Origin of the sequence: Kribbella sp. NPDC026611, assembly GCF_040638345.1 — a bacterium.
In the GTDB taxonomy this organism is placed as follows: domain Bacteria; phylum Actinomycetota; class Actinomycetes; order Propionibacteriales; family Kribbellaceae; genus Kribbella.
The window spans coordinates 1-230,686 of record NZ_JBEZYC010000012.1 but is presented as its reverse complement, the minus strand read 5'-3'; the positions used below and the strand labels follow the sequence as shown (position 1 = coordinate 230,686).

General features: G+C 69.2%; 208 protein-coding genes and 1 pseudogene (1 of these 209 cut by a window edge). 86 read left to right on the top strand and 123 right to left on the bottom strand.

What is annotated here, in order from left to right; all coding sequences use genetic code 11:
* From AB0E69_RS37095 to AB0E69_RS37075, 5 genes are all read left to right on the top strand, one after another.
* Positions 1-504 carry the 3' portion of a helix-turn-helix domain-containing protein gene (locus AB0E69_RS37095; RefSeq protein WP_360157593.1) on the top strand. It extends 339 nt beyond the left edge of the window, so 504 of the gene's 843 nt are visible here — the last part of the coding sequence; its start codon lies off the left edge, out of view; it ends in the stop codon at positions 502-504.
* The gene (locus tag AB0E69_RS37090) at positions 501-914 is read left to right on the top strand and encodes a VOC family protein (RefSeq protein ID WP_360157590.1); all 414 of its coding nucleotides are present in this window, start codon (positions 501-503) and stop codon (positions 912-914) included. Before AB0E69_RS37095 ends, AB0E69_RS37090 begins: the two co-directional genes overlap by 4 nt.
* A 47-nt stretch (positions 915-961) precedes the next feature.
* A complete protein-coding gene (gene recQ, locus AB0E69_RS37085) occupies positions 962-2,797 on the top strand; it encodes a DNA helicase RecQ (RefSeq protein WP_360157587.1) in 1,836 nt (611 codons plus the stop codon).
* 64 nt (positions 2,798-2,861) lie between these two features.
* On the top strand, positions 2,862-3,914 hold the full coding sequence (locus AB0E69_RS37080; RefSeq protein WP_360157584.1) for a hypothetical protein: 1,053 nt from the start codon (positions 2,862-2,864) through the stop codon (positions 3,912-3,914).
* Positions 3,915-4,041: 127 nt separating this feature from the next.
* On the top strand, positions 4,042-4,620 hold the full coding sequence (locus AB0E69_RS37075; protein WP_360157581.1) for a dihydrofolate reductase family protein: 579 nt from the start codon (positions 4,042-4,044) through the stop codon (positions 4,618-4,620).
* On the opposite strand, the gene AB0E69_RS37070 is transcribed toward AB0E69_RS37075, so the two are convergent.
* Together AB0E69_RS37070 and AB0E69_RS37065 are read right to left on the bottom strand one after the other, a co-directional pair.
* On the bottom strand, positions 4,613-5,755 hold the full coding sequence (locus AB0E69_RS37070; protein ID WP_360157579.1) for a serine hydrolase: 1,143 nt from the start codon (positions 5,753-5,755) through the stop codon (positions 4,613-4,615). The genes AB0E69_RS37075 and AB0E69_RS37070 overlap by 8 nt on opposite strands.
* A 42-nt stretch (positions 5,756-5,797) precedes the next feature.
* Entirely contained in the window at positions 5,798-6,670 is an 873-nt protein-coding gene (locus AB0E69_RS37065) for a LysR substrate-binding domain-containing protein (RefSeq protein WP_360157575.1), read from the bottom strand.
* Between the two features lie 100 nt (positions 6,671-6,770).
* Between AB0E69_RS37065 and AB0E69_RS37060 the strand changes: the two genes are divergently transcribed.
* Positions 6,771-7,472 (top strand): SDR family oxidoreductase, encoded by a 702-nt coding sequence (locus AB0E69_RS37060; RefSeq protein WP_360157572.1) that lies wholly within the window; start codon positions 6,771-6,773, stop codon positions 7,470-7,472.
* A gap of 1 nt (position 7,473) precedes the next feature.
* Here the strand turns inward: AB0E69_RS37060 and AB0E69_RS37055 are convergent, their stop codons facing one another.
* The 4 genes from AB0E69_RS37055 to dnaE all read right to left on the bottom strand — a co-directional run bounded on the left by AB0E69_RS37055 (position 7,474) and on the right by dnaE (position 13,846).
* Positions 7,474-7,845: a VOC family protein gene (locus tag AB0E69_RS37055; RefSeq protein WP_360157569.1), complete on the bottom strand. Its 372-nt coding sequence runs from the start codon at positions 7,843-7,845 to the stop codon at positions 7,474-7,476.
* A gap of 141 nt (positions 7,846-7,986) precedes the next feature.
* The gene (locus AB0E69_RS37050) at positions 7,987-9,579 is read right to left on the bottom strand and encodes a DUF3352 domain-containing protein (protein ID WP_360157566.1); all 1,593 of its coding nucleotides are present in this window, start codon (positions 9,577-9,579) and stop codon (positions 7,987-7,989) included.
* Between the two features lie 51 nt (positions 9,580-9,630).
* Positions 9,631-10,251 (bottom strand): hypothetical protein, encoded by a 621-nt coding sequence (locus tag AB0E69_RS37045; RefSeq protein WP_360157563.1) that lies wholly within the window; start codon positions 10,249-10,251, stop codon positions 9,631-9,633.
* A gap of 46 nt (positions 10,252-10,297) precedes the next feature.
* Positions 10,298-13,846 (bottom strand): DNA polymerase III subunit alpha, encoded by a 3,549-nt coding sequence (gene dnaE / locus AB0E69_RS37040; RefSeq protein WP_360157560.1) that lies wholly within the window; start codon positions 13,844-13,846, stop codon positions 10,298-10,300.
* 131 nt (positions 13,847-13,977) lie between these two features.
* On the opposite strand from dnaE, the gene AB0E69_RS37035 reads away from it, so the two are divergent.
* Complete coding sequence (locus AB0E69_RS37035; protein WP_360157557.1) at positions 13,978-15,561, top strand: HD domain-containing phosphohydrolase; 1,584 nt, start codon at positions 13,978-13,980, stop codon at positions 15,559-15,561.
* On the opposite strand, the gene AB0E69_RS37030 is transcribed toward AB0E69_RS37035, so the two are convergent.
* The 5 genes from AB0E69_RS37030 to AB0E69_RS37010 are packed head-to-tail and all read right to left on the bottom strand — an operon-like array spanning position 15,529 to position 19,105.
* A complete protein-coding gene (locus AB0E69_RS37030; protein ID WP_360157554.1) occupies positions 15,529-16,215 on the bottom strand; it encodes a DUF998 domain-containing protein in 687 nt (228 codons plus the stop codon). The genes AB0E69_RS37035 and AB0E69_RS37030 overlap by 33 nt on opposite strands.
* Before the next feature lie 31 nt (positions 16,216-16,246).
* A complete protein-coding gene (locus AB0E69_RS37025; protein ID WP_360157551.1) occupies positions 16,247-16,891 on the bottom strand; it encodes a DUF998 domain-containing protein in 645 nt (214 codons plus the stop codon).
* Positions 16,888-17,793 carry an RluA family pseudouridine synthase gene (locus AB0E69_RS37020; RefSeq protein WP_360157678.1) on the bottom strand — a complete coding sequence of 302 codons (906 nt, stop codon included), beginning with the start codon at positions 17,791-17,793 and terminating at the stop codon, positions 16,888-16,890. The genes AB0E69_RS37025 and AB0E69_RS37020 overlap by 4 nt, the downstream gene beginning before the upstream one ends.
* A gap of 14 nt (positions 17,794-17,807) precedes the next feature.
* Positions 17,808-18,410 carry a signal peptidase II gene (gene lspA / locus AB0E69_RS37015; RefSeq protein WP_360157548.1) on the bottom strand — a complete coding sequence of 201 codons (603 nt, stop codon included), beginning with the start codon at positions 18,408-18,410 and terminating at the stop codon, positions 17,808-17,810.
* Positions 18,383-19,105 (bottom strand): TraR/DksA C4-type zinc finger protein, encoded by a 723-nt coding sequence (locus AB0E69_RS37010; protein WP_360157545.1) that lies wholly within the window; start codon positions 19,103-19,105, stop codon positions 18,383-18,385. Before AB0E69_RS37010 ends, lspA begins: the two co-directional genes overlap by 28 nt.
* Before the next feature lie 471 nt (positions 19,106-19,576).
* On the opposite strand from AB0E69_RS37010, the gene ileS reads away from it, so the two are divergent.
* Positions 19,577-22,729, top strand: coding sequence for an isoleucine--tRNA ligase (gene ileS, locus AB0E69_RS37005; protein ID WP_360157542.1), 3,153 nt, complete (start codon positions 19,577-19,579; stop codon positions 22,727-22,729).
* A 6-nt stretch (positions 22,730-22,735) separates the two neighbouring features.
* Here ileS and AB0E69_RS37000 read toward each other — a convergent pair whose 3' ends face one another.
* A complete protein-coding gene (locus AB0E69_RS37000) occupies positions 22,736-23,197 on the bottom strand; it encodes a MarR family transcriptional regulator (RefSeq protein WP_360157539.1) in 462 nt (153 codons plus the stop codon).
* Positions 23,198-23,216: 19 nt separating this feature from the next.
* On the opposite strand from AB0E69_RS37000, the gene AB0E69_RS36995 reads away from it, so the two are divergent.
* Entirely contained in the window at positions 23,217-23,672 is a 456-nt protein-coding gene (locus tag AB0E69_RS36995; protein WP_360157536.1) for a pyridoxamine 5'-phosphate oxidase family protein, read from the top strand.
* Positions 23,673-23,772: 100 nt separating this feature from the next.
* Here AB0E69_RS36995 and AB0E69_RS36990 read toward each other — a convergent pair whose 3' ends face one another.
* The 19 genes from AB0E69_RS36990 to mraZ form a co-directional block, all read right to left on the bottom strand.
* Positions 23,773-24,531 carry a DivIVA domain-containing protein gene (locus AB0E69_RS36990; RefSeq protein WP_360157533.1) on the bottom strand — a complete coding sequence of 253 codons (759 nt, stop codon included), beginning with the start codon at positions 24,529-24,531 and terminating at the stop codon, positions 23,773-23,775.
* Between the two features lie 174 nt (positions 24,532-24,705).
* Complete coding sequence (locus AB0E69_RS36985; RefSeq protein WP_360157530.1) at positions 24,706-25,011, bottom strand: YggT family protein; 306 nt, start codon at positions 25,009-25,011, stop codon at positions 24,706-24,708.
* Between the two features lie 50 nt (positions 25,012-25,061).
* Positions 25,062-25,625: a cell division protein SepF gene (sepF, locus tag AB0E69_RS36980; protein ID WP_360157527.1), complete on the bottom strand. Its 564-nt coding sequence runs from the start codon at positions 25,623-25,625 to the stop codon at positions 25,062-25,064.
* A 74-nt stretch (positions 25,626-25,699) separates the two neighbouring features.
* Entirely contained in the window at positions 25,700-26,413 is a 714-nt protein-coding gene (locus tag AB0E69_RS36975) for a YggS family pyridoxal phosphate-dependent enzyme (protein ID WP_360157524.1), read from the bottom strand.
* A complete protein-coding gene (gene pgeF / locus AB0E69_RS36970) occupies positions 26,410-27,135 on the bottom strand; it encodes a peptidoglycan editing factor PgeF (protein ID WP_360157521.1) in 726 nt (241 codons plus the stop codon). Before pgeF ends, AB0E69_RS36975 begins: the two co-directional genes overlap by 4 nt.
* 9 nt (positions 27,136-27,144) lie before the next feature.
* The gene (locus tag AB0E69_RS36965; RefSeq protein ID WP_360157518.1) at positions 27,145-27,915 is read right to left on the bottom strand and encodes a hypothetical protein; all 771 of its coding nucleotides are present in this window, start codon (positions 27,913-27,915) and stop codon (positions 27,145-27,147) included.
* Positions 27,916-27,971: 56 nt separating this feature from the next.
* Positions 27,972-29,552, bottom strand: coding sequence for a cell division protein FtsZ (gene ftsZ, locus AB0E69_RS36960; protein WP_360157514.1), 1,581 nt, complete (start codon positions 29,550-29,552; stop codon positions 27,972-27,974).
* A gap of 104 nt (positions 29,553-29,656) precedes the next feature.
* Positions 29,657-30,397 carry an FtsQ-type POTRA domain-containing protein gene (locus AB0E69_RS36955; RefSeq protein ID WP_360157511.1) on the bottom strand — a complete coding sequence of 247 codons (741 nt, stop codon included), beginning with the start codon at positions 30,395-30,397 and terminating at the stop codon, positions 29,657-29,659.
* Between the two features lie 18 nt (positions 30,398-30,415).
* On the bottom strand, positions 30,416-31,876 hold the full coding sequence (gene murC, locus AB0E69_RS36950; protein ID WP_360157508.1) for a UDP-N-acetylmuramate--L-alanine ligase: 1,461 nt from the start codon (positions 31,874-31,876) through the stop codon (positions 30,416-30,418).
* The gene (gene murG, locus AB0E69_RS36945) at positions 31,873-32,961 is read right to left on the bottom strand and encodes an undecaprenyldiphospho-muramoylpentapeptide beta-N-acetylglucosaminyltransferase (RefSeq protein ID WP_360157505.1); all 1,089 of its coding nucleotides are present in this window, start codon (positions 32,959-32,961) and stop codon (positions 31,873-31,875) included. Before murG ends, murC begins: the two co-directional genes overlap by 4 nt.
* Positions 32,962-33,001: 40 nt before the next feature.
* Complete coding sequence (ftsW, locus tag AB0E69_RS36940) at positions 33,002-34,246, bottom strand: putative lipid II flippase FtsW (RefSeq protein WP_360157502.1); 1,245 nt, start codon at positions 34,244-34,246, stop codon at positions 33,002-33,004.
* 15 nt (positions 34,247-34,261) lie between these two features.
* A complete protein-coding gene (gene murD, locus AB0E69_RS36935; protein ID WP_360157499.1) occupies positions 34,262-35,698 on the bottom strand; it encodes a UDP-N-acetylmuramoyl-L-alanine--D-glutamate ligase in 1,437 nt (478 codons plus the stop codon).
* Entirely contained in the window at positions 35,695-36,762 is a 1,068-nt protein-coding gene (gene mraY / locus AB0E69_RS36930; protein WP_360157496.1) for a phospho-N-acetylmuramoyl-pentapeptide-transferase, read from the bottom strand. Before mraY ends, murD begins: the two co-directional genes overlap by 4 nt.
* On the bottom strand, positions 36,759-38,153 hold the full coding sequence (gene murF, locus AB0E69_RS36925; protein WP_360157493.1) for a UDP-N-acetylmuramoyl-tripeptide--D-alanyl-D-alanine ligase: 1,395 nt from the start codon (positions 38,151-38,153) through the stop codon (positions 36,759-36,761). The genes mraY and murF overlap by 4 nt, the downstream gene beginning before the upstream one ends.
* Positions 38,150-39,676 (bottom strand): UDP-N-acetylmuramoyl-L-alanyl-D-glutamate--2,6-diaminopimelate ligase, encoded by a 1,527-nt coding sequence (locus tag AB0E69_RS36920; RefSeq protein ID WP_360157490.1) that lies wholly within the window; start codon positions 39,674-39,676, stop codon positions 38,150-38,152. Before AB0E69_RS36920 ends, murF begins: the two co-directional genes overlap by 4 nt.
* 50 nt (positions 39,677-39,726) lie before the next feature.
* Positions 39,727-41,988 carry a penicillin-binding transpeptidase domain-containing protein gene (locus AB0E69_RS36915; protein WP_360157487.1) on the bottom strand — a complete coding sequence of 754 codons (2,262 nt, stop codon included), beginning with the start codon at positions 41,986-41,988 and terminating at the stop codon, positions 39,727-39,729.
* A gap of 4 nt (positions 41,989-41,992) precedes the next feature.
* A complete protein-coding gene (locus AB0E69_RS36910; RefSeq protein WP_360157484.1) occupies positions 41,993-42,601 on the bottom strand; it encodes a hypothetical protein in 609 nt (202 codons plus the stop codon).
* Entirely contained in the window at positions 42,601-43,566 is a 966-nt protein-coding gene (gene rsmH / locus AB0E69_RS36905; RefSeq protein ID WP_360157481.1) for a 16S rRNA (cytosine(1402)-N(4))-methyltransferase RsmH, read from the bottom strand. The genes AB0E69_RS36910 and rsmH overlap by 1 nt, the downstream gene beginning before the upstream one ends.
* Positions 43,567-43,826: 260 nt before the next feature.
* Entirely contained in the window at positions 43,827-44,258 is a 432-nt protein-coding gene (mraZ, locus tag AB0E69_RS36900; protein WP_360157479.1) for a division/cell wall cluster transcriptional repressor MraZ, read from the bottom strand.
* A 468-nt stretch (positions 44,259-44,726) separates the two neighbouring features.
* Between mraZ and AB0E69_RS36895 the strand changes: the two genes are divergently transcribed.
* The 3 genes from AB0E69_RS36895 to AB0E69_RS36885 are packed head-to-tail and all read left to right on the top strand — an operon-like array spanning position 44,727 to position 49,366.
* On the top strand, positions 44,727-45,719 hold the full coding sequence (locus AB0E69_RS36895) for a MoxR family ATPase (RefSeq protein WP_360157476.1): 993 nt from the start codon (positions 44,727-44,729) through the stop codon (positions 45,717-45,719).
* A 3-nt stretch (positions 45,720-45,722) separates the two neighbouring features.
* A complete protein-coding gene (locus tag AB0E69_RS36890) occupies positions 45,723-47,009 on the top strand; it encodes a DUF58 domain-containing protein (protein ID WP_360157473.1) in 1,287 nt (428 codons plus the stop codon).
* Positions 47,006-49,366, top strand: coding sequence for a DUF3488 and transglutaminase-like domain-containing protein (locus AB0E69_RS36885; RefSeq protein WP_360157470.1), 2,361 nt, complete (start codon positions 47,006-47,008; stop codon positions 49,364-49,366). Before AB0E69_RS36890 ends, AB0E69_RS36885 begins: the two co-directional genes overlap by 4 nt.
* 77 nt (positions 49,367-49,443) lie before the next feature.
* On the opposite strand, the gene AB0E69_RS36880 is transcribed toward AB0E69_RS36885, so the two are convergent.
* From AB0E69_RS36880 to AB0E69_RS36855, 6 genes are all read right to left on the bottom strand, one after another.
* A complete protein-coding gene (locus AB0E69_RS36880; RefSeq protein WP_360157467.1) occupies positions 49,444-49,941 on the bottom strand; it encodes a DUF3040 domain-containing protein in 498 nt (165 codons plus the stop codon).
* A gap of 157 nt (positions 49,942-50,098) precedes the next feature.
* Positions 50,099-50,845, bottom strand: coding sequence for a methyltransferase domain-containing protein (locus tag AB0E69_RS36875; protein ID WP_360157464.1), 747 nt, complete (start codon positions 50,843-50,845; stop codon positions 50,099-50,101).
* A gap of 84 nt (positions 50,846-50,929) precedes the next feature.
* Positions 50,930-52,141 carry a DUF480 domain-containing protein gene (locus AB0E69_RS36870; RefSeq protein ID WP_360157457.1) on the bottom strand — a complete coding sequence of 404 codons (1,212 nt, stop codon included), beginning with the start codon at positions 52,139-52,141 and terminating at the stop codon, positions 50,930-50,932.
* Between the two features lie 67 nt (positions 52,142-52,208).
* Complete coding sequence (locus AB0E69_RS36865; RefSeq protein ID WP_360157454.1) at positions 52,209-52,463, bottom strand: hypothetical protein; 255 nt, start codon at positions 52,461-52,463, stop codon at positions 52,209-52,211.
* A 52-nt stretch (positions 52,464-52,515) separates the two neighbouring features.
* A complete protein-coding gene (locus AB0E69_RS36860; RefSeq protein ID WP_360157451.1) occupies positions 52,516-52,989 on the bottom strand; it encodes an SAV_6107 family HEPN domain-containing protein in 474 nt (157 codons plus the stop codon).
* Complete coding sequence (locus AB0E69_RS36855; RefSeq protein ID WP_360157448.1) at positions 52,986-53,522, bottom strand: DUF6504 family protein; 537 nt, start codon at positions 53,520-53,522, stop codon at positions 52,986-52,988. Before AB0E69_RS36855 ends, AB0E69_RS36860 begins: the two co-directional genes overlap by 4 nt.
* A gap of 343 nt (positions 53,523-53,865) precedes the next feature.
* On the opposite strand from AB0E69_RS36855, the gene AB0E69_RS36850 reads away from it, so the two are divergent.
* Together AB0E69_RS36850 and AB0E69_RS36845 are read left to right on the top strand one after the other, a co-directional pair.
* Positions 53,866-54,426 carry a DM13 domain-containing protein gene (locus AB0E69_RS36850; RefSeq protein WP_360157445.1) on the top strand — a complete coding sequence of 187 codons (561 nt, stop codon included), beginning with the start codon at positions 53,866-53,868 and terminating at the stop codon, positions 54,424-54,426.
* A 22-nt stretch (positions 54,427-54,448) separates the two neighbouring features.
* Positions 54,449-54,919 (top strand): YbaK/EbsC family protein, encoded by a 471-nt coding sequence (locus tag AB0E69_RS36845; protein WP_360157442.1) that lies wholly within the window; start codon positions 54,449-54,451, stop codon positions 54,917-54,919.
* 50 nt (positions 54,920-54,969) lie between these two features.
* Here the strand turns inward: AB0E69_RS36845 and AB0E69_RS36840 are convergent, their stop codons facing one another.
* On the bottom strand, positions 54,970-56,901 hold the full coding sequence (locus AB0E69_RS36840) for an N-acetylmuramoyl-L-alanine amidase (RefSeq protein ID WP_360157439.1): 1,932 nt from the start codon (positions 56,899-56,901) through the stop codon (positions 54,970-54,972).
* A gap of 171 nt (positions 56,902-57,072) precedes the next feature.
* On the opposite strand from AB0E69_RS36840, the gene AB0E69_RS36835 reads away from it, so the two are divergent.
* From AB0E69_RS36835 to AB0E69_RS36825, 3 genes are all read left to right on the top strand, one after another.
* Positions 57,073-57,684: a DUF4126 domain-containing protein gene (locus AB0E69_RS36835; protein ID WP_360157435.1), complete on the top strand. Its 612-nt coding sequence runs from the start codon at positions 57,073-57,075 to the stop codon at positions 57,682-57,684.
* Complete coding sequence (locus AB0E69_RS36830; protein WP_360157432.1) at positions 57,684-59,000, top strand: FAD-dependent oxidoreductase; 1,317 nt, start codon at positions 57,684-57,686, stop codon at positions 58,998-59,000. Before AB0E69_RS36835 ends, AB0E69_RS36830 begins: the two co-directional genes overlap by 1 nt.
* A gap of 93 nt (positions 59,001-59,093) precedes the next feature.
* A complete protein-coding gene (locus AB0E69_RS36825) occupies positions 59,094-61,310 on the top strand; it encodes a UvrD-helicase domain-containing protein (RefSeq protein ID WP_360157429.1) in 2,217 nt (738 codons plus the stop codon).
* Here the strand turns inward: AB0E69_RS36825 and AB0E69_RS36820 are convergent.
* The gene (locus AB0E69_RS36820; RefSeq protein WP_360157426.1) at positions 61,307-61,837 is read right to left on the bottom strand and encodes a histidine phosphatase family protein; all 531 of its coding nucleotides are present in this window, start codon (positions 61,835-61,837) and stop codon (positions 61,307-61,309) included. The two genes, AB0E69_RS36825 and AB0E69_RS36820, sit on opposite strands and share 4 nt — an antisense overlap.
* A 4-nt stretch (positions 61,838-61,841) precedes the next feature.
* Positions 61,842-62,759, bottom strand: coding sequence for a methylenetetrahydrofolate reductase [NAD(P)H] (gene metF, locus AB0E69_RS36815; RefSeq protein ID WP_360157423.1), 918 nt, complete (start codon positions 62,757-62,759; stop codon positions 61,842-61,844).
* A gap of 57 nt (positions 62,760-62,816) precedes the next feature.
* Here metF and AB0E69_RS36810 point away from each other — a divergent pair, with 57 nt between their 5' ends.
* Positions 62,817-63,872: a polyprenyl synthetase family protein gene (locus AB0E69_RS36810; RefSeq protein WP_360157420.1), complete on the top strand. Its 1,056-nt coding sequence runs from the start codon at positions 62,817-62,819 to the stop codon at positions 63,870-63,872.
* Positions 63,873-64,223: 351 nt separating this feature from the next.
* Here the strand turns inward: AB0E69_RS36810 and AB0E69_RS36805 are convergent, their stop codons facing one another.
* Complete coding sequence (locus AB0E69_RS36805) at positions 64,224-64,646, bottom strand: helix-turn-helix domain-containing protein (protein WP_360157417.1); 423 nt, start codon at positions 64,644-64,646, stop codon at positions 64,224-64,226.
* Positions 64,647-64,722: 76 nt separating this feature from the next.
* On the opposite strand from AB0E69_RS36805, the gene AB0E69_RS36800 reads away from it, so the two are divergent.
* Positions 64,723-65,058 carry a DUF4180 domain-containing protein gene (locus AB0E69_RS36800; protein ID WP_360157414.1) on the top strand — a complete coding sequence of 112 codons (336 nt, stop codon included), beginning with the start codon at positions 64,723-64,725 and terminating at the stop codon, positions 65,056-65,058.
* On the opposite strand, the gene AB0E69_RS36795 is transcribed toward AB0E69_RS36800, so the two are convergent.
* Genes AB0E69_RS36795 through thiE form a run of 3 tightly spaced genes read right to left on the bottom strand, consistent with a single transcriptional unit; the run spans position 65,041 to position 66,517 of the window.
* Positions 65,041-65,475: a barstar family protein gene (locus AB0E69_RS36795; protein ID WP_360157411.1), complete on the bottom strand. Its 435-nt coding sequence runs from the start codon at positions 65,473-65,475 to the stop codon at positions 65,041-65,043. The two genes, AB0E69_RS36800 and AB0E69_RS36795, sit on opposite strands and share 18 nt — an antisense overlap.
* Positions 65,472-65,891 carry a ribonuclease gene (locus AB0E69_RS36790; protein ID WP_360157408.1) on the bottom strand — a complete coding sequence of 140 codons (420 nt, stop codon included), beginning with the start codon at positions 65,889-65,891 and terminating at the stop codon, positions 65,472-65,474. The genes AB0E69_RS36795 and AB0E69_RS36790 overlap by 4 nt, the downstream gene beginning before the upstream one ends.
* Entirely contained in the window at positions 65,888-66,517 is a 630-nt protein-coding gene (thiE, locus tag AB0E69_RS36785) for a thiamine phosphate synthase (protein WP_360157405.1), read from the bottom strand. The genes AB0E69_RS36790 and thiE overlap by 4 nt, the downstream gene beginning before the upstream one ends.
* A 51-nt stretch (positions 66,518-66,568) precedes the next feature.
* On the opposite strand from thiE, the gene thiO reads away from it, so the two are divergent.
* From thiO to AB0E69_RS36760, 5 genes are all read left to right on the top strand, one after another.
* Positions 66,569-67,708 carry a glycine oxidase ThiO gene (thiO, locus tag AB0E69_RS36780; protein WP_360157402.1) on the top strand — a complete coding sequence of 380 codons (1,140 nt, stop codon included), beginning with the start codon at positions 66,569-66,571 and terminating at the stop codon, positions 67,706-67,708.
* Between the two features lie 179 nt (positions 67,709-67,887).
* Positions 67,888-68,853: a LysM peptidoglycan-binding domain-containing protein gene (locus AB0E69_RS36775; protein WP_360157399.1), complete on the top strand. Its 966-nt coding sequence runs from the start codon at positions 67,888-67,890 to the stop codon at positions 68,851-68,853.
* A gap of 75 nt (positions 68,854-68,928) precedes the next feature.
* Positions 68,929-70,881: a Stk1 family PASTA domain-containing Ser/Thr kinase gene (gene pknB / locus AB0E69_RS36770; protein ID WP_360157396.1), complete on the top strand. Its 1,953-nt coding sequence runs from the start codon at positions 68,929-68,931 to the stop codon at positions 70,879-70,881.
* Between the two features lie 52 nt (positions 70,882-70,933).
* Positions 70,934-71,815 (top strand): DMT family transporter, encoded by an 882-nt coding sequence (locus AB0E69_RS36765; protein WP_360157393.1) that lies wholly within the window; start codon positions 70,934-70,936, stop codon positions 71,813-71,815.
* 8 nt (positions 71,816-71,823) lie between these two features.
* The gene (locus AB0E69_RS36760; protein WP_360157390.1) at positions 71,824-73,035 is read left to right on the top strand and encodes a glucoamylase; all 1,212 of its coding nucleotides are present in this window, start codon (positions 71,824-71,826) and stop codon (positions 73,033-73,035) included.
* On the opposite strand, the gene AB0E69_RS36755 is transcribed toward AB0E69_RS36760, so the two are convergent.
* Positions 73,032-73,427, bottom strand: a complete 396-nt coding sequence (locus AB0E69_RS36755) for a RidA family protein (RefSeq protein ID WP_360157387.1) — start codon at positions 73,425-73,427, stop codon at positions 73,032-73,034. The two genes, AB0E69_RS36760 and AB0E69_RS36755, sit on opposite strands and share 4 nt — an antisense overlap.
* 71 nt (positions 73,428-73,498) lie before the next feature.
* On the opposite strand from AB0E69_RS36755, the gene AB0E69_RS36750 reads away from it, so the two are divergent.
* Positions 73,499-74,086, top strand: coding sequence for a TetR/AcrR family transcriptional regulator (locus AB0E69_RS36750; RefSeq protein ID WP_360157384.1), 588 nt, complete (start codon positions 73,499-73,501; stop codon positions 74,084-74,086).
* Here AB0E69_RS36750 and AB0E69_RS36745 read toward each other — a convergent pair.
* Positions 74,083-75,153 (bottom strand): glycoside hydrolase family 172 protein, encoded by a 1,071-nt coding sequence (locus tag AB0E69_RS36745; protein WP_360157381.1) that lies wholly within the window; start codon positions 75,151-75,153, stop codon positions 74,083-74,085. The genes AB0E69_RS36750 and AB0E69_RS36745 overlap by 4 nt on opposite strands.
* Positions 75,154-75,283: 130 nt before the next feature.
* Here AB0E69_RS36745 and AB0E69_RS36740 point away from each other — a divergent pair, with 130 nt between their 5' ends.
* A complete protein-coding gene (locus AB0E69_RS36740; protein ID WP_360157378.1) occupies positions 75,284-75,781 on the top strand; it encodes a SigE family RNA polymerase sigma factor in 498 nt (165 codons plus the stop codon).
* Positions 75,771-77,039 (top strand): hypothetical protein, encoded by a 1,269-nt coding sequence (locus AB0E69_RS36735; protein ID WP_360157375.1) that lies wholly within the window; start codon positions 75,771-75,773, stop codon positions 77,037-77,039. The genes AB0E69_RS36740 and AB0E69_RS36735 overlap by 11 nt, the downstream gene beginning before the upstream one ends.
* Before the next feature lie 3 nt (positions 77,040-77,042).
* Here the strand turns inward: AB0E69_RS36735 and AB0E69_RS36730 are convergent, their stop codons facing one another.
* Positions 77,043-77,603 (bottom strand): hypothetical protein, encoded by a 561-nt coding sequence (locus AB0E69_RS36730; RefSeq protein ID WP_360157372.1) that lies wholly within the window; start codon positions 77,601-77,603, stop codon positions 77,043-77,045.
* Between the two features lie 104 nt (positions 77,604-77,707).
* On the opposite strand from AB0E69_RS36730, the gene AB0E69_RS36725 reads away from it, so the two are divergent.
* On the top strand, positions 77,708-80,812 hold the full coding sequence (locus AB0E69_RS36725; protein ID WP_360157369.1) for an amidohydrolase family protein: 3,105 nt from the start codon (positions 77,708-77,710) through the stop codon (positions 80,810-80,812).
* A 19-nt stretch (positions 80,813-80,831) separates the two neighbouring features.
* Here AB0E69_RS36725 and AB0E69_RS36720 read toward each other — a convergent pair whose 3' ends face one another.
* The gene (locus AB0E69_RS36720; RefSeq protein ID WP_360157366.1) at positions 80,832-81,365 is read right to left on the bottom strand and encodes a helix-turn-helix domain-containing protein; all 534 of its coding nucleotides are present in this window, start codon (positions 81,363-81,365) and stop codon (positions 80,832-80,834) included.
* 78 nt (positions 81,366-81,443) lie between these two features.
* Between AB0E69_RS36720 and AB0E69_RS36715 the strand changes: the two genes are divergently transcribed.
* Positions 81,444-82,268 carry an SDR family oxidoreductase gene (locus AB0E69_RS36715; RefSeq protein WP_360157363.1) on the top strand — a complete coding sequence of 275 codons (825 nt, stop codon included), beginning with the start codon at positions 81,444-81,446 and terminating at the stop codon, positions 82,266-82,268.
* On the opposite strand, the gene AB0E69_RS36710 is transcribed toward AB0E69_RS36715, so the two are convergent.
* Both AB0E69_RS36710 and AB0E69_RS36705 read right to left on the bottom strand, forming a co-directional pair.
* Positions 82,265-83,386, bottom strand: coding sequence for a Gfo/Idh/MocA family oxidoreductase (locus AB0E69_RS36710; protein WP_360157360.1), 1,122 nt, complete (start codon positions 83,384-83,386; stop codon positions 82,265-82,267). The genes AB0E69_RS36715 and AB0E69_RS36710 overlap by 4 nt on opposite strands.
* A 56-nt stretch (positions 83,387-83,442) precedes the next feature.
* Positions 83,443-84,420 carry a ribose-phosphate pyrophosphokinase gene (locus AB0E69_RS36705; protein ID WP_360157357.1) on the bottom strand — a complete coding sequence of 326 codons (978 nt, stop codon included), beginning with the start codon at positions 84,418-84,420 and terminating at the stop codon, positions 83,443-83,445.
* A 112-nt stretch (positions 84,421-84,532) separates the two neighbouring features.
* On the opposite strand from AB0E69_RS36705, the gene AB0E69_RS36700 reads away from it, so the two are divergent.
* Positions 84,533-85,000 carry a hypothetical protein gene (locus AB0E69_RS36700; protein WP_360157354.1) on the top strand — a complete coding sequence of 156 codons (468 nt, stop codon included), beginning with the start codon at positions 84,533-84,535 and terminating at the stop codon, positions 84,998-85,000.
* Positions 85,001-85,010: 10 nt separating this feature from the next.
* Here AB0E69_RS36700 and AB0E69_RS36695 read toward each other — a convergent pair whose 3' ends face one another.
* Genes AB0E69_RS36695 through AB0E69_RS36680 form a run of 4 tightly spaced genes read right to left on the bottom strand, consistent with a single transcriptional unit; the run spans position 85,011 to position 88,652 of the window.
* On the bottom strand, positions 85,011-86,033 hold the full coding sequence (locus tag AB0E69_RS36695) for a GntG family PLP-dependent aldolase (RefSeq protein ID WP_360157351.1): 1,023 nt from the start codon (positions 86,031-86,033) through the stop codon (positions 85,011-85,013).
* A gap of 8 nt (positions 86,034-86,041) precedes the next feature.
* Positions 86,042-87,415 carry a class II 3-deoxy-7-phosphoheptulonate synthase gene (locus AB0E69_RS36690; RefSeq protein ID WP_360157348.1) on the bottom strand — a complete coding sequence of 458 codons (1,374 nt, stop codon included), beginning with the start codon at positions 87,413-87,415 and terminating at the stop codon, positions 86,042-86,044.
* Positions 87,416-87,458: 43 nt separating this feature from the next.
* Positions 87,459-87,851 (bottom strand): DUF2237 domain-containing protein, encoded by a 393-nt coding sequence (locus tag AB0E69_RS36685; RefSeq protein ID WP_360157345.1) that lies wholly within the window; start codon positions 87,849-87,851, stop codon positions 87,459-87,461.
* Positions 87,852-87,887: 36 nt separating this feature from the next.
* The gene (locus AB0E69_RS36680; RefSeq protein WP_360157341.1) at positions 87,888-88,652 is read right to left on the bottom strand and encodes a lysophospholipid acyltransferase family protein; all 765 of its coding nucleotides are present in this window, start codon (positions 88,650-88,652) and stop codon (positions 87,888-87,890) included.
* 247 nt (positions 88,653-88,899) lie between these two features.
* On the opposite strand from AB0E69_RS36680, the gene AB0E69_RS36675 reads away from it, so the two are divergent.
* Genes AB0E69_RS36675 through AB0E69_RS36660 form a run of 4 tightly spaced genes read left to right on the top strand, consistent with a single transcriptional unit; the run spans position 88,900 to position 92,153 of the window.
* On the top strand, positions 88,900-89,688 hold the full coding sequence (locus tag AB0E69_RS36675) for an alpha/beta fold hydrolase (protein WP_360157338.1): 789 nt from the start codon (positions 88,900-88,902) through the stop codon (positions 89,686-89,688).
* Positions 89,681-90,439 (top strand): hypothetical protein, encoded by a 759-nt coding sequence (locus AB0E69_RS36670; protein ID WP_360157335.1) that lies wholly within the window; start codon positions 89,681-89,683, stop codon positions 90,437-90,439. The genes AB0E69_RS36675 and AB0E69_RS36670 overlap by 8 nt, the downstream gene beginning before the upstream one ends.
* Positions 90,440-90,490: 51 nt before the next feature.
* The gene (locus AB0E69_RS36665) at positions 90,491-91,720 is read left to right on the top strand and encodes a TIGR00300 family protein (protein ID WP_360157332.1); all 1,230 of its coding nucleotides are present in this window, start codon (positions 90,491-90,493) and stop codon (positions 91,718-91,720) included.
* Between the two features lie 10 nt (positions 91,721-91,730).
* Positions 91,731-92,153, top strand: a complete 423-nt coding sequence (locus tag AB0E69_RS36660; protein ID WP_360157329.1) for a nuclear transport factor 2 family protein — start codon at positions 91,731-91,733, stop codon at positions 92,151-92,153.
* Here AB0E69_RS36660 and AB0E69_RS36655 read toward each other — a convergent pair whose 3' ends face one another.
* Genes AB0E69_RS36655 through AB0E69_RS36645 form a run of 3 tightly spaced genes read right to left on the bottom strand, consistent with a single transcriptional unit; the run spans position 92,154 to position 93,773 of the window.
* Complete coding sequence (locus AB0E69_RS36655) at positions 92,154-92,651, bottom strand: hypothetical protein (RefSeq protein ID WP_360157326.1); 498 nt, start codon at positions 92,649-92,651, stop codon at positions 92,154-92,156. It abuts the gene before it with no gap.
* Positions 92,652-92,655: 4 nt separating this feature from the next.
* The gene (locus AB0E69_RS36650) at positions 92,656-93,207 is read right to left on the bottom strand and encodes a hypothetical protein (protein WP_360157323.1); all 552 of its coding nucleotides are present in this window, start codon (positions 93,205-93,207) and stop codon (positions 92,656-92,658) included.
* A gap of 23 nt (positions 93,208-93,230) precedes the next feature.
* Entirely contained in the window at positions 93,231-93,773 is a 543-nt protein-coding gene (locus AB0E69_RS36645; RefSeq protein WP_360157320.1) for a hypothetical protein, read from the bottom strand.
* Between the two features lie 72 nt (positions 93,774-93,845).
* Here AB0E69_RS36645 and AB0E69_RS36640 point away from each other — a divergent pair, with 72 nt between their 5' ends.
* On the top strand, positions 93,846-94,595 hold the full coding sequence (locus tag AB0E69_RS36640) for an enoyl-CoA hydratase-related protein (RefSeq protein WP_360157317.1): 750 nt from the start codon (positions 93,846-93,848) through the stop codon (positions 94,593-94,595).
* Here the strand turns inward: AB0E69_RS36640 and AB0E69_RS36635 are convergent.
* Genes AB0E69_RS36635 through AB0E69_RS36605 form a run of 7 tightly spaced genes read right to left on the bottom strand, consistent with a single transcriptional unit; the run spans position 94,576 to position 100,082 of the window.
* Positions 94,576-95,301, bottom strand: coding sequence for an endonuclease/exonuclease/phosphatase family protein (locus tag AB0E69_RS36635; protein WP_360157314.1), 726 nt, complete (start codon positions 95,299-95,301; stop codon positions 94,576-94,578). The two genes, AB0E69_RS36640 and AB0E69_RS36635, sit on opposite strands and share 20 nt — an antisense overlap.
* Entirely contained in the window at positions 95,298-96,425 is a 1,128-nt protein-coding gene (locus AB0E69_RS36630) for an ROK family glucokinase (RefSeq protein WP_360157311.1), read from the bottom strand. Before AB0E69_RS36630 ends, AB0E69_RS36635 begins: the two co-directional genes overlap by 4 nt.
* Positions 96,426-96,483: 58 nt before the next feature.
* Entirely contained in the window at positions 96,484-97,455 is a 972-nt protein-coding gene (locus AB0E69_RS36625; protein WP_360157308.1) for an ROK family glucokinase, read from the bottom strand.
* A complete protein-coding gene (locus tag AB0E69_RS36620) occupies positions 97,446-97,880 on the bottom strand; it encodes a hypothetical protein (protein ID WP_360157305.1) in 435 nt (144 codons plus the stop codon). Before AB0E69_RS36620 ends, AB0E69_RS36625 begins: the two co-directional genes overlap by 10 nt.
* Positions 97,877-99,193 (bottom strand): ArsA family ATPase, encoded by a 1,317-nt coding sequence (locus AB0E69_RS36615; protein ID WP_360157302.1) that lies wholly within the window; start codon positions 99,191-99,193, stop codon positions 97,877-97,879. The genes AB0E69_RS36620 and AB0E69_RS36615 overlap by 4 nt, the downstream gene beginning before the upstream one ends.
* Positions 99,194-99,199: 6 nt before the next feature.
* Entirely contained in the window at positions 99,200-99,646 is a 447-nt protein-coding gene (locus tag AB0E69_RS36610) for an SRPBCC family protein (protein WP_360157299.1), read from the bottom strand.
* A 4-nt stretch (positions 99,647-99,650) separates the two neighbouring features.
* Entirely contained in the window at positions 99,651-100,082 is a 432-nt protein-coding gene (locus AB0E69_RS36605; protein WP_360157296.1) for a polyketide cyclase / dehydrase and lipid transport, read from the bottom strand.
* A gap of 104 nt (positions 100,083-100,186) precedes the next feature.
* Between AB0E69_RS36605 and AB0E69_RS36600 the strand changes: the two genes are divergently transcribed.
* A complete protein-coding gene (locus AB0E69_RS36600; protein ID WP_360157293.1) occupies positions 100,187-101,974 on the top strand; it encodes an AMP-dependent synthetase/ligase in 1,788 nt (595 codons plus the stop codon).
* 167 nt (positions 101,975-102,141) lie between these two features.
* Here the strand turns inward: AB0E69_RS36600 and AB0E69_RS36595 are convergent, their stop codons facing one another.
* On the bottom strand, positions 102,142-102,339 hold the full coding sequence (locus AB0E69_RS36595) for a transposase family protein (protein ID WP_360157290.1): 198 nt from the start codon (positions 102,337-102,339) through the stop codon (positions 102,142-102,144).
* 372 nt (positions 102,340-102,711) lie between these two features.
* On the opposite strand from AB0E69_RS36595, the gene AB0E69_RS36590 reads away from it, so the two are divergent.
* From AB0E69_RS36590 to AB0E69_RS36570, 5 genes are all read left to right on the top strand, one after another.
* Positions 102,712-106,059 (top strand): S8 family serine peptidase, encoded by a 3,348-nt coding sequence (locus AB0E69_RS36590; protein ID WP_360157287.1) that lies wholly within the window; start codon positions 102,712-102,714, stop codon positions 106,057-106,059.
* 112 nt (positions 106,060-106,171) lie between these two features.
* Positions 106,172-107,092 carry an ABC transporter ATP-binding protein gene (locus AB0E69_RS36585; RefSeq protein ID WP_360157284.1) on the top strand — a complete coding sequence of 307 codons (921 nt, stop codon included), beginning with the start codon at positions 106,172-106,174 and terminating at the stop codon, positions 107,090-107,092.
* Complete coding sequence (locus AB0E69_RS36580) at positions 107,089-107,850, top strand: ABC transporter permease (RefSeq protein ID WP_360157281.1); 762 nt, start codon at positions 107,089-107,091, stop codon at positions 107,848-107,850. The genes AB0E69_RS36585 and AB0E69_RS36580 overlap by 4 nt, the downstream gene beginning before the upstream one ends.
* Positions 107,851-107,854: 4 nt before the next feature.
* Positions 107,855-109,096 (top strand): sensor histidine kinase, encoded by a 1,242-nt coding sequence (locus tag AB0E69_RS36575; RefSeq protein WP_360157278.1) that lies wholly within the window; start codon positions 107,855-107,857, stop codon positions 109,094-109,096.
* Positions 109,086-109,721 carry a response regulator transcription factor gene (locus AB0E69_RS36570; RefSeq protein ID WP_360157275.1) on the top strand — a complete coding sequence of 212 codons (636 nt, stop codon included), beginning with the start codon at positions 109,086-109,088 and terminating at the stop codon, positions 109,719-109,721. The genes AB0E69_RS36575 and AB0E69_RS36570 overlap by 11 nt, the downstream gene beginning before the upstream one ends.
* A gap of 59 nt (positions 109,722-109,780) precedes the next feature.
* Here the strand turns inward: AB0E69_RS36570 and AB0E69_RS36565 are convergent, their stop codons facing one another.
* The gene (locus AB0E69_RS36565) at positions 109,781-110,680 is read right to left on the bottom strand and encodes a hydroxymethylglutaryl-CoA lyase (protein ID WP_360157272.1); all 900 of its coding nucleotides are present in this window, start codon (positions 110,678-110,680) and stop codon (positions 109,781-109,783) included.
* 143 nt (positions 110,681-110,823) lie between these two features.
* On the opposite strand from AB0E69_RS36565, the gene AB0E69_RS36560 reads away from it, so the two are divergent.
* From AB0E69_RS36560 to AB0E69_RS36550, 3 genes are all read left to right on the top strand, one after another.
* Entirely contained in the window at positions 110,824-111,246 is a 423-nt protein-coding gene (locus AB0E69_RS36560; protein WP_360157269.1) for an STAS domain-containing protein, read from the top strand.
* A 311-nt stretch (positions 111,247-111,557) separates the two neighbouring features.
* Positions 111,558-113,264 (top strand): glycoside hydrolase family 36 protein, encoded by a 1,707-nt coding sequence (locus AB0E69_RS36555; RefSeq protein ID WP_360157675.1) that lies wholly within the window; start codon positions 111,558-111,560, stop codon positions 113,262-113,264.
* Between the two features lie 10 nt (positions 113,265-113,274).
* Positions 113,275-114,258, top strand: coding sequence for a LacI family DNA-binding transcriptional regulator (locus AB0E69_RS36550; protein ID WP_360157266.1), 984 nt, complete (start codon positions 113,275-113,277; stop codon positions 114,256-114,258).
* Here the strand turns inward: AB0E69_RS36550 and AB0E69_RS36545 are convergent.
* A complete protein-coding gene (locus tag AB0E69_RS36545; protein ID WP_360157263.1) occupies positions 114,224-115,102 on the bottom strand; it encodes a LysR family transcriptional regulator in 879 nt (292 codons plus the stop codon). The two genes, AB0E69_RS36550 and AB0E69_RS36545, sit on opposite strands and share 35 nt — an antisense overlap.
* A 70-nt stretch (positions 115,103-115,172) precedes the next feature.
* Between AB0E69_RS36545 and AB0E69_RS36540 the strand changes: the two genes are divergently transcribed.
* Positions 115,173-115,922, top strand: coding sequence for an SDR family oxidoreductase (locus tag AB0E69_RS36540; RefSeq protein ID WP_360157260.1), 750 nt, complete (start codon positions 115,173-115,175; stop codon positions 115,920-115,922).
* Here the strand turns inward: AB0E69_RS36540 and AB0E69_RS36535 are convergent.
* On the bottom strand, positions 115,882-117,084 hold the full coding sequence (locus AB0E69_RS36535; RefSeq protein WP_360157257.1) for an MFS transporter: 1,203 nt from the start codon (positions 117,082-117,084) through the stop codon (positions 115,882-115,884). The genes AB0E69_RS36540 and AB0E69_RS36535 overlap by 41 nt on opposite strands.
* Positions 117,085-117,151: 67 nt before the next feature.
* Between AB0E69_RS36535 and AB0E69_RS36530 the strand changes: the two genes are divergently transcribed.
* Genes AB0E69_RS36530 through AB0E69_RS36520 form a run of 3 tightly spaced genes read left to right on the top strand, consistent with a single transcriptional unit; the run spans position 117,152 to position 119,835 of the window.
* Positions 117,152-118,129, top strand: coding sequence for a DUF5937 family protein (locus AB0E69_RS36530; protein ID WP_360157254.1), 978 nt, complete (start codon positions 117,152-117,154; stop codon positions 118,127-118,129).
* Between the two features lie 26 nt (positions 118,130-118,155).
* A complete protein-coding gene (locus tag AB0E69_RS36525; protein WP_360157251.1) occupies positions 118,156-118,821 on the top strand; it encodes a hypothetical protein in 666 nt (221 codons plus the stop codon).
* Positions 118,822-118,866: 45 nt separating this feature from the next.
* Positions 118,867-119,835, top strand: a complete 969-nt coding sequence (locus AB0E69_RS36520) for a DMT family transporter (protein ID WP_360157248.1) — start codon at positions 118,867-118,869, stop codon at positions 119,833-119,835.
* Here AB0E69_RS36520 and AB0E69_RS36515 read toward each other — a convergent pair whose 3' ends face one another.
* From AB0E69_RS36515 to AB0E69_RS36500, 4 genes are all read right to left on the bottom strand, one after another.
* Positions 119,836-120,984: an alanine--tRNA ligase-related protein gene (locus AB0E69_RS36515; RefSeq protein ID WP_360157245.1), complete on the bottom strand. Its 1,149-nt coding sequence runs from the start codon at positions 120,982-120,984 to the stop codon at positions 119,836-119,838.
* Positions 120,985-121,193: 209 nt separating this feature from the next.
* Positions 121,194-121,847: a response regulator transcription factor gene (locus AB0E69_RS36510; RefSeq protein ID WP_360157243.1), complete on the bottom strand. Its 654-nt coding sequence runs from the start codon at positions 121,845-121,847 to the stop codon at positions 121,194-121,196.
* Positions 121,835-123,586: a histidine kinase gene (locus tag AB0E69_RS36505; RefSeq protein WP_360157240.1), complete on the bottom strand. Its 1,752-nt coding sequence runs from the start codon at positions 123,584-123,586 to the stop codon at positions 121,835-121,837. Before AB0E69_RS36505 ends, AB0E69_RS36510 begins: the two co-directional genes overlap by 13 nt.
* Positions 123,583-123,948, bottom strand: a complete 366-nt coding sequence (locus AB0E69_RS36500) for a response regulator transcription factor (protein ID WP_360157237.1) — start codon at positions 123,946-123,948, stop codon at positions 123,583-123,585. The genes AB0E69_RS36505 and AB0E69_RS36500 overlap by 4 nt, the downstream gene beginning before the upstream one ends.
* Before the next feature lie 124 nt (positions 123,949-124,072).
* Here AB0E69_RS36500 and AB0E69_RS36495 point away from each other — a divergent pair, with 124 nt between their 5' ends.
* Entirely contained in the window at positions 124,073-126,085 is a 2,013-nt protein-coding gene (locus AB0E69_RS36495) for an alpha/beta fold hydrolase (protein WP_360157234.1), read from the top strand.
* Positions 126,086-126,100: 15 nt separating this feature from the next.
* On the opposite strand, the gene AB0E69_RS36490 is transcribed toward AB0E69_RS36495, so the two are convergent.
* From AB0E69_RS36490 to AB0E69_RS36475, 4 genes are all read right to left on the bottom strand, one after another.
* Positions 126,101-127,219 (bottom strand): glycosyltransferase family 4 protein, encoded by a 1,119-nt coding sequence (locus AB0E69_RS36490; RefSeq protein WP_360157231.1) that lies wholly within the window; start codon positions 127,217-127,219, stop codon positions 126,101-126,103.
* Positions 127,216-128,457: a M48 family metallopeptidase gene (locus AB0E69_RS36485; protein WP_360157228.1), complete on the bottom strand. Its 1,242-nt coding sequence runs from the start codon at positions 128,455-128,457 to the stop codon at positions 127,216-127,218. The genes AB0E69_RS36490 and AB0E69_RS36485 overlap by 4 nt, the downstream gene beginning before the upstream one ends.
* Positions 128,450-129,898, bottom strand: a complete 1,449-nt coding sequence (locus AB0E69_RS36480; protein ID WP_360157225.1) for a hypothetical protein — start codon at positions 129,896-129,898, stop codon at positions 128,450-128,452. Before AB0E69_RS36480 ends, AB0E69_RS36485 begins: the two co-directional genes overlap by 8 nt.
* 135 nt (positions 129,899-130,033) lie before the next feature.
* Positions 130,034-131,089, bottom strand: a complete 1,056-nt coding sequence (locus AB0E69_RS36475; protein WP_360157222.1) for an NlpC/P60 family protein — start codon at positions 131,087-131,089, stop codon at positions 130,034-130,036.
* Between the two features lie 351 nt (positions 131,090-131,440).
* Between AB0E69_RS36475 and AB0E69_RS36470 the strand changes: the two genes are divergently transcribed.
* Positions 131,441-133,702 carry a tetratricopeptide repeat protein gene (locus AB0E69_RS36470; RefSeq protein ID WP_360157220.1) on the top strand — a complete coding sequence of 754 codons (2,262 nt, stop codon included), beginning with the start codon at positions 131,441-131,443 and terminating at the stop codon, positions 133,700-133,702.
* Between the two features lie 184 nt (positions 133,703-133,886).
* Here the strand turns inward: AB0E69_RS36470 and AB0E69_RS36465 are convergent, their stop codons facing one another.
* A complete protein-coding gene (locus AB0E69_RS36465) occupies positions 133,887-134,108 on the bottom strand; it encodes a hypothetical protein (protein ID WP_360157218.1) in 222 nt (73 codons plus the stop codon).
* Between the two features lie 296 nt (positions 134,109-134,404).
* Positions 134,405-135,670: an NYN domain-containing protein gene (locus AB0E69_RS36460; protein WP_360157215.1), complete on the bottom strand. Its 1,266-nt coding sequence runs from the start codon at positions 135,668-135,670 to the stop codon at positions 134,405-134,407.
* A gap of 222 nt (positions 135,671-135,892) precedes the next feature.
* On the opposite strand from AB0E69_RS36460, the gene AB0E69_RS36455 reads away from it, so the two are divergent.
* Entirely contained in the window at positions 135,893-137,686 is a 1,794-nt protein-coding gene (locus AB0E69_RS36455; protein WP_360157212.1) for a DEDD exonuclease domain-containing protein, read from the top strand.
* Here the strand turns inward: AB0E69_RS36455 and AB0E69_RS36450 are convergent.
* A complete protein-coding gene (locus tag AB0E69_RS36450; RefSeq protein WP_360157209.1) occupies positions 137,683-138,099 on the bottom strand; it encodes a hypothetical protein in 417 nt (138 codons plus the stop codon). The two genes, AB0E69_RS36455 and AB0E69_RS36450, sit on opposite strands and share 4 nt — an antisense overlap.
* Positions 138,100-138,181: 82 nt before the next feature.
* On the opposite strand from AB0E69_RS36450, the gene AB0E69_RS36445 reads away from it, so the two are divergent.
* The 3 genes from AB0E69_RS36445 (at position 138,182) to AB0E69_RS36435 (ending at position 142,563) form a co-directional block, all read left to right on the top strand.
* Complete coding sequence (locus AB0E69_RS36445; protein WP_360157206.1) at positions 138,182-138,979, top strand: helix-turn-helix transcriptional regulator; 798 nt, start codon at positions 138,182-138,184, stop codon at positions 138,977-138,979.
* Positions 138,980-138,996: 17 nt separating this feature from the next.
* Positions 138,997-139,281: an Lrp/AsnC ligand binding domain-containing protein gene (locus AB0E69_RS36440; RefSeq protein ID WP_360157672.1), complete on the top strand. Its 285-nt coding sequence runs from the start codon at positions 138,997-138,999 to the stop codon at positions 139,279-139,281.
* 597 nt (positions 139,282-139,878) lie between these two features.
* Complete coding sequence (locus AB0E69_RS36435) at positions 139,879-142,563, top strand: hypothetical protein (protein ID WP_360157203.1); 2,685 nt, start codon at positions 139,879-139,881, stop codon at positions 142,561-142,563.
* Between the two features lie 289 nt (positions 142,564-142,852).
* On the opposite strand, the gene AB0E69_RS36430 is transcribed toward AB0E69_RS36435, so the two are convergent.
* Entirely contained in the window at positions 142,853-143,086 is a 234-nt protein-coding gene (locus AB0E69_RS36430; RefSeq protein ID WP_360157201.1) for a hypothetical protein, read from the bottom strand.
* A gap of 12 nt (positions 143,087-143,098) precedes the next feature.
* Complete coding sequence (locus AB0E69_RS36425) at positions 143,099-143,494, bottom strand: hypothetical protein (RefSeq protein WP_360157198.1); 396 nt, start codon at positions 143,492-143,494, stop codon at positions 143,099-143,101.
* 618 nt (positions 143,495-144,112) lie between these two features.
* On the opposite strand from AB0E69_RS36425, the gene AB0E69_RS36420 reads away from it, so the two are divergent.
* Entirely contained in the window at positions 144,113-144,757 is a 645-nt protein-coding gene (locus AB0E69_RS36420) for a hypothetical protein (RefSeq protein WP_360157195.1), read from the top strand.
* Positions 144,758-144,790: 33 nt separating this feature from the next.
* On the opposite strand, the gene trpD is transcribed toward AB0E69_RS36420, so the two are convergent.
* The 3 genes from trpD to AB0E69_RS36405 are packed head-to-tail and all read right to left on the bottom strand — an operon-like array spanning position 144,791 to position 147,219.
* The gene (gene trpD, locus AB0E69_RS36415; protein ID WP_360157192.1) at positions 144,791-145,825 is read right to left on the bottom strand and encodes an anthranilate phosphoribosyltransferase; all 1,035 of its coding nucleotides are present in this window, start codon (positions 145,823-145,825) and stop codon (positions 144,791-144,793) included.
* Positions 145,826-145,835: 10 nt separating this feature from the next.
* Complete coding sequence (locus AB0E69_RS36410) at positions 145,836-146,255, bottom strand: hypothetical protein (RefSeq protein ID WP_360157189.1); 420 nt, start codon at positions 146,253-146,255, stop codon at positions 145,836-145,838.
* A 46-nt stretch (positions 146,256-146,301) separates the two neighbouring features.
* Positions 146,302-147,219: a cytochrome c oxidase assembly protein gene (locus tag AB0E69_RS36405; RefSeq protein WP_360157186.1), complete on the bottom strand. Its 918-nt coding sequence runs from the start codon at positions 147,217-147,219 to the stop codon at positions 146,302-146,304.
* Positions 147,220-147,466: 247 nt separating this feature from the next.
* Between AB0E69_RS36405 and AB0E69_RS36400 the strand changes: the two genes are divergently transcribed.
* Genes AB0E69_RS36400 through AB0E69_RS36385 form a run of 4 tightly spaced genes read left to right on the top strand, consistent with a single transcriptional unit; the run spans position 147,467 to position 151,713 of the window.
* Positions 147,467-148,129: a heme-copper oxidase subunit III gene (locus tag AB0E69_RS36400; RefSeq protein WP_360157183.1), complete on the top strand. Its 663-nt coding sequence runs from the start codon at positions 147,467-147,469 to the stop codon at positions 148,127-148,129.
* The gene (locus AB0E69_RS36395) at positions 148,126-148,995 is read left to right on the top strand and encodes a cytochrome c (protein ID WP_360157180.1); all 870 of its coding nucleotides are present in this window, start codon (positions 148,126-148,128) and stop codon (positions 148,993-148,995) included. The genes AB0E69_RS36400 and AB0E69_RS36395 overlap by 4 nt, the downstream gene beginning before the upstream one ends.
* The gene (locus AB0E69_RS36390) at positions 148,988-150,043 is read left to right on the top strand and encodes a Rieske 2Fe-2S domain-containing protein (RefSeq protein WP_360157177.1); all 1,056 of its coding nucleotides are present in this window, start codon (positions 148,988-148,990) and stop codon (positions 150,041-150,043) included. The genes AB0E69_RS36395 and AB0E69_RS36390 overlap by 8 nt, the downstream gene beginning before the upstream one ends.
* Entirely contained in the window at positions 150,040-151,713 is a 1,674-nt protein-coding gene (locus AB0E69_RS36385) for a cytochrome bc complex cytochrome b subunit (RefSeq protein ID WP_360157174.1), read from the top strand. Before AB0E69_RS36390 ends, AB0E69_RS36385 begins: the two co-directional genes overlap by 4 nt.
* Positions 151,714-151,762: 49 nt before the next feature.
* On the opposite strand, the gene AB0E69_RS36380 is transcribed toward AB0E69_RS36385, so the two are convergent.
* A complete protein-coding gene (locus AB0E69_RS36380; protein WP_360157171.1) occupies positions 151,763-152,227 on the bottom strand; it encodes a MarR family transcriptional regulator in 465 nt (154 codons plus the stop codon).
* A gap of 39 nt (positions 152,228-152,266) precedes the next feature.
* On the opposite strand from AB0E69_RS36380, the gene AB0E69_RS36375 reads away from it, so the two are divergent.
* Positions 152,267-153,046: an alpha/beta hydrolase family protein gene (locus AB0E69_RS36375; RefSeq protein WP_360157168.1), complete on the top strand. Its 780-nt coding sequence runs from the start codon at positions 152,267-152,269 to the stop codon at positions 153,044-153,046.
* A gap of 311 nt (positions 153,047-153,357) precedes the next feature.
* Positions 153,358-154,125 carry a transposase family protein gene (locus tag AB0E69_RS36370; RefSeq protein WP_360157165.1) on the top strand — a complete coding sequence of 256 codons (768 nt, stop codon included), beginning with the start codon at positions 153,358-153,360 and terminating at the stop codon, positions 154,123-154,125.
* A 100-nt stretch (positions 154,126-154,225) separates the two neighbouring features.
* Here the strand turns inward: AB0E69_RS36370 and AB0E69_RS36365 are convergent, their stop codons facing one another.
* The 4 genes from AB0E69_RS36365 to coxB form a co-directional block, all read right to left on the bottom strand.
* Positions 154,226-155,470 carry an Ig-like domain-containing protein gene (locus AB0E69_RS36365; RefSeq protein WP_360157162.1) on the bottom strand — a complete coding sequence of 415 codons (1,245 nt, stop codon included), beginning with the start codon at positions 155,468-155,470 and terminating at the stop codon, positions 154,226-154,228.
* Between the two features lie 200 nt (positions 155,471-155,670).
* The gene (locus AB0E69_RS36360) at positions 155,671-156,066 is read right to left on the bottom strand and encodes a cytochrome c oxidase subunit 4 (protein ID WP_360157159.1); all 396 of its coding nucleotides are present in this window, start codon (positions 156,064-156,066) and stop codon (positions 155,671-155,673) included.
* Positions 156,063-157,850, bottom strand: a complete 1,788-nt coding sequence (ctaD, locus tag AB0E69_RS36355) for a cytochrome c oxidase subunit I (protein ID WP_360157156.1) — start codon at positions 157,848-157,850, stop codon at positions 156,063-156,065. Before ctaD ends, AB0E69_RS36360 begins: the two co-directional genes overlap by 4 nt.
* Entirely contained in the window at positions 157,847-158,740 is an 894-nt protein-coding gene (coxB, locus tag AB0E69_RS36350; RefSeq protein WP_360157153.1) for a cytochrome c oxidase subunit II, read from the bottom strand. Before coxB ends, ctaD begins: the two co-directional genes overlap by 4 nt.
* Positions 158,741-158,834: 94 nt before the next feature.
* On the opposite strand from coxB, the gene AB0E69_RS36345 reads away from it, so the two are divergent.
* From AB0E69_RS36345 to pulA, 5 genes are all read left to right on the top strand, one after another.
* Positions 158,835-159,950 (top strand): aminotransferase class V-fold PLP-dependent enzyme, encoded by a 1,116-nt coding sequence (locus AB0E69_RS36345; RefSeq protein ID WP_360157150.1) that lies wholly within the window; start codon positions 158,835-158,837, stop codon positions 159,948-159,950.
* The gene (locus AB0E69_RS36340; protein WP_360157147.1) at positions 159,947-160,159 is read left to right on the top strand and encodes a sulfurtransferase TusA family protein; all 213 of its coding nucleotides are present in this window, start codon (positions 159,947-159,949) and stop codon (positions 160,157-160,159) included. The genes AB0E69_RS36345 and AB0E69_RS36340 overlap by 4 nt, the downstream gene beginning before the upstream one ends.
* Before the next feature lie 13 nt (positions 160,160-160,172).
* Positions 160,173-160,727: a GNAT family protein gene (locus tag AB0E69_RS36335; protein WP_360157144.1), complete on the top strand. Its 555-nt coding sequence runs from the start codon at positions 160,173-160,175 to the stop codon at positions 160,725-160,727.
* Entirely contained in the window at positions 160,724-161,443 is a 720-nt protein-coding gene (locus AB0E69_RS36330; RefSeq protein WP_360157141.1) for a Sir2 family NAD-dependent protein deacetylase, read from the top strand. Before AB0E69_RS36335 ends, AB0E69_RS36330 begins: the two co-directional genes overlap by 4 nt.
* Before the next feature lie 72 nt (positions 161,444-161,515).
* Complete coding sequence (gene pulA, locus AB0E69_RS36325; RefSeq protein ID WP_360157138.1) at positions 161,516-167,161, top strand: pullulanase-type alpha-1,6-glucosidase; 5,646 nt, start codon at positions 161,516-161,518, stop codon at positions 167,159-167,161.
* Positions 167,162-167,207: 46 nt separating this feature from the next.
* Here the strand turns inward: pulA and AB0E69_RS36320 are convergent, their stop codons facing one another.
* Complete coding sequence (locus AB0E69_RS36320) at positions 167,208-168,107, bottom strand: diacylglycerol kinase family protein (RefSeq protein WP_360157135.1); 900 nt, start codon at positions 168,105-168,107, stop codon at positions 167,208-167,210.
* A gap of 35 nt (positions 168,108-168,142) precedes the next feature.
* On the opposite strand from AB0E69_RS36320, the gene AB0E69_RS36315 reads away from it, so the two are divergent.
* From AB0E69_RS36315 to AB0E69_RS36290, 6 genes are all read left to right on the top strand, one after another.
* Positions 168,143-169,555: a serine hydrolase gene (locus AB0E69_RS36315; RefSeq protein ID WP_360157132.1), complete on the top strand. Its 1,413-nt coding sequence runs from the start codon at positions 168,143-168,145 to the stop codon at positions 169,553-169,555.
* 48 nt (positions 169,556-169,603) lie between these two features.
* Entirely contained in the window at positions 169,604-170,542 is a 939-nt protein-coding gene (locus AB0E69_RS36310) for an NAD(P)-dependent oxidoreductase (RefSeq protein WP_360157129.1), read from the top strand.
* 37 nt (positions 170,543-170,579) lie between these two features.
* The gene (locus tag AB0E69_RS36305) at positions 170,580-172,073 is read left to right on the top strand and encodes a M20/M25/M40 family metallo-hydrolase (RefSeq protein ID WP_360157126.1); all 1,494 of its coding nucleotides are present in this window, start codon (positions 170,580-170,582) and stop codon (positions 172,071-172,073) included.
* Between the two features lie 703 nt (positions 172,074-172,776).
* Positions 172,777-173,154, top strand: coding sequence for an amidohydrolase family protein (locus AB0E69_RS36300; RefSeq protein WP_360157123.1), 378 nt, complete (start codon positions 172,777-172,779; stop codon positions 173,152-173,154).
* 33 nt (positions 173,155-173,187) lie between these two features.
* Positions 173,188-174,588, top strand: a complete 1,401-nt coding sequence (locus AB0E69_RS36295) for an amidase family protein (RefSeq protein WP_360157120.1) — start codon at positions 173,188-173,190, stop codon at positions 174,586-174,588.
* Positions 174,589-174,600: 12 nt separating this feature from the next.
* The gene (locus AB0E69_RS36290; RefSeq protein WP_360157117.1) at positions 174,601-175,407 is read left to right on the top strand and encodes a MerR family transcriptional regulator; all 807 of its coding nucleotides are present in this window, start codon (positions 174,601-174,603) and stop codon (positions 175,405-175,407) included.
* Positions 175,408-175,481: 74 nt separating this feature from the next.
* Here AB0E69_RS36290 and AB0E69_RS36285 read toward each other — a convergent pair whose 3' ends face one another.
* Positions 175,482-176,195, bottom strand: coding sequence for a TetR/AcrR family transcriptional regulator (locus AB0E69_RS36285; protein ID WP_360157114.1), 714 nt, complete (start codon positions 176,193-176,195; stop codon positions 175,482-175,484).
* A gap of 98 nt (positions 176,196-176,293) precedes the next feature.
* Here AB0E69_RS36285 and AB0E69_RS36280 point away from each other — a divergent pair, with 98 nt between their 5' ends.
* The gene (locus tag AB0E69_RS36280) at positions 176,294-177,772 is read left to right on the top strand and encodes an MFS transporter (protein ID WP_360157111.1); all 1,479 of its coding nucleotides are present in this window, start codon (positions 176,294-176,296) and stop codon (positions 177,770-177,772) included.
* Positions 177,773-177,885: 113 nt separating this feature from the next.
* Here the strand turns inward: AB0E69_RS36280 and AB0E69_RS36275 are convergent, their stop codons facing one another.
* Positions 177,886-178,242 carry an iron-sulfur cluster assembly accessory protein gene (locus tag AB0E69_RS36275; RefSeq protein ID WP_130446795.1) on the bottom strand — a complete coding sequence of 119 codons (357 nt, stop codon included), beginning with the start codon at positions 178,240-178,242 and terminating at the stop codon, positions 177,886-177,888.
* A 203-nt stretch (positions 178,243-178,445) separates the two neighbouring features.
* On the bottom strand, positions 178,446-179,540 hold the full coding sequence (locus AB0E69_RS36270; RefSeq protein WP_360157108.1) for a glycerate kinase: 1,095 nt from the start codon (positions 179,538-179,540) through the stop codon (positions 178,446-178,448).
* A 63-nt stretch (positions 179,541-179,603) separates the two neighbouring features.
* Here AB0E69_RS36270 and AB0E69_RS36265 point away from each other — a divergent pair, with 63 nt between their 5' ends.
* The gene (locus AB0E69_RS36265; RefSeq protein WP_360157105.1) at positions 179,604-179,993 is read left to right on the top strand and encodes a VOC family protein; all 390 of its coding nucleotides are present in this window, start codon (positions 179,604-179,606) and stop codon (positions 179,991-179,993) included.
* An 11-nt stretch (positions 179,994-180,004) separates the two neighbouring features.
* Here AB0E69_RS36265 and AB0E69_RS36260 read toward each other — a convergent pair whose 3' ends face one another.
* A complete protein-coding gene (locus AB0E69_RS36260; protein ID WP_360157102.1) occupies positions 180,005-180,736 on the bottom strand; it encodes an SDR family oxidoreductase in 732 nt (243 codons plus the stop codon).
* Between the two features lie 101 nt (positions 180,737-180,837).
* Between AB0E69_RS36260 and AB0E69_RS36255 the strand changes: the two genes are divergently transcribed.
* Positions 180,838-181,770, top strand: a complete 933-nt coding sequence (locus AB0E69_RS36255) for a LysR family transcriptional regulator (protein WP_360157099.1) — start codon at positions 180,838-180,840, stop codon at positions 181,768-181,770.
* A 53-nt stretch (positions 181,771-181,823) separates the two neighbouring features.
* The gene (gene nadA, locus AB0E69_RS36250) at positions 181,824-183,557 is read left to right on the top strand and encodes a quinolinate synthase NadA (RefSeq protein ID WP_360157096.1); all 1,734 of its coding nucleotides are present in this window, start codon (positions 181,824-181,826) and stop codon (positions 183,555-183,557) included.
* Between the two features lie 498 nt (positions 183,558-184,055).
* Here nadA and AB0E69_RS36245 read toward each other — a convergent pair.
* The 6 genes and pseudogenes from AB0E69_RS36245 to AB0E69_RS36220 form a co-directional block, all read right to left on the bottom strand.
* Positions 184,056-184,190 (bottom strand): annotated as a pseudogene (locus tag AB0E69_RS36245) (type IV toxin-antitoxin system AbiEi family antitoxin domain-containing protein); the annotation flags it as partial.
* A gap of 216 nt (positions 184,191-184,406) precedes the next feature.
* On the bottom strand, positions 184,407-185,594 hold the full coding sequence (locus AB0E69_RS36240) for a glycosyltransferase (RefSeq protein ID WP_360157093.1): 1,188 nt from the start codon (positions 185,592-185,594) through the stop codon (positions 184,407-184,409).
* Positions 185,594-186,010, bottom strand: coding sequence for an adenylyltransferase/cytidyltransferase family protein (locus tag AB0E69_RS36235; protein WP_360157090.1), 417 nt, complete (start codon positions 186,008-186,010; stop codon positions 185,594-185,596). The genes AB0E69_RS36240 and AB0E69_RS36235 overlap by 1 nt, the downstream gene beginning before the upstream one ends.
* Positions 186,010-186,732, bottom strand: a complete 723-nt coding sequence (locus AB0E69_RS36230; protein ID WP_360157087.1) for a CDP-alcohol phosphatidyltransferase family protein — start codon at positions 186,730-186,732, stop codon at positions 186,010-186,012. The genes AB0E69_RS36235 and AB0E69_RS36230 overlap by 1 nt, the downstream gene beginning before the upstream one ends.
* Positions 186,729-187,157, bottom strand: a complete 429-nt coding sequence (locus AB0E69_RS36225; RefSeq protein WP_360157084.1) for an adenylyltransferase/cytidyltransferase family protein — start codon at positions 187,155-187,157, stop codon at positions 186,729-186,731. Before AB0E69_RS36225 ends, AB0E69_RS36230 begins: the two co-directional genes overlap by 4 nt.
* Positions 187,158-187,251: 94 nt before the next feature.
* Positions 187,252-188,463, bottom strand: coding sequence for a glycosyltransferase (locus AB0E69_RS36220; RefSeq protein WP_360157669.1), 1,212 nt, complete (start codon positions 188,461-188,463; stop codon positions 187,252-187,254).
* A gap of 109 nt (positions 188,464-188,572) precedes the next feature.
* Here AB0E69_RS36220 and AB0E69_RS36215 point away from each other — a divergent pair, with 109 nt between their 5' ends.
* Positions 188,573-190,243 (top strand): right-handed parallel beta-helix repeat-containing protein, encoded by a 1,671-nt coding sequence (locus tag AB0E69_RS36215; protein WP_360157081.1) that lies wholly within the window; start codon positions 188,573-188,575, stop codon positions 190,241-190,243.
* 159 nt (positions 190,244-190,402) lie between these two features.
* A complete protein-coding gene (locus AB0E69_RS36210) occupies positions 190,403-191,986 on the top strand; it encodes a right-handed parallel beta-helix repeat-containing protein (RefSeq protein ID WP_360157078.1) in 1,584 nt (527 codons plus the stop codon).
* On the opposite strand, the gene AB0E69_RS36205 is transcribed toward AB0E69_RS36210, so the two are convergent.
* Positions 191,961-193,343 (bottom strand): mannitol dehydrogenase family protein, encoded by a 1,383-nt coding sequence (locus tag AB0E69_RS36205; RefSeq protein ID WP_360157075.1) that lies wholly within the window; start codon positions 193,341-193,343, stop codon positions 191,961-191,963. The genes AB0E69_RS36210 and AB0E69_RS36205 overlap by 26 nt on opposite strands.
* A 17-nt stretch (positions 193,344-193,360) precedes the next feature.
* Complete coding sequence (locus tag AB0E69_RS36200) at positions 193,361-194,326, bottom strand: LacI family DNA-binding transcriptional regulator (RefSeq protein ID WP_360157666.1); 966 nt, start codon at positions 194,324-194,326, stop codon at positions 193,361-193,363.
* 157 nt (positions 194,327-194,483) lie between these two features.
* On the opposite strand from AB0E69_RS36200, the gene uxaC reads away from it, so the two are divergent.
* Both uxaC and AB0E69_RS36190 read left to right on the top strand, forming a co-directional pair.
* Positions 194,484-195,890 carry a glucuronate isomerase gene (gene uxaC / locus AB0E69_RS36195; RefSeq protein WP_360157073.1) on the top strand — a complete coding sequence of 469 codons (1,407 nt, stop codon included), beginning with the start codon at positions 194,484-194,486 and terminating at the stop codon, positions 195,888-195,890.
* 531 nt (positions 195,891-196,421) lie between these two features.
* Positions 196,422-197,744 carry a right-handed parallel beta-helix repeat-containing protein gene (locus tag AB0E69_RS36190; RefSeq protein WP_360157070.1) on the top strand — a complete coding sequence of 441 codons (1,323 nt, stop codon included), beginning with the start codon at positions 196,422-196,424 and terminating at the stop codon, positions 197,742-197,744.
* Here the strand turns inward: AB0E69_RS36190 and AB0E69_RS36185 are convergent.
* Complete coding sequence (locus AB0E69_RS36185; RefSeq protein ID WP_360157067.1) at positions 197,730-199,019, bottom strand: hypothetical protein; 1,290 nt, start codon at positions 199,017-199,019, stop codon at positions 197,730-197,732. The genes AB0E69_RS36190 and AB0E69_RS36185 overlap by 15 nt on opposite strands.
* Positions 199,019-200,638 (bottom strand): Wzz/FepE/Etk N-terminal domain-containing protein, encoded by a 1,620-nt coding sequence (locus tag AB0E69_RS36180; RefSeq protein WP_360157064.1) that lies wholly within the window; start codon positions 200,636-200,638, stop codon positions 199,019-199,021. The genes AB0E69_RS36185 and AB0E69_RS36180 overlap by 1 nt, the downstream gene beginning before the upstream one ends.
* A gap of 138 nt (positions 200,639-200,776) precedes the next feature.
* Between AB0E69_RS36180 and AB0E69_RS36175 the strand changes: the two genes are divergently transcribed.
* Positions 200,777-203,008, top strand: a complete 2,232-nt coding sequence (locus tag AB0E69_RS36175; RefSeq protein WP_360157062.1) for a LamG-like jellyroll fold domain-containing protein — start codon at positions 200,777-200,779, stop codon at positions 203,006-203,008.
* Between the two features lie 155 nt (positions 203,009-203,163).
* Positions 203,164-204,690, top strand: coding sequence for a fibronectin type III domain-containing protein (locus AB0E69_RS36170; protein ID WP_360157059.1), 1,527 nt, complete (start codon positions 203,164-203,166; stop codon positions 204,688-204,690).
* A gap of 777 nt (positions 204,691-205,467) precedes the next feature.
* Here the strand turns inward: AB0E69_RS36170 and AB0E69_RS36165 are convergent.
* The 19 genes from AB0E69_RS36165 to AB0E69_RS36075 form a co-directional block, all read right to left on the bottom strand.
* Positions 205,468-206,721: a hypothetical protein gene (locus AB0E69_RS36165; RefSeq protein WP_360157057.1), complete on the bottom strand. Its 1,254-nt coding sequence runs from the start codon at positions 206,719-206,721 to the stop codon at positions 205,468-205,470.
* On the bottom strand, positions 206,718-207,533 hold the full coding sequence (locus AB0E69_RS36160) for a WecB/TagA/CpsF family glycosyltransferase (RefSeq protein WP_360157054.1): 816 nt from the start codon (positions 207,531-207,533) through the stop codon (positions 206,718-206,720). Before AB0E69_RS36160 ends, AB0E69_RS36165 begins: the two co-directional genes overlap by 4 nt.
* A 3-nt stretch (positions 207,534-207,536) precedes the next feature.
* Positions 207,537-208,520 (bottom strand): GDP-mannose 4,6-dehydratase, encoded by a 984-nt coding sequence (gene gmd / locus AB0E69_RS36155; RefSeq protein WP_360157052.1) that lies wholly within the window; start codon positions 208,518-208,520, stop codon positions 207,537-207,539.
* Positions 208,517-209,455, bottom strand: a complete 939-nt coding sequence (locus tag AB0E69_RS36150) for a GDP-L-fucose synthase (protein WP_360157049.1) — start codon at positions 209,453-209,455, stop codon at positions 208,517-208,519. Before AB0E69_RS36150 ends, gmd begins: the two co-directional genes overlap by 4 nt.
* Positions 209,455-210,945, bottom strand: a complete 1,491-nt coding sequence (locus tag AB0E69_RS36145; RefSeq protein ID WP_360157046.1) for a sugar transferase — start codon at positions 210,943-210,945, stop codon at positions 209,455-209,457. Before AB0E69_RS36145 ends, AB0E69_RS36150 begins: the two co-directional genes overlap by 1 nt.
* 244 nt (positions 210,946-211,189) lie before the next feature.
* Entirely contained in the window at positions 211,190-212,089 is a 900-nt protein-coding gene (locus AB0E69_RS36140; RefSeq protein ID WP_360157043.1) for a phytanoyl-CoA dioxygenase family protein, read from the bottom strand.
* A gap of 13 nt (positions 212,090-212,102) precedes the next feature.
* Complete coding sequence (locus AB0E69_RS36135) at positions 212,103-213,269, bottom strand: glycosyltransferase family 4 protein (protein WP_360157040.1); 1,167 nt, start codon at positions 213,267-213,269, stop codon at positions 212,103-212,105.
* A complete protein-coding gene (locus AB0E69_RS36130) occupies positions 213,266-214,567 on the bottom strand; it encodes a hypothetical protein (RefSeq protein WP_360157037.1) in 1,302 nt (433 codons plus the stop codon). The genes AB0E69_RS36135 and AB0E69_RS36130 overlap by 4 nt, the downstream gene beginning before the upstream one ends.
* Complete coding sequence (locus AB0E69_RS36125) at positions 214,564-215,784, bottom strand: polysaccharide pyruvyl transferase family protein (protein ID WP_360157034.1); 1,221 nt, start codon at positions 215,782-215,784, stop codon at positions 214,564-214,566. Before AB0E69_RS36125 ends, AB0E69_RS36130 begins: the two co-directional genes overlap by 4 nt.
* A gap of 2 nt (positions 215,785-215,786) precedes the next feature.
* A complete protein-coding gene (locus AB0E69_RS36120) occupies positions 215,787-216,752 on the bottom strand; it encodes a glycosyltransferase family 2 protein (RefSeq protein WP_360157031.1) in 966 nt (321 codons plus the stop codon).
* A gap of 9 nt (positions 216,753-216,761) precedes the next feature.
* Positions 216,762-218,078 carry a glutamate-1-semialdehyde 2,1-aminomutase gene (locus AB0E69_RS36115; RefSeq protein WP_360157028.1) on the bottom strand — a complete coding sequence of 439 codons (1,317 nt, stop codon included), beginning with the start codon at positions 218,076-218,078 and terminating at the stop codon, positions 216,762-216,764.
* The gene (locus AB0E69_RS36110; RefSeq protein ID WP_360157025.1) at positions 218,075-218,623 is read right to left on the bottom strand and encodes a dTDP-4-dehydrorhamnose 3,5-epimerase family protein; all 549 of its coding nucleotides are present in this window, start codon (positions 218,621-218,623) and stop codon (positions 218,075-218,077) included. Before AB0E69_RS36110 ends, AB0E69_RS36115 begins: the two co-directional genes overlap by 4 nt.
* 1 nt (position 218,624) lies before the next feature.
* Positions 218,625-219,761, bottom strand: a complete 1,137-nt coding sequence (locus AB0E69_RS36105) for a class I SAM-dependent methyltransferase (protein ID WP_360157022.1) — start codon at positions 219,759-219,761, stop codon at positions 218,625-218,627.
* Positions 219,758-220,423, bottom strand: coding sequence for a PIG-L family deacetylase (locus AB0E69_RS36100; RefSeq protein ID WP_360157019.1), 666 nt, complete (start codon positions 220,421-220,423; stop codon positions 219,758-219,760). The genes AB0E69_RS36105 and AB0E69_RS36100 overlap by 4 nt, the downstream gene beginning before the upstream one ends.
* On the bottom strand, positions 220,423-221,283 hold the full coding sequence (locus tag AB0E69_RS36095; RefSeq protein ID WP_360157016.1) for a glucose-1-phosphate cytidylyltransferase: 861 nt from the start codon (positions 221,281-221,283) through the stop codon (positions 220,423-220,425). The genes AB0E69_RS36100 and AB0E69_RS36095 overlap by 1 nt, the downstream gene beginning before the upstream one ends.
* 25 nt (positions 221,284-221,308) lie before the next feature.
* On the bottom strand, positions 221,309-222,541 hold the full coding sequence (locus AB0E69_RS36090; RefSeq protein WP_360157013.1) for a class I SAM-dependent methyltransferase: 1,233 nt from the start codon (positions 222,539-222,541) through the stop codon (positions 221,309-221,311).
* 1 nt (position 222,542) lies between these two features.
* Positions 222,543-223,619, bottom strand: a complete 1,077-nt coding sequence (locus AB0E69_RS36085; protein WP_360157010.1) for an SDR family oxidoreductase — start codon at positions 223,617-223,619, stop codon at positions 222,543-222,545.
* 89 nt (positions 223,620-223,708) lie between these two features.
* The gene (locus AB0E69_RS36080) at positions 223,709-224,470 is read right to left on the bottom strand and encodes a hypothetical protein (protein WP_360157007.1); all 762 of its coding nucleotides are present in this window, start codon (positions 224,468-224,470) and stop codon (positions 223,709-223,711) included.
* Entirely contained in the window at positions 224,467-224,802 is a 336-nt protein-coding gene (locus AB0E69_RS36075; protein ID WP_360157004.1) for a hypothetical protein, read from the bottom strand. Before AB0E69_RS36075 ends, AB0E69_RS36080 begins: the two co-directional genes overlap by 4 nt.
* A 153-nt stretch (positions 224,803-224,955) precedes the next feature.
* Here AB0E69_RS36075 and AB0E69_RS36070 point away from each other — a divergent pair, with 153 nt between their 5' ends.
* The 4 genes from AB0E69_RS36070 to AB0E69_RS36055 all read left to right on the top strand — a co-directional run.
* Positions 224,956-226,278 carry a nucleotide sugar dehydrogenase gene (locus AB0E69_RS36070; RefSeq protein WP_360157002.1) on the top strand — a complete coding sequence of 441 codons (1,323 nt, stop codon included), beginning with the start codon at positions 224,956-224,958 and terminating at the stop codon, positions 226,276-226,278.
* Positions 226,275-227,510 carry a glycosyltransferase family 4 protein gene (locus tag AB0E69_RS36065; protein ID WP_360157000.1) on the top strand — a complete coding sequence of 412 codons (1,236 nt, stop codon included), beginning with the start codon at positions 226,275-226,277 and terminating at the stop codon, positions 227,508-227,510. Before AB0E69_RS36070 ends, AB0E69_RS36065 begins: the two co-directional genes overlap by 4 nt.
* 1 nt (position 227,511) lies before the next feature.
* Positions 227,512-229,431, top strand: coding sequence for an asparagine synthase (glutamine-hydrolyzing) (asnB, locus tag AB0E69_RS36060; RefSeq protein WP_360156998.1), 1,920 nt, complete (start codon positions 227,512-227,514; stop codon positions 229,429-229,431).
* An 8-nt stretch (positions 229,432-229,439) separates the two neighbouring features.
* Positions 229,440-230,686 (top strand): zinc-binding alcohol dehydrogenase (locus AB0E69_RS36055; RefSeq protein ID WP_360156995.1); only part of this gene is annotated, 1,247 nt, incomplete at its 3' end.

Here is a 230,686-nt window from a genome sequence, read left to right as displayed (position 1 = left end):
GGTCTGGACGAGCTGCTCGGCCGACCGGCGCGGGTGCTGACCGAACAGCTTCGCGAAGCCCCGACCTGGGAGCACCGCTTCGACCTGCTCGAGCGGCTGCTGCTAGATCGGTGGAGCGACGATTCGGCGGGTGCGACCCGGCCCGAGGTCGGCTGGGCGTGGCAGCGGCTGCGGGACAGCGGCGGAGAGATCGGCGTACAGCGGCTGGCCGACGAGGTCGGGTGGAGTCGCCGGCACCTGACGGACCGCTTCACCAGCGAGTTCGGGCTGGCGCCGAAGGTGGCGGCGCGGGTGCTGCGGTTCGAGCGCGCGGTCGGGCGGTTGCGTCGGCATCCTCAGACCCGGCTGGCGGACCTTGCGGCCGACTTCGGGTACGCCGACCAGGCGCACCTGACCCGCGAGTGGCAGGCGATCGCGGGCTGCTCGCCGCGGCAGTGGCTTGCCGAGGAGCTCCCAAACCTTCAAGACTTCGCCCCGGCCCGGGTCGCAGAGTCGGGGCTATGAAGACACACGAAAAGCAGGTCGTCGGGGTGTGGCCGACACTCGTCTACCGGGACGGGCAGGCCGCGCTGAGGTTCCTCACCGAAGGGCTCGGCTTCGAGCTCGTGGCGTCGTACCCGGGTGCTGCCGAGGGGTCGATCGCGCACGCCCAGCTGTCCTGGCCGGCGGGTGGTGGCGTGATGCTGAGCTCGACCGACGCGAAGGCGGAACCGGACGCGTTCTCCGAGCTGGCCGACCGGACACAGTCGGTCTACCTGGTGCACAACGACCCGGACGCGTTGATCGGTCGTGCTGTCGGCGCGGGCGCGGTGGTGTTCCGCGGTCTGCAGGACACCGACTACGGCTCCCGCGACTTCTCGGTCCGCGACCAGGAGGGCAACATCTGGAGCGTCGGCACCTACGCCGGCGAGTAATCCACAGGCCCCCGGCGGCTGTCCCCGGATCTCACTAGACTCGCGGGGTGAGCGAGACGACGACTGACTCCGAGGCTGTCGAGGTCCTGCGGCGGGTGTTCGGGTACGACGCCTTCCGCGGGCAGCAGGCCGAGATCATCGACACCGTCGTGGGCGGTGGCGACGCGCTGGTGCTGATGCCGACCGGCGGCGGGAAGTCGTTGTGCTACCAGATCCCGGCGCTGGTCCGGTCCGGGACCGGGGTGGTGATCTCGCCGCTGATCGCGTTGATGCAGGACCAGGTCGACGCGCTGACCGCCCTCGGCGTCCGGGCCGGGTTCCTCAACTCCACCCAGGACTTCGAGCAGCGGCGTGCGGTCGAGCAGGCGTTCCTCGCCGGTGAGCTCGACCTGCTCTATCTCGCGCCGGAGCGGCTGCGGGTCGAGCAGACCGTGCGACTGCTCGACCAGGGCAAGATCGCGCTGTTCGCGATCGACGAGGCGCACTGTGTGTCCCAGTGGGGGCACGACTTCCGGCCCGACTACCTGATGCTGTCGGAGTTGCACGAGCGGTGGCCCGACGTACCGCGGATCGCGCTGACCGCGACGGCGACCGAGGCGACCCACCAGGAGATCGCGACCCGGCTGAAGCTGACCGACGCCAAGCACTTCGTCGCCAGCTTCGACCGGCCGAACATCCAGTACCGGATCGTCCCGAAGGACAGCCCGCAGCGACAGCTGCTCGATCTGCTGCGCACCGAGCACGCCGGCGACGCGGGCATCGTCTACTGCCTCTCGCGCAACAGCGTCGAGAAGACCGCCGCGTTCCTGACCCAGAACGGGATCGAGGCAGTCCCCTACCACGCCGGACTGGACAGCCGGACCCGCCAGATGAACCAGGCGCGGTTCCTGCGCGAGGACGGGCTCGTCGTGGTCGCGACGATCGCCTTCGGGATGGGGATCGACAAGCCGGACGTCCGGTTCGTGGCACACCTCGACCTGCCGAAGTCGGTCGAGGGCTACTACCAGGAGACCGGCCGCGCCGGGCGCGACGGGCTGCCGTCGACGGCGTGGCTGGCGTACGGGCTGCAGGACGTCGTACAGCAGCGCAAGATGATCGACACGTCCGAGGGCGACCTCGCGCACCGGCGCCGGCTCAGCGCACACCTCGACGCGATGCTGGCGTTGTGCGAGACCGTGGAGTGCCGGCGATCGCAACTGCTGGCGTACTTCGGCCAGCACGGCGAGACCTGCGGCAACTGCGACACCTGTCTGACGCCGCCGGAGTCGTGGGACGGGACGATCGCGGCGCAGAAGCTGCTGTCGACGGTCTACCGGTTGCAGCACGAGCGCGGGCAGAAGTTCGGCGCCGGCCAGCTGATCGACATCCTGCTCGGCAAAGAGACCGACAAGGTCAAGCAGTTCCGGCACCACGAGCTGACCGTATTCGGGATCGGGACCGAGCTGAAGGACGCGGAGTGGCGAGGCGTGGTCCGGCAGCTGCTGGCGCTGCGGCTGCTCGCGGTCGAGGGCGACTACGGCACGCTCGTGCTCACCGAGGAGAGCGGCGAGGTGCTCGGCCGGCGGCGCGAGGTGATGATGCGCCGCGAGCCGGAGCGCGTCCGGGCCAGGTCGAGCAGCCGGTCCTCCAGCGGGAAGAAGGCGGTCGCGGACCTGCCGGCCGAGGCGGCGCCGGTGTTCGAGCGGCTGCGCGCGTGGCGCGGTGCCGTGGCCAAGGAGACGGGCGTCCCGGCGTACGTCATCTTCCACGACGCGACGTTGCGGCAGATCGCCACAGACCTGCCGACCACACTCGCCGAGCTCGGCAAGATCAGCGGCGTCGGCGAGAACAAGCTGGCCAAGTACGGCGACGGCGTCCTGGAGGCTTTGGCCGAGACCGATTGACGTCCTGTGTCACCCGCAAGTGCGGTCCGCAGCGTTTCACGGGTAGCCAACCAGAGGAGCACCCATGCTGACGCTGTCCACCGCCGCCCTGCTGTCCGTCACCCTGCTCACGCCACCGACCCCGATCACCTGGCAGGAAACGCCGACCGGGATACCCCTCGGCGTCGTGTTCCGGTTGGACCAGTCGGGCGGTCAGCGCTGGGCAGTCGGTATCGACATCGAGCAGACCGGCCCGAGGGACACCACCTGGCACCCGTTGGCGTTGCGCTGGAACGGCACGAGCTGGGAGCGGACCGTTTCGGCGTTCCCTAACGGACGGCTCGACGACGTGCTGGTCCGCGGCGCAGACGACGTCTGGGCCGCGGGCTCTGCCGAAGGCCCCGGTGGATGGTCGGAGCCATACCTGGAGCACTGGGATGGCTCGGTATGGCACGAGGTACAGACTCCTGCAGGCCGGCTCTCCGGCCTGATCGCGCTCGACCAGGACGACGAAGGAAACCTGCTGGTCGCCGACAGCGACGCGAAGATCCATCGGTACGACGGTCGCACCTGGCAGGACCTGCCGCCGGCCGGCGACCTCTGGATCGAGGACCTCCAGCCGCTCGGCGGCAAGGAACTCCTCGCGGCCGGCGGCGGCGGGATAATGCGTTTCGACGGCTCGCGCTGGCAGCAGATCGAGTTGCCGGAAGGCACCGCGGACATCTCCCGGCTGCTGGTTCGCGGCCCTGGCGACATCTGGGCAGTCGGCCACAAGAACAGCGACCAGCTGTGGCGCGTACCGCTGGCGGTGCACTACGACGGCAGCCGCTGGAGCGAGGTGCCGACCCCGGTCGTCACCGGAGAGCTGCACAGCATCGAGGCTGTCGGCAACCGGCTGATCGCCGTCGGCGGAGTGCCGTTCGACAACAAGCCGCTCGTCATGGAGTTCGACGGCGACAAGTTCGTGGCGACGACCCCGCCGCCCGGTGCGACATACCTGCACGGCAGCAGCACTGCGAACGGCTGCTTGTGGGTGACCGGGACCGGGCCGGCGGGCGCGGAGCCCACGCCGTACGTCGGTGTCGCCGCGGGGCTGCCGGATGCCGGCACCGGATTCCCGCCGAAGAGCTGCGGCTGACGCTTCGGGCCGAGGGTTTGGGCCGAGGGTTTGGCCGACACCGAATGATGTCGATCCAGGCGGCTGTTCTTCGACGCTAGGGTGACGCGCGGACCGCCCGCGGGTTTCGGAGCGAAGGAGCAGGGTCATGTCGAAGTCGGTGCTGCTGATGTCCATGTCCGTCGACGGATACATCGCGGGGCCCAACGACGACCGGGGCAACCCGGGCGGCGACGGGTTCATGCGGTTGCACAAGTGGTACGAGAACTCGGCGGGCGAGTTCGGCAAACCCGACGGTGAAGCGGGCGTCATCTGGGACGAGCTCAACGCGACCGGCGCGATCGTCGTCGGCCGTCGGACCGCCGAGCAGGTCGACTACTACGGCGGCGACCACCACGGCGTACCGATCATCGTCCTCAGCAGCAAGCCGATCCCGCCGGAGGCCGCGAAGTACCCGACGGTCACGTTCATGTCGGACATCACCGCCGCGATGGCCGCCGCCAAGGAGGCGGCCGGCGACAAGGACGTCCTGGTGCATGGCGCATACACGGCGCAGAAGGCCCTCGAGGCCGGCGTCCTCGACGAGCTCCAGATCGACCAGGTCCCGGTCCTGTTCGGCGAAGGGCTCCGCCTCTTCGACGTCCTCTCCCAGCGGATCGAGCTGGAAATCGCCCGCGTCATCGACACCCCGGAGGCCACTCACCTCCGCTACCGGGTGGTCAGGTGAGCAACGGCCGCACGGCCTCGATCAGTTGACTCATCGCCGTGTCGACATGTTTGTTGCCGTCGGCAAGTAGTAGCGCGACGGCGAGGTGCTTGGCCGGGACGACGACGAGGATGCTGTCGTGGTCGGGCATCTCGCCGCGGTGGCCGTACGCCGTGGCGATACCGAACTGCTCGGAGTAGAGCATCGTGCCGAGGCCGTACTCGCCGTCGCCGGCGGTCATCTCCTTGACCAGCTCGGGCTGGACCGTGCGAGCGCCGTACAACTGGTAGCCCCAGCGGGCGACCGTCGGGGCGTCGGCGACCAGGCCGGCGTTGGCGGCGGAGAGGCTGGCGATCGCGCGGCACGGGAGGTAGCCGTCGGGTTTGCCGCAGACCGGGTTCGCGTCCGTCACGACCGGCGGTAGCGGCTTCTCGCCGTCCTGGAAGGCGGCGTGCTGTAGTCCGGCCGGAGTGGCGAGGTCGCGCCTCAGGACCGCGGCGAGCGGCTGGCCGGTGACCTTCTCGATCAGCAGGCCGAGCAGGACGTAGCTCGGGTTGCTGTAGTCATACGGGCTGGCCGGCGGGCCGACCGGCGCGGTGTCGTAGGACAGGGCCTGCTCCGGCGTCCAGTGCTTCCCCGGCGCCGCCTTGATCGCCTTGTCCAGCCGGGCATAGTCGTCCGGCAGGTAGTTCGGCACACCGGACGTCATCGACAGGTGCTGCCGGACGGTCGCGTTGTTGGCAGTCAGCTTGTTCTTCACGTACGTCGAGATCGGCGCATCGAGGCCGACCTTCTTCGCCGCGGCCAGCAGCAGCACTTCGGCCGCGACGAACGTCTTGGTGATACTCGCAACCGGCATGCCCGTGGTAGGCGTGAGCGCCGTACCGCCGGCATCCTTCCCAGCCGCACCGGACCAGCTCCACCGATCGGTGACAACGGCCGCGGTCGCCCCTCGCGCGCCCGACTCGATATCAGGCATCGAGACGATCTTCGCCAACACATCCTGCAGCGACCGGGCCTTTGCCGGATCAAGCGCCCCGGTCGCCGGCTCCGGAAAGGCCGCCGACTGCAGGGTAGGCGAGGAAATCGGCGCATCCTTCGCCCCCGCACACCCCGCCAGCGCCAGAACCAGCACCGCGACAACCGTCCTCTTCATCAACCGATGATGACACCACGGTGGCTCACAGCAACTGCCCTTTCAGACAGCCGTCCAGGCGACAGTGCCGGCCAGGTCGGCGAACTCCCGGATCAGCCGCGACCGGCGGGACGCGATCCAGGCCAAGGCGACCTTGTTCGGTGCGAGGTCGTTCACCGGCATGCAGGTGACGTCGGGACGGTGGTAGAACTCGGCGACGGACAACGGGATGATCGAGATCCCGTTGCCAGCGGCAACGTGTTCGAGCTTCTCCTCGACGCTGTGCAGGGCGGGCAGCGGCTTCGGACGGCCGGCGCGGAGCTCCAGCGCGATGTCCCGCCACTCCGGTACGGCGTCCGGGTCCTGGAGCAGGTGCTCGTCCGCGAGGTCGCTGATGTCGATCGCCGGCTTGCCCGCCAGCCGGTGATCGGCCGGGACCATCGCGACCCGCGGCTCCTCGAACAGCGGCCGGACCGTGAGGCCGGCCTGGTCGATCGGCAGCCGGACGATGCTGACGTCGACGCGACCGTCGTGCAGTACGTCGACCTGGTCGTCCCAGGTCGTCCGGATCACCTCGACCGCTACCTCAGGATGGGCGGCTGAGAGCATCCGGACGACCGGGGTGACGGTCAGCCCAGGCATGAAGCCGACGGTGAAGGTCTTCGCGCCACGTGCGGCCTGTGCCACTCGTCGGCGAGCAGCTTCGGCCGCGGCGAGCAAGGGACGGGCGTCGTCGAGCAGCTGGCGACCGGCCGGAGTCAGCTCGGTGGCGCGTTTGGTCCGGACGAAGAGCTGCGCCCGGAGCTCGTCCTCGAGCGCGCGGATCTGCCGGGACAGCACGGGCTGCGCGATGTGCAGGCGGTCGGCGGCGCGGCCGAAGTGCAGCTCCTCGGCGACGGCGACGAAGTACCTGAGCTTGCGGAGGTCGACGTCCATAATACCTTCAGGGTATTGCAGGCGGCCGAACAGGTCTTGGACCGGGAGCACCGGGCGGACGCATCGTGGATGGGAAACCCCACCACGAAAGGCAAGTTCCATGACAGCGCAGGATCAGCGCGTCGTCGTCCTCGGCGGTACGTCGGGGATCGGCCTCGCCACCGCGCGACGCGCGGCCGAGCACGGCGCGACCGTGATTGTTGCGTCCAGCAGCCCCGACTCGGTGAAGCGGGCGCTGGGCGAGCTGCCCGCGTCCGCGTCCAGCCAGGCGGTCGACCTGACCGACTCGGCCGCGGTCAACGCGTTCTTCGACGGGCTGGACCCGTTCGACCACCTCGTGTACACGGCCGGCGAGGCGCTCACGCTGGTCGACGCCCGCGCGATGGACCTGGACCGGGCGCGGAAGGCATTCGAGCTGCGGTACTTCGGTGTGCTCGGAACGGTCAGCGCGGCCGCCGGAAAGATCCGGGCCGGCGGGTCCATCACGCTCACCAGCGGTACGGCGGCCGACCGTCCCGGACCTGGTTGGTCGGTCGCGGCGAGCCTCTGCGGCGCGGTGGATGCCCTCACCCGCGCGCTCGCGCTCGAACTGGCCCCGATCCGGGTGAACGCGGTCAAGCCGGGCGTCGTCCGCACACCGCTCTGGCCCGATGGCTTCGACTACGAGGCCGCCGCGGAAGGTGTTCTGGTCGACCGGATCGGCGAGCCCGAGGACATCGCCGCCGCCTACCTGTTCCTGATGGAGCAGGCCTACGCGACCGGCTCCGTCGTCACGGTCGGCGGCGGCAACGTCCTCGTCTGAGTCAGGCCTGGGAGATGTAGAGCCGGTTGCCGTCGGGGTCGCGGAGGCTGAACATCGCCGGGACGCCCGGCCACTCGAGCAGCTCGCCGGTGTCCACCCCCGCGGCCAGGAAGTGCTGGTGGGCGGCGCCGGCGTCCGGACTGGCCATCCGGATGCCGGTGTCGACCCCGGCCGGGATCTCGTCCTTGGCCGGCACCAACGCGATGCCGACGGCGGCTCCGGCCGGCGCGACGACGATCCACCGGCCGCCGAACTGCGGCAACGGCGCGTCCATCACCAGCTCGAACCCGAGCGTCTCGGTGTAGAACTTGACCGCCTGGTCCTGATCGGTCACCGGTACGCCGACGGTCCGGATGTCGCTGATGTGGTTCATGATGCTTCTCCTTCGCGGTGAATGACTGCTCTCACCCAGGGGTAGAAGCTGATCCGCGCCTTTCGACATCACCGCGGCAGGAAACTTCCACGAACAAGCCCCGGTGGCGCGCAGGCGGCCGGGGCTTGTTCGCGGGACCGGCTACTTCGCGACGAGCCGCAGGCCGAACTCGGCCTCGCCTTCGCCGGTCGAGCGGGCGACGATGCCGGCGGACTTCAGCGCGGCCAGGTCCTTCTCGGAGCTGAACTGGCGGGACAGCGAGCCGAGCGACTCGAAGTCGACGAAGCCGATGATCACCGCACCCTTGGTGTCCGGCAGCGCCTGCTTGAAGCTGTCGGACCGGCCGAGGTTGCCGCCCTGCAGGACCTGCTCGGCGTACTCCTTGCTGGTCGCGACGACGAGCGTGTCGTCGTTCTTCGCGGTCTCGATCGGCACGTTGGCCGGAGTGCGCCGGTGCAGCAGCGCGGTCAGTTTCTCGACCACCGGGGCGGCCTTGGCCGGGTCGGTCTGTATCCGGGCCGCGACCTTCGGGCCGTGCGCGGCGTCCTTGTCGACGGAGACCGCGAGGTTCTTGCCCAGCAGGCTCTTCAGGTCGTCCGGCAGCGTCAGCCCGGCCTCCTCGGCGAACTGGTCGGTCAACGACTTCAGCGTGCCGCCGCTGCTCTTCCACAGGTTGTCGATCATCGTGTCGCCACCGGACACCGCGATCGCACCCGCAGTGCTGTCGGGCAGCTTGCTGATCACGTCGCCGGCGTCAGCCGTGGTGATCCGCACCTTCTGATCGCTGTGCACGAAGCCTTTCAGCTCCACGTGCGACGCGTCGAAGCGCAGTACGGCGGCCATGGTCGCTTCGCCGAGGCCGGAGAGCTTCCCGGAGTCGACCGTGCGCGACATCGACGCGACAGCCTTCAGGTCCGCCCACGCCGACAGGAAGCCCTGGTCGCCGGCCTTGTCCATGTCCCTGCTGAACTTCGCGTTCTTGGTCAGCGGGCTGTCCTTGCCCCCGGCGACCGCCGAGTCGACCGTGGCCTGGTCGTCGCCGAGCAGCACGTACCCGTTGCTGAACGCGCGACCCGGCTTGTGGTCCTCGTTGGCCATCAGCTTGTCGAGACCCTTGTTCGCCGCGTCCTGGTCCTTCACCTGGACCGCGACCACGACGGTCGGCTTGGTTTTGCCGTCGGTCGGCGGGAGCGCGGCGATGCCGGCGCGTTCACCGAGCCAGGGCTTGATGTCCTTGGCGTAGTCGACGTCGGCGAGGTCGCTGCCGCTAGACTTCTTGATCTGCTCGAACAGCTTCTGCCGCAGGTCGTCCTTGTCGCCGGTCAGGCCGAGCTTGTCCTTCACGGACGGGAACTTCATCAGGAACCGGATCGCGGCGACCTTCTGGCCGGCCGACGGGTTCAGGTCGAGGCGCGCGTAGGCGACCGCCGTACCGGGCAGCACGTCGGAGGGCTGCTTGCCGCCGGCGAGCTTGCCGTAGGCAAAGATCCCGCCGCCCGCGACCACCAGCACCATGGCCAGCGCGGCCACGATCGGGATCAGCTTCCCGCGCTTCTTCGGTGGCGGCGGACCTTGTGGCGGCTGACCGCCGAAGTGCATTTGTTCGTAGGGGCCTGGCGGTGGGTAACCGTGCTGATACCCGTGTTGGTACTGCGGCTGCCCCTGCTGTGGCCAGAGGTTCTGCTGGGGCCCGCCGGGGTGGTTCGGAGTGGGCGGGTGGTTCTGGTCGGACATACGCTCCCTCGATGGCTCCGGTGGCCTCACCCACCGGACTGGCCAACGCTACTACTGCACCGGGGGCGTACCGTCTGACGCGGCAGACTGCGATGTGGTTGCAACCGGCTCGGCACGCCAACTGGTGGCCGCGATGATCGCGCACGCCAGCGCCGCGCCGACCAGCCAGGCGACCGTGGGTGTCCAGGTATGCAGCTCGAGTGGCGCCGCGACGAGGTCGCCCGGCTTGGCCGCCTGCAACCGCGGCTGCAGCGGATCGTGCCCGAGCAGCATCCCGACGCCCCAGGACACGCCGGAGCCCAGACAGGCGCCGAGGGCAACGATTGCGACCGACCACGGCCCGTAGTTGCGCAGCCACCAGAACAGCGCGCCACCAAGCACGAGCGCCGCGACGAACCCGATCGCGGTGTATGTCCCGTCCGGCCCGAAGATCTGCGTCATCTGCTCCTCGCCGAGCGCGCCGCCCTGCTCGTCGACGGTGTACCTCGCGAGCGGCGAGAACTGCTGCCACGCCCACCCGGCGACCACGCCGGCCACCAGGAACACGACGACGGTCACCAGCACGGCCTTGGCCCACGGCAGCTTCGGCTCCGTGACGACCGGAGCGCCGAACGGCACCCCGGCAGGCGGAGGCGCATACGGCGAGTGTTGTGCTGGCTGCGGTTGGCTCACCTCGACAGTGTGCCGCACTGCCGAAGACGTTTCGTCCACAGGCCCCTCAACTCGCCAGGCAGGAGGGGCCGAGCAAGGCTTTGAGGTCGGCCATCAGCGCCGAGGTCGGCGTCACCCGGAAGCGGTCGCCGATCCGCATCACCGTGGTCTTCCGGCTCGCCTGCAGGCGGAGCTGGACCTCGGTCATGCCCGGGTGGGACTTCAGAATGTCGCGGAGCTGGTCGACCACCGGCGGCGTACAGCGGTTGACCGCCATCGTGATCACCACCGGACCGCTCGGGCCCTCGGTCAGGTCCGGGACGACGACCTCGTCGCCGCTCAGCTCGACCCGGTCCTCGCGGCGCCGGATCCGGCCCTTCATCAAGATGATCGCGTCGTTGCTGAGCAGGTGCGCGTGCAGCTGGTACGCCGAGGAGAACATCATCACCTCGATCGAACCTTCGAGGTCCTCGATGGTGACGATCGCGTAGATGTCGCCGCGCTTGTTCACCTTCCGCTGGACCGCGGTGACGAGGCCGCCGATGGTCACCCGGCTGCCGTCCGGCCGGTCCTCGTCGGCGAGCAGCTGGCCGATCGTGCAGTCCGAGCCGTTGGTGAGCACGTGCTCGACGCCGAACAGCGGGTGGTCGGACACGTACAGCCCCAGCATGTCGCGCTCGTGCGCGAGCTTGGTCGCCTTGTCCCACTCCTCGATCTCCGGCACGGTCACGGTGAGCCGGCTGTTGCCCTCGCCCTCCTCGACCTCGTCGTCACCCATCGAGAACAGGTCGAACTGGCCGTGCGCCTCGTTCCGCTTCAGGTCGATGGCCTCGTCGACGGCCTGCTCGTGCACGGCCACGACCGCGCGCCGGGCGTGGTTCATCGAGTCGAACGAACCGGCCTTGGCCAGCGACTCGATCACACGCTTGTTGCAGACCGGCAGCGGCACCTTGTCGATGAAGTCGACGAAGTCGCCGAACCGGCCCTTCTCCTCGCGGGCCGCGACGATCTCGGCCACCACGTTGACGCCGACGTTGCGGATCGCGGACAGGCCGAAGCGGATGTCGGTGCCGACCGGGGTGAAGTTCGAGTCGGACTCGTTGACGTCCGGCGGCAGCACCTTGATCCCCATCCGGCGGCACTCGTTCAGGTAGATGGCCATCTTGTCCTTGTCGTCCTTCACCGACGTCAGGACGGCGGCCATGTACTCCGCCGGGTAGTTGGCCTTCATGTACGCGGTCCAGTACGAGACCAGGCCGTACGCCGCGGAGTGCGCCTTGTTGAACGCGTAGTCGGAGAACGGCAGCAGGACGTCCCAGAGCGCCTTGATCGACTGCTCGGAGAAGCCGTTCGACTTCATCCCCTCGGAGAACCCGACGTACTCCGCGTCCAGGACCTCGCGCTTCTTCTTGCCCATCGCCCGGCGGAGCAGGTCCGCCTTGCCCAGCGAGTAGCCGGCCAGGCGCTGGGCGATCTCCATCACCTGCTCCTGGTAGACGATCAGGCCGTAGGTGACGCCGAGCACCGGCTCCAGCGCGACGGCGAGCTCGTCGTGCGGGTAGCTGATCTCCTGCTGCCCGTTCTTGCGCAGCGCGTAGTTGGTGTGGCTGTTCGCACCCATCGGGCCCGGCCGGTACAGCGCGGTACTCGCGGAGATGTCCTCGAAGTTGTCCGGCTTCATCAGCCGCAGCAGCGCCCGCATCGGCCCGCCGTCGAACTGGAACACGCCGAGCGTGTCACCGCGGGCGAGCAGGTCGTACGTCGGTTTGTCGTCGAGGTCCTTGCTGAGCTTGTCCAGGTCGACGGTGATGCCGTGCGCGGCCTCGATGTTCTTGACCGCGTCGTCCATGATCGTCAGGTTGCGCAGGCCCAGGAAGTCCATCTTGACCAGGCCGAGCGTCTCGCAGCTCGGGTAGTCGAACTGGGTGATGATCTGGCCGTCCTGCTCGCGGCGCATGATCGGGATCAGCTCGATCAGCGGCTCGCTGGACATGATCACGCCGGCCGCGTGCACGCCCCACTGGCGCTTCAGGTTCTCCAGGCCGCGGGCGGTGTCGACGATCTTGCGGACGTCCTGGTCGGCCTCGTACAGCTGGCGGAACTCGCCGGCCTCGGAGTACCGCTTGTGCTGCGGGTCGAAGATGCCGGACAGCGGCACGTCCTTGCCCATCACCGCGGGCGGCATCGCCTTGGTGATCCGGTCGCCCATCGCGAACGGGTAGTCCAGCACCCGGCCGGCGTCCTTGATCGCCTGCTTGGCCTTGATCGTGCCGTAGGTGACGATCATCGCGACCCGGTCGTCGCCGTACTTCTCGGTGACGTAGCGGATCACCTCGGGGCGGCGGCGGTCGTCGAAGTCGATGTCGAAGTCCGGCATCGACATCCGCTCCGGGTTCAGGAAGCGCTCGAAGAACAGACCGTGCAGCAGCGGGTCCAGGTCGGTGATCTTCATCGCGTACGCACACATCGAACCGGCGCCGGAACCACGGCCCGGGCCGACCCGGATGCCGTTCTTCTTGGCCCAGTTGATGAAGTCGGCGACGACCAGGAAGTACCCGGCGTACCCCTTCGAGACGATGACCTCGATCTCGTAGTCGGTGCGCTTGCGGACGTCGTCCGGGATGCCGTCCGGGTACCGGAAGTGCAGGCCGGTCTCGACCTCCGCGACGAACCAGGACTCCTCGTTGTGGCCCTCCGGGCAGGGGAAGCGCGGCATGAACCGGCCCTCGCCCTCGGTGAACCCGACCTCGCACTGCTCCGCGATCAGCAGCGTGTTGTCACACGCCTCCGGGAGATCCTTCCAGACCTCGCGCATCTCGGCCGCGGTCTTCACGTAGAACTCGTTCGCGTCGAACTTGAACCGGTTCGGGTCCGACAGCGTCGAGCCGGACTGGACGCAGAGCAGCGCCGCGTGCGAGGTGGCGTCCTCGGGCTTGGTGTAGTGCAGGTCGTTGGTCGCGACCAGCGGCAGGCCGAGGTCGCGGGCGAGTTTGAGCAGGTCCTTCTGGATGTCCCGCTCGATGCCGAGCCCGTGGTCCATCAGCTCGCAGTAGAAGTTCTCCTTGCCGAAGATGTCGCGGAACTCCGCGGCGGCCGCGACGGCCTCCTTGTACTGCCCGAGGCGGAGCCGGGTCTGCACCTCGCCGGACGGGCAGCCGGTGGTCGCGATCAGGCCCTGGCCGTAGGTGTTCAGCAGCTCGCGGTCCATCCGGGGCTTGAAGTAGTAGCCTTCGAGGCTGGCCAGCGAGCTCATCTTGAACAGGTTGTGCATGCCGCTGGTGTTCTTCGCCAGCAGCGTCATGTGGGTGTAGGCACCCGAGCCGGAGACGTCGTCGCGCCCCGAGTTCGCGTCCCCCCACTTGACCCGCTTCCGCTCGCTGCGGTGGGTGTGCGGCGTCAGGTACGCCTCGACGCCGATGATCGGCTTGACGTCGTACTTCTTCGCGGTCTTCCAGAACTCGTACGCCCCGAACACGTAGCCGTGGTCGGTGGTGGCGATGGCCGGCTGGCCCATCTCCTGGGCGGTTTTGAACAACTCGTCGATCCGCGCGGCGCCGTCCAGCATCGAGTACTCGGTGTGCACATGAAGATGCACGAAACTGTCGCTGGACCCCATATCGGCGCGAACCTCCCAGGGCGTGAGTGAGGTGGACTGGAACAGCCTAATCGGCCCCGTCGACACTTTCTGACCCGCCGCCCCGACCCACACCCTGGCCGCCCGATATCCGGTCGGTGCACACTCGGGTTATGCCGGGGAGCGTCCGGATCGCCGAGCTGGTGGCGACCCTCTCGTACGCCGCTGACCTTGGACTGGGCCAGCCGATGGAGCACTGCCTCCGGCAGACGGTGATCGCACTCCGGCTGGCCGAGCTGACCGGAGCGGATCCCGCCGACCGGGCGGCGACGTACTACTTGGGCCTGCTGATGAATGCCTACTGCCACGCGGACGCCGCGGAGCAGTCGCAGTGGTTCGGTGACGACATCTCGTTCAAGGCGGACAGCTACGAGATGCTCGGGATGAGCACGGTCCAGACGGCCGCGTTCCTGCTGCGCCGCCTCGCCTCCCACGGCTCAGCCCTCCAGCGGGTACGTCGGGTGGCCGCGTTCCCGCTCTCGGGTCAGCGAACCGTTGAGTCGTGGCTGACGACTCATTCCACGCTCGGCGCCCGGTTCGCCGAGACTGTCGGGCTCGGCGACACCACAGTGACCGCGCTGCGCCAGGCGTACGAGCAGTGGGACGGGAAGGGTGCGCCGGCGCACCTGTCGGGCGCGGGCATCGGTCTGCCGTCGCGGCTGGTGCAGTTCGCCGGTCCGATTGAGGTGATCGGCAGGCGGCACGGCGTGGATCAGGCTGTGCGCATCGCGCGCCGGCACGCGGGCACTCTCTACGACCCCGAGCTCGCTGCCTTGTTCGTCGACCATGCGAGCACCGTGCTCGACGATCTTGACACCGCGGCCGGGTGGAACGACGTACTGGCGGCCGAGCCCGGTCCGGTGCGGAGTGTGGCTGGTGACGAGCTCGACGAGGTACTGGGTGCGATGGCCGACCTGGTCGACCTGAAGTCGCCGTACCTGGCCGGGCATTCGCGCGGGGTCGCCCAGCTGGCTGCCCACGCGGCGATGGTGTCGGGCCTCGCGGCAGCGGACCAGAGGGACCTGCTGCGGGCCGGACTGCTGCATGATCTCGGCCGGCTCGGGGTGGCGAACTCGATCTGGGACAAACCGGGGACACTCGGGGAGGTGGAGCGTGAGCGGACGCGACTGCACCCGTACCTCACCGACAAGATGCTCCAGAGCGTCGAGGCGCTGGCGCGGAGTCGGGAGATTGCTGCGAAGCATCATGAGCGGCTGGACGGCTCGGGCTATCCGCGTGGACTGACCGCGGCCGCTCTGACTCCGCTCGACCGATTGCTGGCCGCAGCCGACGTCTTCCACGCCATGCTCGAGCCGCGTCCCCATCGACCCGCGCTGGCACCGGCCGAGGCATCAGCCCAGCTGCAGGCTGACGTATCGGCCGGACGGCTCGACGGCGACGCGGTCAACGCGGTACTGCGGGCTGCGGGTCACAGAGCTCCGGTACGACGGGAACACGTGGCTGGACTGACGGCCCGGGAGATCGACGTACTCGCGCTGCTGGCTCGCGGACAGGCGAACAAACAGATCGCCCGGGAGCTCGGCGTGACACCGAAGACCGTGTCGAACCATGTCGAGCATCTGTACGCGAAGCTCGGCGTCCGGAGTCGAGCGGCCGCCACGCTCTTCGCGACGCGACACGGCCTGGTCGGCGGATTCGAGCCGTCAGTGCCCCGCGACCAGCGCCGCGGTTCGTAGCGGACCACTCTGCAACCGCAGCACTCGCCAGGCGAGGAGTGCGATGCCGAGCGTGACAAGTACGGCAGCACCGCGCTGCGTCCAGCCCTGGACCGCCGTACCGGTCGTCAGTCCGTTGACGGCGAGCAGGGCGAGCGTGATGAAGCCCGCGATCCGCGTCGGGCCGGCCAGATCCTGCCAACCGTCGATCAGGCGCATCCGGCGAGACAGCAGGAACGGCGCGAGAACGGTCGCCAAGGCCGCGATCACGAACGAGACGACGTGAATCTTGGCGTGCCATGATCCGAAAGCGGCTGCCGGCGTACAGCCTGCATCGGCGGCACGGCAGTCGAGCCGGAAGAACGCGTCGCTGAGACCGTCCCAGGCGGGCAGGGACAGGGCCACCAGCCAGGCGCCGACTGACTCGCGACCGTCCGCGGTCCGCAGAACGGGCCGCAGTACCAGGAGCGCGAAAGCGATGGTGATGGCGCCCGAGATCCCGAGGCTCAGCCGTGACCAGGTCGCGTGCTGCGCGGTGAGCGCTGCGAGATCACTGATGTCGTGCCGCCCGGCGTCGTACCCGCGTCCTTCGACCGCTCCGAGCACTGCCCACCCGGCAATGAAAATCCCTTGGGCCGCGATGGTGGCCGCGGCAAGCCTGGTCTGTGTCTTCATACCCGCAGCGTCGCGCCGAAGCACCACGACGTCATGAGGCATTCACCTCATGGACGGCGAGGGGTATGACGCAGAGGGAGATCAGGAAGAGGGCGAGGCGTTGGGTCCAGCCTTGGATCGGGGTGCCGGCGGTGAATGCGGTGGTGGCCAGGGCGGCGATGATGACGAAACCGGCGGTGCGGGTCGGGCCGGCCAGGTTGCGCCAGGCGTCGACCCTGCGCATTCGGCGGGCAAGCAGGAACGGCGCGATGACCGTCGCCGCACCTGCGATCAGGTACGACGCGAGGTGCACCTTGGCGTGCCAGGACTCGAAGGAGGCTGAGGAGACACAGCCTACGTCCGCGGCGCGGCAGTCGAGTCGGAAGAATGCGTCGCTGAGGTTGTCCCAGCCGGCAAGGGACAGGGCAACCAGCCAGGCGCCGATGGACTCGTGGCCATCGGCAGTGCGCAGCGCCGGCCGCAGCACCAGGAGTGCGAAGGCGATCGTGACCGCGCCCGCGATACCCAGGCTGAGGCGGGCCAGAATCGCATGGTGGGCGGTGACTGCCGCCAGATCGCTGATGTCGTGCCGGCGTGCGTCGTACCCGTGTCCCTCGATGGCGCCGCCGACCACAGTTCCGACGATGAAGACTCCCTGCGCGGCGACGGTGACGATCGCCGCCGAGCGGAGCTTCACGGGTCGACGAGTAGGTCCAGGGCGTGGTCGAGGTCCTCGGGGTACTCCGAGGTGAACTCGACGTACTCGCCGGTGCCGGGGTGGTTGAAGCCCAGCCGCATCGCGTGCAGCCACTGGCGGGTGAGGCCGAGGCGCTCGGCGAGGATCGGGTCGGCGCCGTACGTCAGGTCGCCCGCGCAGGGGTGGCCGATCGCCGACATGTGGACGCGGATCTGGTGCGTGCGGCCGGTCTCGAGGGTGATCTCGAGCAGGGTCGCGTAGCGGAACGCCTCGAGGGTCTCGTAGTGGGTCACGCTCGGCTTGCCGCCCGCGACGACGCCGAACTTGTAGTCGTGGTGCGGGTGCCGGTCGATCGGGGCGTCGACGGTCCCGGTGAACGGGTCGGGGTGGCCCTGGACCAGCGCGTGGTAGATCTTCTTGACCGTGCGTTCCTTGAAGGCGCGCTTGAGGACGGTGTACGCGTACTCCGTCTTGGCGACCACCATCAGGCCGGACGTGCCGACGTCGAGGCGGTGCACGATGCCCTTGCGCTCCGCGGCGCCGCTGGTCGAGATGGTGAAGCCGGCACCGGCCAGATGGCCGATGACGGTCGGCCCGGTCCAGCCGGGTGAGGGGTGCGCGGCGACGCCGACGGGCTTGTCGACCACGATGATCTCGTCGTCGTCGTACACGATCCGCAGGTTGTCCACGGTCTCCGGTACGACGGTGACCTCGCCGGGCGGAGGTGGCAGCTCGACGTCGAGCATCACGCCGGCGGCGACGCGGGCGGACTTGAGGGCGGTGCTGCCGTCGACCTGGACCAGGCCCGACTCGATCAGCTCGGCGGCCTTCGTCCGGGAGAGACCAAAGAGCCGGGACAGTGCCGCGTCGAGCCGCTCGCCCGCGAGGCCGTCCGGCACCATCACGGTCCGGGAGCTCACTTCCGCTGCTCCCGGGTGCCGTCGAGGTGGATGCCCCGCAGCGTCTGGATCACCAGGAGCGCGGCGGCCGACGTCACGGCCATGTCCGCGACGTTGAAGATCGCCCAGTGCGGCGTCTGCAGGAAGTCGACCACGTGCCCGTGGAAGGCCGACGGCTCACGGAAGATCCGGTCGATGATGTTCCCCAGCGCCCCGCCGAACAGCAGCCCGAACGCGACGGCCCACCCCGCCGACCCCAGCCGCCGGGACAGGTACACGACCCCGACCGCCACCACGATCTGCACCACGCTGATATACGGTGTGTAACCGGCGCCGAGGCTGAACGCCGCGCCCGAGTTCCGGATCAGGTTGAACTTGAGCAGCGTCCCGATCACGTTCACCGGCTCGCCCGGCGTCAGCTGAGCCAGCGCCAGCGCTTTGGTGAGCTGGTCGAGCAGCAGGATCAGGATCCCGACCCCACCGAACAAGCCGATCCACTTCCAGGACCTGCCCGGCGAGGACGGCGGAGAACTGGCCGACGGGGTGTCGGCCGGTTCTGGTGAGTCCGGAGCCCCTGCTGGAGTGGGGTCGTTCAGCGGCGTTCCTGGCGTTCTTTGCATGAGACGCACAGTGTCGCACGCGGGAACGCCTGCAGCCGACCCTTGCCGATCGGGTTGCCGCAGTTCTCGCAGATGCCGTAGGTGCCGTCGTCGATCCGGGTCAGCGCGAACTCGATCTGGTTCAGCATGTCCCGGGCGTTGTTGGCCAGCGTGAGCTCGTGGTACCGCTCCAGCGTGGTCGACCCGACGTCCGCCTGGTCGTTGCCGGCGCCGTCGCTGCCGTCCCGGAACAGGCCCGCGATCTCCTGCTCGGCGTCGCGGATCTCCTCCTTGAGGTGGTCGACCTCACCCTCGAGCTCCGTGCGCAGTTCGGCCAGCTCGGCAGCGGTCCACGGGTCCTCGCCCGGCTTCACCTTGAAGGTCTCGGCCGTGTGTGCTGCGGACTTCGCCGGCGCCGTTGCCGGGGTCCTGTTCTCGTTCGTCTTCATGGCCACCCTCTTCGTCGGAGCTTGCTTGGCAGGGGTCTTCCTGGCCGGAGCCTTCGTGGCCGCGGGCTTCTTCGCCGCGGTGGTCTTCTTCGCCGGCGCCTTGCGGGCCGGGGCCTTGCCGGCTGTGGCCTGGTGAGCCGTAGCCTTGTGCGCCGTCGTCTTGCGAGCCGTGGCCTTCTTGGCGGGCTCGTTCGTCGCTGGGGCGGCACTCTTCTTGGCCGCGGCGGAGCGTTGGGGGGCGGACTTCTTGGGAGCCGATGTAGCCATGGTCAGCTACCCCCTGCCTTCGTCGGAGACTGAAGCGGACTGGTCGCAAGACAGTAGGCCACGTGGTACCCACGTGCCACTCGACGCGCAGACCGTGGACATACGGTAGTCGGTTCTTCAAGTCCGCTCGATGTTCCGCGCGTCGCAGCCCTGTCTCAGCGACTACGCTATGTCACCGAACGTTTCAGTCGGCTCATCGGCAACTCCCCCAAGAACGATTAACGATTCGTAGTCAGCTGGTACGACGCCGTACACTGACAACCGCGATCCGCAAGGCAGTGATGGGGCTATCACCCCGGAGCCGCCGGAAGAACGGTCTGTAAGGGACCTATTAGAACCGGCAGCGGCAGCAAAAGGAAGTGGGTATCTCGCAGAGGGATACCAAGGAGGGTGGTACCGCGCGGTACCGGCGCCGAGCCGGTGCTTCGTCCCTCGTCCCGCAGGTCAGTGGCGACGAAGGACGACGGAGCAATGGCGGCAGACAACCCACGTACCCCCTGGCGGCAGGTGCCCGCCCAGGTCGACTTCCCCGCGCTCGAGCGGGAGGTGCTCACCCTCTGGGACGAGCACGACACCTTCGCCAAGAGCCTCGAGCTGTCCGCCGGCGGACAGCCGTGGACGTTCTACGAGGGTCCCCCGACCGCGAACGGGATGCCCGGCACGCACCACATCGAGGCCCGCGTCTTCAAGGACGTGTTCCCGCGCTACCGGACCATGAAGGGGTTCTGGGTCGAGCGCAAGGCCGGCTGGGACTGCCACGGCCTCCCGGTCGAGGTCGCGGTCGAGAAGGAGCTCGGCTTCAGCGGCAAGAACGACATCGAGGCGTACGGCATCGCCGAGTTCAACGCCAAGTGCCGTGAGTCGGTGCTGCGGAACGTCGACGCGTTCAACGAGCTGACCGTCCGGATGGGCTACTGGGTCGACCTCGAGCACCCGTACAGGACGATGGACGCGGAGTATGTCCAGTCCGTCTGGTGGTCGCTCAAGCAGATCCACGACAAGGGCCTGCTGGTCGAGGACTACCGCATCACGCCGTACTGCCCGCGCTGCGGCACTGGTCTGTCCGACCATGAGCTGGCCCAGGGCTACGAGACGGTCGTCGACCCCTCGGTCTACGTGCGCTTCCCGCTCACCTCTGGTCCGCTGGCCGGCCAGGCGTCGCTGCTGGTCTGGACGACGACCCCGTGGACGCTCGTGTCCAACACCGCGGTCGCCGTGCACCCCGACGTCGAGTACGTCGTTGCCACGGACGGCACCGAGTCGCTCGTCGTGGCCAAGCCGCTGCTGGACCGGCTCGGCGAGGGCTGGACGGTGACGAACGAGTACGTCGGCCGCGAGATGGAGCTGTGGACCTACCAGCGGCCGTTCGAGCTGGTGGAGTTCCCGGAGCCGGCGCACTACGTCGTGCTGGCGGAGTACGTCACCACCGAGGACGGCACCGGTCTGGTGCACCAGTCCCCCGCGTTCGGCGCCGACGACCTCGCGGTCGGCCGCGCCTACAACCTGCCCGTGGTCAACCCGGTCGACTCGAGCGGTCACTTCAACGCCGACGTACCGCTGGTCGGCGGGCAGTTCTTCAAGAAGGCCGACGAGGACCTGGTCAACGACCTCCGGGACCGCGGCCTGCTCTACAAGCACGTGCCGTACGAGCACCCGTACCCGCACTGCTGGCGCTGCCACACCCCGGTCATGTACTACGCCCTCCCGTCCTGGTACATCCGCACCACCCAGGTCAAGGACGCCCTGCTCCGGGAGAACGAGAAGACCAACTGGTACCCCGACTCGGTCAAGTGGGGCCGGTACGGCGACTGGCTGCGCAACAACATCGACTGGGCCGTCTCCCGGTCCCGCTTCTGGGGTACGCCGCTGCCGATCTGGCGCTGCGCCGACGACCACCAGGTCTGCGTCGGCTCGCTGGCCGAGCTGGGCGAGCTGGCCGGCCGCGACCTGAGCGGGTCGGACCCACACCGGCCGTACGTCGACGACATCACCTTCGACTGCCCGACCTGCGGCGCGGAGTCGCACCGGGTGCCCGAGGTGATCGACGCCTGGTACGACTCGGGCTCGATGCCGTTCGCGCAGTGGGGCTACCCCTGGGTGGAGGGCTCGAAGGAGAAGTTCGAGCAGACCTACCCGGCCGACTTCATCTCCGAGGCGATCGACCAGACCCGCGGCTGGTTCTACACGCTGATGGCCGTCGGCACGCTGGTCTTCGACGAGTCGTCGTACCGCAATGTGGTCTGCCTCGGGCACATCCTGGCCGAGGACGGCCGGAAGATGTCCAAGCACCTGGGCAACATCCTGGAGCCGATCTCGCTGATGGACAACCACAGCGCGGACGCGGTGCGCTGGTTCATGGCGGCGTCCGGTTCGCCGTGGAAGGCGCGCGGCGTCGGGCCGAACGTGCTGAACGAGATCGTCCGGAAGGTGCTGATCACCTACTGGAACACGGTCGCGTTCCACGCGCTGTACGCGCGGCTGGCGGACTGGTCGCCGGCCGACGCGCCGGCAGTGGCCGACCGCTCGGTGCTGGACCGCTGGCTGGTGAGCGAGACGCACCGCCTGGTCCGCGACACCGACGAGGCGTACGCCGAGTTCGACACGCAGCGGCTCGGTCTGCTGATCAACTCGTTCGTCGACGTGCTCTCGAACTGGTACGTCCGCCGCTCGCGCCGCCGGTTCTGGGCCGGTGACGCCGGCGCGCTGGCCACTCTGCACGAGACGCTCGACGTCCTCACCCGGGTGCTGGCGCCGCTGATGCCGTTCGTCACCGAGCGGGTCTGGCAGGACGTGTTCCGTCCGGTCACGCCCGAGCTGCCCGAGTCGGTCCACCTCAGCAGCTTCCCGACGTACGACGCGACGCTGGTCGACGACGTACTCGCGCAGCACGTGTCGATGGCGCGCCGGGTCGTCGAGCTCGGCCGGTCCGCCCGCGCCGAGGCGAAGGTGAAGACGCGGCAGCCGCTGGCCCGGGCGCTGGTCGGGTCGGCCGCGATCGCGGACCTCTCCCCCGAGCTGCTGCAGGAGATCGCCGACGAGCTCAACGTGGGCACGGTCGCGCCGCTGTCCTCGGCGGGTGCGGACCTGGTCGAGTTCTCGGCCAAGGGCAACTTCCGTGAGCTCGGCAAGCGGTTCGCCAAGCAGACGCCGGTGGTCGCGGCCGCGATCGCCGCGGCCGATGCTGCCGGACTCGCGGCCGCGCTGAAGGAGTCGGGGACGGCGACCGTCGTCGTCGACGGCGAGGACGTCCAGGTCGGTGAGGCCGAGGTGCTGCTGTCCGAGCGGCCGAAGGAAGGCTGGTCGGTGGTCAACGAGCAGGGCGAGACCGTTGCCCTCGACCTCGAGGTCACGCCGGAGCTGCGGCAGGCCGGGCTGGCCCGCGAGGTGGTCCGGACGTTGCAGGAGGCCCGGAAGAACGCCGGCCTCGAGGTGTCGGACCGGATCAAGGTCTGGCTGACCTCGACCGACACCGAGCTGACCGATGCCCTCGGCAAGCACGCCGACGAGATCGCCCGCGAGGTCCTCGCCGTCGAGCTGACCCAGTCGGCCCCGTCAGAGTCCGCCGACGTTGCCACCGGCACCGAAGAAGACCTCCAACTCACCTACTGGCTGACCAAGGCCTGACGAGGCCTAACGAGGTGGCCGGACGGCGCGGGCCCGCAGAGCCGGGCTCGCGCCGAGCCGGTCGATGACCTCGGACAGTAGTTGCCGGGCTTCCTCTACTTGTTGGTCGCCCAACGAGTTGCGGAGTTCGCGGTCGATGGTTGCTCGGTGTTTGCGGGCGGCGGCGATCACCGCGTGTCCATGGTCGGTCAGGTGCACCTGCTTGGCCCGGGCGTCGTCCGGGTCGGTACGGCGTGCGACGTACCGGCGGGTCTGGAGATCGGCGACCGTCTTGGACGCTGACTGCTGGGTGACACCCAGCTTCTCAGCGAGCGTGGTGATGGTCACGGGCCCACCGACCAGATGCTGGAACACCACCCCGTCGGCGAACCGCGCGTCCCCGAAGCCTTCCAGGGTCAGCCGGCGCTGCACCTCATCGGCGAGCGCCCAGCCGGCGAACAAGGAGACCAGCGACAGATCGAGTTCCATGCCGCTAGAATACACAACCATGGTTGTGCAAAAGGAGTTCGTGGAGAGGGCGCACCGGATCGTGTGGTGCAGCGTGGCGACGGTCGGACCGGACAACCGGCCGCGGAGCCGGATCCTGCACCCGATCTGGGAACTGGAGGGCGAGCTGATGGGGTGGGTCGTCACCCGTGCGACGCCGATCAAGGTGCGGCACCTGGCGCACAGCCCGTACCTGAGCTGCGGCTACTGGGAGCCCGGTCACGAGGTCGCCATCGCGGACTGCGCGGCGGAGTGGGTCAGCGACGTGGCGACCCGGCAACGAGTGTGGGAGCTGTACCGCGACGCTCCGGCGCCACTCGGTTACGACTTCTGGAGTGTGTTCCCCGAAGGACCGGCCGGGGAATCACCCGCACTCCTGAAACTGAATCCCTACCGGCTGCGACTGGCTGATGTGGAAACCCTCAGCGGCCGGAAGGAGCCTGGCGTCTGGCCCTGACAGCCTGTCACCAGGACAGGACCCTCAGTCAAACATGTCCAGACATGCCGAAGAGGCGGTGCCGCCGGAAGCACCGCCCCTTCTCGAGGTGTCTGGTTCTTTAAACGCCGTGACCGTGAGCCTGGGCGCGGGCCTCCGGGCGGAAGCCGTTGCGCGGGCTGAGCGTGTCGTCGCCGTTGCCGAGCGCCTTCAGCTGCTCGGTGAAGTACGTCTTCAGGCGGCTGCGGTACTCGCGCTCATACGCGTGCAGGTCGTCGATCGTGCGCTCGAGCTGGCCCTTCTGCTTCTCCAGCGTGCCGAGCATCTGCGCACGACGCTCGGCGATCTCGCCGTCGAGCTTCTCGGCGCGGGCGCGGGCCTCACCGGTCATCCGGTCGGCCTTGCCGCGGGCCTCGTTCTCCAGCCGCTCGGCCTTGGCGCGGGCCTCGCCGATGATCTTGTCGGCGGTGTCCTTCGCCTCCTGGACCAGGTCGTCGGAGTGCTTGGTGGCCATCTCCAGCAGCCGCACGGCCGAGCTGGAGGCGTCACCAACGGTGCCGGCCGCCGCGGCCACACCAGGAACCACCACCGGGGGCTTGGGCTCCTCGACCTTCTCGACCACGACCGGGGGCTTCGGCTGCTGCACGACGGGCGGCAGGGCGGCGGTCTGGTCGACCACCGGCCGCTGGGCGGCCTGCTCGGCCCCCGCGCGCTGCGCCGCCGCGAGCTTGGCCCGCAGCTCCTCGTTCTCGGCGAGAAGTCGCTCGAGCTCGGCTTCCACCTCGTCGAGGAAGGAGTCGACCTCTGTGACGTCGTAGCCCTCCCGTAGTCGGACGGGCGTGAATTGCTTCGAGCGGACGTCATCCGGCGTCAGCGGCATCTTTCACCTCGTTTGTCTGTGTCTTGGCGGAGTCCCCGTGGCCTTCACCATCGGCGACTCAGTAGATCACGTTATCGCTTCGTTGTCTTATGACGGAATCCGGGCGGGCGACAACGGTCCGGCAGCCCCGTGTTTGTTCGAGACCTTACCTACCCAGCGGGCGACATCTCACCCTCACAACGACCGAAGGGCCACGTTGTTCACGGACATCGCCACCGAGACGATGACGAACAGCATCAGCATGGACAGGTCGATCCGCACCCCGCCGGCCCCGATCGGGGGCAGGATCCGGCGCAGCGGCCGCAGCAGCGGGTCCGTGACGGAGTAGATCAGCTCGAAGAACAGCAGCAACGGCCCTTTGGGGTGCCACTGCGGCGCGAACATGACGATGAGGCTGAGTACGAACCGCGCCACCAGCACCAGGAAGAAGGCGAGCAGCACCCAGCTGAGAATCCCGAGGACCAGCGCTAGAGCATCCATGTCGTCAATGAGTGTAGAAGACGGCCGAAGGGCGGCAACCAACCAGAGCCTCAGCTCTGGTTGTAGAACCCGTCGGCGGCGATCTTCTCCTTCTCCTCGGCGGCCACCGTCACGTTCGGCGGGCAGACCAGGAACACCTTCGTGGTGATCCGCTCGATCGAGCCGCGGCAGCAGAAGATCAGCCCGGCGGCGAAGTCCACCAGCCGCTTGGCGTCCGCGTGGTCCATCTCGGTCAGGTTCATGATGACGGGCGTGCCGTCACGGAAGTGCTCACCGATGACCCGCGCCTCGTTGTAGCTGCGCGGGTGCACGGTGGTGATGCGGGCCAACTCGGTTACCTCCGGGGACGGCGCGACACCGCGTCGCTCTGGGAACTTGCTGACCGTGCCGCCACCCTGGTCCGAACGGTCCGGGCGGTCCTCGCGATGGTCGCGGGACTCGCGGCTCTCCCGGCCGGCGGGTACCGGCTCGGTCTCGTGGGAGTCCCCGTCGACGGCGTCTTCCTCGTACTCTTCGTACTCGTCGTCGTACTCGTCGTCGTACCGCGCGTTGTAGCGCTCCCCGTCCTCGACCAAGCCGAGGTACACACCCATCTTGCGCAGTGCGCCGCTCATGGCCCTCCAGCCCCTCGATCCCGGTTCGACGACAACTTCTGGTGAGCAGGAAGCAAACCCGCTCGATGTCGACACTAGCCCAGCGGAGGGCGCGTACCGAGTAATGCACGCCCGAGCCGAACGTGTGTCGCCCCGTGCGCGATCGCGGCCTCGAGGTCGCCCGTCATACCTGCCGAGATCCAGCCGGCGCCGGGATGATCGGAGCGTAGCCGGGAGGCTACGTCCTGCAGGCCGGTGAACGCTTCGGCCGGGTCCGCCCCGAGCGGTGCGACGGCCATCACTCCCCCGAGCTCGAGCCCGTCGGCCGCCGCGATCTCAGCGGCCAGTTCGGGTACGGCGGCCGGCTCGACGCCACCGCGCGACGCCCCGGTCGCGGCGTCGTCGGACCCGTACGCCGCGAGGCTGACCTGGATCAGGCAACGCAACGTCTTCTCCTCGGCGACCGCGGCCTTCGACAGCGCCTCGACCAACGAGGACCGGTCGACCGAGTGCACGACCGATGCGTGCCGCACGACCGATCGTGCTTTCTTCGACTGCAGCTGCCCGACGAAGTGCCAGGTGAGGTCCGGGCAGTCGGGGGCCTTCGCCTTCAGCTCCTGCTCGCGGTTCTCGCCGACGTCCTGGACTCCGAGGGCCGCCAGCGCCCGTATGTCGCTGACTGGGAAGGTTTTGGTGATCGCGACAAGGGTGACCTCGTCCGGCCTTCTCCCGGCCTCCTGGCAGGCCTTCTCGATCCGCTCGCGGACCTCGGCCAGCTTGACCCGCAGCTCCTCCTCGCGAGTGGTCATGGCGTGGCCAGCTTGACCAGTCCGGCCATCCGGCCGCTCTCGGGTCCTTCGCGACGGTAGGAGTACAGGTCGTCCGACTCGATCGTGCACCTGGTCGCGTCGATCACCTCGACCCCGAGCTCGGCCAGCTGCGACTTCACCCCGGCGGCGACGTCGAGCGCCGGAGTACCCCAACTGGTCTCGGAGTACGACGCCGGGACCCGCTCGGCGACCTCGGCCCGCATCTCGGCGGGCACCTCGTAGCACTTGCCACAGGCATACGGTCCGAGTACGGCGGTGATGTCCGTGGCGCCGAGCTCCTGCATGGCTTCGACCGTTGCCGGTACGACGCCGACGTACATGCCCTTGCGTCCAGAGTGGGCCGCACCAATCACCCCGTCACCGAACAGCAGCACGGGCAGACAGTCCGCGGCGCGGACGGCGAGCACCACGTCGGTGCGAGTGGTGACCAACGCGTCGGCCTTGGGCTGCGGGGCAAGCGGGAGCTGATCGCCGGGCATGACGACGTGCACGTCGCGGCCGTGGACCTGGCTGACTCGAACAATTGCTTCCGGACGGACCTCGAAGGCGTCGGCGATCCGGCGGTAGTTCTCGCCGATCCGGTCGGGGTCCTCACCCAACCCACCGAGGTTGAGTTCGCCGTACGGCGGTTGGCTGGCACCACCGAAGCGATCGGTGAACGCGACCCGGGCGGCGGAGAGAATCTCGTCGTAGCCGAACACAACCAAAGGCTACCCGTGGTCCTTACCGTCTACCGCAACCGACAACTGGCGGACCTCGGCCGCCAACTCCTCCTCCGAGCGCGATCCAGCGATCACGTCCTGCGCGAGCTGCTCGGCCCGAGCGTCGAGCGTGTCCCAGGCCGCGGCAGCTTCCCGTACGGCGCGGCGCTCGGCGTCGGTACTGCGGGTCACGACGGCTGCCCGCTCCCGCGCATGCCGCAACTCATCGAACTGCGACCTGTCGGCCAACGCCGCCTCGGTCGCCGTCAGCAGCCAGTGGTACGCCGGGATCGCGGGCGCGCCGGTCCGCCACTGGTCCAGCGCGGTCAGGACGACGGCCACCGCGCCGGTCGCCAGCACCACGAGCGCATAGCGGCCGGTGTTCCCGCTGGGCAGTCCGATGCCCACCGCGGCGACGAGCACGAACATCAGCCGGCCCGGGAGCGGGCAGGCAACGAGCTCGCAGACGAGAGTGACGATGAGGGCCCACACTCCGACGACGACTACGCCCAGCCACGGATGGCCGGCTGTGCTGGCGCCGACCAGGACGGAGACGGCAAGGCCGAGCGTGACGAGTGCGACCACGCGTGCAGCCTGCAGGGCCGATCCACCGGCGTACAGCGCGGCCAGTGCCCCGAGGCTGCCGACGATGCCGAACAGCGGCTGCCCGGCAAGGCTGCCGACGCCAACGGCCAGGACGACGCAGACCGCCGAGCGGACGGCGGTGTTGCGGGGTGCCAGTGCGGGGCCGAGCCGGAGCAGGGAGTTGAGCGAGGCCACGTGCTCAGTAAACGACAGAACGCCCCGGTCGGGTGACCGGGGCGTTCAGGTGCGGACTACTTGAGGAAGTCCGGGATGTCGAGGTCCTCCTCGGGCTCCGGCTTCTTCGCCGGACGGTTTGCGCTCGGCGTGCCCGTGCCAGCGCCCCCGGTGTTACCGCTGGTGGAGCCGCTGGGCCCGTGCGTCGGCCACGAGTGCTGGGTGTTCGGAGCGGTCGGCGAGGCCGGAGCATGCGGGGCCGACTGCGGCGGCTGGCCGGACTGCACGGTGCGGACCGGGTCGCCGGCCTGCGGACGGGCCGAGTTCGTCGTACCTGTGCGTGGTTCGGTGGGTGCCGGCACCGGGACGGTGTCGTCCGTCGGGGTGGACGAAGGCACCGGCGGCGTCGAACCCTGCTGCTGACCCGGGACCGACTGCGTTGGGGCAGCCTGCTGGGGAGGCGTCGGCTGGGCGGGGGTCGGCTGCGCAGGCTGGGCCGGCTGGGTCTGCGGTGGCTGCTGGGTCGGGGCGGTCGCGGGCTGGCCGGACTGCTGGACCGACGGGTTGACCGACATCGGCGCCGAGTAGCTCTGGGGGGCCGGCCGCGAGGTCTGCGGCCGGGCCTGGTTCATCGCCTGCTCGCGGCGCTTGGGCATGCCTCCGTCGAAGCCGGCGGCGATGACCGTGACCCGGACCTCGTCGCCGAGGGCGTCGTCGATGACCGCGCCGAAGATGATGTTCGCGTCCGTGTGCGCGGACTCGGAGACCAGCTGGGCCGCCTCATTGATCTCGAACAGGCCCAGGTCGGACCCACCCGCGATCGACAGCAGCACGCCGTGCGCACCCTCGATACTTGCCTCCAGCAACGGAGACGAGATGGCTGCCTCGGCCGCCGCCACCGCGCGGTCCTCGCCGCGGGACGAGCCGATGCCCATCAGCGCGGAGCCGGCGTTCGACATGACGGCCTTGACGTCCGCGAAGTCGACGTTGATCAGGCCCGGTGTGGTGATCAGGTCGGTGATACCGGAAACACCTTGCAGCAGCACCTGGTCGGCCTGCTTGAACGCGTCCAGCACCGAGACCGCGCGGTCGGAAATGGTCAGCAGGCGGTCGTTCGGAATCACTATCAGCGTGTCGACCTCTTCGCGGAGGGTGGCGATGCCGTCCTCCGCCTGGGTCGCGCGCCGCTTGCCCTCGAACGAGAACGGCCGGGTCACCACACCGATGGTCAGCGCGCCCAGCGAGCGCGCGATCCGGGCCACGACGGGCGCGCCACCGGTGCCGGTGCCACCGCCCTCACCGGCGGTGACGAAGACCATGTCGGCGCCCTTCAGCGCCTCCTCGATCTCCTCGGCGTGGTCCTCGGCGGCCTTCTGCCCGATCGCCGGGTTGGCCCCGGCGCCCAGGCCGCGGGTCTCCTCGCGGCCGATGTCGAGCTTGACGTCCGCGTCGCTCATCAACAGCGCTTGCGCGTCGGTGTTGATGGCGATGAACTCAACGCCCTTCAGACCGTGCTCGATCATCCGGTTGACGGCGTTCACGCCGCCCCCGCCGATGCCGACGACCTTGATGAGTGCCAGGTAGTTCTGCGGTGCCGCCACGTCCGCGCCTCTCGCCTCGTTCGTTTCCCGTTGTCCAGCGAAAAGACTGAACCTCAAGTGGATGCTTAGACTTATGTCAACTTTAGATTACGACGCACGGTACGGGACGCTTCCGGCCAAAGTCCACGCGCCTCGCCGCGCGCGCACCGTGATGTGACCCGTCACCTCTTTTCCCCTTTGGTGACAGGGAGATCGGGCGCCGAGACGTCGTACACCTGCGCCGAACGCTTCATCAGCACGCTCAGTACCCCGGCCTTGCGCGCACTGTCATCGGAACTGCCCCAAACGACCTTCACCCCCGATCCCAGGTTCAGCGTGATCGAGTCCGGCGACGCCGCCGAGATCGAGCTCACCTGGGCCCGGAGCGTGTCCGGCAACGCGGCCGAAACCGTCACCACCGAATGGATCGTGACGTCGCGCCGGACGCCGGTCACCTTGGCCTCGGGCAGTCCGGCCGGGTGGTTCGGCACGGTCTTGAACGACGTACCGGTCGCGTCCACCAGCTCGTACCGCGAGCCGTCGGTGACGACCACGACCGGAACCCGTTCGGTGACGACGATCGTGACCTTGTTCGGCCAGGACCGGGTCACCTGCGCGTCCGCGACCGCCGGCAAGGTCCGCACCCGGTCCGCGATCGACCGCAGGTCGACCTTCGCCAGCGGCGTACCCATCGGTGCGGCCGCGGTCTGCTCGATCGTTGCCACCGGCACCGTGTCTGCGCCGCTCACCCGGACACCGGAAACCGCGAAGACGGATGAGAAGTAGAACAGCCAGACCACCACGCCGGCCAGCAGGACGAGGCCACCACCGACCGCCCACGGCAGCCAGCTCCGCCACCGCACCAGCCGTTGCCGGCGCGCGAACCGCTGTTGTGCCCGAGCGAGATCGACGCTCTGGGTCATGCAGAGAACCCCACCCTTTTACGAAACCACAGGCTCGGCGGGCTCCGGCGCAGACTCGCGGGCAGCAGCACGTTCGGCCAGCAGGCCAACGACTTCCGGCCCGATCAGCGTCACGTCACCCGCGCCCAGCGTGACCACCAGGTCGCCCGCCTCGGCGAGGTCCGCGACCAGCTGCGGTACGGCGGACCACGACGGCTCGAACCGGACCTGGTCCGGCTTCAGCGGCACGTGGTTCGCGATCAGGGCCCCGGTCACACCCGGCTCCGGATCCTCGCGGGCCGCGAACACGTCCATCACCACGACCTCGTCGGCCAGCGCGAGGGCCTCGGAGAACTCGCTGGCGAAGATCCGGGTCCGGCTGAACAGGTGCGGCTGGAAGCAGGCGATCACGCGCCCCTCCCCCGCCACCGTGCGGGCCGCGGTCAGGTCGACGGCGAGCTCGGTCGGGTGGTGGGCGTAGGAGTCGAAGACCCGCACCCCGTCCTCGAGACCCTTGAACTCGAACCGCCGGCCGGTGCCGGTGAACGACGCCAGCCCCTCGGCCAGGTCGGCCGCGGAGAACCCGAGCCCGAGACCGACCGTCAGCGCCGCCGACGCGTTCAGCGCGTTGTGCTTGCCCGCCTGCTGCAGCTGCACCATCGGCAGCCGCCGCCCGCGGTAGACCGGGACGAACGACTGCGTCGCCCCGGTCGCCGTGATTTCGGTGACGTGCAGGTCCGCGTCGTGCGACTCGCCGTACGTCCGGACGTCGATGCCACGCTCCCGCGCGTACGTCGCCAGCCGGCGGGCGCCGGCGTCGTCGTGGCAGATCACCATGAAGCCGCCCGGCAGCACGCGCCCGCAGAACTCGTCGAACGCCTGTCGGTAGCTGGCCTCGTCGCCGTAGTTGTCCAGGTGGTCCGGCTCGACCGACGTGACGATCGACACCTCGGGCGAGTAGGTCAGGAACGACCTGTCCGACTCGTCCGCCTCGGCGACGAACAGGTCGCCGGTGCCGTCGTGGGCGTTGGAGCCCGACTCGTTCAGGTTGCCACCGATCGCGTACGACGGGTCCGCGCCGCAGTGCTGCAGCGCGACCGTCAGCATCGACGTCGTCGTGGTCTTACCGTGCGTACCGGCCACGGCGAGCGTCCGGCGGCCGACCATCACCGCGGCGAGCGCGGCGGCCCGGGGCAGGATCGGGATCCCGGCCTCGCGGGCGGCGACCACCTCGGGGTTGGTCTCGCGGATCGCCGTCGACACCACCACCGTGTCGGCGTCCTTCACGTGCTCAGCGGCGTGACCGACCCAGCAGGTGGCGCCGAGCGCGCGCAGCGCGGACAGCACCTTGCCGTCCTTGGCGTCGGAGCCGGAGACCTCGATGCCGCGGGACGCCATGATGCGGGCGATACCGGACATGCCGGCGCCGCCGATACCCACGAAGTGCACCCGGCCCAGCTTCTCCGCGGGCAGCAACGTGTCAGGAGCGGTGACGATCACGAAGCAGACCTCACCACATCCAGGATGATCCGCGCCAATCGGTCATCGGCATCCGTCCGGATCACACCGCTCGCAGCTGTGGACATGGCTGTCAGACGCTCGCGGTCGTGCAGAAGTTGCGGCACGTGCGCGCGAATCCAGTCCGCGGTCATCTCGGGGTTGTCGACCAGCAGGCCGCCGCCCGCATCGACCACGGGCTTGGCGTTCTGCCGCTGCTCACCGTTACCGATCGGCAGCGGAACGTAGACCGCCGGCAGGCCGACACCGGACACCTCGGTGACCGTGTTCGCGCCCGAGCGGCAGACCACCAGGTCGGCGGCGGCGTACGCGAGGTCCATCCGGTCGACGTAGTTCAGCACGACGTACGGGTACCCACCTGTCTGCGGCACCTCGAGGGTGTTCTTCGGGCCGATCGCGTGCAGGACCTGGATCCCGGCCGCCTGCAGGTCCGCGGCGGCGCCGGAGACGGCCTGGTTGATCTGCTGGGCGCCCTGGGAGCCGCCGGTGACGAAGAGGGTCGGCGCGTCCGGGTCCAGCCCGAAGAACGCGCGCGCCTCGGCCCGCAGCGCGGCCCGGTCGAGCGTCGAGATGGCCCGGCGGATCGGGAGGCCGACGTACTCGGCGTGCGGCAGCTCGGTGCCGGGGAACGAGGTCTTCACGTGCTGGGTGCAGTAGCGGGCGGCGAACTTGTTCGCGATCCCCGGCATCGCGTTGCCCTCGTGCACGACGATCGGCGTCTTCCGCCGCCAGGCGGCGACGTACGCCGGGGTGGAGACGTAACCGCCGAAGCCGACCAGGACGTCGGCCTTGGCCTCGTCCAGCACCTTCCGGGCCGCGCTGACCGAGGCCAGCATCTTCCCCGGCACGGCCAGCAGTGCAGGCGTGGGCTTGCGGGGCAGCGGCACCGGCGGGATCAGCTCCAGCCGGTAGCCGGCCTCCGGTACGACGCGGGTCTCGATGCCGCGCTCGGTCCCGAGGGCGAGGATCTCGACGGTCGGATCGATCCGGCGCAGGGCGTCGGCGGTGGCGATCAGGGGTGAGGTGTGGCCGGCGGTACCGCCACCGGCCAGGACGATGCTGGGCACAGCTTTCAACGCTCCCGCGTGTTCACTCGTTCACGACTGTTCAGGATCCGCGCGAGGGCAGCCAGCCGAAGCGTGACCGCCGGGTCTCTTTCAGGGCGGCCTGCGCGCCGGGCTCCGCCTTCGCGAAGGACAGCAGCATGCCGATCGCGATCAGCGTCGGCAGCAGTGCGGAACCACCGTACGACAAAAGCGGGAGCGGGATACCCACGATGGGTAGCAGTCCGATCACGGCACCCAGGTTGACCAGGGTCTGCGCCATGATCCAGACGGTGATCCCGGCCGCCGCGTAGCGGACGAACGGCTCGGTGTTCCGGGTCGCGATCCGGACCCCGGCGTAGGCCAGCGTGAGGAACAGGGCGAGCACGGTGAGTGACCCGACCAGGCCGAGCTCCTCGCCGATCACCGAGAAGATGAAGTCGGTGTGCGCCTCCGGCAGGTTGCCCCACTTCTGCCGGCTGTTGCCGATCCCGACACCCCACCAGCCACCGGTGGAGAGCGCGTAGAACGAGTGGTATGCCTGCCAGCCGACCCCGGACGGGTCCGTGAACGGGTCCAGGAACGACGTGACCCGCTCCATCCGGTACTTCTCCGCGTTCACGAAGTACGTCGCCACCGCGCCGACCACCGCGATCGTCCCGACGAACAGCCGGGTCGGCGCCCCGACGATCCAGATCATGCCGATCATCACGGCCATCAGGACCAGCGCCGTCCCGAGGTCGTGCTGCCCGACCACGAGCGCGATCACCAGGCCGCAGACCGGCACCATCGGGACCAGCAGGTGCTTCCACTGGGTGAGCAGCTTCTCCTTGCGGGCGTACAGGTCCGCGCACCACATCACCATCGCCAGCTTGGCGAACTCGCTCGGCTGGATCTGCAGCGGACCGCCGAGGTTCAGCCAGTTGGTGTTGCCCTTCACGCCGACGCCGAGGCCCGGGACGTAGGTGAGCACGAGCAGGAACATGGACCCGAGCAGCGCGAGGTACGCGAGCATGCGGAAGTGCCGCGGCGTCATCCGCGAGGCGACGTACGCCATCGGCAGACCGACGCCGACCCAGATCAGCTGCCGGACGAAGATCGTGTAGCTGTTCCCGTTCGCGCGCAGGGACAGCACGCTGGATGCGGACAGCACCATCATCATCCCGAGCACCAGCAGCAGGCCGGTCGCACCGAGCACGATGTGGTACGACGTCAGCGGCCGGTCCAGCACGTCCTTGACCGCCACGACCGACGGCCGCTCGGCGAGCTGCTTCTTCTTCTGGTCCGGCTGATCCGCGATCGACGTCACCCGATCACCTCCGGATCAGTTCGGCAGGGAGCGAACGGCTTCGGCGAAGGCGTCGCCGCGGGCTCCGTAGTTGGCGAACATGTCCCAGGATGCGCAGCCAGGCGCGAGCAGCACGGTGTCCCCGACCTGTGCAAGCTTCATCGCCTCCCCCACCACGATCTCCATTGCTCCAGTGTCCGTTGCCTCGACGACGATCCTCGGGACATCGGGTGCGTGTCGCTCCAGAGCTTGCGCTATCACTTCCTTGTCCTGCCCGAGCAGGACGACAGCACGCAACCGGTCGCGCGCGGCGATCACCAGATCGTCGAAGGTCGCGCCCTTCGCCTGACCGCCGGCGATCCACACGACGTGCTCGTAGGCGAGCAGCGAAGCCTGCGCGGCGTGCGGGTTCGTCGCCTTCGAGTCGTCGACATAGTTGACCCCGGCAACTTCAGCGACCTGGGCGATCCGGTGCTTGTCCGGACGGAACCCGCGCAGCCCGTCCCGGACCGCGGTCGCGGGTACGCCGAACGCCCGCGCGAGGGCGGCCGCGGCCAGCGCGTTGGCGACGTTGTGCGGTGCCGGCGGGGTGACGTCGGCGATCGTCGCCAGCTCGAGCGCGGACGTGGCCCGTTGCTCGACGAATGCCCTGTCGACGAGCAGGTCGTCGACGATGCCGAGCATCGAGAGCCCCGGCGTACCGAGGGTGAAACCGATGGCCCGGCAGCCCTCGATCACGTCGGCTTCCTCGACCAGGTGCTCGGTCGCGGGGTCGGCGACGTTGTAGATGCAGGCCACCTGGCAGTTCTCGTAGATCTTGCCCTTGGCGGCGGCGTACGCCTCCAGCGAACCGTGCCAGTCGACGTGGTCCGGCGCGAGGTTCAGTACGGCGGCGGAGTGCGCGGACATCGAGTGCGTGAAGTGCAACTGGTAGCTGGACAGCTCGACCGCGATCACGTCGTACGGCTCCGGGTCCATGACGGCCTCGAGCAGCGGCAGCCCAACGTTGCCTGCGGCAACAGCCCGGAGACCGGCTGCCTGCAGGATGGCCGTCAGCATCTGCACGGTGGTGGTCTTGCCGTTGGTGCCGGTGACGCACAGCCACGGCGCGGCGTTGGCCGGATCCCTCAGTCGCCAGGCGAGCTCGATCTCGCTCCAGATCGGCACGTCCCGCTCGGCCGCCTGCGCGAGCAGAGAGGCGTGCGGCGGTACGCCGGGCGACGTGACGACGACGTCGACGTCCTTCGGGAGGTCCGCCGTACTGCCCGGGCCGAGCGTGATCGTGGCGCCGAGCGTCTCGAGGATCTGGCCCTTCTCGCGCAGCGCCTCGTTGTCGCGGTCGTCCAGTACGACGACGTGCTCGGCGCCGGCCTGGATCAGCGAGTCGGCACAGGCGTACCCCGCCGTACCGAAGCCAAGGACGACGAACCGGGTGGTCGCCCAACCGTCGTCGGTGCGGGTCGTCAGACTCATCCGGTCACCCACTCCGCGTAGAACACCCCGAGACCGATCACGACGCACAGGCCCTGGATGATCCAGAACCGGATCACCACGTTCACCTGTTCCCAGCCGAGCATCTCGAAGTGGTGATGCAGAGGCGCCATCCGGAACAGCCGTTTGCCGTGGGTGATCTTGAAGTAGCCGACCTGCAGGATCACCGACGCGGTGATCACCACGAACAGACCGCCGAGCAGCAGTACCAGCAGCTCGGTCCGGGTCATCACGGCCATCCCGGCCAGCGCGCCGCCGAGCGAGAGCGAACCGGTGTCACCCATGAAGATCTTGGCCGGCGACGCGTTCCACCACAGGAAGCCGAACAGAGCACCGGTCAGCGCGGCGGCGACCACGGCGAGGTCGTGCGGATCTCGCACCTCGTAGCACCGCGCGCCGACGCCCTGCGCGGTCGCGCAGCTCTGGTTGAACTGCCAGATGCAGATCAGCGTGTAGGCGCCGAACACCATCATCGACGCGCCGGTGGCCAGACCGTCCAGACCGTCGGCGAGGTTCACGCCGTTCGACATCCCCGCGATCAGCAGCAGGATCCAGATGATCACCAGGACGGCCGGCAGCTCGAGCCAGCCGATGTCGCGGATGAACGAGATGAACGGCGACGCCGGCCGCTGCCCGCGCTCGTCCGGGAACTGCAACGCGAGCACCGCGAAGACCACCGCGACCAGGGTCTGGCCGGCCAGTTTCGCCTTGCTCCGCAGGCCGAGGCTGCGCTGCCGGAAGATCTTGATGAAGTCGTCCAGGAACCCGACCGCACCCATCCCGGCGAACAGGAACAGCACCAGGACGGCCGACGCGGTCGGCTCCGTCATCGTGAACAGCTTCGCCGCGAAGTACCCGACGATGGTCGCGATGATGAACACGGTGCCGCCCATCGTCGGCGTACCGCGCTTGGTGTGGTGCGACGTCGGGCCGTCGTCGCGGATCTCCTGGCCGTACCCGCGTTTGGCGAGCAGCGTGATCGCCCAGCGGGTGCCGAGCAGCGTCAGCACCATCGAGACGGCGCCGGCGAACAGGATCGAGATCACTGCACGTCCTCCGCGACCAGGGCGTCCGCGAGGCTCTGCAGCTTCGACCCCTTCGAGGACTTCACCAGGACCAGGTCACCCGGCCGCAGCTCGGACCGCAGCAGCTCGAGGGCTTCCGGGATCGTGTCGACGTACATCGACTCGTTGCCCCAGGACCCTTCCAGCGACGCACCGAGATGAATGGGTTTCGCCCCGGCGCCGACGACGACGAGCCGGTTGACGTCGAGCCGTACGGCGAGCCGGCCGATCGCGTCGTGCGCGTCCCGCGAGGTGTCGCCGAGCTCGAGCATCTCGCCGAGCACGGCCCAGGTGCGGGCCTCCCGCGACCGGCCGATGGCGACCAGCGCCTTCAGCGCGGCCCGCATCGAGTCCGGGTTGGCGTTGTAGGCGTCGTTGATGATCGTCACGCCGTCGGCGCGCTCGGTCAGCGCCATCCGGGCCTCCGAGACCCGGGTCGCCGAGTTCAGCCCGGCGACGAGCTGGTCCGGCGTCAGGCCGCAGGCGATGCCGACGGCCGCGGACGCGAGCGCGTTCGAGACGTAGTGCTCGCCGAGGAACTGCAGCTGTACGTCGCCGCTGAAGTCGCCGATGTGCAGCGTGAAGGACGGCCGCCCTTCGCCGTCGAGCTTGATGCCCTCGGCGCGGACGTCGGCCTCCGGCGCCTCGCCGAAGGTCAGCACCCGCTCCTTGGTCCGGCTGCGCATCGCCGCCACCCGGTGGTCGTCTGCGTTCAGCACCGCGATACCGCCCGGGGTCACCGCCTCGATCAGCTCGCCCTTGGCCACCGCGATGTTGTCCTGGGTGCCGAAGAAGCCGATGTGCGAGGTGCCGACGTTCAGCACCAGACCGATGGCCGGTGGCGTAATGCTGCTCAGGTAGGTGATGTCGCCGTTGTTCCGTGCGCCCATCTCGGCCACCAGGTACTTCGTCTGCTCGGTCGCCTGGAGCGCCGTGAGCGGGTGGCCGATCTCGTTGTTGAACGAGCCTTCCGGCGCGATGGTCTCGCCGTACGGGCGGATCAGCTGGGCGATCAGGTCCTTGGTGCTGGTCTTGCCGGACGATCCGGTCAGGCCGATCACCGTCAGGTCCGGTAGGCGGCTGACCACGAGCCGGGCCAGGTCGCCGAGGGCGCGCTGGGCGTCGTCGACGACGATGCACGGGCTGCCGTCGAGCGGCCGCGTGGTGAGGGAGGCGGTGACGCCGGCCGTGGTCGCCGTACCGACGTAATCGTGGCCGTCGACGTGTTCGCCGGGGAGGGCCACGAACAGCCCGCCCGGTCCGGCCGCGCGCGAATCGATCACCACCGCGCCGTCCACGACCGCCGACGGGTCGACGCCCGCGAGCTCACCGCGCACGGCGTCGGCGATCTCGCCGCAACTGACAGGGATCACCGGTCTGCCTCCAACAGCTCATGCACGGTTTCGCGGTCGTCGAACGGGTGGATCACGCCGCTGATCTCTTGGCCGGTCTCGTGGCCCTTGCCGAGCACGATGACGGTGTCTCCTGGACCGGCCATCGCGATCGCGGCGGCGATCGCCTGCCGGCGGTCGCCGATCTCGTGCAGGTCGGCGTCCGGGACGGCCTGCCGCGCCCCCTCGAGCGCGGCGGCACGGATCGTCGCGGGGTCCTCGCTGCGCGGGTTGTCGTCGGTGACGATCACGACGTCGGCAGCCCGGGCCGCCTCGGCGCCCATCGCGGGCCGCTTCCCAGGGTCCCGGTCGCCACCACAGCCGACGACCGCGAGCAGCCGGCCCTTGGTCGCGCCGCGGGCGGCCTTCAGCGCGAGCGCGATCGCGTCCGGTGTGTGGGCGTAGTCCACGATCACGGCCAGGCCGTCCTCGCGGGTGAACGTCTCCATCCGCCCCGGGATCGTCGCCGTCCGCAGCCCGGCCGCGATCGCGGCCGCGGGGACGTCGAGCTGCCGCAGCATGGCCGTGGCCAGCAGCGCGTTGGACACGTTGAAGTCACCGGGCAGCGCGATCTCCACGGTCAGCGACTCGTTCGGTCCTTGAATGTCCAGGACGGTCGTGCCGTGCTCGGACCGGTGCCGGTTGGCAACCGTCCAGTCGGCCGGTCCGCTGGTGGACACCGTGACCAGCGGTACGACGGTCTGCGCGGCCAGGCGGCGCCCGTACTCGTCGTCGATGGTCACCACGGCCACATCGCAGCGCTCCGGGGTGAACAACGAGGCCTTCGCGGCGAAGTACTCCTCGAACGTCTTGTGGAAGTCCAGGTGATCCTGCGTCAGGTTGGTGAACCCCGCGACCGCGAACCGGGCACCGTCGACCCGGCCCATCGCCAGGGCGTGGCTCGACACCTCCATCGAGCACCACGCGACCGCCTGCTCGCGCATCACCGCGAACAGCGCCTGCAGGTCGGTGGCCTCCGGGGTGGTCCGGACGCTCTTCACCACCTCGTCGCCAACGCGCGTTTGAATCGTCCCGATCAACGCTGCCGGCCCGAGCTCACGCAGTACCGCGTCCAGCAGGAAGCTGGTGGTCGTCTTGCCGTTGGTACCGGTCACGCCGAGCAGATGCAGCTCGCTGGTCGGCTCACCGTAGATCCGGGAGGCGACCGCGCCGAGCACGCTGCGCGGGTTGTCGGTCACCAGCACCGGGAGACCGGTTGCCGCGGCCCGCTCGGCGCCGGTGGGGTCGGTCAGTACGGCGACAGCGCCGGACTGCTGCGCCTTCGCGACGTACTCGGCGCCATGCGTGACCGCTCCGGGCAGAGCCGCGTACAGGTCACCGGGGAGAACAGAGCGCGAGTCTAGGGAAACACCGGTCACCCGTGCCGGCGTCGTTGCCGGTACAGGTGCATGGGCGACGCTCGCCAGGTCGGCGAGGCTCACCGGCACCACGTGCCGGGGCCTGATCGCTGCGACCGCGCCGCCTGCGGCGGAAGGGGTGGACACGGGCCCTGAGGCTACCGCTCCGGACCCTGTGACTCCCACCTGACCCGGCGTCACCAGGTCAGGGGGATGTTCGGCTGCTGCGCCCCTGACGGTGGGACGACGTACTTCTGCAGCGCGTAGCTCATCACGTCTCGGAACACCGGCCCTCCTTGGAAACCTCCACCCCGCGCACCCTCGGGATCGTGCAGTACGACGTACGTCACGAACCGTGGGTTGTCGGCGGGAGCAAATCCGGCAAAAGAGGTCGCCCACTTGCCGTACTTGCCGGTCTTCGGATCGACCTGCTGCGCGGTACCGGTCTTGCCGGCCACCAGGTACCCGTCGATCGCGGCCAGCGGTGCGGTGCCGCCCTTCTTCGAGGTCACCGCCTCCATCATCGTGGTGACCTCTTTGGCGGCCTTCTCGCTCACCACCCGGCGCGCGGGCGCGGTCTGGTTCGGGGTCACGGTGCCGTCGGCGGCGACGTAGTTGCGGACCAGCTTCGGTGGGACGAACACGCCGCCGTTGGCGACCGCGTTCACCGCGGCCGCCTCCTGGACCGCGTTGACCGAGAGGCCCTGGCCGAAGGCGACGTTCGAGCGGGTCAGCTCGGGCCACTCGTCGCCCGGCGTGAGCAGGCCCTTGGTCTCGCCCGGAAAGTTCAGCCCGGTCGGCTCCCCGAAGCCGAAGTTGTGCAGGTACTTCACGAACTGCGCGATCGGCATCTGCTGGGCGGCGATGATCGTGCCGACGTTCGACGACTTCGCGACGACACCAGAGATGGTGAGCCGGAGCGGGCCGTGGTCCCAGTGGTCCTTGATGATCCGGCGCTGCACCTCGATGCTGCCCGGCACCGCGATCTTGGTGCTCAGGTTGATGTACCCGGCGTCGGCGAGCGCGGCCATGGTGACCACCTTCTGCACGCTGCCCGGTTCATAGGAGCGCTCCAGGGCCGGGTTGTTCAGGTCCTTGGCGGTGTACTTCTTCGCGTTCGGGTCGAACGACGGGTAGTTGGCCATCGCCATCAGCTCGCCGGACTTCACGTCCATCACGATCACGGTGCCGGCGCTGGCGTGGTACTGCGTGACGGCCTGCGCGATCCGCCGCTCGGCGAAGAACTGCAGGTCGCGGTCCAGGGTCAGCTGGACGCTGACGCCGGGCTTCGGCTCCTCGACGGTGTGGTTCGCGTTCGGGATCGTGTTGCCCTTGGCATCGACCTCGTACATCGCCTTGCCGTCCTGGCCGGACAGCTTGTCGTTCAGGCCGTACTCGAGCCCGGACTGGCCCTTGCCGTCGGTACCGGTCACGCCGACGACCGTCGACGCGACGCTGCCGTTCGGGTGGCTGCGGACCGGGTCTTCCTCGGTGTAGAGGCCGGCCAGGAGCGGGGCCTGCTGTTCCTTCGGCTTGCCCTTGTTCTGCGCGGCGATGGTCGCGTTCGCGGCCTTGATCTCGGCCTGGATCGCGGTCCACGTCGTCGGCGGGACCTGGCGGGCGAGGCGGGTGAACCGGCCCTTGCCGGTCAGGTCCGTGACGAGCTTGCTGGTCGTCGTGCCGGGCACCTTCGCCGCGATGATCGCGGCCAGCTGCTGGGCGACGGGCTTGGTCTGCGACGGGTCCGCGGTGATCGCCACCGCGTCCTCGGACACCGCCAGCTCGACGCCGTTGCGGTCCTCGATCGTGCCGCGCGAGGCATGCAGGATGAACGGCCGGGTGTTCTCCTTGGTCGCCGCCTGGGCGTAGCTGTCCGGGTCCACCCCTTGCAGCAACACCAGCCGCCCGGCGAACAGCGACAGTACGAACGCCATCACGCCGAACGTCAGCCGCAACCGAACCGCCGGCCGCCCCAACCGCAACATCCGCGGCGGCTTGACCACCCGCTTCTTCTGCGGCCGCGGCTTAGGCCTGTTCTGCGGCGGCCTGTTCTGCAGCGGCCGCTTCCGCGCCTGACTCTTCTTGGCAGTCTTCGTCGCAGTCTTCTTCGCAGTCTTCTTGACCGGCGCCTTCCGCCCCTCCACTGCACGGCGAGGCGCCGGCCGAGCCGACCCACCCGCCTGCGCCTTGGGCGCCTGCTTGCGAGGAGCAGCTGCCTTTCGACCACTGTCCGGGGCCGGACGACGCCTCCGCTCACCCGCCTCATTCGCAGCCGAGCGGCGCGGAGTGCGAGTCTCCTCCTGGGCCTTGCGGAGGAGGCGGTCGCGGGTGGACTCCGGACGCTCGGGATTGGCCCGGGTGCTGTCCGTAGCGGATCGACGACGGGGCTGGGTGGTGCGAGGCGGCGTGCCTCGGGTGCCACGGTTGCGTGGTGGCTCGTTGCCCCGTCGGTCCGTCATCCGATCATCCCCCGGTGGTCGTGGCGGGCGGCTTCTTCGTCGTAGTGGTCCCGGTCGGCGGCTTCGTCGTACCGGTGGGCGGCTTCGTGGTTCCCGTGGTGGTCTTGACCGAGGTGGTCGGCTTGACGACCGGCTTCACCACCGGCTTCACGAGCGGCGGTTTGGTGGCCTGGCCGGTCGGTGTGCCGGGGCCGAACATCGCCGTACCGGTGCCGGCCTTGCCCTCCTCGGGCACGCCCAGCACCCGCCCGTCGGACAGCCGCAGGAAGACCGGGTTCGGGTTCGGCACCATGCCCATCCGGAGCGCCCGGTCGGACAGGTTCTGCGGCGACTCCAGCGTCCGGACCTGCTTCTCCAGCGACTCCTGCTGGTCCCGCAGCTGGTCCGCCTGCGCGTTCAGCTTGGTGATCTGGAACGTCCCGCTCTGCAGCTCCGTGTTCAGCAGCAGCAGACCGACCAGACCGGCCGCCAGCAGCGCCACCACGAAGATGACGAACGGCATCCGCGGCGGCCGGAACGGCGCGCCGTACACGACCCGCAGCCGCGGCTCCGCCTTCTTCGCGGGGACCGCCGGCGTGACCCGCGCCTTCTGCGGGCTGAAGACAGTACTCATCAGGCCACCAGTCCCTTCTCCCGGATCCGTTCCGCCGCCCGCACCCGCGCCGAGGCAGCCCGCGGGTTCGCCGCGACCTCTTCCTCGGTCGGCCGCTCGGCACCCCGGGTCAGCAGCTTCAGGTACGGCTCATGTCCGGCCGGAATCACCGGCAGGTCGTCCGGTACGTCGCTCTTCGTGCCGGCCGCGAACACCTGCTTGGTGATCCGGTCCTCGAGCGACTGGTAGCTCATCACCACGATCCGCCCGTGCACCGCGAGCGCCGCGAGCGCGGCCGGCAGCGCGCGACGCAGTACCTCGAGCTCCCCGTTCACCTCGATCCGCAGCGCCTGGAACGTCCGCTTCGCCGGGTGTCCCCCGGTCCGGCGGGCCGCCTGCGGGATCGCGTTCCGGACCAGCTCGGACAGCCGCGCGCTGTGCGTGAACGGCTCGGTCTCCCGCTCCCGGACGATCCGGTCCGCGATCCGGCGGGCGAACTTCTCCTCGCCGTACTGGAACAGGACCCGGGCCAGGTCGGCCGCGCTGTAGGTGTTGACGATGTCGGCCGCGGTCGTCGGGCCGGTCGGGTCCATCCGCATGTCCAGCGGCGCGTCCTGTGCGTACGCGAACCCGCGGTCCGCCTCGTCCAGCTGCATCGAGGAGACGCCGAGGTCGAAGAGGATGCCGTCGATCGCCGGTACGTCGAGCTCCGCGAGCACCTGCGGCAGCTCGTCGTACACGGCGTGCACGAGCGTCATCCGCTCCTGGTACGGCGCCAGCCGCTCGCCGGCCAGTTGCAACGCGGCCGGGTCCCGGTCCAGGCCGATCAGCCGGACGTCGGGGAACTGCTGGAGGAACGCCTCCGAGTGACCACCGAGGCCGAGGGTCGCGTCGACGACGACAGCGCCGGGACGCGCGAGTGCGGGAGCCAGCAGCGCGACCACGCGCTCCAGCATCACCGGCACGTGCCGCTCCGCTGCGTCCATCCTCGACCCTTCTTGTCGCCCGCGGGAGCGACCCTGCCCCCGCAGGTCATGTGTGGGTGCGGAGACAGCACCGTCCGGTCAGATCGCGGGTACGCCTCCCGGGGAAGTACCCGAGGGTCTTGGCGCCGGGGAAGTGGCGCCAACACTCCAGGTCGGAAGTCGGACCCGTGATCTCACCGGACGGTCGGTGTGTCCTCGCACTCTGTTCAGCTGTCGCTCTGGTGTTGCTCGCTGCCGCTCTGGTGTTGCTCTGGTTGCGGTCAGAAGATGCCGGGCAGTACTTCCTCGGAGAGATCGGCGAACGCCTGCTCCTGCTCCTGCGAGTACCTGTTCCAGTTCTCCGTGTTCCAGATCTCCACCCGGTTCATCGCCCCGATGACGACGCAGTCGCGGTCCAGTGACGCGTAGTCGCGCAGCATCGGTGGGATGGTGACCCGGCCCTGCTTGTCCGGCACCTCGTTGGAGGCTCCGGCGAACAGCATCCGCAGGTAGTCCCGGGCACCTTTGTTGGTGATCGGGGCCTGTTTCAGCTGCTCGGTCAGCTGGACGAACTCACGCTCCGGCCACACGGACAGCGAACGCTCCTGTCCACGCGTGATCACCAGGCCGTCGGCCAGTTCGTCCCGGAACTTCGCCGGCAGGAACAGCCGCCCTTTGTCGTCGAGCTTGGGGAAGTGAGTTCCGAGGAACACGCTCCACCTCCCCGTTGCGGACTCTCCGTCTCAGGCGAGCTGTCTTTCCACCACTTCAGTTCCACTGCGCTCCACCTTACTCCACTTTGCACCACCGTCAACCAACTTCGCCCCCATTCGCCCCACGCGCCGCCTGAATCCGCCGCCTGCGCTCCCGCGTGTCGCTGCCGCCTCAGGCGTTCGACCCGCGCTGATCTCCTCCACTTCGCTCCCCCGGGGCGTCCGGGGCGTCGGCGTTGAACCATCGGGGCAAGATCTGCGTGAACCAGAGGGGAAGTCCGAGCGTCGTACGCGGCACGCGCGACTTTTTCCACCCGTACGCTGGGAGGGACGACTTCAGATGACCCGCCGTGAGGGCGTGCGCCAATGAGCACCGAAATGCCAGGTAACGAAATTTCTGCCGGTCTAGGCCCGACCCCTACAGCGGGTGAGAATGTGTCGGCCGTCAACGAATGGGGAGGACCGAGTGTGAGCACCACCGCGACCAGCTCGCCGCTGGCAGGAGCCGGGGACTTCGACGAGCTGTCCGAGGTGGCGGGACGCGTCCGCCGGGCGATCGAGCAGGTGATCGAGGGCAAGCCCGACGTCATCGAGGTCGCCGTCACGGTCCTGCTGGCCGAGGGCCACCTGCTGATCGAGGACGTACCGGGCGTCGGCAAGACGATGCTGGCCAAGGCGCTGGCGAAGTCGATCGACTGCAGCGTGCGCCGGATCCAGTTCACGCCAGACCTGCTGCCGTCGGACATCACCGGCGTCTCGGTCTTCAACCAGGAGATCCGCGACTTCGAGTTCAAGCCCGGCGCGGTGTTCGCGAACATCGTCGTCGGCGACGAGATCAACCGCGCCTCGCCGAAGACCCAGGCCGCGCTGCTGGAGTCGATGGAGGAGCGCCAGGTCACCGTCGACACCACGACGTACCAGCTCGAGGCGCCGTTCATGGTCATCGCGACCCAGAACCCGATCGAGATGGAAGGCACCTACCCGCTGCCCGAGGCGCAGCGCGACCGGTTCATGGCCCGGGTCTCGATGGGCTACCCGGAGCCGGCCGCCGAGCTGCGGATGCTGGACGGGCACGCGGCGGACGACCCGCTGCTCAGCCTGCAGGCCGTCACCGACGGGCAGCAGATCCTGCGCCTGGTGAAGACGGTCCAGTCGGTGCACGTGTCGGAGTCGGTGAAGGAGTACGCCGTCGCACTGGTCGGCGCGACCCGGCGGTCGCAGGAGCTCCGGCTCGGCGCCAGCCCGCGGTCGACGCTGCACCTGATCCGGGCCGCCCGTGCGGCCGCGGCGCTCGACTCGCGCGAGTTCGTGCTGCCCGACGACATCCAGGAGCTCGCGGTACCGGTGCTCGCGCACCGCGTGCTGCCGGCGGCTGAAGCGCATCTCGGTGGGCGCGGAGCAGCCGACATCATCTCCGGTCTGGTGTCCTCGGTGGCACTGCCCCGCAATCGCCGGGACTGAGACATGCGGCAGGCACTGCGCGGACTGACCACGCGAGGGCGGGCGTTCGTCGCGGCCGGCGTCACGGCATCGCTGTGCGCGTTGCTGCTCGGGCAGAAGGACCTGCTCCGGGTCGGCATCCTGCTGCTGGCGTTGCCGATCGTCGCCGCGCTCGTGGTCGGCCGGACCCGGCTGCGGCTGCAGGTACGCCGCAGCCTCGCCCCGGACCAGGTCCCGGTCGGCGCCCAGGCGACCGTGGAACTTGCCCTCAGCAACCAAGGCCGGATGCCGGCCGGGCTGCTGCTGCTCGAGGACCGGATCCCGTACGTGCTCGGCCACCGGCCGCGCTTCGTCGTCGACCGGGTCAGCCCGAACTGGCGGCGGACCGTGACCTACCCGGTCAAGTCCGACGTCCGGGGGCTGTTCCAGGTCGGGCCGTTGATGCTGACCGTGGCCGACCCGTTCGGGCTGGTCGAGACGAGCCGGACCTTCACCCGCAGCCAGCACCTGCTGGTCACCCCGCGGGTGTACCGGCTGCCGGAGATCCGGCTCGGCGCGGACCGGGCCGGCTCGGGCGAGAACCGGCCGCGGGCGATCGCGTCGGCCGGTGAGGAGGACGCGACGGTCCGCGAGTACCGCGACGGCGACGACCTCCGCCGGGTGCACTGGCGGTCGACGGCCCGGCGCGGCGAGCTGATGGTCCGGCGCGAGGAGCAGCCGTGGCAGAGCCGGTGCGCGATGTTCCTGGACGCGCGGACGGTCTCGCACCACGGGCACGGTCCGTCGTCCAGCCTGGAGTGGGCGGTCAGTGCGGCCGCCTCGATCGGTACCGACCGGATCCGGCGTGGGTACGTGACCACGCTGCTCGGTGGGCCGACCACGCTGTCCGCGATCAACCACCGGTCGTCGACGGCGGTCCACCAGCCGTTGACGTCGCAGCAGCTGCTGACCGAGTGCGCGACCGTCGAGGAGCACAAGTACGCCGAGATCGCGCCGCTGCTGACCGTCGACCGGAACATGCAGGAGCCGAGCCTGGCGATCGCGATCGTCGGCGCGTGCAGCACCGATGACGTCATCGCCCTGAACCGTTGGCGGACCAGCCAGGCGACCGGTGTCGCCCTGCTGCTGGACGCCGCAAGCTGGGCGGTCGGCGCCGAGGCGACCGAGAAGGCGGCCCGCCTGACGGCCGCTACGGACGCCACCGAGAACGAGCTGCGCCGCAACGGCTGGCGAGTCGCCAGAGTCCGCCGCGGCGACCACATGCCCACAGTGTGGTCCAGCCTGGGACTACGGAGCGGAAGAATCGCATGACCGGTCACGCAAGGATCTCCATCGCCGCGTGGGTGGCGACCGTGCTGGGGTCGCTGGTGCTCACGCCGGTGTTCTCCGGGCCGTTCCTGTTCGTCAGCGCGTTCCTGTGCGCACTGATCACCGGGATCGGCGTCGGCCTGCAGAACCTGCGCGCCCCGCGGCTGGTCGTACCGGTCGTTCAGCTGCTCGCGCTGGTGGAGCTGCTGTCGCTGTTCTTCCTGCACGGCACGATGAAGTTCGGCCTGATCCCGTGGAAGGGCACGGCGATCGAGTGGAACGCGCGGATGGTCGACGCGATGGACTCGATCAACCGCTTCAGCGCGCCGCTGCCGCAGGACTCGCACCTGACCATGTTCGCGGTCACGGTGATCTCGGTGACCGGCCTGCTGGTCCACATCATCGCCGTACAGCTGCGGCAGGCCGCTTGGGCCGGGTTGCTGCTCCTGATCATGTACACCGTGCCGGCCGCGACCGTGCACGGCGGGCTCCCGGCATTGCTGTTCATCCCGCCCGCCATCGGCTACATCGTGCTGCTGTCCGCGGAGGGCCGCAGCCGGCTCAGCCGCTGGGGACGTCGCATCTCCGGCGTCTCGCACCTGGACGCGGCCGAGCCCGTGGAGGCGTCCGCGCTCGGGCAGGCCGGCCGACGGATCGGGCTGACCGTGGTCGCGCTCGCGGCCCTGCTGCCCGCCTTGCTGCCGGCCTTGCCCGAAGGCGTGATCGGCAACGGCCTCGCCGGCGGCGGGACCGGGACCGGGATCGGTGCGTCGATTTCGTCCACCGACCCGATGCTGGACATGGGCAAGAACCTGAAGCGCGGCGACAACGTCGTCGCCCTCCGGTACAAGGGCGGCCCGACCGGCGGCAGCTACCTGCGGCTGACCGCCCTCGACCTCTTCGACGGCAACCAGTGGCGGATCGCACCGCGGCAGGAAGGCCGCAAGATCAACGGCGACCTGACACCGCCGCCGGGTTACAGCGGTGACCTGACCAGGGCCAAGCAGAACAGGATGGAGATCGACGTCGACCGGAACTTCCGGTCCCAGTTCGCGCCGGTCCCCTACCCCGTGCACTCGATCTCGCTGAAGCGGGACTGGCGGTTCGACGCCGGCGCGCTGGACATCGTGTCGTCGAACGGCTCGGTGGTCGGCGGGAAGAAGTACAGCCTCACGTCGTACGACCTGCAGCCGACGCCGGAGCAGCTGCACGCGGCGATCTCCAGCGGCGAGCCGGACGAGTACACCAGCCTGGTGCCGCCGAAGACGCCGAAGAAGATCCGGGACCTGGCGAACCAGCTCGCGGAGGGCGCCGGCGGCAACAAGTTCGAGGAAGCCGTCCAGATCCAGAACTGGTTCCGCAGTACCGGAAGCTTCACGTACTCGACGCAGAACGCGCCCGGCAGCGGGATGAAGGCGCTGGAGCAGTTCCTGACCGTGAACAAGACCGGGTACTGCGAGCAGTTCGCGACCGGGATGGCGCTGCTGGCCCGGATCCTCGAGATCCCGTCCCGGGTCGGGATCGGCTTCCTGCCGGGGACGTCCGGCAAGGACGGCGAGTACACGGTCCGGATGCACGACATGCACGCGTGGCCGGAGCTGTACTTCCAGGGTGTCGGCTGGGTCCGCTTCGAGCCGACACCGGCCGCCCGCGCGGTGAACACGCCGGCCTGGACGGTGCCGTCCCAGGACTCGACGAACCCGACGACCCAGCCGTCGCAGGCGCCGGTCACCCCGGGCGGGCAGGACACTCCGGGCGTCGACAAGCCGCAGCACGACCCGAACCTGCCGATCGACAACGGCGTCGCGGTCGTTGGCTCGGGCAACTGGTTCACCAACGGCGGCGGACAGGTGATGGCCGGCATCCTGGCGCTGCTCCTGCTGCTCTCCATCCCGTGGCTGGCACGAGTGCTCCAGCGGCGACGGCGGTTCGCGCGTCCGCCGGGGCGGGCGAGCGCTGAAGGTCTGTGGGCCGAGATCCGGGACACGTCCCGCGATCTGGGGCTGGACTGGTCCGAGATCGCGACGCCGCGGCAGACGGGTCAGTGGCTGGTGACGAAGCTCCCTGAGTCGGCGCATCCGGCTGCGCTCGGGCTCGCGCGCGGCATCGAGGCGTTGCGGTACGCCGGTACCTCCGCGGCCGCGGTCGATCTCCGCCCCGAGACAGCCGAGGTCCGCAAAGCCCTCTGGGTCCAGGTCCCCCGCCGCCGGCGGGTGCGGGCCCGCTTCCTGCCGCCGTCCTGGCGCTGGTACCTGAGCCGCGGCACGAACGAGGCCTCCGACCTCCTGGACGAGTTCGACCTACTGCTCGCCCGCCTTCGCTCCCTGGTCCTCCCCAAGGGCCGCCACGCCAACAGCTGACCCCCGGCCATGGGCGGGTCAGTGGGGCAAACGAACACACCCGCGCCTGGGGCACGGGTGTGGTGAGTGGGCGTTTGTCAGAGGTCTTCGTCGCGGCGGCGGCGCCAGCGGTCTTCCATCCGTTCCATGAAGCTGCCGGACGAGTCGTGCTTGGTCCGTCGCTTGGTCGGTGGCGGCGGCGGGATGTCGTCGGACTCCCCGGCGTTGCTGATCCGCTTCATGCTCAGCGCCGCGATGTACAGGCAGGCGACCATCATCACGAAGCCGATCACACCGATGATGGTGTTGGGGATGATCGCGCCGGTCATCAGTACCGCGATGCCCAGCACAAATCCGACGCCGGCAAGCACTGCCCGGCGCTTGTAGTACAAGCGCACATTGGTCCCACGCATGGCGGAAACGAACTTCGGGTCTTCCGCAGCAAGGGCACGTTCGAGCTGCTCGAACTGGCGCTGCTCTTCTTCCGAGAGGGGCACCGTCGATCCCTCCATGATGAGCGCGATCTCGATAGGCCGCCTCCAGTCTAGGACGCGGCGGTCCCACACGAAACCCTGACCGCCTGTCCAGCGCGTCACGGTCCGGCAACTGCCCCGCATCGGGCGGCCCAAACCCGTTCACCCCGGCGTGTCGCTCACAGCTCCCTCACAGCAAACGTCGCTGGCGACCCGAACCGTCACAGCCCGTCACTGCATCTCAGGCTGTGACCCACGCCACCTGCCCGTTCGGGCAAGGTCAGCGGGTGGCGAGGATGTGCAGCTGGGTGGCCAGCGCCCGGAACGCCGGGTGTTGACTGGCGGCGCGCTCGAGCTCGGCCAGCGAGTCAGCCGCCCCCGGCTCGGAGTCCACGAACGCGGACGGGACGAGATCGGCGAACGTCCGTACGCCGTGCACGGTGTGCACCATGAACCCGGCGTCGGCGAGCTGCGCCGTGATCCCGGCCTCGTCGAACCGCCGCGGCATCGGATCGGTCGCGCCCCAGCGCCCGTGCGGATCCTGCAGGGCGATCCGCGCCTCGGCCAGGTGACCGGCCAGCGCGCGTGCCAGCACCACCGCGTTGCGCTGGGCAACCAGGAGGCTCAGCACGCCGCCCTCCCGCAGTACCGAGCCCATCGCCTGCAGCGCCTGCACCGGGTCGTCCACGACCTCGAGCACGCCGTGGCAGAGGACCGCGTCCGCACTCGACTCGCCCGCCAGCCCGGGAAGCTCACCCGCGTCGCCCTGGACACCACGGACCAGCTCGCTGACACCTTCGTCCCGCGCCCGCCGCTCCAGCGACGCCAGCGCGTCCGGGCTCGGGTCGACGACCGTCACCCGATGCCCTTCCACCGCGAGCGGTACGGCGAACCCACCGGTCCCGCCGCCGAGGTCGACGATGTCCAGCCCGGCCCCCGGATCAACCCGCGCCCGGCCGGCCAGCGCAACCCGCAGCGCCTCACCCACCAACGCGGTCCGCACACCCCGACGCCGCCGATCCACCATCAACCCTCCAACGTTCCCCAAGCACCCGCCCCACCGCGCCACACCCTACTTCCATCGGGTCGGCGGCCGGTCCGAGCGTCGGAGTCAGGCAGGCGTACGGGCGATGACGTACAGGCGGCGGGTGGTCTCGCCGCGGGCCTCGATCGGGCCGCGGAGGTACCACTCGACGTCGGTGAGGCCGGCGGACTCAGCGATCGCGATGACCTGCATCGGGTCGTGGAGAACCGTGTGCAGGTCGACCTGGTGCCCGAAGAACTCCTCGACGTGCCGCACCTCGGCACCGGCGTGCAGCGCGATCACCAGCCAGCCGCCCGGGTCGAGCGGGCGGGAGAGCGACGCGATCGCCTCGGGCAGCTCGGAAATGGCCAGGTGGATGAGCGAGTACCAAGCCAGGACCGCGGTCCATCCGGAGCTCGCCGGTGGCCGGCCGAGGCGCCGCAGGTCGCCGACCTCGTAGTTGTGGTCAGGGAAGCGCCGTCGCGCCTCGTCCACCATCAACGGAGAGAAGTCGATGCCGGTGGCATCGACCCCGTGCTCCCCCAGGTACGCCGTCACGTGGCCCGGACCCGAGCCGACCTCGACGACCGGACCGCCGGCCGCGTGCTCGACCACCCTGTCCAGCAGCCACCTCTCGAACGGCAGGCCGTCGAGCTCATCAGCCAGCTGATCCGCATAAGACGCGGCGACAGCGTCGTACGACGAACGCACCCGAGCGTCTCGCGCCTCGCCACCGTCGGCGATCACCGTGTCCCGGTCGACCGCCTCCACCGGGGCGGCTTCCTCCTGTTCCGGGACCGGTCCGAGGAGATGAACCCAGCGGCGGTCGTGCTGTCCGGCGCGGCGCTCGAGCTCGCGCACCAGCGGCTCGGGCCGCTCCGCCATCCGTCGCAGGCAGGCCTCGACCTCCTCGCGGTCCTCGAACTTGTGCAGCCGCTCGGTCCGCGACCGCAACTCCCCCGGCGCTTGCGCACCGCGGAGCAGCAGCACGGTGATCAGCGCGCGCTCGTCGTTCGCGAGCTCGAGCGTCTCGTCCAGGGTCTGGTGGTACTTCAGCGTCCGGCGGCCGGTGTCGGCCCAGACGATCCGCAGCAGGCCGCGGTCGCGCAGCTCGCGCGCGACCTTCTCCACCGTCCCCTGGTCATAGTCGACCACCGGTTCCCGGTTACTCGTCTGGTTACAGGCCGTCCGCAACGCGTTGGCCGTCAACGGGTACGACGCCGGCACGGTCGTCTGCTTTTCCAGCAGACTTCCGACCACCCGCTGTTCCTCAACCCCAAGCACAGGAAGCCCACTCACAGGAAAACCCTAGAACCTCACCGGCCCACCCGGGCCCAGGTGGGGTCACGAGGGGCCATCGGGTGAGTCAGCGAGGTTGGTAGGTGGTGGGGTCGGTGAGGTCGACGGGCTCGAAGCCGGTGCCGTTGCAGGTCGGGCAGAGGGCGGAGTGGTGGGTGCCGCCGCCGGCGCAGGTCGTGCAGAGGCCGTCGTGCCAGGACAGGCCGTTCAGCGATTGGTGTGGGCGGGGGAAGTGGGTGTCCGGCAGGTAGCACTCGGCGCCGGTGGTGCCGTGGACGCGACCGCAGAGGTCTTTGCCCTGGCCTCGCTCGAGCGCGCTCATGCCGGACCTCGAAGTGGTTGGTTCATGTCGGGATACCCCCAGAAGGGTGGGTTCAGCTGGCCTGCATCCAGGATTGGGTGAGGACGGACTGTGGATCGGTGGTGGCGGTCAGGACCGGGGTAGTGGTGAGCCGGAGACTCGCCTCCACCTGGTCGTAGAAGGTCTCGACGGCGCGGATCAGGTCGTCGGCCTCGCGCGTGCTGACGGCACGCTCGAGGCCGGCCTCGGCGGCGGCGCGCTGCGCGGCACCGGCGGCGAAGAACGTGGCCCACTCGCCGAACTCCGGCGCGACGTCGGCGAGGAGCACCCAGGCGTTGCGCTGGATCCGGCGGCCGCGCGGCGAGCGCACCGGCCGAGCCCGGACGGCGAGCACGGCAGCCGCGACCCGGAGCGCCGCGACGTGGGCGCTCGAGTAGCGGAGCAGGTGGTCGCTCGTCTCGGCCGCCTCGGCCAGCGCGGACCGGGCCCGCGACAGCTCTCGGCTCGCCGCACCGGCCGCTGCCGGGGAAACCGGTGAAACGGTCATCGGTCTGTCACCCTTTCGAGTTGCCAGCGGTGGGAGTCGGGGTCGTACGCGAGGTCGAACAGCTCCTGGCGGCCGTGCCGCCCGCAGCCCGCCTCGACGCGGTACACGGACCGCTGGGGTCCCCAGTCCGCGTCCAGCACACCGACGGCCGCCGGCGTGCTGCTCAGTCCACGAGGAGCCGGCTCGCTCCCCGCCGTACAACGCTCGCCGGTGACGCTGGGGGCGAGCGCGGCGTGCGCCGCGGCGCGGGACCGGGTGGTCGCCAGGCCGCTGAGGTGTGCGCGGGCCGCGTGACTCCAGTGCTCTGGGCGACCGTCGCTCGCGGGGCGAGCGTCGGACCCGGAGCCGGCGCGGGGGTCGATGGTCTGGCCGGTGCCGATGATGCCGCGCTCCCACCAGACCGCGGTCTCGGTCCACTGCGACTCGATCGAGCACACCCGCCACAGGCGGCCGCGCCAGAGGAACTGGTCGGGGGTGTCGATGCCGTCCACGGCCACCGTGTGCACCTCGACGGCGTCGTCGAACTCCCACATGCTCCATCGCCTCCTGATCACGTCGCACTGCCCCAGGTCGGAGTCCCGACGGGCCGGTCCGGAGTGGGGGTCGAGGACCACCCCGGGACCAGGCCCGCCGGGACCACCGGTAACCGATGCGGCCGCAACTCCGCACCGGAGCCGTCCAGCTGCCCGACGCCTGCCGGCCCGGTCTCCCGACGAAACCGGATCCGAAGCAATCGAACATCTGTTCGAACACCTGAAGCGTATCCCTGCCCGCCGACAGTCGTCAACGGCCCGTAAGCCCCGCGCGCCGCCACGCGACCGCGGCACCGGCCAGACTGGAAGCCCCAGGGCCGAATCCACGACGGAGGGACCGAGCATGCGGAAGCGGGCAGCGGCAATCGCCACGGCGGTGGTGGTGGCAGCAGTCGCGCTGCCGCTCTTCCAGCCGTGGAAGCTCGTCACCGACGAGGTCGTCGACGAGGCACTCCCTGGCACTGCTCCGATCCCCACAACGGCATCCTCGACGACGCCACCGACAATTTCCGTCGAGCGCCCACAATCACCGCTCGCTGTCAAGACCGGACCCCGGGTGCTGCTGACCGGACAGCTGATCACGCACGAACACCGGACCGAAGGCAGCGTGCGGATCCTTGCCCTGCCGGACGGCACGAGGGTGCTCCGGCTGGAGAACCTCGCCACCTCCGACGGACCGGACCTCAAGGTCTGGCTGAGTGACGCCGCCGTCACCTCCGGCAGGCAGGGCTGGCACGTCTTCGACGACGGCGCCTACCGCAGCCTGGGCAGCCTGAAGGGCAACCACGGCAACCAGAACTACCCGATCCCCGCCGACGTGCGGCTGGACGCCTTCCGCAGCGTGACGATCTGGTGCGACCGGTTCAACGTCTCGTTCGGTGCCGCCGAGCTGAAACCCGCGTGACAGGCCGCCTAAGCTCGTCGGGGTGAGCAGTCATCCCAATGTGCAGAAGGTCGCCGACGCCCTGCAGGAGGCCGGCGCGACCGGCGAGATCGTCATCCTGGACGAGGCGGTACCGACCGCTGCGGCCGCCGCGGCAGAGCTCGGCTGTCCGGTCGGCGCGATCGCGAACAGCCTGATCTTCGACGGCGACGGCGTACCGGTGCTGATCCTGACCTCCGGCGCGCATCGAGTCGACACCGCGAAGGTCGCCGCCGAGCTGGGCATCAGCAAGCTCAAGCGCGCGACGCCGGAGTTCGTCAAGGAGCACACCGGTCAGTCGATCGGCGGCGTCGCCCCGGTCGGCCACCCCGGCCAGGTGCCGACGTACGTCGACACAGCGCTGGAGCAGTACGACGTCGTATGGGCCGCCGCCGGCATCCCACACTCTGTCTTCCCGACCACCTACGCCGAGCTGCTCGGCCTCACCAACGGCACCCCGATCACCGTGAACTGAACGAAGCCCCGTCCACAACGGACGGGGCTTCGTCGCAGTACTTACAGCGTCTAGAAGGCCGGGCGGATGTCCACGTCCGCGGCGCGGACGTAGGCCATCCGGTGGCCGAACCAGATCTGGTAGTAGCGGTCCTTGCCGAGCACCTGGACGTGATCGGTCGGCGGTACGCCGTCGAACGTCACGGCCCGGTAGTAGTCCGTCTCGATGTTCGCGTCGCTGACCGGGTAGGCCTGTCCCGCACCGATCGAGTACTGCAGCGGTGTAACGGTCTGGTACGGGATACCGGCCGGGTACGCCGCCTGCTCCGGGTAGGCCCGTCCGTACACCGGCACCGAGGTGAGACCCGCCTTCGGCTTCACCACGAGACCCGGCTTGGCGAACGCGACCGGCGACGACGCCGGGCTCTTGAACCAGCCGAGCGCACCCAGGTACCAGACGGCGACCCAGTCACCCTGCCGCTGCCCCACGACGTACTGCGAACCCGCCGCGGCCCGGGAGCCCATGTCGGACACGACAGTGGTGCCGTCGGACCCGTCCGGGTGCAGGCCGATGTCCTTGACCAGGGCGGCGTTGTCGTCCGGCGCCTGCCGCAGGTAGACGAAGTTGGTGCCCTGCGGCGCGCACTGCGTACCCGGTGCGTCGCAGTTGCTGACCACCTGGACGTTGCCGGCGAAGCCCGGCTTGATCGTCACGATCGAACCGGTCTTGACCGGGAAGATCTTGTGCCCGTAGATCGGTGCGCCGAGCAGGTCGAAGTAGTGCTCCCAGTCCCAGTAGGGTCCCGGGTCCCAGTGCATGCCGCGGACCGTGGACGGCACCGTGCCCGGCACCTGGTCGTGGCCGATGATGTGGCCGCGGTCCAGCGGGATGTGGTTCTTCGCGGCCAGGTAGCGGACCAGCTTGGCCGAGTTGCGGTACAGCGCCTCGGTGAACCAGGTCGCGCCCTGCGGTGCGAAGCCCTCGTGCTCGATCCCGATGCTGTGCATGTTCACGTACCAGTTGCCGGCCTGCCAGGCGACGTCCTTGGCCTTGACGTGCTGCCAGGTGTGCCCGTCCGACGACCGCATCGTGTACTGCCAGCTCACGTACGTCGGGTCCTGCACCAGGTTCAGCACGCCCTGCCAGGTGCCCTCGGTGTCGTGGATGACGATGTAGTCGATCTTGCCGGTCTTCGGCCGGTCGGCGAGGTCGTGGTTGCCGTAGTCCCCGGCCGTACCGAAGGTCGAGTACGGCGCCGGCAGCCACTCGCAGCCGAGCGACGCCGGGCACTCCACGTCCGACGTCGACGGCTGGACGCCGGCCGGCAGCGCGAGCTTGTTCACCTGCGCCTTGTCCGGCTTCACGGCGAGCGCCGGCATCACGATCCGCTGGCCGGTGTTGGTGGTGCGGGCAGCGCCCTTCGCCAGGATCGAGTAGACGTCGTCGGCGAACCCGGCCGCGCCGACCCGGTCACCGGCCTCGGCGTACGACGCGACAGCGCCGTACCACTGCGCGGGCGAGGTGCTGGCACCGACCGGCAGGCCGAGCGAGCGCTGGTACGCCGCCAGCACCGCGGCGCCACCATTGATGTTGGACGTGGTGTCGGTGCGCAGCGCGGTGGCGTCGATACCGGTCAGCTGGGACGCCTTGTTCAGCGTCTGCAGCGACTCGGCGGACGCGACCTTCTGCTTCCCGGACAGGTCGGCAACCTCGGCGGCGCCGAGAGCGGTGAGGTGCATCGGGCCGTAACCGCCCGACGTGCTCGGCGTACCACCGTGGTCGTCCCAGCGGGACTCGGCGTACGAGACCGCCAGCAGGACCGACTCGGGGACGCCGTACTTCGCCGCGGCCGCCTGGAACGCCGAGGCGGCGGCGGTGGGGCCGGCCGCCGGCGCGGGCGGCGGAGCAGCGAGGGCGGGTGGACCACCGGACGACACGCCGGTCAGGGCGACCGGCAGCGCTACCGCAGCCAGTGCGGCAAGAATCTTCGGACGACGCAGCATGATGTTCTCCTGAACCCGTGGGCGGGTGCCGGTCACACAGACTGGCAGCCTAGTCACAATGAGTCGAGGCAACCCGGATGTCAACGGTTAACCAAAACTCAGGTCGATAGGTTCGATGTTGACGAAATCGTGCGTGCGCGGCACGGCGACTGAGGGTTACGGAGCACGACGATGGAAGCGTTCCCGTTGGCGGTCACGACGGGCTGGGCCAGTGGCGTCAATGCCTATGCCTGCGTGCTGATTCTCGGTCTGCTCGGCCGGTTCGCGGGCGCCGGCGACGTACCGCACGCGCTGACCACGACCCCGGTGCTGATCGCAGCCGGTGTTCTGTTCGCATTCGAGTTCGTCGCGGACAAGATCCCCTACATCGACTCGGCCTGGGACGCGATCTCGACGGTGATCCGGCCGACGATCGGGGCCATTCTGGCCGCGATGATGTCCGGGCAGGCGAGCACCCTGCACCAGGCGATCATCGCCACCACCGGCGGTCTGGTCGCGCTGCTCTCGCACGCGGTGAAGGCGAGTCTGCGGCTCGCGATCAACACCTCCCCCGAACCGGTCACGAACATCGCCGCGTCGTCCGGTGAGGACGTCGCGGTCGCCGGGGTGGTCTCGCTGGCCGCGTTCCACCCGACCGCGGCGCTCATCATCGCCGCGGTGCTGCTGTTGCTCGGTCTGCTCGGCGTGTACTTCGCGTTCCGGGCGATCAGACGCGGCTATCGACGGTTCAAGGCGTGGCGAGAGCGACGCAGTACCCCTGCTCCTGGAGGTAGCGCAGCCTGATGGCGAAGGTAGTTGTGGTCGGGGCGGGACTGGCCGGCCTGGCCAGTGCGGTGCGGTTGGCCAAGCTGGGTCACGAGGTCACCATCTGCGAGCGGGACGAGCATCTGGGCGGAGTGCTCGGGCGGATCGACGCCGACGGGTTCACCTGGGACGCCGGAGCGGCCAGTACGACGCTGCCGGCCGCGCTGCGCGACCTATTCCGCAAAAGCGGCCGTCCGATCGAGAGTCTGGTCCAACTGGAGCCGGTGACCGAGCCACGCCGCCACATGTTCAGCGACGGCTCCGTGCTCGACCTGCCCGTCAGTGACCGCGGTGCTCAGCAAGAGGCCTGGACCGACCTGGCCGACGAGCGGGTCGCCGAGCAGTGGACCAGACTGGTCGACGGGTACGGCGACACCTGGCAGCTCCTCCGCAAGACGTCACTGGAGCCACCGCTCGAGCCCAAGCTGCCGATCGCGACCATCCGGGCCCTCAAGCCGTGGCAGTCGCTGGAGAAGGTCGCGCAGCGCGAGCTGACCGACGAGCGGGCCCGCGCGGTGCTGCGGCACTTCGCAGCCCAAGGCGGCTCCGAGGCGAGCCTCACGCCGGGGTACGTCGGCGTCTGGTCCTACCTGGAGCGCACGTTCGGCCGCTGGACGATCCAAGGCGGCTTCGGTGCACTGGCCGACGCACTGGTCCAGCGAGCGAGCGAACGGAAGATCTCCGTGCGCACCTGGGCCGAGGTGGTCGCAGTCTCCACAGCAAACGGCGCTGTGACCGGCGTACGGCTCGCTGACGGCACTGAGCTGGCTGCTGACATCGTCGTGAGCGACATCGACCCTCGCGACCTCTACGAGCGGCTCGTCAACGACCCAGCGGCCAAGAAGGCAAAGAAGGCAAAGAAGAGGGTCCTGTCGACCCACCAGGCCCAGGCGGCGTACGTCGTACACCTGGGGCTCAAGGACCCGGTGCCGGCACTCCCCTTCGAGACTGTCCTGCACGGCACGCCCACTGTTGTCATCCGGAAGAGTGGTACAGCACCGGCCGGACACCAGGCGTGGTCCGTGCTGGTCCACGGCTACCCCACCGATGACGTGCTGGACCTCTTGGTCGCCCGTGGCCTGCACATCCGGGACAAGGTCGTCTCCCGGCAGACCTCCCCCTCGTGGTGGGCCGGAGTGGCCTGGGAGGGGTACCGGACCGCCCGCCGCCGGGCCACGAACGTGTCTCCGGTCAAGGGGCTGTACTGCGTCGGCGCGGGCGCGCACCCGGGCTCCGGCGTCCCCGCCACCACCCTCGGAGCAGCGATCGTGGCCGATGCCATCGGGAAGGCCTGAGACCGAGGTTCGGTTGGACACGGGAGCGAACTAAGATTGGTTGTTCCTGTGTTCTGTGTCGGGGACGGATGCCCGGCGGTAGAGAGGACCTCGGTGGATCAAACCCCAACGTCGGCCGATCACGAGAATGTCGAGCGGGCGGAGCTGGCGGCTGAGCAACACCACGTCGACCGGGTGTACGACCGGGTCGAGGAGGCTGCCCGGTCGGCGTCGCGGATCGCGGTCGAAGGCCACCAGCGGGCCCAGGCGCAGAACGTCGGCCGGGTCCGCGAGGAGGAGCAGACCGGGCTGTACGAGCGCGACGTCCTGGTGTTCGCCGCCGCCCGCCGGATCGCGGAGCTGGACGCCGAGCACGAGGGCCTGGTCTTCGGCCGTCTCGACTCGGACCGTGGCGACGACCAGCCGGCCGCACCCACGGCGAGCGAGCTGGAGAAGCTCTACGTCGGCCGGATCGGCGTCCGCGACGCGGAGTACGAGCCGCTGGTGATCGACTGGCGCGCGCCCGCGGCCGAGCCGTTCTACCGCGCCACCGCGACCGATCGGCAGAAGGTGGTCCGGCGCCGCGTCCTGCGGAACAAGGGCCCCCGGATCGTCGGCCTCGAGGACGACCTGCTGGCGCCGGAGCGAGCGCCGGAGGACCTGCCGGTGATGGGTGAGGGCGCGCTGATGGCGTCGCTGTCCCGGGCTCGTGGACACACGATGCGCGACATCGTCGCCACCATCCAGGCCGAGCAGGACGAGGCGATCCGCTCCCCAGCCCGTGGCGTCACCGTCATCGGTGGCGGTCCGGGCACGGGTAAGACAGTCGTCGCGCTGCACCGAGCGGCGTACCTGCTCTACAGCGACCGGCGGCGCTTCGAGCGTGGCGGCGTACTGGTCGTTGGCCCGTCTGCCGCCTTCATGGCCTACATCGAGCGCGTCCTGCCCAGCCTGGGCGAGAACACGGTGTCGCTGCGCGCTGTGGGTGAGCTGGTCGACGGCGTGAAAGCCACTGCGGTCGACGACGCCGCGGCGGCCGCCGTCAAGGGCTCGCTGCGGATGCGCGGGATTCTCGGCAGGGCTGCTCGTGACCGGGTGCCGAACGCACCCACCACCCTGCGGATCTTCATCGGCGGTGCAACCGTCGAGCTCGACGCCAACCAGCTGGACAACGTACGGCGGAACGCCCTGCGCCGCACCGCCCGTAACAGGGCGGCTGCCGAGGCGCGCAAGGGCCTGATCGCCGCCCTGTGGCAGCGGTTCCCGGAGGACCTGCGCAACGGGCCGCTGGGCGACCGGGAGGCGTTCGGCGACCGCATCGGCGACACGCAGGCGTTCCGGACGTTCTTCAGCCAGTGGTGGCCGATGCTGACCCCAGAGGCGGTGCTGCGGTGGCTCGGTGACCCTCGGCGGCTGCAGCGCTGGGCACGCAACGACCTGACCCCGGCCGAGATCGACGCGCTGGCCGCTGCGATCCGCAGTACGGACGAGTTCACCATCGCCGATGTCGCGCTGCTGGACGAGCTGGGCACGTTCCTCGGCCGGCCGCCGGTGAACGAGGCCAAGGACGACGAGTTCGACTGGCTCGAGGGCATGAGCGACGGCGTCAACGAGGTGCTGACCAGCTCCGAGCGCCGGGCCCGGGCCGCGGCCGCGCGGGAGGCGGACGAGCCCGAGGAGTACGCGCACGTGCTCGTGGACGAGGCCCAGGACCTATCCCCCATGCAGTGGCGGATGGTCACCCGACGCGGGCCGCAGGCGAGCTGGACGATCGTCGGCGACCCCGCGCAGAGCTCGTGGCCGGACCCGGACGAGGCCCGCGCCGCGATGGACTCGATGCTGTCGCACCTGCAGCGGCACTCGTTCCGGCTGTCGACCAACTACCGGAACTCGGCGGAGATCTACGCGTTCGCCGGTGAGGTGATCCGGCAGAGCATCCCGGACGCCGACCTTCCCAACGCCGTACGCAGCACCGGGGTCGAGCCGGAGCACCGGGTCTTCGACGCCGGCAAGGTGTCGGAGGCGGCAGCTGACGCGGCAGCCGAGCTGCTGCAGCTGGTCGAGGGCACCGTCGGTGTCATCGTGCCGCCAAAGCTGCGGCCCGTCGTGGAGCCGGTGCTGGCCGAGCTGGGCGACCCACGGGTCGTTGCCGTGAGCCCCTTGGACTCCAAGGGCCTCGAGTACGACGCGGTCGTGGTGGTCGAACCGGACCGGATCGTCAGCGACACACTTGGCGGTGTGCGCGCGCTGTATGTCGCTCTGACCCGGGCGACCCAGCGGATGATCACGGTGAACAGCACCACCCACTGGCTGCCCGCGCCGCAGGACTAGCTGCGGGGTACGACGTACGACACGAGGTCGGCCTCGTTGGCGCTGAGGTCGGCCCAGCGGCAGGTGAGGTGGAGGACGGCGAGGCCGGTGGTCGGGTACTTCTGGGTGAGCTCGAGGCGCTCCGGGCTGGTGCCGTCCAGGGCGAGCTCGTCGGCGAGCCATGGGATGCCCGGAGCGTGGCCGACCATGACCACCGTGCGGGCCTCGGTCGGGACGTCGTGGACGACGTCGAGCAGGCCGTCGGTGTCGGCGTTGTAGATCCGCTTGTCGTACCAGACGTCACCGGCGGAGACGCCGGCGTCGGCGACGTACTTCCAGGTCTCGCGGGTGCGCTTCGACGGCGAGCACAGGACCAGGTCCGGTTCGATGCCCTGGGCAACGAGGTAGCGGCCGGCCGCACCGGCGTCGGCGCGGCCACGGTCGGCCAGCGGTCGCTCGAGGTCGGGCATCGTCTCCGGCGGCACGGCCTTCGCGTGCCGGAGCAGGACGAGCGTGCGGTCGATCAGCAGGTCCGACGGGTCAGCCATTGGGTCAGGATACGTTGGCGCCCTGGAGGTTGCGGAACACCTGCCGGGTCGCGGTCGACCTGTTCAGGGTGATGAAGTGGATGCCCGGCGCGCCACCCGCCAGCAGGGTCTCGCACAGCTCGGTGGCGATCTCGATGCCGACCTCACGGACCGCGGCCGGCTCGTCCTCGACAGCGAGCAACCGGTCCGTGACGGCCGTCGGCAGGGCCATGCCGGTCAGCTCCGCCATCCGCTGGATCTGCTTGATGTTGGTGACCGGCATGATGCCGGGCAGCACCGGCATGTCGCAGCCGAGCTGGTCGGCCCGGTCGACCAGGCGGAAGTAGTCGTCCGCGCCGAAGAACATCTGGGTGATCGCGTAGTCGGCGCCGGCCTGGGCCTTCGCGGCGAGCACCTGGGCGTCGGCCTCGAGCGACACCGCCTCCGGGTGCTTGTCCGGGAACGCGGCGACGCCGACGCAGAAGTCGCCCAACTCGCGGATCAGCTCGACCAGCTCGACGGCGTGGTTGAGGCCCTCGGGGTGCGCGACCCACGGCTGGTTCGGACCGCCGGGTGGGTCCCCGCGGAGCGCGAGCATGTTGCGGACACCGGCACCGGCGTACGCGCCGATCACCGACCGCAGCTCGTCGCGCGAGTGGGCGACGCAGGTGAGGTGGCCGAGCGGGGTCAGCGAGGTGTCCTGGGCGACGCGTTCGGTGACCCGGATGGTGCCGTCGCGGGTGGTGCCGCCGGCGCCGTACGTGATCGAGACGAAGGTCGGCCGGAGCTGCTCGATCTCGCGGATCGACCGCCAGAGCACCTCCTCGGCCTCCGGGGTCTTCGGTGGGAAGAACTCGAACGAGAACGACCGGTTCCCGGCCGCGAGCAGCTCGCGGATCGTCGGCGTACCGCTGGGCCGCGTCGAGGGAAGACCGTTCGCCATGCCGACAGGTTACCCGGGGTGTCCGCGGCCGTCTGCCCACCGACTACGCTCCGAGACGTGTATGGCGATGTCGACATTCCGGCCGAGGTCCAGCGGGCGCTGACCGCGTTCCTGGATCGTCAGGAGCAGCGGCTGGGGGCGCTGGGGCCCGAGCTGGCCGAGGTGGTGCTGGCCGCGCGGGACGCGACCAGTGGGGGCAAGCGGCTGCGTCCGTCCTTCTGCTATTGGGGTTTCCGGGCCGCGGGTGGTGATCCGGCGCTGCCGATCCTGCCGGCTGCGGCGAGCCTGGAGATGCTGCATGTCAGCGCGCTCGTGCACGACGACGTGATGGACTCCTCCGACGTACGCCGGGGTGCACCGGCCGCCCACCGACGCTTCGAGGCGCTGCAGCGGGCTCGGTCCACTGGGGATGCCGAGCGGTTCGGGGTGGGTGCGGCGATCCTGCTCGGTGATCTCTGTCTGATCTGGGCGGACGAGTTGCTGCACACGTCCGGGTTCGACGCGGCGGCGCTGGCGCGGGCGGAGAAGTACTTCGACGCGGTGCGGGTCGAGGTGACCGCCGGGCAGTACCTCGACCTGGTGGCGCAGGCGAGCGGCGAGTCGGACATGGACCTGGCGCTGCGGGTACTGCGATACAAGTCGGCGACGTACACCGTCGAGCGTCCGCTCCACGTGGGCGCCGCACTCGCCGGCGGCTCGGACGAGTTGATCGCCGGGTTGTCGGCGTACGGCCAGCCGATCGGCGAGGCCTTCCAGCTTCGGGATGACCTGCTGGGTGTCTTCGGCGATCCGGCGGTCACCGGCAAGCCCGCCGGGGACGACCTGCGCGAGGGAAAGCGCACCGTGCTGGTCGCCTATGCGGTTGCCAATGCGACGCCGGTCCAACTAGCCGAGTTCAACCACCTCTTCGGGCGCCCCGACCTGACCGACCCGCAAATCCAGCTCCTCCGCGAAATCCTCATCTCCACCGGCGCCGTCCAGTCCTGCGAAACTCTCATCACCCACCGCACCGAAGCCGCCCTCACCGCCCTCCACCAAACCCCCCTGGCCGACGACACCACCCAAAAATCCCTGACTGATCTGGCCATCGCAGCCACTTCCCGCTCCGTGTAAGCCCCCACGCACGCTACGCAGGCGCTCTTCGTCGCTCCGCTCCTCAACGCACCTGCTTCACGAGCTCCCACCCACCCCAGTTGCCGGCTGCCGCCGGCGAGCTGCGGGCTGGCGCCCGCGGGTGAAAGCCGACTGTTTCTCGCTTTGGCAGCTCAGCCAAGTGCGGCGAATCACCCGCGACGACCGGACCCACCTGCTTGCCCGGACACGAACCGACCAAACGGACGCTCTCCCAAGCGGACCAGCGTTCAAGCCGAGTCGCGCTGGATCGAGGCGGGCCTGGCGTCCGGCCTGATCGGCCCCATGGGTCTGCAACCTGCTGCACGACCGGTGCATCCTCTGGCGGTGGGATTACTCCGGGGTGGTCATGAGGTTGATGAGGCGGAGGAGTTCTGCGGTGGGGGACAGGTCGCCGACGATGATGATTTTTAGGACGGCTCGGTCTTCGTCGTAGATGGTTTCTACTCGGAGGCGGCCGGCTTCGGGGTGGTTCAGGGAGCCGTGTACGTGGGTGGTGATGCGGTCGGCCTCGGGGCGGGTGATGGCGTCGATGTGGACGATGCTGGAGGTCTCCACGTGGCGGGTGGACTCGTCGACGTCGAGGGACGCGGTGGGGGTGCCGGTGAAGGCTTCGAGGGCCTCGCGGGTGATGCGGTACTGCTTGCCGATCCGGACTGCTTGCAGCCGCCCGTCGCGGACGTAGTTACGGATCGTGCGGACGTGCAGGCCGAGGCGGTTCGCGACCTGCTCGACCGAGTACAGCTCTTGGGCCACCAGCCAAGACTACGGCATGTTCCTTAGAATTCCCTATAAATCGCGATACAGCGGTACTTAGGGTATTTTGAAGCACATGAAGGTCTACGTCAGCGACAGCCCCCTCACCGACGAGCGCGAGGTCGTCCAGCTCATCGTCGATGCGTACTACGGCCACGCGGCGGAGTGGATCGCGTTCACCCCGGACCAGCTGGGCGACGAGTTCTTCGAGCTGCGGACCGGACGGGCCGGCGCCATCGCGCAGAAGTTCGTGGACTACCGGATGGGTCTCGCCGTGGTCGGTGACATCTCCGGGCGCACAGCCGAGAGCCAGTCCCTCGCCGACTGGGTTCGCGAGAGCAACCGCGGCCGCAACCTGTGGTTCGTCGACGACCTGGAAGCCCTCGACGCCCGCCTACAGAACGGGCAGTGAGCTCAGCAGATCAGGCGTGTCGGCATCCGGCGGCTCATACAGCAGCACCCGGAGCTGACCGGAGTTCGTGGTGTCCTCGGTGAAGATCTGCAGCGCCACGTCGACAGTGTCGTGGTCGTGCTCGAGCAGGTGCTGCAGACCGGTCCACAGCACGATCTCCGGCTCCCCGGTCGACCTGTCGCTGAGTGAATCGGCCAGCGCGTCCCAGTTCCGGCCGAACCACCGCGGCAGGTCGAAGGCCGTCGCACAGAGGTCCAGGAACCCGGTCTTGTCGTGCACCTCGCTGGTGTCGAGCAGCACGAACCCCCACCCGGCTGCCTCGACGTCCTGCCGTACGTCGGCCACCGGAGCGTCCGATGGCCACCGGTAGACACCAGGGCGCAGGCCGGCCGACAGCAGCGCGCGCAAGCTACTCATGAAGTTCCCCCGTCCTCCGCGACCCGGCGGAAGGACTTGTAGTGGTCGTCCGTGTAATAACGCTCACCACCGTTGCCGGTCACGATCCGGCGGGCACCACGGTCCTTCTCGCCCGGCGTCCGCACGGTGTACTCGTGGTAGTACCCACGGTCGTGCTTCGGCAGGATCTTCTCCAGGTTGCCGAACACCACCCCGTCGCGGCTGTACGGGTACGGCCCGCCCTGGTCGATCAGCCGCAGCGTGTCCTGCGCCTCCTTGGGCAGGTCCGCGACGGCGACCAGCTTCAGGCCGCTGGCCGGGTCGACATCGCCGGAGGTCTTCGTCGCACTGCAGCCGAACAGCGACGCCGCCAGGGTGATCACCAGCATCGCGATCACCACGACCGCGACGATCCGCACGGTCTTCTGGTTGTTCACTGCAGCAGCCGCCGGCTGAACTCGGCCGCAGCCGCCTGCGGGTCATCGGCTTCGGTGATCGCCCGTACGACGACCACCCGCGTCGCCCCGGCCTCCATCACCTCGTCCAGCCGGTCGAGGTCGATGCCACCGATCGCGAACCACGGCTTCGGCTGCTGCCGGCTCGCGGCGTACGAGACCAGCTCCAGCCCGGCCGCCGGCCGCCCCGGCTTCGTCGGCGTTGCCCAGGTCGGCCCGACGCAGAAGTAGTCCGAGCCGATCTCCTCGACCGCCGCGTTCACCTGGCTGAAGCTGTGCGTCGACCGGCCGACGACCGGCTCCGGGCCGATGATGCCGCGGGCCGCGTGCACCGGCAGGTCACGCTGCCCCAGGTGCAGTACATCGGCACCCGCGGCGAACGCGATGTCCGCGCGATCGTTCACCGCCAGCAGTTTGCCGTGCCGCTTGCAGGCGTCCGCGAACACCTCCAGCGCGGCCAGCTCGTCGGCGGCTTCCATCTCCTTCTGCCGCAGCTGCACGATGTCGACGCCACCGGACAGCGCGGCGTCCAGGAACTGCTCGAGGTCGCCCTGCTTCTCCCGTGCGTCCGTGCACAGGTACAGGCGGGCGTTTGCCAGGTCAGTCACACCCCACAGCCTGCCATGACCGCACTGCGCGCCCGGCCTTAGGCTGGCCGCATGCCTGAGCACACGTCCGATGTCGTGGTGATCGGCGCGGGGCTGATCGGGCTGGCAACCGCCTGGCGGCTCGCCGCAGACGGTATCCAGGTGACCGTATGTGACCCGACACCCGGCGGCCAGACCTCCAATGTGGCGGCCGGCATGCTCGCCCCGGTCACCGAGGTGGAGTACGGCGAGGACGACCTGCTCGCCCTCAACCTGGCCAGCAACGACGCCTGGCCCTCCTTCGCTGCCGAGCTGGAGGAGCTGACCGGCCTCTCCGCCGGCTTGCACCGGACCGGCACCCTGTCCGTCGCGTACGACGTGGACGACGCCGCTGCCCTGCGCCGGCTCGCTGACTACCAGCGCAGGCTCGGGCTCGAGGTCGAGGAGCTGTCCGGTCGCGAGGCCCGCCGCCGCGAGCCACTGCTCGCCACTGGTGTGTCCGGTGGCGTCTGGGTCCCCGGCGACCACTCGGTCGACAACCGGCAGGCTGTCTCCACTCTGCTCCGCGCAGTCGACCTCTCCGGCGTTCAGCTGATCAGAGAACGCGTCACCCGAGTGATCACCCGAGGTACGACGGCTCTCGGCGTACAACTGGCCAACGGCGACACCGTGCACGCGGATCACGTCATCGCTGCGACCGGGCCGTGGTCGTCGCAGCTCGACGGCGTACCGGACGAGCTGCGGCCACCGGTGCGGCCGGTGAAGGGCGAAGTACTGCGACTGCGGGTGCCAGAGGTCTACCGGCCCGCACTGCGCCACACCGTGCGGGCGACAGCTCGTGGCTTCTCGGTCTACCTGGTCCCACGACCCGGTGGCGAGCTCGTGGTGGGCGCTACCACGAGTGAGCTCGGATACGACACCAGGGTGCTCGCGGGTGGCGTGTTCGCGCTTCTCCGCGACGCCCGGACCGTCTTGCCGATCACTGACGAGCTCGAGCTGGTCGAGTCGATCGCCGGGCTCCGGCCGGCCACGCCGGACAACGCACCGGTACTCGGACCCTCCGGGCTCGATCGGTTGCTCTGGGCAACCGGCCACTACCGGAACGGCGTGCTGCTGACCCCGGTCACCGCGCAACTGCTGGCCGACACCGTGCGCACCGGAACGCTGCCAGACCTCGGCAAACCCTTTCTCGCGAACCGATTCACACACTGATCGGCACCACCGCCACTGTTGCCGTCAGCAACGGGAAAGCTTGTGAACGACAACAATGTAGTTCAGGCTTGAATTGTAAACATTGAGTTACAGGCGTAACACGCACCCCATTTGCCCCTGTTGTCACATCCGTAGCAGCACTTACGGTCGATTGACGTTCCACACGGGGAGTTGGGCAGATGCGTAACGTCATACGAGTTCTCAGTGGACTCGCCGTACCGGTGCTGACCGCGGCCGTGATCACCGCGGGGTCACCCGGGTTCGGCGTGTACACCGTGAAGCAGGGTGACACCCTCAGTCACATCGCCGGTCGCTACGGGACCACCGTCAAAACCTTGGTCGCGCTGAACCACCTGCCGGGCAACGGCAACGCGATCTACGCCGGGGAGACCATCCAGCTGCCCGGGAAGGCCCCGAAGAAGACCACTCCGCCGGCCAAACGGTCCCAGCTCGGCCGGGTCACGTACGTCGTCAAGCGCGGCGACACCGTCTTCAAGATCGCCAAGCGCTTCAAGTGCTCGCAGGCGAACCTGCTGGCCGCCAACGGCCTGAAGTCGAGCTCCCGCATCTACGCGGGCAAGCCGTTGCAGATCCCGGTCAAGCTCCACCCGAAGCCCAAGGCCAAGCCGAAGAAGGTCAAGAACAGCAACAACACCTTCGCCGGCCGCACGTACGCCGACCACATCGTCGCCCAGGCGAACCGCAACCGGGCGACGCTGAAGAAGCGCAAGCTCCCGACCCGCGCCGAGATGCGCACGCTCATCGTCACCACCGCGAAGCGGTACGGCGTCGACCCGGAGCTGGCGCTCGCGGTGAGCTGGCAGGAGTCCGGCTGGAAGCAGCGGGTCGTCTCCCCCGCGAACGCCGTCGGCGCGATGCAGGTGATCCCGTCCACCGGCAGGTTCGCCTCCGGCATCGTCGGCCGCCGCCTCGACCTGCTCAAGCCCCAGGACAACGTGACCGCCGGAGTGGTCCTGCTGAGCCGGCTGACCGCCGCCGCCCGCCTTGACCTCGCGGTCGCCGGCTACTACCAGGGTCTGGGCGGCGTGAAGAAGAACGGCATGTACCCGGACACCAAGCTCTACCGGCAGAACATCCTCCGCCTCAAGGCCCAGTTCGAACGCGGGTGGGACCCCCTGCGGTGAGCCTGGCGCGGTGACCCTGAGCTGTTATCTACACTCTCTGAGCAGGACGGTTTGGGGAGAGGCGGCTCACCGCAAGTGACGGACGACGTGGACATGCAGGTCAGCGACCGCCTCGTCGGGCGCGTGCTCGACGGTCGCTACCGCGTGGGCGCACGGGTCGCCAAGGGCGGCATGGCCACGGTCTACCAGGCGCTGGACATGCGGCTGGACCGGACCGTCGCGGTCAAGGTGATGCACGACGGGCTCGGTGACGACGCCCAGTTCACCCGCCGGTTCGTGGCCGAGGCCCGGGCGGCGGCCCGGCTGTCCAACCCGAACGTGGTGGCCGTGTTCGACCAGGGCGACGACAACGGCACCCTGTTCCTGGCGATGGAGTACATCCCCGGCCGCACGCTGCGGGACGTCATCCGCGACGAGGCACCGCTCTCCCCCGCCCGTGCGCTCGACCTGCTCGCCCCGGTCCTGTCCGCGCTGTCCGCGGCCCACGACGCGGGCATCGTGCACCGCGACATCAAGCCGGAGAACGTCCTGATCTCGGACAAGGGCGTCGTGAAGGTCGCTGACTTCGGTCTGGCCCGTGCGGTCAGCGCGACCGGCAACACGGCCACGCAGGGCCTGCTGATGGGCACGGTGTCGTACCTGGCGCCCGAGCTCGTCACGGACGGTAGCGCGGATGCCCGCTCGGACGTGTACTCAGCCGGCATCCTCCTGTACGAGATGCTCACCGGCAACAAGCCGCACTCCGGTGACACCCCCATTCAGGTCGCGTACGCCCACGTGCATGCCGACGTACCGCCGCCCTCGCTGGAGCAGCCGAGCATCCCGCCGTACGTCGATGCGCTCGTGCAGCGCGCCACCGCGCGCGACCGGGACCTGCGGCCGACCGACGCACGCGTGTTCAGCCGGCAGGTGCTTCGGGTGCACAGTGCGCTCGAGGAAGGGCTGCCGGACGACCCGGAGCTCACCGGCGACCTCACCGTGCCGCTCCAGCAGATCAGGCAGGACAGCGGGTACGACGACGGCTACACGCGCGGCGAGCCCATGGACGAACCACCCCTGCGGCACGACACCATCGTCGTACCCGTGGACCGCGGTCGGCCGACCGGTGGACCCGCCAAGGCACCAGCGAAGCTACAAACACAGCGTCGCAGCCGTGGACCTGTCGCCCTGCTCCTCATCCTGCTGGCCGCCATCGCCATCGGCACCTCGGCCTGGTTCTACGGCGTCCACCGCTACACGTCGACACCGGACCTGACCCGGATGACGCCGGCAGCAGCGGCCGAGAAGGCCCAGCAGGCCGGCCTGACCACCACCCTGGCCAACCACGACTTCTCCGAGGACGTACCCCTCGGCGAGGTGGTCAAGACCGACCCCGGGCCGGGCGACCGGATCCGGAAGAACGGTGAGATCGGTCTGACCGTGTCCAAGGGACCGGAGCGGTACCGCATGCCGCAGCTGGTCGGGCTGCAACTCGACGCGGCCCAGCAGGCGCTCGGACCGATCAAGCTGAACACCGGGCAGATCAACGAGCAGTACAGCGAGACCGTGGCGCAGGGCAAGGTGCTGGCGACGTACCCGAAGTTCAACTCGGTGATGAAGCCGGGTGACGCGGTCAACTTCGCGGTCAGCAAGGGGAAGCGGCCGATCACCGTGCCGGACTTCACCGGCAAGTCCTCCCGGGACGCCGGCAAGGCACTGCGGAAGCTGGGCTTCGTCGTCGGCCGCACCGAGAAGTACGACCAGAAGGTGCCCGAGGGCGACGTGATCAGCCAGACGCCCAACAGCGGCACGCTGTTCGCCAAGGACAAGGTGCAACTGGTCGTGTCGAAGGGCCCGCCGCTGGTCGACGTACCGAACGTCAAGCGGAAGACCACCACCGAGGCCCAGCAGATCCTGACCGCGGCCGGGTTCACCGTGAAGGTGGAGGAGGCGCCGTTCAACCTCGGGCTGAACATCGTCGCCGCGCAGAACCCGGGAGCCGGCAAGAAGGCGCAGCCGGGCACCGAGGTCACGATCACTGTGCTGTAACCCACCATGCGCCGTTTTGGCTTGCGTGCAAGGGATCTGGTGAGATTGCCCGGTGAACCGATCGCGTCTCGCCGTACTGGCCCTGCTCGCGGTCGCGGCGGCGTGGGGGTCGACGTTCTTCCTGACCAAGGACCTGCTCACCCGGATGGACGTCGCCGACTACCTGGCGTTGCGGTTCCTGATCGCGTCGGTGGCGCTGCTGCTCGTCCACCCGCCCGCGATCTCCCGGCTGAGCCGTCTGGACCGTGGGCGGGCCGTTGCCCTGGGCATCACCTACGGCATCGCGCAGCTGGTCCAGACCGAGGGCCTGCGGCACACCTCGGCCAGCGTGTCCGGGTTCGTCACCGGGATGTACGTCGTACTGACGCCGCTGCTCGCCGCCGTGATCCTGCGACACAAGATCGGCCGCTGGGCCTGGTTCGCCGTGATCCTTGCCACAGTCGGCCTCGGGGTCCTGTCGCTACGCGGCTTCAGCATGGGCACCGGTGAGCTCCTGACACTCGCCTCGGCCGGTCTCTACGCGCTGCACATCATCGGGCTCGGCGCTTGGTCGACACCGCAGAACGCCTTCGGCCTGTCGACGCTCCAGATGATCGTGATCACCTGCGTCTGCGCGGTCGGAGCAGTGCCTGGCGGATTCTCGGTACCGCACGGCGCCGGCGACTGGGTCAGCGTCGTCTACATGGCCCTGGTGGCCGGTGCGCTCGCGTTGATCGTCCAGACTTGGGCACAGGCACACCTCACGCCGACACGGGCGGCGATTGCGATGACAATGGAACCGGTGTTCGCCTCGGCGTTCGCGGTGCTGTTCGGCACAGAGAGCGTCACCTGGCGGATGCTGGTCGGCGGCGCACTGGTGGTCTCGGCCATGTACCTGGTCGAGCTGGCACCGCGGCGTAAATTCGAGGCGGAAGTGCAGCATCTGGCTCAGTAGGAGGGGACATGCGGGACAGCGGGGGACGCGGCCGGTGGTACCCGGCTGTCGTGATCGCGCTCCTGCTTGCCATCCTCGCTGCCGGTGCGGCGAACAACCTCGTCCGCAACCCACAGCCTCGCCTGGTCGCGGACGGCGTCCCCGGCCATGCGACAGCCCACACCGCCTCCTCGCTCGGTGGCGGCGGCGAGCGGTACGCCGAGATGGTCCAGCACGCTCTCGCCGACCTCAGCGCCCTCACCCTCCCCAACGGCGCCACCCTGGCCGGCTGGGACGGCCCCTGGCGCTACGTCTGGCCCCGCGACGCCTCGTTCGTCGCGGCGGCCCACTGCGCGATCGGCCAGTACGACGAAGCCCACAAGGTGCTGGCCTTCCTGGACACCGTCCGCCCGGCCACCGGCCGCTGGGAAGCCCGCTACACCGAGACCGGCGCCCACGTGCCCGACGGTCGTGAGCCGCAGCTGGACGCGTCGGGGTGGGTGCTGTGGGCAACCTGGATGTGCCGGTCCGGCAACCAGTACTGGGACCTCGTCAAGGAGTCGGCCGACCAGATCGTGCGTGAGCTGACGTCCGACGGTCTGCCGAATCCGTCACCGGACTACTGGGAACGCTCCGAGAAGCAGCTCACGCTGGGCACGGTCGCACCGCTGCTGACCGGCCTCCGGTCCGCGGTCCGGATCGCTACAGAGCAAGACCGGCCGGCCGACGCCACCCGCTGGCGGGCGGCGCTGCAAAAGTTGTCACAGGCAACCGACCAGGTGTTCGGACCCGAGTACCCGCGCTCCCCGGCCAAGGCCGTCAGCTTCGTCGAGCCGGGCGTCGAGCCGGTCGGCGTCGGTGGTGGCGCGGACGCGATCGTCACCGTTCTCGGTCCACCCTTCGCACCCGCCCGGCCCGTCGTCTCCACGGCGATCGACCGCGCCCACGCCGTACTCACCCAACCCAACGGTGGTGTGACACCGGGCGAATCCTGGCGTGCGGACGGGGTGTCCTGGACTCCTCAGACTGCCTTGTTCGCACTGAGTGCCGCAGCGCGAGGTGATCACGCTCGAGCTGAACAGTTGCTGTCCTGGCTGGATCGGAACCGGACGCGCAGCGGCGCGCTACCGGAGAAGGTGAACCGCGACGACGAGCCGGCCGGCGAGGCGCCACTCGCGTGGACCTCCGCACTGGTCATCCTCGCCGCCACGGCACTCCAGAACCCACTACCGATTCCCTAGTCCATCGCCGTCGCCTCGAGGGCGACCAGCAAGTCCGGACCAGCCAGGCTCGCCACCCCAAGAACGCTGCTGGCGAAGCGGTCCGGCGACCCGCCGAAGCGCTCGGCCAGTACGCCGAAATGCTGCAGCAACAGGCCGACATCGGTGGTGTAGATGTTGAGCCGGACCACGTCCGCCACCGTCATCTCCGCTCCGGCCAGGACCGCCTCCAGGTTGTCCAGCGCCAGCCCGAGCTGCGCCGCCATGTCACCGGGGTGCTGCGCACTGCCATCGGCGTCGACCGAGTCCTGCGCGCTGCAGATGAGCTCCCGCCGACGGCCCTCGACCAGCTGCGCCTGATCGAAGCCGAGCCCGAGCGACCAGTTCCAGGGGTTGACCGCGGTGCGTTCCATGATGATCTCCTTCGTAGTTAGTTAGGTAACTAACCTAGAACCGACCGCCGACAGTTTTTATACTCGTACTCGTGAGCGAGCAGCGGGCGGGTAAGCGGGAGCGGTTGGTGGGCGCGGCCGAGGAGCTGGTGTACCGGCAGGGAGTGGCGGCGACGACGCTCGCGCACATCGCCGAAGCGGCCGATGTGCCGTTGGGGAATGTGTACTACTACTTCCGCACCAAGGAAGACATCGTCGGTGCCGTCGTGAAGGCGCGGGTGGAGCAGACCGCGGCGACGCTCGCCGAGCTGGAAGGGCGGCATCGGTCGCCGAAGGCACGGCTCAAGGGGCTGGTCGACGTGCTCGCTGGGCGTGCAGAGGAGACGGCTCGGTTCGGCTGCCCGTACGGGACGCTGGCCGCGGAGCTGGCGAAGCGTGCGGACGGGACGGATCCGGTCGCCGCGGATCTGCTGCGGGTCTCGCTCGAGTGGGCCGAGGAGCAGTTCCGGGCGATCGACCGGCGGGCGGCCCGGGACCTGGCGGTGGAGCTGATCGCGACGTACGAAGGCGTGGCGCTGCTGGCGCACACGCTTGGCCGGCCCGACGTACTGACCCGCCAGGCTCGGCGTCTCCGGCGGTGGATCGACGAGCTACCGGTGACGCCGAGCAGGACGGCTTAGCAGATCTCCATCGCGTCGTGGGTCGGCGCCTCCGGGCGGGCGGTGCTGGTCCTGGCCGAGTAGAAGAACGCGGTGGACGCGATGTCGTCCTGCAGCGGGAGGTAGCGGCCGCCGGAGCGCCAGCCCAGGGCCTGGATGTCGGCGCGGAGGCGCTCCTTGAAGCGGATGGGGTCTGGCAGGTGGAAGCGGTACATGCCGAAGCGTTGCTGGCTCGCGTACTGCCCGTCCGGCCGGATGACCTGCGGCAAACCCAGGTACGGCGTACTGAACTCCGTGTAGCCGCCCAGGTGGGGTACGTCGAAGTTCCAGGCGCCGCCGAAGTAGTCCTCGGTGCCGGTGCCGCAGATGGTCGGGAACTCCTCGTCCCCGTCGAGGTAGAACTTGATCTCGCCCTCGCCCCACCAGCCGCTGCTGTTGACGCCCCAGGCCAGGTAGGTGCCGACGTAGTGCCCCGGTCCCTCGACCCCGTCCAGCAGCGTGTGCACGGTCTTAGCGGGGAGCGGGTTGCTGCGCCGCCACTGCGCGTGCAGGTACGCCGACCGCTCCGGCACAGCGCCCAGCCAGTAGTCGACCTGGAAGTAGACGACCACCTTCTCCTCAGAGGTGTTCTCCAGCGTCAGCAGCGCCTGCTGGTTGAAGGGCATCTCCCAGTAGCAGTTGAAGCCACCGTTCGGGTTCACCGCCACCGGGAGCGAGCTGACCTGAGCGAACTTCCCCCAGCCGGAGCAGAAGAAGTCGCCGACCGGGGTCTCGATCGCCGGCGCCGCGTCGCCGTCCCAGTGCGCCCGCAGTACCAGCCGGCGCCAGTTGTCGGTGTGCGTGGTCAGCCAGAGGTGGGTGATGCAGCCTGCGCCGGCGATGTCGGCCAGCGTCGCGGTCTCCCCGGGTGCGAGCTCGATCGAGGGCGAGACCTTCCAGCCCTGGCCGAGGTCCCGGGCCGCGTGCGCACCGGTCCCCTCGGTCCGCCGGCCCCCCTGGCCGGGCTCGCCGGTCGGGTTCTCCGCGCTGATGGAGCGGGACTCGACGTCGGCGAGCCCGCTGATACCGGACAGGTTCCCAAGAGTCATACGGTGACCCTAGACGGCGTCAGGCTCGGTGGGAAATCGATTGCTCAGTAGCTGGACTCAGCAGATCGGCGGTTGGCGTCGTCTGAAGGGGTGACGGCGGCGACGCGCGGCCGGGACGAGGAGACCTGGGGTGACCTTCGACGAGTGGACCCGGACCGGGCTGCCGAAGCTGCTGCGGTTCGCGACCGTGCTCTGCGGCAGCCCGCACCAGGCCGAGGACATCGTCCAGGACGTGGCGATCAAGGCCCAGCGCGGCTGGGACCGGATCGGCTCGGTGGACAACCCCGAGGCGTACGTGCGCCGGATGGCGGTCAACGAGTACCTCTCCTGGCGGCGCAAGTGGGCCCGGTACGTCCCGATCGCGGACGTCGACACCGGCGCCAGCCCGGACCACGCCGACCGTACGGCGGACCGCGACCAGCTGCTCGGCGAGCTGGCCAAACTCCCCCGCCGGCAACGAGCCGTCCTGGTACTGCGGTACTACGGCGGCCAGACCGACAACGAAATCGCCGAAACCATCGGCTGCTCGCCAGGCACCGTGCGCGCCCACGCCTCCCGAGCTCTAGCCACCCTGCGCATCGAGTTCACCAGCCACCGTGTGACGGAGGACGTCCACCATGCGTACTGAAGCAGATCTTCGCGATGCCTTCGAGGACCTCGCCGACCAAGCCCCCCACCCCGCCGACATCCACGCCAGGCTGCAGCGGGGCAGCCGACGAACGACCCACCGCCGGACCGCGGTGGTCGTCGGCACGGCCCTGGTCACGGCCACAGCCGCGGTAGCGGCGATCGTCGTACCGCGGGTGATCTCCTCGGCCCCCCAGGTGGCCGACGAGGAGAAACAACCGTCGGCCTGGTCCAACTGGGTCGGCCTGCACCTTCCGAAGGACTTCGAGATCACGGCGCAGATACACACTGCGAACCGCCAGCACTACGAGCTCCTGCAAACGGGCAGCCCGTGGGCGACCCTCTGCGAGCTACAAGTGAGCCGGAACGGCGACTTCGACCCGGCGACCATCCCGTCCGGGAGCCCGGCCCAGCGAATCGCCGACCGGACGGGTCGGGTCGTGACGTCGACGCGCGAGCACCCGTTCCTGGCCGCGCCGTACGGCGTGATCAGCCAGGAGCCGCTGGCAGCGGTCGGCAAGACACTCGTCTGGCAGCCGGCGCAGGGCCTCTGGGCCTTGCTGTCGTGTGAGTCCCAGCAACACCTCGGCACCGTGAAGGTGCCGAACGTCACCGCGCCGTACGACGCGAACGTCCCACTGGCCACGAAACTTGGCGCGGCGCTGTCCGGCGGCTCGCGCCTCGGTTCACCGTTCGTGGTCGGCGAGCTGCCGGCGGACCTGATCGCCCGGCGGGCCACCTTCGGTCCCGATCGGCGCGGTATCCCCGGCAACGGGAACAGCTTCGCGGTCGTCTGGAGCGACGGCAACCCGGCCACCGGGTACCGGCCGACACCCTCGCCGAAGGTGCGCTTCGACCGGAAGACCGGCAAGCCGGTCACCGCACCCGTGGTCGGCAATCCGGCCTGGAGGTTCCAGCCGGGTGACGACCTGGCGATCCGGTACGACACGAGCAAGACGTGGGACCAGTTCAGCCGCGGCAAGTACCTCGAGCCGGACGGGACGATCCACGGCATGAAGGCCTTCTTCACCCGCGACCTGGCCGAACTGGGCACAGCATTCACCAAGGCCGAGGCCGACAGGCTCACCCGGCAGAAGCCCGTCCTGCGGCTCGAGGGCAACGGCGTGGCCGTCATGATCGAGAGCATCGGTGACCAGTTGACGCAGGACCAGCTCCGGCACGTCGCGGAAACCCTGCAGCTGACCACGACACCGAATCAGCCGGCGCGCTGGTTCGACGCGGCTACCGCCATTCACTGACCGTCAGCAGGGCCGGACCCTGGCTGCCAGCTTGTCGAAGGACAGGCAGGCCCAGGGCCGGCCCTGATCGCGGTGGGCGCGAATGATGAGTGGGTAGGCGTCGGCGCCGTGGATTTCTGGGGTCTTGTCGGTTTTGAGGGAGCCGATGGCGCCGCCGCGGGACTCGGTTGCCGAGCGGACGTCGGCGACCGTGACCGCGGTGTGGGACGCCTTGGTCGCGGCATCATGTGCGTCGGTGGCGACCTGGAGGGCGAACTTGATCTCCGGCGGCTGCGACCAGGTGGTCTGGGAGACCGGGAAGACCACGCCGAACATCACCAGTCCGATCACCGTGATGATCTGCCGCAGCCGCCGGGTCTGGTCGGACAGCAGGAGGGCGCAGCACGCGAAGGCCAGCAGCAACGGCAGTCCGCGCAGCAGCCAGTGGCGGTCCAGCCGGGCGTCCACGGCGAAGCCGGCCGCGACCGCGATCACCAGGCAGAGGACCGCGGCGCCGAGCGCCTGGAGCCGAGGCGGGACGGACCGAAAGGCGGGCGCCGGCGTCGACGGGGTCTCGGATGACATGCCGCCGACGATAGACGTTCCCGACGCGCCGGGCCGGACGGTGGTGGCCCTGTCGGAGTGGAAGATTCGGGTCCAGTCCTCATCGCCCCAAGGATTGGACCATCGTGACTTCTGATCTGTGGAGTATCTCCCGGCGCCGGGTACTGCAACTCACCGGCGGAGCGGCCGCCGTCGGCGCCGTCGACCTCACCGCGCCGGCCCCGGCAAGCGCCGCTGCACCCAACCAAGCCGTACTGACCGAAGGCACCAACCTCATGGTGTCCGTCTCACCCGACGGCAGGTGGCTCGCGTTCGACCTCGCCACCGCGATCTGGGTGACCCCGGCCACCGGCGGTACGTCGAAACGCCTGACCGACGACCTGCAGGACGCGACCCGGCCGCGCTGGTCGCCGGACGGCCGGCGGATCGTGTTCCAGTCGTACCGCGACGGCAACTTCCACCTCTGGGCGATCGGCCGCGACGGCAGCGACCTCCAGCAGCTGACCACCGGCCGGTACGACCACCGCGAACCGCACCCCACCCCGGACGGCCGCGCGATCGTCTTCTCGAGCGACCGCGGCGGCAACGGCAGCTACGGCGTCCACCGCCTCGACCTGAGTACGCACGCCATCGTCGCCCTCACCGACGACCTCACCGAGGAAGCCGAGCCGACCGTCTCTCCGGACGGCACCAAGATCGCCTTCACCGTCGACACCAGCTCGATCGTCGAGCTCGACCTCACCACGGGCGCCCGCAAGACGCTGGTCGCGGCACAGACCGGGATCAGCCTGTTCGGCCCGTCGTACTCCCCTACCGGCGGGCTCGCCTACGTCCGGCTCACCGGTCCGACGTCGGACCTGGTCGTCGACGGTCAGCAGGTCACCACCGGCCGCGACGTCTTCGCCGTACCGTCGTCCTGGTCGGCCGCCGGCGAGCTCTTCTACACCGCGGACGGCGTGGTACGACGGCGCACGCAGACCGCGGATGCCGTCGTACCGTTCGCGGCGACCGTGCCGGTGACGTCGAAGCGACCGCGGCCGAAGGCACCCGACCTCGACTCGACCGGCAGGCGTCCGGTCCAGGGGATCGCGAGCCCGGCCGTCTCGCCGGACGGCAAGCAGCTCGCCTTCCGGGCCCTCAACGCGCTCTGGCTGACCACCACCGACGGCAGAGGCAAGCCGCGGAAACTGGTTGCCGATGGCTACTTCAACTCCGACCCGGACTTCTCTCCCGACGGCAAGAAGTTGCTCTACGCAAGCGATCGCGACGGTACCGCCGATCTCTGGCTGCACGACCTGGCCACCAGCCAGGACACCAAGCTGTCCGGCCTCCCCGGCGCCCAGACCGCGCCGCGTTTCTCCCCCGACGGCAGTCAGATCGCCTATCAGGACCAGGACGGCATTGCCTGGGTCCTCGACCTCGCCTCCGGCCAGGTTCGGCAGCTCACTCCGACCCTCTTCCAGCCCGGCCGGGTCAGCTGGTCGCCGGACGGGAAGACGCTGGTCCTGGCCGCGGTGAAGCCGTTCTCCAAGCGTTTCCGCGAGGGCACCAGCCAACTGCTGTACGCCGACGTCGCGTCCACGGCGCTGGAGTACGTCGAGCCGATGCCGTTCCGCTCGCTCGCGACCCGCGGCGACGACGGCCCGGTCTTCGCGCCCGACGGCAAGCGCCTCGCGTTCGTCGTCGAGAGCCTGCTGTACGTCGTGCCCGTCGACCAACGCGGCCGCTTCACCGCCGAGCCCCGCGCGATCACCGCCGAGGTGACGGACTCGCCGGTCTGGCAGGACAGCCGGACGCTGCTCTACCTGAACAACGGACGGTTGCGCCGGGCAACGATCGCCGGGTCCCGTGCACAGACGGTCAAGGTCGACCTGCAGTACCGCCGGGCGACGATCAACCAGCACCTCACGATCCACGCCGGAGCCCTCTGGGACGGTCGCGCCCAGACGCTGCGCAAGGACGTCGACATCGTGGTGGACGGCTCGCGCATCGCCGCAGTACGACCCCACAGCGGGACGGCGGACGTCGATGCGGCCGAGCTCACCGTCATGCCCGGACTGATCGATGCGCACAACCACTGGCACCTGCGCGGGCGAGCGTGGGGTGCGCGGCAGGGCAACCTGTGGCTGGCCTACGGCATCACGACCACGCGGTCGCCGGGTGACCCGGTCTACCAGATGCAGGAGACCCGGGAGGCGCTCACCAACGGGACGCTCCGGGGGCCGCGGTACTTCGCGACCGGCGAGGCGATCGACGGCTCGCGTGTCTTCTACAACTTCATGCGGCCGACGCTGTCGGTGCAGCAGCTCGGGCTGGAGATCGACCGGGTCGAAGGGCTCGCCTATGACCTGGTGAAGACGTACGTGCGGTTGCCGATCGAGCTGCAGCGGCGGGCGATCGCCGCCGTACACCAGCTCGGCCTGCAGCTGTCGTCGCACTACCTCTACCCGGCCGAGCATCTCGGCATGGACGGGATGGAGCACACCGGCGCGACCAACCGGCTCGGCTACTCACACACGGTCAGCAAACTGGGCCGTGCGTACGCCGATGTGGTCACGCTCTTCACCAAGGCGGGCCTCTCCGTCACACCAACCCTCTTCAACTCCACCATGGCGCACGTCGACGACCCTTCCCTGCTCACCGACCGCCGCACCACAACCCTTTATCCCCAGTGGGAGTACAACGCCCTCATCGCCGAGGTCAATACCGCCAAGGGACCGGCCGGCGTCACGACCCGCGAGCTGCTGCGTGGCAACGTCGACATGGTGCTGCGGATCCACCGCGGCGGTGGGCTGGTCATCTCGGGCACGGACACACCGCTCGACAACATGGCGGTGTCGCTGCACGCGAACCTGCGGTCGATGGTGGCCGGCGGGTTCACGCCGTACGAAGCACTGACCACCGCCACGCACAACCCGGCCCGGTGGCTCAACCTCGAGGACAAGCTCGGTGTCGTCAAGCCAGGCGCCCAGGCGGACCTCTCGTTCGTCACCGGCAACCCGCTGGCCGACATCCGCGCCGCGGCCGCGGTCGACCGGGTGATGATCGCGGGCCGGCTGCACACGGTCGACGAGCTGCTCGCGCCGTACGCCGGCAGCACACCGGCGAAGCCCGCCGCCCACACGGCCAACGCGCCCCAACCGCTCACCCGTGCGCAGGCGCACGCCCACGACAGCACCTACTGGTGGCACGAGCCGGAGTGGCTGCACCGCGTCTGCTGCGAGAGCTAGCCGAGAACTAACCCGTGAGCTAACCGAGAGCCCGAAGTGCCGTCGCGAGGATGACCTTACGGTGCTCGGGACTGAGGGTGCCGTCGCCGAGATCGAGCGCGGCGACGGTGCCCTCCTTGGCCGCCGCATAGGCCGCACGCGCCTCGATCAACCGCTCGGGCTCCGCCGAGCCCCGCGCGAGGGCCGCGATGATCGCCTCCGCCATCTCCGCCGGCGTGTGCGGCAGCCGCTCGTCGAGCAACGCCCGGACCGCCGGATCCGAGCTGACCACCGGCATCAGCTGCCGAGTCTCCGCCGTGAAGTCGATGAACGCACCCAGCAACTCCTCGGCGCCGAGCTTGCCGCTCCGCGCCCGCTCGGCCAGCTCGGCGTACGCCGCCAGTGGCTCGGCCAGGATCGCGTCGAGCACGTCGGCCTTCGACCGGTAGTGGTAGTAGAGCGCGGCCGGCGTGGTGCCGAGCGCCCGCGCGATATCCGCGATCGACGTCCCGCGGTATCCCTGCCGGGCGAACAGGTCCCGCGCGATCGCCAGGATCTGGGCCTTGGTGTCCATACCTCTCAGCCTACTTGCTAAACGCTCAGTAAGTTGCTTAGTCTCCTACTTAATGAACATTTAGTAAGGGAGCTCGCGATGGACACACCCGTGCTGATCACCGGCTGCTCGACCGGAATTGGGCGCGCCACGGCGCTCGCCTTCGCCCGATCGGGGCGACCGACCTGGGCGACTGCCCGAAATCCGGCGGCGCTGGACGAGCTCGCGGCCGTCGGGTGCCGGACGCTGGCGCCGGACGTGACAGATGAAGCCCAGCGGGTCGAGGCGGTCAAGCAGGTCGAGGCGGAGCACGGCATGGTCGGCGTGCTGGTGAACAACGCCGGGTATGCGCAGACCGGGCCGGTGGAGGAGGTGTCGGTCGGGCAGCTGCGGGCGCAGTTCGAGACGAATGTGTTCGGCCTGATCCGGATGGCTCAGCTGGTGCTGCCGGGGATGCGGGCGGCCGGGGGTGGGCGGATCGTCAATCTTGGCTCGGCGGGCGGTTTGATGGCGTTCCCGGGCGTGAGCGCTTACGCGATGACGAAGTGGGCGCTGGAGGCGATGTCCGACGCGTTGCGGTACGAGACGCGCTCATTCGGCGTGCGCGTCGTACTGCTCGAGCCGGGCGGGGTGGTCAGCAACTTCGCCGCTACCGAGGAGGCGACGTGGCCGCAGTACGCCGACAGTCCGTACGACGGGTTCCGGCGCAACCACCGGGATCGGATGGCGCGCTTCAACCGGGCCGGTGCGCCCGGGATGTCGTCGCCGGAGAACGTTGCGAAGGTGATCGTCCGCGCCGCCACCACGCGACACCCGCGAGCGCGGTACAAGGTCGGAGTGGCTCCGCGGGTCCTGCCCGTGCTCTACCGATTGCTTCCGAACCGCGGGTGGGACGCACTCGTCGGCCGGATGTTCCCGGTCTAGAAGGTCGTGGTGAGGTCCTGGGTCCGGCCGGTCGCGGCGGCGCGGTACGCGGACTCGATGATGTCGATGACGTGCCGCGCGTGCTCTGCGGTCACGATCGAGGGCGTGCCGTCGCGGACCCAGTCGACGAGTTGCATGACGTCCTCGTAGACGTGCTGCTCCTCGATCTCCCGGTGGACGCCGGTCACGTGCGGGAGCAGGGCCTGGTTGCCGGGGCCGCGGGGTGAGAGCTCGGCAGGGTTGCGGTGGGGGAAGTCGAACGGCTCGTCGTTGAGCAGCAGCCCGTCGATGGTGCCCTTCGTGCCGTAGTACGTGCCGCTGAAGCCGCCGCGCATGCCGCCCGCGGCGGTCCCGGTCGCGACGCAGTACAGGTTGTCGCCGAAGTCGATCAGCACGATGGTGTTGTCGTCGGCCTCGGTGCGGACGTCGGCTCCCCCGCTGGTCCGCACCGGGATCCGAACGCCCGACATCGCCGTCACGCGCTTGGCCGGCCCGAGGATCCCGGTCACCGCGTGCAGTGCGTACACCGTCATGTCGTACATCGGCCCGCCGCCGGGCTTACGGAAGTACCACGACGGATCGATGTTCGTCAGTACGTCGTTACCGCCGCGCACCGACTCGTCCTCGTGGTAGGTCCCGAACGCGGCGCCGCAGCTCACCCAGGACAGCGTGCCGACCGCGCCCTCGGCGATCAGCTCGCGCGTCCGCACGTGGTGCGGGCGCAGCATCTCCCCCGGCGACGCGACGATCCGCAGGTCGTTGGCGGCCGCGAGCTCGATCAGTTCGGTCGCCTCGGCGACGGTGATCGTCATGGTCTTGTTGAAGTGCACGTGCTTGCCGGCCTGCAACGCGAGCTTGCCCTGCTCGTAGTGCAGGCCGATCGGGGAAGCGATCGTGACGGCGTCGACGTCGCCGCGCGCCAGCAGGTCGTCGTACTCGACGAAGGCTCGCTCGACTCCGAACTTCTGTGCGGCCGCCTCCGCCCGCCCGGCCACCGGGTCGCAGACCGCGGCCGGCGTCACTCGCCCGGCGAGATCGGGCTGACTCAGATGCGGAAGGAGTCCGCGCACCGAGATGCTTCCTGCTCCGACAACACCCATCCGCACGGAGTCGGCCATGCCCGCAATGCTAGGCAGCCGAGGACGGGCCAGGCAGCCCTCGTCTCAGGAAGCGGCTAGAACGGGAGCTTGGGCTGCGGCGGCGCGTGGGTCGGGTCGACGCCGTCGAACAGGCTGCTCACGGACTCGCCGCCGTGGATCCGCTTGATCGCCTCGGCGAACAGGCCGGCGACGGACGTGACCTGGAGCTCCGGGAAACCGTCGGGACGCGGCACGGTGTTCGTGCTGATCACCTCGGAGAGCGACGGGTGCGACCGGAGCCGCTCGACCGCCTTCCCCGCGAACAGACCGTGCGTGCAGGCGACCGCGGCCTGGGTGCAGCCGAGGTCCTTCAGCCGGTCCAGCAGCTCGATGATCGAACCGCCGGTGGCGATCTCGTCGTCGAGGATGATCGCCCGCTTGCCGGAGACGTCGCCGACGATCGTGTCGATCACGACCTTGTCGTCGGACAGCCGGCGCTTGCTGCCGGCCGCGACCGGCAGGCCGAGCAGCCGGGCGAACTGGGTCGCGGTCTTCGCGTTCCCGAGGTCCGGGCTGACCACGACCGTGTCGCTCAGGTCACGGCCGCGGAAGTGGTCCGCGAGCACGCCAATGGCGGTCAGGTGGTCGACCGGCACCGAGAAGAAGCCGTGCACCTGCGGCGCGTGCAGCGCCATCGTCAGCACCCGGTTCGCGCCGGCCGTCGTCAGCAGGTCGGCCACCAACCGGCCGCCGATCGAGATCCGGGACGCGTCCTTCTTGTCGGACCGCGCGTACGCGTAGTGCGGCATCACCGCGGTGATCTGCTGCGCCGAGGCGCCACGCGCGGCGTCGATCATCAGCAGCAGCTCCATCAGGTGCTCCTGCGTCGGCGGAACGAGCGGCTGGACGATGTAGACGTCCCGCTGCCGGCAGTTCACCTGCAGCTGCACCTGCAGGCAGTCGTTGCTGAAACGGTGGATCTCCACCGGCGACAGCGGTACGCCGAGATCCCGGCAGATCTCCTCCGCCAACTCAGTGTGCGCACTTCCGCTGAACACGACGATCTCTCGCACGGCTCTCCCCGAACGCTCCCGACCGATACAACCGAAGCGTACTTGGCGCTATCCGGAGCAGCGGCTTCGGGCCGTCCTGCGGTCATAGGGCGTACCCAGTTCCCCCCGTGAGGTGTTCGGTCGACTGACGGCCGGCGAGCTACCGGCGGGCAAGTCGCAGTACGCGCTCGAGGCGGAGCTGACGCGGCCGAGTTACTCGACGTTGTCGACGCAGGTGCGCGGCCGGTGGGAGTTCCAGTCGTCAGCGCAGGACACGGTGCTGCCACTGCTCGGGATCCGGTACCAGCCGCGGGTCGACATCAACAACACCGTCGCCCGCACGCCGGTCACGCGCTTCCCGGTGATCGTCGTGCCGTCGGGCGGTGCCACCCTTCCGAAGCTGCGGAGCGCAAAGCTGCAGTACTCCGCAGACGGCAAGAGCTGGCAGGACGCGGTCCTGCGCCGTGCTGGAGAGGGACGCTACGTGGCGACCTTTCCGACGCCGGCATCAGGCGACAGCATCTCCCTCAAGACGACGTTGATCGATGCCGCCGGCAACAGTTCGGAGCTGACGACCATGGATGCCTACCACCTCCGATGACGCCGTGTTGCTAGCTCAGTAGTCCGGCCAGGACTGTCGCGGCCTTGCGGCAGTCCTGGGCGGACGCGTCGAGGTGGGTGACGACTCTGAGCTGGGTGGCGCCGACGCCGCCCACCAGGACGCCGGCGGCCTTGGCGGACTCGACGACCTCGGCGACGGTCTTGCCGGTGGCGGCGAGGTCGGCGACGACGATGTTGGTCTCCACCTGATCGGGCTTGACCGAGCCGGTCGCGGCGTCGGCGAGTACTTCGGCGATCGCGCGGGCGTTGGCGTGGTCCTCGGCCAGCCGCTCGACGTTGTGCTCGACGGCGTACAGACCGGCAGCGGCCAGCACGCCGGCCTGCCGCCAGCCTGCGCCGAGGCGTTTCCGCCAGACCCGGGCCTCGCGGATCAACTCAGCCGAGCCGACCAGCACCGAGCCGACCGGCGCGCCCAGGCCCTTGGACAGGCACACGCTGGCCGCGGCGGCGCGGGACGCGTACGACGCCGGGGTCCGACCGGTCGCGACGGCGGCGTTCCAGAGCCGGGCGCCGTCGAGGTGCAGCGGGATCCCCCGGGCATCGAGCTCGTCGGCGAGCGCATCGAACCCGTGCTGGATCGAGCCGCCGCCGAAGTTGTGCGTGTTCTCGACTGACACCGCCGACGTCCGGACGAAGTACGGGCCGAGGTCGGGGGCGATCAGCGACCGGATCTGCTCGAGGTCGATCTGCCCGGCGGCCGCGGTCCAGGTGCGCGTGGTGACGCCGCTCGCGGCCGCGTGCGAGCCGAGCTCGGCGCGGACGATGTGGGCGCTCGACTCGCACAGCACCTCTCCGCCGCGCGGGACCAGCGACATCACGCCTAGGATGTTCGCCAGCGATCCGGTCACCGTGAACAGGCCCGCTTCGTGGCCGAGCAGGCCGGCGACCGTCTCCTCGAGGCGGTTGACCGTCGGGTCCTCGCCGTACACGTCGTCGCCGAGGGGTGCGGACGTCATCGCCGCCAGCATCGCGGTGGACGGCCGGGTGACGGTGTCCGAGCGCAGGTCGATCACGCCGGTTGTCATCCCTGGGCGCCGCGGAGCCGCTCGGCCACCAGGAACGCGAGCTCCAGCGACTGGTGCCGGTTCAGGCGCGGGTCGCAGGCGGTCTCGTACCGGTTGACCAGGTCCTCCGCGACCAGCTCCTCGCCGCCGCCCAGGCACTCGGTGACGTCGTCGCCGGTGAGCTCCATGTGTACGCCGCCCGGCCACGTCCCGACCTGCTCGTGCGCGTCGAAGAAGCCCTGCACCTCGTCCATCACGTCGTCGAAGTTGCGGGTCTTGTACCCGTTCGGCGTCTCGAAGGTGTTGCCGTGCATCGGGTCGCAGACCCACGCGATCGGCGAGCCGTGGTCGCGGACCGCCTCCAGCAGCGGCGGCAGCCCGGTGCGGATCTTGCCTGCGCCCATCCGGGTGATGAAGGTGAGCCGGCCCTCGATCCCCTTCGGGTTCAGCTTGTCGATCAGCGCCCGGATGTACTCCGGGGTCGTGGTCGGGCCGATCTTCACCCCGAGCGGGTTGCTCAGCGAGGCGAGGAACTCGACGTGCGCGCCGTCCAGCTGCCGGGTCCGCTCCCCCACCCAGAGCAGGTGGCCGGACACGTCGTACGGCTGCTCGGTACGCGAGTCGATCCGGGTCAGGGCGTGCTCGTACTCGAGGATGAGCGCCTCGTGCGAGGCGTAGAAGTCGACGGTCTTGAACTCGTCGGCGGTCGCGCCGCAGGCCCGCATGAACGCGAGGGCGCGCTCGATCTCGGAGGCGAGCTGCTCGTAGCGGCGGCCGACCGGGGACGACTTCACGAAGTCCGTGTTCCAGGCGTGCACCTGGTGCAGGTCGGCGTACCCACCGGTGGTGAACGCGCGGGTCAGGTTCAGCGTCGCGGCGGCCGCGTTGTAGACGCCGCGCAGCCGCTGCGGGTCCGGGATCCGCGACTCGGGGGTGAACTCGAAACCGTTCACCGCGTCACCGCGGTACGACGGCAGCGTGACGCCCTCGCGGGTCTCCTCGCCGGAGCTGCGGGGCTTGGCATACTGCCCGGCGATCCGACCGATCTTCACCACCGGGACACTGGCCGCATACTGCAGGACGACGGACATCTGCAGGAGCACCCGGAGCTTGGCCCGGATGTTCTCCGCGGTGACGCCGTCGAAGGTCTCCGCGCAGTCGCCGCCCTGGAGGATGAAGGCCTCGCCGCGGGCGACCGCGCCGATCTTCGTGGTCAGGTCGTCGCACTCGCCGGCGAACACCAGCGGCGGCAGCTTCCGGAGCTCGGCGATCACCTGCTCGAGGCGGGCGGCGTCCGGCCATTCCGGCTGCTGCAGCGGCTTCAGCGCCCGCAGTTCGTCCAGGCTCGGAACGCCGGGCACTTCACCCGTGGTCAAGGTCGCGAATTGCATGGGGCCAACTCTAGGCGAAGCACTTCAACGCAAGGTGACCGTCTCAGGTCAACGAGCCCGGATCCGCGGGTACGTCGACCGCGTGCTCGCGCAGGACCGCCAGCGGAATCGTGTCCAGAGACCGGGCGTGGGTCGAGGCGAGGACGACGGGAGCCGCCGCGCCGTCGTGGTACGCCTGCAGCCAGCGGGCGGCGACCACGCACCAGCGGTCGCCCGGCTTCAGCCCGGCGAAGCTGAACTCGGGACGCGGTGTGATCAGGTCGTTCCCGACCGATGCCTGATGGGCGAGGAAGTCGGTGGTCATCACCGCACACACCGTGTGACTGCCGAGGTCCTCCGGACCGCTCGTGCAGCAGCCGTCGCGGTAGAAGCCGGTCACCGGGTCGGTGCCGCACTCCTCGAGCGGTTCACCGAGGACGTTCAGGTCGCTGTCCATGGCGACCATCCTCACCGGCGCCGGCGGATTTCCGGGTCAGCTGGCCTTGGTGTCGCCGAGCCGGATGTGCTCGTCGATCGACTCGCCGGCCCGGAGCAGCTGCTTGGCCCGCTCGGCGTACATGTCGACGTACTCCTGGCCGGACAGCTCCATCAGCGCGTACATGATCTCGTCGGTGACCGAGCGCAGGACGAAGCGGTCCTTCTCCATGCCCTCGTACCGGGAGAAGTCGAGCGGCTTGCCGAACGCGACGCCGGGACGCACGGTCCGCGGGAACAGCCGGCCCTTCTCGCGGTGGAACAGCTTCGGCAGCATCGTGCCGACCGGCTGCACCTTCTCGGTGTCGATCATCGCCACCGGGATGACCGGGACGCCGGCCACGATCGCCATCCGGGCGACGCCGGTCTTGCCCTTGTAGAGCCGCCCGTCGGGTGAGCGGGTGCCCTCGGGGTAGATGCCGAACAGCTCGCCCTTCCGCAGCCGCTCCAGGCCGGTGTTCAGCGCGGCCATCGAGGCGCGGCCACCGGAGCGGTCGATCGGGATCTGGCCCATGGACCGGAAGAAGGTGGCCTGCAGCCGTCCCTTCAGCCCGGGCGCGGTGAAGTACTCCGACTTGGCCGGGAAGACGATCTGCCGCGGGACGGCGACCGGCAGGAACAGCGCGTCCAGCGAGGCGAGATGGTTGCTGACCAGCAGCGCCGGGCCGTCGGTGGGAATGTTGTCGAGGCCGGTCACTTTGGGCCGGAAGATCAGGTTGACCAGCGGTGCCACGAAATATCGCCTGAGGAACAGGTACAGCATCCGCCTCGACCTCCGTCAGTCGCCCGACTCGCTCACCTGACCATGTTCACGATCCCATGATCCCCGCTGCGGACACTACGTTCCAGCTTCCCTCTCAGGCAATGTCACCGCCAGGAATGCGGATGTTGCTCACCGTGTTGTCACCTGGATGCAGACTGGACGCAGCTCAGATGGGACCATTGAGCGGCGCCTGGACCGGCAACGGGCCGGGCGTCTGTGAGGACCGTGAGCCGGCGAGGAGTCGAGCGTGCCAGTGCAAGCCCACGCGGAGGAGTTCCGCAGTCCCGGGGCCGGGGAGAACGCCGCCGTCGGAGTCCTGCTCAGCCACGGGTTCACCGGTTCACCGAAGTCGATGCGGCCGTTCGGTGAACACCTGGCGGCCCAGGGGTTCGGCGTCGCCGTACCGCGGCTGCCTGGTCACGGGACCAGCTGGCAGGAGCTGAACAAGACCGGCTGGCCGGACTGGTACGCCGTACTCGACAACGAGCTGGAGCGACTGCGCAAGGAGCACGACCAGGTGTTCCTGGCCGGCCTGTCGATGGGCGGCTGCCTGGTGCTGCGGCTCGCCGAGCAGCACGACGCCGACGTTTCCGGTCTGGTCCTGATCAACCCGTCGGTGCGCACCGACGACAAGCGGATGGCACTGCTCCCGGTGCTGGCCAAGCTGGTGCCGGCGTTCCCCGGCATCTCGAACGACATCAAGAAGCCGGACATGGACGAGGGCGCCTACGACCGGATGCCGTTGCGCGCACTGCGCTCGCTGTCCAAGCTCTGGCAGCTCACCCGGGACGATTTGGCCAAAGTCACCCAGCCCGTGCTGCTGTTCCGCAGTACTGTCGATCATGTGGTGGAGCCGAGCTCGGGGCGGACGGTGCTGGCCTCGATCTCGTCCCGCGACGTGACCGAGACCCTGCTCGAGGACAGCTACCACGTGGCAACCCTGGACAACGACGCACCGCGGATCTTCGCCGACTCCGCGGCCTTCATCGCCCGACTGAGTGGCATCGCGCGGCTGAGTGGTCGTGTCGATGCGTGACAACGGGCTGACCGCGGCGTCGTACTCGTCGCTCGGGGGGATCGACCCGCTCGTCGCCGAGCCCGTCCTGGCGGCGCTGGCCGAGGTGGGCATCGCGGCGTACTGCGAGAACCAGAGCGAGGCCCGGACGCCGGCGGTCGAGCCGGACACGGAGCCGGACACCGCGGCGAACACCGACTCGGCGACGCAGGAGGGGCCGGGCGAGCCGGTGCACGTTCCAGCCGGGTACGACGAGATCTTCGTCGACGCCGAGGCCGTGGAGCGGGCCCGGCCGGTGATCGAGCGCAGTACCGAGGATGCCGAGTGGGCTTCGCTGGTCGAGCAGTTCAACCAGCCGTCCGCGCCGGGGCACGACGGCGGTGACGATCCGGTGCCGCGGTGGCCGGTGAGCGAGGACGTGGACGAGAAGTACGAGCCGCTCATCGACGTACCGTCCGGGCTGGTGGTCGCGGAGCCGGCCGACGAGGAAGCGGACGAGCGGCCGCCGCGGAAGGCCGACGACCCGCACGACCACTTCATCCCGCCGGAGCCGCCGCGTGGTCCGCGGCTGGACTGGATCAGCCGGGTCGCGTGGCTCGGGCTGATCGGCGGGCCGCTGCTGCTGATCCTCGCCGCGCTGCTGGACTTCGGGACCGGGCGGATCACCACGCTCGCGGTGGTCGGGTTCATCGGTGGGTTCCTGACCCTGGTGATCCGGATGAAGGACCGGCTGCCACCAGGTGACAGCGGCGACGACGGCGCGGTCGTCTGAGTTAGAGTGCGGATCGTCGGACAATCCGACGAGGTCCGAGGGAGGGCACCCGTGCAGGTCACCGAGACGGTCGAGATCACCGGCCACCTGATGGACTCCGGGCTGCTGTCCCGGGTCCTCGACGACATCCGCGGGTACGGCGGGGAGTACACGCTGGACAAGTTCGACCTCGGCTACGACAAGGACGACCCGTCCACGGTCCGGATGACGGTCGGCGCGGACGACGAGGAGTCGCTGCAGCGGCTGCTGATGCGGATCCAGACCAAGGGCGCGAACCTGGTCGACCCGGGGACGCCGGAGATCACCGAGGTGACCACCGACGGCGTGTTCCCGGACGGGTTCTACTCGACCACGAACCTGCCGACGAGCGTGCGGCTGGGTGGCCACTGGGTGGCCGTGCAAAACCCGGAGATGGACTGCGGGCTGCTGGTCGAGGGTGAGGCCGTGCGGACCGTTCCGATGTCGGACGTGCGGGCCGGGATGAAGATCATCACCAGCGCGCAGGGGGTCCGGGTGACGCCGCCGATCGTGGCGAACACCGAGGAGGCGTTCGGCTTCATGGAGTCGGAGGTGTCCTCGGAGAAGCCGCAGCGGGTGCTGGTGAAGCAGGTCGCCGACGGCATGCGCGAGGCGAAGGCGAACGGGCAGAAGGTGCTGTGGGTCGGCGGCCCGGGCATCGTCCACACCGGCGCGGCGCCGGCGATGGTCGCGCTCGTCGAGGCCGGGTTCGTGGACGTGCTGTTCGCCGGGAACGCGCTGGCGACGCACGACATCGAGTCCTCGCTGTACGGGACGTCGCTCGGTGTCGACCTGGCCCGCGGTCGCGGGGTCGAGCACGGGCACGAGCACCACATCCGGGCGATCAACACGATCCGGAAAGCGGGGTCGATCGCGGACGCCGTCGAGCAGGGCGTGCTGACGTCCGGCGTGATGCACGCGCTGGTCCGGCAGGGGAAGAAGTTCGTGCTGGTCGGTTCGGTGCGCGACGACGGGCCGCTGCCGGACGTCTACACCGACGTACTCGAGGGGCAGCGGGCGATGCGGGCCGAGCTGCCCGGCGTCGGGTACTGCCTGATGGCGGCGACGATGCTGCACTCGGTTGCCACTGGCAACATTCTGCCGGCGTCGATCCCGCTGACCTGCGTGGACATCAACCCGGCGACGGTGACCAAGCTCGCCGACCGCGGCTCGTCGCAGGCGCGCGGGATCGTCACGGACGTCGGGTTGTTCGTCGAGCACCTGGCGCGGGAACTGTCCCCGGAGTACGCCGAGACGAAGTAACATCACGCGGGTGACTGAAGACTTCGAAACGTTCCTGCGCCGGTTCGAAGAGGCCAACACCGCCTTCATCAACGGTGACCCGTCGCTGTGGCTGCCGCTGGTCTCCCACAGCGAGCACACCTCGATCTTCGGCGGCTTCGGCGGCCACGAGGTCGGCTGGTCCCAGATCGGCCCGCGCTACGAGTGGGCCGCGGCCCAGTTCCGCCCGAGCGGCGCGAAGGTCGAGTTCGAGTACCTCGAGAAGCACGAGGGCACGGACACGGCGTACACCGTCGCGGTGGAACGCTGCACGGTCGAGTACAAGGACCGCCCCGACCCCCTGGCCCACGTCCTCCGCGCCACGATGATCTTCCGCCGCGAATCCACCACCTGGAAAATCACCCACCGCCACGCCGACCCCCTCACCCCAAAAACAGGCCCCTCAGGCCCGTAATCACACCGTCCGATCGCGCTGCTGGGCAGCGGCGCGGGTCGGGGGGCGGCGCGGACGCTCGTCGGCCGACGCACCTCGCGCAGGTGTCTCGAGCGCCAGATCCGTGCTGATGCCCGCTCCACGGAGGACCCGCTGCTGCAGGTCCGCGGCGAACGTGCGGACCGAGGCGACCTGGTCCGGAAACCTGGAGAAGGTCTGCCGCTGCGCCTGGGTCGCCGGCTGCTCATGCCGCATGACGACCACCTGCTCGTACTTCTGGTCCGACCGGAAGATGGACTCCGACCGGGACGGCGTCACCAGCAGGGTCCCCCGCTGCTCGTCCGACAGTTGACCGGCGCGGTAGACCATGACGTCGTCGAGCGCCTCCTCCTCGAAGTACTTTTCCCCGTTCGCCTCGCAGGTCGCCCGCACCGCGTCCAGGATCACTTCCGCCGGCACCGCATGCCCGCGGAACGTGACCGTCAGGCGCACGTCCGAGTCCAGATCGATCTCTCGCATATCGCTACCTCTCCCACGACCGCTGACCCGCGGCCCCCGAGCCATGGATCCGGTCCGCCGCGCCGTCCCCGCCGCGGGGCTGGGTTGAGCGGGCGGCGGTCTGATCGTCGCGGAACCTGGCCAGGCCGCGGTCGAAGAGGCTCTCACCGTCGGTGCGGCGCCGGAACGCGGTCTCGAGCCGCTCGGACAGGCCGGCTGCTTCGGCCGCGCGTTGTGACGGGTAGGCCTCGACGTTATGGACGACATGCCCGTACTGAGCCGCCTCGTCGGCGACGACCATCAGGCTCGAGTACTTCGCCTCGGGGACGAAGGACACTGAGTCCATCCCGGGCCCCGGAGAGACGAACAGGTTCTTCTTCGGGTCGTTCGAGTGCTGACCGAGTACCGGAAACTCGCGGTCGCTGTCGCCGAAGGTCTCGGTGGTCTCGAAGAACGTCGTACCCGGGCCGCTGTCGCAGACCGCCTGCACCGTCTCCCTGATCTGCTCGTAGGTGAACCGGGCCTCGACCGGGACCCGGACCACAGCATCGGCCCGCGTGACGTTGAAGTCTTTCATCTGGCTCCTCGGCGCTCGGTTGGCTACTTCTCCAGCGGGCGGTTGACGCGGACGCTTGCGGTCGGGTGCCGGTCCTGGGCGCCGTCGGTGGTGGTGGAGCGGGTGCCGCCGGCCGCCAGTTGGTCCTGCTGGAAGAGGGCTGCACCACGCCCGAGCAGGTGTTCGCCGTCGGTGCGCTGGTTGAAGGCCTCGGTCAGACGCCAGGCCAGCGACGTCGCCTCCGCCGAGCGCTGGTGAGGCTGCGCTGTACCGTGGATCCGGCCGTCCTGGAGCTTCTCGTGGCCGACGACCAGCAGGTCGACGTTGACCTCGGTGCGGCTGAAGCCCCGCCGCCCGATGCCGTGCCCGGGATAGACGCCAAGGTTCTGCTCCGGTGTGCCGGCGTGCTGGCCGATGCCCCAGTACGAACCGCTGTAGCCCGGCGTTTCCACCGGCTCCTCGTAGAACTCGACGCCGGCAGCCCCGCAGACCTCCTGGACCGTGTCCCTGATCTGGTCGTAGGTGAACCGGGCGCCGAGCGGGACCCGCACGACGGCGTCGGCCCACTGCGCGTCGAAATCGTCCATCGGACTCCTCCAGCCGGGGTGAAGTTGTTCATGCTAGGAGTCTGTGGGGCCACCGGGTGGTTGGATGGGGGTATGACGGAGCTGGTGCACCTGGACGTGGACGGCGGCGTGGGGACGGTCACGCTGGACTCGCCGCACAACAAGAACGCGTTGTCGCAGCAGTTGACCGGGGAGTTGCTCGAGCGGCTGGACAGCGCCGGGGCGGACGATGCGGTGCGGGTGATCGTCGTACGGTCGGCGCTGGACGTGTTCTGTTCGGGGGCCGATCTGTCCGAGGCGACGACCGTCGGGATGGGGGTCGGAGCGCAGCGGATGGTCGACGTCCAGCGAGCGATCGTCGCGAACCCGAAGCCGGTGGTGGCCCGCGTGGCCGGGCCGGTGCGGGCCGGCGGGATCGGGATCGTCGCGGCGGCGGACATCAGCGTGGCGGGCGAGAGCGCGACCTTCGCGCTGACCGAGGTCCGGCTCGGGCTGGCGGCTGCCACGATCTCGCTGACCGTGCTCCCCCGGCTGACCGACCGGGCCGCGGCGTACACGTTCCTCACCGGCAACGCCTTCGACGCGCTCGAGGCGGCTCGGCTGGGCCTGCTCACGCTCACCGTCCCGGACGAGGGGCTCGACGAGGCTGTCACCACCGTGCTCGCCTCGCTGCTCAAGGGGGTCCCTCAGGGACTGCGCGAGACCAAGTTGCTGCTCAACCGCGACCTCCTCGCCGACATCGATGCCCGCGGCAAGGATCTGGCGGGCCTGTCGGCCTCCCTGTTCGGCTCCCCGGCGGCCCAGGAGGCCATGCTCGCCTTCCTCAACCGGAAGAAGAGCTGAGCTCGATCAGCAGCGGTAGGTGATCCGAGGCTGCGGCCAGGTCCTCGTGAGTGGCGGGGAGGTGGCGGAGGCGGCCGGTCAGCTCGGGTGCGAGCAGAGCGCCGTCGATGCGTTTGTACGGCGTACTGGAGTTGAAGGTGGGGCCGGCGTCGGCGCCGAGGTCGGTGAGGCCCTCTTCGGCGAGGCGTTTCCAGACCGGGCCGTTGGGTTCTTCGTTGAGGTCGCCGGCGAGCAGGTACGGCGTGTTGAAGCGGCGGCACCCGGTCAAGACCTGAGCGATCTCGTGCTGGCGGCCGCGCGGGTGCAGACCCAGGTGGCAGACGACCACGGCGATGCTCCGGGCGCCGAGGCGGACGTGACCGCCGACGGCGCCGCCGGGGAGTTGGGTGGCGATGAAGTTCAGCCGGCGGCGGATGAACGGGCGCCAGATCCGCCACCCGCGGATGCCGGTCAGGTCGATGCCGTCGGCAACCAGGATCGCGTTCCGCGCGGAGGCTGCGACGTACCGCATCCCGAAGCTCGCCGCCATAGCCCGTCGCTTCCGCCGCGTGCCGAACCAGGTCGGCGCCTCCTGCACCAGCATCACATCAGGCGCGCAAGCTCTCACCACCCGGGCCAGCGCCGCACGATCATCCCCCCACCGATGCACGTTGTACGACAGCACCCGGAGAACCGAGGTCGACGGGTCGCCGGGGGCTGAGGTCATGCCTCGGTGTCTACGTCGTGGAGGTCGTCCGGGGTGGCGGTGCGCATGCCGGTACGGCGGCCTGCGGACTTGCGGGCGGCTCGCTCGAGGCGGGTGGTGCGGCCTCGGGCTGCGGCGGACTTGGCGGTGACGGCGGTGGTCTTGACGCGGACGCGACGGAGCCAGGTGGCCTCCTCGCGAGCCAGGTCGGCAGCGCCGACGAGACCTGCTTCCGGGCCGAGGACCGCACGCACGATCCGCGCCTCCGGACGGAAGCCGCGCCCGGTCAGCGTCCGCTTGAACGCCTCGCGGGCCGGGGACAGCAGCAGCTCACCGGCATCCGACACGCCACCGCCGATCACGAACGTGCCAGGATCCAGCGCGGCCGCGAGGTTCGCGAGCCCGATGCCGAGCCATCGCCCGACGTCCTCGAGCAGCTCGACCGCGACCGGGTCGCCGTCCTTCGCGAGCTCGGTCACCATCGGCCCGTTGATCTTCCGCGGATCGCCACCCGCCGCACGCAGCAGGTTGTGCGCCACCGGCGAGCCGGACAACGCCAGCTCCCGGGCCTCCCGCGTCAGCGCGTTCCCGGATGCGTACTGCTCCCAGCACCCGCGGTTCCCGCACTCGCACCGATGACCGCCCGGCACGACCTGCATGTGCCCGAACTCCCCCGCGATGCCGAACTTCCCGCGCTGCAACGCGCCGTCGTTCAGAATCGCGCCGCCGATCCCCGTGCCCAGCGTGACGCACACCAGATGGCTCTCACCCTGACCGCCACCGAACCGCCACTCCGACCACGCGGCCGCGTTCGCGTCGTTCTCGACCACGACCGGCAGCCCGAGCCGGCGCTCGACCGCGTCCCGCAGCGGTTCGTGCCGCCAGGCGAGGTGCGGGGCGAACAGGACCGACGACCGCGTCACATCGACGAACCCGGCGGCGCCGATCCCGACCGCGATGACGTCGTGCCGCGACTCCAGGTCGTGGACGATCTCGGCGATCGCGTCCTCGGTCTCCTTCGGGTCGGTCGTCGGCGTGTCCCGCCGGACCCGGTCCAGGATGTTGGCTTCCGGGTCGACCACTCCGGCGGCGACCTTGGTGCCGCCGATGTCGATCCCGATCGTCAAAGCCTGCGTCAAAGCCACGGCAGAACCTTCCTCGCGACCCCCAGCGAACTGCCTTCAGTATCCCAGGTCAGGACAATCACCGCGGCGGGGCCACGGCCGGCGCCGGTTTGCGGGCCAGGTCGGCCGCTCCGATCAACCCGGCGTCGTTGCCCAGCAAGGCCAGCCCGAACTCCGGGTGCGGGCGGTTCGACCTGGCCGGCAGGTTCCGCTCGAAGGCGGCCTGGGCGGACTTCATGATCAGCTCCTTGGCCGCGCTCACCCCGCCGCCGATCACGATCAGCGTCGGGTCGAACATCGTCGCCAGGCTCGCCAGGCCCTCACCCAGCCAGCGGCCGAGGTCCTCGAGCAGCTCCACCGCACACGGGTCGCCCGCCATCGCGGCCTCGGTGATCATCGGACCGGTCAGCTCGGCCGGGTCGGTGATCCCGCAGACACTCAGCATCTGTACGGCCGCCAGCGACCCGGACTCCGCCGCTGCCCGCCCCTCCCGCACCAACGCACGCCCGGACGCGTACTGCTCCAGGCACCCACGCGCCCCGCACCCGCACCGATGCCCACCAGGTACGACGCGCATGTGCCCGAGCTCGGCCGCCACACCGTGAGCGCCGCGCAGCAGCTCGCCCTCGCTCACGACGCCGCCACCGATACCGGTACCGACCGTGATGCACAGCATGTGCTCCACGTGCTTGGCCGCGCCGAAGGCGAACTCGCCCCACGCCGCCGCGTTCGCGTCGTTCTCCACGACCACCGGAATCTTCAGTACGTCGGCCACTCGCACGCCGAGCGGCTCGTCCCGCCAGGCGAGGTTCGGCGCGAACAGCACCGTCGACCGGTCCGACGAGACGAACCCGGCGGCGCCGATACCGACCGCCTCCACCTCGTGGTTCGCGATCAGCTCGGCCGCCGCGGCACAGATCGCCGCGGCCGTTGCGTCGACCGAGTCCGCCGGGGTGTCGCGGTACGCACGGGCACCGATGGTGCCGTCTTCGCTGACCACGCCCGCGGCGATCTTCGTACCGCCGACATCGATACCGATCGTCAGTCCCATGGTTCGGGGTCCTCACTCACGTCGATCCGGTCCACCCGGGACCGGACCGGCTCCTGGTCCGGCGCCGAGGAACGCGACGCTGCGTCCTCGCGCGACTGCCGGGCCGCGTCCGCAGCGGCCTCCAGCAGAGATCTCAGCGACCCCAGCACGTGGGCTGCCGCCGTCGACAGCTGCTCGATCGTCTCCGGGCTGGTGTTCCGCACCCGGTGGATCAGCTGGCACACCGGGCACCACACACAGTCTGGGCCCAGCGCGTGCTCGTGCTTCCCAGCATCCGGAGCAGCGCCCGAGTCAGCGTCCGAATCCATGTCCGGAGCGTCTGAGGCGTCCGCAGGCGGCGCGTCCTGAGCGGCGGCGTTCTGCAGTAGCGCGAACAGCTTCGCAGCCTCCTCGGCGACCGACCCGACGGCCGTGTCCTTCGTCAACGGCCCTCCCCAATGACGGCTTCGCGGCGGGTCAGATGCTCGTGGTACTCCGCGGTCAGTCCCTGCGCGAGCTCCTGCGCGGACTCCAGCGGCCCTGCCCCACTAGGGACATCGGGCACCGCCGGTCGCACGCTCTCCCGCGGCGCGAACCGCACCTGCAGCCGTCCGTCGTCCAGCCGCGCGCCTGCGACCACGCCACGCGCCAGCGCCGCCGGCAACGGCAGCACCCGCCGGTACGACCCGACCGTGACGATCAGCTCGTCACCGTGCCGCGCCAGCTCCAGCTCGTTCGCAGAGGCCAACGGCAGCGGCATCGTCAGCGTGTACGTGCGCCCATCGGTGTCGATGTGCCGATCCACCCACAGCGACGTCTCGTCGGTGGCGCGGGCGAACGGGTCGTCCCCGCCGTACATCTCGACCGCGAACGCAGCCAGCTCCTCGACACCCACCGGCTCACAGACGCGGTACGGCGACTCCCAGATCGGCAGCGGCCGGAACGAATCGGCCACCTCCTCCAGGATCCCGCGCTGCGCCGCGACCCACTGCCGCCGCCACGTGTCCGCACCGGCCGCCGGGAACACCCGGTTCGCCACGACGCCGTCCACGCGGTACCCGTACAGCGACAACCGCGTCAGCGACCGCCGCGCCTCGGCGACCACGACAGCCTCCGGCGTCAGGACGAGACGCACCGACGCGTCCGGACCGGCCAGCAAGGTACGGATGTCCGACAGGTCGCTCTGCAGCCGGCGCAATGCGTCGAACACGTTGTCGTCCGGGACCGGTAGCGACGACCCGCGGCTCAGGAACGGCCGGAACGTCCGCATCACCTTGCGCTCGGCGTTGAAGATGCGGTCCATGTACCAGTTCAGCGCCTCCGGCAGCGCGAGCAGCCGGAGCGTCTCCGCGGTCGGCGCGCAGTCGACGACGATCACGTCCCAGCGGCCGGACCGGACGTGGTCGCGCACCTCGAGCAGCGCGAGCACCTCCTCCGCGCCGGGCAACACGGTCAGCTCCTCCGCCTCGATCGGGTCGACCCCGACCATGTGCAGGACCGACCGCAGATAGGCCTGGATGTCACCCCAGGACCGCTCGAACTTGCGCTGCGCGTCGATCTGCTGGACGAACAGCAGGTCGTCGATCTCGGTCGGCTCCGGGCCGACCTCGGAGTCGAACGCGTCCGACAGCGAGTGCGCGGCGTCCGTCGACAGCACCAGCGTGCGCAGCCCGCGGAGCGCCGCGAGCGTGGCCGTCCCGGCCGCGGAGGTCGTCTTGCCTACGCCGCCCTTACCTGTGTACAGCAGTACCCGAGTCACGTCAGATCAGGACTCGACGCGCTTCTTCAGCCCTTTGAGGGCCGTGTCGATGATGACCTTCTCGGCCTTTCGCTTGAGCATGCCGATCATCGGGATCGCCACGTCGACCGCCAGCCGGTACGTCACCTCGGTCCCCCCAGTGCCGTCGGTGCCGGTGCTCAGGTCCTTCAGCACGTAGGCGCCGTCCATACCCTTGACCATCTTGGCCTCGACCAGCGTCCAGGTCACCTCGTTGCGGGACCAGACGTAGGCCAGCGTGTACTCGTCGGAGATCGCGCCGGCGTCGACCTTGAACCGGACCTTGTTCGGCCGGCCGGCCTCGTCGGTGGACAGCACCTCGGTCTCCCGCATCGAGTCGGCCCAGTCCGGGTACGCCGCGAAGTCCGCGATCACCGCCATGATTTCCTTGGGAGTCGCGTTCACCACGATGGTCGAGGTGGTCTGTTCCGCCATCGATTCACCTCTTCGCCGGTCCGGTCTCACTGTCCTCAACGGAGACTATCGCGGGATCGGACGAGGTACGTCGTTCGCCCACCGCGCGGCCCGCCTCCAGTTCGTCCTTGAACCGCCACAGGCGCTCCCGGTACGCCGCGACGTACCGCTCCTCGAGCCGGAGCAGCCCGCGGCCCCGCACCGGCCGGGCCGGGTCGACCCGGAGGTACCAGTGCACGACGACCCCGTCACGGACCGGCTCGAGCCACCACTCCGCCGTACCGATCGCGGCGCCGGTGACGGCCCAGCGGACCCCCTCGAGTCCACGCCGCTCGGTGGCGGTCAGCGTGAGCTCCGGCCACCACTCACGCCACAGGGTGTCCGACCCGAGGCACTCGGCGACGTAGGCTGGATCCGCAACGACGAAGTCGTCGCAACTGATGTCGAGCGTGGGCATGGCTAGAACCTAGTTCCGTGGGTCACATAAACCTGGCTACTTGTGGGTAGGTGACTGTAGCGTGCGCCGGAAGTCGACAATTCTGACCGACTGAGGAGACGCGGATGCGTGAGTACACCGTTCCTGCTGTGACCGAGCCCGCCAGCGGGAGCCTGAGCGACCCGGTCTGGGCGAACGCGTCCTCTCATCCTGACACCGCGGTGTTCAGCCGGCGGGTCGAGGGCGGCTGGGTGGACGTCACCGCCGCCGAGTTCGCGAAGCAGGTCACCGCGGTCGCCAAGGGACTCATCGCGGCCGGCGTGAAGGCCGGCGAGCGGGTCGCCATCCTCAGCCCGACGCGGTACGAGTGGACCCTGGTCGACTACGCGATCTGGAGCATCGGCGCGGTCACCGTGCCGATCTACGAGACCTCGTCGGCGTCGCAGATCCAGTGGATCCTGACCGACTCCGAGGCGGTCGCGGCCGTCGTCGAGAGTCCCGCGCTCGCCGCCGTCGTCGACTCAGCCCGGGCCGAGGCGCCCGGCCTGGAGGAGATCTGGCAGATCGAGGCCGGCGCGGTCGACCAGCTGACGGTGCTCGGCCAGGAGATCAGCGACGCCGAGTTCGACAAGCGCCGTACGGCGGTGCAGCCGGGCGACCTGGCCACGCTGATCTACACCTCCGGGACGACCGGGCGCCCGAAGGGCTGCAAGATCACCCACGCGAACTTCCTCGACGAGCTCGGCCCGGCGGTGAAGATCCTCGACGACCTGTTCGACACCAACGGCGCGAGCACGCTGCTGTTCCTGCCGCTGGCGCACGTGTTCGCCCGGATCATCCAGGTCGGCTGTGTGATGAAGCGGGTGAAGGTCGGCCACAGCGCGGACGTCAAGAACCTGGTCGCCGACCTCGGCGAGTTCAGGCCGACGTTCATCCTGAGCGTGCCGCGGGTGTTCGAGAAGGTGTTCAACTCGGCCAGCCAGAAGGCGCACTCCGAGGGCAAGGGCAAGATCTTCGACGCTGCCGCGGACACCGCGATCGCGTACTCGCAGGCGCAGGACAAGGGCGGGGCGTCCTTCGGGCTGAAGGCGAAGCACATGCTGTTCGACCGCCTGGTCTACAGCAAGCTCCGCGCGGTCCTGGGCGGAAAGGTGCAGTACGCCGTCAGCGGTGGAGCGCCGCTCGGTGACCGGCTGGGTCACTTCTTCCGCGGGATCGGCGCGCCGGTCCTCGAGGGCTACGGCCTGACCGAGACCACCGCCGCGGTCGCGGTGAACCTGCCCGGCGACATCCGGATCGGCACCGTCGGGCGGCCGCTGCCCGGCGTGACCGTCGGCGTCGCGGAGGACGGTGAGCTGTGCTTCAAGGGTGGCCAGGTGATGCAGGGCTACTGGAAGAACGACGAGGCGACCGCGGCGGCGATCGACGCCGACGGCTGGTTCCACACCGGCGACCTGGGCGAGTTCGACGTCGACGGCTTCATCAGGATCACCGGCCGGAAGAAGGAGATCCTGGTCACCGCGGGCGGGAAGAACGTGTCGCCGACGCAGCTCGAGGACCAGATCCGGCTGCACCCGCTGATCAGCCAGTGCATGGTGGTCGGCGACGGCAAGCCGTTCATCGCGGCGCTGATCACGATCGACCCGGAGACCATCGTGCCGTGGGCGACCGAGCGCGGGAAGCCGACCGACGTCGCGTCCCTGACCGACGACAAGGACCTGATCGCCGAGGTCCAGCGGGCCGTCAACGAGGCGAACGACACGGTCTCCAAGGCCGAAGGCATCAAGAAGTTCTCCATCCTCCCCACCGACTGGACCCAAGAGTCCGGCGAACTCTCCCTCAAACTCTCCCTCCGCCGCCACATCGTCATGGAAAAACACACCGAAGACGTCGAGGCCTTGTACGCGAAGTAGCGTCCAGGCAAGAGCTCAAAGAACAAAGAACAGAGAAAAGAAGAGATTTAGAGTGGTGGCCGACTTCGGCGGTCAGCCGGAGTTTGTCTGAGTGCGTGAGGGTTATTCAGAAAGTCACCATCCGAGTCGACAGAGTTCGAGGCGGACGGTGATGCGGATGATGTTGGTTAGTTCAGTGCGTCGGCCGATGTAGCCGGTGCCGAGGACTTCCAGTTCTTGAGGTGGCCGATAGCGCGTTCGCCTGCGAATCGTCGGGTGTCGAGCAGCGGCATGATCGAGCGGTTGATCCGCGATACGGCCGGCTGGTTGATCCCGTCCAGGACCGCGAGGACCGTCTGGCTGACGTTCTGCCGTAGGTACAGCACCAGCACCACCTGCCGGTACCAGGCGAGTGTCGACGGGCGCCCGCACCGCCCGACCGATCGGCCAGAACCTGGAGTCTCCAAGTCGGTCGCCGAAGCCGGCCACCACTCTGAATCTCTCTTCTTTCCCTGATCTTTCGTTGTTGTCTTCCCTCGGTCTGCACCGGACCAGTGCCTGCTGAGGTCTGGTCGGGGGTAGGGTTTTCGCTTAGCCTCTGGGGCAGGCGGGCGCCGCGGGGGTGCCGGCCGGTACGCCGGTACCCGGGGGGGATCGGTCACAGGACTGAGGGTCGCTCGCGTTGCCCTGGGGTGTTCTGAGGTCCCGTGTGCACCTCCTTGTGTGACGGCGTCATCCGCCTTCACGGGAGGCACCACATGCGGTCACCGATCCACCGACGATCCACCCGACGCACCATCACGGCCGGCGTATCCGCCGGCCTCCTCGTCGCCGCGATGCTGCCCATGCTCAGCGCATCCGCCGGCACGTCCCCCACCGCGCCCAACGGCCGCCCCTGGACCGCGTCGCCCCTGACGGTGTCCAGCTCGGTCAACGGCGCGAAGTCCCCGAGCGGCCAGCTCGCCCAGAGCGACCCGGCCCTCGTCAACAGCACCTCGGCCCAACAGGTCCGGGTCGTCGTCAAGCTCGACTACGACGCGGTGGCGGCGTACCGCGGCGGCCTCAAGGGCCTGCCCGGCACCAGCCCGTCGGTCACCCATAAGCGCCTGGACCTGAAGAACGCGAACTCGGCGAAGTACCTCCAGCACATCGCCGGCGTCGAGAACGACTTCCTCTCCGCGCTGCGGGCCAAGGTCCCGAGCGCCAAGGCCGGCCAGCGGCTGCGCACCGTGTACGGCGGTATCGCGCTCACCGTGCCGGCGAACAAGGCCCGCGACCTGCTCAAGCTGCCCGGTGTGGCCGCGGTCCAGCAGGACAACCCGCAGCACCTGCTCACCGACTCCAGCGGCACCTTCATCGGCGCCCCGACGATCTACAACCAGCTCGGCGGCTCAGCCAACTCGGGCAAGGGCGTCATCGTCGGCATCCTGGACAGCGGCGTCTGGCCGGAGCACCCGTCGTTCGCCGACCCGGGCAACCTGCCCGCACCGGCCGCCAAGGCCGACGGCACGCCGCGGACCTGCAACTTCGGTGACAACCCGCTGACCCCGGCAACCGACGTCTTCCAGTGCAACCGGAAGCTGATCGGCGGCGCGCCCTTCCTCGACACGTACAACGCGGTCGTCGGCGGCGAGGTGTACGGCAACAGCGCGCGGGACTCCAACGGGCATGGCACGCACACCGCGTCGACCTCGGCCGGCGGCGCCGTCGCGCACGCGAACCCGCTGGGCATCGACCGGGGCTCAGTCCTCGGCATCGCCCCGGCCGCCGAGGTCTCGGTGTACAAGGTCTGCGGCGCAGCTGGCTGCTACCCGAGCGACTCGGCCGCAGCCGTCGCGCAGGCGATCCTGGACGGCGTCCGGGTGATCAACTTCTCGATCTCCGGCGGCAGCGACCCGTACAGCGACCCGGTCGAGCTCGCCTTCCTGGACGCGTACGCGGCCGGCGTGTTCGTGGCCGCGTCCGCGGGCAACTCCGGTCCGGGCGCGAACACCACCGACCACCGCAGCCCGTGGGTGACCACGGTCGCGGCGTCGACTCAGGATCGGACCTTCCGCTCGACCGTGACGCTGAACTCCACCGACGGCGCGACCGCGACCGTCTCCGGCGCGTCGATCACCGCCGGCACCGGGCCGGCTCCGGTCGTCTCCGCAGCGGCGGCGCCGTACAGCGACCCGCTGTGCAGTCACGCGGCGCCGCCGGGGATCTTCAGCGGCAAGATCGTCCTGTGCCAGTTCAGCTCCGGCCGGGTCATGAAGGGCTTCAACGTCCGGCAGGGCGGCGCGGTCGGCATGCTGATGTACAACGCGGCGCCGTTCGACGTGTTCACGGACAACCACTGGCTGCCCGCCGTACAGCTGGAGAAGCCGGACTCCGACACCCTGCTGGGCTTCGTCGCCGGGCACCCCGGCATCACCGCCTCGTTCACCCAGGGCGCCAAGACCACCTGGCAGGGCGACGTGATGACGTACTTCTCGTCACGTGGCCCCGGTGGTGACTTCCTCAAGCCGGACGTCACCGCACCCGGACTGCAGATCATGGCCGGGCTCACCCCGACGCCGGAGTCCCCGGCCGAAGGGCCGCCCGGGAACTACTTCCAGGTGATCGCCGGTACGTCGATGTCGTCGCCGCACGTGGCCGGCGCCGCCGCACTGGTCTTCGCCCTGCACCCGTCGTGGACGCCGGGCCAGGTCAAGTCCGCGCTCGAGACCACGGCGAAGACCGCGGTGACGAAGCCGGACCGCGTCACCCCGGCCGACCCGTTCGACGACGGCGGCGGCCGGATCGACCTCACCAAGGCCGGCGACCCCGGTCTGACCATGGACGAGTCGGCAGCCAACTACGCGCTCGCGGCCGCCGACGTACTCAACCGGATCGACCTGAACCTGCCGTCGGTGAACGCGCCGACCATGCCGGGCCTGATCACGGCCCAGCGGACGGTCACCAACGTCACCAACCAGACGCTCCTCTTCAACGCGAGCGGTACGACGGTCAACGGCGCGAACATCAGCGTGCTACCACCGGTGTTCCAGGTGAAGCCGGGCAAGTCGCAGAAGCTGACCATCGCGATCAGCGCGCCCGACGTACCCGACGGCCAGTACTTCGGGCAGGTCAACCTGAAGCAGATCGGCGGCAGCCGGGCCCTGCACCTGCCGGTGGCGTTCTTCCGCCAGGAGGGCATCGTGCCGATCGACCAGACCTGTGCGCCGTCCACCATCGCGCGGAACACCGGTCAGTCGACCTGCACCGTGACCGTGCAGAACAACAGCCTGCAGACCACCGACGTGACCGCGGTCAGCACGCTGAGCTCGCAGCTGCGGCTCAACAGCGTGACGGGAGCGACCAAGGTCGGCTCGCAGATCGCGACGACGACCAAGACCCTGGCCGGGCGTCAGCCGGACAAACCAGTGATCGCACCGGGCAGCACGCCGGCGGGCTACCTGCCGTTGAGCCAGTTCGGCATCCCAGCGACCCCGATCGGTGACGAGCAAGCGCTGAACTTCACCGTTCCCGCGTTCGTGTACGCCGGGCAGACCTACACGTCGATCGGCGTGGTCTCCGACGGCTACACGGTCGCCGGCGGCGCGGCCGGCAACGACGTACAGCCCACACCGCAGAGTCTGCCCAACCCGGCCCGGCCGAACAACGTGCTCGCACCGTTCTGGACGGACCTGGACGGCACCGGCGCCGAGGGTGTCCGGGTCGGCAGCCTGACCGACGGCGTGAACGCCTGGATCGTCATCGAGTGGCACGTGAACGTGTACGGCACCACCAGCCAGCGCACGTTCCAGCAGTGGATCGGCACCAACGGCGCCGAGGACATCAGCTACACCTATGACCCGGGGAACCTCCCCGCCGCCCCGCCGGCCGGCTACGGCCTCACGGTCGGTGCGGAGAACTTCGACGGTTCGGCCGGCAGCCAGATCAGCGGCACACCGACCGAGGACCTGGTGGTCAAGTCGACGCCGGGTGCACCGGGTGGTTCGCTGACGTACTCGATGAACATCAAGGGTGTGCAGAAGGGCGTCGGCACGGTGACGACCGGCACCTCGACACCACTCGTCAAGGGCGTCACGATCGAGGTCGACAGGATCACGGTCAACTAGCACCTCAACCAGCGGCACCCTGAGTAGCGGCCCGGCATCAGCCAATCGGCTGATGCCGGGTCGAGCTCGTCGGGCGATGTGGCCGGGGTACGTCGTCCGCGAAGCTCGAGGCATGATCCCGAGCCCGACCGCACCGGTCATCGAAGTCACCAACCTGCGCAAGTCGTACGGCGGCCGGACCGTCGTCGACGACCTGTCGTTCAGCGTCGCCGAGGGCGAGATCTTCGGCATCCTCGGCCCGAACGGCGCCGGCAAGACCACCACCGTCGAGTGCATCGAGGGCCTCCGCACCCCGGACAGCGGCAAGATCCGGATCGCCGGTCTCGACCCGGTCGCCGACCACGCCGCGGTCACGCAGGTGCTCGGGGCCCAGCTCCAGGAGAGCCAGCTCCAGGCCAAACTCACGGTCCGCGAAGCGCTCGAGCTGTACTCCGCCTTCTACCCGCACCCGGCCGACTGGCGGCCGCTCGCCGAACGCCTCGGCCTGGTCGCTCAGCTGGACACGCGGTTCGGGAAGCTCAGTGGCGGCCAGCAGCAGCGCCTGTTCATCGCGCTCGCGCTGATCGGCAACCCGCGTGTCGTTGTGCTCGACGAGCTGACGACCGGGCTCGACCCGCGCGCCCGGCGGGACACCTGGGAGATCGTCGAGGACGTCCGTGCCAACGGCGTCACCGTCCTGCTGGTCACGCACTTCATGGAGGAGGCGCAACGCCTCTGCGACCGGATCGCCGTGATCGACCAGGGCCGGATCACCGCGCTCGACACCCCGCAGGGGCTGATCAGCCGGACCGCCGGCGCCACCATCATCTCGTTCACGCCGTCGGCACCCCTCGACGACCACGAGGTGGCCGCACTCCCCGCGCTCGCCTCGGTCGAGCACAAGGACGGCCGGGTCACCCTCAGCGGGACCGACGACACGGTCACCGCGGTGCTCTCGCTGCTCGCCCGCAACCGCATCACCGCGCACCAGCTCCGCGTCTCCGACGCCACGCTGGACGACGCCTTCCTCGACCTGACTGGAGCCTCCCGATGAGCACCGCCGTACCGACCACGACGCCGTACTTCGCCGTCCTGCGCGCTGAGGCGAGGCTGTTCCGGCGCGAACCCGGCAGCCTCTTCTGGGTCCTCGCCTTCCCGCCGATCCTGCTGGTGATCCTGGGCAGGATCCCGTCGTTCCGGAAGCCCGACGACGGCCTCGGCGGCGTTCGCCTGATCGACCTGTACGTCCCGGTGCTGGTCCTGATCGCGCTGGTGATGATCGGGCTGCAGACGATGCCGTCGACGATCACCGGGTACCGCGAACGCGGCATCCTGCGGCGGATGTCGGCGACGCCCGTCCGGCCGTCCGCTCTGCTGTCCGCGCAGATCGGCCTGAACGGCGCCGCGGCGCTGATCTCGGTCCTGGTCTGCTTGACGATCGGCCGGCTCGCCTTCGACGTGGCCCTCCCCCGGCAGGCGTTCGGCTACGCGCTGGCGCTGCTGCTGACGGCCACCGCGGCCCTCTCGCTCGGCGCCCTGGTCACCGCGCTTGCCCCGACGGCGAAGATCGCGTCGGCGATCGGTACGGCGATCTTCTTCCCGAGCATGTTCTGCGCCGGGCTGTGGATCCCGGTGAAGGCGATGCCGGACGTGATGGCGCGCATCGTCGTCCTGACGCCGTTCGGGGCCGCGGCCAGGGCCCTCGACCAGGCGTCCGCCGGTGACTGGCCCTCCTGGGCGCACCTCGGTGTGGTCGCGGCCTGGGCGCTCGCGCTCTCGGTCGGAGCGGCGCGCTGGTTCCGCTGGGAGTGACACCGTGCAAACTGGAGCCGTGGTGACGGCCGAGGCGACGATCGACCGGCGGAAGAAGGCGTTCCGCCGGTGGGTGCCGTACGGCCTGCTGACCATCGGCCTCGTGCTGTCCGTCGCGACGGCGAAGCTGATTACGCCGGCCCGGCCGCAGCAGATCGCGATCGCGATCGGCGTTGGCGCCGCGCTCGCGCTCCAGCTCTGGTGGGGTGACCGCACCGAACGCGGTCCGAGCCGCCACTCGCATGCGTACTTCGTCGTGCGATACCTGCTCGGCTTCGCGTTGACGGCGGTGAACCCGTTCTTCTCGTTCTTCGCCGTCGCCGGGTACTTCGACACCGAGGAACTGATCGCCGGGCGTCGCCGGCGGCGGGTCGCGCTGTTCGCCTGCTCCATCCCGGTTGCCGGCGCGCAGACCGCCGGCATCCCGGTGACCGCGGGGATGCGCTGGATCGTGTTCGTCGTACTGCTGGCGGCCAACAATGTGATGCTCACGTTGGTCACGCACTTCGCCGAGCAGGAGGAGCAACGCTCCCGTGAGCGGGCGGCCACGATCCTCGAGCTCCAGCAGGCCCACGACGAGAACGCCGCGCTGCAGGCGCAGCTCCTGGTGCAGGCCCGGGAAGCCGGGATCGCGGACGAGCGCCGCCGGCTGGCGGCCGAGATCCACGACACGATCGCGCAGGGCCTGACCGGCATCATCGCGCAACTCCAGGCGATCACCGGCGAGCGGGCCACCACGCAGGAATACCTGGACCGCGCCACCGACCTGGCCCGGTACAGCCTGGGCGAGGCGCGCCGCTCGGTCCAGAACCTCGCGCCGGCCGGCCTGTCGAACGACGGACTGCCGGACGTGATCCAGCGGACCGTCGACCAGTGGGCCGACCGGACGGGCGTCGCCGCACAGTTCACCCGGACCGGTACGGCGCAGCACCTGCACGGCGAGGTCTCCGGCACGCTGCTCCGGATCACCCAGGAGGCGCTCGCGAACGTGTCCAAACATGCGTCCGCGACCCGCGTCGGGGTCACGCTGAGCTTCATGGACGACGAGGTCACCTTGGACATCCGCGACGACGGAAAGGGCTTCGACCCGATGACACTGCCCGCCCGGACCGGCACCGGCGGCTTCGGCCTGGACGGGATGCGCGCCCGGGCCGAACGCATCGCCGGTTCGCTGACCATCGAGGCCGAGCCAGGCCTCGGGACCGCGGTCTCTGCTCGCGTACCGTTGGTGCTCTATGAGCGCTGACATCTCGCTGATCCTGGTCGACGACCACCCAGTCGTCCGGAACGGCCTCCGTGGCATGTTCGAGTCGGTGCCCGGTTTCACGGTCCTCGGCGAGGCGGCCGACGGCGTGGCCGCCGTACAGCTGGCGGACGAGCTCGATCCCGACGTGATCCTGATGGATCTGCGAATGCCGGGTGGCAACGGGTTGGATGCGATCACCGAGCTCACGAAACGTGGGAGCCGGTCGCGCGTGCTCGTGCTGACGACCTGGGACACCGACACCGACACGTTGCCCGCGATCGAGGCCGGTGCGACGGGCTACCTGCTGAAGGACGCTCCCCGCGACGAGCTGTTCACCGCCGTCCGGGAGGCCGCTGCTGGGCGGACCGTCCTGTCCCCGGCTGTCGCGTCACGGTTGGTGACCGCGGTCCGGGAGCCGGCGCCGAGCCCGTTGGCCGCCCGGGAGCGCGAGGTCCTTGCCCTGGTGGCGAAGGGTACGTCGAACCGCGACATCGCCCGGGAGCTGTTCATCAGCGAGGCGACCGTGAAGACGCATCTCAGCCATGTGTTCACGAAGCTCGGCGTGAACGACCGGGCCGCGGCCGTTGCCAAGGGCTACGAACAGGGCATCCTCGGGCGCGACTGACTTTGGTGCGTGGCTGACCTGACTTTTGGCGCGGGGCTGACCTGTCGGGGACTGACCGGTCAGGGGAAGGGGCCGGCGCGGAGGAGTGAGCTGGGGAGGCTTCGGGCCAGCTGCTTCTCCAGCCAGGCGGCGTTCGCGATGGTCTCCTGCAGGTCGAGAGTGGTGGACCAGCCCATGCGGTCCAGGAGATAGAGCAGGTCCTCGGTCGCGAGGTTGCGGGTCCCGGCAGGCGCGGACGCGCATCCGCCGGCGCCGCCGATGCTCGTGTCCAGGGTGGTGATGCCCGCCGTCAGCGCCGCCATGGCGTTCGCCGCGGCCGTGTTCCGGGTGTCGTGCAGGTGAAGCCTGAGCGGGAGCTCCGGACCGGCCACTTTGCGTGCCAGGGCAGCTCGTTCGGTGATCTCAGTGGGGACCGCGACGCCGACAGTGTCCGCGAGGGCCAGCTCGTCGGGGCCTGAGGCAACGACTTGCCGCAGTACTTCGCCCAGCCGGGGCGTCGGTACTTCGCCCTCGAACGGGCAGCCGAAGGACGCGCCGACGGTGATCGTGGTGAAGACGCCGGCCGCTTTGGCCTCGGCGACCAAGCCGGCCGCGGTCGCGCAGGCCTCGGCGGTGGTCATCCCCTGGTTGCGTTGGCAAAGGGTGTCGGTGGCGACTACCAGGATGTCGATCTCGTCGACTCCGCCGGCCAGTGCCCGTTCGAGACCGCGCTGGTTCATCACCAGGCCGGCGTACCGTACGTCGTCGTACCGCGGCAGCGCGCTCATCAGCTCGTCGGCGTCGGCGAGCTGCGGCACCCGGCGTGGGTCGACGAAGCTCGTCACCTCGATCCGCTTCGTGCCGGCCCGGACCGCCCGCTCGACCAACTCGACCTTGGCCTCGGTGGTGAGTACGGCGTCCTCGTTCTGCAGGCCGTCGCGCGGAGCCAGCTCCACGAGCTCGACGGACGTGACGCTCACCGCTCGTCCGCGACGTGGTCGGTCGCCGTACTTTCGCCCATGGCCTCGGCGTACCCCACCCTCAAACACCTGCCGCCGGCATCACGTTGCGGATCGGTGAAATGTCCTGAGTAATCCGATTGCGGCGGGGGTACCTGTGCTCCATGAAGCCTGCGCCTAAACCTCAAGTGGTCAGCTCCGCCCGCCGGCCGGTGGATGTGAGCGGGCCGTTCGTGTTCAGCTGGAGCGCCGTCGGCGACTGCGCGGTCATCCGCGTCGCCGGCGCGATCGACGTCGGCACGCTGCCGACGTTCTCCGGCGAACTGCACCACGTGATCACCACCAAGCTCCCGCGCCTCGTGGTCGACCTGCGCCGAGTCACCCGGATGGAGGCCGCCGGCCTCGACGTCCTCGCCACCGCCCACAACCTCGCCATCGAACACGGCGGCTGGCTCCGCACCTCAGGCGCCGGCCAATGGCTGGGCGACCTGATCCGAGCCACCCGAACCATCCACCCCCTGGACCACTACCCCACCCTCAAAGAAGCCCTCCCCGCCTACCGCCCCGCAGTAACCGGCCACCTGTAAAAAGCAGCAGAAGAAAAAGAAAGAACAAGAACAGATCAAAGAAAGAAACAAAGAAAAGAAATATAGAGTAGTTCGCTGCGTGGCCAGGTTGGCTCGCAACTGAAGGTCGGCAGGCACACGGCCAGAGGCATTGCATGACCATACCTTGGGTTAGCCGGCGCGTGCCTGATGCCAGCGAGGAGGTAGGCCGAGCCGAACGCTAGGCCGGCCGCCACCTCGAAATCTCCTGTCTTTTCTTTTCGTTAGAGTGGTAGACCAATTCAGACAATGGCTTATGGTGGGCTGGTTTTACCGCTATAGTCCTGGGCGTGATGACCTTTGACATCCGCGTCGGCGAGGTGCTCCGGACTGCGACGGCCACCGGCGCCCGGTCGGTGACTGCTCGGCCTGAGGCCTCTGGTCTGCTGCTGTACGACGTGGTCTCCGACGGCGGGCCGGTGACGTTGCGGTGGGCGTGGCCGGGTGAGGGGGCGGTTACCCTGTGGCGGGCGACTCTCAGTTCGCAGCGCCAGCTCCCCACGGACTGGGGCTCGCACCGCGACATCCGCTCCGTTCGCTCGGCTCCCGTGGCTTCGCTGGTGGATGGACAGGACCGGGCCATCATCACGGTCTCGTTGTCTTCAAACGTTCGTGGCTGCGATTTTGCGGTCGGGGTGAACGAGGAGAGCGCGGAGCAGCTGGTCGAGCTGACGGTGACGGATGTCGAGGGCGAAGGCTTTACTCTCCGGATCGATCTGCGGACCCAGCACTTCTCCGAGGCGTTGCGGCAGGTGACAGCGACCTGGACGAGCGAGCTGGGTGAGCGCGTGGCGGTGGTGCCGCGGCTTGCGCGGGCGGCGATGTACTCGACCTGGTACACCGACCACCAGCACGTGTCGGCCGAGTCCGTGGAGCGGCACGCGCGGGCGGCAGCGGCGTACGGGTGTGAGGCGGTGATCGTCGACGACGGTTGGCAGACCGACAGCACCGCCCGCGGCTACCGGTACTGCGGTGACTGGGAGCCGACCAGCGAGACGTTCCCCGACATGGCCGGCCACGTCCGCCGCGTGCACGACCTGGGCCTGAAGTACGTGCTGTGGATCGCTCCCCCGCTCATCGGCGCCCGCTCCAAGGCATGGGACCGGCTCGAGGGCCACACCCTCGGCGCCGCCGACGAGGAGGTGGCCGTCCTCGACCCGAGGTACGCCGACGTCCGCGAACACCTGCTGGAGTCGTGCATTCGGCCCGTCCGGGACTGGGGAGTCGACGGTCTGAAGATCGACTTCATCGACTCCTGGGCCCGGGACAATGTTCCCGAGGCGCCCGGCGGTGACTGTGAGTCGGTCGACGAAGGGGTCGAGCGGCTGCTGCAGGCGGTGACCGACGAGCTGCGCCGGCTGCGGTCCGACGTCCTGATCGAGTTCCGGCAGGACTACGTGAATCCGCGGCTCTGGCAGTTCGGGACGTTCCTGCGGGCGGGCGACTGCGCGCTCGACCCGGTCGAGAACCGGGTCCGCACGATCGACTGCCGACTGCTCGCCGGTGACCGCGCGGTGCACTCGGACATGCTGATGTGGCATCCCACGGCGTCGGTGGAGAACGTAGCCCAGCAGTTCATCGGTGCGATGTTCAGTACGCCGCAGGTGTCGATGAAGCTGGACGCTTTGTCGCCCGAGCACGACGAGGTGGTGCGGTACTGGATGGCGTTCCTGCACGACCACGCCGACGTGCTGCTAGACGGCGTACTGCTGCCGTCGCGGCCGGATGCGCGATACACGCAGGTCCGTGCGGTCGGGACGGCCGAGACCGTGGTCGCCGTGTTCACCAACCCGGTCGTGCGGCTGGAGGACCCCTGCACGCTGGTCGTGAACGGCGGCGCCGACGGCCGGATCTTCGTGGAGGGTGCGGACGGTGGGTCCGTCGACCTCGTAGTGTCGGACTGCACCGGCGTGGAGGTGTCACGGAGTACGACGACACCGCCTGCGCTCTGGACGGTCGACGTACCGATCGGCGGGGTAGCTCGCATCGTGCAGAACTAGGGGGACGGGTTTGGCTCAGCAGAAGCGGACAACGGTCGCGGACGTGGCCCGGCTGGCCGGCGTGTCGGCGATGACCGTGTCGAACGTCCTGAACGCGCCGCATCGGGTCAGCCCACCGACCGTCCAGACGGTCCGCGCCGCGATCAAGGAGCTCGGGTACACCCCGAACCACGCCGCGCGGGCGCTGTCGTCCGGCCGCAGCCAGGTGATCGGTCTGCCGCTGTACTTCGAGGACGAGGAAAACCCGGGCCTCGGCGGATTCCTGCATGGCCTGCTCGGCGGTCTGGTCAACGCAGCGGCCAAGTCGGGGTACGGCGTGCACGTGACGACGCCGACCGAGGGCGCGACCGAGATCGACCTGTACGAGAAGCTGATCGCGGCGCAGCAGGTCGACGCACTGGTCGTGCTGGAGACGATGCCGCACGACGAGCGGATCGAGTTCCTCAGCCGACGGCGGTTCCCGTTCGTCGCATTCGGGCGGACGGCCGCACAGCAACGTCAGTGCTGGGTGGACGTGGACAACGAGACGTCGATGGCCGGGATCGCCCAGCACCTGACGTCGACCGGTCGGTCGCGCGCGATCTACCTGGCCACGGACAGCCCGCTGCCGTGGGTCCACCAGCGGCAGGACGGCTTCGTGCGTGAGTTTGCGGCGACGACCGTACAGTCCTTCGACTCGATGGAGGCCGTTGCGGCGTACGTCGCGACGACCGAACTCCCGGATGCCTTCGTTGCCGACAACGACGCGTACGCCGTGGTCGCGATGCGCGCGCTGCTGCAGCGCGGGGTCCGGGTCGGCGAGGACGTCGCGGTCACCGGGTTCAACGACTTCCCGTTCGCGAGCATGCTGGACACGCCGCTGACGACAGCCCGGATCCCGCTGCGGGATATCGCGACCCGCCTGTTCGACCGGGCGTTGCGCGAGATCGCCGGCGAACCGGACGCGCCGGGCACGCTGGTCACCGCGCCGCTGGTGGTCCGCTCGAGTGCCTGACCGCCGCCTCGACGAAGGCCGCGACCGCGGCTGACCGGCTGCCCGCCGGCCAGACCACGAGCATCTGGTAGGGCTCCACGTCGGTCACCGGGCGGTAGACGACATCGGGCCGGATGTTCCGCTCGGCCATCGACCGCGGCACCAGCGCGACTGCCTGCCCGAACGCGACCACCTCCAGCAGCTGCGACGAGTCCTGCACCATCGGCCCGTCCACCGAGTCGTCCGGCCGCGCCGCCCAATAGTTGCGCTCGGCACCATGAGCCCGGCTCCACCGCGGCGCCGGGATCCCAGCCAGGTCCTCGGCCGACAGCACCTCACGTTCGGCCAGCTCGTGCCCGGCCGGCAGCGCTGCCACGCGGGGCTCCATGTACAGCAACTCCTCTTCCAGTCCACGGTCGTCAAACGGCCGGCTCACAAGCGCCACCTCCGCCCGCCCGTCCCGCACCATGTCGGCCTGCTCCCCGAACCCGCTCACCACCACGTGGATCCTCGGGTCGTTCAGCTCGGCAACGACGTGATGCAGCAGCTCGGTCGCCACCCCGGGCTTCGCCGTCACCACCAGTTCGTCGATCTCCTGCCCAGCCCGCTGCGTCCGCCGTACCGCGGAGTCGAGCGCGTCAAGAACCGGACCGGACTCCTTGAGTAGCGTCTCTCCAGCTGAGGTCAGCGCGAGCCGCTGTCCGGACCGGTCGAACAACGGCACGCCGAGCCGGTGCTCGAGCTGGCGCATGGCGCGGGACAGCGGCGGCTGGGCGATGCCGAGGCGGTCGGCGGCGCGGGTGATGTTCAGGTCCTCGGCGACCGCGCGGAAGTACCGCAGCTCGCGGATCTCGGGTTCCGGCATACCTCCAGGGTATGGCGGACCACCCGATCGGTGTTGGTCCGGTGCGGTGGTCGCGCGCTGGACTGGGGTCATGACCACGAATGAAGTCGCCCTGGTGACGGGCGGAAACAAGGGAATCGGCCGCGAGATCGTCCGCCAGCTGGCGACCCGCGGATTGACGGTGTACCTCGCGGCGCGGAACCCGGAGTTGGGCTCCGCGGCGGCGCAGGAGCTGGCAGCTGACGGGCTCGACGTACGGTTCGTGCAGCTCGACGTGACGGACGTGGCGTCCGTGGACGCGGCAGCCAAGCAGGTCGAGGCGGACGCGGGCCGGCTGGACGTGCTGGTGAACAACGCCGGGATCGTCGCGGAGTGGGGTACGTCGGTCGCGGACATCACGGCCGACCAAGTGCGAGCGGCATATGAGGTGAACGTGTTCGGCGTGGTGACGGCGACCCATGCGTTCGTACCGCTGCTTCGGCGGTCACCGAACGCGCGGATCGTGAACATGTCCAGCGGGCTGGGCTCGGTGAACCTCCTGTCCGAGCTCGACGGACGGCTGGCGACGCAGGGTCTCCTCGCCTACAGCTCGTCAAAGGCGGCGCTGAACGCTTTGACGCTGGTGTACGCGAGCGCGCTACGGGCGGACGGCATCAAGGTGAACGCAGCCACGCCCGGGCTGGTGCCGACCGACCTCAACACGCAAGCCGCCGTACCGCGCGGATCCCGGACGACGGCTGACGGAGCGGTCGTGCCGGTGGCGTTGGCGATGCTGCCGGTCGACGGGCCGACCGGCGTCTTCAGAGGCCCTGAGTCACTGGCTGACGTGGCGCCTTGGTGAGTGCCTGCCGGGCGATGAGCAGTGTCGTCGCCGTACCGAGGAGGCCCGCGCCCGCGATGGTCAGGTTGGGCCGGACGAAGGAGCCGACCACGCCGGCGACCGCGATGCCGACGCCCTGGATCGCCATCAGGCCGCTGGTCTGGACGGTGAAGAGCCGGCCGCGGTACGCCGGTTCCACCGCGTCCAGGATCAGCGGGTCGATGCCCTGGTTGAACGCGTAGCCCGCACCGGAGATCGCGAGCAGGCAGACCGCGACCGGGATGGCGGGCTCGGTCACGAACGCGATCGCCGGGAGCTGGCTGGTGAGCAGGAACGGGACGACGAGCCGTCGTCGCACGGAAGGGGGAAACCGTGCGACGACGAGCTCGCCGAGCACTGAGCCGGTCGCGTAACCGGTGAAGAGCGCGCCGGCCAGAGCAGCGGCCACTCCCAGCTGAGCCGTGTAGGCGACCGCGAGTCCGTCGGGGGCGGACGAGAAGGCCGGGGCGACCCAGGTGAGCAGGATCAGGTTGCGCAGTTTCGCGTTGCTGAACAGGAGTTGCAGGCCGGACCAGGAGTCGCGGACAGCGTTGCTCTTCCGCTCCCCCGGCGGCGTGTACGGCGTACCCGTGCCGATCAGCAGCGCCGAAGCGAGGAAGGTGACCACCTCGGCAATCAACAGGCTCCTGGCGCCGATCGCTGCGACCGCGATCCCGCCCAGCGCGAAGCCGGTCAGCACCGCCAGCTGACTGATTGCCCGCAGCAACGAACGTCCGACCGGGAACAGGTCGGGCGGCAGCAGATGAGCCAGGCTCGCGGCCCGGGCACCGGCGAAGATCGGCGCAATCATCCCGATCGCGGCCAGCAACCCGAGGAGGCCACCCACCGGCATCCCCGGTATCAGCATCCCGCCGACACAGGCCGCGCTCAGAACATCACACCCCACCAGCACCCGCCGCGCCGGGAACCGATCCGCGACGGACGACAGCAGCACGCCACCTATTGCATAGGGCAAGAACGAGCACACCAGCACAAGCGCCGACAGCAACGGCGACCCGGTCCGCTCGAAGATGAGGATCGACAAGGCAACCTGAGCCGCCACCGTCCCGAGCATGGAGACGGTGTGCGCGGCAAAGACGCTGCGCATACCTGGGCGCTCGAGGACGGCTCCGTAGGAACTCACGCGGTGAGCCTGCACTGCCGGGGCCACGCAAGCGTAGAGTTTTGGTTGTGACCGAAAGTTCTGTCGGATGAGTGTCCTGCGGTTCACCCAGGCGGACGCGTTGCGGTGCCGGTTCGGGGTGTCGCCGTTGTGGGAGACGATGTCGGCGGTGCGGGTGGTGAACGGGTCCCGACACCGGCCGCTCTACCAGGACTGGGTCGACAGCAAGCAGGACGCGATCGCGCGGCTCGAGCTGCGCGAGTTGAAGGCGCTGCAGCCGCGGACCGGCTACACACCGGACTTCCTGACCCCACCGCCGAAGGCTTCACGCGCCAAGTTCGCCACCGAGATCGCCAGAGTCCGGAGTACGCCGCTCGATCGGGTACGCGCGGAGCTCATCCAGTCGCGCGACGAAATGGCCAATCCCGCTGCGCCGATCATCAACCGGATGCTCGACGACGTCGCCGGTATCCGCGACCGGCTCGCGAACGCGATCGAAGCCGCCTGGGAGACGCTCATCCGCCCTGACTGGCCACGGATCAGCCGCTTGCTCGAGGACGACATCGCCTACCGCGGGCAGCAGCTCACCGACGACGGTCTGGCCGGCCTGTTCGACGACCTGCACCCGTCACTGACCTGGGAGGACGACCGGCTGATCGCCTCCCGACTGCGCGCCGAGGACCGCGACCTCACCGGTCAAGGCCTGCTGCTCATCCCCGGCGTCTTCGCCTGGCCGCACCTCGTCATCGTCACCGACCAGGCCTACCACCCGACCCTCGTCTACCCGGCCCGCGGCGCCGCCCGCCTCTGGTCCGACGCACCCGCTCCGCCAGATAGCCTGGCCCGCCTCCTCGGCCGGACCCGCGCCACCCTCCTGGTCGCACTGGACCCACCAGCCACCACCAGCGCCCTGGCCACGGACCACGGCCTGGCCCTCGCCACGGTCGCGGAGCACCTGTCCGCTCTCGCGGACGCCGGCCTCGCCAACCGGCGCCGCACCGGCCACCGGGTCCACTACCGCCGTACTGAGGTGGGACAGGCCGTGGTCGACGCCTCCGTCAGCTGAGCACGTCGACGCGTGAGAATGCTGGAGTGAAGAAGGCCTCGAAGGCGTCCAGGATGCGGCACACCCGGCGATGGCCCGCGTCACTGGCGGTGGTCGCGGTCCTGGTCCTGCAGCTCCTGGTACCGACCCAGATCAACGGCCTGCCGCGCTGGCTGATGCCGACCCTCGGTCTGCTGCTCCTGCTCCCGCTGGTCTGGATGAACCCGTTCCATCTCCAGCGCGACGAGCCGTGGCTGCGCTGGGTCGAGCTCGTCCTGCTGGCCGTCCTGGTGCTCGCCAACATGTTCTACCTCGGCGGCCTGATCTACTTCCTCAACCACGGCGACGCCAACCAGGGCTCCGTCCTGGTGAAGGGCGCGGTGCTGATCTGGGTGACGAACGTGGTCGCGTTCGCGGTCTGGTACTGGGAGGTCGACCGCGGCGGGCCGTTCGCCCGCGCGCCGGAGCACGAGCGCGAGGCCGAGCGGGCCGATCTGCTGTTCCCGCAGATGACGGTCGACCTCGAGGGCTGGCAGGGCTGGCTCCCCGGGTTCACCGACTACCTGTTCGTCTCGTTCACCGCCGCGACCGCCTTCAGCCCGACCGACACGATGCCGCTGACCGCGCGGGTGAAGACGCTGATGGGCATCCAGTCCGGGGTCTCGCTGCTGACCATCGCGGTGATCGCTGCCCGGGCGGTGAACGTACTGTGAGATCTCCCTCGACAGCCGTGTAATGAGCATGAGAGCGTTATGCCCATGTACAGCACGAAGTCGGTGGGGTTGGGGTTCGCGGTCTTCTCCGCGATCACGTTCGGCGGCTCGGGACCGTTCGCCAAGGCGCTGATCGGGGCCGGTTTCACACCCGAACAGGCGGCGTGGATCCGTATTCTCGGCGCCGCCGCCCTGCTTGTCCCGTTGATGCTCGCGTTCCGGGGTACGGCGGGACTCCGGGCGGCCCGCGCCTCGTGGAAGTCGCTGGTGCTGTACGGCCTGACCGGGATCGCCGGGTGCCAGACCCTGTTCTTCGTCGCTGCCAGCCGGCTGCCGGTCGGCGTGGCCCTGATGCTCGAGTTCTCCGGGCCGGTCCTGGTCGTGCTGTGGCTCAAGTTCGGCCAGAAGGTCGCCGTACCGCGCTCAGCCGCCGTCGGGGTGAGCATCGCGGTGGTCGGGCTCGCGACCGTGGCCGAGATCTGGTCCGGGTTGCGGATCGACCTGATCGGGCTGCTCGCCGGGCTCGGCGCCGCCGCGTGCCAGGCGACGTACTTCATCCTGATCGACAAGCTGACCGGCGCCGCGGACCCGCTGGTGATGACCGCGGTCGGCAGCTTGGTCGGCGCTGTCGTCCTCACGCTGATCGCCTCGCCGTGGACCGTCCCGTGGCACGTGCTGATCGAGACGGTCGCGATCGGGCACCGGTACGCGCCCGGTTGGTTGCTGGCGGCCTGGCTGATCGTGGTCAGCACCGTCGTTGCCTACCTCGCCGGTGCCGCGGCGGTCCAGCGCCTGTCGGCCGCGATCGGCGGCGCGGTCGCGTACGTCGAGGTCGTGGCGGCATGCATCTTCGCCCTGATCCTGCTCGGCGAGACGCTGAAAACGAACCAGATCATCGGCGGCGCGATCGTGCTGATCGGAGCGTTCGTGGCCCAGGCGTCGGTCGGGAAGGTCGCTCCCCCGGAGGTCCCGGACAGCGACACTCCCCGCACCGACGTGCTGGAGCCCATCTGATCACCGCAGCGAGTCGACGAGCTCGCGTGGCAGGCCGTGGGTGTCGTGCAGGTACTCGTAGTCGGTCTCGTCGAGCGACTTGTGGAAGCGCTCGTGGCTCAGCACCTTCCGGCCACGGTCGAGCAGATTGCTGAACCGGATCTCCTCGTCGATCAGGATCCGCCGGATCAGCGTCACCGTCTCGCCCTGGTGGAAGTGGTTCAGCGTGTGCTCGAACAGCTCGATCGGCAGGTCGGACAGCGAGCGGGACTCGTCGTCGCGCCACAGGATCGTGAGCATCCGCCTGATCAGCCGGCGGAGCACGTAGCCGCGTCCGGTGTTCGACGGGTGCACACCGTCGCCGACGATCACGATGCTCGACCGCAGGTGGTCGATCACGATCCGCCGGGACCGCTCGTCCAGGTTCCACAGCTTCGGCACGATCCGCATCCACGGCTCGAACAGCGAGGTCTCGAACACGGAGTCCTTGCCCTCGAGCAACATCGTCAGCCGCTCGAGCCCAAGGCCGGTATCGACGTTCTGCTGCATCGGCTCCAGCGAGCCGTCGTCGAGGCGGCGGTACCGCATCATCACGTGGTTCCACACCTCGATCCAGCGGTCGTCGGTGGTCGGCGTACCCTCGGGCTCGCCGTGGCCGGTCCAGACGAAGATCTCCGAGTCCGGACCGCACGGACCGGTCGGGCCGTTCGACCACCAGTTGTCGTCGGTGGTCAGCTCGATCGGCACGCCGAGCTCCTGCCAGGTCTGCAGCGACTCCTGGTCGAGCGGCACCTGGTCGTCGCCGCCGAACACGGTCACGTAGAGCTGCGTCGGGTCGATGCCGAACCGTGTGGTCAGCAGCTCGTAACCCCAGCGAAGCGTCTGGCTGCTGCCGTAGTCGCCGAGCGACCACGAGCCGAGCATCTCGAACACGGTCAGGTGGGTCGAATCGCCCACTTCGTCGAGGTCCGTGGTGCGCAGGCATCGCTGGATGCCCACGAGTCGTCGTCCCAGTGGATGAGGTTCGCCTTCCAGGTACGGCGTGAGCGGATGCATCCCCGAGGTCGTGAATAGCACCGGATCACCGAGCCGCGGGATGAGCGTGGACCCGGTCGTCGGAACGTGGCCGCGGTCGAGGAAGAAGTCGATGAACGTCCTGCTGATGGTCATGGTTCGTGTCCTTTGACGTGAGGACCGGAACCGACCACCAGGCTGCAGAAACGACAACACCGGCGAACCGTTTCCGGTCGCCGGTGGAAGTTTCGAAGGTCAGGCAGCGGCAGCCGGCGAGCAGAAAGCTCGTACGGCTGCGGTAAGTCGGACCATCGGATGCATGTCGCCCACAGTACACGACCCAACGCGCCGGCTGTCCAGCACCTTTACGCCCAGCCGTCCGCCGCGCGCAGGAACATCAGCACCGCGCAGACGCGGCGGTGGTCATCAGGCGCCGGCGGCAGTCCGAACTTGACGAAGATCGAGCGCACGTGCGCCTCGACGGTCTTCTGGCTCAGCACCAGCGAGTCCCTGATCGACTGGTTCGACCGGCCCTGCGCCATCAGCTCGAGCACGTCGCGTTCGCGGTTGGAGAGTCGCTCGACCGGGCTTCGTGGCCGGCCGAGGATCTGCTCGACCACCGCGGGATCGATGACAAGGTCACCCCGACCGACCCGCCGTACCGCGTCGGTGAAGTCGGCCAACTGGACCACACGGTCCTTCAGCAGGTAGCCGGTCCCGGTGGCGCCGCTGGAGAGCAGCGTCAGCGCGTACTGCGGCTCGACGTACTGCGACAGCACGAGAACCGAGGTGCCGGCGTAGCGGGCACGGATCTCCTGCGCGGCGGTCAGCCCCTCCTTGCCGTAGCCGGGCGGCATCCGGATGTCCACGATCGCCACCTCTGGCCGGTACCGATCCACGAGCGCCCGGAGCTCGTCGGCGTCGCCGGCCTGGCCCACGACCTCGAACCCGGCCTCGGTGAGCAACCGAACCATGCCTTCGCGGAACAGCACCGAGTCCTCGGCGATCACCAGCCGCATGGGATCTCCGCCCGGACGGTGGTGCCACGGCCTGGTGGACTGTCGACGACCAGTCGGCCGTCGACCGCGGCGACGCGGTCGGCCAGACCGCGGAGCCCGGACCCCTCCGGATCGGCGCCGCCCTTGCCGTCGTCCCGGATCTCCACGAGCAGCCACCCGGCCGAATGCCGGACCGCGACGCAGACCTCGGTCGCCGCCGCGTGCTTGGCGGCGTTGGCGAGGGCTTCCGACACGACGAAGTACGCCACCGCCTCGATCGCCGGCTCGATCCGCTCGGACGGTACGGCGAGCAGCCGGACCGGGACCGCGGACCGCTCGGTCAGCGAGCGCAGGGCCGGTTCCAGGCCTTCGTCGACGAGAATCGACGGGTGGATCCCGCGAGCCAGCTCGCGAAGCTCGGCCAGCGCCGTGGTCAACCCGTCGGCAATGGCCGCGACGGATCCGGCGACCGCCGGGTCCCCGTCGTCCGCGAGTTTCGCCGCCGCCATCCGCGCGTCGAGGGCCAACGAGACCAGCCGTTGCTGGGCACCGTCGTGCAGGTCGCGCTCGATCCGCCGACGCTCGTTGTCAGCGGCAACCACAATCCTGGACCTGGACGCCCGTACCTCGGCCAGTTGGGCGTTCAGCTCGGCCCGCAGCCGGTCGTTGTCGACGGCCATCCGTGCGGCCGCACCGGCCGAGCTGAGCAGCTCCGCGTCGTCCAGCAATGCGTCGTCGTGGACGACGGCAACCATCGGGCCGCTGTCGTGCTCGAAGTACGTCGTCGACTGGCCGGGGCGCGCGGACAGCGAATCGCCGGACGCCGTCAGGTAGCGCTGCGTCGCGGCGTCCCACCGGCCGATCGTCAGCGACGGGTCGCCGAGCACCCGTGCCACCGCCTCCTCCACCAGGTCCAGCCGGGAATGATCAGCCAGCTCGGTCACCAGTGCACCGATCCGGGCCTGCCGCGTCCATGCGAGGGACAGCCCGGCCAGGATCGCGACCGGATGCGCGAGACCGGCGTACGTCGAGACCAGCCGCACCGTAGCGAGGAGCTCCGGATGTGTGTCGTAGAACCTCAACGCATTGAGGATGATCAGAACGCTCTGGGCCAGCAGCAGAGGTACGGCGGCGATCACGACCGGCGCCGAGATCCGCCGCAGCGGCCTGCTGGCGGTCCACCACCGCCACAGACAGACCGCGGCGAGACCGGCGAACATCGGCACCATGAAGTAGACGCGGGACGGGAACTGCGCGTAGACCCGGTCGATCAGCTCGACCGCCCGCGGACCCGCGTGGATCAGGTTGAGATCCGGCGGACAGTCCCCGCAACCGATCTCCAACGGTTCCACGCGCAGGGTAGGAATCGTCGTCCAGCACAGCATGGCCACGAAGGCCACCAGCACGGCCCAACGCTCCCAGCTCTTCATCAACCGTCCGGTGGGGAACGACAGCAGGAGCAGCGCGAGCGCTGGTAGCAGGGCGAGCTCGAACGCCACGCCGATCGTCCACAGCAGCGGGATCCGGGTGCCGTCGAAGAGAAACATCAGGTACGCCACGCCGGTCAGGACCAGCAGCGCGCCGATGCGGTTCCGCGGCCGCCGCGTCCACGCGATCAGACCGGCCACGAGGTACAGCCAGGGAAGTACCGCCCAGTGCCAGGTGCTCTCCCCCGCATTCCACAACCACAGGCACGCGACGCCTCCGGCCACCGCGGCGACCGCCGCGACCGCTGTGACCGCTGTGATCCCGCGCCTCATCGGCCGGTCCCGAGGAGGTGGCTGATCGCCGGGCCGGAGAGCTCGGCCTTCGGGATGAAGCCGCGGGCCGGAGTGTCCGGCAACCGGCCGCGGTAGTCGGCGGCGTCCCGGATGGAAGTCAGGATCACGGCCGGTGGATCCGGCTCCTTCGCCAGCAGCCGTGCCACCTCGAATCCGTCCAGGTCGGGCAACTGGACGTCGAGCAGCACCACGTCGGGGCGCAGCGCCCGGACCGCGGCGATCGCCGACCGGCCGTCGCCGGACTCGCCGATCACGTCGAACCCCTGCGCCTCCAGCATCCGCCGGGCCGAACTCCGGAACAGGACGTAGTCGTCCACGATCAGGATCCGGGCCGCCCCCATCTCCACATCCTCGGGGCAGCCCTGCGGGCCGTCAATCAGGGCCTGCCCTCAATCGCGCTCCGGTGCCTGCCCCGATGCGCCCGGCCGCGACCTCTTGGTGTCCTGACCGGGGAGGGGATCGATCATGCCAACCATCAGAGTCCGAACCGCAGCGGTTGCCTTGGCTGCCTGCGCGGCGGTCGTCATCGCCGGCGCTCCGCCGGCGTCACCTGCGCCGAGGACCGCTGCGCCCAAGAACGGGTTTGCCCGGGTGCTGGCGACAGCGCGCCCGGCCGTCCACCACGAACCCGCTGTCCGCCGCGCGGCCACCGCTCAGCTCCGTGCCAAGACCGGGCTCGAGCTGGTGCCCTGCGAGGATCCGGCGTTCCTGTGCGGAACAGTGCCCGTCCCGCTCAACCGGCGGAAACCGGACGGCCGCATGGTGCCGCTGCACGTCGAGGTGCTCCCGCACACGGGTCCGGCGGCAGCGCCGGCCGGCGCGGTGTTCATCACCCTGGGCGGACCGGGAGCCTCGATCAGCCTGTTCGACAAGTACCCGTACGTCGACATGCTGGCGAAGGTCTCCGAGACCCGCGACCTGGTCCTCGTCGACCAACGCGGCGTCGGGCTGTCGACAGCGATCGACTGTCCGGCCTGGCAGCACGGCGGACCGTTCTACCCGTCCGCCGCCCAATGCCACGACCAACTGGGCGACACCGCCAACTTCTACAGCACGATCGACGTCGCGGACGACCTCGAGCAGGTACGACGCACGCTCGGGTACAGCGACATCGACCTCCTCGGAGCCTCGTACGCCGCGAACGACATGGTCACCTACGCGACCCGCCGGCCGGCGAACGTCCGGTCGATCACGATCGGCGCGCCGGCGCTGACCGTCGGCACCGATCCCTTCTACGCCTATCCACCCAAGGGTTTCCCGGCGCTGGTCGACGCCGTCTGCGGCGGAACGCCGGCCTGCTCGGCGGCCAACCCGGATCCGGCCAGTTCCCTGGCCTGGCTGGCGGATCGGCTCCGGCGCCGGCCGGTCAGCGGGACCGGTGTCGACTCGCACGGAGTCCCGCACCAGATCACGGTGACCGAGAACCTGCTGGCGACCGCGATCATGTTCTTCAACGGCGGCAGCTTCGTAGGACCGGGCGAGATCACGCAGGCGGCAGTCGCGCTCCAGCACGGCGACGCCGTACCGCTGCTGCGCCTGGCGGCGGACGTCGACCCGGCGAACGGTTTCGACGCCGGTGACCCGCGCGAGTTCTCCAACGGGCATTGGCTCGCCCGCCTGTGCACCGACCAGCCGGTGCAGTGGGACAAGAATGCCGGCCCGGCGGCTCGCCTCGGACAGTACGCGGCCGCGTTCGCCGCCGAGCCGGCGCAGTACGGTCCGATCTCCAAAGGCGCGTGGGATCACGAGGGGTACCTGGGGTACCAACCGCTGCCCTGTATCGCGTCGCGCTGGGAGGACCGGCCAAGCTATCCGAGCATTGCGCGGGTGCGCGGCGTACCGGGTCTGGTGGTGTCCGGTCAGTACGACGCCGGCCTCCCGGACGAGGCGATCCGGATTGCGTCCCGAATGATCCCTGGTTCCGCCTTGGTCGAGCTGGCCGGCGCAGGACATCAGGTCTGGTTCTACGGCTCCTGCGGGGCCGAGCTGGTGCAGCGCTTCATCACCACGCTGAAGGTCGGCGACACGTCGTGCGCGGCGACTCCGCCCGCGGGCTGGTGGATGCCCGGCAGCTTCCCGCTCACTGCGGCGGCCGCACCTCCTGCCCGGCAGATCGGCGGCCCATCCGCGCCGGCCGACGTACGGCGGCTGGCCACCGCCACCGCGTGGACTGTGCTGGACGGCCTGCAGCACCAAGCCTCGATCTCCGGTCTCGTCGCCGGCGGCCTCCGCGGTGGGACCATCACCTACGTCCCCGACGCCGAAGCGCCCTTCGTCTACGACAACGCACGCTTCACCCGCGACGTCGGCGTGTCCGGAGCAACGACCTGGACCGCCGACGGCATCGACGGCGCCTTCACAGTCAGCGCGCCGACCGGAGCCACCATGACAGCCAGGCTGACCGGCCCGTTCACCAAGCTCGGCAGCCAACTGACCCTCACCTTGGGCCAGAGCAGCTTCGCCATCCCCGGCTACTGACTTCTGGAGGAGCTGCTAGACGTCGAGAAGCTCGCGCAGTACTGCGCCGCTCCGGGTCCAGGACCACTCTTCGGTGACCCATTGCCGCCCTGCTGCTCCCAGCTCTTTGCAGTGCTGGGGGTTCGACAGCAGGTCGGCAATGCGCACACCTACGGCGACGGGGTTGTACGGGTCGACCAAGTACCCCGTCTCGCCATGCCGCACGGTGTCGGGCGCCCCACCTGAATCTCCGACCACTACGGGCTTGCCGGCAGCCGAAGCCTCGAGCGTCGCGATCCCCAGCGCCTCCGGCTCCAGCCCGAACCGGCGCGTCCGGCACGGTACGGCGAACACCTCGGCCGCGTCGACGTACGGCGGAATCTCGGCCCACGGCACCGGGCCCGTGAACACGACGTCCTGGCTGACCCCGGTGCGCACCGCCAGCTCCTCGAGGTACTGCCGGTCCGGGCCGCCACCGACCAGCAACAGCTTCGCGTCCGGCACCGACTCCTGCACGAGCGGCCACGCCTTGATCAGCGTGTCCTGCCCCTTCCGCCGAATCAGCCGCGACACACACGCCACGACCGGAACACCTTCCAGCCCGAGGCCTTTGCGGACCTGCTCTCCGCCACAGTTGGGGGCGAAGCGCCGCGTGTTGACTCCAGGCGTCAGCCTCCGCACCCGCTGGGCGGCTGCGGGTGAGAGGGCAGGCCTGATCTGGTCCTCACACCACGAGGACACCGTCGTCAGCGTGTCCGCGGCCTCCGCGATCTTCCGTAATGCCTGGCGGGTGCCCGGTACGCCGGCCCACCACGTCTCGTGCCCGTGCGTCAGCCCGACGATCCGCCGCGCCCCCGCCCGCCGCAGCGCCGGTCCCATCAGCCCGAGGGGCGCAGCCGCTCCGAACAGCACCCGATCGGCGCCGTGCTCCTGCAGAAGCTGGACAGCCCGCTTCGTGATGCGGGCCGTAGGCAACAACATCGACGTCCGGTCCCGGACGACGGGGAACGGCAGCGTCGCGTCGTACGCCGCGTCCCTGGGCTCTCGCGACGTGTAGACGACCACCTCAGGCAACTCATCGCACAACGACCGGACGAAGTTCTCGATCCCGCCCTGGCGAGGCGGGAAGTCGTTGGTGACGACGAGAACGGTCATCGCTTCGCCAGCGGCGGTACGGCACCACCGTTGTCGCGGGCCCACGCCCGCCCCATCGCGATCCGCTCCGGCGCCGTCGGATGGTCCGCGAACATCCAGTACCGCCAGCGGGCCGGATCCAGGCCGGAGAGGTTGGTCACGGCCAGATCGTGCTGCATCGCGACGAAGTCCTTCGGGTCGTTCGTCAGCTTGAGCGAGTGGTAGTCGGCGCGCGCCTCGATCTTCCGGCTGACCAGGTTCTGCACCGGCGACCCGAGGGTCGTCCCGGCCGCGATCAGCGCAAGCACGGCGGCGGTCCGGCGCGGATCGCCCATCCGGGCGCCGAGCAACAACCGCAGCACGGTCACGCCGAACGCCGTACCGAGAACGCCGATCAGCGTCCCGTGCAGTACGTCGTTCTCAGCGGCGTGGCCGAGCTCGTGCGCGACCACCAGCCGGACCTGCGCCGGAGGCGTGTTCTTCAGCAGCGTGTCGTAGACGACCAGCCGACGCGTCGACCCGAACCCGGACACATAAGCGTTGAGCGCTGTTGTCCGCCGCGACGCGTCCGCGACCAGCACGTCCTGCACAGGTACGCCGTCCTGAGCGGCAAGCTTCAGGAAGTCGTTGCGGAGGGCACCGGCCGGCATCGAGGTGAAGTGGTTGAACCTCGGCTCGACGAGCACCGGGTACGCGAACGAGACGCCAAGCACCAGCAGCGCCGCGCCGATTGCCCCCGGCAACCACCAGCCCCGGTCCCAGCGTTTGGCCAGCGCCATCAGCACGATCACGATCGCGGCGAGGCCAAGCGCGGAGAGCAGCCAGTTCACCGCCCGGTCACGCAGCCACAGACCCCACGGGCTCACCGAGAGGCCGTAGCGCCGACTCACCCGCTCGGCCAGTACGTCGGTCGGGAGCGTGAGCAGGCTGGCGATCAGCCCAACGCCGGCGACCAGGACCGCGACCCGGAGAAACCACGGCCGGATGCGGAGTCCGTCGTACAGGCGACCGCCGAGCGGGGTGAAGCCGACGAGCAGCGGCACCACGAGCGAGATCACCCAGGACGTCGTCGACCAGGGCAGGATCTCGTGGCGGAACGCGTTCTGCCGGGCGATCTCCGCGCTGGTGAAGTCGAGCGCGGCGTCCGGCTTCGGCAGGTCGATCAGGTGCCACGGGGTGGTGACGGCGATTGTGAAGACCAGGGCGACCGCGAGGACTCCGGCGGCCACCCGAGGTGACCAGCGCGCCGGATCAGACACCGGCGAGCCTCTTGAGGTACTTCTGCCACTCCGCGACGAATTCTGCCTCGGTCGTCCCGAGCACGGTCCGGAACGCGTCAGCCAGACCGGTCTGGCTCCTGGACGCGTGCACGGCCCGGTAGAACTTCACCAGCTTGGCCTGTCCCTCGCGCTCCGCGATCAGCCGGCACGCGAGCCAGGCCGACTCGTACGCCTGCGGCAGGTCGGTCGCCGTCGCCGCGAACGCTTCGGCGGACGGCAGCGTGGCCGGCACCTTGCCCGCGCGGACCGCTTTGAACAGCTCCTTCGCCGCCGACTCGTCCTGCACAGGCACGGCGGTGAACGCGACGTAGTCCGCGAAGCCCTCGGCCAGCCACAGCGGCACCGGTGATGCGGTCGCCGTCGACGCCACGTGCGTCGTCTCGTGGGTGAGCACGATCCGGCGGCCCTGTTTGCCGAGCTCCTCGAACAGCTTCGGGTTGGCGACGATCCGCACCGGCGCCCCGGACAGCGGCGAGTCCAGCTCGGCCATCGTGACGGCCGCGATCTGGGTGTAGGTGTTCGGCTCGGCGCCGAGGACGGCTTCCATCTGGTTCTGCTGGGCAGGCAGGTAGATGATGACCTTCTGCCGCCAGTTCTTGCCCCAGACCTTCGTCAGGGACTCAACGGCCTTGTCCGCCACCGAGACGTAGCTGCGGGCCTCGGACTCGGACCCGAGGCTGATCACCAGGCTGTGCTCGCCCTTGGCCACGTCGATCTGGCCGAGCGCCCAGATCGGCCGGCGCTGACCGGCCACGAACCGCTCCGAGAACGAGGCGGCGTACGTCGCTCCGTCGCGGGTGACGAACGTGACCGGGAGGGTCTCGCGGGCCGGCTTGACGTCGAACCCGGACAACTGCCACGACACCTCGACCTGAGCCAGCCAGGCCTGGGTCCCGCCGAGCTCGGCCTGCCGGTCCGGCGTGAGCGCGCCGGTGTCGTCGCTCACGTAGCGCAGCTGGAACGAGCTGATCGGCAGGGTGCTCAGGTTGGAGAAGATCGTCCGCGCGCTGGTCCGGAACGCGGCCGCCTTCGGGTCGATGACGTCCATGAACTCGGTGCGCTTGTCGTTCGCGACCGCGTCGGCCATCTTCTGCAGGACGGCCTCGCCGGCGACGGCTCGCTGGACACCCTCGGACGCCTGGTCCGGGGTGCTGCTGGTCTGCGCGGGGTGCGCGCCGGACGCGTTCGGGTCGGCGGGGGCGTCGGCGATCTTGCGGAGTCCGGCGTACCCGGCTCCGGCGACCAGGCAGACCGCGAGCCCGAGGGCGACCTTCTTCACGATCGGCCCGTACGGCGGGGTCGGCCGGCTCGGGCGCTGGACCGGTGGCGGGACACTCCCGCGCTCGTCGTACTCCGGCCGGTGGTCAGGCGGCGACGGGAACGCAGGCAGCGGCACCGTGTCGCCCTGTTCGTCGATCACCTCGGCCCCTCGCTGCTCACCTGCCCCAGTCAGGCGGGACACTACGTGCCTCCTCCGACAGTACGGCACGACCCGGAAACGACTCGGCTCCGGGGAGGTCTCCCCGGAGCCGATGAGTATGTCAAGGGTCGCAGGTCAGCCCGGCCGGACGGCGGTGTTGTACGGCATCTCGTCCATCGGGGCGATCTCGACCGACTTGCCCGGCCGCGGCGCGTGGATGATCCGGCCGTTGCCGAGGTACATCGCCACGTGGGTGATCGGCGAGTAGTAGAAGACCAGGTCACCCGGCTGCAGGTCACTCTTGCTGACCCGGCGGCCCTCGGTGGCCTGCACCTTCGAGGAGTGCGAGAGCGAGACGCCGGCCTTGCCCCAGGCGTACATCATCAGGCCGGAGCAGTCGAACGTGTTCGGACCGTCGGCACCCCAGACGTAGGAGTCACCCAGCTGGGCGAGCGCCGTGTTCACGGCGACCTGCGCGCGGCCGCTGGCGGGGACGTTCGGCAGGTCCTGGCTCTCCCGCTTGCTGTCCCGGCTCGGACGCTGCTTGATCGCGTCCTCGACGTCCTTCTTGTTCTCTTCCGCGAGCTTCTTGCGCTCGGCGTCGCTGAGCTTGTCGACGACGCTCTGCGCCTTGTCGAGGTTGGTGTTGATCTGGGTGATGAAGGTCTGCTGCTTGGCTTTCACCGCCTGCAGCGCGGCCAGCTCGCTCTGCTCGCTGGCCTGCAGGTCGGTGAGCTTGCCCTGGGCCATCTGGTAGCGGCGGAGCGCCGAGTTCTGCTGGCCGGCGAAGGCCTGCGCGGTGGAGGCCTGGCTGAGGAACTGGTCCGGGTTCGTCGAGAGCAGCAGCTGCGCCGTGGTCGAGATGCCGGAGGTCTGGTAGCCGGCGACCGCGAGGGATCCGATCTGCCGCTTCACGCCGTCCACCTGCGCCTGCTGCTTGGCGATCCCCGCCTGCAGGGCCTTGACCCGGGCGGCGGAGGCGCTGATCTGGCCCCGCAGGTCGTTCGCGTTCTCACCCGCGACCTCGGCCTGGTGCTGCAGCTCGGCGACCTGGCGCTTGGCCTCGTCGAGGGTGAGCTTCGGGTCGGCCTGCGCCGCTCCCTGGATCAGGATCACGCCCGCGACGACAGCCGTGCTGGTGATGGCGGCGAGGGCGATTCCCTTGGTGCGGTTGATGCGTCCGATGGACACAGCCCGGTCGATCCCTTCCTCTGCTCGCGCCGTCCCCGTCAACCTGGCCGTCCTGCGTCGCAGGATCCGCCGGGTCACTCCCTCGGCTTGCCGCTGCCCGGTCGGTCTGATCGGCCGACACCCTGAGGCAACGAGAGGTAACAGTAGTGACCATTTCGTGACCAGTGCAATTCGCCCCTCCGGTTTGATCGAAAATTAACGAACCAAGGCAACTATCAAACGGTCGTTTCCCCTTCTGTGCCAAGGGTTTCGCAGCAGTGTGCGGGCAGATGGTCCTGACAAAGCCCGTCCGGCGCGGCGTGCTTGCCCGCAGTGAGGATAAAGTCACCTGACGGTGAGACAGGGGGTTGCGTGAGCGCGATCGGCAAGCAGGTACGAGCTTTCCGGCAACGGGCCGGCCTGACGCAGGAAGAGCTTGCCGAGAAGGCGTCCCTGTCGGTGCGGTCGCTGCGCGACCTCGAATCCGGCCGCGTCGCCAGGCCGCGGGCCCGCTCGATCCGGCTGATCGCGGCCGCGCTGGAGCTGGCGGACGACGAGACCCGGCGCCTGCTGGCGGTCCTTGCCGACAGCACCCCCACCTCGCCCGCGGAGGCCGGCGCCGGGTCAGCTACTCCCCCGATTACTCCCCCGATTTCACAGCTACCGGCGGACGTCACCGCCTTTACCGGCCGGTTCCCGGCGCTCCGCCGCCTCGACGAGCTGGTCGGTGACGCGGCGGCCCCACGAACTGTCGTGGTTTCGGCACTCGGAGGGACCGGGAAGACCGCCCTGGCCGTGCACTGGGCGCACGGAGTGCTGTCCCGCTTCCCGGACGGCCAGCTGTACCTCGATCTGCGTGGCTTCGACCCCTCCCAGAAGCCACTCGACCCCGCCGACGCGCTCGGCCGGTTCCTCACCGCGCTGGGCGTCGCCCCGGCCGCTCAGCCGACCACACTGGACGAGCGGGCCACGCTCTTCCGGTCGCTGGTCGCGGAGCGGCGGTTGCTGCTGATCCTCGACAACGCCGCCTCGGCCGCGCAGGTGCGTCCGCTGCTGCCGGGTTCGCCGTACTGCGTGAGCATCGTCACGAGCCGCGATCGGCTGGCCGGACTGGTCGCGCGGGACGGTGCCGCACCGCTGCAGCTCGATGCGATGACCGAGTCCGAGGCTGGTGACCTGCTGCGCGGCATGGTCGGCGACTCCCGGGTGGACGCGGACCGGCCGGCGGCAGCCGACCTGATCGCGCTGTGCGGGCGCCTGCCGCTGGCTGTGCGGGTGGTCGGGGCCAACCTCGCCCTCGACCACCAGCGGACGCTCCGTGAGGCCGCTGATGCGCTGGCTGCGGCCGACCGGCTGGACAGCCTGTCGCTGCCCGACGACCCGGCTGCCTCGGTACTGCCGGCCTTCGAGCTGTCCTACCGGCCGCTGGCCGACGACCTGAAGCTCCTGTTCGGCCGGCTCGGCCTGCTGCCCGGCACCTCGTTCGGGGTCCACGTGGTCGCTTCTGCGATGGCTACCCACGCCGTCGACGTCGAGCGGCAGTTGACGCAGCTCGTGACGCTCAACTGGGTGCAGCCACTCGGTGACGGGCGCTACGTGCTGCACGACTTGGTCAAGCTGTTCGCTCGACGCGTCGCGGGCGACGACGCGGACGCCGTACGCCGGGTGCTCGACTACTACCTGCAGTCCGCGGACGCGGCCAACCAGCTGATCAACCCGGCGCGGGTGCGTACCCCGATCTCTGCGCCTGCCGCTGGTGTTGTGGTGGAGCAGTTCCGCACGGCGGAGGTCGCGCTGCAGTGGTGCAACGAGGAGCTCACGACGATCGCGGACGCGGTGGAGCTCGCCGTACGGGAAGGTCTCGACGAGTACGCCGTACAGCTGCCGACCGCGATGATCGACTACTTCCAGCGGTACAAGCACTGGCCGGTCTGGCTCGGCACGCACGAGCAGGCGCTGCAGGCCGCCGTCCGCCTGGGCGACAAGGAGCGGGAAGGGATCCTGCTGCGCGACACCGCGCTCGTGTACCGCGACCTGCGTGAGCACGACCGCGCCCGGGAGTTGCTCGAGTCCGCGGCGGCGATCGCTCGCGAGCACGGCCACCGCCTGCCGCTCGCCCGGGCGCTCAGCACGCTCGGCATCGTCGCGATGGACCTCGGCGACAACGACTCCGCGATGAGCTACTTCGACGAGTGCGTCCGGATCGCCGACGAGGACGGCGACCAGTACGCCGGCATGGTCGCGAGCATCAACCTCGGCTTCGCCCACCTCCGCGCGGAGCGGCTCGCCGACGCGGCCGAAGCCTTCGAACGGGTGCTGCCGGTGAGCCGCGAGCTCTCGGCCGGTGAGGTCGAGACCGTCGCCACCGGCGCGCTCGCCGAGATCAGCCGGCTGAACGGCGATCCGGAGGGGGCGCTGCAGCGCTTCCACGAAAGCCTCGCGCTGGCCGAGAAGCTTGACGAGCCGCTGGGCCGGCTGAGCGCGCACGAGGCGATCGCCCGGACCCTCGACCAACTCGGCCGCCGGGCCGAGGCCCGTCGCTCCTACCTGGCCGCGGCCCAGATCGCCGCCGACCTGGGCGACCCCCGCGAACGCGAGCTGCACGACGCCATCGAGAACCTCGATCTGGCCTGAGCTGCTCATCGCATCCCCCAGTCCCACGTAGGGGGTGGTCTGGGCCGGGTTGGTCTGGGCAGGGCCGGTCGTCATGTTTCCCTCCGGGGCGCTCGGGAACGTGCTTGGACGCTATCGAGGGCTCACGGTGGGTAACAGGCGGTTGACCGGCAGTTCAGCGGCAGTCTGTCAGCCGGTCAGCCGGTCAGCCGGTCTGCTCGGTCGGAAGATTGTCCGGCTCCACGCTCTCGACGGCGTGCACGAGCCGCAGCGGCGGGACCAGGCCCGACTCGGCCAAGGCGTCCAGCGCGGCCTTCTCGTCGTCGTCGATGCGCAGGCTGCCGTTCCGATCGGCAGAGCCGGTTGTTCTGGTAGAGATGGCGAGCACCACCGTCACCACGCAGTCCTGACACCCCGGACCCTTCATCACACAAGCGTCACAGTCGATCAGCACAACATCCTCCAAGGGGGGAAGCACCCGGACTTGCATCCGGCTGATCAGGACGCTAGAGACCCCCACCGACAGTTTCCGTCCCCACCCATCCCGCCCCCGACCCCGCACCACCCGCCCACCCCGCGTTCGAGGGGATATCCCCGCTTGTTGAGTGTTCTCCCCTGGTGTACGAGGAGAGAACACTCAACAAGCGGGGATATCCCCGCGAACGCGGGGCGGCGAGGGGAAGCGGGTGGGAGGGGGACAAGCGGGTGGGGAAGGTGGTGTCTTCAGGCGCGAGCTATCCGTGAGATCAGGCTGCTCGCGGACAGCGCGCGGGCGCCGAGTTTGATGATGCTTTCGGCAACTTCCCGGTCGGTGGAGACGACCACGACCGGCCGGCCGGGAGGTTCGGCGCGGACCAGTTGGCGGATCACGTCGTCGGCGATCACGCCCGCCGGGCTGAAGCGAACCCGGACCCCGCGGGGTGGATTCAGTTGCACGGGGCCCGAAAGCTCCGCGCCGTCGAACACCACGGTCACTTCGATCCGCCGCTGGGCCACCAGCGCGCCCAGTGCGGTCACCAGCCGCTGGCGTTGCGAGTGCAGTGGCGAGTTCGGCCAGGCGGTCTTCGTCACGTTGTAGCCGTCGACGATGAGATGCACCTGCGGCAACGCGAGCAGCTCGTCGAACAAGGCCGGGTCGTCCTCGGGCGCCGTACGCCCAACGGGTGCAGCGTCTGGCTCCAGGCCGGCCACGGTGTCGGCCGGGCGGAGCTCTCCCCCGGGCGGTAGGGCCAGCTCGCGGCGCAGGCCGCTCGCTGCCTCGAGCAACGTGTCCAGCAGCAGGCGGGTCCGGGTCGACGCGAGCTCCCGCTCCTGTCCCGCCGTACGCCGGGCCGCATGCTCGATCGCTTCCAGCTCGGTGATCCGGGAACGCAGCTTGCGCACCTCCCGCTCGACTTCGGACCGGGCCGCCTCGACGCGCTCGTCCGCGGTCTCGGCCTCCGTCGTCCGCAGCTCGAGCTCGCTCTGCAGACCGGTGATCCGCTGGCGGGCCTCGTTCAGCTTGCGGCGGAGCGTGACGTTCTCGCCCTTGAGCTCGTTGACCTGTTCACGAAGCCGCTCGCGGACCTGACGGGTCTCGGTGCGGGCCTGGTCGAGCTGGTCGGACAGCCGGTTCACCGCGTCCTCGTCGGTCCGCGGGCTCTCCACCGGGACCTGGGCCGCCGCGGCGACGTGCTGCTCCCAGTCGTCCGGGCGGAGGAGGTACGCGAGCGCAGCGACCTCGACCGGGTCGGCGGACGGGACCGCGACGCCCTCGGCGACGGCATCGCCGAGCTCCGGGTGCTCACGCCGTACCTGGAAGGCCGCCAGCCGGCGGAAGTGGTCGTCGGTGTCGAGGATCGGACCGAGCACCGACGCGGACAGCTTGGCCCGCTTGTTCGGCGCGAAACTGGCGAACCGGCGCAGCGGCGCCGGGATGTCGGTGGCCGGGAGCTGGCCGAGTGCGTGCGCGGCGAGGGTCAGGACGCGTTGCCGGACCGGTTCAGGCAAAGTCGTAGCAGCGGAGCTCGCGGCGGTGCCTGCCTCAGTCACCGGTCCGCAGTCCGGCCGGAGCGACGGCGAGGCAGCAGCCCGGCCGGTGATGCAGACCACACCGAACGGGGAAATGGTCCCGTCTCGCGGTGATCGCCTGTGTACGCATACCGAGAGCCTAGTCGACTCGTCTGCGTGTCACCTGCGGAATTGTCGGTGGCGGCTCTTAGCGTCGTGGACATGACCAGCCCAGCTCGCCCGCAGGCTCTGGATCCCGGAGCGCCGATCCGCGGTGTCCAGCACAGCTTCGACGACCTGGGCACACCGCTGCGCGACGTCACGTTCTGCGTCGTCGACCTGGAAACCACGGGCAACCCGCCGGGCGAGGGTGGCATCACCGAGATCGGCGCGGTCAAGGTCCGGGCCGGCGAGGTGGTCGGCGAGTTCCAGACGCTGGTCAACCCGTCCGAGACGATCCCGCCGTTCATCGCGGTGCTGACCGGCATCACCAACGGGATGGTTGCCTCGTCACCCCGGATCGAGTCGGTGCTGCCGGCCTTCCTTGAGTTCGCCAAGGGGTGCGTGATGGTGGCGCACAACGCGCCGTTCGACATGGGCTTCCTGAAGCACGAGAGCCTCGTGCACGGGTACGACTGGCCGGACTTCGCCGTCGTCGACACGGCGCTGCTGGCCCGCCGGGTGATCACGCCGGACGAGGCACCGAACTGCAAGCTCGGGACGCTGGCCAAGCTGTTCCGCACCAGGGTCACGCCGAACCACCGGGCGCTGTCCGACGCGCGGGCGACCGTCGACGTGCTGCACGGGCTGTTCGAGCGGGTCGGGTCGTTGGGCGTGCAAACGTTGGAGGACCTGCAGACGTACTCGTCCCGGGTCGCGCCGGCGGTCCGCGCCAAGCGGCATCTGGCCGAGTCGTTGCCGCACGCACCGGGCGTGTACCTGTTCACCGACGACCGCGGCGAGGTGCTGTACGTCGGGAAGTCGAAGGACCTGCGCACCCGCGTCCGGTCGTACTTCACCGCCTCCGAGACCAGGAACCGGATCGGCGAGATGGTCGGGATCGCCACCGGCGTCCGCGGGATCGAGTGCGGCACGCCGCTGGAGGCCGAGATCCGCGAGCTGCGGCTGATCGCCGAGCACAAACCGCGGTACAACCGGCGGTCCAAGTTCCCCGAGCGGCAGCACTGGCTGAAGGTCACCGTCGAGCCGTTTCCGCGGCTGTCGCTGGTCAAGCAGGTCCGCGACGACGACGCGGGGTACCTCGGCCCGTTCAGCTCCCGGAAGACGGCCGAGCGGGCGATGGCTGCGCTGCACGAGGCGTTCCCGATCCGGCAGTGCACGGCCCGGATGTCGCGCCACCCGCGGCTGTCGCCGTGCGTGCTGGCCGAGATGGGCCGTTGCGTGGCGCCCTGCGACGGGCGGATCTCGATGGACTCGTACGGCGAGTTCGTGGCCGGGCTGCGGTCTGCGCTGACCGTGGACCCGACGCCCGTGGTCGACGCGCTGGACCGGCGGATCGACGTACTCTCGGCGGACGAGCGGTTCGAGGACGCGGCCGTGCACCGGGACCGGTTGAGTGCCTTCGTGCGGAGCTCGGCGCGGATGCAGCGGATGGCGTCGGTGACCGGGTGCGCGGAGATCTGCGCGGCCCGGCGGACGGACGACGGCGGCTGGGAGCTGCACGTGATCCGGCGGGGGCGGCTCGCGGCGGCCGGGTTTGCGCCGCGTGGGACGGATCCCCGGCGGCATCTGGAGATGCTGCAGGCCTCCGCCGAGACCGTGCTGCCGGGCATCGGCCCGGTGGCGGCGGCCTCGCCGGAGGAGATCGAGCTCGTGCTGCGCTGGCTCGAGCTCCCCGGCATCCGGCTGGTCGAGATGGACGGCACCTGGACCTGCCCGGTGGGCGGCGCCGGGCGGCACCTCAACCGGCTGGACAACGCCCACTCCGACGCTCACCACCACCCGACCGAGCGGCGCCGCCATCTGCGCCCGCTCGGTCCGGCGCGGGTCGGTTAGGCCTCTATGAACTGGTAGTCCGTGGTGATCCGGCCGTCGGGGGTGAGCATCAAGAGGTCGATGCCGATGGCAATGACATCGTCGGTGTCCGTCTTGTGCATGGCCCAGCGGAGCTTGACCAGGTCCTTGAGCGCGGCGGCGGCGCCGTACCGGCGGAACTCGAACTCGCCCGGCTTGACGAACTCGTCGTACGCGCGGGTGACACGACGGTCGAGCTCGTCGTACCCGCGGGCCTCGAGGGTCGCGGTGACGCCGATCTCGGTGGCGCGCTCGACGATCTCCTCGGGCGGTTCGAGCAGGTGGACGCCGTTCACGGTCCACAGCTGCTCGACGGATCGGCGGCGTACCTCGGGGTCGGGCTCGTTCCAGACGGCGAGGTAGCGGTCGGCGAGTTCTTCGGCGAAGTTGGTCATGGAACGAGGCTGCCGGGGACGGCTGGGGACAACAATTCCCGCCTGGGTATGGATTGTCGGCGGCATGGGTTAGAAACGACGCATGGCATCCGATCTGTCGGCGGGACTCAGGGGATGGCGGGCCCGGCGGCGGGTCAGCCAGCTCGAGCTCGCCGTGCGCGCTGGGACCACGCAGCGGTATGTGAGCTTCATCGAGAGCGGACGATCCGTCCCGGGACGGGACATGATCATCCGGATCGCCGAGTCGCTGCAGGTCCCGCTGCGCGAGCGGAACGAGTTGCTCGTGGCCGGTGGGTACGCACCGGCGTACGACGAGTCGCCGTACGCCGGGGCCGGGCTGGCGGCGATCCGGGCTGCGCTGACGAACATCCTCGACGGGCACCGGCCGTATCCGGCGATCGTGGTCGACCGGCGAGGCGACCTGGTGCTCGCGAACGGGTCGTTCGAGGCGCTGGTCGCGGACGTCGGGCCGTACCTGCTGGAGGATCCGGTGTCGATTCCGCGGGTGCTGCTGCACCCGGACGGGCTGGCGCCGCGGATCGTGAACCTGGCCGAGTGGTCGTGGCACGTGATCGACGCGCTGGCCCGGGAGGCCGCGATCACGCCGAGCGCGGGGGCCGACCGGCTGGTCGAGGAGCTGATCGCGCTGGTGCCGCCGCGGCCGACGACCGGGGCCGACCATCTCGGGTTCGCCGTACCGCTGCGGCTGCGGTCGCCGGTGGGTGAGTTGCGCCTCGTCACCACGCTGACCAGGTTCGGTACCGCGATCGACGTCACGGTGTCCGAGCTGCGGATGGAGGCGTTTCTGCCCGCCGACGACCGGACGGCGGCGGCGCTGCGCGAGCTCGACCCCACTATGCTTCAGCGGGTTCAGGTGTGACTGAAGGAGAGGACGGCATGGTCACCGCGATCGTGTTCATCAAGGCCGATGTCGCGCGGATTCCGGAGGTCGCCGAGCAGGTCGCGGCGATCGAGGGGGTCAGCGAGGTGTACTCCGTGACCGGTGGGCTCGACCTGATCGCGATGATCCGGGTCGCCCACCACGACGAGTTGGCCAGCGTCATCCCCGACCACGTGAACCGGGTCCCGGGGGTGCTGAGCACGGAGACGCACATCGCGTTCCGCGCGTACTCGCAGCATGACCTGGAGGCCGCCTTCAGCCTGGGTGAGGACGGTGTCTGAGGGCCTCCTCCTGACACGTCCTGAAGTTACGGTGAACGCATGAGCAATCCTCCCGCCGGCTGGTACCCCGACCCCACGGGCCAGCCGAACACCATCCGCTGGTGGAACGGGGAGAAATGGACCAACAAAACCGAACAAGAAGCCCTCACCACTGACCCGACTGAGCCGCCCGACGCCCCCCAACCGGACGAAACCCAACCGACACAGTCGGGAGGGTCGCAGTCGGATGCGGCGCAGTCCGGCGGGGTCCCGTCGGGTGAGTCGCAGTCGGGTGCGGCGCACTCCGATGGATCGCAGTCCGGTGGGGTGCCGTGGGGAGGGGCGCAGTCCGGTGGGGTGCCGTCTGGAGAGGCGCCCGGAGGCGCGGAGTCCGGAGGCGCGGCGTCCGGAGGGGCGCAGTCGGGGAGGCCGGCGCAGGTCGAGCGGCAGGCTGGCGGACAGACCGGTGGTTCGGTGTCGGCGTTTCCTGTTCAGTCCGGCGGCCAGGCTCGGTCCGGCGGTCCTGCTCAGTCCGGCGGCCAGGCTGGCGGCCCGGCTCAGGCTGAACGTGGCGGAGGCTGGTGGCAGGTCCCGGCGACGCCAGACCTATGGAGCGCATTGACCGAGCAGCCTTCTGATGAAGGTCCGCGCCTGCGCGCAGTAACCCCCGAGCAGCCCGCGAAGCCAACCGGCCCCACCCCGTTCGAACGCGCCCGAGCAACCTGGGGCGCCCCCGAACTGGCCCCCGCACCCCCAGAACACTGGACCCAACGCACCCCCGAGCCAGACCCCTTCGACCTCGACGCCGCTGCCCCCGCCGAGCCGAACCCAACCACACCCGACCCCACCAACGGCTGGACCCTCAAACTGGCCCCAACCCCAGCCGACCCCACCCCCGCAGCCGCGACCCCCACCACGACACCTGCATCCGCCCCAGCCGACACCTCCGCCCCCGCGGCCGTCCGGGCCGAGACCACACCCGCGGACGCGCCTGCTGACACCCCGGCCGACACCACATCCGCGGACCTCCAGACCGAAACCAGCGCCGCCACCAAACCCACGAACACGCCTGCTAACACACCGGCCATCACTACACCCGCCGACGTCCCTGCCGACACCCCACCCGCGGACGTCGCAGCCGACACCCCGACCCCGACCACGCCTGCGGACACCCCGACCGTCACCACACCCGCCGACGTACCAGCCGACGTACCTGCCGACGCTCCGGCGGACGTACCTGCTGGCGAGGCGGAGCAGAGCTGGTCTGACGTGAGCTGGACGGCCCCGCCGACCTTCGCGCCGAAGCCGAACGACCAACCAGCCGCAATCACCACCCAGGCACCGACCGCGGCGCCGACGACTGCTGACGTGGTCGACGCGGACTGGGGCGATGAAGAGCTGACCCCGGCACGCCCCAGCTGGGGTGTGGAGTCCGGCGACGAGCAGTCCGCCCAGATGTGGGGTACGCAGACAGCCGACGAGCCGTCCGAAGACCAGCCGGCCTGGGGCGTACAACCCGAGGACGAGCACGACCTCATCCCCCAGCAGAACCAGACCTGGGGCGCCGCCCAGTCCGCCGAAGAAACTACCCAGGAACAGCCAGCCTGGTCCCAGCCCACCCCACCCGTCCTCTGGGCCGACCAGCAACCAACCACCCAGTCCGGTGGTTGGGGTGAGCAGAACGGCAAGTCCTGGCCCGTACAGCAGGAGACCACGAACGACCAGCAAGCCAACGCCAACGGTTGGGGCGACCCACAAACCGCAGACTCCGGCTGGGGCAACCAGCAGACCCCCGACAACGGCTGGGGCGACCCGCATCAGCCAGTAGAAAGCGGCTGGGGCCAGCAACAAACCGACGAAAACGGCTGGGGCAACCAGCCACAGACCACTGACAACGGATGGGGCGACCAGCAACCCACGGTCGAGAGCGGCTGGGGGCAGCAACAAACCGGCAACGGTTGGGACAACGAGCAGGCCGGTGAGGACGGCTGGGGCGGCCAGCAACCGATAGTCGAGAGCGGCTGGGGCACCCAGCAAACCGCCAACACCCCCCAAACCGGAGCCCAGCAACCCGACACCGCACCGCAGGGGTGGGACTCACAGCAGCCCGACACCTCGAGCAGCAACTCCCAGACCTGGGGCGGCCAGGCGGGCGACTCCAGCGCTCCAGCACCGGCCTGGAGCGGACAGCAAGGCGACGCCTCGACCGGCCCGACCCCAGCCGGGGGTGGACAGCAGGCCAACGAGGCCGGAGGCCCGGCACCAACCTGGGGCGGCCAGCAAGGCGGCACCTCGACCGGTCCGGCACCAGCCTGGGGTGGACAGCAGGCCGATGGTCCGGCACCGGCCTGGGGTGGACAGCAAGGCGATGCCTCCAGCGGTCCGGCACCGGCTTGGGGTGGGCAGGGAGGCGACGGCTCCGGCGGGCCCGCGACGGCTTGGGGTGGGCAGCAGGGTGGGGTGCAGCAGGCTTGGGGGCAGGAGACGCCTCGGGCTTGGGGAGAGGACGACGGCGAGCAGTGGGCCGGGCGGGCTGATGTCGGGGGTGGCGGCGGGAAGCGGCCGGCCAAGAAGGCGGGCGGTGGTGGCGGTGGTTTCTCCGGCGCCAAGCTGCCGTTGATCATCGGCGGAGGAGTCGCGCTGGTGATGCTGATCATCGCCGCGGTCGTACTCATCACCGGCGGCAACGACAAGAAGGCCGACCCACCGCCGACCACACCGTCCTCCCAGCCAACCAACCAGCCGACGAACCAGAGCAGCACCAAGCCAGGCCAGTCCAAGAACCCGAAGCTGCACGAAGGCATCGGCCGGATCTCCTCGGATGCGATCTCGTTCCCCCGCCGGAACCCGCCGTGGTCCGATCACAAGCGCCTGGTGCAGGAGCTGCTCAACTCGAGCGGTCAGTACGTCACGCTCCAGCCCGACGTACAGGGCACCAGCGACTGGACCGCCGACATCTACGTCGGCGCACTCGGCACCGGCTCCGGCTTCAACGGCGACCCGAAGGCGACGGCCGCGAACCTGTCGATCCAGCTGCGGGCGGACATGTACGGCGACATCCCGGTCACGTTCAAGACGATCGCGAACGGCGCGACGAAGCGCACCGACAAGTCCGGCTGGTTCTTCCAGCAGCAGGTCGTCGCGAAGTCGACGAAGGTGACCGCCCGGGTGCTTACCCTGACAGTGGCTGTCTTCGACCTCGGCGACGGTACGGCGGTCGCGTACGTCAGCAGCATCCCCACCACCCGCCCAGACCTGAAGGCGGCCGAAAGCCAGGCCTACAAGGGAATTAACGTTGGCTGAGAACGAAACCCCCCGACCCACCCCACCCGAAAACCCCCCGGGCCCCACACCCACACCCCCAGGAACAACGCCCGCGTCCCCCACCCCAGACCCGCTAACAGGTCCGCTGGCCCCGGGACCGGTGGGCGGGTTGTCTGTTTCGGGTGTGGAGGGTGCTTCGGATTCGTTGGGTGGGTCGTCGGATCCGTTGCTGGGGCAATCGCCTGCGCCGGCACCGCCTCCTCCCCCGCCGCCGCGACCGCAGCAGCAACCGCGGTCCAGCCCACAACTGCCGAGCGGCCCGCAGCACTCAGCCCCGCAGGCCGGCTCGCAGATGTGGACCCCACAGCAGAACACGCCCCAACAGCAGGGCGCTCAACAGCAGCCGGATGGCCCACAAGCCCAGCGTGCTCAGCAACAGCCGCCGAGTGGTCTGCCGCAGCAGGCCGGTCCGCAGGCTAGTCAGCAGCCAGGTGGGTCGCCAGCACCCCAGCAACCGCGACCACAGCACCGCGGCCCGCAGCAACCGCCGCAGCCGGTGCAACCGTCGGTGGGATCACCGCACGTCGATGGACCGCTCGGCGCACCCCAGCCGGGTGGACCGCAGGCCGGTGGACCCCAGGCCGGAGGACCGCAGGTGGGTGGACTGCAGGCGGGGCAACCGCGTGCGGCACAGCACCGGATGCCCCCGCAGACGGGACCGCAGCCGGTAGCTCCTCAGGGCACGCCACAACAACCGGGCCCACAGCAAGGCGGCCCACAACCAAGCACTCCGCAGTACGGCGGGCAGCCACCAACCGGTCCGCAGGACAGCCGACAGCAACCAACCGGCCCGCAGTACGCCGGGCAGCAACCGACCGGCCCGCAGTACGGCGGACCGCCCGCGGCCGGTCCGCAGCACGGGCGACCGCAGCCGGGTGGCCAGTACGGCGGACAGCCTCAGCCCGGACAACCGGCATGGGGACAGCCCGGACCGGTTGGACAGGCCCAGCAGCCTGGTCAGGTCCCACAGCCGGGTCAGGTCCCACAGCCGGGCCGGCCCGGTCGGCCAGGTCAGCCCGGTCAGCCGCAGTCACTGGGGCACGCGCAGCACGCACAGAGCACGGGACCGCAGCACCCCGGCAGCTCGCCGGCGGGCATGCCGCAAACGGGTACATCCCAGGCAGGTAGGCCCCAGACGGGTGGCCTCCAGCCAGGTGACCAGGCAGGTGGTCCTCGGGCAGGTGGGCCGCAGCACAGCAGGCGTACACAGCAGCCGCAGCCGGGGTGGGGGCCGCCGCAGGCCGGACAGCAGGTCAGCCGAGGGCCGCAGGCCGGACAGCCGGGACAGGTGCAGCCAGCGCCGCAGCATGCAGGGTCGGGGCAGCACCTCGCTGGGCCGGGGCAGCGACCGTTGTCGAGTGGTGGACCGCAGGACTCGCAGGGCCTCGGACAAGCGCACGCGCAAGCAGGTGCAGCTGAGGAGTACGGGATTACCTTGCGGCCGCAGAATGGTGGGGTTAGCGGGCGGGCTCGGGTGGTGGGGGCGCTGGTTTTGGTTGTGGTTGCGTTGGCGGTTACTGGGTTGAGTGTGGGGTGGGTTTGGAGCAAGGCGGACGCGGTCAGTCCGGTGGCGTTGCCGTCGGGGAAGCCAGGGCTGGAGACGGTCAGTCCTTCGTTGAAGCCGTCTGAGACGCCTACACCGGTGGGCAAGGTGCTCGGGACCGAGATTCTTGCTGCCAACAACGACACCATGCCGATCATGAGCTCGTCCTGGCGGAACGAGGACGAGCGGACCGGCCTCTGGGGCGGTGCCGCGATCTGGTTCACCGTGCATCCGAACTACAACGGCAAGGGCGCGATCTGGGGCAACTACGTCGCCTTCGGGCAGCTCGCCCCGGACATCCCGTACAAGAACACCGCGGCCGGCCTCAAGGAAGCCGCCGTACAGGCCGGGTCGCGCGCCATCGTCGGGCTCTACGACAAGAACGCCCAGCTGATGAAGGGCACGACCCACAAGGTGATCACCGTCGGCGGCCACCCCGGCCACGAGATCGTCGCGCGGGTCGTGGTGAAGGTCCCGAAGCTGCCGGAGACCTACTCCACCGTGATGATCGCGGTGGTCGACCGCGGCGACGGTACGGCGGACGTCTCGATCGCGGACATCGCCGGCTCGACCCCCGCCTGGCAGAACGTCTGGCGCTACAAGGTCGGCCAGATCCAGATCAAGCGTTGAGCAGAAGGGCCGGCGGGCAACCGCCGGCCCGGTTCACTGCACCGAAGCGCAGGCAGCGATCCACCGATCGAGCACGTCCTTGGCCGCACCCGAGTCGATCGCCGAAGCCGCCCGATCCATCCCGACCCGGATCCGCGACGTGATGTCCCCGGCCACCGGCTCGTAAGCCGCCAGCGCCGCCCCGGCGTTCAGCAGTACGACGTCCCGCACCGCCCCCGGCTCCCCGTCGACCAGGGCGCGCACGACCTTCGCGTTGTACGTCGCATCCGCCCCGCGGAGCGCGTCCGCCGACACCGGCTCGATCCCGAGCTCCCGCGGATCCAGCGTGAACGGCCCTTCCACCGATCCACCGCCGACCGTCCACACATGCGATGTCGTCCGCGTGGTCAGCTCGTCCAGCCCGTCGTCGCCGTGGAAAACCAGCGCATCGATCCCCCGCCGCGCCAGCACCCCGGCCATCAACCCGGCGATCCGCCCGTCCCCGACCCCAACGGCCTGCGCCGACGGATTCCCCGGATTCGCCAACGGCCCCAGGAAGTTGAACGTGGTCGGCACCCCCAGCTCGCGCCGGGGTACGGCGGCATGCCGCAGCGCCGGGTGGAACGCCGGAGCGAAGCAGAACGTGATCCCGGCCCGCTCCCCCACCTCGGCCACCTGTGCCGCGGTCAGGTCCAGTGGGATCCCGAGCTCCTCGAGCACGTCGGCCGCACCACAGGCCGACGACGCCGCGCGGTTCCCGTGCTTGAGCACCTTCGCCCCGGCGCCCGCGGCAACGATCGCGGACATCGTGCTGATGTTCACGGTGTGCGCCTGGTCACCACCGGTTCCGACGACGTCGAGCGTCCGCCCCGGCACCGTGATCCGGGTGGCGAACTCCCGCATCGTCGAGACGAGACCCTCGACCTCGGTCACCGTCTCGCCCTTGGACCGCAGCGCGATCACGAACCCGGCCAGCTGGGCCGGGGACGCCGAGCCGGAGAGGATCTGCTCCATCGCCCACGCCGTGGCGGAGGCCTCCAGGTCCTCGTGCCGCAGCAGCGGGTTCAGGACCTGCGACCACGTGTACACCGCTCAGGCCTCAGGCGGTGGTGGCGGGCAGCTTGGCCAGCCGCTGCCGGAGCAGGTCCGCAGTGACCTCGGCCATCCGGACCGGGTCGATCGGGTGCGAGACCGCACCCTCGGCGCGCGACCAGGTCGCCAGCCAGGCGTCCTGCGGACGGCCGGTGAGGACCAGGATCGGCGGGCACTGGAAGATCTCGTCCTTCAGCTGCCGGGCGATGCCCATGCCGCCGGCCGGAACGGCCTCGCCGTCCAGGATGGCCAGGTCGATGCCGCCCTTGTCCATGTTCTTGATCACGGCCGGCTCGGTCGCGCACTCGATGTACTCGAGCTCGGGCAGATCGGCGGCGGGCCGCTTGCCGAGGGACAGCCGGACGGACTCCCGCGTGGTGCGGTCGTCGCTGTAGACCAGGACCCTCAGCGGACGCTCAGAACTCATCGATCCATCCCAAGTTCGGTATCGGTACCAGTAGACAAGCGGAATGCTACCGGGGTGCCTGTCCGGCCCGGCGAGCCTGTTCCTCCAACCGGTCCAGCCGCCGGTCCTCGCGGCGCGCCTCGCGCTGCGACTCCCGCACCCACTGCACGAACAGTACGGCGAAGAACGCCACGCCGACGAGGTCGCCCGAACCCCAGAGCAGACCGCCCGCGATGTACTGGTCGCGCAGCGGCGACGGCGACCAGGACCGGCCGAAGCTCGTGTACCAGTCCTCCGCGATCAACGTGTTCGCCGACATGATCGTGATCCCGAGGAACGCGTGGAACGGCAGCGTGAGGAACGTCATCAGCAGCCGGAACGGGTAGATCACCCGGCCGGGCACCGGATCGAGCCCGAGCAGCGGCCAGAAGAACAGCGAGCCGACCAGGATGAAGTGCAGGTGCAACAGGTCGTGCAGCACGGTCGACCGCAGCGTCGCGTCGTACCAGCCGCTGAAGTAGAGCGCCCAGGGGCTGAGGACGAACAGCGTGAAGCCCACCAGCGGGAAGCAGAGCAGCTTCGCGACCCACGAGTGCAACACGGAGAGCAACCACTTCCGCGGCCGCTGCGGCAGCGTCCGGAGCGCCAGCGTGATCGGCGCGCCGAGTGCCATCGCCAGCGGGGTCAGCATCGACAGCATCATGTGCTGCACCATGTGCACGCTGATCAGGACCGTGTCGTAGGTGCCCAGCGCCGACTGGGTCGCCACCACAGCGCTCCCCAGGCCCACGCCGACGAACGCGAAAGTACGGCCCCGGGACCATTTGTCACCCCGGACCCGCAGCCGGTGGACGCCGTACAGGTAGAGCGCGCCGAGGACCACGATCACACCGAGTAACACCGGCTCGAAGGTCCATGCCGTCAGCAACCGGACCGGTGTCAACGGCGCGATCCGGTCGCCGGGTGTGGCATGGAGAGAGAGCACGGTTCCACAGTAGTGGCGAGCGCCGGGCGCCATCCGAGTGGCTGCGGTGTTCAGGTGCGTGCATCGGTGTGCTTGAGCAGCGTCCTCGATGCGGAGCATCGTGGATGCTGCTCAAGTGCGCCGAGGTGCGTGCCTGGGCGCCGCAGACGCCGGAGGGCGCCCGGCGCTCGCCACTGCAGAACAGTTGGTTGACGACATGCACGGGGGTGGTCGTAGCGCTGCGGACGAGGACCGACATAATGACCGCGTGGCCACTGCAACCGCGCTCCCAGCGTCTCGTGAACACGGACACCACGACCGTCCCAGCATGGTCAGTGTCGGCACGATCGTCTGGCTCTCGAGCGAACTGATGTTCTTCGCCGCCCTGTTCGCGGCGTACTTCACGATCCGGTCGGTGACGACCGCCGCCGCGGCGCCGGGCACGGAGACGCTCTGGGCGGCGTCGACGCACATGCTGGACGTCCCGTTCGCCTCGGTGAACACGTTCATCCTGGTCGCGTCGTCGTTCACCTGCCAGGCGGGCGTCTTCGCCGCCGAGCACGGCAAGGTCGGGCGGAGCGGCTCGCTCGCGAACCCCCGCGGCTGGGGCATGCGTGAGTGGTTCATCCTGACGTACCTGATGGGCGCCGTGTTCGTCGCCGGGCAGGTGACCGAGTACACCGGGCTGGTGCACGAGGGCCTGACGATCTCGTCGTCGCCGTACGGCTCGGTCTTCTACCTGACCACCGGCTTCCACGCGCTGCACGTGACCGGTGGCCTGATCGCTTTCGTGTACGTCCTGGCCAGGACGTACATGGCTAGAAAGTTCACCCACGAACAGGCCGTCTCGGCGATCGTCGTGTCGTACTACTGGCACTTCGTCGACGTGGTCTGGATCGCCCTGTTCGCGACCATCTACCTGCTCAAATGAGTGAGAAGAGACCTTCCTTGTCACCGGCGCGCTTTCTCTCCGCGCGACGACGGCACCGGTCCGCCGGCCTCGTCGTGCTCCTCTTCGGCCTCCTGGCAGTGGGCTCGGCGTACGCCGCGTTCGCCCCTGACAACGCGGTCGCGGACAACTCGGCCCAGTCGCAGAAGATCGAGGAGGGCAAGAAGCTCTTCTCGGTCGGCTGTGCCAGCTGCCACGGCCTGAACGCCGAGGGTGGCGGGAACGGCGAGGGCAAGATGGCCGGCCCGTCACTGATCGGGGTCGGCGCGGCCGCCGTCGACTTCCAGGTCGGCACCGGCCGGATGCCCGCGATGCAGCCGGGTGCCCAGATCCCGCGGAAGACTCCGGTGTACACGGAGGAGGAGATCGAGGCCCTGGCCGCGTACGTCGCCTCGCTCGCCCCCGGCCCGGCGGTCCCGGGGCAGGAGTCGTACGACGTGAGCAAGGCCACCGACGACCAGATCACCCGCGGTGGCGAGCTGTTCCGGACCAACTGCACGGCGTGCCACAACTTCGCCGGCCGCGGTGGCGCGCTGCCGAACGGCAAGTACGCGCCGTCGCTGATGGGCGTCAGTGAGAAGCACATCTACGAGGCCATGCTGACCGGCCCGCAGCAGATGCCGGTCTTCTCCGACCAGGTCATGCAGCCGCAGGACAAGGCGGACATCATCGCCTACCTGAAGGCGCTGCAGAACCAGAAGGACCCGGGCGGCTTCGGCCTCGGCCGGCTCGGCCCGGTGTCGGAGGGCCTGTGGGGCTGGTTCGTCGGAATCGGCCTGCTGGTGGTCGTAGCGGTGTGGATCGGCGCCAAGGGCGTCAAGGCCAAGGGAGCGAAGGCCAGTGAGTGACGACAAGAACCTCCCGGTGAAGGCCGAGGAGGACCACCACGGCACCGCCGTCGAGGTGGCGGAGCCGATTCCGGACCCGGGTCTGGAGCCGCACGAGTACCGGATCACCGACATCGACCCGAAGGCCGCGGACCGCGCCGAGCGGCAGGTCTCGGGGATGTTCGGGCTGGCCACCCTGCTGGTGCTCGGCGCCTGCGTCGCGTACTTCGCGATCCCGCGGGACTCGGTGCTGGAGTTCGGCCCGCTGTCCGGCAACGCGAACAACATGGTCATGGGCCTGTGCATCGGCCTCGCGCTGTTCCTGATCGGGGCCGGCGCGATCCAGTGGGCCAAGAAGCTGATGGTCGACGAGGAGATCTCCGAGGACCGGCACGCGGCGCACTCCACGCCGGAGCAGATCGCGGAGATCACCGAGGCGTTCAAGCAGGGTACGGCGGAGTCCGGCTTCACCCGGCGGAAGATGATCCGGAACTCGCTGATCGGCGCCCTCGGCGTGCTCGGCCTGCCGGCCATCGTCTTCCTCCGCGACCTCGGCCCGCTCCCCGGCCGGAGCCTCTACAACACGATCTGGGCCAAGGGCATCCGGGTCGTGAACGACGTCACCGACCGGCCGATCAAGCCGTCCGACCTGGTCGTCGGTCAGCTGGTCAACGCGGCGCCGGCCAACCTGGCGCCGCTGCAGGAGGAGAACCCGACCGAGTACCAGAACGCCAAGGCGAAGGCCGCGGTGATCGTGGTCCGGATCAAGCCCAGCGAGATCCGGACCAAGCCGGGCCGGGAGAACTGGGGCATCGACGGCATCCTCTGCTACTCGAAGATCTGCACCCACGTCGGCTGCCCGATCTCGCTGTACGAGCAGACCACCCACCACGTGCTCTGCCCGTGCCACCAGTCGACCTTCGACCTGTCCGATGCGGCCAAGGTCGTCTTCGGCCCCGCCGCCCGCCCGCTGCCTCAGCTACCCTTGGCAGTGGACAGCGAGGGCTACTTGGTAGCGCAGAGCGGCTTCACCGAGCCGGTCGGCCCGAGCTTCTGGGAACGAGGGTGACACCAGTGTCAGACACGCAAGAGTTTCCGCCACCGGTCAAGTGGATCGACGATCGCCTCGGCATCGCCAAGATCGGGAAGAAGAACCTGCGCAAGGTCTTCCCCGACCACTGGTCGTTCATGCTCGGCGAGATCGCGCTCTACAGCTTCATCATCCTGATCCTCACCGGCACGTTCCTGACCTTCTGGTTCAAGCCCTCGATGACCGAGGTCGAGTACCAGGGTTCGTACAGCCTGCTCAAGGGCCTGCACATGTCCGAGGCGTACGCCTCGACGCTGGACATCACCTTCGACGTCCGCGGCGGCCTGCTGGTCCGGCAGATCCACCACTGGGCGGCGGTCCTGTTCATCGCCGCGATGATGGTGCACCTGCTCCGGATGTTCTTCACCGGCGCGTTCCGCAAGCCGCGCGAGCTGAACTGGCTGATCGGCTTCGGGATGCTGTTCCTCGGCATCATCGAGGGCTTCATCGGCTACGGCCTGCCGGACGACCTGCTGTCGGGTACCGGTCTGCGGATCACCAACGGCATGATCCAGGCGTCACCTATCGTCGGCACGTACATGAACTTCTTCATCTTCGGCGGTGAGTTCCCGGGCGACGACTTCGTCTCGAGATTCTTCATCGTCCACGTGCTGCTGATACCCGGGATCATCCTGGCGCTGGTGACGGCGCACCTGTTCCTGGTCGTGTACCACAAGCACACGCAGTACGCCGGTCCCGGCCGGACGCAGAAGAACGTGGTCGGCTACCCGCTGTTCCCGGTGTACACGGCCAAGGCCGGCGGCTTCTTCTTCGTGGTCTTCGGTGTCACCGCGCTGATGGGTGCAGTGCTCCAGATCAACCCGGTGTGGCTGTACGGGCCGTACAACCCGGCCGAGGTGACGGCGGGCTCCCAGCCGGACTGGTACATGGGCTGGCTGGAAGGCTCGGTGCGAATATTCCCCGGCTTCGAGTCGCACTTCTGGGGCGTGACGCTGAGCTGGAACCTGCTGATACCCGCGCTGATCATCCCGCCGGCGTTCGTCACGCTGGTGGCGCTGTACCCGTTCATCGAGGGCTGGATCACCGGTGACAAGAAGGAGCACCACCTGCTGGACCGGCCGCGGGACATGCCGACCCGGACCGGTATCGGCGTCGCGTTCATCACGTTCTACGGCCTGCTCTGGGTCGGTGGCGGCAACGACCTGATCGCCACCCACTTCGGGGTCTCGCTGAACAACGTGACCTGGTTCCTGCGGTTCGCGGTGATCCTCGGGCCGATCCTGGCCTTCATGGTGGCCCGGCGCTGGGCGATCTCGCTCCAGCGGGCCGACGAGGAACGGCTGCTGCACGGTCTGGAGACCGGCGTGATCATGCGGTCGCCGGAGGGTACGTACACCGAGAAGCACCAGCCGATCTCGACGTACGAGGCGTACTCGCTGACCGCCCGGGACCGGATCATGCCGCACGAGATCGGTCCGGAGACCGACGACAATGGCGTCCGCGCTCCGCGTCGCGCTCTGAACAAGGTCCGCGCCGCGCTGTCCCGGTTCTACTTCGCCGACGCGGTGCAGAAGCCGACGACGCACGAGATCGAGGCCGCGCACGAGCACGCGCACGACGCGGACGAGATCCACGAGCTGAGCGAGGACACCGAGACGTACCGCGAGGTCACGAGCGACCGCTCCTGACCTTCGCTCGACGTGAAGGGCCCCGGCTGGTTGCCGGGGCCCTTTTCGTTTATCCGAGTGCGTCGATGACCGCGGTCAGGTAGGTCCTCACGACGGTCTGCTCGGCGGGGTCGAGGGCTTGGGTGGTGGCGATCAGACGGTCGAGGAGCGGGCCGAAGAACTGCCAGCCGAGCTCGACGGCGTCGTCGGAGACCTGGAGGTAGGTGCTGCGGCCATCTGAGCGGTTCCTGAGCCGTTGAACGTGGCCGGCTGCCTCCAGCCGGTGAATGACGGCTGTCGTCGCCTGAGACGTCATCCCGAGCTGCTGCGCGAGCCAGCTCGGCGTGGGCTCGAGGCCGGCGCGTTCGGCGTCCAGGAGCCGGACCAGCGCCCGTACGTCGGTCCCGTGCAGGCCGGAGGTCTTCGCGAACTCCCCCACCGCCAGCTCCAGCCTGAGCGCTACCTCCCGAAGCCGGTGCACCAACTCCAGCGCCGCAGCCCTTTGCGGATCCGCCGGCGTCACTCCTTCTCGCATGCCCTCAATTTACCTCACTCAGTGAGCTATTCTCGCGGTATGAGCTTCCAGGACGCGTACGACGCCCTCGTCACCCGCTGGAACGTCCCGGTAGACCACCTGGACCTGGCCGGCACCCACGTCCTGGCCTGCGGCCCCGCGGACGCCCCACCGATGGTCCTCCTGGCCGGCCACGGCGCCACCGCCCCCGTCTGGTTCCGGTTGGCCCCCCACCTGGCCCAAACCCACCGCGTCTACGCTCCCGACCTCCCCGGCGACGCCGGCTTCTCCACCGCACCCCCACCCCGCACCCCGTCCGACGTGGTCACCTGGCTCTCCACCGTCGTCGGCGACCTGACCGACCCCGTCCTGGTAGGCCACTCCTATGGCGCGTGGATAGCCCTCACCTACGCCCTACAGTCCCCCGTCTCCAGGTTGGTCCTCCTAGACCCCACAGACTGCTTCACCGCCCTGAGCCCGACGTACGTAGCCCGAGCCCTCCCCCTGCTCATACGCCCCTCAGAACGCCGCCACACCGCTTTCCTCACCTGGGAAACCCAAGGCCTCCCCCTGGACCCCGACTGGCTCCACCTATCAGCCCTAGCCGCCGTCCAACCCACCACCAAACCCGTCCGCCCCCACCGCCCCAAACCCGCAGCCCTCAAAACCCTCCCACCCACCACAGTCGTCATCCCCGACCGCACCAAAGCCCACAACCCCCAAGCCCTAGCCCAGGCAGCCCAAACCGCCGGCGCCACCACCACCCACATCCCCCAAGCCACCCACCACTCCCTCCCCACCCTCCACACCCCCGCCCTACTCACAGCCCTCCTCCCCTGACACCACCAGGCTGCGGTCACAGTCACCCGGCAGACGAAGCGGGCCCTACCCCGGAAGAGGTAGGACCCGCTTGGCCTCAGCTGACCAACCCAGGCCAGCCACTCATCTATATCTTTGTTCTTTGAGGGTTATTCAGAAGTCGTCGAAGAAATGATGGAGAAAGAGAATAGAGAAACGATAGAGAGAGATTGACGGGGGTGTCGGGTTGAGTTTGCGGTCCGGTCGCACTCGGCGTGTCAGAATAGGCATCGACCTACCACGGTAGAAGGATTGGAGTTACCACACTTCAAAAACTTCACACAGGTAGGTCGATGCGGTATCACTCTACACTCGGGCTCGATCGCGATGAGATCACCGAGTTGGTCGTACGGGTCTTCCAGGTCCTCGAAGGCCGACCGAGAGGCTCTGGTCGACCGCCGACGCTGGGGCTGTACCGGCAGGTGGTCCTGGTGCTGTTGTACCTGCGGCAGAACGTGCCCCAGACAGTGCTGGCCGACCTGTACGGCGTCAGCCAGCCGACGGTGTCGCGGATCTATCGGGCCGTCATGCCGCTGCTGGACCAAGTACTTTGCCTGCACGAACCTGAACTGACCAGCGTGTTCGTCAACCGCGACGTCCTGATCGACGGCACGCTGGTACCGACCGGGAACCGCGCGGACAGCAAACACAACTACTCCAGCAAACGCCTGCGTCAGGGCTTGAACATCCAGGTCGCTGCAGCCGCCGACGGCACCCTGCTCGCCGTCTCGCCGCCGGTCGCCGGAGGCCGTCATGACCGGCGTGCGATCACCGAGTGCGGCTGGGAGCCGGTGCTGGATGGCTTCACGTGGTACGCCGATGCCGCCTACATCGGCACCACCGCGACCGTGCCGTACAAACGCAGCAAATACCACGACCTCACGGGCTACGAACAAACCGTCAACAAAACCATCTCCACCAAGCGGTCCGCCGTTGAACGTGCCATCGGCCACCTCAAGAACTGGAAAATCCTCGCCACCGGCTACCGCGGCCGACTTCGTGAACTACCCAACATCATCCGCATCACCAGCCGCCTCGAACTCTACCGACTCGGCTGGTGACTTCTGAATAACCCTCTTTGCTTTTGTTCTTGTCTTTTGTCTTTTGTTCTTTGTTCTTTGTTCTTGCTTTTATTCTTGCTTTTGTTTTTGGTTCTCTCGGTTAGGAGAGGGCGGAGCCTGACTTGTAGGCGGCCCAGGTGGTGTTCCAGTCGGTCCAGCCGTTGCCTGGTTCCATGTGGCGGGCGGTGCCGGTGACGATGACGGGGTCGCCGCGGAGGGTCTGGTTGTAGAACCACTGGGCGTTGGCGAGGCTCATGCCGACGCAGCCGTGGCTGACGTTCTCGCTGCCCTGGCTGCCGCCGGACCACGGGGCGCCGTGGATGAACTCGCCGGAGCTGGTGACGCGCTGGGCCCACTTCACGTCGGGGATGTTGTAGTAGTTCGGGTCGCCGGGCTTGATGCCGACCGTCGCCGCGTCCATCCGCTTGGTGGTGAACTTCTCCATGATCACCTTCACGCCGCTGCGGGTGGTGAAGCCCTCCTTGCCGGCGGTGATCGGGATGGTCCGGGCCAGCTTGCCGTTGATCGTCACGGTCATCACATGCCGCTTGACGTCGACCTTGCTGACCACCGACTTGCCGATGCTGAACGCGATCTTGCGCCCGCTCGAGCCCCAGGTGTTGTTCCCGGCGTTGACGCCCTGGGTGTCGATGTTCACCGTCACCTTCGCGCCGGCCGGCCAGTAGTCGCGCGGGCGGTAGTTGACCTGCGTGCTGCTCACCCAGTGCCAGCTGCCGACGACCGGGACCGAGGTCTTCACCGAGAGCCGCTTCTCCACCGCCACGCGGTCCTTGACCGGGTGGTTCCAGAAGATCTGGACCGGGAGCGCCACGCCGACGGTCTCGCCGTTCAGCGGGACGACCGAGGCCTTCAGGCTCTTGCCCGACTTCAGGGTCGTGAACGTCGAGCTGATCGGCACGGTCGCACCGTCGGTGCCCTCGGCCGAACCGCTCACCGTGTACGACGCACCCGGCTTGAGCTGGGGCAGCGACGTCCACTGGGTCTTGTCGGCGTTGAAGCTGCCCTCGAGCTCGTCGCCGTCGTCGTCCTTCACCGTGACCGCGGTCAGCTTGCCGCCGGTCGTGGTCACCGTCACCGGCTGGTCGGGCTTGACCGAGGTCGCGCCCTTGGCCGGCACGATCGCAAGGCTCGTGTCCGGGTCGTCCGAGGGGGTCGTCGAGCTACCCGGGGAGCTGGATGCGCCCGGCGTACCGCTGCTCTGCGTGGTCGACGTAGACGGCTTCGAGTCGCCGCCGTTACCCCCGCCGGCCTTTGTGTCGCTGCACGCCGTACCGGCCAGCAGCAGGACGCAGATTCCCGCCACGGCAAGGCCGTGCTTCCTCACCGAACCGCTCACCATTCCCCAGATCTCCCCTGTTTAGTCAAACCGCCGCAAGGGTAACCTGCCGCGGCGGTCTACCGTGGCAGCGCATCGCCGCCCGGAGTGGTACGGACCACAACGATCCGTACCTGGAACCACTACTGAAGACGTACGAAACCGCCGCCAGGTTCGCGCCCGGCGGCGGTTTTTCGTACGAGGCTCAACTAGTGAGCGTGGTCACCTCGGTAGTACTCGAAGATGAAGCCGCTCAGGGTGATGATGCCGACGCCGCAGCCGACGATGAACAGCCACCAGCCGAAGACGATCCCGAGCGCGACCACGGCCATCGTCACCCCGCACCACAGCGGCCACCACGAGTGCGGCGGGAAGAAGCCGAGCTCGCCGGCTCCTTCGACGATCTCCGCTTCCTTGCGGTCCTCCGGGCGCTCGTCCATCCGGCGCCCGGTGACGCTGAGGTAGAACGTCACCAGCAGCGCCAGGAAGAACGTCATCACCAGCGCGGTGGTACCAGTGGGGTCGTCGGACATCAGCCAGTAGATCGGCGCGACGACCAGCACGAACACGGTCAGGATCCCGAAGACCCAGGCTTCGACCTTCACGCCTTGTCCTTCCCGTCGGTCTCGGTACCGGTCTGGTCCGCCCCGGCCTGCTCGACCAGGTGGTCCACCCGGCCGGCGTCGTCACCGGCGTCCAGCAGGTTGTCCTTGCCGGCCCGGTTGTCGGAGTACTCCGCCAGCGCGAGGTCGGCGTGGTGCAGGTCGAACGCCGGGGACTCCGACCGGATCCGCGGCAGCTTCTCGAAGTTGTGCCGCGGCGGCGGCGAGCTGGTCGCCCACTCCAGCGAGCGGCCCCAGCCCCACGGGTCGTCGACGCCGACCAGCGGCGACTTGCGCGACTTGTAGAGGTTGTAGAAGAACGGCAGCATCGACAGGCCGAGGATGAAGGCGCCGACGCTGGACACCTCGTTCAGCGTGGTGAAGCCTTCGTTGGCGCCGTACGACGCGTAGCGCCGCGGCATGCCCTCGACGCCCAGCCAGTGCTGCACCAGGAACGTGGTGTGGAAGCCGATGAACAGCAGCCAGAAGTGCAGCTTGCCGAGGCGCTCGTCGAGCATCCGGCCGGTGAACTTCGGCCACCAGAAGTAGAACCCGGCGAACATCGCGAACACGACCGTGCCGAAGACGACGTAGTGGAAGTGCGCGACCACGAAGTACGAGTCGGACAGCTGGTAGTCCAGCGCCGGCGAGGCCAGGATGATGCCGGTCAGACCGCCGAAGAGGAAGGTGGTCAGGAAGCCCAGCGACCAGAGCATCGGGGTGTCGAACGACACCGACCCGCCCCAGATGGTGCCGATCCAGTTGAAGAACTTCACCCCGGTCGGGACCGCGATCAGGAACGTCATGAAGGAGAAGAACGGCAGGTTCACCGCACCGGTGACGAACATGTGGTGCGCCCAGACCGCCACCGACAGGACCGCGATGCCCAGGGTCGCGCTGACCAGGCCGATGTAGCCGAAGACCGGCTTGCGGCTGAACACCGGCAGGATCTCGGTGATGATGCCGAAGAACGGCAGCGCGATGATGTAGACCTCGGGATGCCCGAAGAACCAGAACAGGTGCTGCCACAGCAGTGGCCCGCCGTTCCCGGCGTCGAAGACGTGCGCCCCGAGCGTTCGATCCGCCTCCAGCATCAGCAGCGCGCCGGCCAGGATCGGGAAGGCGATCAGCACCAGGATCGAGGTGACCAGGATGTTCCAGGTGAAGATCGGCATCCGGAACATCGTCATCCCCGGTGCCCGCATGGTGATGATGGTGGTGACAAAGTTGACCGCACCGAGGATCGTGCCCAGACCGGCCAGGTACAGGCCCATGATCCACAGGTCACCGCCGACGCCCGGCGAGCGGACCGCGTTGGACAGCGGGGAGTAGGCGAACCAGCCGAAGTCGGCCGCGCCGCCCGGGGTGAAGAAGCCGCTGATCGTGATCGTGCCGCCGAACAGGAACAGCCAGTAGCTGAACATGTTCAGCCGCGGGAACGCGACGTCCGGCGCGCCGATCTGGATCGGCATGATCTCGTTCGCGAAGCCGACGAACAGCGGGGTCGCGAACAGCAGCAGCATGATCGTGCCGTGCATGGTGAAGAGCTGGTTGTAGACCTCTTCGTTCACGATCTGCAGGCCCGGCTTGGCCAGCTCGGCCCGGATCAACAGCGCCATCACGCCGCCGATCAGGAAGAACACGAACGAGGTGATCAGGTACATGTGCCCGATCAGCTTGTGGTCGGTGGTGGTGATCCACTTGACCAGGATCGCGCCCTTGGAACGCCGCCGCGGCAGCGTGCTGGTGGCACCGATGGCGCCGGTGCGCTCGGCAAAGTCGGTCATTTCCCGCCCTCCTGCTCCCCGTGACCGGGAATCGTGGTGGCGTTGGAGCCACCCGTGGCGGCCCCGGTCTGGCCCTTCGCGGCCAGCTCCTTGAGGTGCGCGTCGTACTCGTCGCGGTTGACCACCTTGACGGTGAAGACCATCCGGCTGTGGTAGAGGCCGCAGAGCTCCGCACACTTACCGGCGAAGGTGCCGGTCTTGGTCGGGGTCAGCTCGAACTTGTTGGTCCGGCCCGGGATGACGTCGAGCTTGAAGTAGAACGACGGCACCCAGAACGAGTGGATCACGTCCGGCGAGGTCAGGTCGAAGTGGACCGACTCGTTCACCGGCAGCCACAGCTGGGCCGGCTTGTCGAGCGTGCCGGTCTCCCAGACGCCCTGCTGCCCGTCGACGGTGTCCTTGTAGTTGAAGGTCCACTGCCACTGCTGGCCCACCACGTTCACGGTGTGCTGCGGGCTGCTCGACATCGCCGTGATCTTGTTGCCGTGCTCGACGGTGTAGAAGAAGAGCACACCGATGATCGCGAACGGCGCCAGGGTGTAGAGCACCTCCAGCGGGAGGTTGTACCTGACCTGCTTCGGTGCCTCGTCGGTGCGCTTGCGGTAGCGCACGGAGACCCACAGGATCAGGCCCCAGACCATCACGCCGACGATGAGGGCGGCGATCCAGGCACCGATCCAGAGGCTCCGGACCTGCTCGGTGCGGTCCGACGCGCCGACGGGGAGACCAAGTCGTTTCCACTGCTCAGTGGTCGCCGACGAACAACCGGTCAGCAGCAGGGTGCCGAGCACCACCGCCGTACCGACCAGCAGGCGTCGTTTCCCCGGCCGTGTGGCGCCGGCAGAACCTGCCGGTCGCTCCTCCACTCCGGGCGTGCCGTTCGAACCCACGGGGCGCCTTTCCCTTCCCAAGTGAGACTGACAGCCAAACCCTACTGGACACCCTTTCCGCTTCCGCGCATAGGTAGGGCTTAGCGTTTCGACCGTGACAGACCGCGCGTACCTCGACGCCGCATCGGCCGAGCCGATGCACCCCGCGGCACGGGAAATGTTGCTGTCGGCAGTGGATTCCGGCTGGGCCGATCCGGTCCGTCTGCACCACGAGGGCCGGACAGCCAGGCTCTTGCTGGACAACGCCCGGGCGGTCCTCGCGGAGGCGGTCGGCATCCGTCCGGACGAGCTCTACCTGACCACCTCGGGTACGTCGGCCATCCACACCGGCCTGTCCGCTCTCCGGGCAGCCAGACGCCGCGTCGGCTCCACGATCGTCCACTCTGCCGTCGAGCACTCCGCTGTGCTGCACAGTGCTGGGTCTGAGGGTGTTGAGGTCGGCGTGGACATTCGCGGCCGGGTAGATCAGGACGCCTTCAAAGACGCAGTACGGCGACCTGGCGTGGCCGTGGCTGCTGTTCAGTCCGCCAACCACGAGGTGGGGACGCGTCAGCCCGTCGCGGAGCTGGCTGCGGCGTGTGGCGACGTACCGCTGTTTGTTGACGCGTCCGCCTCCATCGGGCACGAGCTAGTACCCGAGCGGTGGTCGGCTCTGGCGGCCAGTGCGCACAAGTGGGGTGGGCCGGCCGGTGTGGGGTTGCTGGCGGTGCGCAAGAGGACGCGGATCGTGCCGGAGTGGCCGATGGACGAGCGGGAGGACGGGCTCTCCCCCGGCTTCCCTTCGGTACCCAACGCGCTGGCTGCGGCTGCTGCGCTCCAGGCACGGCTGGCTGAGGCCGAGGAGGTGAACGCGCGACACCGGGCCTGGATAGATGAGGTGCGGCACCGGGTGGCGACGGATGTGCCGGATGTCGAAGTCGTCGGCGACGCCCTGGACCGTCTGCCACACATCCTCACGTTCTCCTGCCTCTACGTGGATGGAGAGGCGTTGGTCACTGCACTGGATGCGGAGGGGTTCGCTGTGTCCAGTGGATCCGCTTGTACGTCGAGCACGCTCAAGCCGTCGCATGTCCTGGCGGCGATGGGTGTGTTGACGCACGGCAACGTGCGGGTGTCGCTGGGGCGCGTCACGACATACGAGGATGTCGACCGCTTCTGCGCGGTGCTGCCGGGGATCGTGGCGCGGATCAGGGCGGAGGTAGGGATGTGAGTGTGGAGCTGGACTGCCGCGGGCTGCTGTGCCCACTGCCCGTGATCAGACTGGCCAAAGCGCTACCGACCGTCGCCGTCGGCGACACCGTCACTGTGCTGGCCGACGACCCGGCGGCGGCCACCGACATCCCGGCGTGGTGCCGGATGCGGTCGCAGGAGCTGGTGTCGGCCGACAGCAATTCGTATGTCGTCCGGCGGGTCAGCTGACAGACTGCCTCTCGTGACCGAGTTCGCGCACAAGCCGACGCTGACCGGCGACCTGGTGGTCCTGCGGCCGGTGGACGAGGGTGACTACGATGCGCTGGCCGCCGCGATGGCCGATCCGGACGTGACCCGGCTGACCGGGAGCCACGGGGAGATCGGTGAGGAGAAGGCCCGGCAGTGGTACCGGACGCGGAAGTACCAGACCGACCGGCTGGACCTGGCCATCGTCGACAAGGCCTCCGGTGAGGTGGTCGGCGAGGCAGTGCTGAACGACTGGGATCCCGACAACCAGAGCTGCAACTTCCGGATCCTGATCGGCCCGGCTGGCCAGGGACGTGGGCTGGGCACTGAAGCGACGCGGCTGATCGTCGGGTACGGGATCGAGCAGATCGGGCTGCACCGGATCAGCCTTGGCGTGTATGCGTTCAACCCGCGGGCGCAGCGGGCGTACGAGAAGGCCGGGTTCACTGTGGAGGGTGTACTGCGGGACGCTCTCCTGTGGGACGGCGAATGGGTGGACGAAATGGTGATGTCCGTGGTGGCCCAGGACTGGAAAGCAGCAGCCGAGTGATCGGGGCTGGGCGGGTCGCTGTGCTCACCGGGGCGGGGATCTCGACCGCGTCGGGGATCCCGGACTTCCGCGGCCCGCAAGGAGTGTGGACGAAGAACCCGGCGGCGCAGGCGCTGTTCGACATCGACGAGTACGTCGCCAGTCGCCAGGTGCGGGTGGAGGCGTGGAAGCATCGCCTGTCCGCACCGGCCTGGACCGCCGAGCCGAACGCAGGCCACCTGGCCCTGGTAGAGCTCGAGCGCCAAGGCCGGCTGACCGGTCTGGTCACGCAGAACGTGGACGGCCTCCACCAGAAGGCCGGCTCGTCACCAGAGCTGGTGCACGAGCTCCACGGCACGGTCTGGTACGTCGACTGCCTCGACTGCGGCCGGCGCGTCCCGATGGCCGACGTACTCCCCCGGCTCGAGTCCGGTGAAGAGGACCCGGCCTGCGAGGTGTGCGGCGGCGTACTGAAGTCAGCGACGGTCTCCTTCGGCCAGTCGCTCGACCGGGCCGTTCTGGACCGAGCCGTTGCTGCTACTGAAGCCGCTGACGTCTTCGTGGCCATCGGGACGTCCCTGCAGGTCTACCCAGCCGCCGGGCTCTGCGACATCGCGCTGTCGCTCGGCAAGCCGCTGATCATCGTCAACGCCGAGCCCACGCCGTACGACGAGCAGGCCACCACGATCCTGAGCACGCCGATCGAGACCACTCTCCCGGCTCTGTTCGACTTGTGACGTTCAAACCCTTCCGCTGTTCCGAACCGTTGACTAGCGTCCCCGGCAGGTTCGGCTGGGAGGGGTGCCCTGATGAGCAGGTACGGACGATGGACAGCTGCTGTGACCGCGCTGGCACTGGGTGTGCTCGGGCTCGGTACGGCGACACCCGCGCCGGCGCAAGTCGCCGCGGACCGGGTGATCACGCTGGCGGGGTCGCTGCAGAGCGAGCTCGGCTGCCCGGGTGACTGGGACCCTGGGTGCGACGCGAGCAGTCTGGGGGCGAGTGCGCCGTACACGAAGGTGTTCGACGTGCCGGCCGGGTCGTACGAGTACAAGGTCACGGTCAACAAGAGCTGGGACGAGAACTACGGCGCCGGTGGGGTGCTGAACGGTCCGAACATGCCGTTGCGGATCGAGGGACCGGCCAAGCTCCAGTTTAGTTACGACGACACTAGTCACATTGTGACGGTGAAGCCGGTCGAGCTGGCCGGCTCGACGGTCACGGCCGCGGACAAGACGTTGTCGACGCCGAGCCTGCGCAAGGACCTCACCAAGGAGCGGTTCTACTTCCTGATGGCGGACCGGTTCGCCAACGGCGACAAGTCCAACGACTCCGGCGGTCTGACCGGGGACCGGCTGCAGACCGGTCTGGACCCGACCGACAAGGGCTTCTACCACGGCGGCGACCTGGCCGGCGTGATGCAGAAGCTCGACTACATCAAGTCGCTGGGGACGACGTCGATCTGGCTGACCCCGTCGTTCAAGAACCGCCCGGTCCAGGGCTCCGGCGCCGACGTCAGCGCCGGGTACCACGGCTACTGGATCACCGACTTCACCCAGATCGACCCGCACCTGGGCACCAACGCGGACATGAAGCAGCTGATCGCCCTCGCGCACCGCAAGGGGATGAAGGTCTTCTTCGACATCATCACCAACCACACCGCGGACGTGATCGACTACCAGTCCCACCAGTACGGCTACATCCCGAAGTCGACCGTCCCGTACAAGGATGCCCAGGGCAACGTCTTCGACGACAAGCAGTACGCCGGCGGCGACACCTTCCCGCCGCTCGACCGGAACACCTCCTTCCCGAACGTCCCGGTCTTCCGCACCCCGGCCGACGAGACGGTGAAGGTCCCGGCCTGGTTGAACGACCCGACGCTGTACCACAACCGCGGCGACTCCACATTCGCCGGCGAGAGCGCGGAGTACGGCGACTTCGTCGGGCTGGACGACCTGTTCACCGAGCAGCCGAAGGTCCGGGACGGGATGATCGACGTCTACAAGACCTGGGCCGAGTTCGGGATCGACGGGTTCCGGATCGACACCGTGAAGCACGTGAACATCGAGTTCTGGCAGAAGTTCTCGCCGCAGATCCTGGCCGCGGCGCGCGGTGCGGGATCCAAGAACTTCTTCATGTTCGGCGAGGTCTTCGACGCGAACCCGCAGTTCATGTCGACGTACACCACCAAGGGCGCGTTGCAGGCCACGCTCGACTTCGGCTTCCAGCAGAGCGCGGTCGCCTACGCCAAGGGCGATCCCAGTACCAAGCTGCGCGACTTCTACGCGGACGACGACTACTACACCGACGGCGACTCCAACGCGTACGAGCTGCCGACGTTCCTCGGCAACCACGACATGGGCCGCGTCGGCATGTTCCTCAAGCAGAACGGGGCGACCGGCCAGGAGCTGCTCGCGCGGGACAAGCTGGCGCACTCCCTGATGTTCCTGACCCGCGGTCAGCCGGTCATCTACTACGGCGACGAGCAGGGCTTCACCGGTCCGGGCGGGGACAAGGACGCGCGGCAGGACATGTTCGCGACCAAGACGGCCGACTATGCGGACGACGAGGTCGTGGACGGCACCGGTACGACCACGATCGGCAGCAAGGACCGGTACGACGTCAACGCGCCCATGTACCAGCAGATCGCGGCGCTGGAGAAGCTGCGGGCGAAGTACCCGGCGCTGTCCGACGGGCGGCAGGTGCACCGGTACTCGTCGAACAGCAACGGGCTCTACGCGTTCAGCCGGCTCGGCAGCGACAACGTCGAGTACCTGGTCGTCGCGAACAACTCCAAGACGGCGGCGTCGGCGACAGTGCCGACGTACGGGCCCAACACCTGGCTCAAGCCGGTCTACGGCGGGTCAACGCCAGTCAAGACGGACCGTGAGGGTCGTGTGGTCCTCAGCCAGGCGCCGCTCTCCGTGACGGTCTACCAGGCTCAGAACGAGGTCCCGTCGCGGTCGAAGGCACCTGCGGTCTACATGAGCTCGCCAGAGCTCGGTGCCACGGTCGGTGGACGCGCGGAGATCGGTGCGGCCGTACCGGAGAACACCCCGGTGACCGTGACCTTCGGCTACCGCCCAGTGGGTACGACGGCATGGCAGCGGCTCGGCTCCGACGACAACGCGCCGTACCGGGTCTTCCAGGACGTGTCCGCGCTGCCGAAGGGCACCCTGCTCGAGTACCGCGCCGTACTGCGCGACGTGTCGGGCAACTACTCGGTCTCCGGGTCGTACGGCGTGGTCGGGGACGCTGCCGCACCGGGTGGTGGCGGCGGTGGCACCGGTCCGGTCGTGCAGCCGGCCAACGTCAGCGTGCCGGGCGACCACAACTCCGAGATGGGCTGCCTGGCGGACTGGTCGCCGGACTGCGACCAGGCGCAGCTGACGCTCGACCCGAAGGACAAGGTGTGGAAGGGCACCTACACGCTCCCGGCTGGTGAGCACGCCTACAAGGCGGCGATCAACAAGACCTGGGACGAGAACTACGGCGCAGGTGGGGTACCGAACGGCGCCAACATCTCCTACACCGCACCGAACGGACCAGTCACCTTCTACTACGAGCACGGCCGGCACTACGTCACGTCCAGTGCGCAGGGACCGATCATCACCGTGCCCGGCTCGTTCCAGTCCGAGCTCGGCTGTCCGGCCGACTGGGATCCGTCGTGCATGCGACCCTGGTTGACCGACGAGGACGGCGACGGGACCTACACGTGGTCCACCAGCGAGTTGGGAGCGGGCAACTATGAGGCGAAGGTCGCGCACAACCTGTCCTGGGACGAGAGCTACCCGGCGAACAACGTACCGGTCTCGGTGCCGAGTGACGGGCTGGTCGTCACGTTCTCGTACGTGCTGGCGACGCACCAGTTCACGGTGACGACGTCCAAGCCGGGTGCGACGCCGGACCTGTCGCAGGCAAAGGCGTACTGGCTCGACCGGAACACGCTCGCCGTACCTGCGGTTGCTCACCCGGAGCGGTCGCGCTGGCGGCTGCACTGGTCCACTACCGGGTCGCTGAAGATCGACGCGGACGACATCGGCGGCTCGTCGGTCGGCCTGCGCTACGACCCCACTGAGGTGAAGCCGGGGTACACCACGCTCCGCCTGGATCACGGCGACGTGGCAAAGATCCTCACCGGGCAGCTGGGGCTGGCGCAGTACGACGACGTGGGCCGTCTGCTGGACGCTACCGGCGTACAGATCCCTGGTGTCCTGGACGACGTCTATAAAGCTGCTGCTGGAGGCTCCTACGGCGTCACCTGGCAAGCCGGCAAACCCACCTTCACCCTGTGGGCCCCGACGGCTCAGAACGTGAGGCTCTTGGTCGGCTCATCGGCACTGCAAATGCACCGCTCTTCGGATGGGTCCTGGGCCATCACCGGGTCCCGCTCCATGAAAGACGCCTCGTACCGCTTCGAGGTCACTGTCTACGCGCCCAGTACCGGAAAGGTCGAGACAAACGTCGTCACGGACCCGTACTCCGTCGCGCTCACCACGGACTCGACGTACTCCGTGGCCGCTGACCTGAACGACCCAGCGGGCAAGCCGACGCTCTGGATCAAGACCCCGTCGCCCAGGCTGGCACGGGGCGTCGACTCGACCATCTACGAGTTGCACGTCCGGGACTTCTCGATCAGCGACAACTCGGTACCGGCTGCGCACCGAGGGACGTACCTGGCTTTCGCGGACGAAGGCAACGGGACCAAGCACCTGCGGGCGATGGCCCAAGCAGGTCTCAACACAGTGCACCTCTTGCCTACCTTCGACATCGCCTCCATCCCGGAGACGGGCCAGCAGACACCGGCGTGTGATCTGAAGGCGTTGCCGCCGGACTCCGACCAGCAGCAGGCCTGTGTGACCGCGGTAGCCGCGAAGGACGGCTTCAACTGGGGCTACGACCCCTACCACTGGCTCGCACCGGAGGGTTCCTACGCGACCCAGAAGGACGGGCTGCCGCGCGTAGCTGAGTTCCGCACGATGGTCGGCGGGCTGCACAAGTCCGGTCTGCGAGTGGTGCTCGACCAGGTCTACAACCACACGCCGGCGGCCGGGCAGGCGCCGACGTCCGTGCTCGACCAGATCGTGCCGGGGTACTACCAGCGACTCAACGCCACCGGCAAGGTCGAGAACTCGACCTGCTGCAGCAACATCGCGACCGAGCACGCGATGGCCGAGAAGATCATGGTCGACGGGACCGTCAGCTGGGCCCGCAACTACCACGTGGACGGCTTCCGCTACGACCTGATGGGCCACCACAGCAAGGCGAACATGCTGAAGGTCCGGGCCGCGCTCGACCAGCTGACACTCGCCAAGGACGGCGTCGACGGCAAGTCGATCTACCTGTACGGCGAGGGCTGGAACTTCGGCGAGGTCGCGGACGACGCGCTGTTCGTCCAGGCTCGGCAGGGCAACCTCGGCGGCACCGGGATCGGCACCTTCTCGGACCGGATGCGCGACGCGGTCCGCGGCGGCGGCCCGTTCGACGACAACCCGCGGATCCAGGGCTTCGGCTCCGGCGCGGCGAGCGACCCGAACGGCGACCCGATCAACGGTACGGCGGACGAGCGGGCCAAGCGACTCGCCCACGACACCGACCTGGTGCAGCTCGGCCTGGCCGGCAACCTCCGGTCGTTCACGTTCCGCTCCGCGGAGTCCGGTACGACGGTGCGCGGCGACGGCGTCGACTACAACGGCACACCGGCCGGGTACGCCGACCAGCCGGACGAGGTGATCAGCTACGTCGACGCCCACGACAACGAGACGCTGTGGGACACGCTGACGTACAAGCTGCCTACTGGCATGGCGATGCCGGACCGGATCCGGATGAACACGCTGTCGCTGGCCACGACCGCGCTGGCGCAGACGCCGTCGTTCTGGCATGCCGGCGCGGACATGCTGCGGAGCAAGTCGCTGGACCGGAACTCGTACGACTCCGGTGACTGGTTCAACCTGCTCGACTGGACCGGTGGGGACAACGGCTTCGGGCACGGGCTCCCACCGAAGGCGGACAACGAGGCCAAGTGGCCGTACATGAAGCCACTACTGGGTGATGCTGCTCTCAAGCCGACAGCTACCGATGTCACCACCGCCTCAGCCGCTGCGGACGACCTGCTGAAGCTGCGGTTCTCCACGCCGTTGTTCCGGCTCGGTTCGGCTGCGTTGATCAATCAGAAGGTCAGCTTCCCCCTCAGCGGAACGACTCCTGGTGTCATCACGATGCGCATCGACGACACTGTCGGACCCAATGTTGACCCAGGACTGAAGGGTGTGGTCGTGGTGTTCAACTCGACCGGCTCCAGTGTGAGCCAGCAGCTGCCGGGGATGGCTGGTGCCAACCTCTCGCTGTCGCCGGTGCAGGCCGGTGGGTCTGACCCGGTGGTCAAGCAGACCACCTGGTCGGCGGGGACGGTGACGGTGCCGGCGCGGACTGTCGCAGTACTCGTGCAGCACTAGAGGTCACGCAGCCACCTCCTGCGCCTCAGGAGGTGGCTGCCCCACGTCAGGGGACGCGGACGACCAGTGCAGCGGGGTCGACCTCTGCGGTCAGCAAGCGGCCGTCGGAGATGGTGTCGCCGTCGAGCTGCCGCCGTACGGTCTTCTCCGCCCGGACCTGGATGCGCTTGCCGGTGAAGCGTTCGACGTGCTGCTCGTGGATGGCCTTGACCACCAGACCGAGCAGCAGCCGCGGGTAGTGGCTGAGCCGGCGCGGGGCGACGACGACCAGGTCGATGGTGCCGTCGTCGGGCGTCGCGTCCGGGAGCAGCGGGATGTTCGCCTGCAGGGTGCCGACGTTGCCGATCACCACGGTGCGCGCGCGGCGGCGTACCGGCGGCTGGTCGTCGACGGTGATCTGCACGTGGACGAAGGGATGGTTCAGGTTCTTCAGCGTGGAGACGACGTACGCCGCCCAGCCGACGCGCTTCTTCAGCTCGTCGGGGGCGTCCGCGATGATCGCCGCGTCGAGGCCGAGTCCGGCCATCACCACGAACCGGTCCTCCGGGAGATCGTCACCCTCGATCCGGACGCTGTCGATCTGACGCTCGTGGCCGCCGAGGAGCTCGACCAGGGCGATGTCCAGGTCGAGGGATATGCCCAGGTTGCGGGCCAGCAGGTTCCCGGTGCCGGCCGGCAGGACCGCCACCGGCATCTTCTTCCCCGCGAGCTCCGCGCAGACGACGCGGACGGTGCCGTCGCCGCCGGCGACCACGACCAGGTCCACCTTCTCCTCGACTGCCTCCCGCGCCATCGCGAAACCGGCGTCGTCCTCGGTCGTCTCGAGCCAGACCGAGTCGTCGAAACCCCGGTCCGACAACGCGGCGTCGACGGTCCGGCGGAACGCCTCGGTGTCAGGAATCTTGACGGGATTGAGGATGACGGCTGCCCGCCTGGTAGGACTCACCTGATTTTGTCCGTTCGGGGAGATAGCTTGCTGGAGTGAGCAGACTTCCACGGAGTACCGCAGAAGCACAGGGATTGTCCGCGGCCGCCCTCGACGCGTTCGTCGGGGCCTTGGACGCGGGCGGCCCGGAGATCCAGACCGTGATGCTGGTGCGCCACGGGCACGTGGTGCTCGAGGAGGCGTGGACACCGTACCGGCTCGACGACCGGCACCTGCTGTTCTCGGTGTCGAAGAGCTTCACCTCGACCGCGATCGGGCTGGCGGTCGACGCCGGGCTGCTCTCGCTGGACGACGCGGTGGTCTCGTTCTTCGACGCCGACGTGCTGCCGGAGACGATCAGCGACAACCTGGCCGCGATGAAGGTCCGGCACCTGCTGACGATGACGACCGGGCACGACGAGGACACCGTCGCCGCGCTCAGCCGGGACCGCCGGATGGTGAAGACCTTCCTCGGGCTGGAGGTGCAGCACGAGCCGGGCACGGTGTTCGTCTACAACAGCGGTGCGACGTACATGCTGTCGGCGATCCTGCAGAAGCTGACCGGTGAGAGCCTGCTCGACTACCTCAAGCCACGGCTGTTCGAGCCGCTCGGCATGAGCGAGGCGATCTGGCAGGTGTCGAAGGAGGGCATCGTCGTCGGTGGTTGGGGGCTCAGCTTGAGCACGGAGTCGCTGGCCGTGTTCGGGCAGCTCCTGCTGCAGCACGGCGAGTGGGACGGTCAGCAACTGGTGCCGGCCGAGTGGTTCGAGGCAGCCACATCGAAACAGGTGCCCAACGATAATCAGGAGAACCCGGACTGGCAGCAGGGGTACGGCTACCAGTTCTGGCGCGGGCGGCACAACACGTACCGATGCGACGGTGCTTTTGGTCAGTTCATCCTCGTCTTCCCGGAGTACGACGCGGCTCTGGTTACCACTGCGGCGACCGGGGACATGCAGGCGATCCTGGACACGGTCTGGGACCACCTGCTCCCGGCGCTCGAGGGCAAGGAGGTGCCGGAGGTCTCACGGCCTTCCGTTGTGGAGCTGGCCCCGCCCTCGGGACCAGCGCCGGCCGGCGGCGACGGGACGACGTACCAGTTCGCGGCGGACAACCCGGCGGGACTTACCGCGGTGCGACTGGATGCGGACGGCACTGGGACGTTCAGCTTCCGCGACCTGGGCGACGATGGACCGCATGACGTCGTGTGCGGCCCGGGTGGGTGGCGTGAGACGTCGGCTCCCGGAGCGATCGACGATGCGGGCGCTCAGACCGGCGCGCGGGTCGTGACCAGCGCCTACGGCGACGGCGACGCCTTTGTAGCGACGCTGCGGTGGGTGGACACGCCGTTCGCCGCGACCCTCACCTGCCGGGTCGCCGACGGCGCCATGACGGTCGACGGGAAGCTCAATGTGTCGTTCGGACCGCTCGATTTCTCACTGATTTCGGAGGCGATGTCACAAAGCTGAGGGCTCCGCGAGTCCTCCGGGTCGTACCCACGATGACGGAGGAATGAGATGAAGGTCTTGGTGGCAGGTGCGTCCGGCGGACTGGGCCGGTCGCTGGTACCGCAGCTCCTGGCGGCCGGGCACGAGGTGACCGGGATGGTCCGGTCGGAGTCCTCGGCCGCTGGGGTGCGTGCTTTCGGCGCGGACGCCGTACTCGCGGACGGGCTCGACGCGGACGCCGTACGGGCAGCGGTGGAGTCGGCGCGTCCAGAGGTCGTCGTTCATCAGATGACGGCGCTCAAGGGCGGGATCGACTTCAAGCACTTCGACGACAGCTTCGCGATGACGAACCGGCTGCGCACCGAGGGCACGGACAACTTGCTCGCGGCGTCCCAGGCGTACGGCGTACGGCGTTTCGTGGTCCAGTCGTACGCCGGCTGGAACCTGCAGCACGGTGGATCCGCGACGAAGACCGAGGCGGACCCGCTCGACCCGGATCCGGTGCCGGCGATGCGCCAGACGATGGCGGGGATCCGGCACCTGGAGTCCGCGGTACTGGGCGCCTCCGGGATCGAGGGCGTCGCACTGCGGTACGCCAGCTTCTACGGGCCGACCGGCGACATCGGCAAGGGCGGCTCGATGGTCGAGCTGATCCACAAGCGCCGGCTGCCGATCATCGGCGACGGGACCGGCGTGTGGTCGTTCATCCACTACGACGACGCCGCGGACGCGACCGTGAAGGCGATCGAGAGCTCGGTGACCGGCGTGTTCCACGTCGCGGACGATGATCCTGCTCAGGTGGCCGTGTGGTTGCCTGAGTTCGCACGGATCCTCGGCGCGAAGCCGCCGCGGCACGTGCCGGCGTGGATCGGGCGGCTCGCGGTCGGTGATGTGGGGGTGGCGGCGTTCACGGAGATCCGCGGGGCGGACAACTCGTTGGCGAAGGCCACCTTCGGCTGGCAGCCCGGGTACGCGTCGTGGCGGGAAGGTTTCCGTACTGGGCTGTGAGGGGCTTGGTCAGCTGCTGAACCTAACCTAGGTGGGTATGAGCCTGACGCCCGCCGAAGCAGAGGTCCTGTCCCGGATCGACGAGGACCAACTGGTCCGCCTCACCCGGGACCTGATCCAGGCCCCCGGCCAAAACCCGCCCGGCGAGGAAGCCGCCACCGTCCGCGTCCTCGCCGAGGCGGCCCGCTCGCTGGGCCTCACGGTAACCCTCACCCCGGTAGCACCAGGCCGCGAAAACCTCACCATAACCCTTGCCGGCGGCAACAACCCCGGCCTGCTCCTCCTCGGCCACACCGACGTGGTCCCGATCGGCGAAGGCTGGACCGTAGACCCGTATGGTGGACTGCTCCGCGACGACCGCCTCTACGGCCGAGGCGCCTCCGACATGAAGGCAGGCCTAGCCGCCGCCCTAACCACCCTCGCCACCCTACGCACCACCCCCCTATCCGGACCACTCACCCTCGCCGCAGTAATAGACGAAGAAGAAACCGGCAAAGGCATCCGCGCATACCTAGCCGCTCTCCGCCAAACGCCTGTGGACACCACCAGCCCCGCCAACCCTGGACCCGACAGCCTCGAAGCCGACCCCGCCCTCCATCGGACACCCGCGGACATCGCCAGCCCCACCAACCCCGCACTCGACAAACTCGAAGCCCACCCCACCCACCACCAGACACCCGCGGACATCGCCAGCCCCACCAACCCCGCACTCGACAGACTCGAAGCGGACCCCGCCCTCCACCGGACGCCTGTGGATAGCGCCAGCCCCGCCGGCCCCGGACTCGATAGACTTGAAGCGGAAAGGACAGGGGCGAAACCTCACACAAACCCCAGCCCGGTCCCCCAGTACCTCGGCTGCATCACCGCCGAACCGACAGACATGCAAACGATCATCGCGGCGCGGGGTGACTCGTACCTGCGGGTTGAGGTGCACGGCCGGGCGTCTCATGCGGGCAACCCGGACGGCGGTGCGAACGCCATCTACGGCGCCTCCGCAATCATCGCGGAGATCGAGCGGCTGCACGCGGAGCTCGCCACCGCCCCACACCCGTTGCTCGGACCGGCGACCTGGAGCGTCGGACAGATCAACGGCGGCACCGGCGGCTCGATCGTGCCGGCTGAGTGCGTGATCGTGGCCGACCGGCGGTTGCTGCCGGGCGAGTCCCCCGCCGAAGTACTCGCCGAGCTTGGCCGTCGGATCGCCGCACTCCGGCTGGAAGACCGCGGTCTGACTGTCGGCCTCGCGATGCCCATGGAGATGCCTGCATTCGAAACCCCCGCCGACACCGATCTCGTGCGCACCACCGAGGCGGCCCGAGTCGATGCCGGTGGCACCCCTCGCCCCCTCGCCGGATGGACCGCCGCCTGCGACGGCGGCTACATCGCCCGCGACCTCGACGTACCAGTCGTCGTCCTCGGCCCCGGCTCGGTCACCACCCAAGCTCACCGCGCCGACGAGTCCGTCCCCATCGCCGAACTACTCCACGCGGCCCGCACCTACACCCTCACCGCCCTCCGCCTACTGACTTAACCGACCCAGCCCGGCTTCACTAACCGCACCAGCCCGTGCCACTAACCCCGCCAGCCCGGCTGCCCTAACCGCGCCAGCCCGTGCCACTAACACCGCCGGGCCCGGGTGCTCCTTGGTCTCGTGCAGCGGGGGCTGCACGTTGGCTGAGAGGCAAGGCCTTGGACGTGGTGGTTCCGAGCCATTGGAGCTGTCGGCGATCGGACCGTGCGCACCATCTGCGATCCGACTGTGTGCACTGCCTGCGATCGGACCGTGTGCAGCTGCAGACGGTGCGTCTGTGAAGGAGCCTGCTTGACAGGAGCTGCGGTGCGCTGGCTGTGTGGATGGGCTGGACCTGCGACCACTCGGTACTTCGCTCACCTGCGTACGAGCGACACATCCGCGGCGCTCGTCGTCACCGCCATCGTGGCCGCTGCCGTCGTCGTACTTCGTTGGCCGCCTCAGGTGTACCGCTTGTTGTTTGTCCCGGCTGAGGCACGACCCAGGCGAATACGCCGACCAGTTGTCGCCGATTGACGAGCTGATGCAGGTAGGCCGCACATACACGCTCGCTGGTGTCTGGCTGCTTCGCCAGCGGTGGTGGTGCGCGGGCGGCCGAGCTAGCGGCGCGGGCGGGGGCGGCGAGTGTCGAGCATGGGGTGTACCTGGATGCGGCGGCTGGGGCGATGGCGGAGGCTGGTACCTGGTACCTGGTACCTGGTACGTGCCGACGCTGTCTGTGACGCAGTCCGCTCCGGACGAAGGTCCTGACGGCGCGGCCGAGGCGCATCGGGAGTCGGTGCGGTTGGCGATCGAGGCGGGCGTGCAGATCGCGATGGGGAGCGACAATCCGGTACGGCCACACTCGGGGGTGCTGTCGGAGTTGAAGCATCTGGCCGCGGCTGGGCTGGGTGATGCCGGGGCGTTGCGCGCGGCAACGATCGATGCTGCCCGGCTCTTGGGTCTCGATGACGACCGGGGTGAGGTCGCGGTCGGGAAGCGGGCGGATCTGGTGGTGCTGGACGGGACGAGCCTGGACTGCGGTTCGCTCGAGGAGCGGGTCCGGCAGGTGTTTCATGACGGGGTGGCGGTCGGGCGTTGACTCTCACACAGTGTCAGACCGTAGACCGGTCGCATGATGATGACAGCGACGGAAGCGGCGGCGCGGATCCGAGCTGGTGAGGTCACGTCCCGCGAATTGACCGAGGAACTACTCGACCGGATCGCCGCCGACACGACGATCAACGCGGTGGTGGCAACGCGCGCCGAACAGGCGCTCGCAGAAGCAGACGCAGCCGACGCCGCTCTGGCCGCAGCGAACGACGGTACGACGGGGAGCCGTCATGGCCGGGTGGATGCGGCGGGTGTCGGGGGCGGCGGGGACGGGGTCGGCCTTGGGGCCGTGGGGGTTGGGGCGTTGCATGGGGTGCCGGTGACGGTTAAGGAGGCTTTTGATGTGGTGGGGATGGCTACCACTTGGGGGAATCCTGCGTTTCGGCGGTTTGTGGCGGGGAGGGACGCGGCTGTGGTTGAGCGGCTGCGGGCGGCGGGGGCGGTGGTGGTTGGGAAGAGCAATGTGCACGCGATGCTGGCCGACTTCGGGCGGACGGTGAATGAGGTTTATGGGCGGACCAATAACCCGGCGGATGTGACTCGGACGCCCGGTGGCTCCAGCGGGGGTGGCGCTGCGGCGTTGGCGGCAGGACTTAGTTACTTAGAGTATGGAAGTGACCTGGTCGGGTCGATCCGGCTGCCGGCGGCGTACTGCGGCGTGTACGGGCTCAAACCGACGAACGGGCTCGTCGACCTCCGCGGGTTCCAGGTGCCGGGTACGCCGTACCTGCCGAGCGAGCTGCCCAATCTGTCGACGCTCGGGCCGCTGGCCAACTCAGCCGAGGACCTGCGGCTCGCGCTCAACCTCACAGCTGGGCCGGAGGCGCCGTACTCGTGGACGCTCCAGCCGCCGCGGCACCGGCGGCTGGAGGACTTCCGGGTCGGTGTGGTCACGGATCACCCCGCGGCGCGGGTCTCGAGTGAGGTGGGCGATGTGCTGTCCGACACGATCGATCGGCTCGCGCGTCGCGGGGTGAAGTTCGTCGAGGGATGGCCGGAGGGCGTCGATCCAGGTGAGCAGGCGGAGGCGTTCGGGGAGCAGGTCGAGCTGTTCTTCGCGATGCATGGTGACGAGCCGAGCTCACTGACACTCGGGCAACTGACGGACGCCGAGCGACGACGGATGCAGGCGCGTGCCAGGTGGCAGCGATACTTCGAGGACGTTGACGTGTTTCTCTGCCCGACCAGCTTCACGGTCGCATTCCCGCATGACGTGGAGAAGATTGCGACGTCGTACGGCGAGCAGGAGTACAACGCGCAGGTGTTCTGGATCGCCCACGCGTCGCTGACGGGGCACCCGGCGTTGAACATGCCGATCGGGCGGACGGAGGACGGGCTGCCGGTCGGGGCGCAGGTGATCGGGCCGTGGCATGAGGACGATACGGCGATCACGTTCGCGGAGCTGGTTCACTTGGCTTCGTGAGAGGAGACGCGGATGTTCGCGATCGGTGAGTTCGCGCGGCACGGGCGGGTGTCGATCCGGATGCTGCGGCACTACGACGCGCTCGGGCTGCTGCGACCGGCGTACGTCGATCCGTCGACCGGGTACCGCAGTTACACCGCCGCGCAACTCGCCGATCTCAACCGGATCGTGGCGCTGAAGGAGCTCGGGTTCTCGCTCGAGCAGGTCGGCGAGATGATCGCGGACAAGGTCGGTCCGGCCGAGCTCCGGGCGATGCTGACGTTGCGGCGGGCGCAGTTGGAGACCGCTGTTGCCGAGAGCCAGTCGCGGTTGACGCAGGTGGAGTCGCGGTTGCGCGGGCTGGAGTCGGAGCAGTTCGACGTTGTGGTGAAGGAATTGCCGGCGGTGCGGTTGGTCGGGCTGACGGCGACCGCGGGGAGCTTCACGCCGGACGACATCACGCCGGTGGTGCGGCCGTTGTGTGCCGAGCTGGGGCGGCGGTTGGAGGGTGCAGACGTGCGGCCATCGGGCCGGTTGACTTGTTTGTACGCGCGGAACGAACAGGCTGAGGACGAGGTCGTCGTCCGGGCGACGGTCCCGGCCGCGGTCGATGCCGGAAGCAACTTGAACGGTCTCGAGGTGATCGATCTGCCCGCAGTGCAGGCGGCAACGCTGGTTCACCGTGGCGCGATCGACCAGGTCCTGCCCGCCTGGCAAGCCCTGGCGCTGTGGCTGGCCGACAACTCCCACCAGCCGGCCGAACCCGCCCGAGAGCTCTACCTGGACATCCCCGAGAACCCGGACGAATGGGTCACCGAGCTCCAAGAACCACTCGCCTGAACAAATGCGAGCCACAGGACGGAGACGCCAACCGGCGTCCCGTCCGGCATGCGAAGCCCATCACGCCCGCACCATCACGCTGTTCCCGACGCCAGCGCGGCCAGCCCGGCCGTGATGACCGTGATGCCGAACTCGAAGCGTTCGTCGCCGGTGGCGCCCGTGGTCAGGGACGTAGCCAGGGCCATGGTCAGTGGGAAGCGGTCGGCCGGGAGCGACGCGAAGTACGTCCGTAGCTCGGTGATGTATCTCTCCAGGTCATCCTCGCTCCAGCCGGAGGCGCCCTGGATCGTCTCCTCGAACGCGACCGCGGTGACGTAGAGCGGGATCAGGTCAACTGCCCACGCCGCCGCCTGGTCCGGCACGTTTCCGGCCTTGAGCAGGCCGAGGATTCGCTCGGTACTCCGCAGCGCCGCCTCCCCCAGCGGGACCTGCCCGATCGCGGCGCGGGCCACGCCCGGGTTCGCGCGCAGCACCCGGAGCAGCTCGCGCATCGTCTCCTTGAGCTGCTCCTGCCAGCGCGCCGGGTCCGGCTCGTCGCCCAGGTTCATCTGCTCGGCCGCCCGGTCGACCAGCAGCTGGTCGAGCTCGCGCTTGTTCGCGACGTGCGCGTACAGCGATGCCGGTCCGGTGCCGAGCTCCTGGGCGATCTTCCGCATCGAGATCGCGTCGTACCCCTGGTCGACCAGGACCCGCATCGCGGCGTCGACAATCCGGTCCCGGGTGAGCGGCGCCTTCGGCGTCCGCACTGGCTTGGCGGGACTGATTGGCTGCCACGGCGACTGGGTCATGTCACCACTGTAGCGAACGCCGTACTTGACCGGAACACCGTTCGCATGTAGAACAGTGTTCGTCAACGAACACCGTTCGCACACCCCAGGAGCCAACGATGAGCACCTCCACCCCCACCGCACCCGAGTCCACGCCACCGACGATCCCGCCCCAGTCCGACACAGCCGACACAGCCGGTACGCCGTACCGCTGGCGCTGGCTCGTCCTGTTCACGATCCTGATCGCCGAGATCATGGACCTCGTCGACGCCACCGTCGTCAACATCGCCGCCCCGTCGATCCGGAACGAGCTCGGCGGGTCCGAGTCCGCGATGCAGTGGATGCTGGCCGGCTACACGCTCAGCTTCGCGATCGGCCTGATCACCTTCGGCCGGCTCGGCGACCTGGTCGGCCGCCGCCGGCTGTTCCTGATCGGCGCCGCCGGCTTCACCCTCGCCTCGATCGTCTGCGGCCTGGCCACCTCCCCCGAGCTGCTGATCGGCAGCCGGTTCGCGCAGGGGATGCTCGGCGCGGTGATGATCCCGCAGGGCTTCGCGATCATGCGCTCGATCTTCCCCGCGGAGGAGATCGGCAAGGCCTTCTCGCTGTTCGGTCCGGTGATGGGCCTGTCGGCCGTGGGCGGTCCGCTGCTCGCCGGCTTCCTGATCGACGCCGACTGGTTCGGTCAGGGCTGGCGGATGATCTTCTTCATCAACGTCCCGATCGGCCTGGCCGCGGTCGTCGGCGCGCTCCGGTTCATGCCCGAGCTGAAGACCCCCGGTGCGAAGCGGCTCGACGCGCCCGGCGTGTTCCTGATCAGCCTGGCGTCCGCGCTCCTTGTCTACCCGCTCGTCCAGGGCCGCGAGCTCGGCTGGCCGGTCTGGACGATCCTGATGCTGATCGCGGCCCTTCCGGCCTTCGCGCTGTTCGCCTGGCGCGAGCGCCGCTCCGGCAACCCGATCATCGACCCGTCGCTGCTCCGCAACCGCGGGTACGTCGCCGGCCTCGGCGTGATCACTACGTTCTTCCTCGCGATGAGCGGTTTCACCCTCGTGTACAACCTGTTCACGCAGCTCGGACTGCACTACAGCCCGCTGAAGGCCGGCGTCGCGATGGTGCCGTTCGCCCTCGGGATCGCGATCGGCGCGCCGCTGTCCGGCGGGCTGCTCGCCCCCAAGCTCGGCCGCAAGGCGCTGCAGCTCGGCGTCGTCGTGATGGCGCTCGCGATGGGCGGCATCTGGCTGACCCTGAACACGTACGGTGACGCGACCACGGTCTGGAACCTGGTCCCGGCCACCCTGGCCACCGGTATCGGTGCCGGCCTGGTGTTCGCGCCGCTGTTCGACATCATCCTGGCATCGGTCGACGACCAGGCCGCCGGCTCCGCGTCCGGCGTACTGACCGCCATGCAGCAGTACGGCGGCGCGATCGGGGTCGCCGTGATCGGCACGATCTTCTTCCAGCTACTCCCCCGGCACGCCTTCCTCAGCGCCACGAAGACGTCGGTCCTGGTCGCGATCGGGCTGTACGTCGTCAGCCTCGCCGTCACCTTCCTGCTGCCGAAGCGGGCCCGGGAGGAGAGCCTCAGCCACGGCTGACGACGTGACCGCAATCACAGAACGGCGCGTTCAGCGACCAACGACGAGTCCCGCAGTACGGACATGCCGAAGCCCCGGACCACCACGCGTGGTGTCCGGGGCTTCGGGGTGGATCAGTTGAACGAGTCGCCGCAGGCGCAGGAGCCGGTCGCGTTCGGGTTGTCGATCGTGAAGCCCTGCTTCTCGATCGTGTCCACGAAGTCGATCGACGCACCCTTGAGGTACGGCGCGCTCATCCGGTCGGTCACGACGCTGACGCCGCCGAAGTCGGCCACCACGTCGCCGTCGAGCTGACGCTCGTCGAAGAACAGCTGGTACCGCAGCCCGGAGCAACCGCCCGGCTGCACGGCGACCCGCAGCGCGAGGTCGTCGCGGCCTTCCTGGTCGAGCAGCGCCTTCACCTTGGCGGCGGCGCCGTCGGTGAGAAGAACACCCGTGGCGACGGCCTGCTCGGTCTGCGCTTCAGTCATCCCTGACTCCAGTCATCATCTCAAGTGCCACCCTCACCCGGCGGTGGGCACGGAAGTCCCTTAACACCTGGGCCAACAGCTACCGGCCCGCGGTCATTCCCATGGTCGCACACCAATTTCACAGATCAACCATCCCACCGCGGTCCGGTCACTCTCCGGCCGCTGTCGGGTCGCTCTCGGGTCGCTCTCGGGTGGCCGGCTCATCACCGGGCCCAGGTCCGGGCGACACGCTCCGCGACCGTCGCGAGCGAGCCGTGCGGGTCCGCGAACGCCTGTTCCTCGCCGACGATGTCGACCAGCGCGTACGCCGACTCGACGCCCATCGTGCGCATCTCCCGGGAGCCGATCAGGACCTTCCCGGCCAGTACCACGCACGGCCGCATCGCGTCGTTGGCGATCTTCGCCACACCGGCGATCACCTTGCCGTCGCGGGACTGGAAGTCGAACGCCCCCTCGCCGCTGAGCACGAGATCCACCTTCGACGCCTTCTCCTTGAGTCCGGTCAGCTCCGCAACCAGATCGATGCCGGAGACGCGCTCCGCGCCCAACAACAGCAGCGCGTAACCGAGCCCGCCCGCCGCGCCGGCACCCTTCTGGTCGGCGGTCTTACGGTCGGCAAGCTCCGCGAAGTGCGTGAGCCAGCCGTCGACAACGGGTTTGCGGTCGTCCCCGATGCCTTTCTGGGCGCCGAAGATGTTGGTCGCACCCCGGAGCCCGAGCATTGGGTTCTCCACATCACTTGCCGCGACGAACTCGACCCCGGCGACCCGCTCGCGCGCAGGCTCGAGATCAACGGCTTTCAGATCCCGCAGCCCGGTCGCTCCGCCGTCGAGTCGTCCTTCGGTGCCGGTCGCCCCCAGAGCCGCGAGGAGGCCGGCGCCGGCGTCGTTGGTGCCGGAGCCGCCCAGACCCAGGACGACGCGCTTGGCGCCGGCGTCCACTGCGGCGGCGATGAGCTGGCCGACGCCGTACGTCGTACCGTCCTCGGGCCGCCGGTCCTTCGGGTCGACCAGGTGCAGGCCGCACGCCTGCGCGGTCTCGACGTACGCCGTCTCGCCCGCGAGCAGCACGGTGGCCGGCGTGTCCTCGCCGAGCGGGCCGCGGACGGTGACCGACAGCAGCGTGCCGTCGACGACCGCCGAGAGTACGTCGATGAACCCGGGTCCGCCGTCCGCCATCGGTGCGACCAGTACCTCGGCCTGCGGATCTCGCCGCCGCCAGCCTTCCTCGATGGCGGCAGCCGCCTCCACGGCCGTCAACGTCCCCGCGAACTTGTCCGGCGCAATCAGCACTCGCATGCCGCCATCCTCCCCTACCGCCGCGGTTGACCTCGGCGCACGCCGCCAGTTGGATCGTCGGTCATGAAGACGTTCCTGTTCGCGCTGCGCGTGAGCGACCTGGACCGCTCGCTCGCCTTCTACCAGACAGTCGGGTACATCGAGCTCAGCAAGATCCCGCTGGACGGCGGCTCCACCCTGGTCTGGCTCCGGCTCCCCGACGAACCATCGGTGTCGCTCGAACTCGTGCACCGGCCGTCGGACGGCCCGGTGGAGACCGGCGGCTTCCAGCACCTCGCGATCGAGGTCTCGTCGCTCGCGGAGACCCTCGACCGGCTCCGCGACCTACAGCCGGGCGCGGTGGAGCTGCCAGGCGGACCCGACGGGCCGCAGACCTCCTGGCTGACCGACCCGGACGGCTACCGCATCGAACTGGTCGAGTGGCCCGCCGGCGGGCCACCGACGTTCCAGTAACGGACTGGCTGCTAGAAGACCCCGCCGGCGGCGGCCAGGTTCTGGCCGGTCAGCCAGCGCGCGGCGTCGGAGGCCAAGTACGCGACGACAGCGGCGACGTCCTGCGGCGCCCCGACGCGGCCGAGGGCGGACATCGACTCGGCGACTGCCCGGTCGCGGTCGGGGAGCAGGTCTGTGTCGGTGAAGCCTGGTGAGACGACGTTGACCGTGACCCCCCGCGGCCCGAGCTCACGCGACAGCACGCGGCTGAACTGCTCGACGGCACCTTTGCTGCCCAGGTAGAGGGACAGGTCGGTGAACCACATCTGGGTCCCGCCGGTCGAGACCGTGATGATCCGCCCACCGTCGCGGACCCGGCGCGCGGCTTCCTGGAGCGCGAAGAACGTGCCTTTCGCGTTCGTGCCGAAGACGTTGTCGTAGTCCTCCTCAGTGCATTCGGCCAGCGGTTTCATGATCGCCAACGCGGCGTTCGCCACCACGATGTCCAGCGGCCCGAGCTCGTCCTCGGCCTGCGCGAACAGCCCGCGGACCTCGGCGACGTCGCCCAGATCGGCCCGGTACGCAGTCGCCGTACGCCCGTCGGCCGCGAGCTCGGCGACCACCGTCGCGGCGGCTTCCTTGTTGTTCACATAGCTGAACGCGACCGCGGCGCCGGCTGCGGCCAGGTCCTCCACCACCGCGCGGCCGATGCCGCGGGAGCCGCCGATCACGAGCGCGTTCTTGCCGCTGAGGTCGTTGTCCATGGCCTGCCTTCGTCGTCGGTTCCGGACCCTGCCAGATTGCCGGGCCGGGACCGGGTCATCAATCCACGATCGGCGATCGCAGCGAGTAGAGTCACCGATCGATGGAGCCGACGATCGAACTGCGGGAGCTGCGGATCTTCCTGGTCCTGGCCGACGAGCTCCACTTCGGGCGTACCGCCGTACGCCTCGGGCTGACGCAGTCGAGCGTGAGCCAGTCGGTGCGGGCGCTGGAGCGCAAGCTCGGCGGCGAGCTCGCGCACCGGACCAGCCGGCGGGTCACGTTGACGGTGCTCGGCGAGCAGTTGCGCGCTGAGCTGCAGCCGGCGTACACGCACCTGCTCGAGGTGCTCGAGCGGGCGCGCTCGGCGAATGGCGAGCTGGACGGCGTACTACGGCTCGGGATCTACGGCGTCGCCGGTGGCGCACGGTTGCGCTCGATCGTTGCTGCCTTCGAGGAGCGGTACGTCGGCTGCCACGTAGAGATCAGTGACCTGCCGATCGCGAACCCGCTGGAGCCGCTGCGCCGCGGAGAGGTCGAGGTGATCGCGATGCGGCTGCCGCTCGACCAGCCGGATCTCGTGGTCGGACCAGTTCTCACTCGGGAACCGCGGGTGCTGGCGGTGGCCGCGGACCATCCACTCGCCGCCCGGGACCGGGTGTCGATCGAGGACGTCGCCGACTACGCGGTACTGCCGATGAACGCGGAGCCGCGCGAGATGCTCGAGGCGCTGATCCCGCGGCAGACGCCGGGCGGGCGGCCGATCCGGCGGCTGCCGCGGACGGCCGGCAGCGTGTTTCAGGTGAGCGAGTTGATTGCGCGCGGACAGATCGTCCATCCCACCGTTCCTGCCGCGGTCGACGCTCTCGGCTCCCGCGGCATCGTCTACGTCCCGATCGCCGATCTGCCCCACTCGCGGACCGCGCTGGTCTGGCGGCGCCGCAGTACGGCTCCCCGGCTTCGGGAATTCGTGGCCGTCGCCCGCGAGCAGGCCAGACGCTCTTCACACCGCAGGGGTACGGATTTCACACTCTGAGCAGTGACGGGCGCCACGCGATCCCGGCCGTCGCGCGTGGCACGATGTCTGACGTGACGACGATCGCAGACGGCTCGAAGGCCCTTCCGTTGCTGTTCCTGGGCCAGAACACCGACCCGCACTCGGAGCGCGGTGTCGAGTGCCCGGGCGCGCTCCCGCCGGCCTCCGACCCGGACCTGGTCGAGCGGGCGCTGAAGGCGAAGGCCGCGCTCGGCGACCAGGTGTTCGTGCTCGGGCACCACTACCAGCGCGACGAGGTGATCCGGTTCGCGGACGTCACCGGTGACTCGTTCAAGCTGGCGCGGGACGCGGCCAACCGCCCGGACGCGCCGTACATCGTGTTCTGCGGTGTGCACTTCATGGCCGAGTCGGCCGACATTCTCACCAACGAGTCGCAGACGGTGATCCTGCCGGACCTCGCGGCCGGGTGCTCGATGGCGGACATGGCGCGCATCGAGCAGGTCGAGGCGGCCTGGGACGCGCTCGCGGACGCCGGGGTCGCGGAGGCGACGGTGCCGGTCACGTACATGAACTCGAGCGCCGACATCAAGGCGTTCTGCGGGCGCAACGGTGGCGTCGTGTGTACGTCGAGCAACGCCGAGACCGCGCTCAACTGGGCGTTCGAGCAGGGCTCCAAGGTGCTCTTCCTCCCGGATCAGCACCTCGGGCGGAACACCGCCGTACTGCAGCTGGGTCTGTCGCTGGAGGAATGCGTCGTCTACGACCCGCACAAGCCGGGCGGCGGACTGACGGCTGAGCAGCTGGCCGCCGCGAAGATGATCCTCTGGCGCGGGCACTGCTCGGTCCACGGGCGCTTCACCCCCGAGTCCGTCGACGACGTCCGCTCCCGCGTCCCCGGAGTCAACGTCATCGTCCATCCCGAGTGCCGCCACGAGGTCGTCACCAAGGCGGATCTGGTCGGCTCGACGGAGTACATCATCCAGACCCTGGACGCGGCGGCCCCCGGCACGTCCTGGGCGGTCGGCACCGAGCTGAACCTGGTCCAGCGCCTCGCCAAGCAGCATACCGACAAGAACATCGTCTTCCTCGACAAGACGGTCTGCTACTGCGCCACCATGAACCGCATCGACCTCCCCCACTTCGTCTGGACCCTCGAAAACCTGGTAGCCGGCCACGTAGTCAACCCCATCAAGGTCGACCCCGACACCGAGAAATACGCCAAACTAGCCCTAGACCGCATGCTCGCCCTCCCCGGCAAACCGCCAGGGATTGAAGCCCCCGCGTGCTACGCAGTCGCCATCTCGTCGCTCCGCACCCCGGCCCCGCGCCGCACCTCGCCCGACCTCGACGCGCTCCAACCACCCGCCCAGGCCACCTTCGAGGGGATATCCCTTTCAGTTGAGGGTTCTCCGCCGGTGTGCGAGGGGAGAACCCACAAATCGAGGGGATATCCCCTCGAAGCTGCTCAGCGGCGAGGGTCTCCAGCGAGGCCCGGGGTGAGGGGGTCAGGCTGCTCGGTGGGTGCGGGGGCGGGCGAGGGCTTGGCGGATGGTTGTTGCGAGTTGAGCGGGGCGGTCCAGGTCCGACCAGTCGGTCCGGACGACCGCGAGGCCCAGCGCGCGGAGCCGATCCTCGCGGCGCTTCTCGCGGATCAAGATCTCCGGCGACCCACCGCCGTACTTCAGTGCACCGTCGAACTCCAGTACCAGGTCGTACTCCGCGAAGTAGAAGTCGACCCGCCCGATCAGCCCGGCGCGGTCCCGGAACTCAGCCTGCAACTCTGGCGCCGGCAAGTCCTGCTCATGCAGGAGCACCCGCAGTCGTGACTCCCCCACTGACTCGGCACGCCCATCGCCGAAACGCACGGCCGCACGTGCCGCCGGACTGCCCGGCCAGTTCTCGATCAGGTCAAGCAACCGGTCCAACTCACCCGCTGCCAGACCCGCCGCACGCAGTACGGCGTCTACCGTCACGACGGCGATCTCGAAGGACGTCGTACAGGCGGTCTCCACGACGGCTCGCCCCATTCTGGTCACCCACCGGCCGGCGGCCACCGTCACATCATCCCCGGTGAGCTGTCCGACGTGATGCCGAACGCCGGCGATCAGACCGCCGGACTGCCCGTCGAGGCGAGTGACGTGTACGTGGGCAAGATCCTGGCCCCAAATCGGCAAGCCGTGCAGCACCAGCGCCGACTGGTGGCTCGCGGCAACAGAACCCGTCCGCAGCGAATTCATCGCCGCATGAAGCTTGCGGAGATGCTGCCAAGCGGCACGTTCCCAGGGCGGCAGCGTGCTGGGTTCCGCGTTCTCGGCGTACTGCCCGCGCCGGATCCTGATCCACCTGCCGTCCCGCAACGAGCGCACGATCTCGTCGTGCGAGCAGCCGCTCGCCAGGGCCTGGCTGCGACTGAACACTCCGCCCTGCCGCGTCGCAATCTCCCTGAGCCGTCCCCGCATCCCCCAAGCATCCACCAATCGCATGCCCCAAACCCCGCCCCAGCCCCAATCTGTGGACAACTCCGTCCGAGGGGTTATCCCCGCGATTTGAGCCTTCTCCCCTCGTGTACCAGGGGTGAACCCTCAACTCGCGGGGTTATCCCCTCGTGCGGGCAGGGGGCGGGACGGGGCGGCTGGGGCGGGGTGCGCCGGGCCGGGGGCGGTGCGGTGGTTCGGCTAGTGGGAGACGCGGGCGGGGGTGTACCACTGGGCTAGTAGGTCGGGGAGGCGGTCGGGGCCCCAGCGGTCTACTGGGGTTATGCGGGTTTTTAGGGTGGCGAGCGCTTTGGCGAGGTTGCCTACTACGTCGCCCTGGTAGGGGACTGTGACGCCTTCGGTGGGGCCGACGATGACTGCGGGGCCGCCTCGGTTGACGCAGACTACTGGGCAGCCGGAGGCCAGGGCTTCGGTGACGGCCCAGCCGGCTGCCTCGCGGAACGCGGGGGCCAGGAGGGCGTCGGCGCGGAACATGGCGGCCAGGACGTCTTCGCGGGGCAGTTGGCCCATGAACTCGACGCGGTCGCGGACGCCCAGCTGCCAGGCGAGGCTTTCGGCGCGGCCCCAGTCGGGGCCGTCGCCGATGATGCGGAGCTCCCAGTTGGCGGCTTCGGGCCGGGCCAGGGCGCTGATCGCGAGCAGGACACCCTTCCACGGGATCAGGCGGCCGACGAACAACGCGGTTTTGATGCCGGGGGCACCGAAAGGTTCGTACGGGCCGGACGCGGTGAAGCGGCGGATGGCAACGTTGGGCTGGACCACGATCTCGCGCGCGTACGGGCGGAACGCCTCGGCGACATCGTTGTTCTGGGCAACCATCAGGTCGGCCACCGCGGCCATCCGGCGCCCGGTGAGCCGACGGCGCAGGCCGGTGTAAGCACGCCGTACCAACTCCGCCGCCACACCGCGCGCGCCGAGCCAGTGCGCCAGCGACAGCGGCGCGGACGTCGACCCGCCGACCGGACCCCAGATCACCTTGGCCGACGACGGTTCCACCACCCCGGCGCCCATCCAGTCCACGGCGAAGGTCAAGTGATGGATCACATCAAACGACTGCTCCGCGTGCAGCTCCCGCGCGGTACGCCGCGCCAAGCCCTGCCACAACGGGTAGTACCAGTAGACGTCGGCCGGCCGTCGCCGCAACCGCAGCAACCACCGCGGCAACTCCAGCGGTACGACGGTCAGCCCAGGCACCGGCCGAAGCGCGAGCTCCGCATAGATCTCGCCCACGAACTTCCGGCGGGTCAGCAACCACACGTCGTGGTCGCGCGCAGCGGCCTTCGCCCACGCCCAGCCCGCGCCGGGCTCGGAGCCGCCCTGAGGCCGGCAGGCGTACGCGCTGAGCAGTACCTTCGGCCGGCCCGGCATCAGTTCATCCCCTCCAGCAGCCTGCGCAGATCGGTGCTCGAGGTGGAGGCGGTGTACGGGAAGTAGTGGACCTGTGCGCCGACCTCACCCAGCAGCCTTTCCAGTCTCATTCCCTTTTCCGTCCCCTTCCAGTCGTCACCCTTGAAGAGAACGTCGTACCGCAGTTGTTTCCACATCTCGAACTTGTCGCTGGACCAGTCGCTGACCACCTCGTCGACCAGGTCGAGCGCTCGAATGACGTCCATCCGCTCCTGGTGCGGGACGACCGGCGGCCGGCCCTTGATCCGGGCCACCACGTCGTCCTCGACCACGCCGGCGATCAGGTGGTCACAGTGCTCGCGGGCGCGGCGCAGGATGTTCAGGTGCCCGATGTGGAACATGTCGTACACCCCGGGCGCGTAGCCGACGGTCCCCATCAGGCCCGCACCCCCAGCGCGGCCATCTCGCGGTACCACTTCGCCACCGCGGCCAGCAGGAAGAGCAGGTTGAGCGCGAGCAGCGCGCCGTACAGCACGACGAACAGCGACGGGGTGCCGAAGGCAAGGAAAACCAGGCAGAGCACGCCGTAGTCGGTCGGTGCGATCAGCAACGACTTCAGCACCGAGTCGCCCCGCTCGTTGGTCTTGCCAACGCCGTGCCGCCGGCGCAGCTGGTCGATCAGGATCAGGCCGAAGAACAGCACCGACGACATACACACGTAGGCGAGCGGGATCAGCAGCACCAGCTCGTTGCTGAAGGCATCGAATCGGTAGAACGAGATCAGCACCGCGCTGTGCAGCAGCACGATCTTCACCGCGTCGATCATGTGGTCGAGCCACTCCCCGAGCGGCGACCCGCCGCCACGCAACCGGGCCAGCTGCCCGTCCGCGGAGTCCAGCCCGTACCCGAGCACCAGCAGCACGGTCACGCCAAGCGCCAGCGCGAAGGACGGCCGCACACACGCCACCAGCACGATCCCGGCCAGCGAGCAGAACCCGGACGCCAGGCTCACCTGGTTCGGCGTCCGCCGCCCGAGAAACGCGGCCGCGGCGAACACCCGCCCGATCCGCCGATTGACGAACCGCGAGTACGCCGGCGTCCCCGCCGACGGCTTCTGCGCCTGCGACAGCTGCGCGACCGTCGCGCGCAGGGAGCTCATGCGACGGAGGTGCGTGACTGGCGCTGGTCGATCGCGGCACGCAGGATCTGGCTGCGTGATCCACGGCCGGCGGGGAGGGTGGTGACCAGCCCGGCCGGGAAACCGTCGAGCTCGTCCACACCCAGCACGCCGTCCGTGCCACTGGCAGCGAACACGGTCTGTACCCCCAGTACGCCGGTCAGCCACTCGGACCGTACGTCGTCCACCACAACCACGTCGTCCACGCACCGCAGGTGCTGAACGATCTGCGCCCGCTCGAGCAAGGGCACGAACGGCCGCGCACCCCACGCCTCGAACGCCCACTCGTCGGTCAGGACGGCAACCACCAGCCGGTCACAACCGCGGCGGGCCCGCTCCAGCACGTCGAGATGCCCGACGTGGAACAGGTCGAAGACCCCGGCCACACAACCGGTTACATCGGGCAACCTGCCATCCCCCAACACGAGTTCCTGCGATCCTTCGTCCGTGCCGCGGCCCCCGGCGGACACCGCCACCTGCACCGCCACGTTCCGCGCGACTTTATACCCGGGCTGCACGACCCGCCCAGAGTCCTCGCCGGGGCCGGCCGCTGTCGGCGTGCCGGGCGATCGCATCGGTGTAGATCCTCTCCGTGGCCAGGACGTCACGCTCCGGGGTGAAGCGGTCCAGGTAGACCTGGCGGGCTCGTTCGCCGAAGGCTATCGAAGTCTCCGGATCGGCGACCAACCCGATCGCCTTCCGCAGCCCTTCCGGGTCGCCCGGCTCGGTCAGGGCCCCGGTCTCGCCGTCGTCGACCAGCTCCGCGAGCGCCCCGAGCCGCGAGGTGACCACCGGAACCCCTTGCGCGAACGCCTCGACCACCACGAGACCGAACGTCTCATACGAACGCGCCGGTACGACGGCGACGCGCGCGGACCGCAGTACATCCATGCCGGCCGCCCACGGTAGTTGACCAAGCACCTGAACAGACAGGTCTTTCCGGGCCCGCTCCTCGGCCGCGGCCCGCAGAGAACCGTCGCCGACGACGACCAGCTTCCCCAGCGACGAGTCCCACGCCTGCAGGAGATCCGCGAACCCCTTGTCCTCCTCCAGCCGCCCCAGGAACACCACCGCATCCCCGGCTCCGCTTCGCACCGCAGCGGGATGCGGTACGGCGTGCGGCTTCACCACGAACCGGTCCGGGTCGAAGCCGGCCGCGACGTACCGCTCCTGGACGAACCCGGACGGTACGACGAACGTGTCGACGTACCGCTGCCAGGTGTGGAGGCTGTTGTGGATCCCGATGCTCGTCGCCAGCGGCAACGTCTGCACCCGGGACTCGCGGTAGCAGCCGTGCTGGACAGCGGCGATCGGCAGTCTGCCGATGCAGGACTCGCACGGCCGCCCGTCGCGCTGCAGCACGGCGTTGGCACAGAGCAGCCGGAAGTTGTGCAGCGTCGCCACCACGGGCAGGTCCAGCTTGTACGCGGCGCGCAGTACCGAGGGGCTGAACAGCGGAAAAGTGTTGTGCACATGCACCACATCGGGCCGCTGCGCTTGCAATAGCTGTGTTAAATCGCGTTCCGCCGAAAATGACCAAACGGAGCGGAACGGTAACAGAGCGCGATCTTTTCGGCCCATCTCGGCGATGTCGTCGCTGTTTCTGGCGTACAGGTCGACTTCATGTCCGGAGTTACCCAGCAAATCAACCGTTTGTGCGACAACGGTGTTCTCGCCACTGGGTTGACCGCTCCGGTAACGGTTGTGCAACATGGCGACCCGCATGGCACTACCTTAAGTCTCGCGGTGGCTACACCTGGTTTCCCGCTCCCAGGAGAGTGCATTGAGGAAGTTGTGGTTCGCAGCCCTTATCGCTGCGGCAGTGGCAGTCGTTACCGTCGCGGTTCCGGTGATCGCCCAGGAGAACAACGCGACAAATGCCGTGAAGTCACGCGCCGCGGCCGACCGGACCACCGCGCACGTCCTGCCGTCGCACCGTGCCGGCAAGACACCCACGCCGTCCCAGACCAACGGGACCGCGAAGCCGAAGGCGACCACGAGCACCGCGCCGTCGTCTAAGCCGAGCACTCAGCACTCCACCAAGAAGCCGTCGACCACGCCGACGACGACCGAGCCCAAGCTTCCGTCCGTGCCGACCGTCGACTCCGACACGGTCGGGCCCGCCGTCGCCGGGCCCTGCAGCGGTGTGACCATCGAGCCCGGTGACAACGCCCAGTCGATCGTGAACTCCAAGCCCGCCGGTACGACGTTCTGCTTCGCGGCCGGCCTGCACCGGATCAGCCAGACCATCCGCCCGAAGGCGAACCAGGTCCTCGCGAGCTCGCAGCGCGCCGTACTGACCGGGTCGGTCCCGCTGACCGGCTGGACGAAGTCCGGTTCGGCGTGGGTGGTGCGCGGCGCACTGCCGGCGGCGTACGGCAAGAGTGGCGAGTGCGAGGACAACCAGGCGAACATCTGCTACCTCCGCGAGCAGCTCTTCCTCGACGGCTCCCACCTGACGCGGGTCGCGGGCGTCTCCGCGGTCCGGGCCGGCACCTTCTACGCCGACTACGGCGCCGACGTGATCTACCTCGGTAGCAACCCGGCCGGGCACCAGGTCGAGATGTCCAAGACCGCGACCGCGATCGAGTCCAACGCGACGGGTGTCGTGGTGCGCGGCCTGACCATCGAGCACTTCGCCAGCGCGCCGCAGGCCGGTGCACTGGTCTCCGGCCCCGGCTGGAAGGTGACCGCGAACGACGTCCGCTGGAACCACGCGGTCGGCGTGATGCTGGTCAAGGCGAACAACGCCAAGATCGACAAGAACCTGATCCAGTCCAACGGGCAGCTCGGCCTCGGCCAGTACAGCTCCGCCGCGGCGGCGGTGACGCACAACGTGATCACCGCGAACAACACCGACGGCTTCTGGATCGCCGACTGGGAGTCCGGCGGGATCAAGTCCACCCGGTCCTCCGGCACGGTCAGCGGCAACGTGATCAAGTCCAACAAGGGCATCGGGATGTGGGCCGACGTGGCCGACGACGGCCGGGTGATCACCGGCAACCAGATCGTCTCCAACGCCGCCGACGGAATCCGGTTCGAGATCAGCCGGAACGGGACGATCTCGGGCAACACGGTGACCGGCAACGGCTTCGGCACCGGGCGTGGCTCGGGTACGTCGCTGTGGGACGGCGGCGGGATCAACATCAACACCTCGACCGGCGTGACCGTGAAGGGGAACAAGATCTCGGGCAACGTCAACGGCGTCACGATCCAGTCGCGGACCCGTGGCAGCGGCCCGTGGGGCATGTACCTGCTGCGCGACATCGCGGTCACCGGGAACACGATCGAGATGACCGGCGGGACGCAGGCGACCGGCATGGTGCAGAACGCGGGCGCCGCGGTACCGGCCGGGGAGGTCGTGTTCAGCGGCAACAAGTACCTGCTGGACGCGCTCAGCGCGCAGCGGTTCGCGAAGTTCGGCACCAAGCTGACCGCGGCCGGCTGGCGGGATGCCGGGCTCGATGCCATCGGCACCTTCCTCGCGAACTGACGATCGAACCGAACTGAAGCTTTTTCAGATTGCTTGCTCATCGCAACGTATTTGTGCGTTACGTATTGCCATGACTACGTGAAGTAGAGGTAATCTTCGAACGAAGCCGCGCCATGGGGGGTGCGCTCAGGGACGACCTGTGCCACCGGAGGCTCGTTGATGAAGAGAACTTGCGCACTGCTGACGGTCGTTGCCATCGGCACGCTGGTGGTTGCCGTCGGCCCCTTGCCTGCCCGTAGTGCACCCCGGTACGCCGACGACCTGATATCCGGTACTGCGTCCACTCCCCCGGCCGACGGCTCCTTCCGGACCGGACCCGCGCTCGCGCCGGCGTGTTCGGGCGTGCCGATCAAGACCACTGACGACGCCGCGGCCGTGGTCGCCGAGTGGCCGGCGGGGACCACGTTCTGCTTCGCCAAGGGCCTGCATCGGATCAGCGACACCATCAGGCCGAAGGCCAACCAGGTCCTCGCAGGCAACCAGGGCGCCGTACTCGCGGGCTCGGTGCCGCTGACCAACTGGGCGGCATCCAAGGGTGACTGGGTCACGACCGGCGTGCTCCCCCCGGCGTACCCGCGGACCGGGCAGTGCGAGGACAACCAGGCGAACATCTGCTACCTCCGCGAGCAGGTCTTCCGCGACCGCAAGCACCTGAAGCGAGTCGCGACCCGGGATCAGGTTGCCCCCGGCACCTTCTACGCCGACTACGCGGCCAACGCGGTGTACGTCGGCGACAACCCGGCCGGGCACAAGGTCGAGATGTCGAAGACCCCCACCGCGATCGAGCCGGGCGGCACCAACGTGACCGTGCGCGGGCTGACGATCGAGCACTTCGCGACCCCGCCGCAGGGTGGGGCGGTCGTGCTCGGGCCGGGCTGGCACGTGTACGCCAACGACATCCGGTGGAACCACGCGGTCGGCGCGATGCTCGTGAACGCGGACGGCGCCGTACTCGAGCAGAACCGGATCCACCACAACGGTCAGCTCGGCGTCGGGCAGTACAGCACCGCCCGGGGCGTCATCTCGGCCAACGAGGTGAGCAAGAACAACACCGACGGCTTCTGGATCGCGGACTGGGAGTCCGGCGGGATCAAGACCACCTGGTCGAACGGCGGCTCGGTGTCGGGCAACCTGATCAAGAACAACCGCGGCGTCGGGCTCTGGAGCGACGCGTACGACGACAACCGGACGTTCGCCGACAACCAGATCATCGGCAACGCCGCGGACGGGATCCGCTACGAGATCGGCCGGAACGGCGTCATCGAGGACAACTCGATCAGCGGGAACGGTTTCGGCACCGGGCGTGGGTCGGGCCGGTCGCTGTGGGACGGCGGCGGGATCAACGTCAACACCTCGTCGAACGTGCAGATCCGGGACAACATCGTGGCCAACAACGTGAACGGTATCGCGATCCAGTCCCGCACCCGCGGCTCCGGGCCCTGGGGACGGAACGTGCTCCGCGACATCGTTGTCGCCAGCAACAAGGTGACGATGCGCGGCGGCACCACCGCGACCGGCATGGTGCAGAACTCCGGTGCGGCGATCCCGGCCGGCGCGGTCAAGCTGGACAACAACGTGTACATCCTGGACAGCCTGGCCGCGGACCGGTTCCAGAAGACGGGTTCCTGGTACACGGCCACGGAGTGGCGGGGGACCGGTCAGGACGTGACGAGTGTGTTCACGCTCGGCAAGGCGGTGCTCGACGCGACCGGCGGCATCACGATCGTGCCGCCAGCGCGGTGACGTGCCCGACCAGCAGCTCGCGGAACACCGTTGAGTCGCGCAGGTCGGGTGTGAAGACGGAGTCCACTCCGAGCAGGGCGTCGACCACCTCGCCCGGCTCGGAGGCTCCGTCGAGCGCCGCCTTCAACTTCGCCTCTTGTGGGTCATCCAGATCCGGGGTCTCCTGCACATAGACCATCCAGGCTGCCACGGCCAGGGAGATGACTTGCGGCTCGGCGCCCGCGGCCAGGCGGTCGGCGACGGTGCCGAGCATCCGCACCGGCAGCTTCACCGAGCCGTCCATCGCGACCTGGCGGGTCTTGTGCTTGAGCGCCGGGTTGGCGAAGCGCTCGATGACCGTCGCGCCGTACTCGGCCAGGTCCAGGCCGTCGGGCGGGGTCAGCGTCGGTACGACGTCCTCGGTCATCAGCCGCTGCGCCAGGTGGTGCAGCTCGTCGTCGCGGACGGCCTCGGCGATGGTTTCGTAGCCTTTGAGGGCGCCGAGGTAGGCGAGCATGGAGTGGGTGGCGTTGAGCATGCGGAGCTTGGCCTGCTCCCACGGGGCGACGTCTGCGGTGAGGACCGCGCCGGCTTGCTCCCAGGCCGGGTGGTCGCCGGCGAAATCGTCCTCGATCACCCACTGGAGGAAGGGCTCGGCGACGACCACCGCCTCGTCGCGGACGCCGAGCAGGCGGGCGGCCTCGTCGCGGTCGGCGTCGGTGGTGGCGGGGACGATCCGGTCGACCATGCTCGCCGGGAACTTCGTTGCCGCGAAGGTGTCCGGGGTCTTGCCGAGGGCATCGAAGTACTCGGTGACGAGCTTGCGCAGGAAGGGGCCGTTGGCAACCAGGTTGTCGCAGGAGACGATGGTCAGCGGGTCGGTTCTTCTGGTCAGGCCGGCGGCGAGTTGACCGACGACCGTGCGTGGTGGGCGGCCGGTGAGGTCGGCCTGGATCTCGGGATCGTCGAGGTCGAGTCCGCCGTTGGCTGCGCGGTAGCCCTTCTCGGTGACTGTGAGGGTCACGACCTTGACCGCGGGGTCCGCGATCCGGTCGACGACGGCGTCGGGGTCCTCGGGGGCCGTCAGGACCTCGCGGATGCTGCCGATCACCATGGCCGACGGGTCGCCGAGGCCGCGCTCGAGAACGGAGTACAGGCCGTCCTGCGGGGCGAGCTGGTCGCGAACGTTTGCCGACCGCTGGCTGACGCCGGCGATCCCCCACCTGGTCTCACCGCTGGCCACTGCGGCCCGCTCGGTGATGACGGCCTGGTGCGCCCGGTGGAACGCGCCGAGGCCGAGGTGCACGATGCCGACCGACAGCGCTCGGGGATCGACGGACGGGGCGACGGGAAGGTTGTCGAGGCTGAGCCTGCTCAAGCGACTGGCCTTTCGTGTCAGGGGTTCTTGGGGCCGGTGGAGGCGCGGACCACGAGCTCGCCGCGGAGGGTGGTGCGGGTGTCGACGGCTTGGTCGGGGTCGGCTAGGAGGGTGAGGAGGAGGTCTACGGCGATCCGGCCGGCCTCCTGCTTCGGGAGGCGGATCGTGGTGAGGGCGGGGCGGGCCATGCCGGACATGGCGATGTCGTCGACGCCGACCACGCTCAGGTCGCGGGGCACGTCGATGCCGCGCGCGTGGAGGCGTGCGAGCAGACCGATCGCGACCAGGTCGTTGTAGGTGACCACGGCGGTGGCGCCGGTGGCGACGACCTGGTCGGCGGCCGCCATACCGCCCTCGTACGTCGGGGCGAAGTTACCGACCGGGGCGAGCTTGGCGCGGTACTTGTCCACGGCGTTGCGGAGGCCGAAACCGCGGTGCTCGGTCGACCACGAGGTGGCCGGGCCAGCGACCCACGCGATCTTCCGGTGCCCGAGCGCGACCAGGTGCGCGACGGCTTGCCGCATCCCGTCCTCGTTGTCGTAGCTGACCCCGGGGATGCCGTCGGCGGCGCGGTTGACGAGCACGACATTGGTGTCGGAGGTGATCGCCCGTAGGTCCTCGTCGCCGGCCCGTGGCGAGCAGAGCACGATGCCGTCGACCTGCTTGGACAACGTGCGTACGAGACTGACCTCCGCCGCCGCGTCCTCGTCGGTGTCCGCGACGAACACAGCCACGTCCGAGCGCCGAGCCCGCGCCTGCACACCCTTCGTCACACTCGAAAAGAAAGGATTGGCCAGGTCGGGTACGACGAGCCCGATCGTCCCGGTCCGCCCCGTGATCAGACCGCGCGCCGCCCGGTTCGGCTCGTACCCCAGCTGCTCCACGGCGGCCGCCACCCGAGCCCGAGTCGCTGCATTGACCATCCCCGGCACAGTCAAGGCCCGCGACACGGTAGAAGCCGAAACCCCAGCCACCCGAGCCACATCCCGCAGCGTCGCCGCCACACCCACCTCCAGGGGTCACCTGGCAGTGTGCAATCGGTTGCAGCTGGTGTCAAGCGACCGTGTTTGGACAGGTTCTTGTGCGGGAGATGGAGGACTGCAATCCTTTGCAGGACTTGTTGCAGATCGAGGAGGGTTCATGGCTAAGGCGCTACAGCCGCATCCGGATCGGGCGTTGCCGGCGGGACCGGCGCGGGAGGTTGCCCGGCGGATCCATGCCTCAACCAAGGACCTGCCGCTGCTGTGTCTGCACGGGCATGTGGACATCGGCCTGTTCGCGAATGACGAGCCGTTCGGTGATCCGGCAGAGCTGCTGGTGGTGCCGGACCACTACGTGACCCGGATGCTGATCTCGCAAGGTGTCTCGCCGGACAAGCTCGGGCTCCCGCGGCGTGACGGGAAGACGACAGCCGAGCCTCGCGAGATCTGGCGGGAGTTCTGCCGGCACTGGCACCTGTTCCTAGGGACGCCGAGCCGGTACTGGCTCGAGCACGAGTTCGCCGAGGTGCTCGGGGTCACCACGCATCCGTCCGCCGAGACCGCGGACGAGCTGTACGACCAGATCTCCGCGCGGATCACCGAGCCCGACTTCCGCCCGCGGGCGCTCCTCGACCGCTTCAACATCGAGCTCATCTCGACAACCGACGCCGCCACGGACGACCTCGCTCAGCACGTCCAGCTGGCCGCGGACCTGCCCGGGCGGGTCGTCCCGACCTTCCGGCCGGACGCTGCTGTGCACGTGGACCGTCCGGTGTGGCCGGCGTTGATTGAGCAGCTGGGTGCGTTGGCCGATGTCGACACCTCGACGTACGACGGGTACCTGCAGGCGCTTCGGCAGCGGCGACAGGCGTTTGTGGCGGCTGGTGCTCGGGCGACGGACCACGGACACTTGAGCGCGGCCGCCGTACCGCTGTCTGATGCTGAGGCGGCGCGGGTGTACGCCGGGGCGTTGAAGGGTGATGTGACGGCGGAGGACGCGGCGGCGTTCGCGGGGAACATGCTGTACCAGTCGGCGGTGATGTCGGCTGAGGACGGGCTGGTGATGCAGCTGCATCCCGGCGTACTGCGAGACCACGACCCGGGGATTTACTCGACGTACGGACCGGACCAGGGGCATGACATTCCGGTTGCTACGGAGTTCACCCGGTCGCTGCGTCCTCTGCTGGAGCGCTTCGGGCACGCGGAGGGGTTCCGGCTGGTGCTCTTCACTGTCGACGAGACGGTGTACTCGCGGGAGCTCGCTCCGCTGGCTGGTGTGTACCCGGCTGTCCGGCTGGGGGCGCCGTGGTGGTTCCTGGACAGCCCTGACGGGATGCGCCGCTTCCGGGAGCTCGTCACCGAGACCGCCGGCCTCTACAACATGTCCGGCTTCGTGGACGACACTCGCGCGTACCTGTCCATCCCCGCGCGCCACGACCTGGCGCGGCGGGTCGACGCGGGCTACCTCGCGAACCTGGTAGTCCAGCACCGATTGGACGAGGACGACGCCCTGCAGGTGGCGCGAGCACTCGCCTACACCCAAGCCCGAGACACCTACCTGAGCTAACCGCCCCGCGGCCCCGGAACCGCACCGCAAAAGCAGTTGGGCGCGCATGGCCACACCACACACTCCCCGGCAGGCGGGCGCGCGAGGTACCCGCGAGACTCCCCCGCAAGCGGACACGCGACGCACACGCGAGACCCGCCAGCAGGCGGGCGCGCGAGGCACCCGCCACACTCCCACCAAGCGGGCGCGAGAGGTCGGGGGCTCACCACACGAGCGGGTGCCCAGCACCCCACCACACGAGCGGGTGCGCAGCACCCCACCACACGGTTGTGGGGTGCTGTGGTTCGGGGGCGGGCTGGTGGGCGGGTAGTCTCGCGCAATCGGTTGGTGGAAGGGATTCTGATGAGGCGCGGGGTAGTTGCGGTTGCTGGGTTGGTGTTGGTGGTGGCGGGTTGTACGGACTCCAAGGGTCAGGCGCCTACCAGTACGACCACGGTGACTGTGCCTACTGCTGCGCCTGCGGCCGCCGGGATCGAGCTGGGGGCTACTGGTCCGGCCACGGTGAAGGGCTGTCGCGGGACAGTGATTCCGGTGGGGGTTGATCCGCAGCCACAGATCGACGCGGCGCCGGCCAAGACCACCTTCTGTTTCGCGAAGGGAGTGCATCGGCTGACCAAGCCGGTGCGACCTCGGGCGGGGGACGTGCTCGGCGGCGAGGCGGGTGCTGTGTTGAGCGGCGCCGTACGGCTGTCCGGGTGGGAGAAGGATGGCAACGCCTGGGTCGTGCGCGGCGCGTTGCCGGCGCCGTACCAGCTCAAGGGCCAGTGCGAGGACAACCGGGCGAAGCCGTGTCAGCTCGGCGAGCAGGTGTTCGTCCAGGGCAAGCACCTGACCCGTGTGATGAGCCGGAAGAGCGTGCAGCCGGGGACCTTCTACGGCGACTACGACCACAACGTGCTGTACCTCGGCGACGACCCCCAAGGAAAGCTCGTGGAGCTGTCGCGGACCCAGACGGCGATCGACAAGACCGCGGACAACGTGACCGTCACCGGGCTGATCATCGAGCACTTCGCGAGCAGGCCGCAAGCCGGCGCGTTGCAGGTCGGCCGCCACTGGAAGGTGACCGGCAACGAGGTCCGGTGGAACCACGCGGTCGGGATCATGGTGATCGAGGGCGACAACACCGTCGTCGAGCGGAACTCCGTCGCCGACAACGGGCAGCTCGGCATCGGGCAGTACAAGTCGGACGGCGTGAAGCTCACCGCCAACCTCGTCACCCGGAACAACACCGACGGCTTCTGGATCGCCGACTGGGAGTCCGGCGGCATCAAGTCCACCCGGTCGAGCGGTGAGGTCAGCGGCAACGACATCGTCGCCAACCAGGGCATCGGCTTCTGGAGCGACATCGCCGAGCACGACCGCAGGATCACCGGGAACCGGATCCGCGACAACGCCGCGGACGGGATCCGGTACGAGATCAGCTACCAGGCCGTCATCGACCAGAACGTCGTCGAGCACAACGGCTTCGGCACCGGTCGCGGCTCCGGCGGGACGCTCTGGGACGGCGGCGGCATCAACGTCAACACCTCCTCCGACGTCCAGGTGACCGGCAACCTGATCAAGGACAACCGCAACGCGCTGTCCATCCAGTCCCGCACCCGCGGCGACGGCCCGCGCGGCACGTACGTGCTCCGCAACGTCACCGTCGAAGGCAACCTGGTCGTGATGACCAACCCAGAGGCCACCCTCGGCGTCGTCGAGAACAAGGGCTCTCCCACCAAGCCGGGCGCGATCACGTTCCGCCGCAACAGCTACCAGGTCGCCAACCCGAACAGCTTCGCGTACCACGGCCAGTCGATGTCCTGGTCCCAGTGGCAGCAGTCCGGCTTCGATCAGGACTCAGTGAACAGCTGACGCGCGCGCCCGGCCACGTAATCGGTCCGCGTCGCAGATCGCCGCCGCCACCAGCAGGTGCACGGTCATCGACGAGAGGTCCGACAGCCCGCTCTCGTTCAGCGACGCGGCCGTGACGTAGCCGAGCAGCAGCGCCCCACAAGCACGGATGTACGGCGTTGGCGCGCGAAGCACCGACACCCACGCCAGGATCAGCGCGACCGCGACGATCACGACGGCCAGCAGCCCGGTCTCCCAGTAGAGACCGAGCCAGCTGTTGTCGATCGCCATCACGTCGATGTCGCCCTCACCGCGCCGCAGCAGCACCCGCTTGTTGCCCAGCCCGTGCCCGATGATCGCCGTCTGGATCGACACCTTCTCGTCGAGCACCGCCTGCCAGCTCGTCGTCCGGCCGCTCAGCGAGCTGATCTGCTGCGTGCCCTGCCCGCGTAGCAACCACGCATGCAGCGACCCAATGGTCAGAAACGCCAGCCCGAGCAACGCCGGCAGCAGCAGGCTGCAGAACCGCCCGAACCAAGTCTTCCGGGTCAGCAGCAGCGCCAGGAACAAGCCGCCCGCCACCGCGGCCGCCGACGTCCGCGTCCGGCTCGCCGCGATCAACGCACCGCCCAGCACGATCAACGCCACCGCAGGCAGCGTCGACAGCTTCCGGCAGATCAACCCGATCAAAGCCAGCCCGAGCAGTACGGCGCCTACCTCGCCCACCCGCGGCGGCAGCATCGGGATGATCACGCCCTGCAGCCGGTACCCCGTCCCGAAGGACCGCAACGGCCGCCACGCCTGCGACGGCGCATAGGCCAAGCTCAGCACAACCGTTGCCCCCAGCAACACGTGCGCCCACAGGTGCGCCCGCACCAACCGCTCCGGTATCGCGATCAGCGGCCGGTACAGCAGGAACACGAGCAGTAGCCCGAGCAGGAACCGCGCCAGCCGCGTCAGCGGCCCCATAGGCTCCGCGAGCAGGAACGCTGTCGCCACCGCGAACAGCACGTACATCACGTAGAACCAGCTGGCCAGGTTGACCCGGGTCCGGAACCCCGGCTTCGTCGCCGCCAGCGCGACCAGGAAGACCGCCCCGAGCAGGAGCCCCTTCGCCATGCTGTTCGTGGACCCCGTCGTACCCTGCGGGGCCGCGACGCGCGACGACCACGGCTGCACGCCGAGCACGAACAGGCACCACAGCAGCAGCCAGAACCAGGCCGGTTTCTCGATCTCACCGGCGACTGTCCCCGGCACCGCCGGAGCCAGCCTGGTCCCTCGGTCGGCAGTGAGCATCAGCGCTGCGCGGCCGCGTCCAGCGACTTGTAGTTCAGCGGGATGCCCAGCGTCTCGTCGTGCGACGAGGCCCCGATCAGTACGACGCCCAGCACCGGCGCACCCGCGAAGTGCAGCGCACCCGTCAGGCGCGCGACGTCCATCTCCTTGTCCAGCCCGACCTGCACCACCAGCACCGACGCGTCGACCGCGGCCGCCAGCGGCGTGATGCCGTGCCGTCCGACCGAGGCGGGCCCGTGGATGACCACGGAGTACCCAGGCGGAAGGTCGGCGACGATGCCCGGCACCAGCGACGGGCCGACCGCCTCAGCGGTCTCCTCGTGGTTCAGCCCGGGCGGCAGCACGTACAGGTCGGCGACCGTCCCCGGCCGGAACAGCTTCCGCGCCCGGATCGCCCGCGTCGCGGCCGGCTCCATCACCAGGTCGGTCAGGCCCTCGTGCCCGGTCAGGTGCGGGAGCACCGGCGTACCTTCGATGTCCGCCAGCACCAGCAGTGTCTCCCGGCCGTCGCGAGCGTTCGCCTCGGCCATGGCCAGCGCGATGCCCGCGGAGTTCGGCGTCGGCGAGGCGGAGACGACCAGCAGGGCACCCGGACCGCCACCGGCGTACGCCCGCGGGTTCAGCTCGCGCCGGGCGAGCGCACCGCTCGCCTCGGCGCCCAGCGCCGTGATCTCGTACGGCGGAAGCTCCGGAGCGGACCGGTGCCAGAACCGGCGCCGCTTCCCCTCCGACGCCGCGATCACCGGCGAGCTCGCCGCCCGCGCCGCCTGGTCGCGGGTCAGGATGTACGGCGTCAGGTGCGACCGGAGCAGCGCGAGGCCGAAGCCGAGCACCAGACCGAGGATCCCGCCGACCAGGATGTCGCGCGCGACCATCGGCGACGAGCTGGCCGTGTCCGTGGTGGCCGGCGTCACCAGCTCGCTGCCGGCGCCGACCGCGGACAGCGCCTTCAGCATCGCGGCCGCGTCGTCGGACGCCTGCCGGGCCTCGGTGGCCAACCCGACCCGCTGGTCGCGGTACGCCGCGGCCGTCTGGGTGTCGCCGCGCTGGATCGCCTCGTCGATCTGGCTGACCAGGCTGCGCGACTGAGCAGTCGCGTTCTTGGACCGCGCCTGCGCCTGCTCGGCCAGATTGGTCAGCAGGGCCTTGGCCTCGTTGTTGCGCTGGGTCAGGTAGATGGTCGAGATCGCGTTCGCCCGGTCCACCGCCTTCTGTGCGGTCGGGCCGTCCGTGGTGACCAGGTAGGCGTTGTCGGTGACCGCCTTCACCCGGGTCACCGCCGCGAGGTCCTGGATGGTCTTGTCGTTGTTCTCCATCCCCAGCGACTTCACCACCGCCGCCAGCAGGGTCGGGCTCGCCATCACCCGGGCCTGGGTCTCGGCCGGCAGGTCCATGCCCAGCGGACCGGTCTTGTCCGCACCCGCGGACAGCTTCCCGACCAGGGCCGGCGGCACCGCCGGGCCGATCACCAGCTGACTCGAGGCGGTCCACCGAATGGTCTGTGAGAGCGCGAACACCGAGGCGCCGAGCAGCCCCAGCAGGATGCACCCAAGGATCAGCCACTTCTGTCGCAGCAGTGACTGGGCGGTTTCCCGCCAGACCACGGTGCCGGGTTCCATGCACTACCCCACTCTGTCGACGCCAGCGCCTCAGGATATAGGCACCGGAATGTGATCACAGCATCTCGTCCTGTGCCCTACTCTCTTCCTCGGGGGAATTGGGGTTTTCACTTCATGTCCAAGGGGGGACATCGCAGGATGACGAAACGACGTCTGTTCGCACGGCTGGGGGTCGTGGGGACACTCATCGCCACCGGGCTGGTCGTGACGCTCGCGCAGCCCGCGCAGAGCGCCGAGGCCTCGCTGTCGGCGGTCAGCAGTTCCAGCTGGCAGACCAACGCCAGCGTGCAGGGCATCGCGGTCGCGGCCGGCAAGGCGTACGCCGGTGGCCGCTTCACCAGCGTCCGCCCGCCGGGCGCCGCGGCCGGGACCGGCGAGGTCGCGCAGGCGTACCTGGCCGCGTTCGACGCCTCGACCGGCGCGCTGGTCAGCGCGTTCAACCCGGTCCTGAACGGCCAGGTCTACGCGGTGGCGGCCACCGCGGACGGATCCCGGATCTTCGTCGGCGGCGACTTCACCACGGTCAACGGCCAGACCCGGAACCGGATCGCCGCCTTCGACACCGCCACCGGTGCGCTGGTCGCGAACTGGAAGCCGTCGGTCTCGTACCGGGTCAAGTCGATCGCGGTCTCCGGGACGACGGTGTACTTCGGCGGCTCGTTCGGCCTGGTCAACGGCCAGACCCGGAACCGGCTGGCCGCGGCCACCACAGACACCGGCACGCTCCTGGCCTGGGCTCCCGACGTGAACGGCGACGTGTACGCCGTCGACGCGGCGGACGACGCCTCCAAGGTCTACGCGGGCGGCCAGTTCAGCACGGTCAACGGCACCAACCAGAACACGGTGACGAGCCTCGACCCGGTGAGCGGCGGCGTACTGCCGTTCCCGGGCGCGTCCGCCGTACCGCCGCCGAACGGGTCCTGCACGACGCGGGTCAAGACGATCGACGCGAGCGGCGACACGGTGTACTTCGGCAACGGTGGTGACGGCGGCGGCTGCTTCGACGGCACGTGGGCGGTCGACATCGCGACGAACACGCTGAAGTGGAAGAACCAGTGCCTCGGTGCGACCGAGGCCGTCAAGGTCGTCAACGGTTGGCTGTACAAGGGGTCGCACGCGCACGACTGCGCCAACCAGGGCGCCGGCGGGTTCCCGCAGGGCTTCGACTACCGCTTCCTGCTCAGCGAGAAGCTCACCGACGGCTCGCTGGGCCCCTGGTTCCCGAACACCGACGCGGACCCGAACAGCACGACCAATGTCGGTCCGCTGGCCTTCGCGACCGGTGGCAACGACCTGTGGGCCGGTGGCGACTTCCTGCACGTCAATGGGGTCGCCCAGCAGGGCCTGACCCACTTCACCAACGCTGCTCCGGGTGCAGCCCCGGCCAAGCCCGCCAAGCTGCTGCCGTACAGCGTCCAGCCGGGTGTGGTCCAGATCCACTTCCCGACCGTGGTCGACAACGACGACAGCACGCTGACCTACCGGCTGCTGAAGGGCTTCAGCAACACCACCATCGCAACCTGGACGGCCAAGTCCACGCCGTGGAGCCAGCCCTGGCTGGCGTACACCGATACGGACGTGACGCCTGGTGAGCAGACCAACTACCGCGTCGAGGTCACGGACGGCAGTACGACGATCCGCGGCAACTACTCCGACCCGGTGACGGTCGCCACGACCGCATCGACGGCGTACGACCAGATCGTGAGCGCGGACGGGCCGCAGGCGTACTGGCGTCTCGGTGAACCAGCTGGTACGACGACCTCGGTCGACTCGTCCGGACAGAGCAACAACGGCACGTTCACCGGTGTGACGCTGGGCGGCGCCGGAGCGATCGTCGGTAACACCGCGATGACGACCAGCTCGAGCACGGGCCGCATGGTCGGCGAGAAGGCGTACAGCATGCCGCAGCAGTTCACCGTGGAGGCGTGGGTGAAGCAGAGCGGCTTCAACCGTGGCGGCCGGATCCTCGGCTTCGGCAACTCGAAGACCGGGAACAGCGGCAGCGGCGGCGACCGGATGCTCTACATGCGGACGAACGGCTCGATCGTGTTCGGTGTGAACGACGGCTCCCAGCGGACGCTGACGAGCCCGTCCGGCAACAACGACAACCTGTGGCACCACGTGGTCGGCACGTACGACTCGACGAGTGGCACCGGCGCCATGAAGCTGTACGTCGACGGCATGCTCACCGGCAGCGCCGCGGTCGGACCGGCCTCGCTGTACTACGGCTGGTGGCGGGTCGGGTACGACCTGACGAACTCCTGGCCGGGCGGTGGCGCGACCCAGACCGGGATGGGCATCGACGAGGCGGCGGTCTACCCGTACGCACTCAGCCCGGTCCAGGTGCAGTCTCACTACAGCGCCCGCTAGGGCAAGAGATCAGCCGGCCGGCTGGCAGTTCTGGCACAAAGTTGTAACGCGCGCGGGGGTCCGCCTTCCAGTCGGACTCCCGCAGCGCTAGTGTCCGACGCTGGTGCGTGATGAGGCGCGCGCTGACTGATCCCCCGCCCAGTCGAAGGACGTTGATGAAGAAGTTAATTTTGGCCGTTGTCACCGGTGCGGCCGTCCTGGCCGCCGCGCTGATCCCTTCGGGACCGCCGGTGCAGGCGGCCACCCCGGGGTTCGCCTCTGCGGTGTCGGCGATCAAGCAGATCTCGTGGCAGACGAACAACAGCGTGAACGCGCTGGCCGTCGCCGGGAACACGGTGTTCGCCGGTGGCCTGTTCACCCGGATCCGGCAGCCAGGTAAGCCGGCCGGCCAGGGGGAGGCCGTCCGTACGTACGTCGCCGCGTTCAACCGCACCACCGGCGCACCGACCGCGTTCGCTCCGTCCGTGAACGGCCCGGTGTACGCCGTGGCCACCAGCCCGGACGGCAAGTGGGTCATCATCGGCGGTGACTTCACCGTGGTGAACGGCCTGAAGCGCAGCAAGATCGCGATGTTCAGCGTCGCCACCGGCAAGATCGTGCAGGCCTGGGACCCGGTCGTCGCGGCCCGGGTGAAGGCGATCGCGATCTACGGCAACAGCGTCTTCGTCGGCGGCGCGTTCGGCACCATCGACGGCGCGGTCCGGAACCGGCTCGGCGCGGTCCGGCTGATCCAGGGCGACCTGCTGCCGTGGAACCCGAACGCGAACGACGACGTGTACGCGATCGACGTGTCCGACAACGGCACGCGGGTCTTCGTCGGTGGCCCGTTCAGCACGATCAACGGCAAGGACCACTACTCGCTGGCGATGGTGAACAACACCACCGGCGCCGCGTTCTCGATGCCGGCCGCGGCCGCCATCCCGAAGCCGACGGTCAAGTGCACCACCCGGGTGAAGGACATCGACACGCTGGGCAACAAGGTGTTCGTGTCCAACGGCGGCGACGGCAGCGGCTGCTACGACGGCATCCTGGCCGCCGACGCGACCACGGGCCAGCTGCTCTGGCAGAACAAGTGCCTGGGCGCGACCGAGGCGATCCTGGCGATCGGCAACTGGGTCTACAAGGGCTCGCACGCGCACGACTGCACCGCCTCGCCGAACGGCTTCCCGAACGGCACCGGCACGCACTACCTGCTCGTGCTGAGCGGCATCAACGGCAACATCGGCCCGTGGTTCCCGAACACCGACGCCAGTCAGACCAGCACGACGAAGGTCGGTCCGCTGGCGATGGCGGGCGGCCCGGCCGACGTCTGGGTCGGCGGTGACTTCCTGCACGTCAACGGCACGGTCCAGCAGGGCATCACCCGGTTCACGAACACGCCCGGCGGTGCCGCCCCCGGCAAACCAGGGGCGCCGGTGCTGACCGCCACGACGTCCGGCCGGGTGTACGTGAAGTACGCCGACACGTACGACCTGGACAACCTGACACTGACGTACAACGTGTTCCGCGGGTCGACCAACGTCAACTCCGCGCAGTACACGTCGTACTTCTGGCAGCCCCGCAAGGCCTACACCGTCCAGGACCGCGGCCTCAAACGCGGCTCGACGTACACCTACCACATCGAAGTCCACGACGGCCGCAACATCATCAAGGGCAACTCGGTCAGCGTAAAGATCCCTTAACCAGAAGAAACCAATAAAAGAAAATTTAGAGTGGTGGCCGGCCCAGGCGATCGACCGGAGGTTGGTCTGCACGCCGGCACCGCGCAGGCCCTCGGGCCGACCGCCACATCGAAGAAAAGAACAGAGATTTAGAGTGGCGGCTGGCTTCGGTGACCGACTGAAGCTTGGCCGTGCGATGTCAGTGCGTCTGAACGCACATCGACCCACCGCGACAGAAGAATTGGAGTTTCCACGCTTCAATAACTTCGCGCAGGTGGGTCGATGCATGTTCTGACGCACCGGCATCACGCAGAGAAAGTGGCCTATTCAAAAGTCACCAGCCGAGGCCCGACGGCTTGTTCGACGGCTGATCGCGGGGTGGAGACGGTGCGGTTGACGGTTTGTTCGTGACCGGTGCCAGCCGCGTTCGGTGATCGCGCGGCGGTCGTGGCGGCCTCCCGCGACCGGTGTCGACACGGCGAGCAGGGCGCCGTCGGTGGACTGGCGGCACCCAGACAAACCTCCGGCCGGTCGCCGAGTCAGCCACCACTCTAAATTTATCTTTTCTCTGTTCTTTTTTCCTTAATCTCTTTTCCTGAAAGCCTAGCTGAGACTTCTGAATAACCCGCGAAGTTGCGGCCGACCACTGAAGCCCGCCACCCCTCTAAATCTCTTCTTTCATGCCCTTTCTTCAATCTCTTTTCTGAAGAGCCTGCCCCGCCGGCCCGCTCGGGCCAGCCGCCCCTCTAAATCTCTTCTTCTTGCTGCTCTTTTCTTTTGGCTCTTGTCGTGAGGGTTCTATGTGGTGCTGGTGCGGCGGTGGGCGGTTATGGCTTGGTGGGCTTCGTTCCACCAGAGGAGGAGGGTGGCGAGGGAGGCGCTGGCTAGGCCCCAGGCTGCGCCCTTGGGGCCCCAGAGGAAGGCGCCGCTGATGCCGCAGGTGATCAGGATTACTGAGCTGATCAGGCGGACGCGGAGGCCGCGGGTGGCGGCGGTGAGGGCGCGGAGGATGGCGAAGGCGCCTGCGTTGGAGGCGCCGAGGGCCTGGAGCAGGATGACCGGGATCAGGACCGTGTGGGCCTGGTTCCAGACACCGGGGCCTAGGAGTTCGCGGCCGACGACGGGCGGGAGCAGCAGGAACACGGCTCCCCAGGCCAGTGCGCCGCAGCCGACGCCGAACGAGATGGCCAGCCCGACCAGCCAGAGCCGTCGGTACGAGTGCCGCAAGGCTCTGGAGGCTTCGGGGACCGAGATCATCCGGATCCCCTGGTTGAGCACGTTCACCGGTCCCAGCAGCACCTGGGCGCCGCGGATGCCCGCTGTCGCGGCCAGGCCGGCCGCGGCGGTGATGCCGAGCATGTAGACCTGGATGGTGCCGGAGACGGCGAGCATCTCCCCGACGTACTTCGGACTCAGGTCCCAGTTGCGCTTGACCCATTCACGGATGAGCTGGCGTCGCGGTGCGACTCCGGCCTGGAAGCGGCCCGCGACCGCGGCAACGACCGCACCCAGTCCCCAGGCCAATGTCAGCGTGAAGGCCGAGGCGGTGTCGGTGAGGTACAGGCCGCCCATGATCGCCAGCATCACCAGCAACCAGATGAGGTCGTTCAGGAAGGCTTTGCGACCCTCCCCCACGACGAAGAAGGCCCAGCGCCAGGCGTCCTGGAGGAGCAGCCCAGGCATGGTGAGGGCGAAGGCGACGAGGACGCCCTTCGAGGGGACGGGCGGAACAGCCGCGATCCCCAGACCCACCAAGAGACCTAGGAATCCGGTGAGAAGGGCCGTGGCGGTGCTCGCCCGGACGGCCCGTTGCCAGTCAGGAGTGCGGGTACCGGAGTGGCGTACTGCCAATGGCTCGGTGGCTACTGCTCTGGAGACGTTCAGGGCGATGGTGTAGCCGCCGAAGGCGAGTGCGTAGATGCCGAAGTCGGCGACGGTGCTGGAGCGAGCTACGACGACGCCTACAGCGAGGTTGCTGAGGCTGGAGAGAGCCTGGTCGGCCAGGCCCCAGCTGGCGCGGCCGGCCGGGCCGCGCAGCCGCTTCAGCTTCAAGAAACCGGCCGCGGCGGCCGGCGCAGTACGCCGACCACGAAGCGCGGGATACCCAGCAGGTACCGCCGCCAGAGGCGCTTCGGCTCCTTGTAGAGCCGGTAGCTCCACTCCAGCCCGGCCCGCTGCATCCACAGCGGCGCACGGTCCAGCCGCCCGGTGTGGAAATCGAACGCGGCACCGACACCGACCAGGATGGTCGCGTTCAGCCGGTCGCGGTGGTCAGCCATCCAGCGCTCCTGCTTCGGCGCGCCGAGGCCGACCCAGACGATGTCCGGCCGGGCCTCGTTGAGCCTGGCCACCATCTCCGCGTTCTCGGCCTCGGTCAAGGGCCGGTACGGCGGACACTCCACGCCGACCACCTTCAACGCCGGGTGCCGCGCCTGGAACCGCTCGCGCAGCTCCTCCGCCACACCCTCCGCGCCGCCGTAGAAGTACTGCGTCCAGCCGCGCTCGGCCGACTCGGCCAGCACCCGCTCGAGCAGGTCCGGACCGGCGACCCGGTCCATCTCCTCGAAGCCGGCCTTCTTGCCGGCCCAGACCAGCGGCATCCCGTCGGGCACGGTCAGGCCGGACGTGTTGTAGACCTCGGTCAGCCGCTCGTCCGCGCGGGCGTGCAGCAGCGCGTTCATGTCGGTGACACAGACCAGCTGCCGGTCGCCGTCGTCGATCCAGCGCGCGAACGTGTCCACGGTGTGGTCGGGATTGGTCACGCTGACGTGGATTCCGAGCACGTCCACCCGAGTCGCAGCCGGTGCTGCCGTGTGCAGATCAGCAGGCATGTCGGTGTGCAGATCGGTGTGCAGATCGGTCATCCGTCAGTCGTTCCCTTCGAGAGTCGCGAGGTCTGCGTCGACCATGATCCGGACCAGCTCGGGCACGTGCACCTGGGCCTTCCAGCCCAGGTCGGTGGCGGCCCGGGACGCGTCGCCGATCAGCGAGTCCACCTCCGTCGGCCGTTCGTAGCGCTGGTCGTAATCGACGTACTTCTCCCAGTCCAGTCCCACATGATCGAACGCCAGCGACACGAAGTCACGCACCGAGTACGACGTGCCGGTCGCGATCACGTAATCGGTCGGGGTGTCGTGCTGCAGCATCCGCCACATGCCCTCGACGTACTCCGGCGCGTACCCCCAGTCCCGGCACGCCTCCAGGTTCCCCAGGTACAAACGGTCCTGCCGCCCCGCCGTGATCGCCGCCACCGCCCGGGTGATCTTCCGCGTCACGAACGTCTCACCCCGCCGCGGCGACTCGTGATTGAACAAGATCCCGTTCACCGCGAACATCCCGTACGCCTCACGGTAGTTCCGCGTCATCCAGTACCCGTACAGCTTCGCCGCGCCGTACGGCGACCGCGGGTAGAACGGGCTGTCCTCGTTCTGCGGCGGCGGCGTCGCGCCGAACATCTCCGACGACGACGCCTGGTAGAACCGGCAGTCCAGCCCGATCATCCGGATCGCCTCCAGCAACCGCGTCGTCCCCATCCCGGTCGTGTCACCGGTGTACTCCGGCTCGTCGAACGACACCCGCACATGCGACTGCGCCGCCAGGTGATACACCTCGGCCGGCCGGATCGCCGCCAGCAACGTCACCAACCGCGACCCGTCCGTCAGATCGCCGTAGTGCAGGAACAACCGCTTGTCCTGCGCCTGCGGATCCTCGTACAGATGATCGATCCGCCGCGTGTTGAAGGTGCTGGCGCGACGGATCAGCCCGTGCACCTCATAGCCCTTGGACAACAGCAACTCCGCCAGGTACGAACCGTCCTGGCCGGTGATCCCGGTGACGAATGCTCTCTTCACAGTGCGTGCTCCACGTACCAGCGGTAGGTGGCGGCCACACCGTCTTCGAGGTCGATCGACGGCTTCCAGCCCAGCGCCAGCAACTTGCTCACGTCGAGCAGCTTGCGCGGGGTCCCGTCCGGCTTGGACAAATCGTTGCTCAAGGCACCCTTGTACCCGACCACCCGGGCGACCAGTTCGGCCAGCTCGCGGATCGTCACGTCGTTGCCGACACCCACGTTGATCGGCTCGGGGGCGTCGTACTGCTCGAGCAGGTGCAGGCAGGCGTCGGCGAGGTCGTCGACGTGCAGGAACTCGCGCCGCGGCGTACCACTCCCCCACAGCACCACCTCGGGCATGCCGGAGACCGTTGCCTCGTGGAAGCGCCGGATGAGCGCCGGCAGCACGTGCGAGGTGGTCGCGTCGAAGTTGTCGTTCGGCCCGTAGAGGTTGGTCGGCATCGCCGAGATCCAGGGCAGCCCGTACTGGCGGCGGACGGCCTGGACCTGCATGATGCCGGCGATCTTGGCGATCGCGTACGCGTCGTTGGTCGGCTCGAGCTCGCCGGTCAGCAGGCTCGACTCGCGGATCGGCTGCTCGGCGTACTTCGGGTAGATGCACGACGACCCGAGGAACAGCAGCCGGGGCGTCCGCACCGCGAGCGCCGCGTCCATCAGGTTGACCTGGATCCGGAGGTTGTCGCTGAGGAACTCGGTCGGGTGGTCACGGTTCGCCAGGATGCCGCCGACCCGGGCCGCGGCGTCGATCACGACACCGGGCCGGTGCTCGGCCAGGAAGGCGAAGGTCGCGTCGCGGTCGCGCAGGTCCAGCTCGGCCGACGACGCACCGATCAGGTGGCTGAACCCGTCGCGCTCCAGCCGGCGCCAGATCGCCGAACCGACCAGGCCACGGTGGCCGGCCACGTAGACGACGGTGTCCCGATTCAACTGAGCCATCAGTAAGCCCCCGCGCCGTAGAACACCGCGCGCACGGTCTTCCAGAGAATGAGCAGATCCAGAGTCATCGACCAGTTGTCGACGTACCGCAGGTCGAGCCGGACCGACTCGTCCCAGGACAGGTCGCTGCGGCCGCTGACCTGCCACAAGCCGGTCATGCCCGGCTTCACCAGCATCCGCCGCGAGTCGTCGGCGGCGTACAGCGCCACCTCCTCGGCCAGCGGCGGCCGCGGACCGACCAAGGACATGTCACCGCGCAGCACGTTGAACAGCTGCGGGAGCTCGTCGAGCGAGAAGCGGCGGATCCACCGGCCCAGCGGCGTCATCCGCGGGTCGTTGCGCATCTTGAAGATCACGCCGTTACCGTCGCTCAACGCGTACAGATCGCTGAGCCGCTGCTCGGCATCGGTGTACATACTGCGGAATTTCAGCATCGTGAACTCGTCGCCGGCCCGGCCGACGCGCTGCTGACGGAACAGCACCGGCCCTGGGCTGGTCAGCTTGACCGCGAGGGCCAGCCCGATCAGCAGCGGTGACAGCACGGCGATGAAGCCCAGCGCCACGACCCGGTCGAAGAGCGCCTTCACGAGGTGCGGCCCACCGCTGACCGACGGGCGCTCCAGGTGCAGCAACGACAGGCCGGCGACCGGGCGCACCGAGATCCGCGGACCGGCGACCTCGATGATGCCCGGCGACACGATCAGCTCGATCCCGCGCTGCTCCAGCGCCCACGACAGCCGACGCAGCATTTGGCCGGCGAGCTCCGGATCGGTCGCGATGGCGACCACCTCGACCGCGTGCCGGTCCGCCGCGGCCAGGATGTCCGGCTCGTCGAGCTCGTCGGGGTGGATCGGCCCGTTGCCGTGCTGGTCGGCGTGCGGCCGGCAGGTCGCGACCACGCGAAACCCGTCGGTCGGACGGCTCTCGAGGTGCTCACACAAAGTCGCGGCCGGACCGCTGCGTCCGACCACGAGAACCCTGTGCATACAGCGGCCCCGGACCCGATGGCGGTGCAGGTCCTTCCGCAGCGCGTACCGCAGCAGCAGAGCGGAAACGACCATCACCGGAATCGCCAGCACCACGAAGCCGCGGGCGATCTCGGCCTTCGTCACGTACGACGTCATCGCGACGAACGCCGTCAGTCCGACGCCGGCGCGCAGCAAGGAGCGGAACTCGTCCGGCCCGGCGCCGAAGAACCTCGGGTCGTAGCCCTTGGACAGCGCGACCGCCGCGGCCCAGGCCAGCGGGAGCAGGCTGCTGACGATCAGGTAGCTGCCACCGACGTGGTAGCCGAACCGGGTCAGCAGAGCGACGAACACGCCGAGCATGGCGGCCAGCAGGTCGCCGCCCACGGCGGCCCAGCGGTACACGCCCACCCAGCGCGGTTCGGTCGACCGCGACGGGAGCGGGACGATCGCCGGCACCTCGTGCGGCACCACCCAGAGTGGCCGGCGGCCGTCGACCGCGTCCGGCGCCTCTGCTCCACTCACCGCTTCCTCGATCCTCCTGCAACCGGACGGACACGGAACGTGTCCACGTGAAGACTGCAGTATGCCTTGTTCACCCGCCCTTCGGCGACGAGTCATCGAACATTACTACGGGCACAGGCCGGGATCGACCACCGACCCGAGCCCTTGGGGAGAACTTGACAAGGCCCGGACAGACGACAGATCCGGCCGGTCCGGCCGGATCTGTCGGGTGCTGCGGTGGGGGTTCGGTTCAGCTCGGTCCGGTTCAGACCGGTTCAGACGCCGGCCGCGGGGTGTCGTGGGCCTCGACGACCTCGCTCGGGATGTGCTCCAGGTCGCTGACCCGCAGGTAGTCGCCCATCGTCGTGCCGGTGCACTCGGAGTCGATATTCGGCGCCGCCCAGCCCGACTCGGTGTCGCCGAGGTGAACGGTGCGCAGGTCGATGCTGAACCGGGTCCGGCCCGACGTGTTCGGCACGCTGGAGTGCAGCTGGGCGCCGGAGAACAGGATGATGCCGCCCGGCTTGACGATCGGCCGGATCTGCGGCATCAGCTCGACCTCCTCCTCGGGCTTCGGCTGGATCCTGGTGTCGACGCCGATCTGGGTCGCGGCGATCTTCCGGCTGGTCGCGTTCCACTCGGCGTAGTTGTAGACCCGCGAGCTGTTCTGTACCGGCGTGTGCCAGTACTTCGGGTGGAAGGCCAGGCCGTTGTCCTCGCTGATCGCGAAGATCGGCAGCCACCAGTTCAGCTGGGTGTACGGCGCGGAGTACCAGGTGTCGCGGTGCGGGTGGAACGCGAACGCGATCCCGGTGGTCAGGTACTCGTCCGAGGTCGAACTGCGCATCCGCGGTACGTCGAAGTACACCTGCTCGGGGTCGCAGCCGAAGTCGACCAGCATCTCCTGGATCAGCCGCTTCGACTCCGGGTGGTGGATGAACCGCGGCTTGAGCTCGGCGAGCAGCGCGGCGTAGTCCTCGACCGCCATGTGGAACTGCGCCGTCTCCGGGTCCAGCGGTGCGAACGCGGCCCGGGCCATCTCCGCCGCGAACTCGGTCAGCGCCAGCGTCGACGGACGCGGCGAGTAGACGAACAGATCGCCCTCGTACAGCTTCGCGCGCCGCTCGTCGTCGGTGAACTCGGCGTCGACATAAATGGAGTGCATTCGTTGTCCCCCTTCAGACAAGTGACTGCTCGGGGCGGATCCCCGTGTGTTCGAGAAAGGTCAGCAGCCGCTCCCCGGCCACCTCGGCGGAGAACTCCGCCCGGGCCCGGGACTGCGCGGCGGCAGCCAGGGCCGACTGTGCGGCCGGATCCCCCATCAGGCCGATCAGTACGTCGGCGGCCGCGGACGCGTCGTCCAGCGGCCAGAACAGTCCGTCCGTGCCGGCCCGGACCACCTCGGGTACGCCGCCGACCGGTGCTGCAATCACTGGCAGCCCCTCGGACATGGCCTCGACCAGCACAATGCCGAACGTCTCCGTCGTCGAGGTGTGGCAGTAGATCCGGTGCTCCCGCATCAGACCGCGCGGGTCGGGCTGGTAGCCGAGGAACGTGACCTGGTCGGCCAGCCCCAGCTCGGCCGTCCGCGCCTCCAGCGCCTGCCGGTCGGCACCGTCGCCCACCACGGACAGCGTGTAGCGGTGACCGCGGGCCGCTGCGGCGGCGAGGATCTCGAGGAGGTAGCGGTGGTTCTTGCGGGAGTCCAGCCGCCCCACGGTGATCAGGTCGGCGCGCGGCACCGAGCGTCCGGGCGTCGCCGAGCTCCGCGACACAGCGTTCGGTACGACGGCGGACGGCAGGTCCCGCAATACCGGAAGCCGGTCCTCCAGCCCCGCCTTGGTGAACTCCGAGACGTACACGATGCCGTCGAGTCCGCGTAGTACCCGGTCCTCGAAGGAGCGGATGGAGCGGAACAGCCGGCCGCCGCGCGGGATCTCGCCCTCGTCGGCCCACTCGTCGGCCTGGGAGATGTTGAAGTGCGCGACCATGACCACCGGCTGCGTCGTGCGAACCTGCAGCGCGACGCCCGCGGAGATCGGGCACTGCGCGTAGATCACCGCGTCGGGCCGGTGCGCGAGCTGGCGCGTCAGCGCGGCCTTCAGGTAGTGGGCGTGCCAGTACTGGTGCCACCACACGGCTGCCGGGCGACTGAGTGGCCGGATGCCGATGCGGGCCGCGAACATCGGCAGGACGAACGGCGACCTGGCCGTGAACGGGCTGACGATGCTGACCCGCCGGGACACGTCCCGCAGGTGCTCGTCGAACGTGCGTACATGACTCTGCAGCCCGGATCCGCCGCTGTGGCGCATCAGGGTCGCGATGACGATCTCGGACTCGCTCATAGCACTGCGCTCTCCTCTGCCGGGGCGACGTACTCACGCCGCGCCTTCGCCAGCCGGCTCCACCAGATCCCGATCCCCACGGCCGAGGCGATCGCGGTGCCCCACACCACTCCTTGCGCATTCCAGAGCACGCCGCCGACCAGGGCCAGGCCGACGAACAGCGTCGTCACGACGAGCTGGCACCGCATGGTCTGATCGGCGCGGCCGAGCGCCCGCAGTCCGGCCGACGGACCGACGTGCAGGCATCCGGCCGAAGCGCTCACGATCACTCCGAGCGCGAGCGCCCGCGAGCCCGGCCAGACACTGCCGAGCACCAGCTCGCCGATACCGAGCGGGAAGATCAGCAGGATCACCGCGCCCCAGCCCAGCGAGATCACCGACAGCCCACCGCTGAGCCCGGCACACAGCCGCCACAATGAGTGGCCCCCACGCCGCAGCGCACGAGCCGCCTCGGGTACGGCGACCTGGCCGACTCCCATCAGCAACGCGGCCACCGGCCCGACCAGCAGCTCGGCACCGCGGATCGCACCGGCCGCGGCCAGACCACCCGTGGCCGCAACGATCAGCGTCCGGATCTGACCGCCGGCGCCGAGGACGACGTTCTCGACCAGGAACCGCAGGCCCAGGTCGCCGTGCCGGCGCAACCAGCCGATCGCTCCCGCCGGCCGCGGTACGACACCCGCCTGCCAGCTGCCGAAGATGCCGGCCACCGCCGCCGTACCGCCGAAGCTGAGCAGCGCGCCGGTGATGCCGAAGTGGAGGTACTGGCCGGCGAACAGGACGGCGACCATCAGCACGGTCCAGACCGTGTCGTTCAGGAAGGTCTTCGCGCCCTCGCCCGCGGCGAAGAACGCCGAACGCCAGCTGTCCTGCAGCGTCAGTCCGGGAAGGACGATGCCGAGGGCAATGAAAGCGGCGCCGGCCTCGGCTCCGTGCGTCTGCAGCTTCAGCGCCAGCCCGACCAGCACACAGGCGGCACCGCCGGCCACACCGACCAGCAGCGCGACCCCGCTCGACGCGGCGACCGCCTCGCGCCGACTCGTTTCGCCGGCCACGCTGTAGCGGACCATCAACGCGTCGGTGGACAGCGCGCGCGAGCAGTTCAGCGCGATCGAGTAGGCCAGGAAGGCCAGACCGAGGGCGCCGAGTCCGGTCGCCCCGAGCAGCCGCGCGACGAACACCCCGAGCAGGAAGTTGCCCAGGCTGGACACCGCTTGGTCGGCGATGCCCCAGCCGAGCCGCCCCGCCACTTGCTTGCGGAGGCTGCCCGGGTGATCGGCGACGTGGCGACCGCTCATCGGACCGACTCGGTGGCCGGCGCGAAGAGTACGGCGGTCAGGTCGGCGAAGCCGGCATCGAGCCGCACCCGGCACTCGGTGGCGTGGTCGGCCAGCGTCTGCACGATCCGCGCCTCGTCCGCCTCGAGCTCACCGACCTGCTCGACCAGCCGCTCGAGGTCCAGAGCCTTGACGTCCTGCACGTACTCCGCAACGCCCATCTGGCCCATCAACGCGTCGTGCTTGCGCCCGTACGCGATCGCCAGGGTTGGCCGGCCCATCTTCAGACCCGCGACCACGCAGTGGTAGCGCATCGCGACCACGGTCTGCACCGCGGCCACCTGGTCCATCAGACCGTCGAAGGACGTGAACGGCTCGTAGCTGACCGGCATCTGGCCCGGTCCGGTCCAGTAGGTCCGCGCATCGGCGACCACGGCATCCGCGACCTCTTCGTCGAGACGGTCGCCGACGAGCAGCCGGACCGTGCGGCCGGACTCGACCAGCAGCCGGACGAACTGCTGCATCTGGTCGACGTAGTGCTCGTGCACCTCGTCCGCGCGGGGGCGGTCGGCAGGAGAGCCGTAGTACGCCATGACGCCGACGCCGACCGACTTGGGCTCCGGCGTCTTCGTCATCTCGACGGGCAGGGCGAACGCCAGGTCGGCGAACGCCTTGTCCTGCGGTGCGGCGACGCCGGTCTCGCGGCCGACGCCGAGCGAGTACTCGTCGCGAAAGGAGCGGTAGTCGACCAGCTTCGCCGCGGTGCGCAGCAGCACCCGGACCCCGCGCTCCTCGACCTTCGAGCCACCGACACACACCAACGCGGTCTTCACACCGAAGAGCCGTCCGCACGCGGCCATCACCAGCATCGTGTACGGCAGCTCCCACGGCCGCTCGGGCAAAGTGCCCTCCAGAACGCCGGCGCCCGGAATCATCACCACGTCGTGCTTGCGCACCCAGCGTGCGGTCCGCCAGGTGTCGATGATCGCGGCCGGCGGGATCCGCAGCAGGGTGAGAGCCTTCTGGACGATCCGGGACCTGGCCGGCTTCCGCGACTGCATCCAGTGCATGTGGACCGCGGGCACGCCGTACCGCCGGGTGATCGCCTCGGGACCCTCGCACATGAAGTCGAGCTCGGCCTGGGGCTGCTCGGTGCGCAGGTACTCGAGGACGGCGTCGAGCATCGCGTCGTTGCCGATGTTGCCGCCGCCCAGGCGGCCGTAGAGACCGACCTTCATGCTCACTTCCCTTCCGATCCGGCGACCAGCGTCTGCACGGACAGGGCGTCGACGGCACCGAAGTACTTGATCGGCTCCGGCTTCTGCTGCCCGGGCAGGCGACGCGTCACCCGGCTGGACATCCAGCGGCGGATCACCTGGTTGCACGCGCGGCGCTCCGCCGCGGTCAGCGGAGCACGGCGTACGGCGGCGAAGTACCCGAGGATGTACTCGGCGACCAGGCGTGCCGGCGGGTGCACGAGCTTGTTGGAGCGCTTGGGGTCGAGGTTGCGGGACCAGCTGCTGATGGTCGGGTTGGCCTGCAGCGCGCGGCCTTCGTGGTGGCGGCGGAAGTACAGCCACTCCGGGACCTGCAGGAACCGGCCGTGCAGCGCCAGCTCGGCCATGAACACCTGGTCGGCGTGGTAGAAGCTGCCGTGCGGTTTCACCTTGCGCAGCACGTCGGCGCGGATCACGCCGTAGAAGTCGTCGGCCTGGATCGCTCCGGGCAGGTCGCCGTCGTTGAGCATGCTGCGCAGCCGCTCCGCCGGGTCCGGCGAGTCGGTGTGCAACGGGTACTCCAGCGCCTGGATGACGTTGTCGTCACCGTCGATCGCGGCGGTGTAGGTGTGGGTCAGGATCGCGTCCGGGTGCTCGTCCAGCAGCTCGACGCAGCGGGCCACCAGGTCGCGGGCCCACAGGTCGTCGCCGGAGGCCCACTTGAACAGCTCGCCGTGACTCTTGCGGAAGACGAAGTCGTGGTGCGGTGCCGCGCCGATGTTGTGGTCCTGCCGGTAGAAGGTGATCCGCTCGTCGCGGGCCGCGTAGTCCCGGAGGATGTCGTCGGTGCCGTCGGTGGACGCGTTGCTGGACAGGATCAGCTCGAAGTCGGTGTAGGTCTGGCCGAGCACCGCGTCGATCGACTGAACCAGGTACTCCCCGCCGTTGTAGACCGGGAGGCCGATGCTGAGTCGAGGCTGGGTGGACATCGCTATCTCTCAGACGTAGGTGCGGAAGACGGGCTTGACCGGACGGCCGAGCAGGAACGGACGGACGTCTCCGGCGTCGAGGGCCTTGCGGTAGACCGCGCAGGCGTTCGCGACCGCCTCGACGGTCTTGTCGATGTCGGCGTCGGTGAGTGCCGCGCTGACCACGAACGACGGGCCGATCACGCCGCCGTCGATCAGTCCGCGCAGGAACAACGTGCGGTACTCCTGCGACGGCACGTAGTTCTCGTCGAGGGTCGCGAAGACCAGGTTGCTCGGCCGGCCGCGTACGACGACGTGCTCGCCGACACCCGCGGCGGCAGCCACCTGGCGGACGCCGGCGGTCAGTCGCTCACCACGCTCGTGCAGCCGCGCGGTGATGTCCTCCTCGGCGTAGACGTCCATCACGGCCATCGCGGCCGCCAGGGCATGCGTCTCCGCACCATGCGTCGTGGAGAGCAGGAAGACGCGCTCCCGGGTGTCCCGCAGACCGCCGCGCTCCATCACGTCCCGCCGCCCGGCCAGTGCGGACACCGCGAAGCCGTTGCCCAGCGCCTTGCCGAACGTCGAGAGGTCGGGTGTGACCCCGTAGACGGCCTGCGCCCCGGCCGCCGACCACCGGAAGCCGGTGATCATCTCGTCGAAGATCAGCAGCGCGCCGTACCGGTGGGCCAGGTCCTTCAGGCCCTGCAGGTACCCGGCCGGCGGGTCCTGCTGGGTGGCGGCCTCGAGGATCAGGCACGCGATCTCGCCGTCGTAGCGGCGGAACAGCTCCTCGGTCGCGGCCAGGTCGCCGTACGGGAAGCCGACGGTCAGGTCGCCGATCGCGCCGGGGATGCCGGCGTCCATCGGCGTCCGGGCGATGAACCAGTCGTCGATGGAGAAGAAGCCGTGGTCGGAGCAGACCGCGACACGGGCGCGGCCGGTGACCGCCCGCGCCAGCTTCACGGCCGCCGTCGTCACGTCCGAGCCGCCCTTGGCGAACTTCACCATCTCCGCCGTCGGCACGGTCTCGAGGAAGCGTTCCGCAGCGCGGAGCTCGACGATGCTCGGGCGGACGAAGTTGCTGCCGTGGTCGAGCTCGCGGCGTACCGCTTCCAGCACCCGCGGGTGCGCGTGGCCGAGGCTGACCGCGCGCAGACCGGAGCCGTACTCGACGTACTCGTTGCCGTCGACGTCCCAGACATGGGCGCCGTTGCCGTGCGAGATCACCGGTGCCATCTCGAACGGGTACTGGTCCTCGCCCTTGGCGTAGGTGTGCGCACCGCCGGGGATGAGGTCCTGCAGCCGCTTGTTCGCCTGGGTGGACTTCTCGAAGGACTTGTTCATGTCAGCCTCGCAGTGGCCAGGGCCAGGGATGGCGCTGATCGGTCGCGGTCGGACATCAGCGTGACCGGCAGCGGCCACGGGATGTCCAGGTCCGGGTCGTCGAACGCGATCGACACGTCCTCCGCCGGGTCGTGGGCCCGGTCGATCCGGTACGACACGTCGGCCGGCTCGGTCAGGGCCTGGAAACCGTGCGCACACCCGGCCGGTACGTAGACCGTCACCTGGTTGTCGCCGGTCAGGTCGAACACTTCACGGTTGCGGTACGTCGGTGAGTCCGGCCGCAGGTCGACGACGACGTCGAAGACCGCGCCGTACGAGCACCGCACCAGCTTGGCCTCGCCCGCACCGGAGCGTACGTGCATGCCGCGGACGACACCGCGGCGCGAGCGGGAGATGCTGTCCTGCAGGAACGCATCCGGGTCGAGCCCGGCCGCGCGCACGATGTCGCGGTCGAACGTGCGGGAGAAGAACCCGCGCTCGTCGCGGTGCGGCGTCGGCGTGAACAGCAGCGCGCCGGCGATCCCGGGGACTTCGGTGACGTCCATCTCAGGCCCTCTCGTGCGGCTCGGGCAACGGGACCAGGTACGTCGCACCCCAGCCGCCGTCGGCTTCGAGCTGCGCGACGATCTCGTCGGCGATGTCCCAGGTCAGGACCAGCACGACGTCTGGCCGCGCGGCCTTCAGCTCGTCGATCGGACGGATCGGCACCATGCTCCCGCCGGGGATGCGCCGGCCGTGCTTGCGTGGCGAGAGGTCGACGGTGAAGGGCAGCAGGTCGGTCGTCACTTTGCTGAGGTCGAGGAGCACCGGCGCCTTCGACGGAGCGCCGTACCCGAGCACTGTGCGGCCGGCGACCTTGTGGCGGATCAGCTCGGCGTGCAGCGCGCCGGCCGCGTGCCACGCGGCCTCCTGCAGGCTGCCGAGCTGTACCTCGTCGGCGATACCAGCGGCGTCCTCGTCGTCCAGCACGACGTCGACCGACGGATCCGGCTGCGCGTCCTCGGTGTGCCGCAGCATCACCATCAGGCTGCCGCCGTACATCTCTACCTGCCGGACCGACTCCACGGTCAGACCGTGGTGGGCAGCGAGGTTGCGCAGCGCGCGCAGCGAGACGTAGGCCCAGTGGCCGTGCCGGATGGTGTCGAACTGGTTGCCGACGAACAGCGGGAGCAGGTGGTGGAACTCCATCACCAGCAGGCCGCCCGGCGCGAGCCGGTCCGCCCGCAGCTTCAGGCTCTCGCCGTACTGCGGCTCGTGCACGATGCCGTGCACGTCGATCACCAGGTCGGCCTGCTCACCCACTCCAGCCAACCGCGACCCGGCCGCAGACAGGTGGTCGAGCCAAGAACCCCCGTGGGGACTACCGAACTCGAACACCACCCCACCGAGCAGTTCAGGGTAATCACGGAGGATCTCCTTGACCGAAGCCTCCGCATGAGCCCGGCTCGTGGCTGACTCGACGGCGAGGGGCTCTTCGGCGATCTGCGCCTCGACGGGTCCGAGCTGCACCAACGTGCACGCCCGGCACAGCCACAGCGCGAGCGGCCACCGCGGATCGGGCCCCGAGGTCTCGGCCGGCGGGAAGAGGTCGGCGCAGGGCTGCTCCCCCAGGTTCACCACGGGCACCACGTCGGCCGACGCGCACCCACGACAGTTGAAGCTCACCAATTCCCCCTCGGTCACCATGTCAGCGTCGCCTTGCCCGTTGTGAAGGCCTCCGCGTATTTCGCCCGGCACTCCATCCCGCGCATCCGGGCCAGCCCGGCGAAGACCTCTTCGTCGAACCAGTCGTGCGGGACCTGGGACGGGTAGGCCTTGTGCAGCAGCGCGACCTTCTCGCGCAGCTGCTCCTCGGTCAGCTCGACGTACAGCCACGGGCGGCCGAGGTCGCCGTCCCACTTGGGGATCTCGTAGTGCAGCACCAGGTGGTCGCGCCACACCGTCGGCGACAGCTCGGCGATCAGCCGGTGGTCCTGGTGCGCGTCGTTCCGGCTCGGCGCCAGCACGACGTCCGGACGGCGCCCAGCAGGAGCGGCACCGCCCCGGGCCGTTGCCTCGAGCAACTCCTTGGTCTCGTTCCAGTACGCCGGCAGCCGTCCGTCCGGCAGCTCGGCCGAGGTGACCGTCACCTCGCACTCGGGGAGGAACAGCTCCGCCGCGCGGCGGGCCTCCTCGAGGCGGAGCGGCGTACCGGTCGCGATCACGAACTCGGCGGTCAGCTCCGGCACCGACTCGGCCAGCTTCAGCAGCGTGCCGCCGCAGCCGATCTCGATGTCGTCCGGATGCGCGCCGAGGGCAACCAGGTGGACCGGCCCGTCGATCAGGCCGAGCTGGAACGGGAGCATCAGATCGCCACCACCACAGGCGACTCGTCGTCGGTCACCCGGGCCGGCACGCGGTCCACGAACCGGCCGTTCTGCGGCCGGGCGTCGTGCGACCACAGCGCCCACGGCTTCTTGCCGGAGCGGTACAGGTCCTCGAGCATGCTGCGCTCCTTGAGGGTGTCCATCGGCGCCCAGAAGCCGTGGTGCGGGATCGCCTCGAGCTTGCGCATCGCGGCCAGCCGCGGGAACGCGTCCCCGACCAGGTCCTCGCCCTCGCCGAGGACGTCGAAGATCTCCTTCTTCAGCACGAAGTACCCGCCGTTGATCCAGACGTTCAGGTCGGCGGCCGAGCGCAGCCCGGTGACCCGCGAGTCGGTGCCGAACTCGACGACGTGGAACGAGTCCTGCGGCGGCACGGCGAGCAGGCTCGCGGTGATGTCGCTGGTCATCACGTGGTCGACGATCTTGTCCATCGGCGCGTCGGTCAGTACGTCGCCGTAGTTGGCCAGGAACGCGTCGTCGTCCTCGAGGTACGGCCGGACCCGGCGCAGCCGCTCACCGATGCTGGTGTCGATCCCGGTGTCGACGAAGGTGATCTTCCATTCGCTGATGTCGGAGTCGAGCAGCTCGATCTGCTGGCCGCCCTTGGTCATCACGAAGTCGTTGGAGACCGTCTCCTCGTAGCGCAGGAAGTACTCCTTGACCGAGGAACCCCCGAACCCCAGCGGCAGGATGAACTCGGTGTGGCCGAAGTGTGCGTAGTACCGCATCACGTGCCACAGGACCGGCCGGTCGCCGATCGTCATCATCGGTTTCGGAGCGGAGTCCACACCGCTGCGCATCCGCAGCCCGTGGCCCCCGCAGAAGATCACGACCTTCATCTCTGTTCCTTCCCCCCAGGCCGTTTCAGATGATTTCGAGCTTCGGAATGGGTACGACGAACTTCGCGCCCCACTCCCGGGCGTAGCCGAGCTGATGGACGATCTCCTCGCGCAGGTTCCACGGCAGGATCACGATGTAGTCGGGGCGCGTCTCGGCCAGGCGCTCCGGGGCGAAGATCGGGATGTGCGTGCCCGGCAGGTACATGCCGTGCTTGTGCGGGCTGCGGTCGACCGTGTACGGCAGCAGGTCCTCGCGGATGCCGCAGTGGTTGAGCAGCGTGTTGCCCTTGCCCGGAGCGCCGTACCCGGCGACGAACTTGCCGTCGCGCTGGGCCTGGATCAGGAACTCGAGCAGGTCGGACTTGATCGTGAAGACCTCCTCGGCGAAGCCCAGGTGGCCCTCGACCGTGTGCAGGCCGGCGTCGGACTCGTCCAGCAGGACCTTGCCGACGAGCTCGGACGGCTCCCCGGCGGTCTCGACCGGCGTGCTGAAGACGCGCAGCGAACCGCCGTGGCTAGCGAGCTCCTGGACGTCGACAACCTTGAGACCGGCCATCTCCAGCGCCAGCGCGGCGGTCTTCAGGGTCAGGTACTGGTAGTGCTCGTGGTAGATCGTGTCGTACTGGCGACGCTCGATCAGCCGGAGCAGGTGCGGGAACTCGAGCGACACCAGGCCGTCGTCCTTGACCAGCGCGCGCAGGCCCTTGGCGAAGTCGACGATGTCCGGCACGTGCGCGAACACGTTGTTGCCGACGACAAGGTCCGCCTGGCCGTGCCGGGCGGCGGCGTCCTTGCCGGTCTCCTCGCCGAGGAAGTAGCTCTCGGTCCGGATGCCGTTGGAGTTGGCGATCTCGGCGATGTTGCCCGCCGGCTCGATCCCGAGCACCGGGATGCCGAGGGCAACGGCGTGCTGGAGCAGGTAGCCGTCGTTGCTGGCGGCCTCGACGATCAGGCTCTCGGCACCGAGGTCGAGGCGCTCCTGCATGTCGACGACGAACCGGCGGGCGTGCTCCACCCAGCTGGTCGAGTACGACGAGAAGTAGAGGTAGTCGCTGAACACGTCGTCGGCCGCGACGTACGCCGGGAGCTGGACGAGCAGGCAGTTGTCGCAGATCCGGACGTGCAGCGGGTAGAACGTCTCACCGCTGTCCAGCTGGTCGGCGCGCAGGTAGCTCTCGCACGGCGGCGACATCCCGAGGTCGACGAAGGTGCGGGTGAGTTCGTGGCCGCAGATCCGGCAGGCCGGCGTTTCCGCCATGTCAGTTCTCCCCCTGGAACAGTGCGTCCCCCGGGCCGGGGAACTGAGCGTCGGTCTGGCGGCGGAGCTGGTCGTCGACCAGGCCCGCGCCGAGCAGCTGCTTGATCCGGCGCAGCCGGACGAACTGCGCGGAGTTGAAGTCGTCGAGCGTGAGGCCGTGCCGCTGGTAGGCGTCGTACATCTCCTCGACACCCTTGCGAACGGTCCACTGCAGCTTCAGGTCCGGGAAGGTGTCGTTGAGCTTGCTGAAGTCGACCTTGTAGTTGCGCAGGTCCGGGCCGGCGCCGTCGGCGATCGACAGCGTCGAGCCGGGCACCACCTCGCGGACCATCTCGGCGATGTCGCGGACCTGGACGACGTCCTCGGAGCGGCCGACGTTGAAGGCCTGGTCGTGGATCGTCTCCCGCGGCGACTCGAGCACCTCGAGGAACGCGCGGCTGATGTCCTCGATGTGGACCAGCGGGCGCCACGGCGTGCCGTCGCTCTCCAGCCGGACCTGGCCCGACGTCAGCGCGATCGCGGTCAGGTTGTTGACGACGATGTCGAGCCGCAGGCGCGTCGAGGCGCCGTACGCGGTCGCGTTCCGTAGGTAGGTGGGGCTGAACGCGTCATCGGCGAGCTTGGACAGCTCCTGCTCGGCCAGCGCCTTGGTCTCGCCGTACGCCGTGACCGGGAACATCTCGGCGTCCTCGGCAACGGCCTCCGACCCGGCGGCGCCGTACAGGCTGCACGAGGAGGCGAACAGGAACCGCTCGACCCCGGCGTCCTTCGCGGCCCGGGCGACGTTCAGCGTGCCGTCGAGGTTCACCGAGTAGGTCGCCTGCTTGTCCAGGTTCCCCAGTGGATCGTTCGACAGGGCGGCCAGGCACACCACCGCGTCGTACCCCTCGAGCTCCCGCGCGGTCACGTCCCGCATGTCCCGCGGCGCCCGGTCCCCGATCGGGTCCGGCCCGCCGAGCAGGTCACACCCCTCGTAGAGCCCGGTGTCCAACCCGTCCACCTGATGCCCGGCATCCCGCAGGAACGGCACCATCACGGCCCCGATGTACCCCCGGTCGCCGGTGACCAGAACCCTCATCCGTCGTCTCCCCACCCTGTACTGGTCTGTCGACCAATACAGAACGGCGAGCCGCTCCGCTGATACAGCGGATCCGAATTAGCCCCGGTTCACTTCTCCTGCGCCTGCTCCGGCCCCTGCTCACCGGGCCGGTTCACCCGAGCCTCCGGCGCCGGGGCCGGGGGGTTGGTCCCGGCCGGCGGGCTAGCCGCGAGAACCCCCTGCAGGCGCCTGACCTCGGCCAGAACGTCCGGCGGAGCCTCCATCGCGTGGGGTGTGATCTGCGCATCGTCCCGGACCCGGCCGATCTCCGGCCGCCCGCCACCCACCACACCGCGCAAGTCGCTCTCCGCCATCCCGCGCACGCGCCCGAGGCGCTCTCCCGCGACCGCGGCCGGCTCGTCGCCCCGGTCGTTGAACGCGACGAGCTGCCGGATCGGCAGGCCCTCCCGCGCCGCCGTCCCATCCTCGCGGAGCACCGTCGGCGGGCGGAATTCGCGGTACACCAGCCGGTGCGACTGCGCCGGGAACTCCGGCGTGCCGCCCCGGTCGAAGACCGGGACCTTCAACTCCGCGGTGTCGCGCAGATCGTGGGACTGCGGGCCGTACCCGAGTTGCTTGCTGCCGCGGTACTTCGGGTCCCTCTCACGACCCTCGCGCAGCGCCCGCATCGCCTCGACAAAGGCGTCCAGCTGCTGCCCGGCGGGGCCGCGCGGCGGCTTCCAGTCGTCGGGCAGCTGCTGGCCCGCCATCGCTGCCCACGCCTTGCGTTCCGCGCGGGTCTTCTCGTCCTCGGCCTTCGCCGCCGCAGCGAGCGCGTTGATCTCCTTCCGGAGCTCCGGGTGGACGACGACCTCGTACTTCGCCGTCACCGCTGGTCACCCGGGTCGGGGTCTTCGATCCCCAGCTCCTTCAGCATGTCCTCGTAACGGACGTAGTCCTCCGGGGCCGCGTTGTTCAGGCGCTCCCGGACCGTCTGGTCCTGGCGGCGGTCGGCTTCGGCCTCGGCCTTGAGCGCCTCGTACTCCGCCCACTGCTCGAAGGTGATCACCACGCCCTCGGGCCGCGGCTGGTCGCCGAAGAACACCGGCTCGGTATTGCCGGCGCGGTGCAGCTGCAGGATCCGGCTCAGGCTCTGGCCGGCCGTGGCGGTGTCGACGACCCGGATCCGGTCGCCGGACGGCAGGTCGAACAGGGCTTCCATGATCACTCCGATGGCTGCGGGGGTGGGTACGTTCCGTGACTCAGGATACTTTCCGGCGATTTCGGCCGCCGATGTATCAGCCGGGCGAGTCCGCTGCTCTTCTGTGCGCTGCGGTACGTGGGAGAGCCACGTCATGAGCCTGTGGGGGGCGTTATGAAGGTTGCCGTATTCGGCTTGGGGTATGTGGGGTCGGTGACGGCTGCTTGTCTGGCTGCTGCCGGTCACGACGTCTGGGGGGTCGATGTCGACACTGCGAAGGTCGGTCCGATCACTCAGGGACACAGCCCGGTGGTCGAACCCGGCCTCGACGAGTTGGTGGCGGACGGGGTGCGCGCGGGACGACTGCACGCGACCACCGATCCACGACTCGCGCTGGAGTGTGCTGACGTCTCGCTGATCTGTGTGGGGACGCCGTCGACCGCGGCGGGCAGTACCGACCTCACCTACATCAAGCGGGCCACCCGCGACATCGCGGAGGCCATGCAGGTCGTGGTGCCGCCGCTGTCCGGGTTCCACAGCGTGGTGATCCGCAGTACGGTCCCGCCGGGCACCGTCGACGAGGTGGTCGAGCAGGTGCTGGCCGAGGTACCGGCGCCCGAGGGCCTCACCTTCGGTACGGCGATGACGCCGGAGTTCCTCCGCGAGGGATCCGGACTCGCCGACTTCTACGACCCGCCGTTCGTTGTCGTCGGCACCCGGAACAACAAGGTCGGTACCGCTCTGACCGACCTGTTCGGGTTCATCGGCAAGGACGTCCAGGTGGTCGACGTCCGGATCGCGGAGGCGCTCAAGTTCGCCTGCAACGCGTTCCACGCCACCAAGGTCTCGTTCGCGAACGAGATGGGCCGGATCTTCCGGCACTTCGCGGTGGACTCGCGCGAGGTGATGAAGATCTTCGTCCAGGACACCAGCCTGAACATCTCGCCGTACTACCTGAAGCCCGGCTTCGCCTTCGGCGGCTCCTGCCTGCCGAAGGACCTGCGCTCGGTCCTGCACCTGGCCCGGATGAACAACACCGACCTGCCGCTGCTGGCCGGCGCGCTCGCCACCAACGAGCGGTCGGTCCGGGACGTCGTCGACCGGATCGTGGCCGGCCCCGGCCGCGAGGTCGCACTGCTCGGCCTGAGCTTCAAGCACGCCACCGACGACCTGCGCGAGAGCCCGAACGTCGAGCTCGCCGAGCGGCTGATCGGCAAGGGCTACAACCTGCGCATCTACGACGCGATCGTGAACCCGGGCCGCCTGGTCGGCGCGAACCTGCGGCACGTGCAGTCCAAGCTGCCGCACCTGCAACGCGTCCTCACCGACGACCCGCACGCGGCCCTCGCCGGCGCCGACGTCGCGATCGTCTCGGCCACCGACACCGCCGCGATCAAGGCCCTGATGAAGCAGCCGCCGGCCCGGACCATCGACCTGAGCGGCCGCCTCGGCCCGGACGTCGAGGCGCTGCCCGGATACGAAGGAGTGGGCTGGTGAGCGGTCCCCGCGTGCTCATCATCATCCAGAACCTCTGGGTGCCGTTCGACCGCCGCGTCTGGCTCGAGTGCCAGGCGCTGGTGGCGAGCGGGTACGACGTGACCGTGGTCTGCCCGAAGGGTCCGGACGACCCGGCGTACCAGGTCATCGACGGCGTCACCGTGCACAAGTACAAGGCGTACGCGCCGGGCGGCAGCAAGGTCAGCTTCGTCTGGGAGTACGCGTACTCGTTCCTGATGACGCTGCGGCTGGTCTTCCGGGCTCGCAAGGCCGGCAAGTTCCGCGTGCTGCAGGCCTGCAACCCGCCGGACATCTTCTGGCCGATCGCGATGCTGCTGCGCCGCCTGGACGGCACGAAGTTCGTCTTCGACCACCACGATCTCTGTCCGGAGCTCTTCCAGTCCCGCTTCGGCGGGACCACGAGCCTGCCGTACAAGGGCCTGCGGTTCCTGGAGCGGACGACGCACCGGCAGGCCGACCACGTGACGTCGACGAACGACTCGTACCGGCGGATCGCGATCACCCGCAGCGGCAAGGCCAACCACGACGTCACCGTGGTCCGCACCGGCCCGGACCCGGACAAGTTGCTCCGCGGCGGAGCGGACGAGTCGCTCCGTCGCGGTCACCGCTACCTGGTCACGTACATCGGGGTGATGGGCCCGCAGGACGGTGTCGACATCGTGGTGCGGGCCGCCGACCACATCGTCAACACGCTCGGCCGCACCGACATCGCGTTCACGCTGATGGGTGGCGGCGACTCCTTCGACGACGTAGTCGCGCTCCGCGACCAGCTGGGCCTGGGTGAGTACATCGAGTTCACCGGCCGGGTGCCGGACGAGACCGTCCGCGCGGTGATGTCGACCGCCGACCTCGGCCTCTCCCCCGACCCGAAGAACCCGCTCAACGACGTGTCGACGATGAACAAGACGATGGAGTACATGGCCTTCGAGCTCCCGGTCGTCGCGTTCGACCTGATCGAGACGAGGGTCTCCGCCGCGGATGCCGCGGTGTACGTCGAGCCGAACGACGTCGAGGAGTACGGCGAGGCGATCGTCGCGCTCCTCGACGACGAGGTACGGCGCCGCCGGATGGGCAAGCTCGGCCGCGAACGGGTCGAGAACGTGCTCGCCTGGAAGCACCAGCAGAAGGCGTACGTCGGGGTGTACGACCAGCTCACCGGGCACGTCAGCCACCTCGACATCAGCCCGGTCACGAACGCGACGGGGTCCTGACATGTGCGGCATCGCCGGCTGCTACCAGCAGCGCGACGGGTACGCGCTCGCGCGGGCCATGAACGACCGGATCGCGCACCGCGGTCCGGACGCGAACCACGTCTACTCGTTCGAAGAGAACACCGTCAGCGCGCACCTCGCCCACCGAAGGCTGTCGATCATCGACCTGTCGTCGGGCGCGGATCAGCCGTTCAGCAAGGACGGGCTGACGATCTGCTACAACGGCGAGCTCTACAACTACAAGGAACTGCGCGCCGAGCTGTCCCGGACCGGTGTCCACTTCCGCACCAGCTCGGACACCGAGGTGGTGCTGGAGGCGTGGCGCCGCTGGGGTCCGGCCGCGCTGACCCGGTTCCGCGGCATGTTCGCGTTCGCGATGCTGGACGAGGACAGCGGGAGCATGTACCTGGCCCGTGACCCGCTCGGCATCAAGCCGCTGTACTTCCTCCGCCGCGGCGACGGCGTGATCTTCGCCTCCGAGCTGAAGGCGATCGTCACCGCGGTCGGCTCCGAGCTGCGCACCGAGCCCGGCGCGCTGATCGCGTCGATGCTCTACTACTGGCTGCCTGAGCAGCGCTGCGCGATCGACGGCGTGGAGAAGCTGCCGCCGGGGTCGTGGGCGGAGTTCCGGCCGGACGGCAGCAACCGGCACGAGACGTACTGGCGGGTGACCGACGTCGCCACCGAGGCCGCGGCGGGTCCGCCGGCCGACCTTCGCCAGGTGATCGAGGAGTCGGTGGCCGCGCACCTCGTGGCCGACGTACCGGTCTCGACGTTCCTCAGCGGTGGGCTCGACTCGAGCCTGGTGACCGTGCTGGCGAAGCGGATGGACCCCGGGATCGACTCGTACACGATCACGTTCCGGGCGCAGGACCAGAAGCTCGAGGCGATGCCGGACGACGCGATCTACGCGCGCAAGGTGGCGCAGCAGTTCGGGATCGACCTGCACGAGATCGAGATCGCGCCGGACGTGGTGTCGCTGCTGCCGCGGATCGTGGACATCCTGGACGAGCCGATCGGCGACCCGGCCGCGATCAACACGCTGCTGATGTGCGACACCGCGCGGGACGCGGGTGTGAAGGTGCTGCTGTCGGGGATGGGCGCGGACGAGCTGTTCGGCGGATACCGCAAGCACCTGGCGTGCGTGATGGGAGCGCAGTACCAGCGGCTCCCCGGCGTACTGCGCAACGGTGTCGTCGGGCCGACCGTCCGGCGGCTGCCGGTGACGGTGAACGGTCGCGGCCTGCGGTACGCGCGCTGGGCGAAGCGGTTCGAGACGTTCGCGAACCTGTCCGAGGAGACGGCGTTCCGGCGCAGCTACACGATGTACGACGGCGACCAGCTCGCCGGACTGATCAGCCCCGACCTGGAACCGTACGTCGGGAAGCTGCTGTCCGAGCACGCCGACATCTATCACGACACCACGCTCGACGACCACGTGAACCGGATGTGCCTGGCCGACTCGCGGATGTTCCTGCCCGGGCTGAACCTGGCCTACACCGACCGGGCCAGCATGGCCGCGTCCACCGAGGTACGGACGCCGTTCGTCGACCCGATCGTGGCGCGGGCCGCGTTCTCGATTCCCGGGAGCGCGAAGATCCACCGGCGGGTCAGCAAGCTGGCGCTGAAGCAGGCGGCCGAGGCGTGGCTGCCGAAGGAGATCATCTACCGGCCGAAGGCGTCGTTCAGCGCGCCGCTGCGGGCCTGGGTGCGGAACGACCTGCGCGAGCTGGTCGACGACGTACTGCTGCGTGGCGAGCTGGTCGGGAGCGGGTTCCTGCGGCAGGCCGCCGTGCAGAAGCTCGTCGACGACGAGCGGGCCGGGCGCGAGGACTACTCGAAGCAGATCTGGCAGTTGCTGACGCTGGAGACCTGGACCCGGCACGTGCGGGACCTCGGCGTGACCATCACCTCACTCTGAAGGACGACATGAAACAGGTTGCTCAGAACTACAAGTCCGGCGAGCTGGCCGTCCTGGACGTGCCGCCGCCGGGGTGTCAGCCCGGTGGGGTGCTGGTGCGGTCGCTGTACTCGTTGATCTCGACCGGGACCGAGCTGATGAAGGTCGGCGAGGCCAAGCTGTCGCTGGTCGGCAAGGCGAAGGCGCGGCCGGACCAGGTCCGGAAGGTGCTCGACACCGTCGCCCAGCAGGGTGTGATGAACACCTACAAGAAGGTGATGAACAAGCTCGACTCGTACACGCCGCTGGGGTACTCGCTGTGCGGTGTGGTGGTCGAGGTCGGTGCCGGGGCCGAGGAGTTCAGCGTCGGTCAGCTGGTTGCTGCGGCGGGGAACGAGTTCGCGCTGCACGCGGAGTACAACTGGGTGCCGATCAATTTGTGTGTGCCGGTGCCGGATGGTGTGCCCGCTGAGCAGGCCGCCTTCTCGACTGTTGGTGCTATTGCCATGCAGGGGGTGCGGCAGGCTGAGGTGCACCTTGGCGACACTGCTGTGGTCATCGGTCTTGGTCTGGTTGGTCAGCTGGTCGTGCGGTTGCTCGTCGCGGCTGGTGTGCGGGTCTGGGGTATCGACACGGTCGCGGACCGCTGCCGGATGGCGGAGAAGGCGGGCGCTCTGGCGTGCTCCTCCCCCGACGAGATCGATGCTTTGGAGCGCTCGCTCCTGCAGGCTTCCAACGGCATCGGCGCGGACCACATCCTGCTGGCCGCCGGCGGTCACTCCAACGGACCGGTGGAAACCGCGGCTCGTCTCGCGCGTGACCGTGCTCGCGTGGTCGACATCGGCAAGACGAAGCTCGACCTGCCCTGGAACGCGTACTACGACAAGGAACTGGACGTCCGGTTCTCGCGCTCGTACGGCCCGGGCCGGTACGACGACCGCTACGAGCTGCAGGGCATCGACTACCCCGCCGGCTACGTCCGCTGGACCGAACGCCGCAACCTCGAGTGCTTCGTCGACCTGATCGCCCGCGAACAAATAGACGTCGGCTCCCTGATCGCCGGCCAGTTCCCCATCGCAGACGCAACCCAGGTCTACCAACAACTGAGCGAAGGCACCATCCCAGGCGTCGGCTTCCTCTTCGAGTACCCGAAGGACGCGGTCGACCCGGCGCGGAGCGCCGGGGGGGGGCCGCGCGATAGCGGGGGGGGGGGGGCGGCCGAGGCGGGGGGGCCCCCGGGGGGGGCGGGCCGGGGGGCGGGGGGGGCCGCGCGGGG

Excerpts from the sequence above, each read along its gene's own strand:
- AB0E69_RS36855 (WP_360157448.1), bottom strand. The coding sequence starts at position 53,522 with ATGTGGGAGTTCGACGACGCCGTCGAGGTGCACACGGTGGCCGTGGAC.
- AB0E69_RS36985 (WP_360157530.1), bottom strand. The coding sequence starts at position 25,011 with ATGGATGCTCTAGCGCTGGTCCTCGGGATTCTCAGCTGGGTGCTGCTC.
- lspA (WP_360157548.1), bottom strand. The coding sequence starts at position 18,410 with ATGCAAAGAACGCCAGGAACGCCGCTGAACGACCCCACTCCAGCAGGG.
- AB0E69_RS36230 (WP_360157087.1), bottom strand. The coding sequence starts at position 186,732 with ATGAGCTCCCTGCGCGCGACGGTCGCGCAGCTGTCGCAGGCGCAGAAG.
- AB0E69_RS36955 (WP_360157511.1), bottom strand. The coding sequence starts at position 30,397 with ATGACCCAGAGCGTCGATCTCGCTCGGGCACAACAGCGGTTCGCGCGC.
- AB0E69_RS36090 (WP_360157013.1), bottom strand. The coding sequence starts at position 222,541 with ATGGCGGAAACGCCGGCCTGCCGGATCTGCGGCCACGAACTCACCCGC.
- murD (WP_360157499.1), bottom strand. The coding sequence starts at position 35,698 with ATGAGTCTGACGACCCGCACCGACGACGGTTGGGCGACCACCCGGTTC.
- AB0E69_RS36135 (WP_360157040.1), bottom strand. The coding sequence starts at position 213,269 with ATGAGCGAGTCCGAGATCGTCATCGCGACCCTGATGCGCCACAGCGGC.
- AB0E69_RS37060 (WP_360157572.1), top strand. The coding sequence starts at position 6,771 with ATGACAGCGCAGGATCAGCGCGTCGTCGTCCTCGGCGGTACGTCGGGG.
- rsmH (WP_360157481.1), bottom strand. The coding sequence starts at position 43,566 with ATGGACGCAGCGGAGCGGCACGTGCCGGTGATGCTGGAGCGCGTGGTC.
- AB0E69_RS36395 (WP_360157180.1), top strand. The coding sequence starts at position 148,126 with ATGAGTGAGAAGAGACCTTCCTTGTCACCGGCGCGCTTTCTCTCCGCG.
- AB0E69_RS37070 (WP_360157579.1), bottom strand. The coding sequence starts at position 5,755 with ATGAAGAGGACGGTTGTCGCGGTGCTGGTTCTGGCGCTGGCGGGGTGT.
- AB0E69_RS36995 (WP_360157536.1), top strand. The coding sequence starts at position 23,217 with ATGGTTGTGCAAAAGGAGTTCGTGGAGAGGGCGCACCGGATCGTGTGG.
- AB0E69_RS36605 (WP_360157296.1), bottom strand. The coding sequence starts at position 100,082 with ATGCCCACGCTCGACATCAGTTGCGACGACTTCGTCGTTGCGGATCCA.
- AB0E69_RS36445 (WP_360157206.1), top strand. The coding sequence starts at position 138,182 with ATGGCATCCGATCTGTCGGCGGGACTCAGGGGATGGCGGGCCCGGCGG.
- AB0E69_RS36275 (WP_130446795.1), bottom strand. The coding sequence starts at position 178,242 with ATGACTGAAGCGCAGACCGAGCAGGCCGTCGCCACGGGTGTTCTTCTC.
- AB0E69_RS37035 (WP_360157557.1), top strand. The coding sequence starts at position 13,978 with ATGCCGGGGAGCGTCCGGATCGCCGAGCTGGTGGCGACCCTCTCGTAC.
- AB0E69_RS37090 (WP_360157590.1), top strand. The coding sequence starts at position 501 with ATGAAGACACACGAAAAGCAGGTCGTCGGGGTGTGGCCGACACTCGTC.
- AB0E69_RS36560 (WP_360157269.1), top strand. The coding sequence starts at position 110,824 with ATGAAGCCTGCGCCTAAACCTCAAGTGGTCAGCTCCGCCCGCCGGCCG.
- AB0E69_RS36885 (WP_360157470.1), top strand. The coding sequence starts at position 47,006 with ATGACCGGTCACGCAAGGATCTCCATCGCCGCGTGGGTGGCGACCGTG.
- AB0E69_RS37065 (WP_360157575.1), bottom strand. The coding sequence starts at position 6,670 with ATGGACGTCGACCTCCGCAAGCTCAGGTACTTCGTCGCCGTCGCCGAG.
- AB0E69_RS36290 (WP_360157117.1), top strand. The coding sequence starts at position 174,601 with ATGTTCGCGATCGGTGAGTTCGCGCGGCACGGGCGGGTGTCGATCCGG.
- AB0E69_RS36110 (WP_360157025.1), bottom strand. The coding sequence starts at position 218,623 with ATGGACGTCACCGAAGTCCCCGGGATCGCCGGCGCGCTGCTGTTCACG.
- AB0E69_RS37050 (WP_360157566.1), bottom strand. The coding sequence starts at position 9,579 with ATGTCCGACCAGAACCACCCGCCCACTCCGAACCACCCCGGCGGGCCC.
- AB0E69_RS36515 (WP_360157245.1), bottom strand. The coding sequence starts at position 120,984 with ATGACCATCAGCAGGACGTTCATCGACTTCTTCCTCGACCGCGGCCAC.
- AB0E69_RS36130 (WP_360157037.1), bottom strand. The coding sequence starts at position 214,567 with ATGAGCGGTCGCCACGTCGCCGATCACCCGGGCAGCCTCCGCAAGCAA.
- AB0E69_RS36410 (WP_360157189.1), bottom strand. The coding sequence starts at position 146,255 with ATGAGTTCTGAGCGTCCGCTGAGGGTCCTGGTCTACAGCGACGACCGC.
- uxaC (WP_360157073.1), top strand. The coding sequence starts at position 194,484 with ATGGCTAAGGCGCTACAGCCGCATCCGGATCGGGCGTTGCCGGCGGGA.
- AB0E69_RS36640 (WP_360157317.1), top strand. The coding sequence starts at position 93,846 with ATGACGGAGCTGGTGCACCTGGACGTGGACGGCGGCGTGGGGACGGTC.
- AB0E69_RS36795 (WP_360157411.1), bottom strand. The coding sequence starts at position 65,475 with ATGAGTAGCTTGCGCGCGCTGCTGTCGGCCGGCCTGCGCCCTGGTGTC.
- AB0E69_RS36310 (WP_360157129.1), top strand. The coding sequence starts at position 169,604 with ATGAAGGTCTTGGTGGCAGGTGCGTCCGGCGGACTGGGCCGGTCGCTG.
- AB0E69_RS36490 (WP_360157231.1), bottom strand. The coding sequence starts at position 127,219 with ATGACCGTTCTCGTCGTCACCAACGACTTCCCGCCTCGCCAGGGCGGG.
- AB0E69_RS36975 (WP_360157524.1), bottom strand. The coding sequence starts at position 26,413 with ATGACCACTCGCGAGGAGGAGCTGCGGGTCAAGCTGGCCGAGGTCCGC.
- AB0E69_RS36455 (WP_360157212.1), top strand. The coding sequence starts at position 135,893 with ATGACCAGCCCAGCTCGCCCGCAGGCTCTGGATCCCGGAGCGCCGATC.
- AB0E69_RS36890 (WP_360157473.1), top strand. The coding sequence starts at position 45,723 with ATGCGGCAGGCACTGCGCGGACTGACCACGCGAGGGCGGGCGTTCGTC.
- asnB (WP_360156998.1), top strand. The coding sequence starts at position 227,512 with ATGTGCGGCATCGCCGGCTGCTACCAGCAGCGCGACGGGTACGCGCTC.
- AB0E69_RS36265 (WP_360157105.1), top strand. The coding sequence starts at position 179,604 with ATGAAGACGTTCCTGTTCGCGCTGCGCGTGAGCGACCTGGACCGCTCG.
- AB0E69_RS36170 (WP_360157059.1), top strand. The coding sequence starts at position 203,164 with ATGAAGAAGTTAATTTTGGCCGTTGTCACCGGTGCGGCCGTCCTGGCC.
- AB0E69_RS36685 (WP_360157345.1), bottom strand. The coding sequence starts at position 87,851 with ATGGACAGCGACCTGAACGTCCTCGGTGAACCGCTCGAGGAGTGCGGC.
- AB0E69_RS36755 (WP_360157387.1), bottom strand. The coding sequence starts at position 73,427 with ATGGAACGCACCGCGGTCAACCCCTGGAACTGGTCGCTCGGGCTCGGC.
- AB0E69_RS36585 (WP_360157284.1), top strand. The coding sequence starts at position 106,172 with ATGATCCCGAGCCCGACCGCACCGGTCATCGAAGTCACCAACCTGCGC.
- AB0E69_RS36865 (WP_360157454.1), bottom strand. The coding sequence starts at position 52,463 with ATGAGCGCGCTCGAGCGAGGCCAGGGCAAAGACCTCTGCGGTCGCGTC.
- metF (WP_360157423.1), bottom strand. The coding sequence starts at position 62,759 with ATGGCGAACGGTCTTCCCTCGACGCGGCCCAGCGGTACGCCGACGATC.
- AB0E69_RS36465 (WP_360157218.1), bottom strand. The coding sequence starts at position 134,108 with ATGAAGGGTCCGGGGTGTCAGGACTGCGTGGTGACGGTGGTGCTCGCC.
- AB0E69_RS36860 (WP_360157451.1), bottom strand. The coding sequence starts at position 52,989 with ATGACCGTTTCACCGGTTTCCCCGGCAGCGGCCGGTGCGGCGAGCCGA.
- AB0E69_RS36635 (WP_360157314.1), bottom strand. The coding sequence starts at position 95,301 with ATGACCTCAGCCCCCGGCGACCCGTCGACCTCGGTTCTCCGGGTGCTG.
- AB0E69_RS36160 (WP_360157054.1), bottom strand. The coding sequence starts at position 207,533 with ATGACCGATCTGCACACCGATCTGCACACCGACATGCCTGCTGATCTG.
- AB0E69_RS36580 (WP_360157281.1), top strand. The coding sequence starts at position 107,089 with ATGAGCACCGCCGTACCGACCACGACGCCGTACTTCGCCGTCCTGCGC.
- AB0E69_RS36440 (WP_360157672.1), top strand. The coding sequence starts at position 138,997 with ATGGTCACCGCGATCGTGTTCATCAAGGCCGATGTCGCGCGGATTCCG.
- AB0E69_RS36285 (WP_360157114.1), bottom strand. The coding sequence starts at position 176,195 with ATGACCCAGTCGCCGTGGCAGCCAATCAGTCCCGCCAAGCCAGTGCGG.
- AB0E69_RS37020 (WP_360157678.1), bottom strand. The coding sequence starts at position 17,793 with ATGGTGCCGGACGGCCTCGCGGGCGAGCGGCTCGACGCGGCACTGTCC.
- AB0E69_RS36745 (WP_360157381.1), bottom strand. The coding sequence starts at position 75,153 with ATGACTCTTGGGAACCTGTCCGGTATCAGCGGGCTCGCCGACGTCGAG.
- AB0E69_RS36840 (WP_360157439.1), bottom strand. The coding sequence starts at position 56,901 with ATGCTGCGTCGTCCGAAGATTCTTGCCGCACTGGCTGCGGTAGCGCTG.
- AB0E69_RS36680 (WP_360157341.1), bottom strand. The coding sequence starts at position 88,652 with ATGCTGTACCTGTTCCTCAGGCGATATTTCGTGGCACCGCTGGTCAAC.
- ileS (WP_360157542.1), top strand. The coding sequence starts at position 19,577 with ATGGCGGCAGACAACCCACGTACCCCCTGGCGGCAGGTGCCCGCCCAG.
- AB0E69_RS37010 (WP_360157545.1), bottom strand. The coding sequence starts at position 19,105 with ATGGCTACATCGGCTCCCAAGAAGTCCGCCCCCCAACGCTCCGCCGCG.
- AB0E69_RS36650 (WP_360157323.1), bottom strand. The coding sequence starts at position 93,207 with ATGAAAGACTTCAACGTCACGCGGGCCGATGCTGTGGTCCGGGTCCCG.
- AB0E69_RS36715 (WP_360157363.1), top strand. The coding sequence starts at position 81,444 with ATGGACACACCCGTGCTGATCACCGGCTGCTCGACCGGAATTGGGCGC.
- AB0E69_RS36830 (WP_360157432.1), top strand. The coding sequence starts at position 57,684 with ATGGCGAAGGTAGTTGTGGTCGGGGCGGGACTGGCCGGCCTGGCCAGT.
- AB0E69_RS36775 (WP_360157399.1), top strand. The coding sequence starts at position 67,888 with ATGCGTAACGTCATACGAGTTCTCAGTGGACTCGCCGTACCGGTGCTG.
- AB0E69_RS36070 (WP_360157002.1), top strand. The coding sequence starts at position 224,956 with ATGAAGGTTGCCGTATTCGGCTTGGGGTATGTGGGGTCGGTGACGGCT.
- AB0E69_RS36820 (WP_360157426.1), bottom strand. The coding sequence starts at position 61,837 with ATGGCTGACCCGTCGGACCTGCTGATCGACCGCACGCTCGTCCTGCTC.
- AB0E69_RS36915 (WP_360157487.1), bottom strand. The coding sequence starts at position 41,988 with ATGACGGACCGACGGGGCAACGAGCCACCACGCAACCGTGGCACCCGA.
- AB0E69_RS36370 (WP_360157165.1), top strand. The coding sequence starts at position 153,358 with ATGCGGTATCACTCTACACTCGGGCTCGATCGCGATGAGATCACCGAG.
- AB0E69_RS36095 (WP_360157016.1), bottom strand. The coding sequence starts at position 221,283 with ATGAAGGTCGTGATCTTCTGCGGGGGCCACGGGCTGCGGATGCGCAGC.
- AB0E69_RS36520 (WP_360157248.1), top strand. The coding sequence starts at position 118,867 with ATGTACAGCACGAAGTCGGTGGGGTTGGGGTTCGCGGTCTTCTCCGCG.
- AB0E69_RS36240 (WP_360157093.1), bottom strand. The coding sequence starts at position 185,594 with ATGCCGGGCCGGCCGAAGGTACTGCTCAGCGCGTACGCCTGCCGGCCT.
- AB0E69_RS36175 (WP_360157062.1), top strand. The coding sequence starts at position 200,777 with ATGACGAAACGACGTCTGTTCGCACGGCTGGGGGTCGTGGGGACACTC.
- pulA (WP_360157138.1), top strand. The coding sequence starts at position 161,516 with ATGAGCAGGTACGGACGATGGACAGCTGCTGTGACCGCGCTGGCACTG.
- AB0E69_RS36305 (WP_360157126.1), top strand. The coding sequence starts at position 170,580 with ATGAGCCTGACGCCCGCCGAAGCAGAGGTCCTGTCCCGGATCGACGAG.
- AB0E69_RS36670 (WP_360157335.1), top strand. The coding sequence starts at position 89,681 with ATGCGTGACAACGGGCTGACCGCGGCGTCGTACTCGTCGCTCGGGGGG.
- AB0E69_RS36720 (WP_360157366.1), bottom strand. The coding sequence starts at position 81,365 with ATGGACACCAAGGCCCAGATCCTGGCGATCGCGCGGGACCTGTTCGCC.
- AB0E69_RS36570 (WP_360157275.1), top strand. The coding sequence starts at position 109,086 with ATGAGCGCTGACATCTCGCTGATCCTGGTCGACGACCACCCAGTCGTC.
- AB0E69_RS36380 (WP_360157171.1), bottom strand. The coding sequence starts at position 152,227 with ATGCGAGAAGGAGTGACGCCGGCGGATCCGCAAAGGGCTGCGGCGCTG.
- AB0E69_RS36120 (WP_360157031.1), bottom strand. The coding sequence starts at position 216,752 with ATGTCCACCCAGCCTCGACTCAGCATCGGCCTCCCGGTCTACAACGGC.
- AB0E69_RS36555 (WP_360157675.1), top strand. The coding sequence starts at position 111,558 with ATGACCTTTGACATCCGCGTCGGCGAGGTGCTCCGGACTGCGACGGCC.
- AB0E69_RS36185 (WP_360157067.1), bottom strand. The coding sequence starts at position 199,019 with ATGCTCACTGCCGACCGAGGGACCAGGCTGGCTCCGGCGGTGCCGGGG.
- AB0E69_RS36910 (WP_360157484.1), bottom strand. The coding sequence starts at position 42,601 with ATGAGTACTGTCTTCAGCCCGCAGAAGGCGCGGGTCACGCCGGCGGTC.
- AB0E69_RS36590 (WP_360157287.1), top strand. The coding sequence starts at position 102,712 with ATGCGGTCACCGATCCACCGACGATCCACCCGACGCACCATCACGGCC.
- AB0E69_RS36540 (WP_360157260.1), top strand. The coding sequence starts at position 115,173 with ATGACCACGAATGAAGTCGCCCTGGTGACGGGCGGAAACAAGGGAATC.
- AB0E69_RS36140 (WP_360157043.1), bottom strand. The coding sequence starts at position 212,089 with ATGCACTCCATTTATGTCGACGCCGAGTTCACCGACGACGAGCGGCGC.
- AB0E69_RS36990 (WP_360157533.1), bottom strand. The coding sequence starts at position 24,531 with ATGCCGCTGACGCCGGATGACGTCCGCTCGAAGCAATTCACGCCCGTC.
- AB0E69_RS36690 (WP_360157348.1), bottom strand. The coding sequence starts at position 87,415 with ATGCAATTCGCGACCTTGACCACGGGTGAAGTGCCCGGCGTTCCGAGC.
- AB0E69_RS36610 (WP_360157299.1), bottom strand. The coding sequence starts at position 99,646 with ATGGCGGAACAGACCACCTCGACCATCGTGGTGAACGCGACTCCCAAG.
- AB0E69_RS36125 (WP_360157034.1), bottom strand. The coding sequence starts at position 215,784 with ATGAAGGTCGGTCTCTACGGCCGCCTGGGCGGCGGCAACATCGGCAAC.
- AB0E69_RS36260 (WP_360157102.1), bottom strand. The coding sequence starts at position 180,736 with ATGGACAACGACCTCAGCGGCAAGAACGCGCTCGTGATCGGCGGCTCC.
- AB0E69_RS36510 (WP_360157243.1), bottom strand. The coding sequence starts at position 121,847 with ATGCGGCTGGTGATCGCCGAGGACTCGGTGCTGTTCCGCGAAGGCATG.
- AB0E69_RS37080 (WP_360157584.1), top strand. The coding sequence starts at position 2,862 with ATGCTGACGCTGTCCACCGCCGCCCTGCTGTCCGTCACCCTGCTCACG.
- AB0E69_RS37075 (WP_360157581.1), top strand. The coding sequence starts at position 4,042 with ATGTCGAAGTCGGTGCTGCTGATGTCCATGTCCGTCGACGGATACATC.
- AB0E69_RS37055 (WP_360157569.1), bottom strand. The coding sequence starts at position 7,845 with ATGAACCACATCAGCGACATCCGGACCGTCGGCGTACCGGTGACCGAT.
- AB0E69_RS36730 (WP_360157372.1), bottom strand. The coding sequence starts at position 77,603 with ATGTCATCCGAGACCCCGTCGACGCCGGCGCCCGCCTTTCGGTCCGTC.
- AB0E69_RS36505 (WP_360157240.1), bottom strand. The coding sequence starts at position 123,586 with ATGAGGCGCGGGATCACAGCGGTCACAGCGGTCGCGGCGGTCGCCGCG.
- AB0E69_RS36220 (WP_360157669.1), bottom strand. The coding sequence starts at position 188,463 with ATGTTGCACAACCGTTACCGGAGCGGTCAACCCAGTGGCGAGAACACC.
- AB0E69_RS36530 (WP_360157254.1), top strand. The coding sequence starts at position 117,152 with ATGAGTGTCCTGCGGTTCACCCAGGCGGACGCGTTGCGGTGCCGGTTC.
- AB0E69_RS36180 (WP_360157064.1), bottom strand. The coding sequence starts at position 200,638 with ATGGAACCCGGCACCGTGGTCTGGCGGGAAACCGCCCAGTCACTGCTG.
- AB0E69_RS36235 (WP_360157090.1), bottom strand. The coding sequence starts at position 186,010 with ATGGGGACCGTCGGCTACGCGCCCGGGGTGTACGACATGTTCCACATC.
- AB0E69_RS36210 (WP_360157078.1), top strand. The coding sequence starts at position 190,403 with ATGAAGAGAACTTGCGCACTGCTGACGGTCGTTGCCATCGGCACGCTG.
- AB0E69_RS36545 (WP_360157263.1), bottom strand. The coding sequence starts at position 115,102 with ATGCCGGAACCCGAGATCCGCGAGCTGCGGTACTTCCGCGCGGTCGCC.
- AB0E69_RS36735 (WP_360157375.1), top strand. The coding sequence starts at position 75,771 with ATGCGTACTGAAGCAGATCTTCGCGATGCCTTCGAGGACCTCGCCGAC.
- AB0E69_RS36150 (WP_360157049.1), bottom strand. The coding sequence starts at position 209,455 with ATGGCTCAGTTGAATCGGGACACCGTCGTCTACGTGGCCGGCCACCGT.
- AB0E69_RS36645 (WP_360157320.1), bottom strand. The coding sequence starts at position 93,773 with ATGGACGATTTCGACGCGCAGTGGGCCGACGCCGTCGTGCGGGTCCCG.
- AB0E69_RS36835 (WP_360157435.1), top strand. The coding sequence starts at position 57,073 with ATGGAAGCGTTCCCGTTGGCGGTCACGACGGGCTGGGCCAGTGGCGTC.
- AB0E69_RS36710 (WP_360157360.1), bottom strand. The coding sequence starts at position 83,386 with ATGGCCGACTCCGTGCGGATGGGTGTTGTCGGAGCAGGAAGCATCTCG.
- AB0E69_RS36115 (WP_360157028.1), bottom strand. The coding sequence starts at position 218,078 with ATGAACAAGTCCTTCGAGAAGTCCACCCAGGCGAACAAGCGGCTGCAG.
- AB0E69_RS36450 (WP_360157209.1), bottom strand. The coding sequence starts at position 138,099 with ATGACCAACTTCGCCGAAGAACTCGCCGACCGCTACCTCGCCGTCTGG.
- AB0E69_RS36100 (WP_360157019.1), bottom strand. The coding sequence starts at position 220,423 with ATGCTCCCGTTCCAGCTCGGCCTGATCGACGGGCCGGTCCACCTGGTT.
- AB0E69_RS36875 (WP_360157464.1), bottom strand. The coding sequence starts at position 50,845 with ATGGTGGATCGGCGGCGTCGGGGTGTGCGGACCGCGTTGGTGGGTGAG.
- AB0E69_RS36295 (WP_360157120.1), top strand. The coding sequence starts at position 173,188 with ATGATGATGACAGCGACGGAAGCGGCGGCGCGGATCCGAGCTGGTGAG.
- AB0E69_RS36495 (WP_360157234.1), top strand. The coding sequence starts at position 124,073 with ATGCCAACCATCAGAGTCCGAACCGCAGCGGTTGCCTTGGCTGCCTGC.
- AB0E69_RS36655 (WP_360157326.1), bottom strand. The coding sequence starts at position 92,651 with ATGCGAGAGATCGATCTGGACTCGGACGTGCGCCTGACGGTCACGTTC.
- AB0E69_RS36255 (WP_360157099.1), top strand. The coding sequence starts at position 180,838 with ATGGAGCCGACGATCGAACTGCGGGAGCTGCGGATCTTCCTGGTCCTG.
- AB0E69_RS36625 (WP_360157308.1), bottom strand. The coding sequence starts at position 97,455 with ATGGGACTGACGATCGGTATCGATGTCGGCGGTACGAAGATCGCCGCG.
- AB0E69_RS36375 (WP_360157168.1), top strand. The coding sequence starts at position 152,267 with ATGAGCTTCCAGGACGCGTACGACGCCCTCGTCACCCGCTGGAACGTC.
- ctaD (WP_360157156.1), bottom strand. The coding sequence starts at position 157,850 with ATGACCGACTTTGCCGAGCGCACCGGCGCCATCGGTGCCACCAGCACG.
- dnaE (WP_360157560.1), bottom strand. The coding sequence starts at position 13,846 with ATGGGGTCCAGCGACAGTTTCGTGCATCTTCATGTGCACACCGAGTAC.
- AB0E69_RS36075 (WP_360157004.1), bottom strand. The coding sequence starts at position 224,802 with ATGGAAGCCCTGTTCGACCTGCCGTCCGGCGACCGGATCCGGGTCGTC.
- sepF (WP_360157527.1), bottom strand. The coding sequence starts at position 25,625 with ATGAGCGGCGCACTGCGCAAGATGGGTGTGTACCTCGGCTTGGTCGAG.
- AB0E69_RS36500 (WP_360157237.1), bottom strand. The coding sequence starts at position 123,948 with ATGGGGGCGGCCCGGATCCTGATCGTGGACGACTACGTCCTGTTCCGG.
- AB0E69_RS36850 (WP_360157445.1), top strand. The coding sequence starts at position 53,866 with ATGCGGAAGCGGGCAGCGGCAATCGCCACGGCGGTGGTGGTGGCAGCA.
- AB0E69_RS36270 (WP_360157108.1), bottom strand. The coding sequence starts at position 179,540 with ATGCGAGTGCTGATTGCGCCGGACAAGTTCGCGGGGACGTTGACGGCC.
- AB0E69_RS37000 (WP_360157539.1), bottom strand. The coding sequence starts at position 23,197 with ATGGAACTCGATCTGTCGCTGGTCTCCTTGTTCGCCGGCTGGGCGCTC.
- AB0E69_RS37030 (WP_360157554.1), bottom strand. The coding sequence starts at position 16,215 with ATGAAGACACAGACCAGGCTTGCCGCGGCCACCATCGCGGCCCAAGGG.
- AB0E69_RS36760 (WP_360157390.1), top strand. The coding sequence starts at position 71,824 with ATGCGGGACAGCGGGGGACGCGGCCGGTGGTACCCGGCTGTCGTGATC.
- AB0E69_RS36280 (WP_360157111.1), top strand. The coding sequence starts at position 176,294 with ATGAGCACCTCCACCCCCACCGCACCCGAGTCCACGCCACCGACGATC.
- AB0E69_RS36800 (WP_360157414.1), top strand. The coding sequence starts at position 64,723 with ATGAAGGTCTACGTCAGCGACAGCCCCCTCACCGACGAGCGCGAGGTC.
- AB0E69_RS36085 (WP_360157010.1), bottom strand. The coding sequence starts at position 223,619 with ATGAGGGTTCTGGTCACCGGCGACCGGGGGTACATCGGGGCCGTGATG.
- AB0E69_RS36600 (WP_360157293.1), top strand. The coding sequence starts at position 100,187 with ATGCGTGAGTACACCGTTCCTGCTGTGACCGAGCCCGCCAGCGGGAGC.
- thiO (WP_360157402.1), top strand. The coding sequence starts at position 66,569 with ATGCCTGAGCACACGTCCGATGTCGTGGTGATCGGCGCGGGGCTGATC.